Genomic DNA, 196,624 nt, shown 5'->3' with positions numbered 1-196,624 from the left:
CAGAACTCGAAAAGCAACGGTCGGGTTTAAACCTGACCGTTGCTTCACCCGCGCTCCTGCGCGACAACAACGGTCGGTCTCTGGTCGCAGCTGGATGAAAGGCGGGGGTCACGTCAAGATTTATCAGCTTCGCCCATCCGGGCATAGAAGTGATCTCGTCACCTCCATTGCCAGCATGCCCGAGGGATCTATTCTGATGATCCGTTCGATCGGTCGGTAAGCCTCGGCTGTGCGGACCATCTTGCCAGAAGGGCCCGTACCAGCCCACCCCCGCGAAAATAATCATTATGCCAGCGTTCGGCCCGAACGCGGCGTTGGGCGTCGTGCTTCCGACCGCTTGCGATAAGCCATACCGCGGCCCTGAGAACAATGATCAGTAGCGCCGCGGATAGGATAAGATCGGTTGTGCTAAATGCCGCCATTTGTTGTCGTTTTCCTACCAGTCTGCGAGCATCGTGAACCGCAATGGGCGAATTGACCACCTCGATCGTCGGCATCGACTGCCCAAGCTAGGATAAATCGAAGACCAATAGGCGCATAGATTGTATGCTCTGCGCGGCGGGTTTCCCACGCTGCCTGACCGGGCCCATTTGCTGGAGTGAAAGCAACTGGCTCCTTGTTCGCCAGAAAAACATGCCACTCAAAGGAGGAATGGGCGGCGATCGATCGCGCCAATGCGGCCGACGTAGAACGCATGTCCAACGCCCGCAAAAAACGCTGGGCGAGACTGACTTTAAGGTGCAAGCTCAGCGACCTCGCACCTGATATCGTGATGAGGAACGTCCGGAATTACGGGGTTAAATTTCGTCCGTTTCCATTTCCGACGTCAGAACGAGCTGCTCCCCGGCAGCTTCGCTGAATCCTGCCATCCACTCGGCGTATGCTATCGATCCGGCATAATACCGACAATCAGCGAGATTGCCTCCCGCGCGAGCAACGTCCTCCCCTTGGATATAGTAGAGAGACGCTCGCATCGAGATCGGTGTGTCGGCCATAGAAATGTTCCTCGGCGCACGAACGGTCAAAGATATGATTTGGTCCCCTCCACCTATTCTGGCGAGGAAGGGACCGAGTTTGGAGCGTAACTCAATCCACATCCGCCAGATGCAGAATATGGTTCACGACGGTCTCTGGGAGCGGGTTGGCCACATCAAAACCAAATTCCGCCATCTGCGCCCAAGCGACCCATCCCGAGTATCTAGCGAACGCCGGGACGTCGACCGCAAGAAACCGACCGAGCGTCGGTGGATATCCAGACCGGACTCGGAAGCCATGCGTCGAGACATCGACCATGGTCGCAGAGATCGGCTCACCTCCAGGGGCGATTAGGAATACAGGAAGGTGGATCGGGCGTCGCACGGCGACGCGCTCATCAAGGGGAAGCCGGTCGGGCTGAAACGCGGTGTGGGCATGCAAACTCATCGATCAATTGATGGCCGCAAAGGCTGAAAAGCTGGTTAACCACGCTTCAAGTCTCTGCTTTTGTACGATTCCCCTTAAGGTGCTATTTGATGAGCAAGGGCCGCAGGTCAGGTCCACATGTTCGCGAGGGTTGAACTGCGGTCCTCGATCCTTGCCAGCCGATGATGCGAGTACCGGGCAAGCTGGTGACACGAAATGCAGCGAGGGGGATCGGAGGGGGCGCATCAAAGGCGGTGCGGCCTGTTCCAAGGTCCAAGTGTGGTAAGGTCATCGCCGGTCCCCCCATAACAGATCGCTAGAGGTCGCGGACGAGCCGTGTGGCGACGGCCATCCAGGCGGGGTTTTCGATCGTTTGGGGCTGTGTGCCCGTGCCCAGCGGCAATAGCGTCATCTGGCCTTCGTATCTGATCAGTCGCCCGAACGCGAACCGCCCAGCCGGTTGCGGGACGAGCACGTCGCGGTTGAGCGCAGTCGCGAAGTTTTCCGGCGCCAGCATCGCGCACCAGATCACGTCGCCCGCGCGGTAGTCGCCGATCCCCCCCGCCACGGTCACCGCGATCTGGCCCGGCGCGACCTGCGGTGGAGGAACGGTCGTCGTTCGGCGCGGCGCGTGGACGCCGCGGCCATCGAGGATCGCGGTAACGGGCAGGTCGGCGCGGTCGGGCAGCGTCACCAGATCCCCCGCCTCGACGCCCAGCGCCGCGGCGATCCGGTTCAGCCACCCGACCGACACGGTGCGCGTGCCCGTCTCCAGCCGGCCGATCGTCTGTGCGGTGGTCGGCGGAACACAGCGCCGCGCGACATCCTCCAGCGTCAGGCCCTTGGCGCGGCGAACTTCGCGAATGGCCGTGATCATCGAAAAGCTCCAAACCAGATGGGTTATTCCTCTGTCCTACAACCGTGTCGATATGGCAACCGGCGTGACTGACTTGGAGCAACAACGGGAGACGGCAGATGCGCGAACTGGTGGAGCGATCGATCGACTCGGAGGGCGTTCCCCAGCTGGCGGGGGCACGGAGTGGGCGGGCGGTAACGGTCAATCTGGCCGAGTCGCCGCTCGGGTGGTTGCGGTCGCGCGGGCTGGTCGACGCGCGGCAGTTCGCGGCGGGGGAGCAGTTGCGCGCCGATTACGAACGCGCCTCGATCGCGCCGAGCGTGACAATGCGCTGGGCAGAGCGGGTCGATGGAGGCGGGCATGACGGGCTCGATCCGACATCCGCGCAGATCGCGGCGAAGCGCCGGTTCGACACCGCGATCGCCGCGGCGGGGCCGGGGCTCGCGGATATCCTGTGGCGCGTGGTCTGCGCGGGGGAGGGGCTGCCCGCCGCGGAGAAGGCGCTGCATTGGCCGGCGCGCGCGGGGCGGCTGGTCCTAACGCTGGCGCTCGATCGCCTGGCTGCGCATTACGGGATTGGGTAGCGCAGCGCTGCAACCGGTCGCTCAACCTCACGATCCTCCCCCGCCAGGGGGAGGTGGCGCCGGAGGCGACGGAGGGGGAGGACACGAAACAGCGGTTACTCTTTCCTCCCCCTCCGTCTGGCAAGGGCCAGCCACCTCCCCCTGGCGGGGGAGGATTGAAGGTCGACGATCCGGTCCGCCTCTTTCCGGTCCGCACTCGCTTTGCCCGCCCCGCAGCACTAAGTGGCGGGCATGCGCTTCGACCTCATCAAATGCCACGGCTCCGGCAACGACTTCCCCTTGATCGACGCGCGTGCGTCCACGCTCGACGACGCAGCCTGGGCGGCCGTCTCGCGCGCGCTGGCGGATCGCGACGGGCCGGTTGGCGGCGACGGTCTGTTGCTGCTCACCGCCGGCGACGAGAGCCACGCCTTCGGTATGCGAATGTTCAACTCCGACGGCAGCGAGTCCGAGACGTGCCTCAACGGCCTGCGATGCGTAGCGCGCGCCGGGTTCGCGGCAACCGGCACACAGACCGCTACGGCGCTACTCAAGACCAGCGATGCGGTCGTCGTACACGATGCCGACGTCGCGCCGGGGGTGTTCACGGTGCGCGAGATCGCAGGGCCGGCGTCGCTAGACGTCACTGCGTGGCCGATGGAGGCCGACGCGAATCGCATCGTCGACATGCCGATCCCCCGCTTGCCGACCGCCCGCGCCTTCACCGCCGTCGCCATGCCGAACCCCCATCTCGTGACGTTCGTGGATGCGATCGACGAAGCCGAACTCGTCCGCGTCGGTGAAGCATGCGAGGCCGCTCCCAACTGGCTCCCGAACCGCGCCAACGTCAGCTTCGTCGAGGTGCGTGGCGCCGACCTGTTCGTCCGCACCTTCGAGCGTGGCGTCGGTCTGACCGACAGTTGCGGCAGCGCGATGGCGGCGTCGACCTATGCCGCGTGCCTTACCCGGCGGATCGCCTACGACACGCCGACCACGGTCTTCAACAAGGGCGGCCTCGTTCGCGCCGAGGCGAGCGCAGCCGCGATGGTCACGCTATCGGGTAATGCGACGTTCGAATGGACCGGCTCGATCGATGTCGATCTCGCGACAGCGACGGCAAGCGACCTGGTCGTCACGACCCGGCACGACGAAGAGATCGCGGCTTGGGGCAGGCTTGTCGCAACGATCTGAAACGCGGCTGCATCATTCCTCCGATCCGGCCGTATCTTCCCGCAGAAGCGTCGGCCGACCGGCGCCGTGAAGGAGAGCATGCCGTGAATCCAATTTTTCGTACCGCGATCGTCGCCGCCGCCATCGCCCTCAGCGGCAGCGCGATCGTCGCCGCGCAGACCAATCCCATGGTCGGCGGCGCCGCGATGTATCCGACCAAGACGATCGTCGAGAACGCGGTCAATTCGAAGGATCACACGACGCTGGTCGCCGCGGTGAAGGCTGCCGGCCTGGTCGAGACGCTGTCGGGCCCGGGTCCGTTCACGGTGTTCGCGCCGACCAACGCCGCGTTCAAGAAGCTGCCCGCCGGCACCGTCGACACGCTGCTCAAGCCCGAGAACAAGACGCAGCTGTCCGCCGTGCTGACCTATCACGTCGTCCCCGGCACGATCACCGCCGCCGACATCGCCGCCAAGGCGAAGGCGAACGGCGGCACCGCGACCTACACGACCGTGCAGGGCGAGCCGCTGATGTTCATGAAGTCCGGCAGCGGCTGGGGCATCATGGACGGCAAGGGCCACAAGGGCCGTGTCACGATCGCCAACGTCATGCAGTCGAACGGCGTGATTCACGTCATCGACACGGTGATGCTGCCGTAATCGGCACCATTACGAAATACCTGCCTCGATCCCCCACGCGGTAGTGTCGTCGGGCCCGTTGCCGAGAGGTGACGGGCCCGATTGCGTTTGCGGGGCGCCGTCGTCTCGGTTCCGTCGTCTCACCCTCCCCCGTCATCCTGACGAAAGTCAGGACCCAGGGTGACAAGCGCTGCCCTTCGTGGCTCTGGGTCCTGACTTTCGTCAGGATGACGGAAAGGGGGACTCAGCCGATTAGCAGACCTGCAAGGGCCGCCGACATGAGGTTCGCGAGACTCCCTGCCGCCAGCGCGCGCAGGCCGAGCCTGGCGATCATCGGCCGCTGGTTCGGCGCAAGGCTCCCGGTCACCGCCATCTGGATCGCGATCGACGAGAAGTTCGCAAAGCCGCACAGCGAGAAGGTGATCACCGCGATCGTCCGCGGGCTCAGCCCCTGCTGCGTCCCGAGCGAGATATACGCGACGAATTCGTTCAGCACGATCTTCTGCCCGAACAGCCCGCCGGCGATCCCCGCCTCGCTCCACGGCACGTTCAGCAGGAACATGATCGGCGCGAAGACGTAGCCGAGCAGCCCCTGGAAGCTCAGCCCCGGGAGCCCGATCATGTTGCCGAGCCCGCCCAGCAGGCCGTTCGCCAGCGCCACCAGCGCGACGAACGCCAGTACCATCGCCCCGACCGCAACCGCCAGCCGCACGCCTGTCTGCGCGCCCTGGGCTGCGGCCATGATCAGGTTGGCGGGCTTTTCCTCGTCATGCGTCGCCTGCGGCATCGGCTCACCGGCGGACGATTCACCCGGCAAATCGCCGAGCGCGAGTTCGCCCTCGGGCGGCATGACGCGGTCGGGCATGATGATCTTCGCCATCAGGATCCCGCCCGGCGCGGCCATGAAGCTCGCCGCCAGCAGATAATCGATCCGGATCCCCATCGACGCGTACGCCGCGAGGATCGTCCCCGCGACGCCAGCCATGCCGCTGGTCATTACCGTGAACAGCTGCGCCGGGGTCAGTCCCGCCAGATACGGGCGGATGACGAGCGGCGATTCGCTCTGGCCGACGAAGATGTTCGCCGCCGCGCACAGCGATTCGACCTTCGAGACGCCGATGACCTTCTCGATCCCGCCGCCGACCCAGCGCACCACCAGCTGCATGATGCCGAGATAATAGAGGATCGAGACTAGGCTGGCGAAGAAAATGATCACCGGCAGCGCGGCGATCGCGAAGCTCTGTCCGCCGATCTCGGGCGTCGCCATCTTGCCGAACAGGAATTCGGTGCCCTTCTGCGAATAACCCAGCAGGTTGGCGACCCCGCCCGACATCTCGCCGAGCACCACCTTGCCGAAGCTCGAATACAGCACGAGCACCGCGATCCCGGCCTGCAACGCGAACGCCGCGCCGACGATGCGCAGGCGGATCGCGCGGCGGTCGCTCGACAGCAGCACGGCGATGCCCAGAATGACGGCGATGCCTGCAAGGCCGATGACTAGTCTTTCCATGGACGCCCTGCATTTTTGACTGACACGCGTGGCCCCCCGGCCGCGCAAGCGACCGACATGACACGCGAGCGCCGCACTCGCCAGTCATTTGAGGTCTAGTCATTTGACGGCGTGGCGGTTTTCGCTAGCGTCCCGCGCGATGGACAAACCACTTCCCGCGTTCCCGCGTTCGCTCTTCGTTTTCTCGGTCCTGTACGGCGGCATGGTGTGCATCGCCGGCGTGTTGGGGGTGAAGCAGGTCGCGCTCGGCCCGCTCGCGGTCGAGGCGGGGATCTTCGGCTTCCTGTTGCTGGTGGTGCTGAGCAGCGCGATTTCCGAGCTGCACGGCCAGAAGACCGCGACGTTCCTGGTGCGCCTAGGGTTCATCCCGCTGCTGGTGTCAGCGGCGCTGATCCATCTCGTGCTGGCACTGCCGCACGATCCGGGGATGTACCCGCCCGCGGTCGACGCATTCCCGATCGTGGTCGGGCAAAGCTCGCGGATGATGATCGCCGGGCTGATCTCCTACGGCATCTCGCAGACGCTCAACGTGCTGATCTTCTCGAAGCTGTCGGGACAGGTCGGCAGCGGCGAGGGCAAGCTCGTCTGGCTCCGCGGCATGATCGCGAGCATCATCTCGCAGATCATCGACACGATTTTGTTCATCACCATCTCGTTCCTCGGCGAACGGCCGATCCTCGCGTTGATGGAAGGGCAGATGCTGACCAAGGTCGTACTGTCGATCGTGCTGGTGCCGTTCCTGATCACCTTCTTCGTGCGATTGGGGCGGCGGCTGGACCGGGCATAACACTTTCTCCGTCATCCTGACGAAAGTCAGGACCCAGAACCGCAAGGGACCCCGTTCGTGATCCTGGGTCCTGACTTTCGTCAGGATGACGGAATTGGTGATACGCGGTGATGCTTTCGCTACCTCCCTTGACTGTCTAAGGGGTCGCCATGACCGATCACACGCCCGATCCCGCCCTGCTCGCCAAGGCGGAAACGCTCACCGAGGCGCTGCCGTATCTGCAGCGCTATGCCGGCAAGACGTTCGTCGTGAAATACGGCGGCCACGCGATGGGCGACCCCGAGCTGCAGCGCGATTTCGCCGAGGACATGGTGCTGCTGAAGGCGGTCGGCATCAACCCGGTGGTGGTACACGGCGGCGGCCCGCAGATCGGCGCGATGTTGAAGCGGCTCGGCGTCGAATCGCGCTTCGTCGACGGCCTGCGCGTCACCGATGCGGAAACCGCGCAGATCGCAGAGATGGTCCTCGCGGGCTCGATCAACAAGGAGATCGTCGGCTGGATCGGCCAGGCCGGCGGCCGCGCGGTCGGTATCTCGGGCAAGGACGCAGGCCTCGTGCTCGCGCAGAAAGTCGGCCACGGCCGCGAGCCCGACAAGCTCCAGGGTATCGAGCGGCACGTCGATCTCGGCTTCGTCGGCGAACCGATCGCGGTCGATCGGACGATCCTCGACACGCTGATCAAGGCCGACATCATCCCGGTGATCGCCCCGATCGGCATCGGCGCCGACGGGCACACCTATAACATCAATGCCGACACGATGGCGGGCGCGATCGCCGCCGCGATGGGCGCCGCGCGGTTCTTCCTTTTGACCGACATCGTCGGCGTGCTCGACAAGCAGGGCGAACTGCTCACCGATCTCGACCCTGCGCGGATCGCCGAACTGCGCGCCGACGGCACGGTGACCGGCGGCATGATCCCCAAGCTCGACACCTGCGTCGCGGCGGTCGAATCGGGCGTCGATGCCGCGGTCATCATCGACGGCCGCGTACCCCACGCGATGCTGCTGGAGATCTTCACCAAGCAGGGCGCGGGGACCTTGGTGAGCGCCAACGGGCGCCCGCGGTAACGCGCGACGGGTATCACCCTCACTACCGCCACGCCGTCATCCCAGCGAAAGCTGGGATCTCCCGGTTCTAGCCGCCCGCCTGCCAACGGGGATACCCCAGCTTCCGCTGGGGTGACGATAGGTGGGGTGACGATAGTCGGTCAGACGCGCGCGCGCGCGGCGGCGAAAACGACCGACATCACAGGGCTTCTCGTTCTTCACGCATCCCACACCCGTCATCCCAGCGAAAGCTGGGATCTCCCGGTTCGACCCGCGCACCCGCCAACCGGGATACCCCAGCTTTCGCTGGGGTGACGGGGTGGGGCTAGGGGGGCTATCGTCTAAGCAGGGCTTCTCGTTCTCCCCCCGCCACCTTATATCGGCAATACACCAGCGGAGACCCTTGCCTTGATCGCCCTTCTTCAGATCGTCCAGTTGCTGCTCAACCTCGTCTGGTGGGTCATCGTCATCCAGGCGATCCTGTCGTGGCTGATCGCGTTCAACGTCATCAACACGCACAGCGATTTCGTCCGCACGGTCTGGAACGCGCTGCAGAAGATCACCGAGCCGCTGTATCGCCCGATCCGCCGCATCCTACCCGATTTCGGGGCGCTCGATCTGTCGCCGCTGGTTGTGCTGCTGATCCTCTACATCCTGACTAACATCGTCATCCCGAACATCGCGCAGAACTACCTCGTCGCGGCCTATTGATCGGGCTATTGATCGGGCCGGCAGCCTGGCGCGCGGTCGATGACGGCCTCGCGATCGCCGTCCGGGTAACCCCGCGCGGCGGTCGCGACGCACTCGCCGCCGGAACGCCCGAGCATTTCGCCGCGCGACTGGCAGCAGCCCCCGTCGATGGCGCCGCGAACGCCGGGCTGGTCGCCCTAGTCGCCAAGACTTTCGGCGTACCCAAGCGCGCTGTGACGATCGTCGCCGGCGAAACCGCCCGGCTCAAGCGTCTGCACATCGCCGGCGACTCCACTACGCTGGCGGAAATCGCGTCCGCGCTCTATGGGCCGCGGGCATGAGCGCGACCATCATCGACGGCAAGGCCTTCGCCGCCGGCCTCCGGGCCCGTATCGCAGAGGGCGTCACCGCCTTCAGGGCACAGGCAGGCCGCGCGCCCGGCCTCGCCGTCGTGCTGGTCGGCGAGGACCCCGCCTCCAACGTCTATGTCCGCTCGAAGGGCAAGGCGACGCGCGAGGCCGGGATGGAAAGCATCGAGCACCGTCTCCCCGCCGACGTGCCCGCCGAAGACCTGCTCGCGCTGGTCGCGACGCTCAACGCCGACCCGACGATCGACGGTATCCTCGTCCAGCTGCCGCTGCCGAAGCATATCGACGAGCAGGCGGTGATCGCCGCGATCGACCCCGACAAGGACGTCGACGGCTTCCACCCGATCAACGCCGGCCGCCTCGCAACCGGCCTGCCGGGCTTCGTCCCCTGCACGCCACTCGGCTGCGTGATGCTGTTGAAGAGCGTGCTGCCAAGCTTGAGCGGGCTCGAGGCGGTCGTCGTCGGCCGCTCCAACATCGTCGGCAAGCCAATGGCGCAGCTGCTGCTCCGCGAAAGCTGCACGGTTACCGTCGTGCATAGCCGCACCAAGGACGTGCCCGCGCATATCCGCCGCGCGGACATCGTGGTCGCCGCGGTTGGCATCCCGCAGATGATCGAGGGCGACTGGCTCAAGCCCGGTGCGACCGTCATCGACGTCGGCATCAACCGCACCGACGCCGGCCTCGTCGGCGACGTCGATTTCGCCAGCGCGGTCGAGGTCGCGGGCGCGATCACGCCGGTGCCGGGCGGCGTCGGGCCGATGACGATCGCGTGCCTGTTGCGGAACACGCTGGTGTCTGCCGGCCGCCGCGAAGGCGTTATGATCGACGAGGCCGCGCTATGATCGAACTCTATATCTCGTCGCTGATCACCTTTTTCGTGGTCATCGATCCGCCCGGCTGCGCGCCGATCTATGCCGGACTGTCGGCGAGTGCCTCCGCCGAACAGAAGCGTGCGATGGCGATCCGCGCAGTCGGCGTATCCGCGCTGATCCTGTTCGTCTTCGCGCTGTTCGGCGAGGCGTTGCTCAAGGGCCTCGGCATCAGCCTTGCCAGCTTCCGGATCGCGGGCGGCATCATGCTGTTCCTGATCGCGCTCGAAATGGTGTTCGAAAAGCGTACCGAGCGCCGCGAGGACCGCGCCGCCAAGGTCGCGAACGATCCCGAGGTCGAGGACGTCTCGATCTTCCCGATGGCGATGCCAATGATCGCAGGGCCCGGCTCGATCGCGTCGGTGATGCTGTTGATGAGCCGCAACAGCGGCATCGAGCGCTCGCTGGTCGTGCTCGGCGCGATGGTGACGATCCTGCTGCTGACCTTGGTCGCGCTGCTTGCTGCCGGCCCGATCATGCGGATCCTCGGCGCAAAGATCGAGGCGGTGATCACGCGGTTGCTAGGCGTACTGCTGGCGGCGCTGGCCGTGCAGTTCGTACTCGACGGCCTGTCGGTGGTGCTGCGCTGATTCGTCATCCTGGGCTCGACCCAGGATCCAGAGCCAAGAGCGATATCGCCAATGGCTCTGGATCCTGACTTTCGTCAGGATGACGGGCTAAGGTCAGTCCACCTTGAACAACCGCAACGGCGACTGCGCCGGCAGCGGCAGAGGCGTCAGCCACCCCGGCACCTCGTTCTTCGCCATCTGCGCATAGAACCCCTTCGGGCTGCGCGCCTTGTAGTTCGTCGATTCCGCCGCGTTCGGGCACAGCAGCAGCATCGTCGCGCCGTGCCGCTTGATGATCGCGTGTGCCTGGTCCGGCGTCCCCCCGAACGCGTGCTGCACATCTAGGATAGCATCGCCGTTGCGGTGATACGGCCCCGCGATCGCGTCGTGATGCGTGATCGTGATCAGCCGCGGCCCCATGTCGACGAAGGTGAACACCGTCTGCGCCGGATACTTGTTCAGCGCGAGCAGCACGGTCGTCCGCAGGCAGTTGCCGGTCGCCGAATTGACGCGCTTCTCATACGGCTTCGGCCGGTCGATCGGCAGGTATTTGATCACCATCCCGGCGAACAGCCCTGACACGATTAGGAACGCCGCCACCGTCCCCAGCACGCGCACCGCAATCGATCGATTCCCGAGCAACCGCGGCAGGATCAGCCACCCGAGCGCCGTCGCCCCCGGAATCGCCAGCAACTGCGCCGCCGGCCCCGCGCGGACCTGCCACAACAGCATCGCGCACGCGAACGCAGTGAACAGCGCCACCGCCGCCCAGCCAACCGCACGGTCGTCGCGACGCCCCCGCCATGCCGCGAGGATCGCCCCGATCAATCCGATGATCGGCAGTGTCGCCAATGCGAACCCGACGCGGAAACTATGCTTGTAGATCGGCTTGGCCTCGCGGACATTGTCCAGCCAGTTGCGCTGCAACTCGGGCGAGATCCCCTCGGGCCGCCCCAGGCACTGCGGGAACACCAGCGCAAAGCCCGCAACGATCGCCGCACCCGCAACAACCGCCAGCGCCAGCCGCGCCCCCCGCGACGCCGGCCCGAACCGCGCGAGCAGAAACAGCAACATCCCCGCCGCAATCATCACGCTCAACCACACCGGCGTCAGCGCATCGCACCGCATCGCCTGGTTGGCATTCGACGCGAACAGCGCGAACCCGAGCGTGCTGCCACCACCGAGCGTCAGCGCGTAAATCGACAGCCGCTCCGCCTCGGCGCGGTCCCACACCCAGCGCAACGCGATGATCGCCCCCGCCATCGCCGCATAGGGCAGCAGTTCGAGGCCGATCGACAGCGACACCGCGCTGGCGATCCCGACCATCGCGCCACCGCGACGTCCGTTCGTGTCGCACAGGCCCGCGACCGTCAGGCTCAGCATCGCGAGCTGCCAGCCGTGGTGATCGATCCGCTCGGGCATGAACATCAGCATCGTGCCGGTCGCGCCGACCATGATCACCACGGCAAGCGGCCACGCGTAAGGGCTGATCAGCCGCCGCACGGTCGCGCCGATGCCGAGCATCGCAATCGACAACGGGAGCAATGGCGCGATCCCGCACGCCAGCCGCTCGGCCCAGCTGTTGGTGGTGAAGAGGCGGAAGAACAGGATCAGCCCCGCGATCGGCAGGTCGACGATCCGGCTCCAATGGATATCGAATCCGACCGGCGGGTTCAGCCGATAGTTGCGCAGATCATACCAGCCCTGGCCGTCGAGCAGCGCGCGGACCTGCATCAGCCGCATGTTGTCGTCGGTATCGCCAAGCGACAACCAGCGGATCTGCCCCCAGCGATCGAACATCGACCACGCCGCCACCGCCACCCAGGCGAGCAGCGTCAGCGCGATCCAATGCCGATCGAGTTCGTCCAGCAGCGTCCGCCGCTGAAGTGGTGCCTGATCCAAAACGCTTTCCTCCAGCCCGCACGCACTCTAGATGCGCGGGCGTATCTCAAGCGTCGCTCTATCGCGGTGCCCGTAAAGAACAAGGCACCGGCGCGATCGCCGGAGGGTAAAGAACAAGGCGGGCATGCAGGCGATTTGGCGACAAATGGAGCAGATGCGGTCGAGCGGGGTGCTCGGCCAGCTCGTGCGCTTCGGCATCGCCGGCGGGATTTCCAGCGTCGTGTACTCGCTCGTCTACCTGCCGCTGACCGCGTACGTCTTCCCGCCACGCCAAGCGGTGGCCGCGGTGCCGTTCGCGTTTGCCGTCGCGGTGGTGGTAGGCTTCTTCCTGCACAGCCGCTGGAGCTTCAAGGGGCACGCCAAGGAACCGGGGGCAGGGCGGCATTTCAAGTTCGTGATCGTCCAGGCCGCGGGGCTGAGTCTCAACGCGGTCATCACCTGGATCGGCACCGCGCTGCTTCATCTGCACCCGTGGATCCCGCTGATTCCCGCCGTTCTTCTTGCCGCTATCCTGAGCTTCGTGCTCAACCGTCTTTGGGTTTTCAACTGAAATGGCCGACACTTAATGGACCGCATCGTCTACGACCGGATGGCCGCCCATGATTCCACGCACTGGTGGTACCGCGCGCGCCGCGACATTCTCGCGGATTACCTGACCCGCTACGGCGCATTGCCGAAGGATGCGAAGATCCTCGAGATCGGCTGCGGCACCGGGCATAACCTGCCGATGCTGGCGGAATTCGGCGAGATCGATGCGATCGAGATCGACCCGGCTGCACGCGAGATCGCCAGCGAACGGCTCGGCAAGCCGGTCGGCGCCGCGCCCTTGCCCGAACTGCCGGGCGTGCCGCGGAAGCATTACGACCTGATCGCGGTGCTCGATGTGGTCGAGCATATCGAGGACGACGTCGCCGCGCTCAAGGCGATGGCGGATTGCCTCGCACCCGGGGGCAAGATCCTGATCGCTGTGCCGGCGCATGCGTGGCTGTGGAGCGCGCATGACGTCGTGAACCATCACCACCGCCGCTACTCGAAGGCGACGCTCAAGACGGCGATCGAGACCGCTGGCCTGAAACCGGAAAAGCTCGGCTATTTCAATTCGCTGCTGTTCCCATTGGCAGCGGCGGCGCGGATCGCGGGACGGATGACGGGCCGCGACGACAGCGACGATTCACCCCCACCGAAGCTGGTCAATGCGCTGTTCGAGAAGATTTTTCGTCTGGAGCGGCATCTGGTGGGGCGCATGCCGATGACGCCTGGTGTTTCGATCGTGACTCTGGCGGTGCCGCGGTAAGGCTGATCCTCCCCCGCCAGGGGGAGGTGGCTGGCAATTTGCCAGACGGAGGGGGCGGCAGGCGCCGACCCGTGCTCCGTGTCCTCCCCCTCCGTCGCTTCGCGCCACCTCCCCCTGGCGGGGGAGGATCGGCGGGGAATTCAGTACGAGGGGGCGGGGGATACGCCTCTTGGATTCCTGAATTTTCGAGGAAGCACCACCCCGGCGAAGGCCGGGGCCCAATTGGGGGACGTGGCCAACTGAGCACAGCACTTCGTTACTGCGACCTCTCCAATTGGGCCCCGGCTTCCGCCGGGGTGGTGTGAGGATCGGGATAGGCCGTGTTCGTCAGTCGAGACGACCCGGGAGGGAGCCGTCAGGCAGTCGCACCACTTCCACCGGCTCCGCACGGAATCCGAGTGTCGCCTTCCCCTGGATCGGGCCCGCCACGTCCGCGACGATATACAATGGCCGCCGTTTCGACTCGACGTACAGCCGCCCGAGATACTCGCCGATCATCCCCAGCACGAACATCTGCACCGCGCCCAGGAATACCGTGACGAGCATCGTCGAGGTCCAGCCCTGCACCGCGCTGCCCGAAAGCCAGCCGATCGCGATATACACGAACAGCAGCAGCGACACGCCGGTCAGCGCGAGCCCCGCATGGCTGGCGAAGCGCAGCGGTGCGGTCGAGAAGCCGGTGACGGCGTCGAACGCCAGCCGGATCATCTTCGCCAGCGGGTAGTTCGTCTCGCCCGCCAGCCGCTCGGCGCGGTCGTAGGGGAAGGGGACCTGCTTGAAACCGATCCAGGCGACCATGCCGCGGATGAAGCGGGCCTGCTCGGGGAGCGAGAGGAATGCATCCAGCGCGCGCCGGCTCATCAGGCGGAAATCGCCGGTGTCGAGCGGGATCGGCGTCTCGGTCATCCGTGTCAGCAGGCGGTAGAACGCGGCGGCGGTGGCCTTCTTGAAAACCGTCTCGCCTGCGCGCTGGCGGCGCACTGCGTAGACCACGTCGGCCTGGCTCGCCGCCATCGCCGCGCGCATGTCGGACAGCAACTCGGGCGGGTCCTGAAGGTCTGCATCGATGATCAGGATCTGCTCGCCCGCGCAGAGATCGAGGCCAGCGGTAAGTGCGAGTTGGTGGCCGTGGTTGCGCGACAGGTTGATCGCGACCAGCCGGGGATCGGCGGCGGCGAGGCGTTGCATCACGCCCCAGCTATCGTCGCGCGATCCGTCGTTGATCAGGACGATCTCGTAATCGTCGCCGACCGCGACCTTGGCCGCGCCGGAAATGCGCGCGTGCAGGATGTCGAGGCACGCCGCCTCGTTATAGCAGGGGACGACGATCGATAACGCGGGACGGTTCATCCGCGCCGTTTAGCGTCAATGGGAGTTGTAGGCAGCAATAATCAACAAACTCTACACCCGCTCCACGGTGTGCACCGCATCCGCCGCGCGCAAGCCGGCCATCAGCCGCATCAGCTGCTGCACGTCGTGCACCTCGACGTCGATCTCGTTGGTGTGGAAGCTCTTGTCGCGCGTATCGAGCCGCAAGTTGATGATGTTCGCCTTGTGCCCGCCGATGATCGTCGAGACGATGCCGAGCGACCCCGGCTCGTTCTTCACCATCACCGATATCCGCGCGACCGCACCCTCGGTCTCGTCGCCCCACGCGACATCCACCCAGTCGGTCTCGTTCTCGGAGCGTTCGGCGAGCTCGGCGAGCACGCGGCAGTCGATCGCATGGACCTCGATCCCCGCATCGGGCCGGCGCAAGCCGACAATCCGGTCGCCCGGTACCGGGTGGCAGCACGTGGCGAGGTCGTAGGCGACACCGGGAGTCAGCCCCTTGATCGAGATCGCGCTCGATTGCGGCGCCAGCGCATGCGTCACGTCCGCACCGGCCGAGCCCGGCATCAACGCCTCCATCACCGCTGCATCGGACAAGGTCCGCCGCGCGATCGCGACCATCAGCGACGATTCGTCGGGCAGCTTGAGCCGCTTCAGCGCATGGCTCAGCGCATCGGTGCCGATCTGCGCGGGCAGGCGGGTGACGATGTCCTCGTACAGCGTCTGGCCGAGTGCGGTCTGCTCGACACGTTCCTTCTGGCGCAGATGCCGGCGGATCGCGGCGAGCGCCTTGCCCGTCGTCGCGACGTTCAGCCATTGCGGCTGCGGCGACTGGCCCTTCGAGCGCAGGATCTGCACCTGGTCGCCATTTTCGATCACCGTCGACAGCGGCACGACGCGGCCATTGACCTTCGCGCCGACCGCCTGATCGCCGAGATCGGTGTGCACCGCGTACGCGAAGTCGATCGAGGTCGCGCCCTTGGGTAGCTGGATCAGCTCACCCTTCGGCGTGAACGCGAAGATGCGATCGGTGTACATCGCCATCCGCGTGTGTTCGAGCAACTCTTCCGGGCTCTCGGCGGTATCGAGGATTTCGACGAGGTCGCGAATCCAGCTCACCTGCCGGTCGCTGCCGTTGATCTGCTGCTTGTACGCCCAGTGCGCGGCGAGCCCGAACTCGGCCTGCGCATGCATGTCGGCGGTGCGGATCTGGATCTCGATCCGCGCGCTGTCGGCGTGGATCACCGAGGTGTGGAGCGACCGGTAGCCGTTGCGCTTGGGCGTCGAGATGTAATCCTTGAACCGGCCCGGCACCATCGGCCAGCGCTGGTGGATGATCCCGAGCACCCGGTAGCAATCCTCCTCCGTGGGCACGATCGCGCGGAACGCCATGACGTCGGAGAGCTGTTCGAAGCTGATGTGGCGTTCGGACATTTTCCGAAAGATCGAATAGGGGTGTTTTTCGCGCCCCGAGATCTCCGCCTCGACCCCGGCGCGTGACAGGACCAGCTTCAGGCCGGAGGCGATCTTGGCGATGCGGTCGCCGTCGCCCTTTTTCAGCTGTTCGAGGCGGCGGTTGATCGATTCGGACGCTTCGGGCTCGAGCTGTTCGAACGCGAGCGACTGCATCTCGCGCATGAACTCGTACATGCCGATCCGCTCCGCGAGCGGCGCGTAGATGTCCATCGTCTCCTTGGCGATGCGACGGCGCTTCTCGGGCTTCGAGATATGATGCAGCGTCCGCATGTTGTGCAGGCGGTCGGCAAGCTTGACCAGCAGCACCCGGATGTCGTCGGACATCGCCAGCAGGAATTTTCGCAGATTCTCCGCGGCGCGCTCGTTCTCGGTCTGCGCCTCGATCTTGCTGAGCTTCGTGACGCCGTCCACCAGCCGCGCGACCGAGGCGCCGAACAGCCGCTCGATCTCCTCGGGTGTGGCGACCGTGTCCTCGATCGTGTCGTGCAGGATCGCGGTCGCGATCGTCTCCGCATCGAGGTGCAGGTCGGTGAGGATGCCGGCCACCTCGATCGGGTGGCTGAAATACGGATCGCCGCTCGCACGCTTCTGCGACCCGTGCGCCTGCATCGAGAAGACATAGGCGCGGTTCAGCAGCGCCTCGTCGGCGTCGGGATCGTAGTCGAGGACGCGATCGACCAGTTCATATTGGCGCAGCACCCGCCATAGATGGGGCCGGGCGGGGACTTTTGGCAACAAAAAGCGTCGCATCACTGTGATCTAGTGGGCGATCCAGTGGGGGCCTCTGGGGGGGCGTCGGCAATTCGTTGGGCCAGTCGCGTATCCAGGGGCGTATAACGCAGGATAACCGGGGCGTTTCGCTTCGGCGGCTTATGCGGTACGTTCGCCCACGGACGAGGATGACGTGATGGGCAAATTGCGCGAACCATTGCTGGAATGCAGCCTGCCCGCCGCGCTGGAGGCGATGGGCGAGCGCTGGTCGTTCCTGATCTTGCGCGCCGCGTTCAACGGCCTGCATCATTTCGAGGAGTTCCAGTCGGAGCTGGGGATCGCGCGCAATATCCTGGCGAACCGGCTGGCGCGGCTGGTCGAGCATGGGATCCTGGAGCGGCAGCCTATTCCGGAGGACCGGCGCAAGATCGCCTACGGCCTGACCGACAAGGGCTTTGCGCTGCTGCCGACGATGATCGCGCTGCGGCAATGGGGCGAGCGCTGGGAGACGTGCGTGCCGGCGTTCCCGATTCTGGTCGACGCGCGCGATCGGCGGCCGTTGCAGCCGGTCTCGGTGCGGGCGCATGACGGGCGCGTGCTGGCGAAGGGGGATTTGATCTGGGCGCTGCCTGGGGAGATTGCGGGCGTGGAAGCTGAGGCGGCGGCCGAGGCGGCGGAGTAAAGCCTCATTCCGTCATCCTGACGAAAGTCAGGACCCAGAGCCATTAAGGCTGGCGTCGGTTACCCTGGGTCCTGACTTTCGTCAGGATGACGGAGGTGGTGTCAGCATGACAACGGCAATGCTTCCAACACCTCACGGATCGCGTCCGGAAGCGCCACCGCGCGGCCTGTTTCCAGATCGACATGCACGCTGACCATGGTGATCACCGTATGCAGATCCCCGGTCTCCGCATGCGCGAGTTCGAAGCGTTTGGTCAGGCTCGTCGTACCAAGCTTCTCGATCCGCACGAACGCTTCCACCGTATCGCCGAGGCGGAACGGCTTGAGGTAATCGATCTCCGTCCGCCGCACGTTGAACTCGGTGGTCGGCCAGACATCCGGCAGCGCCTCCGCGATCCCGGTCCATTCCCAGAACTCGGTGACCGCGACGTCGGCATATTCGAGATAGCGCGAGTTGAAGACGATGCGCTGGCCGTCGATCTCGGCATAGCGCACGCGGAGTCGCGTAGAGAAGGCGAAGCCCGGCCGCATGTCAGAAGATCAGCTTCACGCCGACCAGCGCCAGCACGGTCGCCAGCACCGGGACCAGCACCCGGTCCGAGACGCGCGTGGCGATCAGGCTGCCGACGATGATGCCGGGGATCGAGCCGATCAGCAGCGACACTAGCAGGTCGACGTCGACCGAGCCGAGGATCCAGTGGCCGATCCCGCCGAGCAACGTCAGCGGCACCGCGTGCGCGATGTCGGAGCCGACCAGCCGGTTGATCGGCAGCGTCGGGTACAGGATCAGCAGCGCGGTCATGCCCAGCGCGCCCGCGCCGACCGAGGTAAGGGAAACGAGAACGCCGAGGACCGCGCCGAGCAGGATAGTCAGCATCGCCTGACGCTCGCCGCCGACGGTGCCCACGCGAGGGGTCAGCCACGCGACGATCTTGCCGCGAAAGAAGGTCGCGACCGCCGACAGGATCAGCGTCACGCCGAGCACCACGGTGATCGCATGCCCGGTATCGGACGATTTCTCGCCGAGATGGTTGAGCACGAGCAGAGTCGCGATCGCCGCGGGGACGCTCCCGGTCGCGAGCCGGCGCACCACGCGCCAGTCGACCGTGCCGCGCCAGCCATGCACCGTCGTCCCGACCGTCTTGGTCGCCGACGCGTAGAGCAGGTCGGTGCCGACAGCGGTGGCGGGGTGGAAGCCGAAGACGAGCACCAGCAGCGGCGTCATCAGCGAACCGCCACCGACACCCGTCAGCCCGACGATGAGGCCGACGAGCACGCCGGCCACCGAATATAACGGATTGATATCCACGCTGGCGGGTTAGCCGGCGCCACGTGCGGGCGTGTTGATGCCCATCGACTGGAGATATTTCTTCACGTTGCGCGCCGCCTGGCGGAGCCGCTGTTCGTTCTCGACCATTGCGATCCTCACATAGCCCTCGCCGTTTTCGCCGTAGCCGACCCCTGGGGCAACGGCGACGTGCGCGTGAGTCAGCAATTGTTTGGTGAACTCAAGGCTGCCTAAATGCGCGAGTGCGGGGGGTAGCGGGGCCCAGGCGAACATCGACGCGCGGGGGCTCGGGATGTCCCAGCCGGCTCGGCCGAAGCTCTCGACCAGCACGTCGCGGCGCTTGTGATAAAGCTGACGGTTGCGCTCGACGATGTCCTGCGGGCCGTTGAGCGCGGCGCAGGCGGCGGCCTGGATCGGCGTGAACGCGCCGTAATCGAGGTACGACTTTACCCGCGTCATCGCCGCGATCAGCGTCTTGTTGCCAACCCCAAAGCCCATCCGCCAGCCGGCCATCGAATAGGTCTTGCTGAGCGAGGTGAACTCGATCGCAACGTCCTTCGCGCCCGGGACCTGGAGGATCGAGGGGGTCGGCTTGCCGTCGAAATACAGCTCCGAATAGGCGAGATCGGAGATCACCCAGAGCTTGTGCTTCTTGGCGAACGCGACGACGCGCTCGTAGAAGGCGAGGTCGGCGACCTCGGCAGTCGGGTTCGACGGATAGCCCATCACCAGCACCGATGGTGCGGGGACTGTGAACGCCATCGCGCGCTCGAGGCTCTCGAAATACGCCTCGTCGGGCGTGGTCGGCACCGCGCGGATCGTCGCGCCGGCGATGATGAAACCGAAAGTGTGGATCGGATAGGACGGGTTGGGCGCGAGCACGACGTCGCCGGGCGCGGTGATCGCGGTGGCGAGACTCGCGAGGCCCTCCTTCGAGCCCATCGTGACGACGACTTCGGTCTCGGGATCGACGTCGACGCCGAACCGGCGACCGTAATAGTTCGCCTGAGCCTTGCGCAGGCCTGGGATGCCCTTCGACTGCGAATAGCCGTGCGCGCTGGGTTTACGCGCGACTTCGACGAGCTTCTCGATGACGTGCTCGGGCGGCGGCAGGTCGGGATTGCCCATGCCGAGATCGATGATGTCCTCCCCGCCCGCGCGCGCCGCCGCCCGCATCGCGTTCACTTCGGCGATGACGTAAGGTGGCAAGCGTTTGATGCGGTAGAAGTCTTCGGACATGATCAGCCTCAAGCTGGAGGAGCGGGTGCTGTACCGCAGGTGAGGGGAGGCGTCACCCACTCCGTACCGCCGCGTTCGTCACCTCCGATTTAGTCGTGATTCCATTTCCCAAACCCGTCACCCCAGCGAAAGCTGGGGTCTCCCTGTTGTCGAAGGGTGTGGCCCGAACCGGGATACCCCAGCTTTCGCTGGGGTGACGGCTTTTGTTGCGGGCGACGGACTTTACTCGGGTGGCGGGCTTTGTTGCGCGTGACGGTAGAGGCGAGTGACGGCAGGGGCGGGTGACAGTCGGCTTCCGCTGACAGCACACCTGCGTTAAGCTCCGGAAAAAGCAGAGGACGTCATGGCCGAAACTCCTCCTACCCCGAGCTTGCCCGATCTCCAGCATTGGACTTGGGTGATGGGCCGTGCGCAGCAGATGATGATGGAGCAGGGGCTCGCCGCGATGCAGCCGCCGGCCGAGACGATTCCGGTCATTCCCGGCTTCACCGACCCCGCCACGCTGGAACGCGCGCGCGATTTCTGGACCGAGAGCCTGACATTGTGGCAGCGGTTTCTCGATCCCGCCAAGGCGCCCGAGCCCGCCCCCGTCACCGACAAGCGCTTCAAGGCGCCGCAGTGGCGCGAACCCGTGTTCGACCTGATCCGCCAGAGCTATCAACTCATTGGCGACCACATGCTGCGCGGCGTCGAGGCGGTCGACGGGCTCGACCCGAAGCAGAAGGAGCAGTTGCGGTTCGCGACCAAGGGGTTCGTCGACGCGATGAGCCCGACCAATTTCGCGCTGACCAACCCGCAGGTGATCGAGAAGACGATCGAGACGCGCGGCGAGAATCTGCTCAAAGGCCTGCAGAACATGATGGCGGATCTTGCCCGCGGGCAGGTGACGCATACCCCCGACGGTGCGTTCGAACTCGGCCGCAACCTCGCGATGACACCGGGCAAGGTGATCAAGCGCACGCCGCTCTACGAACTGATCCAATACAGCCCGACCACCGACAAGGTGCTGGCGACGCCGCTCGTGATTTTCCCACCGTGGATCAACCGGTTCTACATCCTCGATCTGACACCGGAGAAGAGCTTCATCCGCTGGGCGGTCGAGCAGGGCATCACGGTGTTCATGGTGTCTTGGAAATCCGCCGATGCGAGCATGAAGGACGTGGTCTGGGACGATTATGTCGGCGCGCAGGTCGAGGCGATCGACACCGTCCGCGACGCGCTCGACGTGCCGGCGGTGCACACGATCGGCTATTGCGTGGCGGGCACGACGCTCGCCGCGACGCTCGCGCTGCTGGCGGCGCGCGGGCAGGCGGAAAAGGTGGCGAGCGCGACGTTCTTCACCGCGCAGGTCGATTTCGCGCAGGCGGGCGAGTTGCAGCATTTCATCGACGACGAGCAGCTCAAGATGGTCGCGTCGCTGTCGCCCGAGGGGTTCCTCGACGGGCGTTATATGGCGACGACGTTCAACCTGTTGCGCGGGCGCGACCTGATCTGGAACTACGTCACGCAGAACTACCTGCTGGGGCAGGATTACGTGCCATTCGACCTGCTCCACTGGAACGGCGACACGACCAACCTGCCGGCGAAATGGCACTTAAGCTATCTGACCGACCTGTACCGCGACAATCTGCTGGTAAAGCCGGGCGCTATCAGCGTCGACGGCACGCCGCTCGATCTCACCAAGGTCAAAACGCCGAGCTATGTCCAGGCCGGGCGAGAGGATCATATCGCGCCGGCGGAGAGCGTCTGGAAGCTGACTCAGCTATTCGCCGGACCGTTGAAGTTCGTGCTCGCGGGATCGGGGCACATCGCCGGAGTCGTGAATCCCCCGGCGGCGGGCAAGTATCAGTTTTGGACCAATCCCTCGGCGCATACGACGCTCGAGGACTTCGTCGCAGGGGCGACCGAGACCAAGGGAAGCTGGTGGCCCGACTGGGTCGAATGGGTCCGCGCGATCGACCCGAAAACCGTTGCTGCCAAGGGGGTTAGGCATCCCGGCAAAGGAGCCCTTGCGCCGCTCGGCGATGCCCCCGGCGAGTATGTAAAAACCCGATAGCGCTACTTTCCGTTAACGTCATGGTGCGCTGCACAATTTAATTGTGCGGCGCCACGAATCGTGTACAAAGACCGCGACATAACTCCGAAGAGAGGTGCGTGGATGGTGGATATCGTGAAACGGACGGCCAAGGCCGGTTCGAAGCTTGCCGCCGCCGCGAAACCGGTGGCTGCCGTGAAGGCCGCGACCGCCAAAGCCTCCGCCCGGACTGTCGCCAAGCCGGCGAAACCGGCACCCGAGCCGATCGCCAAGACGTCGGCACCTCAACCTCTCGCGGCTGCTTTTGTATCGCCGCACCCGGACATTCCCGCCCCGATTCCGGCCACCGCGCCAACGGGGATCCCTGCCAGCGAAACAAAGGACGCCACGATGGACACGATCCAGAGCATCACCGAGAAGACCAAGGCCCTGTTCAGCAACGGGTTCACGGGCGCCAACACCGCCGAGTATACCGAGCAGGCCAAGGGCGCGATGGAGAGGTCGGCGAAGATGGCGGAAGATTTCGTCGCATTCGGCAAGGGCAACATCGAGGCGCTGGTCGAATCGTCGAAGATCGCCGCGAAGAACGTCGAGGCGCTTGGCCAAGAAGCGGCCGAGTACGCCAAGACCTCGTTCGAGAGCGCGACCGAAGCCGCCAAGACGCTCGCCGCCGCCAAGTCGCCGACCGAGTTCATGAAGCTCCAGGGCGATTATGCGCGCACCGCGTTCGACACGATGATCGCCGAAGGCTCGCGCTCGACCGAGCGGATGCTCAAGATGTTCGGCGAGTTCGCGCAACCGATCTCGAACCGCGTCGCGGTCGCGACCGACAAGATGAAGATCTCGGCGTAAGTCGATAGCGCCACGCCTTCGGGCGGTGCGACGAGAAGGGGGCGGCCGTCATGCGACGGTCGCCCCTTTTTCGTTTGCGGATTTCGCGCGGATTTCGCGTGGGGTGTGCGGGCGCCCCCTTGCCCTTGCCCCCCGGCATGCCATATTTTGGCAGCATGGTGTTGACCCCAGAAATGAAGCTGGCCGTAATGATGGCTGAGCGCCGCGACGATGGTGGCGAGGATGGCAATGACGGCACCGGTGCCGGCATCGCGACCAAAACGCGCGCAAAGACCAAACAGCCGACGCCGTACCGCGTGCTGATGCTCAACGACGACTACACGCCGATGGAGTTCGTCGTGTTGTGTCTCCAGCGCTTCTTCCGCATGGACATGGAGGCCGCGACGCGCGTGATGCTGCATGTCCACCAGAAGGGCGTCGGGGTCTGCGGGACGTTCAGCTACGAGGTGGCCGAGACCAAGGTGTCCCAGGTCATGGATTTCGCCCGCCAGAACCAGCATCCGCTGCAGTGCACGCTCGAGAAGGCGTGAACGGCTGATACCCCCGATCCTCCCCCGCCAGGGGGAGGTGGCACCAAAGGTGTCGGAGGGGGCGGTAAACGATGACCTCCGCTCCGTGTCCTCCCCCTCCGTCTGGCAAGAGCCATCCACCTCCCCCTGGCGAGGGAGGATCGAGAGTCTAGCGCGCTGGCGGCAACCAGCGCAGGTCGAGGCCATCGAACCGGTCGATGTAATTCGCCGCCTGCGCCAATTGCACCTCGTTGAGCAGGGTCACCCGGCCCGCCTCGCGCCGGATCAGGCCATCCTCCTCGAGTTGTCGCAGCATCCGGTTGACGTGCACCGCGGTCAGCCCGGTGGCGTCGCCGATCTCCTCCTGGGTCAGACCGAGCGTAAAGCTGTTGCCGAGCGCGTGGTCGCGCAGCCGCATCCGGTTGCGCATCTCGATCAGCAGCGCCGCGATCCGTGCCTTGGCCGAGGTACGGCCGAGCGCGGCGAGCCGGTCGGTCAGCGCCACCTTCTCCATCTGGTTCATCACCATGATGATCGCCGACAGCCGCGGATGATCGGTGACCAGTGCGGTCATGGCCGCGCGATCGAACGGGCACACTGTGCAATCGGTCAGCGCGACCACCGTCTCGGGCGAGTCACGATAGACGAGCGCGGACACCGCCAGCATGTCGCCGGCATAGAGGAAGCGGAGGATCTGGCGGCTGCCGTCGTCGAGCAGCACATAGCTCATCGCCATGCCGCGCTGGAGGATGAAGAGTTCGGACTGGGGATCGTTCTCCCGCAGCAGGATCGCACCACGACGCAGTTCGCGCGGGCGCTCCTCAAACCGCGCTAGCGCAGCCCTTTCGTTCATCGACAGGTCGATGAGATCGCCGACGCGGTCGGCGAAGCAGCTGTCCGGCACTCTGAAATGGTCCCCCATGTTGGTGGAGACACAGAGCAAAGCTATGATTCCCGCGCATTAAAGTCGATCAAGCGCGGGCATTAGCGCGACCCGGACTTTGGCTCCTCTCGTCGCCTCCCGGCATGTCGCGGCGTGCGGGCCCCTTGCGCGGACCGCCAGCCGCGATAGACACCCGGGATGGACCGTATTCTCATTCGTGGCGGCAATCGCCTGTCCGGGCGCCTGCCCATTTCCGGTGCGAAGAACGCCGCGCTCACGCTGATGCCGTGCGCGTTGCTGACCGAAGAACCGCTGACGCTGCGCAACCTGCCGCGGCTGGCGGACGTCGACGGCTTCGGCCATCTGCTCAACCAGCTCGGCGCGTCGACCGCGATCCAGGGGACGCGGCCGGAGGATTTCGGCCGGGTGATGACGATCCGCGCGGGCAATCTGACCTCGACCGAGGCGCCGTACGACATCGTGCGGAAGATGCGCGCGTCGATCCTGGTGCTCGGGCCGCTGCTCGGGCGTGGCGGCGAGGCGACGGTGTCGCTGCCGGGGGGGTGCGCGATCGGCAACCGGCCGATCGATCTGCATCTGCGCGCGCTCGAGGCGATCGGTGCCGAGCTCGAGATGGCGGCGGGCTATGTAAAGGCGATCGCGCCGGGTGGACGCCTGCCGGGTGGGCGTTTCCGCTTCCCGATCGTGTCGGTCGGCGCGACCGAGAACGTCGTGATGGCCGCGGTGCTCGCCAAGGGTACGTCGGTGATCGAGAACGCCGCGCGCGAGCCCGAGATCGTCGACCTGTGCAACTGCTTGGTCGCGATGGGTGCGTCGATCGACGGGATCGGCACCGAGACGCTGACGATCGAGGGCCGCGACCGGCTGCACGGCGCGACCTATGCGGTGATGCCCGACCGGATCGAGGCGGGCAGTTACGCGTGCGCCGCGGCGATTACGGGTGGCGACCTGGAGTTGGTCGGCGTGGCAATCCCGGACATGGGCGCGACGATCGATGCGCTGGTCGAGGCCGGCGTTTCGGTGACGCCCACCAAGGGCGGCGTCCGCATCGCCTCTGACGGCAAGCTGAAACCCCTGACCCTCTCGACCGCGCCCTACCCCGGATTCGCGACCGACATGCAGGCCCAATTTATGGCAATGCTTTGCATGGCCGACGGCGCCAGCGTCCTCACCGAAACGATCTTCGAGAACCGCTACATGCACGTGCCGGAACTGGCGCGGATGGGGGCGGATATCCAGGTACGTGGGCGGACCGCGGTGGTGCGCGGCGTCGACAAGCTGGTCGGGGCGCCGGTGATGGCGACCGACCTGCGCGCGTCGATGAGCTTGATCCTGGCGGGGCTTGCGGCGGATGGCGAGACGTCGGTGGGCCGGGTGTATCATCTCGACCGCGGGTATGAACGGTTGGAGGAGAAGCTGTCGGCGGTTGGCGCGGATATCGAGCGCGCCAGCGACGGGTGAGGCTGGACCTTTCCACCACCCCGGCGGAGGCCGGGGCCCAATTGGAAAGGTCGTCCTGATACGCGCGTAGCATCGTTGCTAAGGCAGTTCCCCCGCGAACGCGGGGGCCCAGGATCAAGCAAGACCGACCTTGATAATCCGGTAGACCTCTACTCAGCGCCGCCGGCAAAGCGGCCGTCGGACTGGTTCGGCCTGGCCGACCCGCCGGCCGTGCTGGGCGCTGCCCGCCTCGCTTTGCTCGCGGTCAACGGCGCGGACGTTGCCGCGCCTGCGCCCGTTAGTACATGTGCTGCCCGCCATTGATGCTCAGTGTAGACCCGGTAACGAACCCGCCCTCTTCCGAGCAAAGGAACGCCACACCGCGGGCGATCTCGGTAGCCTGACCCAGCCGCCCGACCGGGATCTTCGCGACGATCTTCTCCAGCACGTCGGCCGGCACCGCGGCCACCATATCCGTATCGATATACCCCGGCGCGATCGCGTTGACCGTCACGCCCGCGCGCGCGCCTTCTTGCGCCAGCGCCTTGGTGAAGCCGTGGATGCCCGACTTGGCCGCAGCATAGTTCACCTGGCCATATTGCCCGGCCTGCCCGTTGATCGAGCCGATGTTGACGATCCGCCCCCATTTGCGCGTGCGCATACCGGGGAAGACGGCCTTGGCCATGTTGAAACAACCGCCAAGATTGGTGTCCATCACCTCTTTCCAATCCTGGTACGTCATCTTCAGGATGGTGCCGTCACGGGTGATGCCGGCGTTGTTCACGACGATATCGACGTCGCCCAGATCGGCGGCGACTTGCGCGCAGCCGGCCTGGCACGCGTCGTAATCGGCGACGTCCCATTTATACGCCCTGATGCCGGTGCGCTCGGTAAACTCGCGCGCGCGCTCGTCGTTGCCGGCATAGGTTGCCGCTACGGTCAGGCCCATGTCCTGCAATGCGAGGCTGATCGCTTCGCCGATTCCGCGCGTACCACCGGTTACAATTGCGACGCGTGCCATCAGTCTCTCTCCTCGTAGATTTTGCGGAAGGTTAACTTGGGCGTATCCATCCTTCAAGCTCGCGTGCCAAAATGCTGCGCAGCATTTCCACGCCAACCGGGCTGTCGTTGAGGCACGGCAGATACGCGAAATGCGTGCCGCCCGCTTCCTCGAAGCTCTCGCGACCGCGGATCGACAGTTCCTCGAGCGTCTCGAGACAATCGGCGGAGAAGCCCGGCGCAAAGATCGCGATCTTGGTCTTGCCGGCCTTCGCCAGTTCGACGAGCGTCTCGTCGGTCGCCGGCCCCAGCCATTTCTGCGGCCCGAACCGCGACTGGAACGCGATCGTCAACGCGCGACCCATGCGTTCGCCGAGCAACCGCGCGGTCTTCTGGCAGTGGCAGTGATAGGGATCCCCCTGCTGCAACGTCCGCTTCGGCATGCCGTGGAAGCTGGCGACGATCGCATCGGGCGTGAAATCGAGTGCGGCCAACCCCGCTTCGAGCGAGTCCTTCAGCGCGTCGATATACAGCGTGTCGTCATAATAGGGCGGCAACGTCCGGATCGCCGGCTGCCAGCGCAGACCGGCGAGATGCTTGAACGCCTTGTCGTTCGCGGTCGCGGTCGTTGCTGCGCAATATTGCGGATAGAGTGGCGCGAGCAGGATGCGTTCGCACCCCGCCGCCTTCATCGCCGTCAGCCGGTCGGCAATCGACGGATTGCCGTAGCGCATCGCCCAGTCGACGAGCACTTGGGGGCCGAACGCATCCTTCAACGCCGCCGCTTGCAAACGGGTGATCGCGGCGAGCGGCGAGCCGTCCTCGCGCCAGACCTGCGCATAGGCGTGCGCGGATTTTTTCGGGCGTGTGTTGAGGATGATGCCGCGCAGGATCGGCTGCCACGCGATCTGGGGGATCTCGACGACGCGACCATCGGACAGGAATTCACCAAGATAGCGCTTCACCGATTTCGTATCGGGGCCGTCGGGCGTGCCGAGGTTCATCAGGAGAACGCCGATGCGCGGCTTGGGAATCGGGGGGTGATCGGGGGGCAGGGTCATGTCGATGGTCTTAAAGGCAAATTACGGATGCGGAAGCCCGTTGACGCATTGAGGGCGTTGGCGATCGCCGGTGCGACCGCAGGGACGCCGAGTTCGCTGACCCCGCCGGGCGCGTCTTCGCTTCGGATCAGTTCAACGGTGATGTCGGGCGTGTCGACCAGCCGGGGCAGCGCAATCGTGTCGAACCCGCGCGCGTCTGCGAGCCCACGGGTGAATCCGGTCGACGCGCCGAGTGCCGATGCCATGCCGAAGATCAGTCCGCCCTCGATCTGCTGGCGAATGATGTCGGGATTGATATGCGCGCCGCAGTCGACCGCCGCGACGAGTCGGTCGACCACGGGGCGCCGGTCCGCGCCCATGTGTGCTTCTGCCATCACCGCGATGTAGCTGCCCCGGAACGCGTGGGCTGCGAGGCCTTGGCCGCTGCCGGCGACACCGCCGTTCCAGCCGCCAAGTGCTGCCGCGGTCGACAGGCAGCGGGCAAGTCGTGGTTCGCCGCCCAGCATGGCGATGCGGAACGACATCGGTTCGGATTGGGCCCCGCGCGCGAGTTCGTCGAGGAAGCATTCGGTGAAGAACGCGGTGTAGCCGTGTGCGCCGCCGCGGAGGTGGCCGGTCGGGATGCCGATCTCGGCAGGGTGGTGGTCGATCGCAAAGGCGGGGATGCGGTAGGCGGACGTTGCGCCGGCCACGGCGTAGCGGTCGCCCTTGGTGCCGATCAGTGCGGCTTCGGTGGCGAGCCCCGGCATCATGCGGCGTGCCATTTCGGCGCCGGTGGCGGGGGTGGCGATGCTCGCGCTCCAGCCCATGATCGCGCCGTTGGGGGCGAGGCGTGCGGCCATCTTCGCGACTGCGGGTGCGCGGTAGTGGTCGCGGAGCGAGTCCTCGCCGCGCGACCAGACGAGGCTGACCGGGCGGCGGAGTTTGACCGCGAGTACCGCCGCCTGTTCGGCGACATCGTGTTCGAGCGCGGCGCCGAACGATCCGCCGATCAGCATCGGGTGGACGACGACGGCGTCTTCGCTGAGGCCCGCCGCGCGCGCCGCGGCCGATAGTGCGAGCCCCGACGCTTGCGTCGCGAGCCAGAGTTCGAGGCGGCCGTTCGAGAAGGATGCGGTGGCGCTGCGGGTCTCGATCGCTGCGTGAAGGCCGAAACCAGTGCGGTAGGTCGCGGTGACAAGTTTGGCGCCTTGGAAGGTCGCGGCAACGTCGCCTGTTTCCGCCATTCGTGTGCCGGGGCGAGCGAGTGCGGCGTCGAGTGCCGCGTCGACCGACCTGGTATCGGGGAGGGGGGCGTCGTTCTCGAACCGCGGCGCGAGCGCGTCGAGCGCCTTTTGCGCCGCCCACCCTGTCGTCGCGACGGCCGCTACCCAGCGCGGGTTCTCGACCACCGACAGCACGCCGCGGATGCGGTCGGCGGCGGCGCGGTCGACCTTTGTCAGGCGACCGCCGACCGGGCCCTGGCGGATCGCGGCGTGGACCATGTCGGCTAGGCGGACGTCGCCCGCGAAATTAGCCGAGCCGTCGACTTTCGACGGGGTGTCTAGGCGGGGGACCGATTTGCCGACCAGCTTGCCTGCGCCCTGGATGCCGAGCGGGAGGGGGGTGGGGAGAGTGAACTTCGTGGCCTCCTCGGCCAGTTCGGCGAAGCGGATGCGTTTGGCGCCGTTGGTGCAGAAGCCGGCGTCGACGTTGACCTGGGTCCAGTCGGCGTCCCAGCGCTTGGCCGCCGCCATGCAGAGCAGCGCGCGGGCGCCGGCGCCGGCCTCGCGACAGGCTTGCTCGAACATCCGGATCGAACTCGATCCGCCGGTGAGCATCGGTGGCTGTACGATGCCGTCCGGGAGACGGTCGAACAGGCCTTCGAACAGGTCGTGCGTGCCGATTGCGTTGACGTAGAGCGGGTTGAGCGGGGCGGGCTCGACGCCGATTGTGCGCCAGTCCGCGCCGAGCTCGTCCGCGACGATCTGGGGGAGGGTCGTGTAGACGCCCTGGCCGTGTTCGACCTGCGGGACGGAGACGGTGACATGGCCGTCGGTGCAGATCTTGAGCCACGCGCCGAACGGGGTTTCGCCGGGGTTGGCGACGAGATTGGGGGCGTAGGTGCGCGGCCATAGGCCCCAGGCTACGACGAGCCCGATCCCCGCGCCGCCGCCGACTAAAATCTCACGCCTGCTAATCATGAGGTGGCTCTAATCCTTCTCCCCCACGGGGAGAAGGTGGCGCGGAGGCACGTCTATCTTCCCTCGTCCTCCTGACGAAAGTCAGGACCCAGAGCCAAGCAGCTGTGGCTCCCGTTATCCTGGGTCCTGACTTTCGTCAGGACGACAGAAATGGGAGACCGCTTATCCCACAAATTCAGGCCATCGCTCGGTACGTTGCTTTGAGCGAGACCTTGTCGATCTTCTCCGTCCCCAGTCTCGGCAACGGCTGTTCCGAAATCCAGATTCGCTGCGGTATCTTGAACGCGGCGATGTGCTGGTGGAGGAACGCGGTCAGGTCGTCCGAGGTCAGCGTCTCGCCGTCCTGCGGGACGACAACCGCGCCGGGCACCTCGCCGAACCGCTCGTCCGCGAGGCCGAAGACCGCGGCTTCCGCGATCGCCGGATGCTCGTACAACGCCGCCTCGACCTCCTGGCACGAGATGTTCTCGCCGCCGCGGATGATGATGTCCTTCTTGCGGTCGACGATGAACAGATAGCCGTCCTCGTCGACATAACCGATGTCGCCGGTCCGGAAATAGCCGTCGGTGGTGAACGCCGCGGCGGTCGCGTCGGGGCGGTTCCAGTATTCCTTGAAGTTGCAGATCGAGCGGATGCAGACCTCGCCGCGCTGGCCCTGGTCGACCGGGTGGCCGGCATCGTCGAGGATCGCGAGGTCGACCAGCGGCGCGCCGGGGCGGCCGGCGGAATTGGGCTTGGCGAGGTAGTTGCTGCGCCAGTTGCCGGTGCCGACGGCGTTGGTTTCGGTCAGGCCATAGCCGATCAGCGGTGCGCCCCCCTTGCCAGCCGGACCGCCCATTTCCTCGTCGATGCGGCGGACGTGATCGACCGGGCGCGGGGCGCCACCCGCGGCGAAATCGGTGACGGTCGACAGGTCGTAATTGGCACGATCGGGGTGATTGAGGATCTCGAAGCTCATCAAGGGCACGCCGACGAAATACGTGACGCCCTCCGCCTCGATCAGCCGCATCGCCTCGCCCGCATCCCATTTCGGCATCAGCACCAGCTTGCGGCCCATCGCGAAGCTCTGGAGAAACACGGGGACTTCGCCGGTGATGTGGAACAGCGGGATCGTCAGCAGCGTGACCGGCTGGCCGATCGGCGGATTGCCTTGCGCGGTGGCGATGCCGACCATCATCATCGCCTGGCCGAGATAGTTGAAGATGCCCTGCACGATCGCGCGGTGCTCGGACAGCGCGCCCTTCGATTGGCCGGTCGAACCGCTGGTGAACAGGATCGTCGCATGATCCTCGGGCCCAAGCAGCGGCAGGTCGGGGGTGTGATCGTCCTTTGCGAACACGACTCCGAGCGCTTCGGCAAGCGGTCGCGAATCGTCGATCTCGACCACCGGTGCGCGCAGGCCTGTGATCTGGGTGAGTCGTTTCACCCGGGGTGGATCGGCGAATACGAGGGAACAATCGACCTCGCCGATCGCCGTCTCCAGCTCTTCCGCCTGCCACCAGCCGTTGAGCAACGTCGCGACGCCGCCAGCCATGACGATGCCCATGTAGAGCACGATCCACGACGGCGAATTGCGCATCGCAATGCCGACCCGGTCGCCCTTGGCGATGCCGTACCCGCCGACGATGGCGCGCGCGGTGCGCTCGGCGGCAGCGTAGACTTCGCCAAACGTCAGCCGCTCGGCGCCGGATACCAGGAAGACGGCGTCGCGGTGCTCGTTGGCATAGTGTGCGAAATAATAGCTGAGCGCGGGCGGCGCGGCGGCGATCGTCGGCAGTTTTACCCCGAACCGCTCGACCGAACCGAGCGCCAGTATGCCGTCCGGCGCGGTCAGCGCGGCCATCGTCGAATCCATAGCCAGGTCCAGCTCGGTCCGCATATCGCTCTCCTACTTGGTCTTATCGTTATCGGCCTTTATGCAGGGGCGAACGCGTGGGGAAAAGCCTTTGATCCTGTCGACCATCACCGCCGCTGCGGGCGTAGCGCCTGCCGTCGGCAGTCACATCCGTTTCGAGGATCTGGGGCTCCACCCCGACGTCTTCTCGATCGGCTTCTTCACGCTGCGCTGGTACAGCCTTGCCTATATCGGCGGGATCCTGCTCGGCTGGTGGTATCTGCTGAAGCTGCTCGCGCAGCCCGGTGCGCCGATGGCGCGGCGGCATGCCGACGACCTGGTGTTCTATGCGACGCTGGGCATCATCCTCGGCGGGCGGCTCGGTTATGTGATCTTCTACGCACCCGAGATGTTCCTGCATCCGCTGCGCATCTTCCGGCTCTGGGATGGCGGCATGTCGTTCCACGGCGGGGTGATCGGCACGTCGATCGGGCTGATCCTGTTTGCGCGGAAACACCAGCTTAACTGGTTGCGTGTGCACGATTATATCGCGTGCTGTGTGCCCTTCGGGCTGTTCTTCGGGCGGCTGGCGAACTTCGTGAATGGCGAGCTCTGGGGCAAGCCGACCGACGTTGCCTGGGGGATCATCTTCGAGCGCACCGTGCCGTTCGGGATGGTCGAGCCGGCGCGGCATCCGAGCCAGCTGTATGAAGCCGGGCTGGAGGGCATCCTCCTGTTCGCGCTGCTCTGGGTCGCGTTCTGGAAGACCAAGGCGCGCTATGATCCGGGCAAGCTCGTTGGACTGTTCGTGCTGGGATACGGCCTCGCCCGGTTCACGGCGGAGTTCTTCCGCGAGCCTGATTCGCAGTTGCGGGCCTTTGCCGAGTCGACCGGGCTGCACATGGGGCAGTGGCTGTGCGTGCCGATGATTCTCGGCGGCGCGTATCTGGTGGCTACGTCGGCGAAGCGGCGGGTGCGGGTCGAGTCGATCGCGGGGACGCAGAGCGTCGCCTGACGCGGCTCGCCTCTAATAGAAGCACCACCCCGGCGGAGGCCGGGGCCCAAGTGGAACGTCCATGGTGACATGCGTTGCGCGCTGTTACATCGACCTTCCCCATTGGGCCCCGGCCTCCGCCGGGGTGGTAGAGATTTTACGATGGTCGACATGCCCGACACTCCCTTGACTGATACCGCCCTCCCGGAACGCCTCGCCCGAGCGATCGCGCTCGCAGGTCCCATCCCCGTCGCGCAGTACATGGCGGCCGCTAACGCACACTACTATGCGACCCGTGATCCGATGGGGGTGGGGGGTGACTTCATCACTGCGCCCGAGATCAGCCAGATGTTCGGTGAGCTTGTCGGCCTTTGGTGCGCCGATCTGTGGGACCGGGTGGGGCGGCCGGATGTGGCTTGGGTCGAACTCGGTCCAGGTCGCGGGACGCTGGCTGCCGATGCTGCGCGGGCGATGGCGAAAGCCGGGCTTACGCCCCCCGTACATTTCGTCGAAACCAGCCCAGCGCTGCGCGCGGCTCAGGCCGAGCGCGTGCCCGCCGCCATCTGGCACGACGCGATCGACACGCTGCCGACCGATCGGCCGCTGATCGTCGTCGCCAACGAGTTCTTCGATGCGCTGCCGATTCGCCAGCTCGTCAAGCGCGAGCAGTGGCATGAACGCCTCGTCGCTGCGCAGGACCTGCTGTTCCTACCGATCGCCGGCAAGCCGCTGCCCGATGCGGTGATTCCCGAACCGTTTCGCGAGGCACCCGCCGGCTCGGTCCTGGAAACCTCGCCTGCGGCCGTCACGATCGTCCGCGGCCTTGCCAAACGGATCGCGGCGCAGGGCGGCGCGCTGATCGCGGTCGACTATGGCTATGAGGGGCCGGCGCTCGGCGACACGTTGCAGGCGGTGCGCGGGCATGCGTTCGCCAACCCGTTCGAGGCGCCCGGCGAGCACGACCTGACCGCGCATGTCGACTTCACCACGCTCGCCGCCGCGGCACAGGCCGAGGGCGCGGTCGCGTGGGGGCCGGTGACGCAGCGCGATTTGCTCGGTGCATTAGGCATCGATTCGCGGACGTCGGCGCTCGCCAACGCATCGCCCGCGCGGGTGGAAGCACTGGCTGCCGATCGGAGGAGGTTGATGGACGACATGGGTATTCTCTTCAAAGCGCTAGCGATTACCGCGCCAGATTGGCCAACCCCGGCGGCGTTTGCATGATTACCTATCGCGATGCCTTGCCAGCCGACGGCGCAGAACTCGGCGCGATGGCGAAGCGGTCGTTCACCGACACCTTCGGCACGCTGTACCGGCCCGAAGACCTTGCCGCGTTTCTCGACCAGACGTTCGGGCAGAAGGGGTTGCCGGCGCAGCTGTCCGACCCCGCCTACACGGTGCGCGTGGCGGTGGACGAGGCGGGCGAGATCGTCGGGTTCGCCAAGATCGGACCGGTCGTGTTTCCCGGCGAATGGCCTGCGACCGCGATCGAACTTCACCAGCTTTACGTCAGTGGGGACCAGCATGGTGCGGGTGTTGGCCCGGCGTTGATGGACTGGGCGATCGATGTCGCGCGGGCTGGGGGGCGGACGGAAATGATCCTCAGTGTGTATGTGGATAACCATCGGGCGCACCGGTTCTACCAGCGGTACGGCTTTGTCGAGATCGGGCGGTATGTGTTCATGGTTGGGGAGCAGCCTGACGATGATCGGATCATGCGGCTCGTCTTGTGATCGACGGTTCTAGTAGCCGCTACCCCGGCGCAGGCCGGGGCCCAATTGGAGAGGTCGTGGTAACGATGCGCAGTCCTTTGTCAGCGAGGTCCCCCAATTGGGCCCCGGCCTTCGCCGGGGTGGCTGCATGGGTGGGGTGGTGGATATGACTCTCGACGTCATTCGCGCGAAGTCGCTCGGCGACATTCCCCACGGGTTTCTCGGCCGTCGCGGGGGTGTCTCGATCGGCGCCTACGCGAGCCTCAACGTCGGTATCGGCTCCGACGACGATACCGCCCACATTGCCGAGAACCGCCGCCGTGCGACCGAAGCGGTCCTGCCGGGGGCGAAACTCGTTGGGCTCTATCAAGTCCACTCTGCCGACGCGGTGACCGTGATCGAGCCGTTCGACGCTGCGATCCGACCGCATGCCGATGCGCTGGTGACCAACCGTCCCGGTCTCGCGCTCGGCATCCTCACCGCGGATTGCGCGCCGGTGCTGTTCGCCGACCGCGAGGCCGGCGTCGTCGCGGCGGCGCATGCCGGCTGGAAGGGCGCGCTTGGCGGCGTCACCGATGAAACGATCCTCGCGATGGAGGCGATCGGTGCGCAGCGCGACCGGATCGTCGCCGCAGTCGGGCCGTGCATCGCGCGCGCCAGCTACGAGGTCGACGACGGCTTCATCCGTCGATTCTGCGAGGCGGATCCGGCGAATGAGCGCTTCTTTGCGGATGGCCGTGCGGATCATTACCAGTTCGACTTGGAGGCCTATGTCGTCAGCCGGCTTGCGGTGGCGGGGATCGGGCGGATCGAAGCGCTCGGGTTGGACACCTATACCGACGAGGACCGGTTCTTCAGCTATCGGCGTGCGACCCATCGCGACGAGCCCTCCTACGGTCGTCAGATCAGCGTCATTGGCCTGTAACGGGTCCCAAATCCCGCACGGCTCGTTTAGGCTCGGCACATCGGCCCGCGCCAGACGGGCCACGCAGGAGCATATGATGTCCGATACCCCGAATAACGCCGGTGCCATCCCCGCCGAAACCGAAGCCGACCTGACCGGCGTAGCGGCACGCGTCGCGCCGAAGCCCGAGGTCGAGAAGATCGGCGGGCGCAAGCTGAAGCCGTCGACGCTGATGATGGGCCACGGTTACGACCCCGCTCTGTCGGAAGGTTCGCTGAAGCCGCCGATCTTCCTCACCTCGACCTTCGTCTTCCCCAACGCAGCGGCGGGCAAGCGTCACTTCGAAGGCGTCACCGGCAAGCGTCCGGGCGGTGCGGAGGGCCTCGTCTATTCGCGCTTCAACGGGCCGAACCAGGAGATCCTCGAGGATCGCCTCGGCGTCTGGGAAGAGGCGGAGGACGCGCTCGCCTTCTCGTCGGGCATGTCGGCGATCGCGACGCTGTTCCTCGCGATGGTCAAGCCGGGCGACACGATCGTCCATTCGGGGCCGCTTTATGCCGCGACCGAGACGCTGATTGGCCGCGTGCTCGGTAAGTTCGGCGTGAAGTGGCTCGACTTCCCGGCTGGCGCGACGCGCGAGGAGATCGACGCGGTGATGACCGAGGCGGCGACCGGCAACGTCGCGCTGATCTACCTCGAAAGCCCTGCGAACCCCACGAATGCGCTGGTCGACGTCGAGGCGGTCGCCGCCAGCCGTGACGCGATCTTCAAGGGTGAGAAACCCCCGATCGCAATCGACAACACGTTCCTCGGGCCGCTGTGGTTCCAGCCGCTTAAGCATGGCGCGGATATCGTCGTGTATTCGCTGACGAAATATGTCGGCGGGCATTCCGATCTCGTCGCCGGCGGCGTGCTCGGCACGAAGGAACATATCAACACGATCCGGACGATGCGGAACACGATCGGGACGATCACCGATCCGAATACCGCGTGGATGCTGTTGCGGTCGCTCGAAACGCTAGAGCTGCGTATGAGCCGGGCGGGCGAGAATGCCGCGAAGGTCTGCGGCTTCCTGCGGCATCATCCGAAGGTCGAGCGGGTCGCGTATCTCGGCTTCCTAGAGGACGAGCCCGGCATGGAGCGGCAGGCGGACATCTATCGCCGGCATTGCACCGGTGGTGGCTCGACCTTCTCGCTGTACCTCAAGGGCGGCGAGCGCGAGAGTTTCGCGTTCCTCGACGCCTTGAAGATCGCCAAGCTCGCGGTGTCGCTCGGCGGTACCGAGACGCTGGCGAGCCATCCGGCGGGGATGACGCATCTGTCGGTGCCCGACGCGCGGAAGCAGGCGCTGGGGATTACGGACAACCTCGTCCGGATTTCGATCGGGGTGGAGGATCCGGACGATCTGATCGCCGATTTCGAGCAGGCGCTGGAGACGATCTGAGTTGTGTCTCCCGCGAACGCGGGAGTTCAGGGTTAGGATCGCTGCACCTCTAACCCTGGGCTCCTGCTTTCGCAGGAGAACGGCTAGCTCTCGCAACGGCAAGTCGGTAGCGTCCAAGAATGCCGATTTTCACCCCTATCCCGCAGCACGAGTTCGTCGCCGCGATCCACATCCTCGCCGCCAAGCTGGTCGAGGATACCGAGTGGAAACCCGATTACATCATCGGGATTGGTCGTGGCGGTCTCGTGCCCGCAGTGTTCCTCAGCCATGCGATCGGTTTGCCGACGCTGTCGGTCGATTATTCCAGCCAGGTGAAGGACTTTGCCGACGAGCCGCTGGTGAAGCTGGCCGCGCGCACGCGCAATGGCGAGCGGCTGCTGTTTCTCGACGATATCAATGATTCTGGGCGGACGATCACGCATTTGCGGGGAGCGCTGGCTGCGGCGGGGGCGGTCGAGGGCGCGGTGCGGTTTGCGATGTTGATCGACAACGTCAGTTCGGCGGAGCGGATCGAATATAGCGCGCGGGTTATCGATCGGGCGGTGACCAAGGACTGGTTCGTGTTCCCTTGGGAGGCGGTCGCGCCGGCTGCGGCGATTGCCGAGGACGCGGCGGAGGTGCCTGAGCGGATCGCGTGATCCACGCCCGCCCGTCATCCTGACTTTCGTCAGGATGACGGAATGTGGGGCGTCGAGCCTGCACCATTAGCGCCGGTATCGCTCGACTGCGGACGAACAAAGGGCCGGCTTCCGAACGGGAAGCCGGCCCTCGCCCTCGATACGCTACGCGAGGGAACTGGGGAACTGGTGTGGTGGCCTAAGCGGGGCGCGACGTCGGCGAAGCCGTCGTCGGTCGGGTCAGGCGCTGCCTGCCCGCCGTCCGTGCCGGCGGGTGCTCGGCCGCTTTGCGGCGAGCACCGACCCGTTGCCGGGCTTAGCGCCGGCAGTACCGCGGGTTATCCGACTTATCGATTGCGTTGCCGGCGAGACCACCGCCCGCGGCGCCTAGCACTGCGCCGAGCGTCCGGTCACCGCGACCTGCGATCGTGTGGCCGAGCAGGCCGCCGGCGAGTGCGCCGACGATCGTGCCACCGCTGTTGTCGCAACCGCGACGATTGCGGGCGTTGTAGCGGCGATCGTTGCCGCGATACTGGCGATAGCCACGATCGTAGCCACCGTCGCGATAGCCGCCCTGATAGCCATCGTAGCCACGCTCGTAGCGCGAGCCATAACGCTGCGCATCGGCGGCGGCGGGAACGAGGGCGGTCGCACCCAATGCGAGGGCACTGGCGGCGAGGGTAAAAGTCTTGAACATCGTGCGTCTCCCGTTGGGGATTTCGGCGGCGGCGTCTGCCGTGCTTCCATCCTCGATGAAACGCTTATGGGTGATTCGCATTGAGCCGAGCCTGAATGCCTCCGTTATCCGCGGTTCATGCTTCCGCGGATCGCCGGACGCCCTATGAGGACGCGATGCGGCGCTTGATCACTGTCCTGTTCGTCGCCGTGAGCGTCTGTGCAATCGTGCCGACCTGGTCGGGCGAAGCGCGGCTCGACCTGCTCGGCGATCGCGCGCAGTTGACCGCGACTCGCGTGATGCTCGATCGGACTAATCCGCGGCACGTGCGAGTCGGGGGGCTGACCTATCTCGGCGGCGTGGCGCTCGCCAGCCGAGACCGGGCGTTCGGCGGGTTCTCGTCGCTAGACGTCGCCGCCGCGATCACCGGGAATCGCTTCACGCTGCTCAGCGACGGCGGCAATGTCGTGCAGTTCGACATGGGGCTGGACTGGCGCCCGCACCGCATCGCCTTCACCAACCTGCCCGCCGGGCCCGGCATCGGCTGGGAGAAGCGCGACCGCGACAGCGAATCGATGGCGATCGATCCGGCGACGGGCAGGATCTGGGTCGGGTTCGAAGATGGCAACACGATCTGGCGTTATGCACCGGGGTTCGCGCGGTACGAGGCGCGGGTGGCGCCGGACGCGATGCGCAAATGGCCGGCGAACGGGGGATCGGAATCGATGGCGCGGCTGCCGGATGGCCGATTCGTCGTGATCAGCGAGGAGGCGCATGTGCGTCGATCGGACTGGAGCGGGTCGGAGAAGGCGCGACTGCGGACGCGGCAGGCGTTGATCTTCACGGGCGATCCGACCGGGGCCGCGCCGCCGTCGCGTTTCGCCTACGAACCGTATGGTCGGTATGATCCTTCGGACATCACCGCGTTGCCGAATGGCGACCTGCTGGTACTCGATCGCGGGTTTCGCCTGCCGTTTATCTTCTCGGCGCGGATATCTCGGGTGGCGGCGCGCGATGTGGTGGCGGGGCGAATCGCACGCGGCGAATTGATCGCCACCATCGACGCGCCGCTGATCCACGATAATTTCGAGGGGATCGACACGACGGTCGAGAACGGCGCGACGATCGTGTGGATCGTGTCCGACGACAACCAGATGGTTCTTCAGCGGACGCTGTTGCTGAAGTTGCGGTTGGAGCGGTAGCGGCGGGGCGGGTTTGTAGCCACTCGCCCGTCGTGCCTTTACCCCTGATCCCAGCTTTCGCTGGGATGACGGGCAACGTGGACCAGGGACCTGGTCGCCGTCTGTGGAAGTACGGCCATGCAGACCCATCACCCACAAACGCCGACGGCCCGCTCTGCGAAGTGCAGGGCGGGCCGCGGTGATCGCAGTACGACGTCGCTGTTAGGCGGCGACGGCCGAAGCTGCGATCTTCTTGACGACTTCGCGCTTCAGGCGACGAACGCGGAGCGACAGCTTGTCGTCCGAGACCTTCACCAGCCAGTTGTCGAGGCCACCGTTGTGCTCGACGGTGCGCAGGCCATGCGTCGATACGCGCAGCTTGACGCCCTTCTCGAGCGAATCGGAAAGCAGCGTGACGTTTTGCAGGTTCGGCAGGAACGTGCGCTTGGTCTTGTTGTTGGCGTGGGAGACGTTGTTCCCGACCATCCGGCCCTTGCCGGTCAGTTCGCAGATGCGCGACATGTGATTACCTATTCAAGTGTCGGGAGGAACCCCGGAAAGGCGCGCGGATAGCTGGCACGCCGGCTTTCGTCAACCGATTGTGCGTAATACGGTTGTGCAACCCGCGGCATTCGAGGACGTTGTTACGCTATCGAACTGTTCGCTGCGAGCCGTTCAAAAAGGGGATGTCCTATGCGTACGCTCTTGTCACTGGTGGCTATCGTGATTCTCGTGGTGGTCGGCCTGATGTATTTCGGGATCATCAACATCGACCAGACCCGCCAGGGCGTCGTCCAGGCGCCGAAGTTCCAGGCGGACGTCGCCAAGGTCACGCTCGGCACCGAGAACAAGACGGTGGCGGTGCCGACGATCAACGTCGAGAAGCCCGCCAACAGCCAGGCACCGAACTGAGCTTTACGGCACGCGGGCGGCGGGGCAGGGCCTGAGGCCATGTTCCCCGTCCCCGAACCTATGCGCCGCGCGCTCGACGCGGCCCGCGATGCGGCGCTGGCCGGGGAAGTCCCGGTTGGCGCCGTTGTCGTGAAGGACGGCGTCATTATCGCGACGGCGGCCAATGCGCCTCGGGCGTTGTGCGACCCCACTGCGCATGCCGAAATCCAGGCGATTCGCGCAGCCGCTTCGGTGTTGGGGAGCGACCGGCTTGAGGGGTGCGATCTTTGGGTGACACTTGAGCCATGTGCGATGTGCGCCGGAGCCATCGCGCATGCCCGGATTGCGCGGCTCTATTATGGGGCCGCGGATGCAAAGGGCGGCGCGGTCGAGCATGGACCGCGTTTTTTTGGTCAGGCGACCTGCCATCATCGGCCTGAGGTTTATGCGGGGATTGCGGAGACCGAGGCGGCGATGATGCTGCGGGAGTTCTTCGCGAGTCGCCGGTAGGGGCGAAGCGATCCATGATCCTCCCCCGTCAGGGGGAGGTGGCGCCGAAGGCGACGGAGGGGGAGGACACGGAACAGAGGTTTTCCCTCTCCTCCCCCTCCGTCTGGCAAGGGCCAGACACCTCCCCCTGGCAGGGGAGGATTAGACTCAGTTCAGCCCTCCAAACTCTTCGACGCCTGTTCGAACAGGTCCTTCGACAGCCCCGGCGTCCGCACGATCCGCTCCAGTTCCCCGCGCATCAGCGCCGCCCGCGCTGCATCGAACCGGCGCCAGCGGCCGAGCGGCGGCAGGAGTTTCGCGGCGGTTTGTGGGTTGAGGCGGTCGAGCGCGATCAGCTGGTCGGCCAGGAACCGATAGCCGCCCCCGTCCGCGGTGTTGAACGCACGCTGGTTCGCCCCGAACGCGCCGATCAGCGAGCGCGCGCGGTTGGGGTTAGTCAGGGTGAAGTCGGCATGCCCGGCCAGCGCGGCGACGACCGCGCCGGTATCGTCACGCGACGACTGTGCCTGCGCCTGGAACCATTTGTCGAGCACCAGCGGATTGTCGCAATATTGGCTGTAGAAGATGTCGAGCGCGGTGGTGCGGATGTCGGATGTGCTGCTGACGAGCGTCGTCAGCGCGCCCATCCGGTCGGTCATGTTGTCTGCCGAATCGAACTGCGCAAACGCCAGGTCAGCCGCATCCGCTGCGCCGCTCGCTGCTATATAGCCGAGTGCTACCGTCCGCAGGCGACGGAGGCCCTTGCCCTCGGGCGTGTAGGCATAGGGCTGTCCTTCACCACGTGCGTACGCCTGCCGCCATTGTGCTTCGAGCCGCGTGCCGAGGGCGTGGCGGAGCGTCTCCCGCGCGCGGAAGATCGCCTCGGGGTCGACGACGGCCATCTGGTCGCCGATAAAGCTCTCCGACGGCAGCAACACCGCCTCCGCGACGAACGCCAGATCGAGCGCGGCGTCGGCGAGCGTGTTCGCCACCGCGGCGATCACGCCTTCGTGATCCGTGCGGCCTTCCACCGAGGCGACCAGCGTATCGAGCATCAATTGCTGCATCGCCTCGTAGCGCGCGAACGGATCGTCGTCGTGCGCGCTGAGGAAAGCGAGATCGGCGGCGGTGCGGTCGGTCTCGACCACCACGGGGGCGGAGAAGCCGCGGTTGATCGACAGCACCGCGCGCTCGGCGAGGCCTTCGAACGTGATCGTGTCGAGCGTGTCGTCGAACAGGACGAGGCGTTCGTCAGTCAACGCCGCGCCGGACTCCGCGCCGAACAGCTTGATCCGCAACGGCAGGACCATCGGCGACTTCACCGGCTGGCCCGGCGTCGCGGGAACCTGCTGGGCGAGACGGAGCGTCGCGCGGTCGCCGTCCTGCGAGAGGCTGGCGGATACGCGCGGCGTGCCTGCCTGCGAATACCAGAGGCGGAACTGGGTGAGGTCGACCTTGCCGCCTTCCTCCATCGAGGTGACGAAATCCTCGCAGGTCGCGGCCGTCCCGTCGTAGCGGTCGAAATACAGGTCGGTGCCGGCGCGGAAGCCCTGCGGGCCGAGGATCGCGGCCATCATCCGGATCAGTTCGGCGCCCTTGTTATAGATCGTCGCGGTGTAGAAGTTGGATATCTCCTGGTAAGATTCAGGCCGCACGGGGTGCGCGAGCGGGCCGGAATCCTCGGGGAATTGCGACGCGCGCAGGCCCCGGACGTCCTCGATGCGCTTGACCGCGCGCGAGCCCTGGTCGGCAGAGAAGCCTTGGTCGCGGTAAACCGTGAAACCTTCCTTCAACGACAGCTGGAACCAGTCGCGGCAGGTGATGCGGTTGCCCGACCAGTTGTGGAAATACTCGTGCGCGACGACCGCGGCGATCGCGTCGTAGTCGTAATCGGTCGCGGTATCCGGGTCGGCGAGGATGTAGCGCGAATTGAAGATATTGAGGCCCTTGTTCTCCATCGCGCCGAAGTTGAAGTCGTCGACCGCGACGATGTTGAACACGTCGAGGTCGTATTCGCGGCCATAGGTCGTCTCGTCCCACGCCATCGCGAGTTCGAGCGCCTTCAACGCGTGGTCGGTCTTGGGCAGGTCGGCCTCGCGGACCCAGATGCCGAGCGAGACCTCGCGCCCCGACATCGTCGTGAAGCTGCTGCGGTTTACGGCTAGATCGCCGGCGACCAGCGCGAAGAGGTAGGATGGCTTCGGAAATGGGTCGTGCCAAGTCGCCCAATGGCGGCCGTTTTCGAGGTCGCCTTGCTCGACCGGATCGCCGTTCGCGAGCAGCACGGGGAAGTGCTTCTTGTCCGCGGTCATCTTGACCGAATAAACGCTGAGCACGTCGGGGCGGTCGGGGAAGTAGGTGATCCGGCGAAAGCCCTCGGCCTCGCACTGGGTGCAGAGATTGTCGCCCGAGGCGTAGAGCCCCATCAGCTGCGTGTTGCGATCGGGGGCGATCTCGACCCGCGTCTCGACGACATGCGCGGGGCCGGTCAGCGGGATGACGAGCTGTTCGCCGTCAATCCGCCAGTCGTTGATCGCGACGCCGTCGACCGTGACCGACAGTGGCTTTTGCCCAGCGCCGTCGAGCCGCAGCGGTGCGCCGTGATCGCCGTTGCGCGTGACCGACAGTGTTGCCGTTACGCGGGTGGTGGAGGGATCGAGGTCGAAATCCAGCTTCGTCTCGGGGACCAGCCATTCCGGCGGGGTATACTCCTCGCGGCGAATGACGAGCGGGTGGGCGAGACTGTTCTGGATATCGAGCATATGCTGGCGAATATAGGGCCGCGCCCGCCTATCGCCAGCCAAAGCTTGCGCGGGTGACGGTGGATGCTACGCCGCTGCAACACGTTCCCTTTGCAAGGATTTCCGGATGTATCGTCCTCTCGGCGCGCTCGCGTTGCTCGCGCTATCTACGTCCGCTCTGGCGCAGACGGCGCCCAAGACCGCACCGGTGACGGCGCCGAACGTTGCCGAACTGAACGGGAAGCTTGCCGCGCCGCTGCCGGCGGATCAGGCGGCGATGAAGGCGCATGTGCTGTTCCTCGCGTCGGATGCGATGAAGGGGCGCGAGGCCGGCAGCCCCGAGTTCGATATCGCCGCGCAGTATGTCGCTGCGCAATTCTATGCCGCGGGGCTGCGTCCGGGCGGCGATGCGGGGGGGTATCTCCAGGCGGTGCCGCTGGTGTCGTACAAGGCGGCAAGCAAGGGCGATTTCGTCTGGACCGGTCGCGGGGCCGCGCAGCCGCTCGTGTTCGGTGAGGATTACGTGCCCGCCGCGAACGGCGCGAAGGCGGAGACGAGCGTTTCGGCGCCGGTGGTCTTCGTCGGGTACGGGATCGACGCGCCGCAATACGGTCAGGACGACTACAAGGGCGTCGACGTGCGCGGCAAGATCGTCGCGTATTTCGGCGGCTCGCCGGCGCGGTTCGGCGGTGAGGAGCGTGCGTTCTTCGGGTCGGGCGGTACCAAGGCGGCGACCGCACAGGCGAAGGGCGCGGTCGGCGTGATCACGCTGGAGAGCCCGCGCTCGGCCAAGGTGCGGACGTTCGCCAAAATGGCGGACTCCTACGCTACGCCGCGGATGACTTGGGCGAACCCGGACGGCACGGGCAAGGTCGACGCCGCGCGCGCGCCGTCGCTCGGCACGGTCAGCATGGTCGGTGCGGCCAAGCTGTTTGCCGGTGCGAAGACGCCGTGGAGCCGGATCGTCAAGCAGGCGGACAGCGACAACGCCAAGTTCAAATCGATGCCGCTGGTCGGCTCGCTGACGGTCGCGACGAAGACGAGCTTCGTGCCCGCCGCGAGCAGCAACGTGGTCGGTGTGATCCCGGGCCGCGATCCGGTGGTCGGCAAGGAGGTCGTCGTGCTGTCGGCGCATCTCGACCACATCGGCATCACCAAGCCTGTGAAGGGCGACGCCTTGAACAACGGCGCGCTCGACAATGCGATCGGCATCGCCAGCCTGATCGAGGAGGCCAAGCGCTTCACGGCCAGCGGGCAGGCGCCCAAGCGGACGATCATGTTCCTTGCCGTCACCGGCGAGGAGAAGGGGCTGGTCGGGTCCGATTATTTCACCAACCATCCGACCGTGCCGCTGACCTCGATCGTCGCGGACGTGAATCTCGACATGCCGATCCTGACCTACAAGTTCGAGGACATGGTAGTGTTCGGCGCCGAGCGCTCCACCATCGGCCCGATCGTCCAGAAGGCGGTGGCGGCGATCGGCGTCGGCCTGTCGCCCGATCCGATGCCGGAGGAGGGGATCTTCGTTCGCTCGGATCACTTCCGCTTCGTCCAGAAGGGTATCCCTTCGGTGTTCCTGTGGCCGGGTCAGAAGGGGCCGGGCAAGGCCGCGGTCGCGTATTTCATGGCGAACAATTATCACAAGCCGTCGGACGATTTGACGCAGCCGATCCTGTGGGATCAGGGCGTGCGGTTCGTCGATGCGAACTACCGAATCGCGCGCGAGATCGCCGATGGCGCGCAGCGGCCGGTGTGGAATGCGGGCGATTATTTCGGGACGCTCTACAAGGGCCCGATGGCGCCCACCGGGACGGGGAACTGATCGTATGAGCCGGCTGCTGATCTTCGGTCTGGGGTACACGGCGTCGCGGATCGCGGAGCGGCTGGCAGCGGACGGCTGGCATGTCGTTGGTACGACGCGCGATGGGCGCAATGGTACGCTCCGGTTCGACGATGTGGACGCGGTGACGGCGGAGATCGCGGCGGCGACGCATATCCTGTCGTCGGTGCCGCCCGAGCATGATGCGGACCCGGTGCTCGGGCGCTACGGGTCGCTGTTGCTGCGGACGCGGGCGTGGCTCGGATACCTGTCGTCGACCGGCGTGTACGGCGATGCGCAGGGGGCGTGGGTCGACGAGACGTCGCCGATAGGTGGCGGGCGTCGGAGCGCGCGGGCGGCGGCCGATGCGGACTGGCTGGCCATTGGCGCGCGGACGTTCCGGTTGCCGGGGATCTATGGCCCCGGTCGTTCGCCGCTCGACCGGGTGCGGCAGGGCAAGGCTCATCGGATCGAGCAACCCGGGCAGGTGTTCAGCCGTGCGCATGTCGACGACATCGTCTCGGGCGTGATCGCCGGTTTCGATGCGCCGGCGGGGGCGTACAACATCGCGGACGATGTGCCCGCGTCGCAGAACGACGTCGTGGTGTTCGCGGCAATGCTGCTCGGGATGCCCGCGCCGCCGTTCGTGACGCTCGAGGAGCTCTCGGCGATGGGGCGCGGGTTTTATAACGAGAACCGGCGGGTCGCGAACGACAAGGCGAAGCGGGTGCTGGGCTGGACGCCCGCCTGGCCCGACTACCGTGCCGGCCTGCGGGCGCTGAGTGCGATGACGAGGCCGATCCCGGACAATATCGCGCCGGCGACCGCCAGGGTCGACCAGTGATAGCGCTCGAAGATCGTCGATAGCAGCATCGCGATCACCGGCACGATCACGCCCGAATAGGCCGCCTTGGCGGGGCCGATCGCGCGGATGACGTTGAAATACAGCGGGAAGGCGAGCGCCGACGCGAACACGCCGAGATAGAGGATGCCGGCGACATAGCCGAAGCGCGGCTCGAACACCGGCGGCCCGGTGGTGATCCAGGCGAAGGCTGCATCGAGGCTAGCACCGATCAGCATCGCGATCGCCAGCGTCGGCGCCATCGGATAGCGCTTGGCGAACGCGCTGCCCTGAATGACGTTGGCGACCGATGCCGCCATCACGCCGCACAAGGTCAGCACGATGCCGATCGTCGCCGAGCGCGGCCCGTGCGGATCGACGCGCGCTTCGTTGACGAACAGCAACGCGACGCCCGCCATCGCGACCGCGCATCCGACCATGAGTTGGCGCCCGAGGCGTTGCTTGAGGAAGATGCGGCCGAAGATCGCGTTAGGGACGAGCAGGAGGGCGAACACCACCGCGACGAGCCCGGAGGTGACGTAATGCTCGGCGCGGTAGACGAAGTTGAAGTTGAACGTGAACAGCGCGATACCGATGACGGCCGCGAACGCGTAGCCGCGGGCGTCGAACTTGAAGCTCTCGCGCTTGATGGTGGCGTAGATCGCCATCGCGATGCCGGCGACGAGAAAGCGATAGCTGATCGACCAGCTCGGTGGGACCACCGCGATCTGGTCGCGGATGACGAGCCAGGTCGAACCCCAGATCAGCGTGACGATGCCGAACGGGATCAGCACTGCGGCCCGCGTAGACTGTGGCGGGTCGGTTGGGCCGGGGGTCATAACTCCCGGATCGCGTCGGCGAGCAGGGCGACCGCGTCCGCCGGGCTGTCCCAGGCGGTGACGAGCCGGATTTCGCCTGCGGCCCAGTCGTAGAAGTCGAAGCCCGTCGCCCGCAGCGCTGCGGCTTCTTCCGGCGTGGCGCGGAGGAACACTTCGTTCGCCTCGACCGGGTGGACGAGGCGATTGTCGGCCGCGGCGGCGAGTTTCGCCGCGGCGTCGTTCGCGGCCTTGGCGTTGGCGAGCCAGAGGTCGTCGTCGAGCATCGCCAGGATTTGTGCGGCGAGGTAGCGCCCCTTCGACAACAACAGGCCGGCGCGCTTGCGACGGTATTGCGTGACGGCGGCGAGGTCGGGCTTGAAGAAGACCAGCGCCTCCGCGCTCATCGCGCCGTTCTTGACGAAGCCGAAGCTGAGCGCGTCGACGCCGGCGCGCCACGTCATCTCGGCGGGGGAGCATCCGACCCGCGCCATCGCGTTGGCGAACCGCGCGCCGTCCATGTGGAAGCCGAGCCCGCGCTCCTTGGCCAGCGCGCCGATCTCCGCGACTTCGTTCGGCTGGTAGACGCGGCCATATTCGGTGGCGTTGGTGATCGAGATCGCGTGCGGCTGGACGCGGTGGACGTCGTCGGGGATCGCGTCGATGACGGTGCGGATCGTTTCGGGGGTGAGCTTCGCGCCGTCGCCCTCGGCCAGGAACAGCTTGGCGCCGTGGGTGTAGAATTCGGGCGCGCCGCCCTCGTCGTTCTGGATGTGCGCGTCGCGGTGGCAGACGATTCCGCCATGCGGGGGGCAGAGCGCGGCGAGCGCGAGGCAGTTGGCGGCGGTGCCGGTGGGAACCCAGAGGACCGCGACCTCGGTCTCGAACAGCGCCGACAGGCGGCCGTCGAGCTGCTGGCTCCACGCATCGCCCGCATAGGCGGTGTCGAGCGTGTCGGCGGCGGCGATCGCGGCCATGACGTGGGGGTGGATCGTGGCGGCGTTGTCGGAGAAAAAGCGCATGGGGAAGACATGCTGCGATGCGGTGGTGGCGTCAACGGGGGCGTTAGCTCGGAGCTTTCTACTTCGTCATCCTGGGCTCGACCCAGGACCCAGAGCCACGGATGTTGCCGTTTCGGGCTCTGGGTCCTGACTTTCGTCAGGATGACGGAGTGCGTGAGCTATTGTCCCTCGTAGGGCCCCGGTTCTTCCTCCGGCGGCCGGCGATCGTCGCGTGGTGGCGGAGCCTCCTCCCGGTCGCGGCGGGAGGGGCCGACCGAGATCGTCCCGTCCTCGCCCATCTTCAGGTTGAAGCCGAGCCCCTCGATCTCGCCACCGAGCGGCAGCACCGCATTGTCCTCATCCCCTGACGGCAACGCATCGGGATCGACCTCCTCGACCGGCGGTGGCGGCGCGGCAACCGGCGCGATCCCCAGCGCGGACTGCATGAAGTCGCGCCAGATCCGTGCCGGGATGCCGCCGCCCGACAGGCCGGGATTGGAGGAATTGTCGTCGTTGCCGACCCACACGCCGACCACCAGGTCGCGCGCGAAACCGACGAACAGCGCGTCCTTGTTGTCGGAGGTCGTGCCGGTCTTGCCGAACGCGTCGACGGTCAGGTTCGCCTGCCGCCCGGTGCCGTTGCGGATCGAGGCGGCGAGCAGGTCGAGCATTTCGTCGTGGATCTTGCTCGGCATCTCGGTCGCGCCGCCGGTCAACGACTGGTACCAGCCCTTCTCGCGCACGTCTGCGAGGCCGCGCGGCTGCACCGGATATTGCTCGCGCGCGATCGCGGCGTAGGCGGCGGTCAGCTCCAGTAGCGACACTGTCGACGTGCCGAGCCCGATCGTCGCCTCGTTCGGGATCGGGGTCGAGATGCCGAGATCGCGTGCCGCCTTGATCACCGCCTTCACGCCTACCTGTTGCGTGAGGCGCGCGGCGGCAACGTTGGACGAGCGCGCGAACGCCTGGCGCAGCGTGATCGTCCCTTGATAGCGACCGTCGCTGTTCTTGGGCGACCAGTCGCCGATCGTCACCGGGCTGTCCTCGATGGTCGAATCGGGGGTCATCCCCTGGCGCATCGCGGCGAGGTACACGAACAGCTTGAAGGTCGAGCCGGGCTGGCGGCGCGCCTGGGTCGCGCGGTTGAACGGGCTCTTGCGGTAATTCTTGCCGCCGACCATCGCGACGACACGGCCGTCGGGCCGCATCGCCACCAGCGCGACCTGCGCCTGACGCAGGCCCGCGCGCGCGACGGTACGCTCCGCGGCGCGTTGCAGCCGGGGATCGAGCGTCGTCTGGACGGTCGTTTCGGTCTTGATCTCGCCCGCCTGGTCGCGCGCCTCTGGCAGGATCCAGTCGGCGAAATAGGTCCCGTTGGGGAGTTGCCCCGGCCGGCTTGCGAGCACGCGCTGCGGCTGGACCGCGTCGCCCTCGGCCTTAGTGAGGAAGCCGGCGTCGACCATCGCGCCGACCACCACGGCCTCGCGCTTGCGTGCGCCTTCGAGGTTGGAGGTGGGGGCGAGCCGCGACGGCGCCTTGACCAGGCCGGCGAGCATCGCGGCCTGCCCGACGTTCAGCTTGTCGGGGGTGCGGCCGAAATAATGCTTGGCCGCCGCGCTGATCCCATAGGTGTTGTCGCCGAAATAGACATTCGAGAGGTAGCGCGAGAGGATCTCGTCCTTCGACAGCCAGGCCTCCAGCCAGAACGCGATCATAGCCTCGCGGATCTTTCGCGTCGCGGTGCGGTCCGAATCGAGGAACGCGTTCTTCGCGAGCTGTTGCGTGATCGTCGAGCCGCCCTGGCGGACGCCGCCCGAGCCCATGTTCGCCCAGGCCGCACGGGCGATGCCGCGCGGATCGACGCCCCAGTGCGAATAGAAGCGCCGGTCCTCGATCGCGAGAAACGCTTGCGTGACGTGCGGCGGCAGCGTGGCCGCGTCGACCGGCTTGCCGATGATCGCGCCGCGTCGCGCGATCGGCGTGCCGTCGTCCGCGGTCAGCGTGATCGAGGGTGGGGTCGGCGGCTGCAGCGATTTCGACAACGGCGCGGTGATCGCCAGCCAGATGATCGCGATCACCAGCAGAACGATGCCGATGCCGAAGCCGCGCAGAATCCAGCGACCGATCGGGCGCTTGCGTCGCGGTGCGCGGGGCGTCGCGTAGGGCGCCTGCGCGTCGCGGTCGTCGTATGGCTCGGGCTCTCCGCCATCGCGCTCGCGATCGTATTTCTGGCGGAGGCGTTCGCGTTCGGTGATCAGCCGCTCGCGCTCATAGGCATAGGGCTCGCGATCGCCGCTTGAGCCGGAACGGGAAGTATCGAAGGGATCGGGGCGCATCGGTCGTTCCAGCGGGTCGGCCAAGCGGCGGACATCAGGTGTATTATCGTTATATGACAGCTCGGGCAAGCCTATGTCCGGCGTATGCACATGCTTAACGTGTACCGGGGCTTAGCGACAGCGTCCGTGGTGGTCGTGGAGCGAGAACCGACCGAAGCGCTGTTGTCTTCGCGCGACGAAACGGAGAAGAGCGTGTCGATGACGTTCCAACAGGATGAAACCGTGGCTGCTCCCGATACTCTTCCCCTGGTTGTTGGCATTGGCGGCACGATCGGCGGCGTCTCGTCGACCGAGCGTGCGCTGCGGATCGCGCTCGATGCGGTCGAGAAACAGGGCTATCGCACGCAGATGTTCGGCGGCGCCAACATGGCGCGGCTGCCGCTGTACGATCCGAAGGCGACGACGCGGACCGCGGACGAACGCGCGTTCGTCGAGGCTGTGCGCGGGGCATCGGCGGTGATCATCGCCAGCCCGGGCTATCACGGCAGCATTTCGGGCGTGGTGAAGAACGCGCTCGATCTGCTGGAGGAAACCGCGCGCGACGAGCGGCCGTATCTGGCGGACATGCCGGTCGGGCTGATCGCCACCGCCTATGGCTGGCAGGCGACCGGCAGCACGATCGCGGCGTTGCGGTCGATCGTCCACGCGCTGCGCGGTTGGCCGACGCCGTTCGCGGCCGCGATCAACACGCAGGTGACGAAGTTCGACGACGAGGGCGGCGCGAACGACCCCGCGGTGCTGGAGCAGCTGCGTCTAGTCGGGCGTCAGGTGGCACGGTTTGCGCCGCTGTCCGAGCCGGCGAACTGAACGGAGCCGAGGAGTTCCGATTCGGTTCGTCCTGATTACCGGCTGAGCCTGTCGAAGCTGCGAATCGAAGGACAGGTTGTGTGCTTCGATACGCGCCCTCGATACGCCTCTGCGAAGCTACTCGGTCGCTACTCAGCACGAACGGAAGATAGGTGGGGCGTAGCCGGCGGAAGGACCGACCGGCCCCGAAATCCCCCCCCGCCAGGGGGAGGTGTCGTCGAAGGTGACGGATGGGGAGGACACGGAGCAGGGGTTGTCGCTTACCTCCCCCTCCGACTGGCAAGGGCCAGCCACCTCCCCCTGGCGGGGGAGGATCATCGAATGAGCTTCAACCCGTTAGCGCACCGCCGCGCGCAAGGTGGCGCGGACGCCGGTGTGGGCCGGGTCGTATTCGACGATCGTCTGGAGGCTTTGCGCCATCGCCTTGATCAGCTTGGTGCCGAGGCCGGTGCCGCGCGGCGTCGCGTCTTCGGGGATGCCGCAGCCATCGTCTTCGACCGCCAGCAGGAAGATGCCGTCGTCGATCCGGCGCAGCGCGACGCGGACTTCGCCGCCGCCGCTCGGATAGGCGTATTTGCACGCGTTGGTGACGAGTTCGGTGACGATCACGCCGAGCGATACCGCGCGGTCGGTCGGCAGGCGGATCGGTTCGGCAGCAAGGCTGAGCGCGCGGGGGAGGGCGTCGGTCGACCAGGTCTCGGCCAACTCGTCGACGAGCGCGCCGAGATATTCCTGCATGTCGACGCTCTCGACGTCGTTGCTGGTGTAGAGTCGGCGGTGGACCTGAGCGATTGCCTGGATGCGGCGCTGCGTATCCTCCAGCGCCTCGCGGGCGGAAGGATCGGTCAGCGCGGTCGCCTGGAGGCGGACCATCGCCGAGACGAGTTGCAGCGAGTTGGCGACGCGGTGGTTCACTTCGCCGAGCAACGCCTCAAGCCGCGCGTTGCTTGCGCGGAGATCGGCTTCGGCAGACGCCTTTTGCTGTTCCAGCACCGAGCGCGCGCGGACCTGTTCGAACGACGCGGCGAGCAGGTCGGAGAAATCCTCGCCGACCGTCTTCACGACATAATCGGCGGCACCGGCCTTCAGCGCGGCGACGGCGATGCGGCCTTCCTCGGAGCCGGTCACGTACACGATCGGCGGATGATCGGGCAGGCGACGCAGCGCTTCGAGCGTCTCCAGGCCGTCCATCCCTGGCATGTAGTGATCGACCGCGATCAGGTCGAAACGCTCGGCCGCGGCCTTGACGACGCCCTCAGCACCGGTCTCGGCGACGGTCATGCGGTAGCCGCGGCGTTCGAGCGCACGCGCCGCCAGCCGCCGGATACCGGCGTCGTCGTCGATGTAGAGGACGCTTGGCCCGCTCACTCTGCTTCGGGAACCTGGATCACCGACAGGAACAGCCCGAGCTGGCGGATCGCCTGCGCGAAGCTCTCATAGTTCACCGGCTTGGTGATGTAGACGTTGCAGCCGAGATCGTAGCAGCGCTCGATCTCGACCTTGTCGTCGGTGGTGGTCAGCACGACGACCGGCGTGCGCTTGAGCGGGCTGCCCTCCGCCTTGATGCGCGCCAGGATGTCCGTCCCGCTCATGTCGGGCAGGTTGAGATCGAGCAGGATCATCGCCGGGCCGCTCTTCGCCGGGCCGTCGACCGCGTTGAACAGGAAATCCAGCGCGGTGGTGCCGTCGGTAAAGTGCTTGATATCGTTGAGGATACCGGCGCGACGGATGTTCTTCTCGATCAGCCGGGCATGGCCCTCGTCGTCCTCGATCATGACGATCCCGACGGTCTGGTGCTGGTTCATGCCTTGATATCCTGAATCGACAATTCGGTGGGAAGATTGAGGCGGAAGGTGGCGCCGTCGCCGAGCGTCGACTGCACGTCGATCGTCCCGCCGAGACGATAGGCGAGTGCGCGGACATGCGCGAGTCCGATGCCTTCGCCGGGCTGGTCCTGCGCGCCCGAGCGGCGGAACAGGTCGAACACGCGCTGGTGATCGCGCGGATCGATGCCGCGGCCATTGTCGATCACCGACAGGATCACGCGGTTGCGCTCCTTGTGCCCGGTCACGACGATCTCGCCGGGACGGCCGGGTTTCAGATATTTGGTCGCGTTCTCGATCAGGTTCGACAGGATCTGTTCGAGCGCGAGGCGATCGGTGACGACCGCCGGGATCGGTCGCTCGACCCGCACGACCGCGCCGCGATCGTCGATCACGTGCTGGATCGACCCGATGATCGTGTCGACCAGTTGCGCAGGGTCGACAGGCTCGGGCGCGATCGTCCGGCGGCCTTCGCGCGACAGCTTGAGGATGGCGTTGATCAGCCGGTCCATCTTCTGCGTCGAGGTGCGGATGAAACCGATCGCCTCGGGCAGGTCCTCGCGCGCCGCCAGCCGGGCGTCCTCGGTGAGGATGTGCGGCGCCTCGGCCTCGGCACGGTCGACCAGCTCGGCGAGCGGCCCGGCGGCAGTGGAGAGTTCGGCGGTGAAGCCCATCACGTTGACCAGCGGCGAGCGCAGGTCATGGCTGACGATATAGGCGAAGCGCTGGATTTCCTCGTTCGCGCGGCTGAGATCGGCGGTGCGCTCGGTGACCTGCTCCTCGAGCGTCTCGTTGAGATCGCGCAGGCTGTCGCGCGAGGTGGCGAGATCGGCGGTGTAGCGGCGGATCACCAGGATCGCGAGGATCGCGACGACCAGCAGCAGGATCGCGGCGAGCCCTGCGACCGAGAGGAACAGCGCGCTGGTCTGTTGCTGACGCCCGCTGCGGATCGCGAGCAGGCGGACCTCGTCGGCGGCCATCGCCTGCAGCCGGTAGCGGATGCCGCGCATCAGCGGCACGCTGGCATCGACCGCGAACCGGCGCTGGGCCTCGGCGATCCGGCCGCCTGCAACCAGCGCCATCGACTGCGCCCTGAGCGCGCGCAACCGGATGAAGCGCGGCTCGATCAGGTCGAGCCGTGCGATCTGGTTCGGATTGTCGGCGGTGAGACGGCGAAGCGTGGCGATCGACGGTGCGAGATTGCCCGCGCTCCGGGCGTAAGCGTCGGAAAACAGCGGCATCCCGGTCAGGATATAGCCGCGCCGCGCCGTCTCCGACTGCTCCATCTGGATATGCAGCGTGGCGACCGCCTGGCGGACATCCTGGGTGTGGAGGATCTCGGCGGTGTAGGTGCGGTTGCGGACGGTGATCCAGCCGATCGCAATCGCTGCAGCCGCCAGCGCGACGAAGCCGAGCGTCATGAAGGCGACCAGCCACCGCGCGACCCGACCTTCGGACGAGGGCAAATTCAAACGTACGCGGACCATGGACTCGCGCTGTAAGGGAGTGCCGATCGTTACACCAGCGATACTGGATTGCCGCAGAGCAATCGGGGGGCAGCGTCTCCTTGATCCTCCCCCGCCAGGGGGAGGTGGCTGGCTCTTGCCAGACGGAGGGGGAGGATAGGGAACAGCGGTTTCCCTTACCTCCCCCTCCGACGCCTTCGGCGCCACCTCCCCCTGGCGGGGGAGGATTGAACCGGTTGCTACAGCAGCAAATCCTGCGCGCTGGCCTTGCCGACGCGGCCGCCGCCGCTGCGCCGGTCCATCTCGTGGTTGGCGGTGAAGCGGATGTCGGGATCGCGGTCGGTCATGAACGCCATCAGCGTCTCGTGGTCGAGCTCGGACCATTCCTTGCCGCGATCGGGGCCGTAGCGGACGCGCGGGATGAGGCCCGGATCGCGCGACCATTCGACGAGTTGCGCGAAGCTCGCCTCGTTGAGCATGTCGCGCAGGTGGAACGCGGTGACGTACGCATCGGGAAATGCGCGGTGCGCCGGCAGGCCGCGCTCGTGCTCCATGCCGTGGGGCTTGCGCCAATAGCGCAGCACCTGGTTCGAGAAGCTCGGGCTATCGGGCCAGAGCCGGAGCGCGCATTTCCAGGTGCAGATCCACTCGGCATCGCGGGTCAGCGCAGACGTGCAGAATTTCTGCTCGAAATCGGCGCGATGTGCGGCGAGCGCGAGGCGGCGCGGCCACGGATCGAGCACTTGCCGCGCGCAATCGTGCCAATACGGCGCGTCGGCGACGTGCTCGTCGAGGATGTGGTGGATCGCCTGGGTGATCGGCGGGATCAGCCGGCCGGGATTGACCAACAGGCTGCCGCCCTCGCCGTAGATTTCCCAGCGGCCGTCCTCGCCGAGCGCGACGTCCTGCCAGCCGATCTCGCAGACGCCGTGCGCGGGCGGGGCCGAACCGGTGGTTTCCAGATCGACGACCCGGATCATCTGCGGTTGTGGTTTGGGCTTGGGATAGGTGGGCGCCATGCCCGCCATGTGGGGACAAAAGCGCGCTTAATCCAGCGCGTATGCGTCCTCCACGTCGAGTTCGCGAACGCCGCGGCGCTGGCGCGCGCGGTCGACCAGCTTGCGCAGGCCTTCGCGACGATCGCGCGCCATCGGGATATCGCGCAGGGTGAACTCGCCGCCCGCCGTCGTGCGGTCGCTGGACGTGAGGATGATCGTGCCGATGTCGGTCATCTGGTTGAGCAGCGAATAGCCGAGCCGGACGTCCTTGATCCGGTAGAGCTCGATCTCGTCGATCGTCTTGAACAGGATGCCGCGCTTGATGATCAGGCGCTGGTCGGTGATTTCGTAGGAGGCGCTGCGGTTCTTGAGCCAGCGGACGCCGATGATGACGAAGCCGACGCCGGCGAGGCAGGCAAGCAGCGTGCCCCAACCGGCAAAGCTGCCGAGCAGCCAGCGGCGCGTGCTGGAGCGGAATTCGTCGACTGGGCGCTCCACGGGGGACTCCTTGGGGTGGTGGTTAGGACGGTAGGCGAGGGTGATGGCGTGTCAATCGCCCTTCCGTTCTCCCGCGAAGGCGGGAGTCCAGGGCTCCAGGCGCCGGCATTCGTGATTCCTGGACCCCCGCCTTCGCGGGGGAACAGCTAGGTATGGGTGCCGCTGCTCGCCGTTCGGCGCACGCTGGGTGTTCGATTTTGCGACCACCGCTCAGCCCGCCCCACCCCGGCGGAGGCCGGGCCCATTTGGGGGACGTAGTTAACGAAGCGCGGCACTTCGTTATTTACACCTTTCCAACTGGGCCCCGGCCTCCGCCGGGGTGGTGGTTGTGTTACCGTGCCGATCTCACGACACGGCTCACCGCGAGTTGCGCGTCTACCTCGGCAAGCAACGCATCGAGCGCCGCTTCGCTCTTCGCCTCGGCGCGCACCGTCAGCATCGCCTGCGTGTTCGACGCGCGGAGGAGCCACCACCCGGCAGCGGTCGTCACCCTCGCCCCATCGGTAAGGTCCATCTCCGCACCGTCCGACTTCAGCCGCGCGATCACCTCGTCCACTACCGCGAACTTCCGCGCATCCTCGACCGGAAACCGCAGATCCGGTGTCGCTACCAGCGCCGGCATCGCGTCCCGCAATTCCGTCAACGAGCGCCCCGACAGATGCACCGCGCGGATCAGTCGCACCGCCGCGTATTGCGCGTCGTCGAACCCGAAATATTCGCCCGCGAAGAACAGATGCCCGCTCAGTTCGCCGCCTAGCGGCGCGCCGGTGCTGGTCATCGCCTGCTTCATCAGGCTGTGACCGGTCGGCGCCATCACCGGCTCGCCGCCCAATTCCGTGATTCGGTCGAACAGGGCCTGTGACGACTTCACGTCGGCGACGATCGGCGCGCCGGGGTGCTCGCGCAGCGCAGGTTCGACCAATATGGAGAGAATCTGATCCCCCAAGATCACCCGGCCCGAGCCGTCGATCGCCCCGATCCGGTCGCCATCGCCATCGAAGGCCAGTCCGAAATCGAGGTTTTTCTCCGCGACCAAGCGTTTCAGAGCGGCGAGGTTCGCCTCTTCGGTAGGATCGGGATGATGGTTGGGAAAATTGCCGTCGACATCGGCGAAGATCACATGATGCTCACCCGGCAGCAGTTGCACGAGCTTCTCGATCACCGGGCCGGCGGCGGCGTTCCCCGTGTCCCAGCCGATCCGGTACGCGCCGCCCGCATAACCCGCCATCAGCCGATCGACATAAGTGTCGAGCACATCGGCGGTCGTGACCTCGCCCGCGCCTTCGCTCCAGGCGCCCGAGGCGGCGAGCGCGGCGAGCTCCTGGATGTCGTCGCCGAAAAATGGCGCATGCGCGTGCACCATCTTGAAGCCGTTATACTCGGGGGGATTGTGGCTGCCGGTTACCTGGATGCCGCCATCCACTTCTAGCGTGGCCTCGGCGTAATAGAGCATCGGCGAGGTGCTGAGGCCGATCCGGACGACGTCGACGCCGCCTGCGGTGAGGCCCGACACGAGCGCGGCTTCGAGCTCGGGGGAAGAGTTGCGGCCATCGTAGCCGACGACCACGCGGTGGCCGCCAGCCGCGCGGATGCGGGTGGCGAATCCGCGACCGATCGCGACCGCGTCGGCGGGGCCGAGCGCTTTGCCGACGATCCCGCGGATGTCGTATTCGCGGAGCGAGGTCGGGTCGAACTGGTGGGTCATGGGCCTCTCGCTAGTCGTAGTGGTGCGGGAATAGCGCCCTACCACCGTCACCCCGGACTTGTTCCGGGGGCCACGGTGCCGCGCTCTCATAACTATCAAGAGTGCGGAACGGTGGATGCCGGAACAAGCCCGGCATGACGGGGGGTTACCGGGTCCGCTTCAGCAGGAGGTCGCGCGCGGCGTTTACGCGGCGGGTCAGGTCGGTAGAGCCGCCGCGGTCGGGGTGAACCGAGGCGATCAGGCGGCGGTGTGCGCTGCGGATCGCGTCTGCGTCCGCGCTGCGGTCTATGCCAAGGATCGACCTAGCCTCTGCTTCATCGGTTACGACGCGCTGCTTTGGCTTGGGCCGCAGGTAATGCCAGGCCGCCCAGATAAACAGCGCGGCGACGATCCACTTCACGCAGCGACGTCCGGTGCGCGCTCGGCGACCACCTCGGGCAGCTGCAACGCCGCCATCATCTCGCGCAGTTCCTGGCGCGCGGCGACATGCGCCAGGCCCATGCTGCCGAACGCCTTCGAGTCGATCATCGTCAGGCCGGCGGGGAACATCTCACGGTAGATCACGCGCTCGCCGAGCCCCGGGATGATCCGGAAGCCCACGCGCTTGGCGAGCTGCGCGAGCGCATCCGACACGCGGCGCATGTTGCGCGCCTCGATATGCTGGAGGCGGTTGCGCAGCACGACCCAGTCGATCGTCGTGCCGTCGGCGCGCGCGCGCTGCTTTCGCGCATCCCAGATCAGTTCGGAATAGAAGCTCGGCCGCGTCACCTGGTAGGTCTCGGGATCGACCTGGCCGATCAGGTCGAAATCGACGAAACTGTCGTTCATCGGCGTGACCAAGGTGTTCGCCAGCGCCGCCGCAGTGCGCGCGAACGGATCGTCGCGACCCGGCGTGTCGACGACGAGGAAGTCCGAGCCCTCGCACAGCGAATGCCAGAGGTCCTCGAACTGGTCCTCGCTTTGCTCCGACAGCGTGGCGTGGCGCGGCATCGGCAGCACCGAGCCGTTGCGCTTCATCGTCTCGGCGCGGTTGTCGAGATAGCGGCCGACGGTGCGCTGGCGGTGATCCAGATCGAGACACGCGACGCGCGCGCCCTTGGCGGCAAGCGCGATCGCGACGTGCACCGCGGTCGTCGACTTGCCCGTACCGCCCTTCTCGTTGGCGAACACGATCACATGCGGCGAAGCTTGGGGAGAATCCGGGCCCATGGCCAACGCGCGTTTCCTTATTGATCGAGACTGTCACCCTTCATAGAAGCCGCGACCGCACTTATCGAGTAGGAGTTTCACGTGGACACCGTCCGGGACCTTAATGCGTTGCGCGAAAGCGTCGCCGCCTTTCGTGCGGCGGGGCAGCGCGTCGCGCTCGTCCCGACGATGGGCGCGCTCCACGCCGGCCATGTCGCGCTGATCGAGGCGGCGAAGCGGCCGGGGACCAAGGTGGTCGCGTCGATCTTCGTCAACCCGACCCAGTTCGGGCCGAACGAGGATCTGTCGCGCTATCCGCGGCGCGAGATGGCCGATATCCGGATGCTCAACGAGGCCGGGTGCGACCTGCTCTGGCTGCCGACGGTCGAGACGATGTATCCCGATGGTTTCGCGACGACGGTGCATGTCTCGGGCGTCAGCGACGGCTTCGACGGCGCCTCACGGCCCGGCCATTTCGATGGCGTCGCGACGGTCGTGTCGAAGCTGTTCAACCAGGTCGAGCCCGACGCGGCCTATTTCGGCGAGAAGGATTATCAGCAACTGGCGGTGATCCGGCGGTTCGTAGCGGATCTCGATTTCGCGATCGATATCGTCGGGGTGCCGACGCAGCGCGATGACGATGGTCTCGCGATGTCGTCACGCAACATTTATCTCGACGACGAACAGCGCAAGCAGGCGGTGGCCCTGCCGCGAGCTTTGGGCGTCGCCGCGCGGGCGATCGCGAAGGGTGAGGACGTCGATTCGGTGCTGGACGATGCGCGGACGACGTTGGTCGGGGCGGGGTTCACGATCGATTACGTTGCTCTGGCGGATGCCGAGACGCTGGCGGAGAACCCGGAGGCGGATCGCCCGCGGCGGTTGCTGGCGGCGGCCCGGATGGGCGGAACTCGGCTGATCGACAACATCGCGATAGAGTTGTAAAAAACGAGCGTTAACCCATTAACCATTTCGTAGTCGGAATCGCCGCAGTCTGTCCTCACGAACATTGGGGGCAAGACCATGGGTAGCAATCTCAAGAGCGCGAATTTTACGATCGAACGCCGTCTGGCGGATGCCGCGCGCGGCGACGACCGGGCGTGTTACGATCTGGGGATGGTGTATTCGACGGGGACGTCGGGCGTCGTCCTCGACCTGATCGAGGCGCACAAGTGGTTCAACCTGGCGGCGGTGTCGGGGAACATCGCCGCGCAGGAATGCCGTGCGGAGATCGCCGAGGACATGACCGCGCGGGAAATCTCGGTGGCGCAGCGCGCCGCGCGGGATTGGATGCAGCTGACACAACGGCGGGCTGCATAATCCTCCCCGGAACGGGGAGGGGGACCGTTCGCCGCTTGGCGAAGGGTGGAGGGGGATTGCCGCGAGCGTAGCGTTCGTGGATCTCACCTTACGCAGCGGTACGCTTGGGGAAGCCCCCCTCCACCATCCTTCGGATGGTCCCCCTCCCCTTGCAGGGGAGGATTAGGCTTCGGCTTTCTTCTTTGGAGCGGCTTTCTTGGCGGGGGTCTTTTTGGCTGGGGCCTTCTTCGCTGGAGCCTTGGCCTCTGCCGCGTCCTTCGCCACTGCCGTCTTGGCTGAGGCCTTCTTTGTCGCCGGTTTCTTGGCAGGCGCTTTCTTCTTCTTCGTCGCCGGGGCCGCGGCTGCGCGTGCGTCGATCAACGACGCGGCTTCCTCCAGCGTCAGCTGGTCCTTCTCGATCGACTTGGGCAGCGTCGCGTTGGTCGTGCCGTCGGTGACGTACGCACCGTAACGCCCCTCCATCAGCTTGATCTCCGCCTCGGTGCGCGGATGGTTGCCGAGTATCTTTAGCGGGGCCTGTGCTCCGCGCTGCTGGCGACCACCACCGGCCGCGGCTTCGGCGAGTTTCACCACGGCCGCGTTCATCCCCGTCTCGAACACGTCCGCGGTCGAGGTGAGCCGCGCGTATTTGCCTGCGTGCTTGAGATACGGACCATAGCGGCCGATCGCCGCGGTGATTAGCTCGCCGGTTTCGGGATGCGTGCCAATGGTCCGCGGCAGCGACAGCAGTTTCAGCGCCCATTCGAGATCGAGTTCGCCGATATCCTTCGGGATCGACGCCATCTTTCGCGCCTCGCCCTCGCCGATCTGGATGTACGGGCCGAACCGTCCCGACTTGCGCTCGACCGGCAGGTTCGTCTCCGGATCGACGCCCAGCGTCGACGGGCCGGCATCCGCTTCGGCGTCGCCGCCGGGTTGCGCGAACCGGCGCGTGTATTTGCACTCGGGGTAATTCGAGCAGGCGATGAACGCGCCGAACTTGCCGCCCCGAAGTGCAAGCTGACCCTCGCCGCAGTTGGGACATAGCCGCGGATCGCCGCCGTCCGCCTTTGCCGGGAACAGGTACGGCGCGAGGAACACGTCCAGTTCGGCGGTGATCGCGGAGGGCTGCTGCTCCATCACCTCGTTGGTGCGCGGCTTGAAATCGCGCCAGAACGCGTCGAGCACCGACTGCCACTGCGCGCGGCCGCCGGAGACGTCGTCGAGTTCCTCCTCCAGCTCGGCGGTGTAGTCGTAGCCGACGTACTTCTCGAAAAAGCGCTCCAGGAACGCCGTCACCAGCCGGCCGGATTCCTCGGCGAAGAAGCGGTTCTTCTCGATCCGGACGTAGGCGCGGTCCTTCAGCGTCTTGATGATCGACGCGTAGGTGGAGGGGCGGCCGATGCCGAGTTCCTCCATGCGCTTGACCAGCGAGGCTTCGGAGAAGCGTGGCGGCGGCTGGGTGAAGTGCTGCTCGGCGTCGACCTTCTTCTTCGCCGGCGTATCGCCTTCGCGCATCCGCGGCAGGCGGCGGGCGTCCTCATCGGCCGAATCATCCGACCCTTCCTCGTACAGCGCGAGATAGCCGGGGAAGAGCACGACCTGGCCGGTGGCGCGGAGGATGTTGCGGCCGGTGCCGTCGGCCATCTCGACCGTCGTGCGCTCCATCCGCGCCGACGCCATCTGGCTGGCCAGCGCGCGCTTGAAGATCAGGTCGTAGAGCCGCGCATGATCGCCGCCACCGGCCTTGTCCTTGCCGAAATCGGTCGGGCGGATCGCTTCGTGCGCTTCCTGTGCGTTCTTCGCCTTCGACTGATATTGGCGTGGCTTGTCGGGGACATAGCTTGCGTCGAAGCGGTTCGCGACGGCAAGGCGCGCGGCGCTGATCGCGCTCGAATCCATCTGCACGCCGTCGGTACGCATGTAGGTGATCGCGCCGTCCTCGTAGAGGCCCTGCGCGATCCGCATCGTGTGATCCGCCGAGAAACCGAGTTTGCGCGAGGCTTCCTGTTGCAAGGTCGAGGTGGTGAACGGCGGCGGCGGGTTGCGACCGGCGGGCTTGGTCTCGACCGACTGCACCGAGAAATTGCCGTCGAGCACCGCCTGTTTGGCGCGCAGGGCATCGCCCTCGTTACCGATCGAGAGGCGGTCGAGCTTGTTGCCCTCGAACTGCGTGAGGCGCGCGGTGAACGCGGTGCCGTCATGCTCCATATCGGCCGTCACCGACCAATATTCCTGCGGCTTGAAGACGTCGATCTCGCGCTCGCGCTGGACGATCAGGCGGAGCGAGACGGACTGGACGCGACCGGCGGACTTGGCACCGGGCAGCTTGCGCCACAGCACCGGCGAGAGCGTAAAGCCGACCAGATAATCGAGCGCACGGCGGGCGCGGTAGGCATCGATCAGATCGTCGTCGAGCTCGCGCGGGTTCTTCATCGCCTCGGTGACGGTCGCCTTGGTGATCGCGTTGAAGGTGACTCGCTCGACCTCCTTGGGCAGTGCCTTCCGCGCGCGCAGCACCTCGCGGACGTGCCACGAGATCGCCTCGCCCTCGCGATCCGGATCGGTCGCGAGGATCAGGCGGTCGGCGAGCTTGGCGAGATCGGTGATCGCCTTCAGCTGCTTCGACTTGTCCGCGTAATTCTCCCACGTCATCGCGAACGCATCGTCGGGATCGACCGAACCGTCCTTGGGCGGCAGGTCGCGGACATGGCCGTAGCTGGCCAGGACGCGGTAATCGCTGCCCAGATACTTCTCGATGGTTTTGGCCTTGGCAGGCGATTCGACGATGACAAGCTGCATGGGGAAACCGGGGTCCTTACGTGTACGCGTACGAGGGTGGCGGCGTCGGGGTGGCCGCGTCAACCCGGGGACGATCCGGAATGACGTGCATCAAGTGCCGTCGCAGTGACCGGTTTTCCAGAGGGGGCGGTTAATCTCCGAGGGGAATTGGTTGTCGGGGGCGGGATTCAAAGTGTCGAAACCGAACGATCCTCCCCTCGCAAGGGGGTAGGTGTCGCCGTAGGTGACGGAGGGGGAGGATACAGAACATCGGTTTCGCTTTCCTCCCCCTCCGTCTGGCAAGCGCCAGCCACCTCCCCCTGGCGGGGGAGGATCGTAAGGGTGGGGTCAGAAGCGGTAGCCGATCGTCGCCTGGACGGTGCGGCGGTTGCCGTACCAGCACCAGTTATAGTTGGCGAAACACGACGTCAGATACTTCTTGTCGAAGATGTTGGCGCCGTTGACCGCGAGGCTGAGTCCGCGCAGCGACGGCGCGAACTTCTCCAGGTCGTACCGCACCAGCGCATCGTACACGGTGTAGGAGGGGCTGTTGCGGCCCTCGGTTTCGCCCGGCGTGACGCCGGCATAGACCTGGTCGACATGGCGCATCGCCCCGCCGATCGTCAGCCCCGCGAGCGCACCCTCGGGCGGGGTCCAGTCGAGCGCAAGCGTCGTCCCGCCGCGTCCGACGGTTTCCAGCCCGCGCCCGATGCGCGACGGATCGTTCGCGTCCTGCGTGACCTTGACCCGCTGGCGGCTATAGGCGACGCGGGCATTGAAGCCGTAGGGCAGCGGCGCGGTGCCCTCGAACTCGACACCCTGCGAGCGGACCTTGCCGGTCTGCGTCGACACCGAGAAGGTCGGCGTCGAGGTCAGCACGTTGGTCTGATCGATCCGGAACCAGGCGCCCGACAACAGGATGGGCGTGCCCGGAACGCTGAACTTGGCGCCGGCTTCGAGCTGCTTGCCGAGTGACGGATCGGCGATGCCGAAACTCCCGTCGGGACGCAGCACGGTGCCGCCCTGCTGTTCGAACGAGGTCGAATAGCTGACATACGGCGCCAGCCCGAACGGCAGCGTGTAGAGCGCGGCGGCACGGTAGGTGAACTTCTCGTCGTGCTTGACGCCGAGATCGATCTGCTCTGCCCGGGCCCAGTCCTGGCGCCCGCTGAGGACGACACGGAGATCACCGAGCGCCATCTGGTCCTGGGCATACAGCCCTTGCTGGCGCTGGCGGATCGCGGTGTAACCCGCAAACGGATCGGGCACTGCCGCGGGGGTCCGCGGGACCGTCACGGTGCCGTAGACTGGCGCGTAGCCGTTCAGTGAGGGGGCCGATCCGAACGCGAAGTCTTCGATCGAATGCGCGACCTGGCGATCGACGCCGAACAGCAGCGTGTGCTTGATCGAACCGGTCTGGACGGTGCCGGTCAGCTGGTTGTCGAACGTCCAGTTGTTGAGCTGCTCGCGCGTCGCGTAGGATGCGCGGAGATAGGTCTGCTGGGTCGGATCGGTCGCGTCGAGGCCGCCGGCGGTGTAGATCAGGCCGAGGTTCGCCTTCACATACTGGTACCGGCCCGACGAGCGGAACGCCCAGCCGCCGCCGAAATCATGGCGGAAGATGTACGTGAGCGCGGCCTGTTCGCGGCTGAAGCGGTTGCCCTCCTCGCCGCCGTCGAAGCTGGTCGGGAGCTTGCCATTGGGGTTCGTCAGCAACGTGCCGCTGGCCGGAAACACGCCGTAGGTGCCGTTGTGCGGATCGTGCGAATAGGTGCCGAGCAGCGTGAAGCTGGTCGTGCTGCCCGCGCCCGCGGTTACCGCGGCGGAGACCGTCTGGCGCGCGCGCTTGCCGAACTTCTGCTGGGTGTCGGCACCGTTGGCGCTGCCGTTGATCCGCCACAAGACGCCTTCGCCCGCACGGCCGCCGAGATCGGCATCGACGCGGTAGAGATCGTAATTGCCGTAGGTGCCGCTGATCGCGCCGTACAGCGGCTGATCGAGCGGCAGCTTGCTCGATTCGGCGACAAGGCCGCCCGGGCTCGACTGGCCGTAGAGCACGGAGGCGGGGCCCTTGATGACCTCGATCCGGTCGAGCCGCGACACGTCGACCTGCGGCACCGCATAGCCGGATGGGCTGCCGAACTGCTTCAGCCCGTCGAGATAGACCGGCGCGTCGAACCCGCGCAGCTTGAACTGATCGTAGACTTCCGCGCTGGCCCCGCGCGTCTCGGGGGTAACGCCGGCGACGAAGCGCAGTGCCTGGTTGAGGTTCTGCAGGCTGCGACCGGCGATGTCGTCGCTGGTGATGACGCTGATCGACTGCGGCGTTTCGGCGAGCGGGGTGTCCGTCTTGGTGCCCGACGACGCCTGGCTGCGTGCATGCTGCCCGGTGACGACGACGATTCCGGTATCGGCGGTCGTCATCCCTGCGTCTGTCGCGGTTTGTGCCAGGCCGGGCGCTGCTGTCGTTGCCGAGGCCAGCAGGACGGCTATGCCGAAACGTCGTGTCATGGGATCCCTTTCGTAATCCGGCTCGGCTACCGTTCATGATAACTATTATCAATAGCGAATATGGCACGGGGTGATCGGCGCCGTAACCTGTGATATCGGCGCATCACTTTGCGCGGTTATGCCGGGCGACTTGCACAGCCGACGGTTCGGCATCACCACGGGCCGGGATCGTCGGGCAGATGGAACAGACAGGTCATGAACGAACGGAATTTGGCGGTAGAGATCGCGACGGCGGGCGATGCCGCATGGTTCGCGAAAGAACTGTCCCGCCGATTGCGGATCCGCACCATGGTGCCGAGCGAGTTTCCCGATGTCGCTGGCCCGGCGCCGGTCGGGATGGCGTGGCGGACAATCGTGCTGGAAGCACAACCCGGAGCGCGAAGCCGGCAGGCGATCGCGTTGCCGATCGGCACGTCGCTGGAGGCGCTGGACGACGACGCACTCTACGCGCTGTTCGTCCAAGCCGCGCCAGCAGGAGCGCGCGCGGTGATCGCCCGGCTTCGAAAGCTGAAGATGCCCGACTCCACCGCCGCTCTGGCTGCCCAGGCACGATCCGCGGACGGCTAAGGTTTCGGGGATGCCTGGTTCCGACGGTCGATCACCCTGCAATGGACATGATTTGGACACATATCGGACCAAGCGAGCCTGACGCGTGACGGACCGTGCTTCCGCTTCGAAGATCTGATGCTAGCTTATCGTCAGCGATGCGCGCCGAACGGCGCTGCGTCCTTGGCGCCCCACCCGGATACGAGAGTGTCGCACGGACGGGTGGGGCGCCATCGTTCACCAAAAGTTAACCAAGTGGCGGCATAGCGGCGGCAGAGGAGTCGCCTAGTAACGCGTACCTTCTGCGCTCCGCCGGTTTCAGTCACACGGACAGGCGGAGCGCAAATCCTCGCTCGATCGGCGCTACGCAAGTCCCTGGCGCGACAGCCGCGCATCGATCAGGTCGAGCTCGCGGCCCAATTGCTCCGCCAGCGTCACGCCGATTTCCCGCCGTCTCGCCAGATCGAAGATCGCGTTGCGCTCGGCGCGAACCGCGGCGAGGCGCATATCGCGTTCGATCGGCGCATCGGCCTGACCGGTACGATCTTCCGGCAGCGTCGCCAAGCTGTCGATCCGTTCGCGATATTGATCCATCAGCCGCGCGGCGATGTCGGTGAACCGGTCCGGATCATCACGGCCCTCCGCCATCTGGTGCTGGACCCGGTCGAGTTCGGCGATCGCGGCCTTGGCCGAAACCAGCCGTGCGCGGTCCCGTGCCGCCGCCACGCCTTCGTCGGGCGGCAGGTTCAGATTGCGCAACAGCAGCGGTAGGGCGATCGCGGCGATCACCAGCGACGACAGGATGACCCCCGACGCAAGGAAGATCACCAGATCGCGCGCGGGAAACGGCGTGCCGTCGTTCAGCGTGAGCGGCAGCGTCAGCGCGCCGGCCAGCGTGATCGCACCGCGCGCACCCGCCGCCGACATCGCCGCAATGATCCGCCGCGGCGGGCTGACCGCCTCGTCGTTGCGGCGGCGCGCGCGCAACAGCGTGAACTGCATCGACACCCACACCCAGCCGAACCGGAGCAGCGCGAGCCCCGCGACCACCGCCAGCACGTACACCGCCAGCCACCACGGGCTGACATGCCCGGTCGTCGTGACCGTATCGCGCGCGCGGACGAACACCTCGGGCAATTGCTCGCCGAGCAGCACGAAGATCACGCCGTTCAGCGTGAACTGCAGCATGTCCCATACCGCGCGCCGACGAATCCGCGTTCCTGCCGCGACGCTGGTGGTTGCGCCTGAGAAGGTCATCGCGATCCCGGCGGCGGCGGCGGCCAGAACGCCCGAGGCATGAACGTGCTCGGCGGCGAGATAGGCGGCGAACGGGATCAGCAGGCTGACCAGGATGTTCGATCCGGTCTCGTCGCCGAACCGGCGCGCGAACGCCGCCTTGCTCGCGACGATCGCCCAAGTCACGCCGACGCCGATCGCGACGCCCGCGAGCGCCATCCACGCGAAGGTCAATGTGGCCTCGCCGAGCGAAAAGCTACCGGTCAGCACCGCAGCGATCGCGAACCGCACGCAGACCAGCCCGGAGGCGTCGTTCAGCAGTGCTTCGCCCTCGAGGATATGCATCATCCGCTTCGGGATCGGCGCCTTCTGCGCGACCGCGGAGACCGCGATCGGATCGGTCGGCGACACCACCGCTGCCAGCGCGAACGCAACCCCGAGCGGCATTGTCGGGATCAGCCAGTGGATGAACAGCCCCATGCCCAGAACCGTGAGGAAGACGAGCCCGAGTGCCAGTCCGAGCACCGCGCCGCGATCGCGAAACAGCTCGTCCTTGGGGATTCTCCAGCCGTCCAGGAACAGCAAGGGCGGCACAAGCAGCAGGAAGAACAGCTCGGGATCGAGCTCGACGCGGACATGCGCGACCATCCCGATCAAGGCGCCGAGCGCGATCTGGACGAGCGGCCGCGGCAGTGCGGAGGGCAACATCCGCGACGCCATCCCGCTGATGACGACCGCGAGCAACAGGAACAGGCACAGGGTTACGATCTGCAAAACGGCGGGCCCTCGGATGACGTGGAGGTATCCCTATACATGAATCGATGGCGTTTTGGGGATCGCATGGTCGGCGTTCCCGTCTGCTCCCGGCCATTGGCGGACACCGTCTCAAGCTGCCACAGTAGATCCTGATGCGCTTGCGTTCCCTATGGTGTGCTTTGGCCTTATCCGCTTGCGCGGACGACCGGAGCATCGATGAAGCGGCTTTCCGAACAGTCGCAGGCTCCTGCGGCACATCAAATCCGCTGTTTTTGCTAGTTGCATAACGTAGTGACAGTCGCACTGATCACTATCTTGTACCGTTTCGTCAGTTCGACCGCTGTTGGCGCGAAAGAAGACCGCTAAATCAGGGTATGGTCCGGCATTACATAGTAGATTTTCCTGTGCGGATCGGCGGCATCGGTGGTTATGGTCGCGAACCTAATATTAAGGACGATCGCGAGCGGTCGCTGCTAAATCGAAAGTTCGATGGCTTGAAAAAGGAGATTTCGCGGTTCGGTGTCATCGTAACCTCAAAATACGCATTAATTGTCGACTAAATATAGCTGTAATTTCTAACGTCTGCTTTCCTTCCCGACTCGGACAGTCCGTGAAAGACCGGCTGACCCTATTGCTTGCCCGCCTCCGCATGGCGGACGATGTCTTCGCAGAGGCGGTGCGTTGCGAGGATGTCTTCGGCGGCGGTGGGACGGGCTTCGCGGACGCCGGCGAGGAAGTCGGCGCACATCGTGTCGAAGCCGCGTTGGCGGGTGACCGCGGTCCAGTCGCCGCGACGTGCGCGGGTGTCGGCGCCGTTCTGGTTGCGGGTCTCGGACAGGTTGAGGACCGAGCGGCGGCGATCGCCACCGATGACGTCGAGCCGCTCCTCGTCGAGCCCGGATTCGCGCTGCATCGTGCCGATCGCGTGATGGCCATCGCCGGCGAGCGTCAGCGTGACGCCGCTCAGCAGGCCGTCGCGCAGGATCGTCTCGATCTGCGTCCGTGCGATCGGTCCGGGGGCGAGGAACCGCAGCGTGTCGACGACGTGGATGAAGTCGTCGAACACGACTCGGCGCGGGGTGTCGGGCTGCGCGTGGCGGTGCTTCTGCATCAGCATGAACGCGCGGGGTTCGCTGCGCAGCGCGGCATAATCGGGGGCGAAGCGGCGGTTGAACCCGATGGCGAGCAGGCGGCCCTGGCGGTGCGCGAGATCGACCAGCCGTGCGGCCGCGTCGAACGTATCCGCGAGCGGCTTGTCGACCAGCACCGCGGCACCGTGGGCAAGCAGCGTCTCGACCATCGCGGGGTGCGCGGCGGTCGCCGAATGGACGAACGCTGCGTCGAAGCGGGTCGTGGCCAGCGCCGCGTCGAGGCTGTCGTGGCGATGCGCGATCCGGTAGGTCGCGCCGAGTGCGGCGAGCACATCGCGGTTGCGCGTGGCGAGGTGGAGCTCGATCCCCGGCATCGTGGCCAACACCGGGAGATAGGCTTTGCGCGCGATGTCGCCGAGCCCCGCCATCACGACGCGCATCGTCCGCTCGCTCAGGCGGCGACGTCGACGGCGTGCGTCTGGATGATCACTGGGCGCGCAGCGGCGAGATCGCGCGCGGCGAGGCCGAACGCCTTGAAATGATCGGACGCCATGTGGTGCTGGACCGCGGTGTCGTCGGCGTAGAGTTCGTTGAAAACGTAGCGGCGTTCGCCATCCGCCTCGCGCCACAGGTCGTAGTGCAGCACGCCCGGCTCGGCGCGCGACGCGGCGACGCAAACGCGGGCGGCTTCGACGAACGCATCCTCGCTGCCGGGCTTTACGGTGACGAAGGCGATGATCTTCACGGACATGGCGGCATCCTCTTTGAGTTTGCCCGCGTTCTGGCGGGATCGGGAGAGCGCGGCAAGCGCCGTGATTCCGGCAGGCCGACGTCACGCCTGGCGACCTGCCGATCCTCCGCGTGGCGGGGGACGATCGATGCCCGTTAGAACTGCCCGCCGACGTTGAAGGTGATCAGCTTGCTGTCGTCGCCGGGCGCCTTGAGGAGCGCCTTGGCCAGATCGATCCGCAACGGGCCGAACGGCGAGGTCCAGTTGACGCCGACGCCGACCGACAGGCGCGGGCTGGCGGTGTTGCCCGAATAGGTCTCCTTATAGGTGCCGAGCGAATAGGTGTAGGGCGTGCCGGTGTTCGTCGTGGTGCTGGCGCCAGCCGAATCGAGATACAGAAGATCGCCCGCCGTGTTGGTATATTGGCGGGTGCCCGCAACGCACGCGACCGAGGTGGCATTGGCGGTCGCGCAGGTGTCGGTGAGCGTCGGGGTCTTGCCGCCGAACACCGCGCCGACGTCCATATAGATCGACGGACGAAGCCCCAACTCGCGCGCGCCAGCGCCAAGCGGCAGTTCGAGCTCGAGGCGGGCCTGGTAATAGGCGGTGCCGCCGAGCGCGGTCTGCGTGTTCGAGCTGTTGGTGCTCGACAGCGTCGCAGGCACCGTCGATGTATCGTAATAGGTCCGCGTCACGCGCGGGCCGACGCCGCGGATGTCGAAGCCGCGCATTTGCGGGTCGCCGAGATAGAAGCGGTCGGTCAGCCGGACGTCCTGCCCCAGTCCCTTGATATACCCGCCCTCGGCATGCGCCGACAGGATGAAGCTCGACCCGAGGTTCATGTACTTGGTGTAGTTGGCGGTGCTGCGGATGTATTTGGTGTCGCCACCGAGCCCGGCGAAGTCCTGGCTGACGCTGAACTTGCTGCCTTTGGTCGGGCGGACGCGGCTGTTGGTGTTGTCGAACACCAGCGAATAGCCGATCGACGAGGTCCAGCGATTGCCGACCGCGTCGCACAGATATGTCCCGGCGATCCCGGGATCGCAGACGCCGTTGGTGTAATAGGTGTCCTCGTCGAGCGTGACCTGGTCGTAGGACAGCCCATAGCGCGCGGTGGCAGACCAATATTCGGTGAGCGGCACCGCGGCGCGGATCTGGAAGCCGGTCGAGACCTGTTCGTAGGTGGTGTCGTTGCTGTCGCCGGTGGTGCTGTACGAGCTGTAGTCGCGGCGGAAGATGTCGCCGCCGAGCGCCACGTTGGTGTCGAACATATACGGCTCGGTAAAGCCCAGGCTGACCGATTTCGAGTAGCTCGACAGGCTGGCATTGGCGCGCAGTTCCTGGCCCATGCCGCGAAAGTTGCGCTGCGTGATGCTGGCCGAGGCGATGAAGCTTTCGAGGCTCGAATAGCCGGCCGACAGTTGCAGCTCGCCGCTCGATTTCTCCTCGAGGTTGGTTTCCAGGATGACGCGGTCGGGCGCGGAGCCCGGCAGCTGCTTGATCGTCATCTTGTCCTGGAAATAGCCGAGCGAATTGATCCGGTCCTCCGAGCGCTTGACCTGGAAGCTGTTGAACGCGTCGCCCTCCGCGAGGCGGATCTCGCGACGGACGACCTTGTCCTTGGTCTGCGTGTTGCCATTGATCTCGACGCGCTCGACATAGGTGCGCTTGGCTTCGGCGATGTTGAAGTTGATCCCCATCGTCAGCGTGTCGGCGTCCTTCTGGAACTCCGGGTTCACTTCGGAAAAGGCGTAGCCGAACAGGCCTGCGGTCTGGCTCAAATTGTCGACCGAATCCTCGACGAGCTTGGCATTGTACCAGTCGCCTTTCTTGAGCGGCAGCGTAGCCGCCAGCTTCTTGCTGTCGAAGTCGCGGATCTGGCTGTCGACGCTGACATCGCCGAATTTGTAGCGTTTCCCCTCCTCGACCACGTAAGTGATGATGAAGTCCTTCTTGTCCGGGGTCAGTTCGGCCACCGCGGAGGTCACGCGGAAATCGGCATAGCCCTGCGTCAGGTAGAATTGCCGGAGCTTCTGCTGGTCGTAGCTGAGGCGATCCTGGTCGTAGCTGGTCGCCGACGACAGCAACCGGCTGAACCGCGCCTGCTTGGTCGCCATCTGGGCGCGGATCTGCGCCTCGGAGAACACCGCGTTGCCGAGGATGTTGATCTGGCGGACCTTCGACTTCGGGCCTTCGCTGACCACGAACACGACGTCGACGCGGTTCTGGTCGAGATTGACCATCTTCGGGTCGATCACCGCCGCGAACCGGCCCTGACGGCGATAGAGTTCGAGGATCCGCGCGATATCCTGGCGGACCGCGGTACGGGTGAAGATCTGGCGTGGCGCCAGCTTGATCTCCTTGGTGATCTTGTCGCTCTTCAGCGCCTTGTTGCCCTCGATCAGGATGCGGTTGACGATCGGGTTCTCGCGCACGCGCAGCACGATGTTGCCGTCGGCGACGCCGGCGATCGAGTAATCGGCGAACAGGTCGCTGGCCTGCAGGTCCTTCAGTGCCTGGTCGAGCGTCTCGGTGGTATAGGGCTTGCCGACGCGCAGCTTGGTATAGCTCAGGACGGTCTCGGGCTCGATCCGCTGCGAGCCCTCGACGCGGAGGGTCCGGATGATCGGCTCCCCCGTAGCGGTGGCGGGTGCAGGCACCGGCTTGACCGTCGACGGCGTAGTCGGCGGAGCCGTCTGCACGCGCGCGGGCGTTCCCAGCGTCCCTGCCATGACCAAAGCCAGGGAACCGGCGCCAAAATCGAACATCATGCCTGCGTCTCCGGGAGTGAACCACGGCGCTATGGGGGGCATGTTTCCCGGGAATGTTCCGATGTGTCGTCAGATCGCAACCCTGCAACATACGCGATCGGGCGCGTCCCGTCGGCCGATCGGTCGGTGCACGCGTGGCGGCATATGTCGCAGTCGTGTCACGGCGCGGACGCGGGACATTCCCGGGACATTCGTGATCGCTAGCGACCGCGCTGCAGGCCAATGCTGCGCCTGTCTGAAGAAAGGCCGATCATGCGCGTTGCCATCAAGGGTGTCCCGGCACCCGAACCCATCCGTCCCGCCGCCTCGCCACCGATCGTCGACAATCCCTTTGCGCCCGAGATCTTCGCGACCGGGTTCGCCGGGTTGGCGAACCTGAGCGGCGTGATCGTGCTGACGCTGGAGAGTGCGCGCTGCGACCATGCGCGCCAGCCGCCGAGCGTCGACCGCGTCGTCGTCGGCCGGATCGCGCTGACCAGCAGCGCCGCCCAGGATCTGGTCGCGGGGCTCAACCAGTTTCTCGAACAGCAGGGGCTGAGCCCGTCCAAGGCGATCGCCGCCGGGGCGACGTTCCAGTGAGCGCGGCTGGGTATCCCTCGATCCGCCGGACCGTCCGGTTCGACGACATCGTGCACTCCGGCAGGGCGGCTGCGAAGCGCGTCGTCTGGGGCGCCCCGACCACGCCGGGCGTCCGGGTCCGGCGTATCGTGTTCGCCAATAGTATTGCGGGACCTGCACTGCGTTACGAGCCTGTAACAACCGTCACGGTATGACAGTTTTATGAAAGGCGATGAATAGAACCGTGTTCGCAAGACGACACCTTGCGGCGTAATGAGGAGAACACCGGAACACCGCTTGTCGAGCGGGAAATCGCACCGCAAACCTGAGTGGCGGACCTTATCCGTACCCCACAACATCTGCCGCGGCGGTCAAGGATCGCGGTTCAGGGAGTATATTCATGCGTCTCGATTTCCGCGCACGCCTTTTGGCGTCCTCTCTACTGTTGGGTATCGCCGGTCCGGCCTGGGCCCAGACGGCCGACACGACGCCTGCTAACACGACGCCGGCCGAGCCCGCCGCACCCGCGTCCGCCGTTGCGCCCGACGCCACGGGTCAGGCCGAGCCAGCCGACGGCGACACGATCGTCGTGACCGGTTCGCGGCTTGGTGGCGAAAGCCTCAGGCAGGCGTCGCCGATCTCGGTCGTCAGCGCCAAGGAGATCGCGCTGTCGGGCCAGATCAACGTCGAGAGCGTCCTGAAGGACCTGCCGCAGTTGATCCCCAGCACGACTGGCGCCTCGAACAACCCAGGCGGCGGCGTCGCGACCGCGGATCTGCGCGGGCTCGGTTCGACGCGCACGCTCGTGCTCGTCAACAACCGCCGGTACGTCGCGTATGATTCGAACCAGGTCGTCGATCTGAACACCATCCCCGCCGCGCTGATCGAGCGCGTCGACATCGTCACCGGCGGCCGCTCGGCGGTCTATGGTTCGGATGCGATCTCGGGCGTCGTCAACTTCGTGATGAAGAAGGACTTCAGCGGCGTTGCGGCGGGGGCGAACTACCGCATCAACGAGGCAGGCGACGGCGGCACCTTCAACGGCAACCTGCTGATTGGCGGCAATTTCGAGGATGGCCGCGGCAATGCGACGATCTATTTCGATTATACCAAGCGCAACGGCATCCTTCAGTCCGCCCGCGATTATTCGCGGCAGGCGCTGGTCGACGATGGTGCGGGCGGCCTGATCGCCGGCGGCTCGGGCTCGATCGAGGGCACGCGGTTCGCGCTCGGCGGCGTCAACCGCAAGTTCGAGACCGACGGCAGCTACACGCCGTACAATGCATCGACCGACGCGTATAACTATGCGCCGTCCAACTATCTGCAGGTCCCGCAGGAGCGCTTCCTGATGAGCGCACAGACGCATTACGAGGTCAGCCCCGCGCTGAACGTGTATGCCGAGGGCCAGCTCATCAACAACCGCGTGAAGAACCAGCTCGCGCCGACGCCGTTTACCGGATCGGTCGCGCTCGACGTCGATTCGTCGTTCCTGTCGTCCAGCTCGCAGGCGCTGCTGCGCAGCCGCGATACCGACGGCGACGGCTATGTCACCTCGACGATCTACCGCCGCCTGACCGAAGTCGGCTCGCGCGTGTCGAGCGTCGACAACACCGCCTATCGCGCGGTGCTCGGCGCCAATGGCGATATCGGCGGCGGCTGGAACTACGACGCCTATTACAGCTATGCGCGCACCCGATCGACCGAGACCCAGTCGGGCAACGTCTCGCGCAGCCGCGTGCTGCAGGCGCTGCGCACGACCTATGATGCCAGCGGCAATCTGGTCTGCTCGGATACCAGCAACGGGTGCGTACCGCTCAACATCTTCGGCACGGGCAACATCAGTGCGGCCGCCGCCGATTTCATCACCATCCCGGCGCAGAACACCAGCACGATCAGCGAGCAGGTCGCCAGCGCGTCGATCTCTAACCGCAACCTGTTCGATCTGGGCGCAGGCCCCGTCGGTATCGTGTTCGGCACCGAATATCGCCGTGAGCACGGCAGCTACAATCCCGACTTCGCGCTGTCGTCGGGTGACGTCGTCGGCTTCAACGCTGGCGAAGGCCTGAGCGGGGGCTATGACGTCAAGGAAGCCTATACCGAAGTCGCGGTGCCGCTGCTGGCGAACATCCCGCTGATCAAGAAGCTCGAGGTGAACGGCGCGTACCGCTATTCCTATTATTCGACCGCGGCGAAGTCGGTGAACACCTATTCGGGTGGCGTAGTGTGGTCGCTGATCGACGACCTCTCGCTGCGCGGCCAATATTCGCGCGCCGTCCGGGCACCGACCGTGTCCGATCTTTACAGCGGGTCGTCGCAGGATTTCCCGGCGGCAACCGATCCGTGCACGACCGCGGTCGCGGTGACGAACACCAACCTCAACGCCAGCTGCCTTTCGACGGGCGTCCCGGCCTCGCTGATCGGTACCGCCTATGACGGCGGCAGCACGCAGATCCAGACGGTCAACGGCGGCAACCCCGCACTGCGCGAGGAAACCTCCGATACCTATACGGGCGGCATCGTCCTGCAGCCGCGCTTCCTGCCGCGCTTCTCGCTGACGGTGGATTACTACAAGATCAAGATCGCCAACTACATCTCGACGGTCGGCACCACGAACCTGATCCGCGCCTGCTACGGCGATGCGGACAACGGGTATACGCCGTACAACGCCAGCTATTGCTCGTCGCTGCCGCGCGATTCCAACAGCTATGCGATCACCGATGCGGTCAACACGCTGGCCAATACCGGCGGCGTGACCACCCGCGGCGTCGATTTCGAGGCGCGCTACGGCCTACCGCTCGGCTTCGGTGCGTTCGGTGCGGAGAGCAGCAAGATCGATTTCCGAGTCAGCGGAACCCGGTTGATCGCGTTCAACTACAACCCGCTTGCCGCGATTCCCGATCTGACGATCAACTGCGCGGGCAAGTTCGGCCAGACCTGCGGCAACCCCTATGCGAAGTGGCGGCTGTCGTCGCGGACGACCTATTCGACCGGTCCGGTGACCGTGTCGGTGCTCTATCGCTACCTGTCGCCGGTGAAGGACGACGACAGCGGTACGGTCTACGCGGTCGAGCGGATCAAGGCGTATCACTATTTCGACCTGACCGCGGCGTTCGACATCAAGCCGGGCTTCACCTGGTCGGTCGGCGTGAACAACATGTTCAACAAGAAGCCGCCGATCATGGGCGACAACCAGGAGCAGGCGAACACCTATCCGTCGACCTACGACCCGTATGGCCGGGCGTTCTTCGTCAGCACGAACGTCAAGTTCTAGGCAAACCTGTCCCCCTCCCCACGCAAGGGGAGGGGGACAGCGCCGGTCGGCATGAAAAAGGGCGGGGTGGTCACCACCCCGCCCTTTTTCATGCGCCGCCTTATCGAAGGCCGCCCCGTCATCCCGCAGGACGACGGGGCGGTGTGGGTCAGAACTCGAAGTGGACCGAACCGATCACGGTGCGCGGCGCGCCGAAGGTGTAGCGCGTGGTGCTCGCCGACGAGGTGCCCGTGCTCAGATTGCCGAAATAGCGTTCGTTGAACAGGTTCGAGACGTTCAGCTGGAAGAACGTCTTGTCGAGCCCGGCAAACGCCAGGTCGAACCGCGCGTCGAGATCGACCGTGGTATAGCCCGCCGCGATCAGGTCGTTGACGTCGGTGACGTAACGCTGGCCGACATGCTTGACCTGTGCGCCGATCGAAACCGGATCGAACGATGCCTGGACGCGCCCGCCATATTGCCATTTGGGCGTCTCGACGACGAACTTGCCCGCGGTCGCCGCGGTGATCGCGCCGGTGGTCGGGTCGACCGCATCGTCCTGTAGCTTCGCATCGATGTACGAGGCGAACCCATAGAGCGAGATGTTGCGGATCGGGGTGATGCCGAGGCTCGCATCGACGCCCTTGCTCTTGACCGTGCCGACGTTGCGATCGGTGGTCAGCGTGCCACCGCCCTCGAGCGTGGTCAGCGTCGAGATGATGCGGTTGTCGTAATGGATGTACCAGCCCGCCAGCTGCGCCTGGATCAGCCGCGACGAATAGCGCAGCCCGAGATCGAACGAGTCGGTCTTTTCGGGCTTCACCTCGGCCACGGGCGAGATCTTGACGTCGTCGAACGCGTACAGATTGTCGGTGCGCGGTGCCGAGAAGCCCTTGGCGTAGCTGGCGAAGATGCTCGCATTCGGGGTGAAGGCATAGGTCATGCCGACGTTCGGCAGCACCGCGTTGTACGACTTGATGCGGTTCTTGTAGGGCGCGCCGTACGTGGCCGTGGTCGCGTTGGCGGCAACCTGCTCGGCGGTTTGCGACGTGCAATAGCCGTCGCTCGAATTGCCGGGGATCGTGTAACAATAATTGGTGAGGTTGCGGCGGAAGAACGGTGCGCGCAGGCCCAGCGTCAGCTTCAGCGCATCACCGAAATACGAGCCGCGATACTCGCCCGAAACCTGGTGGAGGATCGCGTAGGACAGGCGGTTGCGCTTGTTGACGACGTTGCCGGCGGCATCGAGAATCGCCGAACTGCCTTCGCCGTCGAGCGCGCTGAACACATCGTACGGATTGCCGTTTGCATCGAGCAGGCTGGCCTCGCCGGTCTGGCGATGGCGGGCGCGGTCCCACGTATAGGCGAAGCGGACCGCGTTGTCGGCGTCGATGTCATAGCGCAGCCCGGCGATCGCGGTGAAGCGCTGCGTGCGGGTGTTCGACGGGAAATACGCACGGACATAGTCGAGCGTGTCGCCATCGCCGTTGATGTCGACGCCCGCCGCGGTCCCTGCGCCCAATCGCTGAAGCTGATAGGTGTAGACGCTGGTCGCCGCCGCCGTGCCCGCGGCATTGGTCGCGTTCGCATTGCTCTCGGCGAATACCGCCGACCCGCCGCCATTGGCGCGCGTAAAGCTGTACGCACCGTCGAACGTGAAGACGAGCTTGTCGGTCAGCGTATAGCGCGAGTTGACCCGGAAATTGCCGGTATTCGATGGGTTGATCGCCGTCGACGCCGCATTCCCGCACGACGACCGGTCGTTCTGGCTGGTGCCGTTGACGCCGCTCGCCGAGGGCAGCGAACAGCTGGCGTCGTAGAGATACGCGTTGGTCTTGTCGTCGAACACCGTGTCGTACTGCGCGTTGTTCAGGTCGAGCGTGTACGGCGTCGCGGCGCTGACCCCGGTCGTCGGCACGACCGTCGTGCCGAGCGTGGTGCGGATGTTGGCCAGCGTCGGGTTGCTGTACGAGCTGTTGCGGTTCTGGTTGTAGTTCGCGCCGAACGCGATGAAGTCGCCCTTGCTGCCGATCGGCTGGTACAGCTTGGCATTATATTGCTGCCGGTTGATCTCGCCCGAGCCGCGGAACTGGTCGTAGCGTTGCTCGCTGGCGGACACCCAGGCCTTGGTCCCGAACGAGGTTAACACGCCGGTATCGATCTTGGCGAAGACGCGGTTCATGTCGTTGGTGCCGTGCGAATAGGCGACGGTCGCGCCCAGCCTGTCCTTCGGCATCACCGACCGGTAATTGACCGTGCCGCCCGACGCGCTGGCGGTCGGTGAATCGACGTCGGTCGCGCCGAAATTGACGTTGACCTGCTCGATCAGCTCGGGATCGAGCTGCTGGTTCGAATAGATCGCGTAATTGCCTGAGTCGTTGAGCGGAATACCGTCGAACGTCAGCGAGATGCGGTTGCCGTCGAACCCGCGGATCCGCAGCTGACCGCCCGAGCCGCCATAGGGATCGCTGTTGGTGAAGTTGACGCCGGGCACCAGGTTGATCGTGTCGAGGATCGTCTGGCCGGGCGTGCGACGCTCGATCAGTTCCTGAGTCAGGACCGCCTTCGCCTTTGGTGTATCGGGCGTCTGGATGCCGTTGACGTCGGGCTTAGCCCGCGATCCGCTGACGACGATGTCCGATTCCGCATCCACCGTGCCGGTCGACTGCGCCTGCGCCATCGCTGGCAGGACCAGCGTCGCGAGTGCCGCGCCGCAGAATAAAGTCTTACGCATCTAAACCCCTTTAAAGATCGATCGAGCTGCGACGCGATGATTGCGGTCGCAGTGCGATCGATCCGATATGGAGCGAAGATGACAGTATAGGGTCTATTGGCGGGCGCCGATGTTTTCGCGGCGCGCTGTTGTAGCGATATCCCGGTATATGTCCGAACGTGTCACATATCTTGCAGTGGTGCTTTGATATCGTCCGGCTTTGCTACGGATGCATCATGCAACGACCGTCGCGTGCGGGGTCGTCAGCAGATGCAGCAGCCCGGGAGCGGGGCGGGCGATCGCGTGAACGCCGAGGGCCTCGAGCGCCGGAACCGAGGCGCGGTCGGCGTCCTTGAGGCGAATGCGCAGGCGCGTGCCGTGCTGCGTCGCCGCCTCGACATTGTCTGCGCCTCCGAGCGCTGCGAGCGTCGCCGGGGTCAAGCGGATGTCGGCGAGCTTGGCGGCGGGGGCGATCGCTGCCGGTGCCGTACCACCTGCTGCGATGGCATCGCGGATCTCGACCGCGACCGAATCGGCGATCGGGCCGAGCACGATCTGGAGTGCATTGGCCGATGGACGGATCAGGCCACGGGCGCCGAGGGCCTTAAGACGGGCTTCATCGACCGCACCCTGGTCCGTGACGATCAGGCGCAGGCGGGTCGTGCACGCACCGACGCTGGTGAGGTTGGCTGCGCCGCCTAGGGCTTCGGCGAAGGCGGCCCCGCGCTCGCTCTTGGCGACCGCCGCGGCGGCTACCGGCGCATCGCGCTCGCGGCCGGGGGTGGGCAAGTCGAGGCGCTTGATGACGGTGCGGAACAGGACGTAGTAGATCGCGGCATAGGCGAGGCCGACCGGGATCAGCAGCAGCGGCTTGGTCGCCTTGCCGTAGTTCAGCACGTAATCGAACAGCCCGGCCGAGAAGCCGAAGCCCAATTTCACGCCGAGCGCATCCATCAGCGCCATCGACACGCCGGTCAGCACCGCGTGGATCGCGTAGAGCACGGGCGCGAGGAACATGAAGCTGAACTCGATCGGCTCGGTCACGCCGGTCAGCGCCGAGGTGAGCGCAAGGCTGAGCAGCATGCCGCCGACCGCTTTGCGACGCTCGGGCAGCGCGGCGTGGTACATTGCCAAACAGGCGGCGGGCAGGCCGAACATCATTACCGGGAAGAACCCGGCCATGAACGCGCCCGCGGTCGGATCGCCTGCGAAGAAGCGGCGGAGATCGCCCGTGGTGCCCTGGTAATCGCCGGCGACGAACCAGACGATGTTGTTGAGCAGATGATGCAGCCCGGTGACGAGCAGCAGCCGGTTGAGCAGGCCGAACGCGAACAGGCCGAACCCGCCGGCGCCGCTGATCCCGTAGCTGAGGCCGTCGATGCCGGTGCTGAGCGCACCGAAGCCGAGTCCGACGATCACGCCGAGTGCGAGGCCTGCGACGCCGCTGACGATCGGGACGAACCTGCGCCCGCCGAAGAAGGCGAGATATTCGGGGAGCGCGATCGCTGAGAAGCGGTTGTAGAAACTACCGCCGATCAGGCCGGAGAGGATGCCGATCGGGACGTCGAGCCGGGCGATCGCCTTCGCCTTCCACGCCGCGGTGGCGAGTGCGATGGTGTCGCCGGTCAGGCCTTTCAGCGCGTCGGCGGGGACGGTCATCAGCGCCTGCGCGCCCTGCGTCGTGACGAGGTAGCAGACTACGCCGGCGAGACACGCGGCACCGTTGCCGTCGCGCGCGAAGCCGGTGGCGACGCCGATCGCGAACAGCAGGCCGAGGTGGGAGAAGATCGCGTCACCGGCGGCGCTGAGCACCGCGATGTCGAGCAGGTCGGGCTGGCCCAATCGCAGCAACAGGCCGGCGACGGGGAGCACCGCGATCGGCAGCATGAGCGCGCGGCCGAGCGGCTGGAGGGCTTCGAGCACGGACTTCATGGGCGGAACTCCCGGGCGAGCGTTCGCACGTCCGCGGCTGAGATACAGTTCATGGCGGCCGCGGCATGGGCGCGGCAGGCGTCGATCGTGAGCGTCGCGACCAGCGCCTTGATCTCGGGCACGAGCGCGGGCGCGGACGACAACTCGGTGACGCCGAGCCCGATCAGGATCGGTACCGCGAGCGGATCGGACGCGAGGCCACCGCACACGCCGGTCCATTTGCCGTGGACGGCGCCGCCTTCGCAAGTGCGTGCGATCAGCCGCAGCACCGCGGGGTGGAGCCCGTCGAGGTCGCTCGCGACCGCCGGATTGCCGCGGTCCATCGCGAGCGCGTATTGCGTCAGGTCGTTGGTGCCGATCGAGAGGAAGTCGGCTTCGCTGGCGAGCAGGTCGGCGGTGATCGCGGCGGCGGGTGTCTCGATCATGATGCCGAGGGCGACGTGCTCGGTGTGTCCGGTCGCGGCGGCTGCGGCGTCGAGTGCTTTGCGGACCGCGCGGAGTTCGGCGAGGCTCGCGATCATCGGCACCATGATGCGGCACTGGCCGGCGGGGCGGACCGCGAGGATCGCGCGCAACTGGGCGTCGAGCATCTCGGGATGGGCGAGGCCGACGCGGATGCCGCGCAGGCCGAGCGCCGGGTTCTCTTCCGCGGCGATCGGTAGGTAGGGGGCGGGCTTGTCGCCGCCGATGTCGAGCAGGCGGACGATGAGTGGGCGACCGTCGAGCGTGTCGGCGATGCGCTGGTAATCGGCGGTCTGTTCCTCGACGCTGGGGGCGCTGTCGCGTTCGAGGAACAGGAATTCGGTGCGAAGCAGGCCGCAGCCTTCGGCGCCGTTGCGGACCGCGGAGTCGGCATCGTCGGCCGAGCCGAGATTGGCAAAGGCTTCGATGCGAACGCCGTCCTGCGTGCGGCATTCGCGCGCGGCGTTGGCGAGCGCGGCGCGGCGGCGTTCGGTCTGGGCGTCGAACGCGGTTTGGGCGGTCGCCAGCGTCTCGGCATCGGGGGCGACGTGGAGCAGGCCTGCGCCGGCGTCGAGGATCAGCGGGGTGCCCGCGGTGATCTCGGCAAGCGCCGGGCCGGCTGCGACGAGGGCTGGGAGCCCCATCGTCGCGGCGAGGATCGCGACGTGCGAGGTCGGGCCGCCGCGCTCGACGCAGAAGCCGACGATCGACGCGGTGTCGAGGCCGAGCAGGTGCGAGGGTAGCAGGTCGTCTGCTAGCAGGATCGTGCCGGGCGGGAAGCTGAGGCGCTCGTCGAGGTCTTCGCCGGCGAGGGCGCGCAGCACCTGGCGTTCGAGATCGAGCATGTCGTCGGCGCGCTCGGCCAGACGCGCGTCACCGGTCGCTTTGAGCGCGTCGGCCTGCGCACGGATCGCGGTGCGCCAGGCGTAGGCGGCGCTGTCGCCTTGCGCGATCGCGGCGTGTGCAGCGGCGGTCAGAGTCGGGTCATCGAGGAGCGCGGTATGCGCCGTGAGGATCGCGCGTTCGGCGCCAGTCGCGGTCCCCGATTTGGTGGCGAGGCGCGTGGTGACGGTGGCGAGCGCCGCATCGAGCGCGGCGCGTTCGGTGGTCGCGTCCGCCCCTTCGCGGGTCACGGTGATCTCGGCGAGGCGGAAGAGCCCTGCCTGGCCGATTGCGATTCCGGGGGATGCGGTGACGCCGGGCAGGCGGCCATCGGCGGGGAGGGTTGTGGCCGGCTTGCGCGCTTCTTGTTCCCCCGCGGAGGCGGGGGCCCAGGACCCAGCGGCGCTACCGTTCGTGGCTTCTGGGCCCCCGCCTTCGCGGGGGAACTTCGAAGTGGCGGGCGCGGGCGCCCTCTCGCCCATGCCGCCGAGGATAAGGTCGCCGATCGCGGCGAGCGCGTCGGCGGCATCTGGGCCAGTGGCTGCAAGCGTGATCTCGTCACCGAGTTTTACTCCCAGCGCCATCAGCGCGACGGGACTGCGGACATTGCCGTCGCGCTCGTCCTTGGAGATCTTGACCTCGGACACGAACTTCCGCGCGGTCTCGCCGATCCGGGCTGCGGGGCGGGCGTGGATGCCGTGGACCAAAGGCACGACGATCGTGCGGCGGACGGTGTCGCCTTCGACCACGGCTACATCGGCTGAATCGCGCGGCTCCAGCGTCATCATCGCCTCGCCGACGCCGACCAGTCGGTCAGTCTCACGACGGACGATCGTGAAGCGCTCGGGGTTGGTGACGATCACTGGCGTGATCACCGCCCGCGCCTCGCAGACCAGCAGGTCGAGATCGAAGCGGATCAGCGGATCGCCGCGCTGGACGGTTGCGCCTTCGACGACGCACGGCGTGAACCCGCGCCCACCGAGCGCCACCGTGTCGAGCCCGATGTGCATCAGGATCTCGGCACCCTCGGGCGTGCGCAGCGTGATTGCGTGGCCGCTGGCGTGCACGCTGAGCACGACCGCGTCGCACGGCGCGTGCAGGCAGTCGCCGGTCGGGTCGACGGCGATCCCGTCGCCCATCATCCGTTCGGCGAAGACCGGGTCGGGGACCGCCTCGAGAGGCGATGCCCAGCCCTGGAGGGGCGACGTCAGGATGATAGGCTTCATGGCTTTACGTCCTGCCTGCGACCAGTTGGCCGCCGATCCATGTACCCGCGGGCATCAGGTCGGCGGTGAGCGCGACCCAGTCGGCGCGCAAGCCGGGGGCGAGCGCACCACGCTCATGGCCGAGGCCGAGGAAGGCGGCGGGGTTGGTCGCCGCCATCGCCGCAGCGGTCGGCAGATCGGCGTGCGTCCGCGCGACGAAATTGCGGACTGCGCCGGCCATGTCGAGATCGGAGCCGGCGAGCGTCCCGTCCTCGCCGAAGCACTTGCCGTCCTCGACATGGATCAGTCGACCTTGCAGGCGGAAATCCTTGTCGACCGCGCCGACCGACGGCATCGCGTCACTGACCAGCATTAGCCGGTCGTTGGGCCGTGCGTTGAGCGCGAGGCGGAGCGCCGCGTCGTGGACATGGAGACCGTCGGCGATCAGCCCGCAATAGACATGGCGATCGTCGAGTGCGGCGCCGACCACGCCCGGCGCGCGGTGGAGCAGCGGCGACATCGCGTTGAACAGATGCGTGATCCCGCTGAGGCCCGCGCCGACCGCGTCGACGATCGTCTCATAGTCCGCATCGGTGTGGCCCGCGCTGACGATCACGCCGCTCTCGACCAGCCGCGCGATCGACGCCGCATCGGTCAGCTCGGGTGCCAGCGTCACCATCACGCGACCCTTGCGCGGACGAATCAGCAGCTCGATCATCGCATCGTCGAGCAGCCGGAACTTGGCGGGGTCGTGGATGCCTTTGCGCGACGGGTTGATCCACGGGCCCTCGATATGCGCGCCGACCACACCGGGAACACCGGCGAGGATCGCCGCGTCCATCGCGTCGAGCGTCGCCGCGATCACCTCGGGCGTGTCGCTGATCAGCGTCGGCATGAACGCGGTCGTGCCATAGGGGACATGCGCGGCGCCGATCGCGGCGATGCCCTCGACGGTCGGCTGGTCGTTCAGCAGCACGCCGCCGCCGCCGTTGACCTGCGTGTCGATGAACCCGGGGACGAGCCAGCCGCCGCCAAGGTCGATCGCCGCGGACGCGATCCGCTCGAGCGGGGTGATCAACGCGATCCGGTCGCCGACGACGCGGATCGTCGCACCGTTCAGCAGGCCGTCGCGCGTGACGACGGTGCCGTTGACGACATGAAACTGGGACTCGTTCATACCGTCTTCGTCACCTTGCTGAGATGCAGCGGCGCGTCGGGGTTGAGCCCGCGACGCAGCGAGAGGGCATTGGCCATCCGGTAGAAGCTCTGGATCATGAGGATCGGCTCGATCGCCGGATGTGCGGTGTAGGCGGCGGGGGCGGTTTCGCCGTTCGCCTTCGCATCGGCGAGGCACACGCGGGCGCCACGTGCGGCAAACTCGGCTGCGGCTTCGCGCACGCCATCGCCGGCGGCGTCGGAGGTAGCGAACGCAATCACCGGGAAGCCGTCATTGACGATAGCCATCGGCCCGTGGCGGACTTCGGCGGCGCTGAACGCCTCGGCATGGAGCGCGCAGGTTTCCTTGAGCTTCAATGCCGCTTCCTGCGCGATGCCGTAGCCATAGCCGCGACCGATCACGAAAAGGTTGTTGGCGTCGGCCAGCGCATCGACCACCGACGTCCAGTTCGCGCCGAACGCTAGCGCCAGCATGTCGGGCAGCGTGTCGATCGCCTTGGTCAGCGCGTCGTTCTGCGACCAGGCCGCGGTCAGGGCTGCGAACGCCGCGAGCGCGCAGATATAGGATTTGGTCGCCGCGACCGAGCGCTCGGGCCCGGCCTTCAGCGCGATCATCGTGTCGGCCATCTCGGCGAGCGGCGACGACTCGTCGTTGACGAACGCGACGACATGCGCGCCGGCCGTCTGATAGGCGGACACGGTGGCGAGCAGATCGGGGCTGCGACCGCTCTGGGATACCGCGATCACCAGTGCGGTGCCGGGCGCCATCGGTGCGGCATAGACCGACGACACCGACGGCGCGGCCGACGCGACCGGCACGCCGAGCAGCGTCTCGATCAGGTATTTGCCGTAAGTTGCTGCATGATCCGACGACCCGCGCGCGCACGTCACGACCACGGCTGGCGGCGCGGCGCGGAGACGCTCGCCAAGCGCCGTCAACGCCTCGCGGTTGGCGGCGAGCAACCGCGCAACGGCGTCGGCAGCTTCGGCGGCTTCGCTGAACATCAGCGTCGGCGTCGACGCAGTGGTAATCTCGGTCACGGTATGCCCCCCGGCCGGCGCCCGTGCGCCGGCGTCAGATGTCGTTGAGTTCGGCGACGAGGTCGTAGGCGTCGCCACGGTAATAGGATTGGGTGAATTCGGCGGCCCGGCCATCGCGCAGGAAACCGCGGCGTTCGATGAACAGGCCGGCATGGCCTGCATCGACGCCGAGCATCTTGGCATGCTCCGGGCTGAAATGGACTGCGCGCAGGCGTTGCAGCGCGCGGACCGGACGGTTGCCCGCCGCTTCGAGCGCTTCGTACAACGAGTCCTGGACGGCATCGATCGTCGGCAGGCAGTAGCCGGCGATCGTCGAATATTCGAGCGCCATCGGCGTGTCGTCGGCGTAGCGGATGCGCTGGAACCGGTACACCGCAGAGCCCGGTGACAGCCCGAGCGACAGCGATTCCTCCGGCGTCACCATGCCGATCGTGCGGCTGACCCACGCGCTGCTCGGCGTCCGGCCGCGCGACTGCATATCCTCCGAGAAGGACGACAGCTTCGAGAAGCTCTTCTCGACGCGCGTGGCGACGAACGTGCCGGCACCGCGACGGCGGGTCAGAAGGCCCTCTTCGACCAGCCCGCCGATCGCTTTGCGGACGGTGATGCGGGACACGTCGTATTCTATCGCAAGATCGCGTTCGGCCGGGAGCGCGTCGTCCTTGGCCAGCACGTTGCGGTTGATCGCATCGCGGATCAGTTGCTGGAGCTGGACGTACAACGGCGCGGGATTGCCATCCCGGAACCTGCCAATGCTTGTCGAAAAGGACATGGACGCGACTTTCAATGGTGTCGGCACGAGCATTGCAAAGCGCGAACCGACAGCAGGGGAATGGGATACGTTATATATTGGTATTGTTCAAGCGGGTTACGGATCGAAGGAATCGAGTACCATCTTCAGGTCGCGGACACGGTGTGCATCGGTGACTCTTCGATGGGGCGCGGTGAACCCGAATTGGCGTTCGCGGGTATCGTCATCCGTTTCGGTCGGCGAGAGCGTGGCGCCGCACGACGCATGAACCTCGCGCAGGCCGGCATCGAGGAAGCGGGTCGCATTGCTCGCATCGATGCCGCTGCCGGGCAGAATGACGATCCGTCCGGCGGCGGCGTGATGGAGCGCCTCCAGCATCCGCACGCCGTCGGCCGCCTTGGGCGCGCCGCCGGAGGTCAGGATCCGATCGAAGCCGAGCGCGATCGCGGTCTCGAGTGCTGCGGGAAGGTCCGGGCAGAGGTCGAACGCGCGGTGCAGCGTCAGCGAGAGCGGTGACCCGCGCGCCGCGCCGCAGGTTCGCGCATGGTCGACGAGGTGCGCCAGAAGAGGGATGTCGAGACTATGATCCGCCGCGCTGGCCCCGATCACGACCCCCGCCAGCCCCGCGTCAGCCGCCGTGGCGATGTCCGCGGCGATCAATGCGGCTTCGCGGGCGCTGTACCGGAAGCCCCCTTCACGCGGGCGGACGAGCATATGGACAGGGATGGGCAGGTCGCGTGCTGCGACAATCAGCGAGGGGGTCGGGGTTAATCCGCCGAGCGCCAGCGCCGCGCAGAGCTCGAGGCGGTCGGCGCCCCCCGAAACCGCCGAATCGACGCCGGTGATGTCGTCGACGCAGATTTCGAGGGTCATTCGCCGGCTTTCGATTGGTCGTAATTTTATTACGTCTGGCCGATCGAGTCGGCGTGTTCAACGACAAAGTGGCAATCACAAAGCAAGAAAAGGTATTGCGACCATGACCGATCCTGGACGGTCGCCAATCCACCCCGAACGGGTTCGTCACATATAAATCCCGATTAAACAGCGACTTAACCGATCGTCGCAAAAGTTCCGCCGCATGGTAACCAAACTGTAATTACCGATGGATTTCGTAATCAAATTGGTTATACGATATCCGTACCAGACCGCACATATAGCGACCAAAATAGTACCAGCGGTAAGGGTGGATGTGACGCGGAGTTTCCGGGTCGGGATGACGCCGCGGCGTCGATTGGGAAGGGGCTTTGACGATGGTTTTCCGTAAGCAGGTTTTGTTGGCGTCGAGCGCGATCACGTTCGGTCTTGCAGGTTCCCTCTTCGCCCCATCGGCGATGGCGCAGGTCGCGACCACGCCCCCGACGACCACGCCCCCAACGACAACGCCTGCCGGTTCGGATACGCAGAATGGTGTACCCGCCACCGTCGATGCCGACCAGGACATCGTCGTCACCGGTATCCGCGGGAGTTTGCGGAGCGCGATTGCGGTTAAGCGTAACGCCAACGCGGTCGTCGACGTGATCTCCGCCGAGGACATCGGCAAGTTCCCCGATCGCAACGTCGCTGAATCATTGTCGCACATCCCCGGCGTCAGCATCGACCGTCGCTTCGGCGAGGGCGAGAAGGTCGCAATTCTCGGTACCGATCCTGCGCTGAACCGCATGCTGCTGGATGGCCATGCGCTGGCCTCGGCGGATTGGGGTGGCAACGACAACGATCCGTCGAGCCGCACGTTCAACTATTCGCTGCTCGCGCCCGAGCTGGTCGACCGCCTCGAGGTCTACAAGTCGCCCGAGCCGCGGATCGAGGAAGGCAGCCTGGGCGGTACGGTCATCGTCCGCACGCGTCGCCCGCTCGACCTGAAGGCCAACGCGATCTTCGCTTCGGGCGGCTATTCGTACAATGACCGTTCGGACAAGGGTAATGTCCGCGGCTCGGGTCTGTACAGCTGGAAGAACAAGGACGAGACGTTCGGCATCCTCGTCGCCGCGACTTACGACAAGCAGAGCCTGACGCGCTCGGGTGTCGAGTTCTTTGGCTATGACAACGTCGCGGCGAATGCGGACGGCACGCGCAACAGCCCGTTCGTCAACCGTGCGCAGGACGGCACGCTGAGCCTGAAGAGCCCGGGCGCGACCATCACCGGCGGCACGATCGCCGATCTCTACAACGCGGCGTCGCCGTTCGGGATCAACTATGCGTATTTCCAGCAGACGCGCGAGCGCAAGAGCGTGTCGGGAACGGTCCAGTATCGTCCGTCGTCCGATCTGACGTTCACGCTCAACGGCCTGCACATCGACGGCAACTACAACAATTCCAGCCAGTCGATGTACACCATCCCCGGCGCCTGGACCGGCGACGTGTTGCAGTCGGCGACGATCAGCAATGGCGTCGTCACCGGCGCATCGTTCGGTGCCGCGAACAGCCAATCCGCACAGCTCGACACGCTGGTACGCAAGACCAAGCTGAAGACCGACAACCTCAACTTCTTCGCCGATTATGAGGGCGATGGTGGTGCCAAGGTGTCGTTCGCGGGTGGCTGGAGCAAGGCGACCGGCGGGCGTAACCCGGAATATCTGTTCAACGTCCAGACCAAGCTGCCGTACAGCTATGCCTTCACCGACACGACCGCGACGGTGAACTTCGTCGGCGACCAGACCGATCCGGCGAACTATTTCACCAACCCGAACAACAACCCCGCGCAGATCGAGGGCCGCCCGGTCGTCATCAACGGCACGCAGCTGAACGCTGCGCAGATCGGTGGGCTCGACTACAGCGTCACGACCGACCGCGACATCTTCGGCGGCTATGACGCGACGATCCCGGTCTCGTTCGGGCCGTTCACCGAGATCCTGCTCGGCAGCCGGGTGACCGATCACGTCAACAAGATCGATGCACGCGGCGTCAACACCTACCTGACCAGCTCGCAGACGATCGCGCAGCTCGGCGTTCCCGTATCGCTCACGCCGAGCGGCACGTTCGATGGCAGCGGGGGCCTCGGCAACGCCACCAGCTATCTCAATCTGCCCGAGCAGTCGGTGATCGACATCCTCGCCGGTGCGATCAACAGCCCGCTGGTGACCAAGGTCGGCGCGTCGACCAAGGTCAAGGAGACGGTCATCGCCTCCTACGCACAGGCGAATTTCGACCAGGGCGGGTTCCGCGGCAACATCGGTGGGCGTCTGGTCTACACCCGCGATGTGTCGAACTTCGCGACGACGCCAAGCGGGGTCGTCAACCCGCAGCCGGTGCCGACGCGGACCTCGACCGACTATATGAAGTTCCTGCCGAGCCTCAACATCGCCTATTCGGTCAACCCGCAGGTGATCATCCGCGGCGCCGTGGCGCGCGTGATCTCACGGCCGCGCTATCAGGATCTGGCGGCGGCGACGACGCTCAACGACACGACGCTGGATGGCGGCGGCGGCAACCCGAACCTGAAGCCGTATGAGTCGACCAACTACGAACTGACCGCGGAATGGTATCCGCGCGCCGGTACGCTGCTCGCGGTCGAGCTGTTCCGTCGCGATATCGAGAACTACATCATCAGCTCGCGCCAGAACGTCGATTACTTCAACGCGCTGCAGAACCGGATCACGACCTACAACGTCAGCCAGCCGATCAACGGCGCCAAGGCGAAGGTCAACGGCGCGCTCGTCTCGGGCCAGGCGGAGATCTGGGGCGGCTTCGGTCTCCAGGCGAACTATTCGTACCAGGACAGCAGCACTTCGTCGATCGACGTGACCGGCGCCGAGCTCAACCTGCCGTATCTGTCGAAGCACACGGTCAACATCATCCCGTATTTCGAGAGTGGGCCGTTCCAGGCGCGGCTGAGCTACAACTACCGCACCGCGTATTTCCGGACGATCGGTCGTCTGGGATCGCGCGAGATGGTGGCACCGTACAACCAGCTCGATTTCTCGGCCGGGTTCAACATCACGCCGGCGATCACGCTGTCGGTCAACGCGCAGAACCTGCTCGACGCGACCTATCTCCAGTATAATACGACGCGCGATCGTCCGACCGCGTTCTACAAGAACGGTCGCACCTTTGCGGCATCGGTATCGTTCCGGATGTGACGTCTGGGCGCGCCGAAAACGGCGCGCCACCCTCCTCGACGGAAGTACGACGGCACGCATGATATCGGGATGTATCAGGGCAGGGTTGCGGCGGATCGGACATTACGGTGTCGGGTTCGCCTCGGCCGTCCTGCTGCTGGTGCCGCTATCGGTGCCGCTGCCCGCCGCGGCGGAACAGATCGGCCTCGATGTGGGGTGGAGTTTCTGGCTGGCGAAGGATGCGCCGGCCGATCCGGCGTGGTTGAAGACCGATCCGGCGGGCGCGGAAAGCGTCGTCGTCCCGCATAGCTGGCCGCTGTCGCGCGGTGCGGGTGCCGAGGGCGTCGGCTGGTATGCGCGGACGCTGGTGGTGCCCGAGGCGATCGTCGGCAAGCATCTCGAACTGCATTTCGACGCGGTGTTCTACGCCGCGCGGGTGTGGGTGAACGGGACGCTCGTCGGAACCCACGAGGGCGGGCATACCGCGTTCGATATCGACGTTTCGAAGGTGTTGAAGCCGGGCGCGAACCGGATCGTCGTGTCCGCCGACGATCGGCCGGGGTTTGCGACGATTCCCGGCTATGCGATGCGTCTCCAGGGTTCGGGGAACGTCTGGTACGACTGGTGGCATAGCGGCGGGATCACGCGCGACGTGTCGCTGCGGATCGCCGAGGGCGGGCTGATCCGCCGCCAGCGGATTCGCCAGGTTTTGCGCGCCGATAGCGCGACCGTCACCAGCGGCGTCGCGATCGAGAATATCGACGCGAAGACGCATACCTACGGACTGACGACGATCGCGATCGATCCGGATGGCCGCGAGGTTGCGCGCGCGTCCGAGAGCGTGACGGTGGCCGCGTCTTCGGCGGCGACGCCCGACGCAGCATTGGCGATCACGAAGCCGCAGCGGTGGCAGATCGGTGCAGGGAAGCTGTACCGGATCGTCGCCGAGTTGCGCGACGAGAAGGGTGTGGTGCTCGACCGGCGCGAGGATACCATAGGCCTGCGCACGCTCGCGCTCCGCGACCGGCGGCTGTACGTCAACGACGTCGCGGTGCGCCTCACCGGCGTGACGCGGCATGAGGATTCGCCGTGGGAGGGTGCCGCCGAAACGCGCGGGACGATCCTGCACGACATGCGCGATCTCGCCGCGCTGCACGTGACGCTGACGCGGCCGGTGCATTACCCGCAGCCGCAGAGCGTGTTCGATGCGGCGGACCGCGCGGGCATGCTGCTGATTCCCGAGATCCCGATCTGGCAGATGACCGCGGCGCAGTTGGGCGATCCGCGGCTGCTGGTCCGCGCCAAGGCGATGATGGCCGAGATGATCGCCGAGAGCGGCAATCATCCGAGCGTGCTCGCCTGGAGCGTGATGAACGAGAGCGAGGCCGCGACGCCGCAGGGGCTCGCGTTCGTGAAGGCCATGAAGGCGCATATCAATGCGATCGATCCCGGCCGGTTCGTGACCTTCGCGGATTCCGAGATCGCGATCCGGCCGGTCCGCGTGCCCGCACTGGTCGAGGCCGATTTCGTCATGGCCAACGCCTATTTCGGCACCTGGAGTGGCGCGGCGTCGGGCGTCGGTCCGTGGCTCGACGCGTTCGGAAAGGCCTATCCGGACCGGATGCTGGTGATATCGGAATTCGGCTGGCCCGGGCCGTTCTCGAAGGACAGCGCGAGCGCGGACGTGGCGCGCACCGAAAACCTCAAGGATCAACTCGCGGCATTCGCGACGCGGCCTTGGGTAGGTGGCGCGATCTTCTGGAGCTATTCGGATTACCGGTCGAACAAGAACCTCTTTGCGGGGCTTGCGGACGGCTATGTCGATCACGGGCTGGTCGATCCCGATCGCCAGCGTCGCCCAAGCTATTTCGCGTGGGAGGCCGCCAACCGCGCGGTGTCGGCGACCGTCGACCTGACGATGGCGGGGGAGACGCCGACCGGCTTCATCGCGACCGTCATGGGTGCCGCGAAGGATGCGTTGCCGTCCTATCCGCTGATCGGTGCGCGCCTCCACTGGCGCGCGATGGGCGGCGATCGCGTGCTGCTCGGCGAGGGCGAGGAGGCGCTGCCGGTGATCGCGCCGGGTGGCACAGCGAAGGTCTCCGCATCGTGGGCGCGTCGTCTTTCGCCCGTCACGGTGACGGTCGATATCCTGACCGCGGAGGGCGCGCGCGCCGGCGGCGTCGTCCGCGACTATGAACCGTTCAAGGCGGGGTCGGCCGCCTATCCGCCCGATCCTGCGCAATTGCCGAAGGCTCCTTCATGATCCGTTTCCGCCCGCTCGCATTCGCGCTGTTGATGACGTCCTCCGCGGCGCTGGCCGAGGGCCCGAAGCTGATTGCCCCACTGATTCCTGCGCCAGCATCGATCGAGACGCAGGCGGGAGCGCTGACGATCGCCGACGGTGCGGGGATCGTCGCTGGCGATGCGGGAGCGAAGACGGCGGCGCAGTTGCTGGTGCAGCAGGTTAAGGTCGTGCGCGGACTGACGCTGACGGGCGAGGCGGGCGCTGGGCCGATCCGGTTCGTGCGGGATACAGGCGTCGCGGGTGACGAAGCCTATGTGCTGACCGTCGACACGAACGGCGTGACGATCGCGGCGAGCGGTGATGCGGGCCTCGTCCACGGCGCGATGACGCTGGCGCAGTTGCTCAGCCCCGATGCGGCGATCGGTAAGCCGGTCACGCTGGCGGCGATGACGATCCGCGACGCGCCGCGCTTCAAATGGCGCGGGTTGATGATCGATCCGGCGCGGCATTTCGTGCCGATGGCGACGTTGTACGCGATGGTCGATCAGCTGTCGGCGCAGAAGATGAACGTACTCCATCTCCATCTGACCGACGATCAGGGCTGGCGGATGGAGATCAAGCGCTATCCCGATCTGACGCGGATCGGCGCCTGGCGCACGCCGCCGTCGAGCGGTGGTGCGCCGGGGCCGAAGGTCGGTGGATTCTATACGCAGACCGAACTGAAGGCGCTGGTCGCCTATGCGAAGGATCGCGCGATCACGGTGGTCCCGGAGATCGACCTGCCGGGGCATGCGCAAGCGGCGGTGGCGTCCTATCCGGCGGAGGTCGGCGTGCTCGGCGATCGTCCCGCGGTCAGCCACGACTGGGGCGTGAACCCGTGGCTGTTCAGCCCGGAGGACCGCAGCATGACCTTCATCAAGCATGTCCTCGACGAGCTGATGGACGTGTTTCCGTCGCAGTTCATCCATCTCGGTGGCGACGAGGCGGTGAAGGACCAATGGGAGCGGTCGCCCGCGGTGCAGGCCAAGATGAAGGCGCTCGGGCTGAAGACCGAGATGCAGATGCAGAGCTGGATGATCGACCAGCTCGGCGAGTATCTGGCAAAGCACGGCCGCCGCATGATCGGGTGGGACGAGATCCTGGAGGGCGGTTTGCCGCCGTCCGCGTCGGTGATGTCGTGGCGTGGCGAGAAGGGCGCGGTCGAGGCCGCCAATCAGGGCCATGACGTGGTGCTCAGTCCCGCGCCCACGCTGTATCTCGACAGCTTGCAGAGCACGCGTAGCGACGAGCCGGCGGGCCGGATCTCGGGCGGCGATGCGATCGTGACGCTCGCCGATCTCTACAAATACGACCCCGAGCCGAAGGGGCTCGCACCCGACAAGGCGCAGCATGTGATGGGCGCGCAGATCAATGCGTTCAGCGAGTATTTCGTGACGTCCGAACAATTGCAGCACGCGACGTTCCCGCGATTGTCGGCGCTGGCCGAGCGGACATGGTCGCCGAAAACCACGCAGGATTATGCAGGCTTCGTCGCGCGGCTGGAGCCTCAGATGGGGCGGTATGCGCGGGCCGGAATCGCGGCGGCGGACAGCGCGTTCGCGGTCGATTTCGCGGTGCAGGGCACGCGCGGCGATGCGCTGCGGGCGCGCAAGGTGCCGGTCACGCTGGCGACGCAGGCGGGCTATGGCACGATCCGATACACGCTCGACGGCAAGGCGCCGACCGCGCGGTCGAAGGCCTATGCGTCGCCGCTGTCGCTCAAGCCTGGCGTCGTCGTTCGCGCGGCTGCGTTCACCAGCGACGGGCGCCCGACTGCGGTGCCGCGGCTGTTCGAGACGAGCCGTGCGGCGCTGTTGCGCCGGTCGAATTCGGAGATGGTCGCGTGTCCGGGCGGGTCGCTCAACCTGCGCGTACCGCTGACCGCGGAGGCGACCGCGCTGGCGCCGGTGTACAACATCAACATCTTCGATTCGTGCACGATGTATCCGGCCGCGCCGCTCGATGTGGCGCGTGGCTTCAGCGTCGACGTCGCGCGGCTCGCACGGCATTACGGGCTGGCGCACGATGCGAGCAAGCTGGTGCCGCATTATGCGGTGACGACGTACGGCGAACTCGTCGTGCGCGCGGGCGGCTGCAAGGGGACGATCGCCGCGACCTTCCCGCTGCCCGACCCGGCGACGAGCGCCAACCGCATGACGTTCCGCGGCAAACTCCCCGAGGGGAAGGGTGACGCCGACCTTTGCCTGCAATTTACCCAGTCGCTCGAGTCACCGATCTACGCGGTGGAATCGATGCAGCTGACGGAGACGAACTGATGCGTTGGACTGTACTTCTCCTGCTCGCGAGCGCCGCCACCCCCGTTTGGGCCGCACCACGCACCAGCGTCGCGCTCGACAGCGGCTGGTCGATGCGGATCGATCCGGCCGACACGGCTGCGGCCAAGGCTCATCCCAAGGCGGCACGCTGGCTCCGCGCGACCGTGCCGGGCAGTGCGCAGACCGACCTGATGGCGGCGAAGATCGTGCCCGATCCGTACAAGGGCCTGAACGAGGCGAAGATCCAGTGGGTCGGGCTGACCGACTGGCAGTATCGCACGACCTTGCGGATGACCGCCGAACAGCTTGCGCGCCATCATGTCGATCTCGTGTTCGACGGGCTCGATACCTTTGCCGAGGTGCGGCTGAACGGGACCAAGCTGCTGGCGGCGGACAACGCGCATCGGCGCTGGCGCGTGCCGGTCAAGGCGGTGTTGAAGCCGGGTGCGAATGACCTGCTCGTGACGTTCCGATCGCCGATCCGGACGTTGCAGCCGATGGTGCTGAAGACCGCGCATCCGCTGCCCGGCGAATATGACTCGATCTACGGCGACGAGCCGATGGGCAAGCAGACCTCGCCCTATATCCGCAAGCCGAAATACCAATATGGCTGGGACTGGGGCCCGCGGATCGTCACGCAGGGGATCTGGCGTCCGGCGCGGATCGAGGCGTGGGACGACGCGCGGATCGAGGCGTTTCGCGTGACGCAGGAAGCGCTGACGAAGACCGAGGCGCGGCTGTCGGCCGAACTCGACGTGGTCGCGGACGAGGAGCGCCCCGTCACCGTGCAGGTCGCGGTGACCGGGCCCGACGGTCAGGTGACTCAGGCGGCACGGACCGTCACGGTCGCGGCGGGCGCGAGTCATGTCGCGGTGCCGGTGAGCATAGCCAATCCTCAGCGCTGGTTCCCGGCGGGCTATGGCGCGCAACCGCTCTATACCGTCAAGGCCACGCTGACCGACGGTACCGCGACGATCGACACCGTCCAGCGCCGCACCGGCCTGCGCACCGTCGAACTGCGCCGCGAGAAGGACGCGCAGGGGCGTGGCTTCGCGTTCGTCGTCAACGGCATCCCGGTGTTCGCCAAGGGCGCGAACCTGATCCCGTTCGACATGTTTCCCGCGCGCGTGCCAGAGAGCCAGATCCGCACCGTCATGGCCGGCGCGCGCGACGCGAACATGAACATGATCCGCGTGTGGGGCGGCGGCTATTATCTCGACGACGCGTTCTACGACATCGCCGACCAGATGGGCTTGATGGTGTGGCAGGACTTCATGTTCGGTGGGTCCGTCACACCGCCCGACCGCGACTTCCGCGAGACCGTCCGGATCGAGGCGGAGGAACAGGTCGACCGGCTCCAGGCGCATCCCTCGATCGTGCTGTGGGCGGGCAACAACGAAGTGCTCAGCGGCTGGGCGAACTGGTCCGACCGGATCGCGTACAAGAAGGCGGTCGGTGCGGACGAGCAGGAGCGGATCGGCGTCGGCATGGCGGTGATCTTCGACCGCGTGCTGCGCGATGCCGCCGAGCGCCGCGATCCCGACGCGGTCTATTGGCCGGGCTCGCCGAGCAGCAACTACGAGGACAAGCCCGACATCGATGGCGATGGCGACCGGCATTATTGGGACGTCTGGGGCGGCAAGAAACCGGTCGAGGCGTATCTCGACAGCTGCCCGCGGTTCATGTCCGAATACGGCCTCCAGTCGATGCCCGAGATGAAGACGATCCGGACGTTTGCGACCGACGCCGATTTCTCGCCGACCTCGCCGGTGATGAAGGCGCACCAGAAGTTCCTCAAGGGCGAGGGCAACGACCGGCTGCTGTTCTACATCCGCGAGAAATACCGCGAGCCGCGCGACTTCGCCGAGTTCGTGTATCTCAGCCAGGTGATGCAGGCCGAGGGGATCGAACTCGCTGCGCTGCATCACCGCGCTTGCCGGCCGGTGACGATGGGATCGCTGTTCTGGCAGATCAACGACGTCTGGCCGGGCGCGTCATGGGCCAGCATCGATTATTACGGTCGCTGGAAGGCGCTGCAATTCCGCGCGCGGCATTTCTACGCGCCGCTGGCGATCGCCGCCGAGCGCAAGGACGGGTCGACCAAAATCAGCCTGATCTCCGACGCGACGACGCCGACCGAGGCGGTGTGGCGGATGCGGACGCTCGACGTCGACGGGAAGGTGCTTGCAACGAGCGAGACGCCGGCGACGGTCGCGCCATTGTCCGCAACGGCTGTCGCGACGTTGCCCGATGCGACGCTGTTCGCGGGCGGCGATCCAGCGCGGACGATCGCGGTGGCGGAATTGCTGGTAAGTGGCCGCGTCGTCTCGCGCACGCTGCTGTCGGCGGCCCCCAAGACAATGACGCTGCCCGATCCGGGCCTGACCGCGACATGGGAAGGCGATCGCCTGACACTGACCGCGACCAAGCTGGCGCGCGCGGTGTGGCTCGACTTCGGCAAGGTCGAGGCGACGCCCTCCGACAATGCGTTCGATCTGCTGCCGGGGGAGACCGTTACGGTGACTGTAGCGTCCAAAACGTCGACGGCGGCGCTGAAACGTGCGCTGACGATCCGGACACTGGCCGGGCAAGTCGTTCCCAAGTGATCCGCGTCGGTCGAATCCTGCTGGTCGTGATCGGCCTCGCGATGGTGGCCCCGGCGCTCGCGGAACCCGCGGCGCGGCCCGCGGCGGGGCCGATCACGCGCGTGCTGGATACCGGATGGGAGGTTCGCCTCGCACCGGGCGATGCCAACGCGGCCGCGCACAAGGCGGCGACGCGCTGGTTGCCCGCACGCGTGCCGGGATCGGTGCAGACCGACCTGCTTGCCGCGCATTTGCTCGCCGATCCGTGGGTCGGCGAGGGTGAACGTGCCGCGCAATGGGTCGGGCTGTCCGACTGGCAATATCGGACCGTCTTCACGCTGGATCCGGCGACGCTGGCGCGCGCGAATGTCGATCTCGCCTTCGACGGGCTCGACACGTTCGCGACCGTCCGCGTCAACGGGACGGCGGTGCTTCGCGCCGACAACATGTTCCGCAACTGGCGGGTCGCGGCGAAGGCGCTGCTGAAGCCGGGCCGCAACGTCATCGAGATCGAGTTCGAGTCGCCGATCCGCAAGCTCCTGCCACGCGCGCTGGCCGAGAAGGTGCCGCTGCCGGGCGCCTATGACACGGCGTTCGGCGACGAGCCCAAGGGCTGCCAGACCGCGAATTACGTGCGCAAGGCGGCCTATCATTATGGTTGGGACTTCGCGCCGCGGATCGTCACGATCGGCATCGGCAAGCCGGTCCGGATCGAGGCGTATGACGGTCTCCGCCTGAGCGACTTCCATGTCGCGCAGGTGCATCTCGACGACAGCGTCGCGGTGCTCGATGCGGCCGTGGAGATCGACGCCGCGACACCGCGCACCGTCGACGTGCGCGTGGATATCGCCGGCCCCGACGGCACGATGCAACGGCTCGACCGTCGCGTGACTCTGTTCGCGGGGCTGAACCCGGTGGTGCTGCCGGTCCGGATCGAACGCCCGAAGCGCTGGTGGCCGGTCGGGTACGGCAAGCCCGATCTGTACGCGGTCACCGCGACGGTCACCGAAGCGGGGCGCGTGCTCGGCACCGCGACGCACGATATCGGCTTGCGCACCGTCGAACTGCGCCGCGAGCCGGATCGCTGGGGGCGCGGCATGGCGTTCGTGATCAACGGCGTGCCGATCTTCGCCAAGGGCGCGAACCTCGAGCCTGCCGACAGCATCGCGTCGCGCGTCCCCGCGGCGCGCACCGATGCGGTGCTGGAGGCGGCGGTCGCGGCGAACATGAACATGCTGCGGATCTGGGGCGGGGGCTATTATCCCGACGATGCGGTGTTCGCCAAGGCCGACCGGCTGGGTCTGATGCTGTGGCAGGATTTCATGTTCGGCAACGCGCTGCCCGCCAACGACGCTGCGCTGCGCGAGAGCACGCGGCTGGAGGCGATCGACCAGGTCCGGCGGCTGCGCGATCACCCCTCGCTGGTGATCTGGAACGGCAATAACGAGGTCCAGACCGGGTGGGACAATTGGAGCGACCGCAAGTCCTTCGCGCGTGCGCTCGGGGCCGATGGGCAGGAGGCGTTCGGCGCGCACCTCCGCCGATTGTTCGACAAGGATCTGCGCGCGGTCGTCAACACGCTGTCGCCGAGCACGCCTTATTGGGGCGGTTCGCCGACCACCGATTACGACGGCATTTCCGAAGTGAAGACCGATGGCGACGTGCATTACTGGGATGTCTGGGCGCGCGCGCCGCTCGAGGAGTACCTGACCACCGAAAACCGTTTCATGTCCGAATTCGGGCTGCAATCGATGCCCGGCCTGCGCGCCACGCGCGAAATGCTGGGAGCGCGTCGCCCGGAGGACATGCCGGTCCAGATCGTCGGTAGCGCGTATGACAGCGGCAAGGGCAACGGCCGCATCCTCGGCTATATCCGCGCCGATTACGGCGAGCCGACATCGTTCGTCGACTATATCTATCTGTCGCAACTGCTCCAGGCGGAAGGCCTGGAGATGGCGGTGATCCACCAGCGCGCATCGCGTCCGCAGAACATGGGCACGCTGTACTGGACGCTCAACGACAGCTGGCCCGGACTGGTCAATTCGATCTGGGCGGGGCAGGCCTGGGGCAGCATCGACTTCCACAATCGCTGGAAGGCGAGCCATTACCGCGCCCGGCGTTTCTATGCGCCGGTTACGATCGGCGCCCAGCACATCAAGGGCAATACCGTCGTCACGCTGATCTCCGACAAGCGCGAGGCGTTCCCCGCGCGCTGGCGTCTGCGCGTGATCGACCGCGACGGTACGCAGCTGTCGGAACGCGGTGGGTCAGTCGACGCGGCGCCACTCGCTGCGATGCCGCTGGGCAAGTTCGCCGATGCCGACCTGCTCGGCAAGGCGGATCCGTCGCGGACCTTCGCGGTGGCGGACGTGACCGTGGATGGCACGGTCGTCGCGCGGCAGTTGGTCTATTTCGCCAAGGCGAAAGACGTCGCGCTGGCCGATCCCGCGCTGAAGGCGACCATCGTCGCGAGCCCCGGCGGCTATACGCTGACCGTCTCGGCCAGGTCGCTTGCCCGCGGCGTCTGGATCGACTTCGGCGATTGCGACGCGACGCTGTCCGACAATGCCTTCGACCTCGCCGCCGGCGACACCGTGACGATCTCGGTCCGCTCCGAGGCTTCGCTCGCGACGCTCCAACATGCCCTCTCGGTCCGCAGCCTGTTCGGCGCGACCGTCCCGACCAAGGCCACATCATGATCCGCAATGCGCTCTTCGCTTCCCCGCTCGCTGCCCTGCTCGCCACGTCCGCGCTCGCGCAGACGGTCGACCCAGCCGTGCGGAGCATGACGCTCGACGAGAAGGCGGCGCAGTTGCAGAGCGTCGCGCCGGCGATCCCGCGGCTGAATTTGCCCGCGTATGATTATTGGAACGAGGGGCTGCACGGGCTTGCGCGCAATGGCGTCGCGACGGTGTTTCCGCAGGCGATCGGCTTGGCCGCGACGTGGGACGAGGCGCTGCTGCGGCGCGTCGGCGATGTCGTGTCGACCGAGGCGCGGGCGAAGTCCAATGCGCTGCCGGCGGGGGATCGGACGCGCTACCAGGGGCTGACGATCTGGTCGCCCAACATCAACATTTTCCGCGATCCGCGTTGGGGTCGTGGGCAGGAGACGTATGGCGAGGACCCGTATCTGACGGGTAGGCTCGGGGTGGCTTTCATTGGCGGGTTGCAGGGGCCGGATTTGGCCCACCCGAAGGTCATCGCGACGCCGAAGCATTTGGCTGCGCATAGCGGTCCCGAGGCGGGGCGCGACGGGTTCGATGTCGATATCTCGCCGCACGACCGCGAGGCGACGTTCCTGCCTGCGTTCCGGATGGCGCTGACCGAGGGCAAGGCGCTGTCGACGATGTGCGCGTACAACGCGATCCACGGCGTGCCGGTGTGTGCGTCGGCGCCGTTGCTCGACCAGACGGTGCGCAAGGAGTGGGGCTTCAAGGGGCTGATCGTGTCCGATTGCGACGCGGTCGGGAATATCGCGAATTACCATTATTATCGGCCCGATAATGCGAGCGGGTCGGCGGCGGCGATTTCCGCTGGGATGGATTTCAATTGCGGCAAGACCTACGCGGCGCTCGGCGACGCGGTGCGGCGCGGGCTGGTGCCCGAGGCGACGCTCGATGCGAGCCTGACGCGGACGTTCGCGGTGCGGCGGATGCTCGGCGGTGCGTTCGGCGCGACGAGCCCGTGGGACCGGATCAAGCCGACCGAGTTTGATACGCCTGCGCACCGCGCGCTGGCGCTGGAGGCGGCGCGGAAGGCGATGGTGCTGGTCCAGAACAACGGCGTGCTGCCGCTGAAATCCTCCGCCAAAATCGCGGTGATCGGGCCGAACGCCGACAGCGTCGATGTGCTGGAGGCGAATTATCATGGTACCGCCGCGGCACCGATCACGCCGTTGAAGGCGCTGCGGACGTCGTTTGCGGGTGTCCGCTATGCGCAGGGGTCGAGCATCGCCGAGGGCGTGCCGGTGCCGGTGCCCGATACCGCGCTGTCGCTGCGCGGCGAGTATTTCCGCGGGAGCGATTTCGCGGGGACGCCGGTGGTGCGCGCCGACCGGACGATCGACGTCGACTGGGATCGCACCGCGCCTGCGCCGGGGATCGATCCGGCGTCGTTCTCGGTGCGCTGGACCGGGACGATCACCGCGCCGGCCGCGGGCGAGTATGTGTTCCGGCTCGACGTGCCGCGCTGTTTCGACTGCAAGGGGCATGATCCCTCGCGGTTGTGGATCGACGACAAGCTGGTCGCCGATGACGATGGCAGCGGGAATAACGTCGAGGCGGCGGTGACGCTAACCGCGGGCGCGCATTCGATCCGCGTCGAATTGGCGCACAGCGGGGAGGACCAGGGGCTGCGGCTTACTTGGACTGCGCCTGCGGAGGCGCAGGTCGCCGAGGCGGTTGCGGTCGCCAAGGATGCGGATGCGATCGTCGCGTTCGTCGGGCTGTCGCCCGCGGTCGAGGGCGAGGCGTTGCAGATCGAGGTCGCCGGGTTCTCGGGCGGCGATCGGACCGATATCGGGCTCCCCGCCGCGCAGGTGCGGTTGCTCGAAGCGGCCAAGGCGACCGGCAAGCCGCTGGTCGTCGTGCTGATGACCGGCAGCGCGGTCGCGATGACCTGGGCGAAGGCGCATGCCGACGCGATCCTGGTCGGCTGGTATCCGGGGCAGGCTGGCGGGCAGGCGATCGCCGATACGCTGGTTGGCAGGAGCAATCCGGGCGGGCGACTGCCGGTGACGTTCTACGCGAAGACGCGCGATCTGCCCGCGTTCATCGACTACAACATGCGCGAGCGGACGTATCGCTACTTTACGGGGACGCCGCTCTGGGGCTTCGGGCATGGGCTGAGCTACACGCAGTTCGCCTATGCTGTGCCCAAACTCGCGCGCAGCACGATCGCCGCTGGCGAGAGCCTCACCGTCGAGGTGCCGGTGCGCAATACCGGCAAGGTTGGGGGGGACGAAGTGGTGCAGGCGTATCTCGTGCCGCCCGAACCGGCGGTGAAGCCGCGCTTCAACGATCCCGTGCTGCAACGCCAGCTCGTCGGGTTCAGGCGCGAGACAGTGAAGCCGGGGCAAACCCGCAGCGTGGTGTTCACGATCGATCCTCGCGGCATGAGCAGCGTCGATGCGGCGGGCAATCGTCGCGTCGTGCCGGGCGAATACCGGCTGCATATCGGCGGCGGCCAGCCGGGCGACGGGCCGGGTGTCGATACCGTCTTCACCGTGACGGAAAGCAAGGATCTGCCGAAATGATCGACCGCCGGATGCTTATCGCGGGCGCCGCGGCGCTCGGGCTTGCCGGACCGCTGCGGGCGGCCACGCCGTCGTTCGTCAGCAAGCGTCCGAAGCTTGCCGATCGGCGCTACACCAGCGCTGCGGTCGAGGCGGAGATCGCGCGCGTTTCGGCAAAGATCGCCGATCCCGAACTCGCCTGGATGTTTGGGAATTGCTACCCGAACACGCTCGACACGACGGCGTTCATGGGCGCGGTCGACGGCAAGCCCGATGCGTTCGTGATCACCGGCGACATCGACTGCATGTGGCTGCGCGACAGCTCGGCGCAGGTCCATCCGTATCTGCCGCTGGCGAAGCGCGACCCGGCGCTGCGGACGCTGTTCCGCGGGCTGATCGCGCGGCAGGCGCGGTGCATCCTGATCGATCCGTACGCCAACGCGTTCATGCACGATCCGTCGGCGAAGACCAATCTGAGCTGGTCGCTGACCGACGACACGGTGATGAAGCCGGGCGTCGGCGAGCGGAAGTGGGAGGTGGATTCACTCTGCTATCCGATGTGGATCGCGCATGCGTATTGGCATGCGACCAGCGACACCGTGCCGTTCGACGCGCTATGGGCGGACGGCGCGCGCGCATCGATCCGGACGTTCCGCGAGCAGCAGCGTAAAGGTGGGCCGGGGCCGTATCGCTTTCGTCGGTCGTCGCCGATCGTCGGCGAGAGCATGCCGCTCGACGGATACGGGCCGCCGTCGCGACCCGTCGGGCTGATCCATTGCGGGTTCCGGCCTTCGGACGATGCGTGCGTGCTCCCGTTCCTGATCCCGTCGAACATCTTCGCGGTCCGTGCGCTGCGCCAGTTGGCGGAACTCGCGACGCGCGCCCGGCCGGATGCTGCGCTGGCGGCGGATGCGACCGCGCTGGCCGACGAGGTCGAGGCGGCGCTGCGGTTGCATGGGCTGACTAAAGGCGCGGACGGCCAGCCGGTCTGGGCGTATGAGGTCGATGGCTATGGCAACGCGATCTTCATGGACGACGCCAATGTGCCGAGCCTGTCGGGGCTTGCGTATCTCGGTGCGGTGAAATCCGACGATCCGCTCTGGCGGCGCACCGCGGCGCGCGCGTGGAGCAAGGACAACGCGTATTTCTTCACCGGCAAGGCGGCGGAGGGGATCGGGAGTCCGCATACTGGCTTGCGCGAGATCTGGCCGATGTCGATCGTGATGCATGCGTTGAACGCGCTCGAGATGGGCGACGACGCGACCGTCGCGCGGTCGCTGGCAGCGCTGAAGGCGACGCATGGCGGCACTGGGTTCATGCATGAATCCTTCAACCAAGACGACGGCGCGAAATTCACGCGGTCGTGGTTCGCCTGGGCCAACGGACTGTTCGGCGAACTGATCGTCGACATCGCTGCCAAAAATCCCGCACTGCTCGGAGTCCGCGCATGACCATTTCCCGCCGTATGCTCCTCGCCGGGAGCGGTGCGCTTGCGCTGACCGCGCGTGCGACCTTCGCCGCCACGCCGCGTGGACAGCAGACTGCCCCCGATCTGTTCGTCGGGACTGGCGGTCATGGCCACACCTATCCGGGCGCGACCTTGCCGTTCGGGATGGTGCAGCTCAGCCCCGATACCGATGTCGAGCGCTGGGATGCGTGCTCGGGCTATCACCGCACCGACACGTCGATCATGGGGTTCAGCCATACGCATCTGTCGGGCACCGGGATCGGCGACATGCTCGACGTGCTAGTGGTGCCGACGCGGGGGCCGGTGCAGTTGACGCCCGGTACGCTCGCCAATCCCGATGCGGGGTATCGCCAGCGCTTCTCGGCCGAGCATGCCGAGCCGGGATATTACCGCGTGACGCTGGAATCGGGCGTCCGCGCGGAGCTGACCGTAACCGAGCGGACCGGCATCCAGCGGCATGTCTTCCCGGCTGGCGCGGGGTACATCCTGATCGATCTGTCGCATTTGATCCTCGACAAATGGGATCACGGCGTATTGATCGACGATGCCTCGCTGAACGTCGACGACGCGGGCGTGCTGACCGGCAGCCGGCGCGTGTTCCGTTGGGCGAAGGGGCGGCGGATCCACTTTGCGATGCAGTTGTCGCGCAAACCCGACCGGATCGTCTTCTACGGCGATGGCGACGTCGCACAGGCAGCGGGTGCGAAAGGCGTCGCGGGCAAGCGCGTCAAGGCGGTGCTGCACTATGACGACGCCGGCGCCTCGCCGATCGTGATCCGCACCGGAATCTCCGCGGTCGACGTCGCCGGCGCGCGTGCGAACCTTGCGGCCGAGGCGCGGCATTGGGATTTCGACCGGTATCGCGCCGACGCCGCCAAGCGCTGGGCGCCCGCGCTCGCTGCCGTCAGCGTCGAGGGTGGTACGGCGGCGCAGCGCACGATCATGGCGAGCGCGCTGTACCACGCACAGCTCGCGCCGACGCTCTTCTCGGATGTCGACGGGCGTTATGTCGGGCTCGACCGGCAGGTGCACACGGTGACCGGCAAGGACCGTGCGTATAGTTCCTATTCGATGTGGGACACGTATCGCGCTCTGCATCCGTTGCTCACGCTGATCGAGCGCGAGCGGACCGCGGAGCTGGTCGGCGACCTGATCCGGCAGACGCAGCAGAGCCCGTACGGCCCGCCGGTCTGGCCGTTGCAGGGGGTCGAGACGGGGTGCATGATCGGCTGGCATTCGGTGTCGGTGATGGCCGAGGCGCGCGCGAAGGGCGTGCCCGCGAACTATGCCGCGGCGTGGCCGAACGTGCGGCGCCGGTCGTTCGATTTCGCGATGCCTACGATGGACAACAGCCTCGGGATCAAGCCGTACGACACGATGGGCTACATCCCCGCGGACACGGTGTTCGAGTCGGTCTCGCGCACGCTCGAATATGCGTATGACGATTACGCCTCGGCGCATCTGGCGGATGCTGCGGGTGCGACCGCCGATGCCGCGCAGTTGCGCAAGCGGAGCGGGAACTGGCGCAACGTGTTCGACGCGTCGATCGGGTTCGCGCGGCCGAAGCTCGAGAACGGGACATGGACCACGCCCTATGATCCGATCGCGCTGGGCCATGCGTCGAAGTGGCGCGATTATACCGAGAGCAACGGCTGGCAGGCGACGTTTCTCAACCAGCACGACGTCTACGGCCTGATCGCGGCGATGGGCGGCGATGCGAAGTTCGAGGCGAAGCTCGACGGGCTGTTCAACGCGCCGTCGACCCTCCCGAAGGATGCGCCGCCCGACATCAGCGGGCTGGTCGGCCAATATGCGCATGGCAACGAGCCGAGCCATCACGTCGCGTATATGTACGCGTATTGTGGTGCTGCGTGGAAGACGCAGGCCATGGTCCGGCGGTTGCTGACCGAGATGTATAAGGACGATCCAGACGGCATCATCGGCAACGACGATTGCGGGCAGATGAGCGCGTGGTTCGTGCTGAGCGCACTCGGGCTGTACCCGGTCGATCCGGTGAGCGCGAATTATGTGCTGGGCTCGCCGCTGTTCGACCGGGCGGAGATGCGCGTCGGCGCAGGCCGGACTCTCGTTGTCGAGGCGCGCGGCAATGCGGCGGGTCGGCCGTACGTCCAGTCGGTCACGTGGAACGGCCGGCCCTGGACGAAAAGCTGGATTGCGCATGCCGATATCGTGCGCGGCGGTCGGCTCGTGTTCGAGATGGGCGACACACCCAACCGTGATTTTGGCCGCGCGCCTGCCGATCGGCCGCCAGCAACCACCGGAGTTTCGCGATGACCTTGGATATGAACCGCCGCGCGTTGATCGCCGGTACGCTCGCTACCGCTGCTGCCGGTCGCGCGAACGCCGCGGCCCCGGTCGGTGCACCAGCTCCGTGGGGCGCAACGCCGAGCGTCCGCCAACTCGCCTGGCACAAGCGCGAGCGCTACGGCTTCGTCCACTTCACGTTGAACACCTGGACCGACAAGGAATGGGGGTATGGCGACGAGGACCCCAAGCTGTTCGATCCGACCGCGTTCGATCCGGACCAGATCGTCGCGGCGGCGAAAAGCGCGGGGCTGACCGGCCTCGTCCTGACCGCCAAGCATCATGACGGCTTCTGCCTGTGGCCGACCAGGCTTACCGAGCATTGCATCCGCAACAGCCCGTACAAGGGCGGCAAGGGCGACATCGTCCGCGAGCTGGGCGACGCATGCCGCCGCGGCGGGATTGCCTACGGGCTGTATCTGTCGCCCTGGGACCGCAACCGAGCCGATTACGGCACGTCTGCGTATATCGACTATTTCCGTGCGCAGCTGACCGATCTCTGCACCAATTACGGCGAGCTGTTCGAAGTGTGGTTCGACGGCGCGAACGGCGGCGATGGCTATTATGGCGGCGCGCGAGAGGCGCGGAAGATCGATGCGCCGAAATATTACAACTGGCCGTCGATCATCGCGCTGGTCCACAAATTGCAGCCGATGGCGTGCACCTTCGATCCGCTCGGCGCGGATATCCGCTGGGTCGGGAACGAGGACGGGCGCGCGGGCGATCCGTGCTGGCCGACGATGCCGAACCATCCGTATGTGCAGAGCGAGGGCAATTCGGGCGTGCGCGGTGCGCCGCTCTGGTGGCCGGCCGAGACGAACACGTCGATCCGGCCGGGCTGGTTCTATCATGCCGACGAGGACCTCCAGGTGAAGTCGCCGCAGCGGCTGATGCAGTTCCACGACGAGTCGGTCGGGCGCGGCACCAACATGATGCTCAACCTGCCGCCCGATCGTCGCGGGCTGATCGCGGAGCCCGATCTCGCGTCGCTGAAGTCGTTCGGCGATGCGTTGCGTGCGAGCTTCAAGACCGATCTTGCGAAGGGTGCGGTCGCGAGCGGACCGTCGCGCGGCGCCCGGTTCGCGCCGGCCAACGTGCTCGACGGCAATCCCGACACCTATTGGAGCACACCGGATGCGATGAAGACGCCGTCGCTGGTGCTCGACCTGCCGCCGGGGCGCCGCTTCGACCTGATCCGGATCCGCGAGGCGCTGGCGCTCGGCGTGCGCGTCACGAAGTTCGCGATCGATGTGGCCGACGCGAAGGGCGCGTGGCGCGAGGTTGCGGTGCACGAGTGCATCGGTGCGCAGCGGATCATCCGCCTGCCCCTGCCGGTGACGGCGCGGCGCGTGCGGCTGCGGATCGTTGAGGCACCGGCGTGCCCGGCGATCACCGAGGTTTCGCTGTTCCTGAGCGTCGCGCCGGTCGCGGTTGCGGCGTCGCAGGCGACGGGCAACAAGATCATCTCGAAGACCGGGTGGACGATCGCGGGCGCGATCCAGCACAGTCTGCCGATGAAGGCGGGCAAGCCGGATTTCGCGGGCGAGACATCGCTGGCGGGCGTGGTCAAGCCCGGATTGCCCGGTGCGGAGGCGGTGCTCGACGACGATCTCGCGACCGTCTGGACGACGCCTGCGCCGACGCCGACGAGCGTGGTGATGCTGATGATCGACATGGGCAAGGCGGATCAGGTGGCCGGGTTCAGCCTGACGCCGACCCGTCAGGCGCTGCCCGACGCCGGGCCGCCGGGCCGCTACCGCGTCGAGACGAGCGAGGACGGCAAGACCTGGACGCCAGCGGGCGAGGGCGAGTTCGGCAACATCGCCTATGCGCGGGCAACGCAGCGCATTACCTTCGCGAAGGCGCGATCGGCGCGGTACCTGATGCTCGGCTTCACGACGGTCGCCACCGCTCAGCCGAAGATGGCGATCGCCGGCATCGGTGCGTTCCGGCCGTAAGCTCCTGATCGATCCTCCCCCGCAAGGGGGAGGTGTCGCCGAAGGTGACGGAGGGGGAGGACACGGAACGGCTGTTTTCCTTTCCTCCCCCTCCGTCTGGCAAGGGCCAGCCACCTCCCCCTGGCGGGGGAGGATTAGAGCAGGGGCTGGGCTAGCCGGCTCTGATCGGGCATGGCTTCCCGCGGCAGCACGGGTGAGCGAACAGATGGACGAGCGTACGACGATGCCGCGGATCGCGGGGCCCGAGGATCATGTCGTCGTGGTCGGCGGCGGCTTTTCCGGCGCGCTGTTCGCGGTCAATTTGATGCGCCACGAGGGGCCCCGGGTGACGCTGATCGAGCGCCGCGACCGGCAGCTCGCGCGCGGCGTCGCGTATAGTGCAGCGCATCCGGACCACCTGCTCAACGTCCGCGCGGGCAACATGAGCGCGCTGCCCGACGATCCCGATCATTTCGTCCGCTGGCTCGAAGCGCACGGCAAGGGCGACCGCAAGACCTTCGTCCCGCGCACAACCTATGGCGCGTACCTGCGCGAACTGCTCGATGCGGCGATCGCGGGATCGGACGGACGGCTGGTGCATGTCGAGGGCGAGGTCTGCGCGATCGAGCCGGTGACCGGCGACGGCGTCACGCTGACGATGGCGGACGGGCGAAAGATCGCCGCCGATACCGCGGTGCTCGCGCTGGGGAATCTGCCACCGCACACGCCACCGGGCTTGAAGCCGGATACTTTACCGGCGGGCGTGTATTGCGCGGACCCGTGGGCGGCCGACCTCGCCGAGGGGTTGGGCGCGGACGATACCGTCGTGCTGGTCGGAACCGGGCTGACCGCGATCGACGCGGCGCTGTTGCTCGATGCGCAGGGATTCGCAGGCCACATCCTCGCCACCTCGCGCCGCGGATTGTCGCCCCGCCGCCATGTCGACGGCGCCCCCGCGCACCGCGGCGTGTCGGACAAGCCGCAGGGCGGGCTGACCGACCTCGTCCGTCATGTCCGCGCAAGGGCCGCGGTCGAAGGCTGGCGGTGCGCTGTCGACGAGCTTCGCCCGGTCACGCAGATGCTGTGGTCGGCAGCGTCGCAAGACCTGCGCGGCCGTTTCCTCCGTCACCTGCGCCCCTATTGGGACGTCCATCGCCACCGCCTCGCGCCGGCCGTCGCCGACCGCGTCGAGGCGCTTGTCGCGACCGGCCGACTGACCTTCGCAGCGGGCAAGATCGTCGCCGCCGAGGCCGACGGACCGCAGGCAAAGCTGACCTGGCGACCACGCGGCGAAACCGCCACCGTCGTTACACGCGCCGCGCGGATCGTGAACTGCACCGGGCCGCAGGGCGATCTGTTGCGCTCCGAGGAGCCGCTCGTGAAGCATCTGCTCGCCGCCGGGCTGATCCAACCCGATCCGCTGCGGCTCGGCGTCGACGTCGATGCGCAGTCTCGCGCGATTCGCGCCGATGGCACGCCCGACGACCGCATCCACTGCATCGGCCCGATGACCCGCGGCGGGCTGTGGGAGGTGGTCGCGGTGCCCGATATCCGCGTCCAGAGCTGGGACCTCGCCCGCCGCCTGTCCAACGCGCAATGGGTCGGCGGCGAGGGTTTGTGATCGCGGCGACGAAAGAGAGCCGCGCCGCTTAATAATTCCGACAATACTACGCAAAACATACGCGCCGGCCCGGCAATCGATCTCGAATTGCTACGCGGCCGGCGCCTAATTGCCAGTCCTCGCGAACCGCCATCCTTTCGGCGGCGCGCGCATGGGGACCATATGCACATTCTTCGTTTCGCCGCCGCCGCCGGTATCCTGACCGGTCTCGCAACGCCCGCGCTCGCGCAGGATACCGCGCCGCCCGCTCCCGTCACCGTCTCCGGTTCGGTGACGCTGGCCACCGACTATCGCCTGCGCGGCGTGTCGCAGTCGGACAAGGACGGCGCGATCCAGGGCGGGCTGACGATCGCGCACGAGAGCGGCGTGTATGTCGGCGCCTGGGGTTCGAACCTGTCGGGTTGGGGCACGTTCGGCGGCTCGAACATGGAGCTCGACCTGATCGGCGGCTACAAGCACAAGCTCAGCCCCAACGCGACGCTCGACGTCGGGCTGACCTGGTACATGTATCCGGGCGGCGCCTCGAAGACGGATTACGCCGAGCCCTATGTGAAGCTGAGCGGCACGACCGGCCCGGCGACGCTGACCGCCAGCGCCTTTTATGCGCCGAAGCAGCAGGCACTCGGCAAATGGTATCGCACCGGCGCCGATGCGGCCGCGGGCGTCTATACCAATCCCGGCGCCAAGACCGACAATCTCTACCTCACCGGCGACGGCGCGTTCGCTATCGCCGGCACGCCGCTGACCGCCAAGGCGCATATCGGGCATAGCTGGGGCAATGACGGCCTCGGCCCGAACGCGACCAGCGTGACGCCGACCGGCGAGTACTGGGACTGGTCGCTCGGTGCTGACGCCACGTACAAAAACCTGACCTTCAACGTCAGCTATGTCGACACCGACATCACGCGTCGCAGTGCGGCGTATCTCCAGCCGAACTTCTCCCGCGGACAGGACGGTACCGGATCGATCGCCGACGGCACCGTGGTTGCCTCGCTTACCGCCGCCTTCTGAAGAGGAACGACCGATGCAGGACCTTCTCTGGATAGCGATCATGGTCGGGCTGGTGGCGGCGACGCTGGCCTATGTCCGCCTGTGCGACAACGCGTGAGGACGCAGCCATGACCCTCGACCTCTGGCTCGCCGCGATCGTCGCGCTCGGGCTGCTTTTCTATCTCGTGGCGGTGCTGATCCGTCCCGAACGCTTTTAGGAGCGCGCTTCCATGACATTCCAGGGATGGATCCTGATCCTCGGCTTCGTCGGCATCTTGCTGGCGCTGACCAAACCCGTCGGCCTGTGGCTGTTCGCGCTGTACGAAGGCCGCCGCACGCCGATCCACGCCGTCCTCGGCCCGGTCGAAACGGGCTTCTACAAACTTGCCGGCATCGATCCGAAGGCCGAGCAGGGCTGGCGTCGGTACGCGCTGCACATGCTCCTGTTCAACGCGACGTTGATGGCGCTGACCTATGCGGTGCTGCGCCTGCAGGGCGTGCTGCCGGGTAACCCGCAAGGCCTCGCTGGCCTCGCGCCGCACCTCGCGTTCAACACCGCGATCAGCTTCACGACCAACACCAATTGGCAGAGCTATGGTGGCGAATCCACCATGTCGAACTTTGCCCAAATGTTCGGCCTGACGATCCACAATTTCCTGTCGGCGGCGACCGGCATCGCGCTGGCGTTCGCGCTGTTCCGCGGGTTTGCACGGCGATCGGCCACGACGATCGGCAATTTCTGGGCGGATGCGACGCGCGTCACATTGTACCTGCTGCTGCCGATCTCGATCGTCTATGCGCTGTTCCTGATTGCCAGCGGCGTGCCGCAGACGCTCGCCGCCACCGTCGACGTGACCACGCTGGAGGGGCTCAAGCAGACGCTCGCGCTCGGTCCGGTGGCGAGCCAGGAGGCGATCAAGATGCTCGGCACCAATGGTGGCGGCTTCTTCAACGCGAACTCGGCGCATCCGTTCGAGAACCCGACCGCGCTGACCAACCTGATCCAGATGCTCTCGATCTTCGTGATCGGTTTCGGGCTCACCTGGACGTTCGGCAAGGCGGTCGGCAACACACGGCAAGGCTGGGCGATCCTCTCGGCGATGGTCATCCTGTTCCTCGCCGGCGTGACCGTGACCTATTGGCAGGAGGCCGCGGGCAATCCGATCATGCACCAGATCGGCGTTGCAGGGAGCAACATGGAGGGCAAGGAGGTCCGCTTCGGGATCGCCGCATCCGCGCTGTTCTCGGTCGTCACGACGGCGGCATCGTGCGGTGCGGTCAACGCGATGCACGACAGCTTCACCGCGCTCGGCGGCATGATCCCGCTGCTCAACATCCAGCTCGGCGAGGTCGTCATCGGCGGCGTCGGCGCAGGCATCTACGGCTTCCTGCTGTTCGCCATCCTGGCGGTGTTCGTCGCCGGCCTGATGGTCGGCCGCACGCCCGAATATGTCGGCAAGAAGATCGAAAGCCGCGAAGTGAAGCTGGCGGTGCTGGCGATCGCGATCCTGCCGCTCGTCATCCTCGGCTTCACCGCGCTCAGCGCTGTGCTGCCCGCCGGGCTTGCCGGGCCGCTCAACAAGGGGCCGCACGGGTTCACCGAGATCCTCTACGCCTTCACCAGCGGGGTCGGGAACAACGGCTCGGCGTTCGCGGGCCTGACCGCAGCGACGCCTTACTATGACGGCCTGCTGGGGGTCGCGATGTGGCTCGGGCGCTTCTTCATTATCGTGCCGATGCTGGCCATCGCAGGCTCGCTCGCCGCCAAGAAATACACGCCGGAAAGCGCAGGCTCGTTCCCGACGACGGGTGCGCTGTGGGTCGGCCTGCTGATCGGGATCATCCTGATCGTCGGCGGCCTGACCTTCCTGCCGAGCCTCGCGCTCGGTCCCATCGCCGATCATCTCGCGATGATCAGCGGCAAAACCTTCTGACGGGACAAGCCAAAATGGCACGCACCCCTACCAAGTCGCTGTTCACGGCCGACTTGATCATCCCGGCGATCGGCGACGCTTTCCGGAAACTCGATCCCCGGCAGCTGATCCGCAACCCGGTGATGTTCGTCACTGCGGTGGTCGCCACGCTGTTGACGATCCTCGTCAATTTCGGCGGCGACGGGCTGTCGGTCGGCTTCAAGATCCAGCTGGTCATCTGGCTGTGGCTCACGGTGCTGTTCGGCACCTTCGCCGAAGCGCTCGCCGAAGGCCGCGGCAAAGCGCAGGCCGCGTCACTCCGCGCGACCAAGGCCGAACTCACCGCACGCCGCATGAAAGGTGATCAGGTCGAGTCCGTCCCCGCCAGTGCTTTGCGTTCGGGCGACATCGTCCTGGTGACGATGGGCGACCTGATCCCGGCGGACGGCGAAGTCGTCTGGGGCGTCGCCTCGGTCAACGAAGCCGCGATCACGGGCGAGAGCGCACCGGTGATCCGCGAGGCGGGCGGCGATCGCTCCGCCGTCACCGCGGGCACGCGCGTCATCTCCGACGAGATCCGCGTCAAGGTCACCGCCAATCCCGGCGAAGGTTTTCTCGACCGCATGATCGCCCTGGTCGAGGGCGCCGAGCGGCAGAAGACCCCGAACGAGATCGCGCTGACGCTACTGCTCGTCGGGCTGACGATCATCTTCCTGATCGCGGTCGGGACGATCCCCGGGTTCGCGAGCTATGCGGGCGGCCGCGTGCCGGTCGCGATCCTCGCGGCGCTGTTGATCACGCTGATCCCGACCACGATCGCCGCATTGCTGTCGGCGATCGGGATTGCGGGGATGGACCGGCTGGTGCGGTTCAACGTGCTCGCCAAGTCCGGGCGTGCGGTCGAGGCGGCGGGCGATATCGACGTGCTGCTGCTCGACAAGACCGGCACGATCACGATCGGCGATCGTCAGGCGAGCGAATTCCGCTCGGTTGGCGGTACGCGCGACGAGGAGCTGGCCGAAGCGGCACTGCTGGCGAGCCTCGCCGACGAGACGCCCGAGGGCCGCTCGATCATCGTGCTGGCGCGCGAAAAGTTCGGCGTGACGACGAGGGCGTTGCCGGACGATGCGGAGGTCATTCCATTCACGGCTCAGACTCGCATCTCGGGCGTGAAGGTGAATGGTTCGCTGATCCAGAAGGGGGCGGTCGATTCGATCCTGAAGGCCAATCCGGGGGCAGGGGCGACCGCCGCCGCCACCGAACTGCGCCGCATCACCGACGAGATCGCGCGCGCCGGCGGCACCCCGCTCGCCGTGGCCCGCGATGGCCGGTTGCTCGGCGCGATCTTCCTCAAGGACGTCGTCAAGGCGGGCATCCGCGAGCGTTTCGGCGAACTGCGGGCGATGGGCATCCGCACGGTGATGATCACCGGCGACAACCCGCTCACCGCCGCTGCGATCGCCGCCGAAGCGGGCGTCGACGACTTCCTCGCGCAGGCGACGCCTGAGGACAAGCTCGACCTGATCCGCAAGGAACAGCAGGGCGGGCGGCTGGTCGCGATGTGCGGCGACGGCACCAACGACGCGCCGGCACTCGCGCAGGCCGATGTCGGCGTGGCGATGAACACCGGCACGCAGGCGGCGCGCGAGGCGGGCAACATGGTCGACCTCGACAGCGATCCGACCAAACTGATCGAGATCGTCGGCCTCGGCAAGCAGTTGCTGATGACCCGCGGTGCGCTGACGACCTTCTCGGTGGCGAACGACGTGGCGAAGTATTTCGCGATCATCCCGGCGATGTTCGTCGCGCTCTATCCGGGGCTCGGCGTGCTCAACGTGATGCGGCTTGGCTCGCCCGAAAGCGCGATCCTGTCGGCGATCATCTTCAACGCGATCATCATCCCGATGCTGGTACCGCTCGCGCTCAAGGGCGTGGCGTACAAGCCGATGGCGGCGGGGCCGCTGCTCGCGCGCAATCTGGCGGTGTATGGCCTGGGCGGCCTGATCGCTCCGTTCGTCGGGATCAAGCTCATCGACCTTCTGATCGGCGCGCTGGGGCTGGCATGATGACGTCAGCCACTCAGCCATCCCAACCCACTCCGTCACCCCGGACCTGTTCCGGGGTCCACCGTTCCGCACGCTCATCGGCCCTTGGTTATGCGGAACGGTGGATGCCGGAACGAGCCCGGCATGACGGAATTGGGTGGGACGCCGCCACCCAACCTAACCCCGTCACCCCGGCGAAAGCTGGGGTCTCCCTCCCCGAAGTGCGCCGTTCGCGGCACGATACCCCAGCGTTCGCTGGGGTGACGGCAGAAGGAAGCATCCAATGACCTCCGATTTCACCTCCGCCCTCCGCCCCGCGTTCGTCATGACGTTCCTGTTCGCGTTGCTGCTCGGGATCGTCTATCCCCTCGCCATGACCGGGATCGGACAGGCAACCTTCCCCAGCCAAGCGAACGGCAGCCTCGTCATGGCCAACGGCAAGGCGATCGGCTCGACCGTCGTCGGGCAGGCCTTCACCAGCGACCGCTATTTCCAGACGCGTCCCTCGGCCGCCGGCAAGGGCTATGACGGCCTCGCCTCGTCGGGATCGAACCTCGGGCCGACCAGCCAGGCGCTCGTCGATCGCACCAAGGCCGACGTCGCCAAGCGCCGCGCGGAAGGCGTGACCGGACCGCTGCCGGCCGATCTCGCCACCGCCTCGGGGTCGGGTCTCGACCCCGATCTGTCGCCAGCCTCGGCCTACGCCCAGGTCGCTCGCGTCGCGCGTACCCGCGGTTTGCCGGCTGATAAGGTCCGAGCACTCGTCACGGCCAACGTCGACGGCCCGCTGCTCGGCATCCTCGGTGAGCCGCGCGTCAATGTCCTCGCACTCAACCGAGCGCTGGACGCGACGGGCGCACGTTGAACGAGGACGGACGACCATCTCCCGAGGCCCTTCTGCGACAGGCGTCGCAGGAGGGTCGCGGCCGTCTGAAGATCTTCCTCGGCGCCGCCCCCGGTGTCGGGAAAACCTACGAGATGCTCTCCGAAGGCGCCGAACGCCGCCGCGCGGGCGTCGATATCGTCATCGGCGTGGTCGAGACGCACGGCCGCGTCGAAACCGAAGCGCTCACGCGAGGCCACGAGATCATCCCGCGGAAAGCGATCCCGTACGAAGGCCGCACGCTCGACGAGATGGACCTCGACGCGATCCTGGAACGCGCGCCGACGCTCGTCCTCGTTGACGAACTCGCCCACACCAACGCGCCGGGCAGCCGCCACCCCAAACGTTACCAGGACGTCGAGGAACTGCTCGCCGCCGGCATCGACGTCTATTCGACGATCAACATCCAGCACATCGAGAGCCTCAACGACGTCGTCGCTTCGTTCACCCGCGTCCGCGTCCGCGAGACCGTCCCCGACAGCATCGTCGAGGCGGCCGAGATCGAAGTCGTCGACATCCCGCCCGACGAACTGATCGAGCGGCTGAAGGCGGGCAAGGTCTACTTGCCCCAAGAGGCAACGCGAGCCCTCTCGCATTTCTTCTCCAAGTCGAACCTGTCGGCGTTACGCGAACTCGCGCTCCGCCGCGCTGCGCAGGCCGTCGATGCGCAGATGCTCGAACACGTCCGTGCGCTTGGCGTCGGCGGCACCTGGGCGGGCGGCGAGCGGATCGTCGTCGCGATCAGCGAACTGCCCGGCGCGCTCGGCCTCGTCCGCGCCACCAAGCGGGTCGCCGACGCGATGCACGCGCCGTGGACCGCGGTGTATATCGAGACGCCGCGCGCGCAGACTTTCGGCGAGCCCGAGCACCGGCAGCTCGCCGCCGTCTTCAACCTCGCGACCCAGCTTGGCGGCGATGTTGCGACCGTCCCCGCGACGTCGGTGGTCGACGGCCTCAAGACCTTCACCGCCGAGGCGCGCGCGACGCAACTCGTGGTCGGCAAGTCGGCCCGCTCGCGCTGGTTCGAACTGCGCCACGGCTCGGTCGTCGACCGGATCGTTCGCGAGACGCCGGGGATCGCGGTCCACGTCCTGCCGATGGAGGTGGGCACTGCGGCGCCGACCGGCAGAAAACGCACCGGCGATTGGGGCAGCAAGGCGGGCTATGCCTGGACGACCGCGATGGTCGCGGGCGTCACCGGCGTGGCGAGCGCGTTGTTCCACATCCTCAACCTCGGCAACGTCGCGCTGCTGTACCTGCTGCCGGTGATGGCCGCGGCGAGCCTGTTCGGCCTGCGTACCGGGCTGTTCGCCGGGATCGCCTCGTCGATCGCATACAACTTCTTCTTCCTGCCGCCGACCGGCACGCTGACGATCAACAATCCCGAGAACGTGATCTCGATCCTAGTCCTGCTCGGCATCGCGTTCGTGACGAGCCAGCTCACGTCTCGGGTTCGTGCGCAGGCCGATATCGCCGCCGCCAGCGCGCGCACCAACGCCGCGCTCGCCGGCTTCCTGCGCCAATTGACCTCGCTGAACGAGCCGGTCGCACTGGCCCGCGCGATCTGCGAGGAAATCGGGCGGTTGTTCGGCGTGCGTGCCGTCATCCTCGTCGCGGAGGATACGGGCCTCGCGGTGCAGGCCGCGAACGGCGTGGATTACCGGCTCGAGACAATGGAGATGGCGGCCGCGCAATGGGCGTATGATACCGGTGCCCCGGCCGGACGCGGGTCGGGCACGTTGGCGGCGTCGGAGTGGTTCTTCCAGCCGTTGCGCTCGGGCGAGCGGACGCTGGCGGTGCTCGGGCTGGCGCGTGAGGCGGGCGGCGATCCGGTGCGGTCGGACCAGTTGCCGTTGCTGATGAGCCTGGTCGATCAGGCGTCGCTGGTGCTCGAACGCGCGCGGCTGGAGGTCGAGATGCGCGATGTCGATGCGGTGCGCGAGCGCGATCGGTTGCGCGCCGCGCTGCTGTCGTCGGTCAGCCACGACCTGCGTACGCCGCTGACCTCGGTGATGGCGGCGGCGGCGGAGCTGCACCGCGGCGTCACCCCCGAACTGATCGCGACGATCGAGAGCGAGGCGGCGCGGCTCAACCGGTTCGTCGGCAATCTGCTCGACATGGCGCGGGTCGAGGCGGGCGCGCTCCGGTTGCGGCTGGAGCCGACCGATCTGACCGACGCGGTGGCGGGCGCGGTGCACGACACGAAGCGCGTGCTGGAAGGTCATGCGATCGAACTCGACGTCGCGCCGAACCTGCCTCTGGTCCGCGTCGATCCGCAGTTGCTCCACCATTGCCTGCTCAACCTGCTCGACAATGCCGGGCGCTATGCCGATCCCGGCACGCCGATCATCGTGCGTGCCGAGCACCGGTTCGGCATGCTCCGGCTGTCGGTGATCGACCAGGGGCCGGGTTTGCCGCCGGGCCGCGAGAAGGAGGTGTTCGAGACGTTCCGCCGCCTCGAAGGCTCCGACCGCGCGATCGGCGGGACGGGACTCGGGCTTGCGATCGTGAAGGCGTTCGCCGAAGCGATGGGGATGAGCGTCGAAGCCAGCAACCGCGAAGACCTGACGGGCGCGCAGTTCAGCCTGTGCTTCCCGGTGGCGCTGCTGGTCCGTGACACCGATGGAGCGAATCTATGAGCGTGCAGACGGTGCTGATCGTCGACGACGAACTGCATATTCGCCGGCTGTTGAAGAATACGCTGGAGCGGGCAGGATACGGCGTCGAGGAGGCGGTCGACGCGCGCGAGGCTTTGCGGGTTGCGGCGAGCCGGCCGTTGACCGCGGTGCTGCTCGACTTGGGGTTGCCGGATCGTGATGGGCTGGAACTGGTACCGCTACTGAAGAAACTGGGCGATCCGATCATCCTCGTCGTTTCCGCGCGCGAGGCGACCGACCAGAAGGTGGCGGCGCTCGATCTCGGCGCCGAGGATTATGTGACCAAGCCGTTCGATACGGAGGAGTTGCTCGCGCGGTTGCGGGTGGCGTTGCGGGGGCGCGGCGAGGCGACATCGCGGCCGACGGTATTGCGCGCGCATGGGGTGGAGATCGATTTTGAGCACCGGTTGGTCCGCCGCGGGGATGAGGAAGCGCATCTGACGCGCAAGGAGTTCGACGTGCTGTCGGCGCTGGCCGCGCATCCGGGGCGGGTCGTGACGCATCAGCGGATATTGGAGGCTGCGTGGCCGACCGATCATGACCGCCGGATCGAATATCTCCGCATCGTGGTGCGGAATTTGCGGCAGAAGCTGGAAGGGACGGGGGGCGTTGGAACGGTCATCGCGAACGAACTCGGGATTGGGTACCGGCTGCTGGTCGCCGCTTAACATTTCCATAGGCAGAAAGCTTGTTTCCCCGCGAAGGCGGGGATCCAGACTGGGCTCCCGCCTTCGCGGGAGAACAAGGAAGCGGGCGGTCCGCCTGTAATGAAGCCCAACCCCCTGCAGTAGCGAAAGCTGGAGTCTCCCTGCCATAGGTCGCCCCTGCCGCGCGAGGTCCCGGCTTTCGCCGGGATGACGGGGGTGCGCACTACGCGAACACTATGGCTCCCCCGCAAAATCGATCTCGAACGCTTATGCGGCGAGCGATAGCTGAAGCGTCGCATGACCGACCTCCGCCGCCTTCGCACCGACCTCCGCCGCCTTCGCACCGACCTCAGCCTCCGCGCGAGCGGCATCCTGTCGCTCGCGATCGCCGTTACTGCGATCCACACGCTCGCGCGTCTCCACTCCCCAACCGGCGCACTCGCGATCCTGCTCGCCGCCATCGGCTTCCTCTGCGCAAGTGGCGGCGCGGTGCTGGTCATCGTCGGCCACCACATCCACGACCGTGTCCAGGTCAGCGCCCGCTGGCGACGCGTCGCGCGGTAAGGCGCGCCCTCGGCGGGACCTGTCGACGCGCGCGCGCGATGTCCTTATGCTACCGCGTTGCAGCATGATGACGAGGGAGCGCTCTGCATGATCGGTCGACGCGAAGTAATGACCGCGCTGGGTTTGTTGGGTGTCCTCCCGCAGGCCGCCGCGGCGATGCGTGCAGCGCCTGGCAAGGCCGAGCCCTTTTCGTGGGAGGCGCTGCAGCAGCGCGCCGCCACGCTGGCCACCAAGCCGTACCAGGCCCCCGCAAAGGTCGCCGCTGCAGCCGCGATCGATTACGACAAGGTCGGCAGCATCCGCTTCCGCGCCGACAAGACGCTGGCGGGCAGCATCCGCCTGTTCCCGCTCGGTCGCTATGCGCCGATGCCGGTCGCGATCAACGTCGTCGAGAACGGGCAGCCACGCCGCATCGCGTTCTCGCGCGACCTGTTCGAGGCCGAAGAGGGCCACGCCGCCGCGCTCGGCATCGCCGGGTTTCGCGCGATGGCGCTGGGCGGGACCAGCGACTGGATGGCGTTCCAGGGCGCGTCCTACTTCCGCACCGCCGGATCGCAGGACCAGTACGGCCTGTCGGCACGCGGGCTCGCGATCAACACCGGGCTGCCCGGCCGCGAGGAGTTTCCCGACTTCACCGAATTCTGGATCGAGCGGACCGGCACCGACGCCTACACGATCTACGCGCTGATGGACGGCGCCAGCGTCACCGGCGCGTACCGCTTCCAGTCGCGGCATGTCGCTGGCGCGGGCGTCGAACAGCAGGTCTCGTCGGTCCTGAACATCCGCCGCGACATCGAACGGCTCGGCGTCGCGCCTGCGACCAGCATGTTCTGGTACGGTGAAGGCAATCGTGCCGCTGCGGTCGACTGGCGCCCCGAGATCCACGATTCGGACGGCCTCGCGCTGCTCACCGGCGCGGGCGAACGCATCTGGCGGCCGCTCAACAACCCGCCGCACGATACGCTGGACAGCTTCGCGGATCAGGCCCCAAAGGGGTTCGGGCTGATCCAACGCGACCGGAATTTCGATCACTATCAGGATGACGGCGCGTTCTACGACCGCCGACCCAACCTGTGGATCCAGCCGCAGGGTGACTGGGGCAAGGGCGCGGTGATGCTCTACGCGTTCCCGACCAACAGCGAGACGGTCGACAACGTCGTCTCGTTCTGGACCCCGGCCGCGCCCGCCAAGGCCGGGCAGCGGTTGCAGTTCGATTACACGCTGTCGTGGAAATCGACCGATCCGACCGCCATCGCCGCGACCGCGCATGTCGTCGATTGCTGGCAGGGCGTCGCCGGCCGACCGGGCGCCGAGCCGGTCAAGGGCGCGCGAAAGCTCGTGGTCGACTTCATCGGCGACGGTCTTGCCGGGCTCGACCGGCAGAGCGGCGTGACCGCCAAGATCGACGTCGTCCGCGGCAAGGTGCTCGCCAACGCGGCGTATCCGGTGGTCGGCCAGAAGAACCGCTGGCGCGTGACCGCCGACGTCGCGCCGGATGCGCAGGGCCCGGCCGACGTCAGGTTGTTCCTCACGCGCGGCGGTCGCGCACTCAGCGAAACCGTGCTGACGCCGATCTTCTGATGCCCGACCTTCCCGCCATGATGCCGGGCGAGTCGCCGATCGAGATGCTCCCGCAGCGTTTCGACGGGCCGCCGCCGCCCTGGTCCGCGCCCGAGCCGGGGCCGGGCATGGTCGTCTCGAACGACGATATGCTCGCCCGCCGGATCATCCTTATCCTGATGACCGGGCTGCTCGCCACCGCGGCATCGTCCGCGGTGCAGGAATCGCTGCTCGCCGACGGGCTGAGCTTGTGGGACGCGGTGTTGCTGGCGCTGTTCTTCCCGTTGTTCGCGTGGATCGCGTTCGGCTTCATGAACGCGGCGATTGGCTTCGTCCTGCTGATGACCGGCGGCCATCCGGGGTTCGTGCCGACACCGCGCCAGTCCGAACCGCTCGAAGGCCGCACCGCGATCCTGATGCCGGTGCATAACGAGGATATCGATGCGGTGTTCGAGCGGATCGCGTGGACGGCGCGCGCGATCGCGGCTGGCGGCGTCGCCGATCGGTTCGATATCTTCATTCTGAGCGACTCGGGCGAAGCGGCGGAGGCGGCCGAGGTGGCCGCGTGGCAGAGGCTCGCCCCGACGCTCGACTGCGCACTCTATTACCGGCGCCGGACCGTGAACGTCGGCCGCAAGCCGGGCAACGTGGCCGAGTGGATCCGGCGGTTCGGCGGCGGCTATCGCTACATGCTGATGCTCGACGCGGACAGCCTGATGGGCGGCAACACGATCATCGGCATGGCGCAGGTGCTCGAACGGCGGCCGGCGGTGGCGCTGCTCCAGACCGTGCCTGCGGTGATCAACGGTGTAACGTTCTTCCAGCGCTGGATGCAGTTCGCCAGTCGGTTGTACGGCCCGATCTCGACCGCAGGTCTAGTCTGGTGGTCGGGCTCGGAGGCGACCTTCTGGGGCCACAACGCGATGATCCGGATCGAGGCGTTCGCGGCGAGCTGTGGTCTGCCCGACCTTCCCGGCCGCGCGCCGTTCGGCGGCGTCATCATGAGCCACGACATGGTCGAGGCGGCGCTGCTCCGGCGGCGCGGCTGGCGCGTGCACATGCTGATGACCGAGGAGACGTTCGAGGAATATCCGCCGACCTTGATCGACGCGGCGGTACGCGATCGGCGTTGGGCGCAGGGGAATATCCAGCATCTGAGCTTGCTGACCTCGTCGGGGTTCCACTGGGTCAGCCGGCTGCAATTGCTGATGGGTGCGTCGGCGTTCATCACCTCGCCGGTGTGGCTGCTGATGATCGCGACGAGCGTGGTGCAGGCGCTGATCGGCGAGCGCAACATCGTCGAGGCGCAGACCTCGCTACAGGTGCTGGTGGTTACGCTGCTACTGCTGTTCGGGCCGAAGCTGCTGAGCGTGGTCTGGGCGATCTCGAATGCGGAGCGTCGCGCGGGGTTTGGCGGGCGGCGGGGGATCGTGCGGTCGGTGTTGGTCGACGTGCCGTTCTCGATGCTGTCCGCGCCGGTGATCGCGCTGACGCAGACGATGGATCTCGCCGGGATATTGATGGGGCGCAAGTCCGGCTGGGCGCCGCAGAACCGCGATGCGCACGAGTTGTCGCTGGCGGACGTGATGCCGCGCTATCGCTGGCATGTCGGGGTGGGGGTTGCGCTGTTGCTGGTCACGCCGTTCGCGCCGATCACCGCGGCGTGGCTCGCGCCGGTGACCTTGGGGCTGTTGCTGAGCCCGTTCCTGACGATGCTGACGGCGAGCGAGAAGGCGGGGAAGTGGGCGGAGTCGCATGGGATGTTCGTCGAGCCGGGGGAGCATGTGTCAGTGCTCTCGCGGCCTTCGCTGCCGGCGCATAGCGGCTAGCCCCCCGAGCACTCCGTCATCCTGACGAAAGTCAGGACCCAGGATCACAAGCGGTGCCGTTCGTGGCCCTGGGTCCTGACTTTCGTCAGGATGACGATAGGGGCCAGGACGGCCGACTTGGCCCGGTGTCCGCTCAGCTCCGCCCCCGCATCCACCGCGAACCGGCGGTTCCAGATCGTCGCCGACGCGGACACCGCGGTCACCACCAGGAACGCCAGCGTGAAGTTCGCCAGCGCCGGCCGGGTCGCGCCCGTGGCCAGCATCCCGACATGCAGCGACGCCGCCCCTACGCAGATCCCTAGCGACAGCATCAGCTGCTGGAACGTCGCGTAGAAGCTGGTCGCGCTGCTCATCCGCGACGACGGGATCTCGTCATAGGCGATCGTGTTGTACGCCGAGAACTGGAACGACATGAAGAAGCCCGAGATCATCAGCACGGCGAAGATGACGGGGATCGGCCAGTCGGGGCGGAAGAGGCCGGCGACCGCATAGCCCGAGCTCGCGCACAGGCCGCCGACGATCAGACTGTTGCGGAAGCCGAAGCGGCGCAACACGCGCGGTGCGAGGCTCTTCATCATCAGCGAGCCGATCGCGCCGGCGATCGTGATCGCGCCGCTCGCCGCCGCGGTCATGCCGAAGCCCAATTGGAGCATCATCGGCAGCAGGAACGGCTGCGCGCCCTGCGTGATGCGGGTCAGCGATCCGCCGATCACCGACAGGCGGAAGGTGGGGATTCGCATCAGCGACAGGTCGAGGATCGGGTCGCTGCGATGCTTGGCATGGCGGATGTAGGCGACGCCGGCGACCAGCCCGACCGCGATCAGCACGACCGCGCGCGGCAATTCGCCGGTGCGGCTGGTCATCTCGAACCCGAACAGCAGGCAGCCGAGCGACACGCCCGACAGGATGAAGCCGGGGACGTCGAAACGCGCCGGTTTGTCCTCGCGCACCTCGCCGATGTAGCGCGTCACCAGCACCACGCCGAGCAGCCCGATCGGGACGTTGAGGTAGAAGATCCAGCGCCAGTCGAGATAGGTGACGATCGCGCCGCCGACCGGGGGGCCGAGGATCGGGCCGATCAGTGCGGGCATGATCAGCCACGACATCGCCTGGACCATGTCCTCCTTGGCGACGCTGCGGAGCAGGACGAGGCGGCCGATCGGGATCATCATCGCGCCGCCGAGCCCCTGCAGGAAGCGCGCGACCATCATGAACGGCAGGCTGGTCGCCTGGCCGCACAGCATCGATCCGCCGACGAAGATCAGGATCGCCGCGCGGAAGATCGTGCGCGAGCCGAACCGGTCCGCGAGGCGTCCGCTGGCGGGAATGAAGATCGCCAGCGCCAGCAGATACGAGGTCAGCGCCGCGCTCATGCTGGTCGCGGGCACGCCGAAATCGCGCGCCATCGTCGGCAATGCGGTCGCGAGCACGGTCGAATCCATCTGCTCCATGAACAGCGCGCAGGCGATGATCAGCGCGGTGACGCGGTAGTTGCTCGGCGTGTGCGGCAGCGCATCCGGGTCCTTGGCGACGCGCGCGATGGTGTCGGCGGCGGGCATGATGCCGTCGCGGATCTCGCTGTTGATCGAGGCGAGACCGCGTCTGCGGAGCCTCACGTCTGCCACCCCCCGCCAAGCGCCTTGAACACGTCGACCTGGCGGTCGACCAGCAACGCATCGGACGCGGCGAGGTTGGCCTGCGCGGTTGTCAGCGCGGCCTGTGCGGTCAGCAGCGAGAGGAAATCGGTGCGGCCGAACCGGTAGAGCGTGCCGGCCTGGTCCGCGGCGCGCGCGGCGCTGGACTGCGCACGGCGAAGCGCGGCGTTGCGGTCGCCTTCGCGGGCATAGGCGGACAGTGCGGTCTCGGTCTGGCGGAGCGCTTCCAACGTGGTCGAATCGAACTGCGCGAGCGCCTGGTTCGCGGCTGCGCCGGCCTGCGCGATCTGCGCGCGGACGACCGGGCGGTTGGGGAAGCTCCAGCTGATCAACGGCCCGAGCCCGAGGTGGAATGCGTTGCCCGAGCCGAGCGACGAGACCGGTCCGGTGAACCCGGCCGATCCGCCGAGGCTGATTTGTGGGTAGAGGTTGGCGGTCGCGACGCCGATCCGCGCGGTCGCGGCGGCGAGCGAGCGCTCGGCACCGCGAATATCGGGGCGGCGGCGGATCAGCGCGCTACCGTCGCCGATCGGGAGCGGGCGGGTGAGCGCGGGCGGCTTGGCGCAGGTCGCGACGTCCTTGGGATAGTCGGCGGGCGCGCGGCCCATCAGCGTGGCGAGCCTGTAGAGCGCGGCAGTGCGCGTCGCGACCTGCGACGGGATCAGCGCCTCGCTCTGGTCGACCGCGGTTCTTGCGCGCGTCACGTCGAACGCGGTGCCGCGGCCGCCGCGTTGCAGGCGCTGCGTGACGCTGAGCGTCTGGCGTTGCAGCGTGAGGATCCGGGTGTTGGCGGCGAGCACCATGTTGGCGGTGCACGCGGCGGCATAGCTGCGCGCGGTTTCGGCGGCGACGGTGACGCGGACATTGTCGCGCGCGGCGGCGACGGCCTCGGCATCGCCCTGGGCTGCCTCGATCCCGCGGCGGATGCGGCCGGACAGGTCGAGCGGATAGGCGAGCGTGATGCCGAGGTTGTAGTCGAGCGTACCGGGGAGGTTGCCGCCGGTCGTATACGGGCGGTCGAGCGAGGTGCCGCCGCCGAGCACGGTCGACAGCGTACGGCCCGCGGCGACTTCGGCGACGACCGCATCGGCGCGGCGCAGGTTGGCGTCGGCGGCGCGGAGGTCGGTGTTGGCGGCGAGCGCTTCGGTGACGAAGCCGTCGAGGCGGGGGTCGCCATAGAGCTGCCACCAATGGTCGGGGAGCGGCGTGTCGACAAACGCCTTTTCGTGGCCGCTGTCGAACTGGCCTTGGGCGGAGGGGTTGTTGACGGCGGCGCGGTCGGGGGGGGCGTAGTTCGGGCCGGCGGTGGTGCAGGCGGCGAGCGCGAGCACGGCGATGACCGTTGCGATACCGCGGCGACCGACGTGAGCAGTGCCCACTCTTCCGTCATCCTGACGAAAGTCAGGACCCAGAGCCACGCAGGACGTCGCTTGTAACCCTGGGTCCTGACTTTCGTCAGGATGACGGCGGGGGGTGGGGCGGATGGAGGCGCGCATCATGCCGTCGTCCCCGCCGCGACCCTTGGCTCGACCGTCACCGTCGCGGTGCGGCCAACGATCAGTTGCACCCCCTTCGGCACTTGGGTCAGCTTCACGCGGACCGGAATGCGCTGCGCCAGCCGCACCCAGTTGAAGGTCGGGTTCACGTTGGGCAGCAGGTTCGTCGTATTCGTCCGCTCGCTGTCGTTGATCCCGGCGGCGATGCTGTCGACGCGACCGTGCAGCGCCTGCGGTTCGCCCATCAGGTGGACGATCACCGGGTCTCCGAGATGGATGCTGCCGAGTTTGGTTTCCTCGAAATAGCCCTCGACGCGCAGCGAGTCGGTGTCGACCAACGCCATCGCCTGTGCGCCGGTCGCGATGTAGTCGCCGGGGTGGAGATCGAGGTTGGTGACGATCCCGTGCACCGTCGCCCGCACCGTCGTGCGGGCGAGGTTGAGCGCGGCGGTCGAGCGTGCGCTCTGTGCTTGCGCCAGCGCTGCCGATGCTGTCGCGACACGCGCGACGTTCTGCTCGTGCGTCTCCTTCGCCACCAGATCGCCGAGCGCGAGATCGCGCTGCGCTTCGCGGCGTGCCTGCAACAGCGTCGCACGGGCGCTCGCGATCGAGGCGTCCGACTGCGCCAGCGTCAGTTCGAAGCGCGGGCGATCGACCACGAACAGCACGTCGCCGGGCTTCACCGCCTGGTTGTCGCGCACCGCGACCCGGGTGACGAGGCCGGCGACGTCGGGCGTCACGCGGACGATGTCGGCGCGGATATGCCCGTCGCGCGTCCACGGATCGGTCTCGTACCGCTTCCACAGCCACAGCGCGACCAGCACCGCCAGCGCGACGATCACGATCGTGACGGCGGAGCGGCCAAGGGGGGCGAGCAGCGATTTGAGTCGGGTATTCATGCGGAAGGTCCGGTCAGCAGGGCGAGCAGCCCGAGGATGAGGATGAAAAGCGCTAGGTCGACGAGCGGTCGATACGTCACCGCGCGATAGGCGCCGGCGAAGGCGAGCAGTCGTGTGGCGATGCCGGTGAGGATGACGGCGGCCACCGCGAGCAGCAGGAGGCTCGGCAGGTAGACGCCGCCGATCGAGATTTCGCCGGTCATGCCGCCACTCCGTACGCTGGTGCCAGATAAGGCGGCGCCGACGGGAACAGGTTGCGACGCAGCGAGGTCAGCGCGAGCATGCTGGTGCGGTGACGGTCTGGCGTGCTGGTCGCGAACCCGGTCATCGCGGTGTCGATCCCGGCGAGCAGGTCGGGCTCGGGCGGCGCCGGTTCGTTGGGGCGCAGCGCGCGGTAATGCGCGCCGATCCCCTTGAGAACCGGCGTGATCAGCACGGCTTCGTTCGGCGTACCGTCGAGCCGCAACTGGCGCAATTCGCCGACCGCGACGCCGACACGCAGGTCGGTCAGCGCGTCGAGCAACGGCTTGCCGGGGTCCTCGCCCTGCAGCGCGAGCCGCGGCGCGAGCAGCCCGATGCGGTCGAGCATCCGGGCGATCCAGCCGGCGGCGTCGGGGCGGCCGGGCGAATCGCTGCGGGTCGCCAGTTCGCGCCAGCCCGCCCGGATCAGCCGCCGGGCGCTGGTATCCGCACCGATCGTCTGGAACAGGCCGACCGTGACGACCGCGAACAGCGTGCCGACCAGCTGCGAGATGCCGCCGTTGAGGAACGCGTCGAACCCGCCGCCGAAGCGGTCGTTCAGCCCGACCGTATTCAACCCGCCGAGCAGCGCGCCGAGCGTCACGAGCAAGGTCGAGGGCCGCGCGAGGAACATCCCGCCGATCAGCATCGGGGGGGCGAGGACCGCGGCCAGCGTCACGAAATCGGTCACCCGCGGCAGGATCGCGAAGGCGTAGACCGCGGACACGATCAACCCGAGGATGGTCCCGTAGAAGAACGCCTTGATCGCCGGCGCGGGATTGTCGCTGTTGCCGAACAGCGCGCAGCACACGCCGGCGATCAGCACCGCGCCCGCGCCGTCCGACCAGCCGGTGCCGATCCAGAAGGCGCAGCCCAGCAGGATGGTCATGATCGTGCCGGCGGCGGCGCGCAGTGCGATGCCGCGGTCGCGGTGCAGCGGGCGCTTGGCGGTGCGCGCGAGCAGGCGGGCGACCGCGGGCGTGACGGGCGTGCGCGACGGCGAGCGCATCTGATCGCGCAGGTCGCGGGCGTTGCGGTGCGCGTCGACCAGTTCGCCGAGGCGGGCGAGCAGGCTCAACCGCAACGCATCGCGCCAGATCAGCGTGTCGTCGACCGGCGGCTCGAGCGCACGCGCGCGAGCGATCAACGCGTCGGCGGTCGCGCCGCGCTCGGTGACGGGTGGCGGATCGCGCAGCCACGCGCGGACGTCCTCGATCAGCGCGAGCGCCTCGGGACGGGGGGCGTCGGCGCCGCGCTTCAGCTCGACGATCCGGTCGTCGACCGCGCTTGCGAGCGGCAGCAGCATCGACAGCTCGGCCTGCAACGCGCGCAACGTCCGGACGCGCGGCAGCAGGCGCGCGGTGTCGAACGGCAAATGGATGGAAAGCTGATGCAGCTCGTTGATATCGAGCGCCAGCCGGCGGCGGTCGCGATCGAGCTGGGCATCGGACTCGCCGGCCAGCGAATCGCGCGACCAGCGCTCGGCGTCCGCAAGGATCGCGTCGATCCGGCCGAGCAGCGCGGCGGTCACGGTCTGCGGGAAGACGAGGCCGTGGATCAGGCTGCCGCAGAGGATCCCGATCGTGATCTCCTGCACGCGCAGCGCCGCGGTGGTGAACACCGCGCCGGGGGTCGCGACCGAGGGGAAGCCGATGATGCTGGCGGTATAGCCGGCGAGCAGGAAGACGTAGGCGCGCGGCGTCCGGTCGAGCAGCGAGATATAGAGGCACAGGCCTAGCCACAGCGCGAGGCCGAGCGACAGGAGTTCGGGCGCGTTGACGAGATTGGGGACGAGCACGACCGCGGCGATCGCGCCGAGCACCGTGCCCGCGACGCGGAACACCGCCTTCGACAGCACCGCGCCGGCCAGCGGTTGGGCGACGATATACGACGTCGTCACCGCCCAATAGGGGCGCGTCAGGCCGATCCTGAGTGCGATGTAGTAGGCGAGGAACGCGGCGATCAGGCATTTGACCGAGAAGAGCGCTTCCTTCGCGCCGAACCGGGCGAGGATCATCGGGGCAGGCTCATCGCGCGCGATCCGCCATGAACCGCGCGCCGAGTTGCTCCGCCACGCGCAGGGCGGTGGCGAGGTCGTCGTCGGTGACGCCTTCGAGCATTTCGTGGCGCAGGGTGGTGAACTTCGCCTCGATCGTGGTGACGAGCGTGCGGCCGCGGTCGGTCAGGCGGATCCGGCTGACGCGCGCATCGGCGGGATCGCGCCGGCGCTCGACGAGGCCGGCGGCGGTCATCTGGTCGATCGAGCGGACGAGCGAGGCTTGCGTCACGTCGAGCTGGGTGGCGAGATCGGTCTGGCGCACGTCGTCGCCTAGCCGGCCGACCTGGACCAGCGCCCATCCCAACGACGCGGACACGCACATGTCGCTGAGCGCCCGATCCGCTGCCTGGCGCCACAGGCGGGCGAGCGGCAGGAGAGTGCGGGCGTAGGAGGATTCGAGAGCGGCACGGGAAGAAGTCATTAGCGTGCTAAGTAATGGCGTTTACTTATGCTGCAATGCGGAATCCGTAGATGACAAAAAAGTTAGGAAGGCGCGCGCCACCTCCGTCATCCTGACGAAAGTCAGGACCCAGAGCAAAGCAGGGCCGCGTTCCATTACACTGGGTCCTGACTTTCGTCAGGATGACGGGGGGTGGGCGCGCGCACGAAAGATCGGACGGACGCGGGTCAGTCGAGCAGCGTGACGATCTCCGCGGCAATCTCGGCGGGCGCCCGCGACGCGCCGTCCTTCACGGTCGAAACGGTCGCCCACCGTCCGAGCAACCCAGCCTTCGCCATCGCGGTGTAGTTGGTCCTGACCCGGTCCTGCAGCCCGGTATCCGCTTCGTAGGCGTCGAACGCATCGTCGGTGTACGACCGCTTGCGCTTCTTCAGGATCAGCCCGCGCGCGATCTCGGCCGGCGTGTCCAGATAGACCGACAGGTCGGGCTTGGGCAGCGCGAACGACCCCGTCTCCAGATCGGCGATCCACGCCATCATCGCATCCGCCTCGTCCGCCGGGACCTGCGCCGCCTGATACGCCATGTTCGAGGCGATGTAGCGATCGAACACCACGATGTCGTTTGCTGCCATCGTCGCCAGCAGGTGATCGAGCGACTCCATCCGGTCGAGCGCGTACAACACCGCGGCGGCTTTCGGCGACGTACCGCGCGGGAGCGTCCCCGCCAGCATCGCGCCGAGCGCCCAGCCGCCGACCGTCTCGGTATAGCGCGGGAACGACACGACGTCGGCGGTGCGACCGGCGACGCGCAATTGCTCGACGACCAATGCCGAGGCGGTGGCCTTGCCCGCGCCGTCGGCGCCTTCGATTGCCAGGAGGAAGCTCATGGCGTCTGCCCTAGCAAGGCGGGAAGCCCTAGCAAGCCTTACCGGCTCACCAAAGCCTGCAAATCGATCAGCCCGCGCAACAGCGACGTGCCGCCCGGCGAGGCGATGTAGCGCGGCGTCCAGTTCGGGCGGAACTTCTCCTTGTAGGCGCGCAGGCCGGCGAACCCGTAGAAGCGCTCGCCGTGGCGGAACAGGAACGCGGCGACCTTCGACCAGGTCGGCGACAGCCGCCGCGCCTCGATCCCGGACAGCGGTGCCATCCCGAGCGAGAAAGTGCGATAGCCATGCTCGTGGCCCCACAGCATCAGCCGCGTGAACAGGAAATCCATGCCCCCCTGCGGCATCGACTCGGCGTGGCGCATCAGGTCGACCGACAGCTCCTGCTTGTTCGGCGTGCCCCAGACATTGGCGAAGGCGACGATGCGCCCGTCGATCCGCACCACCGCGCAGTCGAACTTCGCCATATACCCCGGCTCGAACCGGCCGACGCTGAACCGCTTCTCGGCGTGGTTCTTGTCGGCCAGCCACCAGTCGGAGATCGCGTGCAATTCGGGCATGATCGCGAGCATCTCGGCGGCGGGCACGACCGCGAACTCTGCGCCGGCACGCTCGGCGACGCGGCTGGCCTTGCGCACGCTGCGCATGTCGGGCGTGTCGAGCGTGAAGCCTTCCAGCTCTACGGTCGCCTCCTCGCCATATTTGACGAGCTTCAGCCCCATCTCGATTGCGATCGGCACGATCCTGAGGCCGATCTGGTACAGCAGCAGCCGACCTTGCGCAGCGTCGGCACGCGCGCGGATCGCCCAGAGGAGTTCGGACCACGCCTCGCTCGGGCCGACCGGGTCGCCGATCACGATCCAGCTCGCGCCCTTCACCTGGTACATCAGGAACGCGTCGCCGCTGTCCGACACCAGGAACCGCTTGTCGCCGGTAAAGGCGAGCATCGCGTCGGTGCGGTCGGCATGCGCGAGCGCCGCGTCGGCGACGTCGCGCGGCAGTTCGTCGTGGACCATCGGCACGGGTGCGGCCGCGAACAGCCGCCAGATCGCCGCGCCGATCAGCAACAGCCCGACCGCCAGGCTGGTGCGCAGGAAGCGCGAGGCGTTCGCGTCGGTTTCGAACCGCCACCACAGGTCGCTCGAATAGCCGACATGGCGATAGGCGAAGAAGCCGATCAGCACCGACAGGCCTATCGCGGCGCCGACGCCGACCAGCCATTCGGGCGACAGCGGCTCCGCGGTCAGCCGCGTCCGGCGATAGAAGGCCGCCCGTGTCCATTGCAGCGCGGCGGCGGTCAGCACGAGCACGGTCGCCTCCTCGTAATCGAGGCCCTTGGCGATCGACAGCAGCGTCCCCGTGACCAGCAACAACCGCGCCGCCCAGAACGCACCGTCGAGCCGCCGGTACAGCCCGAGCGCGACGAACAACAGCATCACGCCGACGAGGCTCGCCGCGACATGCGCCATCTCGCTGATCGGCAGCGGCAGGACGCTCGCCAGCATGTCCATCCGGCCCGGCGCGGCGGGCAGCGCGCCCGAGACGAGCAGCATCGCGCCGCATAGGAAGACCAGCACGCCCAGCAGCAACGGCGCCAGCGGCAGCGCGATCGCCAGCGGATCGGTGCCGCGACGCTCCTGTCCGGCGGTGCGGTCGCGACGACGCCATTGCCGGCCCTCGTGGAACGCCAGCAATACCGCCGCCAGGATCAGCGGCGCGACGTAATAGATGATGCGATAGGCGAGCAGGGCTGCGAGGATGGTCGCGTTGTTCTGTGGCATCGTCGCGATGATCACCGCCTCGAACACGCCGAGCCCGCCCGGCACATGGCTGATCAACGCGACCACGATCGCCACCGCATAGCCGAGGAACAGCACCGGATAGAGATCGGGCGAGGCACCCGGCAACAGGACGAACAGCGCTGCGCTCGCCGCGGCGAGGTCGACCGTCGAGACCAGCACGAGCGCCAGCGCCTGCCGTGCATCGGGCAAGGGCAGTCGCCAGCCGAACAGCCCGATCGCCCCGCCGCGGCGATAGCGCAGGACGATCGCCAGCATCGCCAGCGGGATCGCGACGCCGATCGACCGCTCCAGCAGCGGCGGCATGGTCCAGCGGACGATCGGCAGCATGCCGGGATGCAGTGCCATCGACAGGCAGGCGACGGTGATCACCCCTGCCCAGAACGTCACGCCGGCGATCAGGACGACGCGCGCGACCGCGGCTTCGTCGAGGCCCGCGCGACTGTAGACACGGTAGCGCGCCGAGCCGCCTGTCAGCATCGCGAGGCCGAGATTGTGGCTGATCGTGTAGCTGGTGAACGAGGCGACCGCGGCGGTGCGCCACGGCAGCGGGTGGCCGATCACCCGGAGCGCGATCGTGTCGTAGAAGGTGAGCGCGATGTAGCTGACGACCGTCAGCGCGATCGACGCGGACAATTCGGGCCAGCCGAGCGCCGCGAACGCCCCGCGGACCTCCGACAGGCGGATCTCCGCGGTGAGCTTGTGGATCGCCGCGAAGCCGAGCACCGCCACCACCAGCACGGCGAGCGCGATCAGCGTGCCGCGGCGATGTGCGATCCACTCGCGGATCCGGGCCCAGTCGCGGATCCGGGTCACGCGCGTCAACCGCGTCGCCACGTCTGCGTCTTGCACAGGAAGCCGCCGATCAGGCACCCCTTCACGTCGATCGTGTCCGCGTCGATCAGCGTCAGCGTCGATCCGAAAGTGCGGCCCATGTCGGGTACGAAGATCTGCCCGGACCATCGGTTGCGACCGCTTGGGCGGTATTCGCGCAGCAACGCCGTGCCGATCAGCTTGGGCGTGCCGCCATCGCGCGCGTCGCCTTGCGCTTCTTCGTCGGCGCGGACGACCCAGCCGCACAGTTTGCTGCCGCCGGTCTTGTCGGGGCAGGCACCGGTCTTCACCGCCACGCTGTTCTTCGGGTTATGCCAGACGCCTTCCACCGCGGAAGCGGGAGCGGGGGAAGCGGGAGCGGGGCTGCCCGCGGCCATCGCGAGCGCCATCAGTGCAGCAACCATCGGTCGATCCTCAATCCGCGAATACGAACCGCGATAGCACGTCGTAGAGCGCATCGGCGTCGCGGTGAAGCGGGTGTCCGCCGGGCAGGGCGACCCGCCGTGCATTGGCCTGGGTCAGCAACGGACACAGGCTCTCGGCCTCCTCGACGCCTTGCACGCACAGCAGCGGCGCCCAGGTGAGACGGCGGGCGGTCGGCAGCGCATCGGTGGTCGGCGTCAAGTAATCGAACACTTCGTTCGGGGACGCGCGGAACTGGACGGTGTTCTCGGGCACGATCAGCGCGACCTTGGCGATCTTCGCGCGCAGGTCGGGGGTGAGGTCGACCAGCCCGACATGGAGCATGTCCGCGCCGAACGACTGGCCGATCAGCACGACCCGGTCGGTCTGCCCGAACCGCAGCGCCCGCTGTTCGGCGCGGGCGATCAGCATCGTGATGTCCGCCGGCGTCCGTGTCCGGCGCAGATAGGTGAGCGTGTTGACCGCAACCACCGGCACGCCGTCCGCCGCGAGCCGCCGCGCGATCTGCGGTGCCATGCCGATCTTGTAGCCGAGATCGCCGGTCAGCAGGACCGCGGCGAACGGGCGACGGGGCTTTGCCGGCGTCGTGATGGCGGGGACGTCGGTGAACAGCGGGCCACCGAAATAGCCGAGCCAGCCCATGAAGCCTGCCGCGGCAACAGCGGCCATAGCCAGCACGAGCAGGGATCGGTGGAACCACGTCATCCGCAACCGATTGCGCCAAGTCGGATGATCGGCAGGTGGAGCAGGGATGACGTTTTCGTCACCCTGCTGCTCTGCGCTGTATTCCGCCCCGTGCTGAAATGCCGGACTGAGAGGCCCCACCCCGGCCTTCGCCGGGGTGGTAACTTTGGTTGAGGGCGTCAAATTCGTCAAAGCGGTAAGCTTGAGGGGTAGATATTCTCTACGCCTGGCTGATTGCCCCGCCCGTCAATCCGGATCGTGCGCGAGCCGCTCGTGGTGGCGGATCACTTCGTCGATGATGAAGCGCAGGAATTTCTCCGAAAACTCGGGGTCGAGCTGTGCCTCCGCCGCCAGATGCCGCAATCGCGCGATCTGGCGTTCCTCGCGGCCGGGATCGGCCGGCGGCAGGCCGTGCGTAGCCTTGTGCCGGCCGACCGCCTGGGTCACCTTGAAGCGCTCGGCGAGCATGTGGATCAGCGCCGCATCGATATTGTCGATGCTCTGGCGGTATCCGTTGAGCAGATCGTCAGCCATCCACGCACCCTTTCGTTGGTTCGGCGCGCCTTTTGCGGGCATGGGTCGCGAACGGCAAGGGGCACCAAGGGTTGCTTTGCAGGGGCATAGGCGTCAGAGGCTCGGAGAGATGAGCGCCACCGTCCACCGCCTCGAAACCCTACGTCCCAATCCCGAGTCACAGCCCTCGCTGGACCCGATGGTCAAGCTCGTCACCGGCGATATGGACCAGGTCAATGCGGTGATCCGCGGCCGGATGGAGTCGGAAATCCCGCTGATCCCCGAACTGGCCGGTCACCTGATTGCTGGCGGCGGCAAGCGGATGCGGCCGATGCTGACGCTCGCGAGTGCGCGGCTGATCGACTATTCGGGGACGCAGCATCACCTGCTCGCCGCCGCGGTCGAGTTCATTCACACCGCGACTTTGCTCCACGACGACGTCGTCGACGGCTCGGACCTGCGCCGGGGCAAGCGCACCGCCAACATCATCTGGGGCAACCCGGCAAGCGTGCTGGTCGGCGATTTCCTGTTCAGTCGCAGCTTCGAACTGATGGTCGAGGCCGGTAGCCTCAAGGCGCTCAAAATCCTGTCCTCGACCAGCGCGGTGATCGCCGAGGGCGAGGTGAACCAGCTCACCGCCGCGCGCCGCGTCGATCTCGGCGAGGAGCGCTACCTCGACATCATCGGCGCGAAGACCGCCGCGCTGTTCGCCGCGGCCTGCCGGATTTCGGCGGTCGTCGCCGAGCGTCCCGAAGCGGAGGAAGCCGCGCTCGACGCGTATGGCCGCAACCTCGGCATCGCGTTCCAGCTGGTCGACGATGCGATCGATTACGTCTCGGACGCGGACACGATGGGCAAGGACGCGGGCGACGACTTCCGCGAGGGGAAAATGACGCTCCCCGTGATCCTGGCGTATGCGCGCGGCTCGGCCGAGGATCGCGCATTCTGGAAGGACGCGGTCGAAGGACGCCGCGACAGCGACGCCGACCTGCAACACGCGGTTCGCCTAATCCGCTCGACCCGCGCGATCGACGACACGTTCGCGAGGGCCCGCCATTATGGCCAGCGCGCGATCGACTCGATCGGCGGCTTCGCGAACGGGGACGCCAAGGACGCGATGGTCGAGGCCGTCGAATTCGCGGTAGCGCGCGCCTACTGAACACTTCCGTTCGGCCCGAGCGAAGTCGAAGGGTCCGTCCAACGCGCAGGTGCTTCGACTTCGCTCAGCACGAACGGGCTTGGAACGGGATCGTGAAGCGCGCTCATCCAGACATAAAAACGGCGGCCGATCGCTCGGCCGCCGTCGTCATTCTTAAACCCGGTTAAAGGCTCAGCGGCACTTCACGTTGCCGCGATCGACCGACCGGCCGAGCAACGCGCCACCACCGGCACCCGCCAGCGTACCGAGCGTACCGCCACCGATCAGGTTCGCCAGCACACCGCCACCCAGGGCGCCGATCACCAGACCGGTCGTGCCGTCATTGCGCTTGCAATACGCACGACCATCCTTGCCACGATAGATACGGTCGTTGCGGCCAAGGCGACGCTCGCGATAATTGCCGTTCTGATAGCTGCGCGACGGATCCCAGTTGCGATCGTCACCACGCCAGTTGCGATCGTTTCCGCGGCGGTCGTTGCGATCGTTGCGGTCACGACGATCGTCGTTACGCTGCGCGGTTGCTGCCGTCGGCATCATCGCCGGGGCCGCAACAGCGACGGACATCAGCGCGGCGATAAGATGCTTCTTCATGAATTCACTCCTGATCTGTGCAAGGATAACCTGCATCATGCCGATAAAGTTCATTCCGGTGCATGGCATCCGGACCGGCGCATGGGCTTGCAACGATCTGCCCTGGTCGATAGCCCTCGCCGCATGAAGGTCGAAGGCAGCTATAGCGATCACGGGTTCGCGCATATTCAAGGACTTGTACCGGTAGAGGTAACCGATGCATTCCTCCGCCGGTTGAAACAGGATCTCGGATTGGCGAGTGTCGACCTGAGCACGGTCACGCAGCATCCCAATCTGCTCAAGCGCCCCGCGTTCGAGGTCTATGGCCAACAATATCCGCCGATGCTGCAGTTTCTCTGGGGGCTGACGCCGATCGTCAGCCAGCTCGTCGGACGCGAACTGTTACCGACCTATGATTACTTCCGGGTCTACCGCGAGGGTGACGTCTGTATGGTGCATTCGGATCGGCTGGCGTGCGAACACAGCCTCTCGCTGACGCTCGACTACAGCGACGGTGCGCCGTGGGATCTCGAGGTCGGCACGCAGCGAACCGAGCCGAGCGCACGCGTTACCGATGATTTCGGCGCGGAGCCGCATGCCGCGATCACGATGGAGGTCGGCGATGCGGTCCTCTACCAGGGCGTGCATCACCGCCACGGTCGCATGACGCCGAACCCGAACGGCTGGTCGGCGCATCTCTTCCTGCACTGGGTCGACCGCGAGGGACCTTATCGCGATCAGGCACTGGAAGGGGAAACCAGCCGCGCAAAGGCCGATTTCCACTTCGTCTGAAGCGTCGCGTCGTCCGAAGCGCGCGTCAGACCTTGTCCGGGCTTGCCATCGAACAGTCGTGGCCGGCACCCGTCTCGACCTGCAAGGTTGCGTGGCCGATCCCGAACTTCTCGTGCAGCATCGTCCTGGCATCACTCAGGAAGTGATCGCCGGGATGGCCGCCGGGCATCACCAGATGCGCGGTGAGGACGGGTTCGGTGGTGCTCATCGGCCAGATGTGGAGGTCATGGATTTCGCGGACGCCGGGCAGGCTGCACAGCGCCTCGTCGACATCGTCGAACGCGATCCCGCGCGGCACCGCCGACAGCGCCATCTCGACGGTTTCGCGCAACAGGCCCCAGGTCTGCCAGAAGATGAGGACGGCGATGACGATGCTGACCGCCGGGTCGATCCAAGTGAGGCCGGTGCGCCAGATCACGAGGCCGGCGATCACCACGCCCGCCGATACCAGCGCGTCGGCCGCCATGTGCAGATACGCGCCGCGGATGTTGACGTCGCCTTTGCGCCCGCGTGCGAACATCCAGGCGGTGATCGCGTTGACGGCGATGCCGACGCCCGCGACCATCGAGACGGTGAGGCCGGCGGTGGGGGCAGGGTCCGAGAACCGCTGCGACGCCTCCAGCACGATCGCGCCGAGCGCGACGAGCAGCAGCAGCGCATTGGTCAGCGCGGCGAGGATCGTCGAGCCCTTCAGCCCGTAGGTGAAGCGCTTGGTCGGTGCCGTGCGCGCAAGCATCGTTCCGCCCCAGGCGACGACGAGCCCCAACACGTCGGACAGATTGTGGCCGGCGTCGGCGAGCAGCGCGACCGAGTCGATCCGCAGGCCGACGACCGCCTCGACCGCGACGAACACGATGTTGAGTCCGATCCCGATCGCGAACGCACGGTCGAACGAGGCGGGCGCGTGGCTGTGGCCGCCATGGGAGTGGCCTCCGCCGTGGCCCGCGTGCGAGTGGCCGTGATCATGTGAATGCCCGTGATGATGTCCGCCCAAGGCCCGCGCTCCGCTAAATCCGGCCGCCGCCTAGCATCGCCGTATCGTGAGATACTAGGACGCGCGCATTCTTAGTCGGTTGCGCCTTGCTTCCCTCAATCCGTCACCCCGGCGGAGGCCGGGGCCCACCGGCCCGCACACTCTAGTCTCCCGGATGTGCGGAACAGTGGATGCCGGAACGAGCCCGGCATGACGGGGGAAGGGATCACCCCTCGTTGGCTAAGGCCTTCAACCGATAGAGCGCCTCAAGCGCATCCCGCGGACTCATCGCATCGATATCGAGTTTCGCCAGATCCTCGCGCAGCACATCGCACGCCACCTCCTCGACCTGCGCTGCCGCCGCGAACAAGGGCAGGTCGTCCAACCCCGCCGCGATCCCCCCGGTCTTCGCGCGCCCGGCTTCGAGCTTCGCCAGCACCGCCTTCGCGCGCGCCACCGTCACCGGCGACATCCCCGCCAGTCGCGCGACAGCGAGGCCATAGCTCCGATCCGCTGGCCCGTCCGCGAGCTCGTGGAGCAGTACCAGCTCGCCCTTCCACTCGCGTGCGCGGACGTGATGCAGCGACAGCGCCTCGCAGCGTTCGGCAAGCCGCGTCAGCTCGTGGTAATGCGTCGCGAACAGGCAGCGGCAGCGATTGTCCTCATGGATCGCCTCGACCACCGCCCACGCGATCGCGAGCCCGTCATACGTCGACGTACCACGGCCGACCTCGTCGAGGATCACGAACGAGCGCGGCGTCGCCTGCGCGAGGATCGCCGCGGTCTCGACCATCTCGACCATGAAGGTGGAGCGGCCACGCGCGAGGTTGTCCGACGCGCCGACCCGGCTGAACAGCCGATCGACCAGCCCCAGGGTGGCCTTGGTCGCGGGCACATACGATCCCGCCTGCGCCAGCACGGCGATCAGTGCGTTCTGGCGGAGGAAGGTCGATTTACCGCCCATGTTCGGGCCGGTGACAAGCCACAGCCGTGAACTTTCTGAAAGGTTGCAGTCGTTGGCGACGAACCGGTCGCCCGACTTGGCCACCGCCGCCTCGACCACCGGATGCCGGCCGCCCTCGATATCGAAGCACGCATGATCGACCAGCGAAGGCCGCGTCCAGGCGCCTTCCGCCGCGCGCTCCGCCAGCCCAGCCGCGACGTCGAGCCGCGCGAGCGCATCCGCCGTCGCCGCAATCGCCTCGCGCCCTGCCAAGGCCTGCGCGGTCAGTTCCTCGAGATGCGCCGCCTCTGCCGCCAACGCATGCGCGCCCGACTGCGACACCTTCGCCGCGACCTCGTGAAGGGCGGGCGTGTTGAACCGGACGACGCCGGCTAGAGTCTGGCGATGCGTGAAGCCGCTCTCCGGCTTCATCAACGGATCCGCCGCGCGCGCAGGCACTTCGACATGATAGCCGAGCACGCCGTTGTGGCGGATCTTCAGCGCGGTAACGCCGGTCGCGGTGCGGAACTCCGCCTCGAGCGCGGCGATCGCCCGCCTGCCGCCCGCGCCTGCGTCGCGCAGGTCGTCGAGCGCCGCGTCATAGCCCGCTGCGATATAGCCGCCATCGGACGGCTCGATCGGCGGCGACGGCACCAGCGCGCGCTTGAGCAGGTCGATCAGCGCGCCGTGTCCGCGCAATCTTGGCGCGACGTCCCGGAGCAGCACCGGCGGGTCAACGATGCCGTCGAGCCGCTCGCCGAGGCTCCATGCACCGTCCAGCCCGTCGCGCAACTGCCCCAGATCGCGCGGACCACCACGCCCCGCCGCGAGCCGCCCGAGCGCGCGGCCGATGTCCGGCAGAGCGCGCAGGGTCGACCGCAACTTCTCCCGCGCCGCCTGGTCGTCATGGAACAGCCGTACCAGATCGAGCCGCGCGTCGATCGCTGCCTTGTCCATCAACGGTGCGCCGAGATCCGCCCCCAGCAACCGCGCACCGGCCCCGGTGACAGTCCGGTCGACCGCATCGAGCAGGCTCCCCTTCCGCACGCCACCGGTCGTGCAGGTCAGCTCCAGGCTCTCCCGCGTCGCCGCGTCGATCGCCATCGTCTCCGCCGCCCGCCCGATCCGCGGCGGTCGAAGAAAGGGCATCGCGCCCTTCGCATTATGCTCCAGATACGCGACCAGCCCGCCCGCCGCGGCCAGCCCCGCGCGCCCGAACTGCCCAAATCCATCGAGCGTCGCTACGCCGTACACTCGCTTCAGCCGAGCCTCGCCAGCCCCGCTGTCGAAGTCCGTCTTCGGCCGCAGCGTCGTCGCCGACTCCTCGAAAGCGCTAGCCTCCGACGCGACAACCTCGGCCGCGCCAAGCCGCGCCAGTTCCGCCTCGACCGCATCGCCCGCAACCTCAACGATCTCGAACCGTCCTGTCGACACGTCCGCCGCGGCGATCGCCACCGACCCGCCAGCCTCGCCGATCGCCACGCACCAATTGTCGCTCCGCGCGTCGAGCAGCGCCTCCTCGGTCAGCGTGCCCGCGGTCACTACGCGGACGATGGCGCGTGCGACGAGCGCCTTCGATCCGCCGCGGGCCTTGGCTTCTGCCGGGCTCTCGACCTGCTCGGCGATCGCCACCCGGTGGCCAGCCTTGATCAGCCGTTGCAGGTACACCGTCGCCGCATGCACGGGCACGCCGCACATCGGGATCGGCTTGCCCTCATGCTCGCCGCGCGCGGTCAGCGCGATGTCGAGCACCCCCGCGGCGGTCCGCGCATCGTCCATGAACAGTTCGAAGAAATCGCCCATCCGGTAGAACAACAGGCAATCCTGCGCCTCCGCCTTCAGGCCGAGATACTGCGTCATCATGGGGGTAGGGGCGGGGTGCGACATCACGGTGCGGGTAGCGAAAAGCCCGGCCTCATAAAACCCCTCTCCCCCCGGGGAGAGGGAGGGGCCCGCGCGAAGCGTGGGAGGGTGAGGGGGAGTGAGGCTCGGGCGCGCACCCCAACCGCCCCTCATCCGGCGCATGCGCGCCTCTTCTCCCCGTGGGGGAGAAGGAGTTCCAATCGCCGGCTCCCCTGCGTAAAGACACAGGCCAAAGAGAGAGGTCCCCGCCCATGTCCGACGAAACGCTGCAATTCTCCGAACGCGAAGCCTTGCTCTTCCATTCGGAAGGCCGTCCGGGGAAGATCGAGATCATCGCCTCCAAGCCGATGGCGACGCAGCGCGATCTCGCGCTCGCCTATTCGCCCGGCGTCGCGGTCCCGGTGCAGGCGATCTACGACGATCCCGCCACCGTCTACGACTATACCGCCAAGGGAAACCTCGTCGCGGTCATCTCGAACGGCACCGCGATCCTCGGCATGGGCAATCTCGGGCCGCTCGCCAGCAAGCCGGTGATGGAGGGCAAGGCGGTCCTCTTCAAGCGCTTCGCCGACGTCGACGCGATCGATATCGAGCTCAAGACCGAGGACGTGAACCGCTTCATCGACGCGGTCGAGCTGATGGAGCCCGCGTTCGGCGGGATCAACCTCGAGGACATCAAGGCGCCCGAATGCTTCATCATCGAGCAGGCCCTGCGCGAGCGGATGAACATCCCGGTCTTCCATGACGACCAGCACGGCACCGCGATCATCACCGCCGCCGGCCTGATCAATGCGTGTTTGCTGACCGGGCGGAAGCTTTCCGAGGTGAAGATCGTCGTCAACGGCGCCGGCGCCGCGGCGATCGCCTGCACCGAGCTCGTGAAAGCGATGGGCGTGCGCGGCGACAACGTTATCCTCTGCGACCGCAAGGGCGTGATCTACCAGGGCCGCGATGGCATCGACCAGTGGAAGTCCGCGCACGCCGCGATCACCGAGACGCGCACGCTGACCGAGGCGCTGGTCGGCGCCGACGTGTTCCTGGGGCTGTCCGCGGCGGGCTCGCTGACGCCGGAGATGGTCAAGGACATGGCCCCCGCGCCGATTATCTTCGCGATGGCCAACCCCGAGCCCGAAATCCGCCCCGAACTGGCGATGGCCGCGCGGCCCGATGCGATCGTCGCCACCGGCCGCTCGGATTATCCGAACCAGGTCAACAACGTACTCGGCTTCCCGTTCATCTTCCGCGGTGCGCTCGACGTCCGCGCGACCGGCATCAACGACGCGATGAAGATCGCCGCCGCCAACGCCATCGCGGAGTTGGCGCGCGAACGCGTGCCGGAGGAAGTCGCGGCCGCATACGGCGTCAGCCACAGTTTCGGCCCGACGTACATCATCCCGGCCCCCTTCGATCCGCGGCTGATGGAAGTCGTCCCCGTCGCGGTCGCCAAGGCGGCGATGGCGTCTGGCGTCGCGACCAAGCCGATCCTCGATATCGAGGCGTATCGCCATTCGCTGCGTGCCCGCCTCAACCCGACCACCTCGGTCCTGTCGATGGCCTATGAAGGCGCGCGGGCGCACCCGAAGCGCGTGATCTTCGCGGAGGGCGAGGAAGAGGTCGTCCTCCGCGCCGCGATCGCGTTCAAGGAAGGCGGGTATGGCACGCCGGTGCTGGTCGGTCGCGACGACGTGCCCGACCGGTTGCGCGCCTTGGGCGTCACCGACCCGGAGAGCTTCGAACTTCACAACAGCCGCGTCTCGCCGCTGGTGCCGCGGATGGTCGACTTCCTGTATTCGCGGCTCCAGCGCCGCGGCTATCTGCGCCGCGATTGCGAGCGGATGGTCAACCAGGACCGCAACATCTTCGGCGCGCTGCTGCTCCAGCTCGGCGAAGGCGACGCGATGATCACCGGCATCACGCGGACGTACGGCGAGACGATGCGGCAGATTTATCGCGTGATCGATCCGGCTGCGGGCAAGACGCCGTTCGGCATCCACCTGCTGGTCGGCCAGAGCCACACCGTGTTCATCGCGGACACGACGGTCAACGAACGCCCGACTGCCGAGCAACTGGCGGACTTCGCGGAACAGACCGCGGCGGTTGCGCGGCGGATGGGTCACGAACCCCGCGTGGCGTTCCTGAGCTATTCGAACTTCGGTAACCCGAAGGGCGAATGGCTCGACAACATCCGCGATGCGGTGACGGTGCTGGATGGGCGGCAGGTCGGCTTTGAATACGAAGGTGAGATGGCGCCGGACGTCGCGCTGAACCCGAAGCAGCTCGCGAACTACCCCTTCGCGCGGCTGTCCGGCCCCGCGAACGTCCTGATCATGCCGGGCCTCCAGTCGGCGCATATCTCGGCCAAGCTGCTCCGCGAACTGGGCGGGGACTCAGTCATCGGCCCCATGCTCATCGGCATGGAAAAGCCGGTCCAGGTCGCCCCGATGACCAGCACGGCGAGCGAACTGGTTACCCTGGCCGTCCTCGCAGCAGGAGGTATCGCCCGCTAATTTTCCTCGCCCCTACGGGGAGAGGGAAGGGGCCCGCGGCGCTTGCCGTGGGAAGGGAGAGGGGAGTGAGGCTCGGGCGGCTCGTTCCAACGCCCCTCTCCCTTCCGCCGCCAAGCGGCTGCTCCCTCCCTCTCCCCGGAGGGGCGAGGGAATAAATTCACGCGTCGATGCTCGTCCCCAACGACGCATGCACCAGGCCACCATCCACCGTAATCGTCTCCCCGATCACATAATCCCCAGCCCGGCTCGCCAGATAAATCGCAGCGCCAGCCATATCCTCGTCGACCCCGACGCGCTTCGCCGGGATGCCCTGCGCCACCGTATCCCCATGATCCCGCGCGGCCTTGTTCATGTCGCTAGCAAACGCCCCCGGCGCGATCGAGGTCACGTTGATCGAATCCGTAACCAGCCGCGCCGCCATCCGCTTCGTCAGGTAGATCAGCGCCGATTTCGACGCATGATAGCTGTACGTCTCCCACGGATTCAGCCGCTGCCCATCGATCGACGTGATGTTGATCACCTTCGCCGGCCGCTCCCGCGATCCCGAAGCCTTCAGCGCCGCATGCAGCGCCTGCGTCAGGAAGAACGGCGACTTCACGTTGAGGTCCATGACCTTGTCCCAGCCGATCTCCGAAAACTCCTCGAACGGCACGCCCCACGCCGCGCCCGCATTGTTCACCAGGATATCCAGCTTGCCCTCATGCTCGGCGAACTGCGCGGCCAGCGCCTTGCACCCCGCCACCGTCGAGACGTCCTGCGGCAACGCGATGCAGTTAGGCCCGAGTTCCGCGGCCGCCGCCTCGCACACATCGGCTTTCCGCGAAGAGATATACACCTTCGCCCCCTGCGCGATGAAGCCGGCGGCGATCATCTTGCCGATCCCGCGGCTGCCGCCGGTGATCAGCGCGACGCGGCCGTCGAGCCGGAACAGGTTGGTCGTATCCATCACGCATCCTCCAAATGTTTGGCCGCTTGGTATCGCCGCCCGTGCTCTGCCGCAAACCCGTTTTTCGAACGCGCCATCATTGACGAGTGCAGAAGCCATACTATGCTCGCAAAAAAGAGCAGGAGAGTGCGTGTGAGGTTTTCAGGCAAGCGTGCCGTCGTGACCGGCGGCGCGTCCGGCATCGGCCGGGCGACCGCGCTCCGACTCGCCGACGAAGGCGCCACCGTCCTGATCGGCGACATCGACGAAGCCGGTGGCCATGCGCTCGCCGACGCATCCGGCGGGCGCATCATCTTCCAGCGTGCCGACGTCCTCCAGGCCGGCGATATCGAGGCGCTGATGCAGACCGCCGACGATGCAGGCGGGCTCGACATCCTGTTCAACAACGCCGGCGCCGGCGGCTCACGCGATCCGATCGGCGAGATCAGCCCGGAGGATTGGGACCGCACCCAGGCGCTCCTCCTCCGCTCGGTCGCACTCGGCATCCGCTACGCAGCACCGCTCATGGTCAAGCGCGGCGGTGGCGCGATCGTCAACACCTCGTCGGTATCCGCGCTCGGCACCGGCTACGCGCCGACCGCTTACTCCACCGCCAAGGCCGGCGTGCTCCACCTCACCAAGCAAGCCGCCGCCGATCTCGCGCAGCACAGGATCCGCGTGAACGCGGTCGTACCCGGCTTCATCGTCACCAACATTTTCACGCGGGCGCTCGAACTCGACGAGGACAAGACGACCAAAGCCGACGCGATGATCGCGCACATCGCCGCCGACGCGCAGCCGATCCGCCGCCCTGGCACCGGCGACGACATCGCCGCCGCAGTCGCGTTCCTCGCCAGCGAGGACGCCAGCTTCATCACCGGCACGCACATCCTCGTCGACGGCGGCATGACGATCGGCACGCGGCCGAGCTGGGACCCTGCGCAACCCTCGCTGTTCGCAATTCTCGACAAACTGAAATGACCGCCGCGTCATGAGCGCTCAGGGCCGCCGCCTCTCGAACGGCACGATGGCGAGCTACGGCTTCGGCGCGGTCGCCTACGGGGTGAAGGACGCAGGCTTCGGCACGTTCCTGCTGCTGTTCTACAACCAGGTCGTCGGGCTGCCCTCCGCCACCGTCGGCCTCGTCATCATGATGGCGCTGCTGATCGATGCGTTCGTCGACCCCGCGGTCGGCTTCTTCTCCGATCGCACGCGAACCAAATGGGGCAGGCGGCATCCCTGGATGTACGCCTCCGCACTGCCGATCATGGTCGGTTGGCTGCTGCTGTGGAACCCGCCCTCGATCATGTCGGAGCCGCAGACGCTGGTCTGGCTGTTCGCGATGGCGGTGCTCGTGCGCACTGCGGTGAGTTGCTACGAGGTCCCCTCGGTCGCGCTGACTCCCGAGCTGACCTCCGGCTATGACGAGCGCACGCGGATCATGGCGTATCGCTATTTGTTCGGCTGGGTCGGGGGGCTGCTGATGCTGCTGTCCGCGTACAAATATTTCCTCGCGCCCACCGCCGCGTTCCCCAACGGCCTGCTCAACCGCGCCGGTTACAGCGGCTTCGCGCTCGCGGGCGCGCTGCTCATCGGCGTAGCGATCCTCGTGTCGGCGCTCGGCACGCACCACGAGATCAAGCATCTCCCCAACGCCCCGATCGCCCGGCAGACTCTGCGTGATTCCTTCGCCGAACTGCGCGAAACGGTGAAGAGCCGCGCCTTCGCGATCCTGATGGCGGCGGGCGTCTGCGCCTACACGATCCAGGGCATCAGCTACGCGATGTCGAATTACCTCTATATCTACGTATGGGGCTTCAAGGGCCCGACCTTCGTATATCTGACCATCGCGTTGTTTTCGGGTGTCTTTCTCGCGTTCCTGGCGGCGCCCCGGCTCGGAAAATCCGCCAGCAAGCCCAAGGCGGCGATGACCGCGGTGTTATGCGGCGCGGCGCTCAACACCTCGCCCTATTGGTTGCGCATGCTCGGCGTGTTTCCGGAGGTCGGCGAGTCCACGCTGCTGCCGATGCTGTTCGGGTTCTTCATCCTAGGCACCGCGTCGAACGTGACCGGGTTCATCCTCGGCGCGTCGATGATGGCGGATGTGGTCGAGGATTCGGAGGCGAAGACGGGCCGGCGGTCCGAAGGCGTGTTCTTCGCCGGCTCGTTCTTCGTCCAGAAATGCACCAGCGGGATCGGGATTTTCTTCGCGGGCATGATCCTCGCGGTGGCGGGGTTCCCGGCCAAGGCGACGCCGGGGACGGTTCCGGTGGGGACGATCGACCGCCTCACGCTGATCTACGCCGGCCTCTACATCGCACTAGCCTGCGTCTCGGCGTTCTTCTTCTCGCGGTTTCCGTTTGGCCGAGTTGAACATGAAGCACGGCTGGCGAGGCTGGCAACGAGCTCCGTTCGCGAGAGCTAAGCATAATCCTCCCCCGCAAGGGGGAGGTGGCTGGCGCTTGCCAGACGGAGGGGGAGGCACGCGAAACGCGCGTTCCGTGTCCTCCCCCTCCGTCACCTTCGGCGACACCTCCCCCTTGCGGGGGAGGATGCAAAATCGTGATCGTCCCACCCTTTCAGCAACGCGACCCGCACGGTAGGACCGACGCTTGGCCGTCCCGATATCGAGGAACGGCGACATCGGAGTTCCCATGCGTATCCCCGCACTAGCCACCGCCCTGACGATCGTCCTGGCATCGCCCGCCGTGGCCCAGACGATAGCCCCCATCCTCACCACCCCCGACGCCCGCGACCCGCACAGCTACGCCCGCCCTACCGAGGCCCGCGTCACGCACGTCGCGCTGGATCTCGCCGCCGATTTCGACACCCACGTCATCCGCGGCATCGCCACCCTCGACATCCTCGCGGCCCCCGGTGCCAAGCAGGTTGTCCTCGACGACAACGGCCTGAAAATCGTCAACATCACCGACATGGCCGGCAAGCCGCTCCCCTATGAAGTCGGCGCGGTCGACAAGATCCACGGCGCACCGCTCATCGTCACGCTGAACGGCGCCAAGAAAATCCGCATCGCCTACGCCTCGTCCCCCGACGCGAAGGCGCTGCAATGGCTCACCCCCGCGCAGACCGCCGGCAAGAAACAGCCCTTCCTGTTCAGCCAGGGCGAGGCGATCCTCAACCGCAGCTGGATCCCGACCCAGGACTCCCCCGGTATCCGTCAGACCTGGGAAGCAAAGATCGCCGTCCCCCGACAGCTGACCGCTGTAATGAGCGGGGACCGTGTCGCCGATGCTGCGGGTAAAACCTGCACCGCCGATCGCTGCACCTTCGCATACAAGATGGACAAGCCCGTCGCGCCGTACCTGATCGCGCTCGCGGTCGGCGACATCGCGTTCAAGTCGACCGGACCGCGCACCGGCATCTGGGCCGAACCCGCGACCCTTCCCAAGGCCGCCTACGAGTTCGGCGAACTCGAGAAGTTCGTCGCCGCCGCCGAGGGGCTGTACGGCCCGTATCGCTGGGGCCGCTACGACGTGCTGGTCCTGCCGCCGTCGTTCCCGTTCGGCGGCATGGAGAACCCGACGCTCACCTTCGCCACGCCGACCGCGATCGCCGGCGACCGCAGCCTCGTCTCGCTGATCGCGCACGAACTCGCGCACAGCTGGTCCGGCAACCTCGTGACGAACGCGACATGGGACGATTTCTGGCTCAACGAAGGCTTTACCAGCTATTTCGAAAACCGGATCATGGAGGCGCTGTACGGCAAGCGCCGCGCCGACATGGAGGCCGACCTCGCCTGGACCGACATGATCGCCGCGGTGAAGGAGGCCGGCGGCCCCGCCGCGAAGGACACACAACTCCACCTCGAGCTAGACGCATCGCGCGATCCCGACGACGGCATGACGCAGATCGCCTATGACAAGGGTGCGGCCTTCCTCCGCACGATCGAGAAACAGGTCGGCCGCGCGCGGTGGGACGCATACCTCCGCAGCTATTTCGACCGCCACGCCTTCCAGCCGCAGACCAGCGCCGGCTTCCTCGCCGACCTCAAGTCAAAGCTGCTGACCCCCGCCGAGGCGAAGACGATCGGCGTCGACCCCTGGGTCTACCAACCCGGCATCCCGGCGAACGCGGTTCACATAACGTCCGCCGCGTTCCCTGCGGTCGATGCGGCGGCCAAGGCGTACGTAGCGGGTGGACCGGTGTCCGCGGTTCCCGGCAAAGCGACCACGCAGGAGGTCACGCGCTTCATCACCCAGCTCCCGCGCAAACTGCCGACCGAGCGGTTGAAGACGCTCGACGACACGTTCGGGTGGAGCACTACCGGCAATTCGGAAATCCGCTTCGCTTGGCTGCAACTCGCGCTCGCCAATCACTATGCGCCCGCCGACGCCTCGGCCGAGCAGTTCCTGACCTCGCAGGGAAGGCGCAAGTTCGTCGCGCCGCTGTTCCAGCAGATGATGGACTCGGGCGACTGGGGTCACAAGCTGGCGATGGACATCTACGGCAAGGCGCGGCCGGGCTATCATGCGGTCACGCAGGTCACCGTGGACCGCATAACCGGCTGGAAACTCATGAACTGAGCCTGACGAGGCCCTGTTTCGGGCGTTGGTCGGCGCGGTAACACGCTTCGTCGGATATGGTTCCCGACCGGGTTTCAATTAATTCGAACCTCCCGTAGCCAGACTGTGACGAACGGGTTTTGGCCGGGGGGTCTCGATGAATTTCAAGGCGTTAGCAGCGCGTTTTGCGCTGGTGGTATCGTGCGGCCTGATGACGGCCACACCGGCAGCAGCCCAGTTCTGGCAGTGTGTCACGTTCGCCCGCTCGGTGTCCGGCATCGAAATCCGTGGCAACGCGAACACTTGGTGGGATCAGGCAGCAGGGCGCTACGACCGCGGCCACACCCCAAAGGCCGGTTCGGTCCTCGCTTTCTCGCCGACCTCGCGGATGCGCGTCGGCCATGTCGCGATGGTGTCTAAGGTCGTCAGCGACCGCGAAGTCCTCCTCACCCACGCCAACTGGTCGCGCCCCGGCGCCGTCGAGACCAACGTCCGCGCGATCGACGTTTCCGACGCCGGCGACTGGAGCAAGGTCAAGGTGTGGTACGGTCCGCAGGGCGATCTCGGCACCTCGGTCTACCCGACCAAGGGCTTCATCTATTCGGACCACGCTCCTGCCGGCGACACGCTCGATGCGCCTGCCCAGCCTTCGTTCCAGATGGCCAGCGCCACCAACACCCTGACCGCAACGCAGCGCGCCAACGCTGCGCAGCTCACCACCATCCAGCACGGCCCGACCGATCCGCGCGGCATCTTCACGCTGGTGAACGAGGCGAACTGAGGTTTGGCATTTGCGGTGGGGTGCGGGGCGCGCTTCGGCATTTCCCGCCGGCTTCGACATAGCAGTCCAAAGTTTCGCTACTGATCGCCCCCTGACAGTTAGACGCCTCACCTTACCCCAAAGGGCACCTCCCCGGCGAAGGCCGGGGCCCAATTGGAAAGGCCGCGGTAACGAAGCGCGGCCCTCGATCAGCGATGTTTCCCAATTGGACCCCGGCCTTCGCCGGGGGGGTGGGCAAAATAAGCCGTTTCCTGATTACTTCATGCTCTCCCGCGAAGGCGGGAGCCCAGTCTGGATCCCCGCCTTCGCGGGGAAACAACCTTGACGCGCTCCACGCGATACGTGGCAGCCGCCTGACGGGAGAACGGCCTCACGCAGCCTTGAACGTCAGCGCATCGCCGTTCATGCAGTACCGCTTGCCCGTAGGCTTCGGCCCATCGTCGAACACGTGGCCCAAATGCCCGCCACACCGCCGGCAATGCACCTCGGTCCGCGCCATCCCCAGCGTCCAATCCACCCGAGTCCGCACCGCATTGGGCAGCGGCTGCCAGAAGCTCGGCCAGCCGGTCCCGCTCTCGAACTTGGTCTTCGACGAGAAGTTCGGCAGGCCACACCCGCCGCACGAGAATATCCCCGCGCGATGCTCGCCATTCAACGGGCTGGAATAGGGCCGCTCGGTGCCCTCCTTGCGGAGCGTGTTGTACGCATCCGGCGACAGCTTCTTGCGCCACTGCACATCGGTCAGCGTAACCTCGAACCGCTCCGCCGCCTGCGCAGGCTGCGACGAGCACCCCCACAAGGCAAAGCCAGCGGCACCCGCCCCGGCAAGCGTAAGGAAAGCGCGGCGGTCCTGGGTCATGTTCATCTCCATGGTTCGGATATAGGTACGGCCGAACCGACGGATAAGGTGATGCCAATCCTCAGTATTTGCTGATCTCGACCGGCAGCGTCCGATAGCCGTGGACAAAACACGCATTCACGCGAGTGGGCTCCTCCAGCACGTTGATCCGCATCCGCCGCGCCGCCATCTCCTCCAGTAGAATGGAGATCTGCATCTCGGCGAGCCGTGCGCCGACGCAGCGGTGGATGCCGTGGCCGAACGCCAGGTGCCGCCGCGCGTTCGGCCGATCCACGACGATCGAGTCCGCATCGTCGCCGAACACGCTCTCGTCGCGGTTCGCCGACAGATACCAAAGGATCAGCTTATCGCCGGCCTTGATCTGCTGCCCCATCAGTTCGGTGTCCGCCGTCGCAGTGCGGCGCATGTGCGCAAGCGGGGTCTGCCAGCGCAGGATCTCGCTCACCGCGTTCGGGATCAGCGCCGGGTCCGCTTCCAGTTTTGCGCGCGAGTCCGGAAACTTGTCCAGCCCATACGCCAGCGCCGACATCGAATTGCGCGTCGTATCGTTGCCGCCGACGATCAGCAGGATGAGATTACCGATAAATTCGTTGTGATCCATGTGGCTCATCGCGTCCGAATGAATCATCATCGAGATGAGGTCGGGCGTCGGCGGCTTATCGATCTTCGCGTCCCATAACCCTTTGAAATACGAACCGCATTCGAACATGTGGGCGAGCCGCTGCGCGCGCAGTTCCTCGTTCTTCACGATTTCGATGTCGCCTGCCCAATCCGACCACAGCGTCAGCTTACGGCGATCGGCCCACGGAAAATCGAACAGGATCGCGAGCATTTGCGTGGTCAGTTCGATCGCGACGGTATCCACCCAGTCGAAGCGCGTGTTCCACGGCAGGCTGTCGAGCATGTCCGCCGTCCGCCGGCGGATATCGCCCGACATCCGCGTCATCTCGCTTGGGGTGAAGGCAGGCGCGACGGTGCGGCGCTGGCCGGTGTGCACGGGGCGGTCACGCGCGATGAACATCGGCATGCGGACATCGCGCTCGGCGACGAAATCGGCGATCGTTATGCCGCCGGCTTCGGACGAATAGAGGTCGGGGAGCGATTCGACCTCGACGATGCCCTTGTAGCTCGAGACGGACCAGTACGGCCCATAGTCGGAATGCTCGACATAATGGACCGGCGACTCGGCCCGCAGCGTCTTGAAAGGCGCCTGCCACACATCGTCGCGGTACAGTTCGGCACGGCTCACATCGAGCGGATCGACCGCGTGTTGCGCCACGTCTCTCACCAGAGTCGCCATCGTCTCTCTCCCGTATTTTGCCACAGGAAAGGCTTTGCTGACACCTATGTCAATAGGGTTGGGCCGTAACCGAGAGATCCTCCTCCGCAAGGGGGAGGTGGCGCCGAAGGCGACGGAGGGGGAGGACACGCAACAGAGGTTACCCTTTCCTCCCCCTCCGTCTGGCAAGCGCCAGCCACCTCCCCCTGGCGGGGGAGGATTTGCAAAACCTAAGCCGCCGCCTTTGTCTTGCGCCGCCAGAACGGCCGCGCGCTGCCCGATTGCAGCACCCCCCGCCGGAACAGCCGCGCCCCGACCGTGATGAAGATCGTCACCCACAAGGCCTGCCACGCCAGCGCCGCGACATGCGGCCACAGTTCGGCGGAGTTCGCCGCCCGTCCGGCCATCGCGAACGGCGACGACAGCGGGAACAGCTCGGCAACCGTCGCGATCCAGCTTCCCGGCCGCGAGACCGCCGCCGACGACAGCCCGAACATCGCGACCTGCAGGATCGTGATCGGCAACGATAGCATCTGGATCTCGCGCATCGTCGAGGCCTGCGCCCCGACGCCGAGGAACACGGACCCGAGCAGCAGATACGCCATGCTGAAATACGCGGCGAACAGCAGCGCAAACATCGGACCGCCGACTGCCGGCGCCAGGTCGCCCAGCGCCGCCGCCGCGCCCGCCGGCATCAATGTCGTGATCTGCGTGACGACGGTGCCCCAGAACGCGACGAACAGCACCGCGACGCCGAACATCCCGATCAGCTTGCCGAAGAACACCGATTCCAGCGGCACCGCGGCGGCGAGCACTTCGATCACCTTGTTGTTGCGCTCTTCGGCCATCGTGCCGACGACCTGCCCCGACAGGAACAAGGTCAGGAAGAAGATCCCGAACACCGCGAAGAACGCCGACTGATGCTGGCCCCCGACCGAGGTGGTCGAGCGCGTGACCTGCGTCTTGGTCGCGGCGATCGTCGGCAGCGTGCCACCCAGCTTCTCCGCCGCCAGCGTCGTCTGCGCCAGCAACCCGAGATAATCCGCCGAGCGCTTCCCGCGCGGGCCGTACAGAATCTGCGGCGCATCGAGCGGACCATAGATCACAGCCGACGCATCGATATCCTTCGTCTCGAACGCCGCGCGCGCCTGCGCCGCCGGATCGGCCAACGGCGCGACGGTGGTCAGCGCCGGCGGTGCCTCGTCCTCGCGGAACATCCCGCGCAATCGCGTATCGGCTTCGGCGATCGGTCGCGATGTCGCGGCGTGCACGATCGCGATGATCCGCGTCTTGTCCTGCGCACCGCCGCTGACGCTCGCCGCGCCCAGCCCACCGATCGCGCCGAACGATCCCATGATGACCGGCGCGAACAGGAACAGCAGGAAGATCGGCGTGAAGACGGTAGCGATGAAGTCGCGCCGCGCGATCGTGAAGGTCTGGCGGAGCGTCCGGCGGAAGCGCGTCATGCCGCCTGCTCCTTCGCGACGTCGCCATGCTGACCGACGATACGGACGAACGCCTCGTGCAGCCCCGGCCGCTCGATCGACAGCCCCGAAATTCCGTACCCTGCGTCGATCAACCTCACGAGCAAACTCTCGATCCCTTCACCCGGCAATTCGAACCGCCAGCTATCGCCGTCCGGCATCGCATCCGCCGGCAACACGCCGCGGATCGCCGGATCGGGCCGATGCGGCGTATAGTGGACGCGCTGCGGCAGGATTCCCCGCGCGTCGCCCACCGTCCCCTCGAACCGCCGCTTGCCGCCGGCGATGATCGCCAGCCGGTCGCACAGCCGTTCGGCATGGCTCATGATATGCGTCGAGAACAGGATCGTCGCGCCGCGATCCCGCTCGGCGAGGATCAGCGCCTCGAGCCGCTCCTGGTTGACCGGATCGAGTCCCGAAAACGGCTCGTCGAGCACGAGCAGGTCGGGCTGGTGCACAACCGATCCGAGCAACTGCACCAACTGCGCCATGCCCTTCGACAATTTCCGGATCTTCTCGTCGACCGCATGGCCGAGGCCAGCGGACTCCATCAGCACCACCGCACGCTCGCGGCCGGTCTTCCAGTCGAGCCCGCGCAACGCCCCCAGGAACGCGATCGCCTCGCGCGCCTTCATCGCCGGATACAGCCCGCGTTCCTCGGGGAGGTAGCCGACCTGATCGCTCGCATCGCGCGGATTGTCGAAGCCAAGCAGCGTCCGCGATCCCTCGTCGGGCTCGATGATCCCGAGCAGCATGCGCAGCGTCGTCGTCTTGCCCGCGCCGTTGGGCCCGAGCACGCCGTACACCGAGCCGCGCGGCACCATGATGTCCACCCCGTCGACCACGCGCCGGTCGCCGAACCGCTTTACGATCCCGCTCGCGGTGACCGCCCATTCATCGTTCACGCGCAATCTTCCTCCCGAGGGTGACGTCGTGGTAGCGGTCGGACGTGGCGCAAGACAAGCTGGAACACCGACTTAAGGCCAAAGCGGCCGAATTGGGTTTTGCCGCCTGCGGGATCGCGGACGCCGACTCCGCGCCACTGGCGGGCGAACGCCTCCACCAGTGGCTCGCGGACGGCCGCCACGGCGACATGATCTGGATGGAGGAACGCAAGCACCACCGCGAAAGCCCCGCCGGCCTCTGGCCCGAAGTCCGCAGCGTCATAGCGCTTGGTATGAGCTACGCGCCGAAGGACGATCCGCTGCGGTTGGCGGACGAAGGCGGGGTAGGACGCATCTCGGTCTACGCGCAGGGTCCGGATTATCACGACGTCGTGAAGCGGCAGTTGAAGGCGCTCGGCCGCTGGCTGGCGGCGGAAGCGGGGCGCGATTTGCCGCCGTTCGACCTGAAAGTGTTCGTCGACACCGCGCCGGTGATGGAGAAGCCGCTCGCCGAAGCCGCGGGTCTCGGCTGGCAAGGCAAGCACACCAACCTCGTCAGCCGCGAGCATGGCAGCTGGCTGTTCCTCGGCGCGATCTACACGACGCTGGACCTGGAACCGGACCGCGGCGGCGTCGACACCTGCGGCAGTTGCGACGCCTGCCAGACCGCATGCCCGACCGCCGCCTTCCTCGCGCCCTATCAACTCGATGCCCGCCGCTGCATTTCCTACCTGACCATCGAGCATGCCGGCCCGATCCCGCACGAGTTCCGCGCCGCGATCGGCAACCGCATCTACGGCTGCGACGACTGCCTCGCCGTCTGCCCCTGGAACAAGTTCGCCGCCTCGGCCAACGCGAACCTAGCCTTCCACCCCCGCGCCGAACTGGTCGCACCGGAACTGGCCGACATCCTCGCGCTCGACGACGCCACCTTCCGCACGGTCTTCGCCGGCTCCCCCATCAAGCGCATCGGCCGCGACCGGATGATCCGCAACGCGCTGATCGCAGCCGGCAACAGTGGTGATCCAGCGCTGATCGAACCGGTCGTCAAGCTGCTCGACGACGCGGCGACATTGGTCCGCGGCGCTGCAATATGGGCTTTAGCGCGACTGAACCGCACGCGCTTCCTCGGCGCCCGGCTCCAATATGCGAGCAGGGAAAAGGATCAGGACGTCATCGACGAGTGGAACACCCGTGTCGCCGGTGATCCGCTAGCGTAGTCTTTCTGCGCGGGAATATCTGTTCAAACGGCAGGCAGGAGGCGAGCAGCCGCCGCTGGCGAGATCCCTCGCAGCACCCTGTTTCGCGCGTGAAACCGAGGATTCACGATTCCGCAGACCGCCACCGGGTGGTAGAATATGCACCCTCCCGAAGGCGCTGCGATCTACAACGGTTCAACGCTCGCGTGCCCTTTTCCTGCACCCGAATACCATCGTCGCACGATCAAAACGGGAATTGGTTCCGATATCGGAACTGAAGCATCGCCGCAGCGAACTCCTCCGTTCAGCCATCGAGGAAAACTGTCGCCGCCGATCGTCAATCGCGATCGAGCGGCGATCCGATGCAACGACACCGAAGAGGAAACAGCGATGAACGTGGACGTGATCTCGAAGGCCACCGGCACCGTCAGCCAGGTTTCCACGGATACCATCAATCTCGGTGGACCAAGCACCGTCCGGCTGGATATCGCTCGCGCCGACGTCGCCGGGTTCGAACGGCAGGGCCCGGATCTCGTCGTCAGGCTGGCCAATGGCGAGCAGGTCCGGGTCGTCGACTTCTATCTCGACAACGCTGCCATTCCTCACGACCTCGTGCTGCGTGAACCCGATGGCACGCAGTGGTTGGCGCGCACGACGAACACACCAGCCAGGTATTCGCTGATCGAGGACCTTGACGATCTGACGACCGCCTCGGGCGGCGGATCGTCGCTTGCGCTGCCGGCGATCCTCGCGGGTGTCGCCGGGGCTGCCGGTCTGGCTGCGGTTGCAGCCGGCGGTGGCGGCGACGATGATCGGTCCGATCAGCCTAATCCCGGACCGGGCACCGGAGTCACGCCCGACACGACGCCTCCGACGACGCCGACCGCGACCGTTCGCGGCGACGGCGCGGTGTTGAGCGGCACCGGCGAGGCTGGCGCGACCATTCAGGTGCGCGATGCCAGCGGCGCCGTCATCGGCACCGGCGTCGTCGGCGCCGATGGTACATATTCGGTCACGCTGACCGCGCCGCAGATCAAGGGCGATCCCATCGTGGTCACGCAGACCGATCCGGCCGGGAACGTTTCCGGCGGAACGACCGTCGCTACCCCCGATCTGACGGCACCCGCGGCGCCCAGCGCGACGGTCGATGCGACCGGCACGATCATCACGGGTCGCGGCGAACCGGGCGCGACGGTCACGGTCACCAATGCCGCAGGAGTAGTGATCGGGACCGCGATCGTCGCGGCCGACGGAACCTACACCGTGACCCTCGCCGTACCGAGCGTCGATGGCGCACCCGTTTCCGTCGTACAGACCGACGCTGCGGGCAATGTCTCCGCGCCCGTGTCCGCTGCCACGCCCGATCTGACCGCGCCCACCGCACCGACTGCGACGATTGCTGACGACGGTGCGCAGATCACCGGTCGTGGCGAGCCGGGCGCCACCGTTACCGTTCGCGATGCGACCGGCGTGGTGATTGCCACCGTCATCGTCGCGCCCGACGGCAGCTATACCGCGACCCTCGTGCCGGCACAGGTCGACGGCACGACAGTGTCCGTCGTCCAGACCGATCCGGCCGGCAATGTCTCGCCGTCCGTCGATCTCGGTACGCCCGATCTCACCGCGCCGGCGCCGCCGACGATCACGATCGATGCCTCCGGAACGCAGGTCAGCGGTACCGGCGAGCCGGGTGCGCAAGTCGTCATCACCGATCCGGCCGGCGCGACGCTCGCGACGGTGACGGTCGCCGCCGATGGCAGCTACAGCGCCATTCTTTCGGCACCCCAGGTTGATGGCGAGGTGATCGAAGCCCGCCAGACCGATGCTGCCGGCAATGCCTCCGGCACGGCCAGCACGATCGCACCCGACTTCACCGCACCGGCCCAGCCGACCGCGACGATCAGCGCCGACGGGACCTCGGTTGCCGGGACCGGCGAGCCTGGTGCGCGGATCGTCTTCGCGGACGCGACCGGCGCGGTGATCGCCACCGCGACGGTGGCGGCGGATGGCAGCTATAGCGCGGCGCTGACCCCGGCGCAGGCGAATGGCGAGCAACTGACCGCGACGCAGTTCGATGCGGCAGGCAATGCAGCGCCGCCGCTGTCGCTGGTCGCGCCCGATGTCACGGCACCGCCGGCACCCGTTGCGACGCTCGACGCCAGCGGCACCATCGTCAGCGGCTCGGGCGAGCCCGGCGCCAGCGTCACGGTCCGCGGCGTCGACGGCACCGTGCTCGGTACCGGGACGGTCGATGCGCAGGGCAATTATGCGATCCCGCTCGGCGCGGTGCAGGGGAACGGCGAGACGCTGTCCGTCACGCAGGCGGATTCCGCCGGAAACACATCGCCGGCGTCCACGCTGGTCGCTCCCGACCTCACCGCGCCGCGTGCACCGACCGGCATCGTCGGCGGAGACGGCACCAGCATCAGCGGCTCGGGCGAGGCCGGCGCGACCGTCACGATCCGCAGCCCGGTCGGCGCCGTCATCGCGACCGCCGTGGTTGGCGCGGACGGGACCTATAGTGCGGCGCTCACGCCTGCGCAGGTCGATGGCGAGGTTCTGACGGTGCGTCAGGCCGATGCCGCGGGCAACGTATCGCCCATCGCGACGGCCATTGCGCCCGATCTGGTTCCGGACGACGCGCCCGACGCGCCGACCGCTACGGTCGTCGCCGACGGCACGGCGATAACCGGCGTCGCGGTCGCGGGTGCTGCGATCATCGTGTACGATGCCGACGGAACGATCGTCGGTACCGGCGTCGCAGCGGCGGACGGCAGCTATACCGTTGCGCTCGCGCCGCCGCGCATCGACGGCGAGACGATCGGTGTCACGCAATCCGACGCGGACGGCGATGTGTCGCCCCCCGCCTTTGCGGTCGCCCCCGATCTGACCGCGCCGGAAGCACCGGTCGCGACGCTCGATCCGACCGGTGCCGTGGTGACCGGCAGCGCCGAGGCGGGGGCTGCGATCACTGTGCGCGCCGCCGATGGGACCGTGCTGGGCACCGCAACCGCGAATCCGCGCGGTGATTTCGCCATCACGCTCGATCCGGTACAGGATGCCGGCGGTACCGTCTTGGTGACGCAGGCCGACGCGGCCGGCAATGTTTCGCCACCCGCCAGTCTTGCCGCCCCGGACTTCGTCGCGCCCGATGCGCCCTCCGCCAGCGTCGCGCCCGATGGTAGCGCGGTCGCCGGTGCCGGCGAGGCGGGCGCCGTCGTCACGGTGCGCGATGCCGGTGGTGCCGTGATCGGCAGTGCGGTTGTCGCGGCCGACGGGACCTATTCGGTGCCGCTCGCGCCGCCGCAGGCCAATGGCGAGACGGTGTCCGTCACGCTGACCGACGCGGCGGGCAACGTATCGATGGCTGTCGACGCGCTCGCACCGGATATCACTGCGCCCGGCACGCCGACCGCGACGCTGTCCGACGACGGCGGCTTGATCGCAGGGACCGGTGAACCCGGCGCGATCGTCACGGTCACTGCCCCGGGTGGCGCGGTCATCGGGTCCGCCGCGGTCGGTGCCGGCGGCAGTTACGTCGTCACGCTCGACACGCCGCAGACCAACGGCGAGACGCTGTCGGTGGCGCAGGCCGATGCCGCCGGCAATACCTCCGCGCCGGCCAGCGTAGTCGCAGCCGACGTGACCGCACCCGCCGCGCCGGCGGTGGTCGTCAACGACGATGGCACGGCCGTGACGGGCACCGGCGAGCCGGGCGCGACCGTCACGATCACCGATCCCGCAGGGGCCGTGATCGGCATGGCCCTGATCGAGGCCGGCGGCACGTATACGGCGCTGCTGAGCCCGGCGCAGGTCAACGGAGAAACCCTCAGCGCGACCCAGGCTGATGCCGCCGGCAACGTCTCCGGCATCGCCACGGCGGTCGCGCCCGATTTCACCGTGCCCGCGCAGGTGGACGCGACGATCAACGGTGACGGCACGGCTGTATCTGGCACGGGGGAGGCCGGCGCCCGCATCGTCATCGTCGATGCCGCCGGAGCGACGATCGGCACCACGATCGTCGCGGCGGATGGCAGCTTCGAGGTCATCCTCACGCCCGCACAGGCAAATGGCGAGGCGCTCAGCGTCGTGCAGAGCGATCCGGCCGGCAATGTATCGCCACCGCTTGCCCTGACGGCGCCCGATATCACTGCGCCGCCGGCGCCGAATGCCGTGCTCGACCCATCCGGCACGATCGTGACCGGTACCGGCGAAGCCGGCGCGACCGTCTCGGTTCGCGATGCCGGCGGCGCCGAACTCGGTACCACGGTCGTCGACGAGCGGGGCGTCTACACGGTGGTCCTCGCCACGCCGCAGATCGATAGCCAGTCGCTCGACGTCGTGCAGACCGATCCGGCCGGCAACACCTCGGTTCCCACGCAGTTGATCGCGTCCGACCTCACCGCACCTGCCGCCCCTGCGGCGACGGTCGGTGAGGATGGCCTCAGCGTCACCGGTACCGGCGAGGTCGGGGCCGCGATCGTCATCCGCGATCCGCTGGGTGCGGTTATCGGGAACGCCACGGTTGCGCCTGATGGGACCTACACGGCGACGCTGTCGTCGGCGCAGGTCGATGGTGAAGTGCTTGCCGTCCGGCAGATCGATGCCGCGGGCAACATCTCGCTGCCCGCCACGGCGACGGCGCCCGATCTGGTCGCGGATACCGATCCCGACGCGCCAAGTGCGGCCGTCGGCGTCGATGGTGCGACCGTGACGGGCACCGCGATCGGCGGCGCCGCGATCACGGTCTACGATGCCGATGGCGAAGTGATCGCCACGGGCATCGCCAACCCCGATGGCAGCTACAGCGTCGCGCTTGCGCCGCCGCGGATCGACGGCGAGATCGTCCGCGTGACGCAGACCGAAGCAGACGGCGACATATCGCCGCCGGCAACCGCGGTCGCACCCGACCTGACCGCACCGATCGCACCGACGGCGGCGCTCGATGTAACGGGTACCGTCGTCACCGGAACGGGCGAGGCGGGCGCGACGATCACCGTGCGCGCTGCCGACGGCACGCCGCTGGGCACGGCGATCGTGGACGCGGGCGGCTTCTATGCCGCAACGCTGGGTTCGCCGCAGACCAATGGCGAGGTGCTGAGCGTCACGCAGGCGGACGTGGCGGGCAATGTCTCGCCACCCGCCAACGTGGCGGCATCCGACATCACCGCGCCCGCAGCGCCGGTCGTGACGGTCTCCGATGACGGGACGCAAGTTACGGGCACCGGCGAGCCCGGAGCGACAGTCTCGATCATCGGTCCTGACGGCGCAACCATCGCCACCGCCATCGTGGCGGCCGATGCGAGCTATAGCGCGACGCTCGCACCGGCGCAGGCCAATGGCGAGCTGCTCGAAGCGATCCAGGTGGACGCCGCCGGCAATGCCTCGCTGCCGACTCTGGTAACTGCACCGGATATCACCGCACCAGCCGCACCGACGCTTGCGATCACGCTCGACGGTGCGGCCGCGACCGGTACCGGCGAGCCCGGCGCAACCGTGACCGTGCGCAACCCGGACGGCAGCACGATCGGTACGGCCGTCGTCGCGGACGACGGCACCTACACGCTGGCGCTAGATCCGGCACGGATCGACGGCGAGCTGCTGAGTGCCGTCCAGAACGATCCTGCGGGCAACGCATCGCCACCCGTCACGGCGGCGGCACCCGACTTCGATGCACCCGTCGGCCTTACTGCGGACGTGTCGGATGATGGAACGACCGTCACGGGTGCCGGTCAGATCGGCGCGACGGTGACGATTCGTGATCCTGACGGGCTCGCGATCGGCACCGCCGTCGTCGGCCCAGACGGCAATTACATCGCTGCGCTGGCTCCGGCGCAGACCAATGGCGAGGTCCTGAGCGCAACGCAGGTCGACTCAAGCGGCAATGCCGGACTGCCCGTGTCGGCCACCGCGCCGGACCTGACCGCACCCGCGCTTCCGACGGCAGACGTCAACGACACCGGCACTGCGGTCACCGGCACGGGCGAAGCGGGAGCAACCGTGACGGTCACTGCGCCCGGCGGCGCCGTGGTGGCGACGGCAATCGTCGGCGCGGACGGTGCCTACACTGCGACGCTGACCCCTGCGCAGGTCAATGGCGAGACGCTGAGCGTAGTTCAGGCGGATCCGACCGGTAACCCGTCGCCCGCCGCTACGGCACTGGCACCGGACCTCACGGCACCGGTTGCCCCGACCATCGCGATCAACGACGATGGCACCGTCGTCAGCGGTACGGGTGAGCCCGGTGCGACGCTGACGATCACCGGGCCGGACGGCACGCCCATCGGCACGGTTCCGGTCGCCGGAGACGGTACGTACACGATCACGCTCGGCGATCCGCAGATCAATGGCGAAACGCTGACCGCAACGCAGACTGACCCGACCGGCAACGTGTCGGGCCCGGCGTCCACCATTGCCCCGGACTTCACCACGCCGCTGGCACCGACCGCGCTCGTCTCCGACGATGGCAGGGTCGTAACCGGCACGGGCGAAGCCGGTGCACGGATCGTCGTGACCAATCCGGCCGGCGCCGTAATCGGAGTCGCCACGATCGCGGCTGACGGCACCTACTCCGCGACGCTCGGCACGCCGCAACTGAACGGCGAGGTCCTGTCCGCGACGCAGACCGACGGCGGCGGCAACATCTCGCCGCCGGTCACGGCCACGGCACCCGACCTGACGGCACCGGCGATCCCGACACTGGTGATCGCCGACGATGGCGCGAGTGCGAGCGGCACCGGCGAGCCCGGCGCTACCGTCACGCTCGTCGGACCCGGTGGCGTTACGATCGGGTCGATCGCGGTTGAACCGGACGGCACCTATACGACGGATCTGGATCCACCGAGTCTGAACGGTGAAGCGTTCACCGCGACGCAGGCCGATGCCGAGGGCAATGTCTCGCCACCGGTCTCGGCCGTGGCTCCGGACATCACGGCACCGGCGGCCCCGGCGGCGACGATCGATGCCAACGGCACGATCGTGACCGGGACGGGAGAGGCTGGCGCGACGGTCAGCGTCAGCGGTCCGAACGGCCTTGTCGGCACGGCGGTCGTCGGCGCGGACAACACCTTCACCGTGCCGCTGTCGCCGGCCCAGGCCAATGGCCAGGCGCTTACCGTGATCCAGATCGATCCGGCCGGCAATGACTCGTTGCCCACCGGCATCCTGGCACCCGACATCACCGCGCCGACGGCACCGACGGCGATCGTCGCCGCGGACGGTACCAGCGTCAGCGGCACCGGCGAACCCGGCGCATTCCTGACGATCACCGCCCCCGGCGGCGATACGATCGGCTCGGTTACGGTAGGCGTGAACGGTACCTATACCGCAACGCTGACTCCGGCTCAGGCAAACGGACAGTTGCTCAGCGTGCAGCAGACGGATGTCGCCAACAACGCATCCGAGCCAGCGTCGGTACTGGCTCCCGACATCACGGCGCCGACTGCACCGATTGCGGTCGTCTCGGCGAATGGCGGGTTCGTTACCGGCACCGGCGAGCCGGGTGCGACCGTCCAGGTCACCGGTCCCGACGGACTGCTGGGCACGGCGATCGTTGCTCCAGGCGGCAGCTACGCGGTAGCGCTGTCGGCACCGCAGACCGACAGCCAGTCGCTGACGGTCACGCAGACCGACCGTGCGAACAACACGTCGCTGCCGACAACCGTGGTCGCACCCGACGATACGGCACCGTTCTCGCCGACGGCCACCGTCTCGGCGGAGGGCGACGCGGTCGTCGGTGCCGGTGTCGCCGGCGCCACGATCACCGTGCGCGGCCCTGCGGGAGATGTCATCGGGACCGCGGTGGTGGGCGTGGACGGCACCTATACGGCGCTGCTCGACATCGCGCAGCGCAACGGCGAAGTGCTGAGCGTGGTACAGTCCGATGGGGTGGGCAACGAGTCGCCGGCTGTTCCCGCGATCGCACCCGACCTCACCGCACCCTTCGCGCCGAGCATCGACATCGGCGTCGGTGGTGACGTCGTCACGGGCTTGGGCGAGCCGGGCGCTACGGTAACGATCACTCGCGACGGCGTGGCGATCGGGACTGCGGTCGTCGGGAGCACTGGGTCGTACCAGGTCACGCTCGCCGAGCCGCAGCGCAACGGCGAGACACTGGAGGCGACGCAGCGCGACGGTGCCGGCAACGTGTCCGATCCGGCCAGCGCGATCGCGCCCGATCTGACCGCCCCCGACGCCCCGACGGCACTGCTGATTACAGGAGACGGGACGACGGTGACGGGTATCGGCGAGCCCGGTGCACGCGTGGATGTTCGCGGCACTGGCGGTGCCTCGCTCGGGAATGGACTGGTCGATGCGGACGGGAACTTCACCGTCACGCTGGTCCCGGCCCAGGTCAGCGGGGTGACGCTTGCGGTGACTCAGACGGATGCGGCAGGCAATCCTTCGTTGCCGGGCACTGTCATCGCGCCGTTCGACATCGACGCGTTCGACAACAGCAACACGGCATCGATCGATCTGGTCCCGGCGACCTCGGCGGTGGACTTTGGCAGTGCGGCGTATGTGGCACTCGTCTCGCTCGGCGTCGTCGATCTGCAGGCTGAGGTGCTGTCGGTGCCCGACGTCCGGTTTACGGTGGAGGACGGGCATAGCCTCGATGCGGTCTTCACCTACAACGCCTTGCTCGATATCGGCGCCGCCAGTGGCTATTCCGTCGTCGTGCAGCGCTTCGACGGGACCAATTGGGTCGCGGTCGACGGACCGGGCAATGCCTCGCTGCTCGATATCCGGCTGCTCGACGATAATCTGGTTGCAACCGAAACACTGGGCCCGGGCGAATACCGGGCGTTCCTGACGTTTGCGGGCGCGGCGGGCGTCGGGCTGCTCGGTAGCCTCGCTGTCGCCGGTGTGGATGCAGATTTTACTGCCGTCGCCGGTGTGGTTCCTGCCGCCGTGTCGGGCAACGTCATCGCCGATCCGGGGGCAGGCGGCGCAGTCGATATCGTCGGACCGGGCACGCAGGTGGACAGCGTGACGGTCAACGGCGTGCCTACTGCGGTAACGGCCAATGGCACCGTCGTCGATGGCGCCTGGGGTACGCTGGTGATCAATCTGGACGGTAGTTATACCTACACGCCGGATGCCAATGCACTAGCGATCGGGGAGACCGATACGTTCACCTACACGCTTCGCGATCCGACCGATGGCGAGCTTGAGAGCGCCACCCTGTCGATCGCGATCGGCAGCCCCGACATCACCGGTGCGCCGGTGGCCGTCGCGGACGTGGCGGTCGCGGCCGTGACGTACGACAACGTCGTGACAACGACGGCGCCGACGACCGCGTTCTCGTTCAACTCGTCAGGCCCGTTGGGCCTCCTTTCGACGGGGGCCGGCGGTAGCGCCTTCACGGTGGCCGCGAACACCGTGGCGGATATCTCGATTTCCGCTGTCCGCGCACCCGGCCTGACAGTCCTGCCGAGCTACACGCTCACCGTGCGCAACGCAGCGGGCACGGTGGTCGATCAAGTGACCCAGCTCGCCGCTGTCGGACTGCCGATTGGTACCGGCACCGTGTTCACGGTCGAGGATCTCCCGGCCGGGCGATACACGTACACCATATCGAGCAGCGCGGCGGCAGGATCGTTCGCGACCACCGTATCGGTCGGGGCAACGACGACGTTCCTCGACCAGTTCACGCTCGGCAGCGCGGCGACGGCGGAAGGCAACCTGCTCGACAACGACACCGCGAATACGTCGTTCGCAGCGATCCGGGTGGATTCGGGTACCGGCTTCACTGAGATCGGCGATACCGAGGTCGTGTTGACCGGACAGCACGGGACGCTGACGATCGACGAAACGGGGGATTATCTCTATCGACCCAGCGCAACGCTCGGTTATTCGGCGGTCGATCTCTTCGACACGTTCACCTACCAGTTGATCCAGCCCGACGGTACCGTGGCAACGTCCACGCTGACCGTGACGATCGATGTGCCCGCGGATGGCACAGCGGCGGCGATCTTTGCCAGCCAAGCCGCCGGCAGCGAAATCGACGTCATCGCCTTGGATGCGTTCCTGGCGCCTGGGCTCGACGCAGACGCATCGGTCGCGGTCGCGGATGACGGCAGCGCGATCGGCCGTGCGATCTACGAGGTGTTCGAGGGGCAGGGCGAGTTGGAAAGCGTCCTGGCGAACTATCTCCCGCCCGAAGAAACCACCGCGTTGGACGGCGTGGGCGATGCGGGGCATCCAAGTTTCGCCGTCGATGTCGCGATGCCCGCGGTGGTCGATCCGCTCGACTATATCGTCGCGCCGGAAGATCCAGACCGGTTCGGTACCAATGCCAATTCTGTTTTTTAAGAAATCAGAACGGATTTAATATAATGATCTCAATAACATAAAGGCACTGGCCTTATACATTTTATTAAAGGTACCGGGTCTTCTGTGTGTTCAACGCAGAGGACCCGGTACCCATGCAATACAGCCCACGATACGTACGATCGATACTTGCCCTGAGCGGCATGATGTCGATGGGCCTGGGCGGTATCGGCAAGGCGGCAGACAAGGGGATCGGGCCGGCGTCGGACATGACGCCGGTAACGACGGCTGACCGGACGTCGCCCCTGACCCTGACCGAAGCCGCCAAGGAAGCGGTGGCATGGCATCCGTCGGTCATCGAGGCGGCGGGCATACTCAGCGCCCGCGGCGAAGAGATCGCTGCCGCCCGCGCGGGGTATCTTCCAACCGTCAGCACCGGGCTCGGAAGCGGCTATGACAGCCGTGTCTCGGGAACATGGCGCCCGCGGCCGCAGGTCGGCGCATCCCAGATGCTCTATGATTTCGGCAAGGTGTCGAGCGACGTCGCGGCCGCACGCGCAGGGACTCGCGGCGGACGGGCCGAGCTGTTGCTCGCAGTCGACACGCTGATACGCGAAAGCGCCTATGCCGTGATCGAGCTACAGCGTGCGACGGCGCTGCACACCGTCGCGCTGGATCAGGCGTCGCGGATCGAACAGATCAGCGCGTTGGTCGGACAGCGTTCGAAGATGGGCGCGGCAACGCAGTCGGACGCGCTTCAGGCAGAGGCACGGGTCGAGGCGGCGAGCGCCACGCTGACCCAGATCGAGGCATCGAAACGACGGTGGACGAGCAACCTTGCCTATCTGCTCAATCGCGACGCGCCACCGGCCGCGGTCGCGCCCGACGTACCGGACTGGCTGATGCGCAGTTGCTCCAGGCCGATGCCCGAATGGAACACGGTGCCGTCGGTGATGGTCGCCGACGCTTTGGTGGACCGAGCCGACGCGGCGGTCCGGCGGAGCCGCGCCGATCGCTATCCCACCGTGTCGCTCGGCGGCGACGCGTCCAGCGACGTCGCCTCGCCGTTCGGCCAGCGCAGCATCTATAATTTCGGCCTGCGCGTCTCCAGCAATGTCTTTGCCGGCGGTGTCACGAAAGCGCGCCTTCGCGGCGCGGGGTTCGAACGCGATGCGGCCGAGGCGAGCGCACGGCGCGCGCGGCTCGATACCAGCCAGGGCATGGCCGAGGCGCAGCAACAGATCGAAAGCCTCACCCGCGTCATCGACACGCTGGTCTCGCGGCAAGGCAACATGCGCGAGACCAATCGTCTATACCGGATCCAGTATCTGGAGATGGGCACGCGGACGCTCGTCGATCTGCTGAACGCCGAACAGGAACTCCAGCAGGTTCGCTTCGAGGCGATCAATACGACGCAGGATCTGCGCCGGCTTCAGGTCGATTGCCTGTTCCTGTCGGGGCGGATGCGCGATGCATTCGGCCTCTCGGGCACGACGTTGCGCGGGGTGACGCTGTGACGGCCGCGCTTGCCGCGGCGCCGGGCATGGCGATCGACAGCTGGCTGGAATTGTTTGGCCGGGTGGCGCGCCACTACCGTCTGCCGGTGTCCGAACAGCGCGCCCGGCTGGCGGTGCAATGGGATCTGGGCGGCGACGACGAGACCCGGATACGGACGCTCGGCCGCGCGACCGGCCTGACGGTCCGGTTCGACACCCCGCGCGCGATGCGCCTGACGAGCTGGCGGCTGCCCGCGATCGTGCGCTTTGCCGACGGCGAGATCGCGCTGATCGAAGGAATCGATGCCGACGACCAGGTCCGTCTGACGCTGCCCGGCGATCGTGGTGGCCAGACCCGTCTGACGCTTGCCGAACTGACGGAGTCTGCGACCGGGTTCGTCATCCCGCGTCCGTCCCGTTCCGCGCCCGACATGCGCGTCGATACCTATATCCGCCCGTTCCAGGATCACTGGCTGCGGCAGATCCTGATGCGCGACGCGTCGTCCTACGGCCATGTCATGGTCGCGTCGGTGGTGACGAATTGCCTGGGACTCGCGGGCGTCCTGTTCTCGATGCAGGTCTATGACCGGGTGGTCCCGGCGGGATCGATCCCGACGCTGACCATCCTGTTCCTGGGCGTGCTGATCGCGATCGGCTTCGACTTCGCGCTGCGGCGGCTGCGCACCAACATCGTCGACGTGCTCGGCAAGCGCGCCGACCTGCGCATATCGGACCGCGTGTTCGGCCATGCCCTGCGCGTCCGCAACCGCGCACGGCCGGCGTCGACCGGCACGTTCATCTCGCAGCTGCGCGATCTGGATCAGGTGCGCGACCTGCTGACGTCGACCACGGTCGCGACGGTGGCGGACATGCCCTTCTTCCTGCTGTTCCTCGCGGTGCTCTGGTACATCGGCGGCGCGCTCGCACTGGTGCCGCTCGGCGCGCTGGTCCTGCTGTTGCTGCCGGGACTGCTCTCGCAACGCCGCCTGCGCGTGCTCGCGACCGAATCGATGCGCGAATCTTCTCTGCGCAACGCGATGCTCGTCGAGGCGGTGCAGGGGATCGAGGACATCAAGGCGCTCCAGGCGGAGGAACGCTTTCACCATCAGTGGAACCACTACAACGCGGTCGCAGGCGAAGCGCAGCTACGGTTGCGCGGCGTGACCAACGGTCTCTCGGTATGGACGCAGAGCGTGCAGAACGGGGTCTATGCGGCGATCATCTTCGTCGGTGCGCCGCTGGTGATCGCCGGCGACATCACGACGGGCGTGCTCGTCGCCACCTCGATCCTCGGCTCGCGGATGATGGCACCGATGGCGCAGGTTACGCAGCTGCTCGGCCGGTTGCAGCACGCCCGCGTCGCGATGGGCAGCCTCAACCAGATCATGGCGCTGCCCGTCGACAGCGCGGACGGCGACCACCGTATCCCGTTGCCGGCGGTGACCGGCGACTTCACGATCCGGTCCGGCGTGTTCACCTATGCCGATCCCAACGCCCCGCCGGCGCTGTCGGTCGCCAGTCTCGACATCGCCGCGGGTGAGCGCATCGCGCTGCTCGGGCGCAACGGCGCGGGCAAGTCGACGCTGTTGCAGGGCCTGTCGGGCATGTTGCAACCGGTGTCGGGCGAAGTCCTGCTCGACGGGCTCGCGCTGCACCAGATCGACCCGGCCGACGTGCGCCGCGACATCGGCCTGCTGACGCAGAACAGCCGGTTGTTCCACGGCACGCTGCGCGAGAACCTGACGCTCGGTGCGCCATCGGCGTCCGATGCGGAGATCGTCGAGATCCTGGCGATGGTCGGCGCCGAGGGCATGGTCCGCCGGTTACGCGACGGGCTCGGTCATGTCGTGCAGGAGGGCGGGCTAGGCCTGTCCGGCGGGCAGGTGCAGGCGTTGCTGCTCGCCCGGCTGCTGCTGCGGCAACCGATGGTCGCACTGCTCGACGAGCCGACCGCGGCGATGGACGAGGGCGCCGAGCGCCACTTCATCCATCGGCTCGGGCAATGGAGCCGGACGCGGACGATCGTCGTTGCCACGCACCGGATGCGGATGCTCGACATCGTCGACCGGATCATCGTCATCGACAACGGCAAGATCATTCTCGACGGGCCCAAGGATCAGGTGCTCGCGACGATGCGCGGAACGCGGAGTGCTGCAGCATGACTACCATCACGGCCGAAGACGACCATCTGTTCGGCGGCGAGGGCGAAGCGCGGCTGACCTCGGCCACGCGTCTCGTATGGGTACTCGCGGCGTTGTTCGCAGCAGCGCTGCTCTGGGCATGGCTCGCCGATCTCGACGAGGTGGCGACCGGCGAGGCGCGCGTCGTTCCGACCAGTCGCGAACAGGTGCTGCAATCGCTAGAGGGCGGTATTCTGGCCAAATTGCTCGTGCGGCAGGACGATATCGTCAAGCCGGGACAGTTGCTCGCCCAGCTCGATCCCACCCAGGCTGGTTCGACGGTCGATGAAAGCGCTGCGAAATACCGTGCGGCGCTGGCCAGTGCGGCGCGGTTGCGGTCGGAGGCCAACGGCACGCCGTTGCAGTTCCCGAGCGAACTCGCGCCGTATCCGGACCTCAAGGCCGCCGAGACGCGGCTGTACGAGACCCGCCGACGCAGCCTGCAATCGTCGCTTGGCCTGATCGACGAGTCGCTCCAACTGATCGGCCGCGAAGTGGCGATCGGCCAGTCGCTGATCGCGGTCGGTGCGGCCAGCAACGTCGAAGTCCTGCGCCTGCAACGCCAGCGCGCCGACCTGGAGCTGAAGAAGGCCGATCTCCGCTCGCAATACATGGTCGAGGCGCGGCAGGATCTCGCCAAGGTCACCGAACAGGTCGACTCGCTGGCGCCGGTGGTGCGCGGGCGGTCCGACACGCTCCAGCGGTTGACCTTGCGCTCGCCGGTGCGCGGGGTGGTGAAGAATATCGAGATCTCGACGATCGGCGGCGTCGTTCCCCCGAACGGCAAGATCATGGAGATCGTCCCGCTCGACGAACGCCTTTTGATCGAGGCGCGGATCCAGCCGCGCGACATCGCCTTCATCCGCCCCGGCCAGCAGGCGAGCGTCAAGGTCACCGCCTACGATTATTCGGTTTACGGCGGGCTCGAAGGGACGGTGACGAGCATCTCGCCGGACACGATCCGCGACGAGGTCAAACCCGAGATCCTCTATTACCGGGTGTTCGTGCAGTCCAAGTCGGATTCGCTGACCAACAAGGCCGGGCGCACATTCCCGATCACCCCGGGCATGGTCGCGACCGTCGACATCCATACCGGCAGCAAGACCGTCCTCCAGTACCTGCTCAAGCCGCTCAATCGCGCGCAGGAAGCGCTGAGGGAGCGGTGAACAGGATCATGCAAGCCTTGGCAGCGCCGGCACGGTTTCAGTTCGAGTATGGGAGCGTTGAGTCATGAATTCGCCGCGTTCGGATGGTGCCGTCGATCTGGCAACGCGGCGCGACAGGGCCGCCGGCATCGTCCCGATCTCGCCAGCGCTTCTCGCGCGCGCGCGCAAAGCTCGCCGGCTGCGCGCGACGATGAGCGCGTTCCTCCCGCACGATCTGCTGGTCGATCCCGCGTGGGACATGATGATCGACCTGTTCATCGCCGTCGGCACCGGCGAGCGGTTGCACGTCAAGGACCTGATCCTGATGTCGGGGGAAAGCGCCGCCAGCGCGATGCGACGGATCGATCGTCTCCAGCAGGCGGCGTTACTGATCCGCCACCCCGACCCGGTCGATCATCGTCGCGTTCATATCGGGATAACGGCCAAGGGGCAGGCTGCCATGGCCGCCATGCTGGATCATCTGTTCGACGCGAGCGCCGAAAATGGCAGTTTGCGCCCGAGCGAACCGCAATCCTTCCAACCGGGATTGAGCAAGCTGTCGTCGAAATAAACGCGTTGGAGCGGGACCCTCAGCCGCCCAAGCCGCTGCTAACGGCCCCCTTCGCGTCGCGTCAGTGCCGCCACGCAACTGGCCCGGTCGATCGTGCTGCCGTCGGGCTCGCGCGCGTCGAGATAGGTGACGCGGGGGGCGTCCGACCCCTTGGGATACAGATACGCATCGAGCACGCAGATCCCGCTCTGGAACTGGAGTTTGCGGGCATTGCCCTCACGGACGTCGGCGTCGGGCTGGCCGAACAACCTGGTCAGTGCAGCGGCATCCTGGCCCAGCACGCGTTCCAGGCCCACGCTCGTATAGGGGATTGCGGGGCGGCCGACCGCGGGCTTGGCGACCGGGGCCGCACAACCGGCGAGGCCAGCGCTCAGAGCCAGCGCGATCCCTATCGTCGTCAATCGCGTCATGCTCGGCCCTTGCGAAGATACTGGCTGTGGAAATAATGCGTCGCCATCGCGGCGCCCAGCACGGGCGCGGCGATGTTGAGGATCGGAACCACGAACAGCCCGGTGTTCGCAAGCCCCAGCATGAACCGCCCGCCCTTAGTCGTCGCACGCCAGCCCCGCATCGCCGCCGCGTCCATATGCCGCGCCGCCACCATGTCGCCGAGATCGCGCCCGAGCAGCCAGCCATTGACGACGAAGAAGGCGGCCGCGGTGCCGACGCCGGTGACGAGCAGTGCGATGTAAACCGGCAGCATCAGCAGGTTGACGAGCACGACGCGTGCGGCGGAGCGTAGCCCCGTCGCGAGGCTGCGCGCGAACGGCACCGGTCGCGCGGTCTTCAGCGCCTCGGGATAATGCCGAGCCTCGACCGCCGCGACGACCTCGTCCGCGAAGATCCCGACGACCGCGATCGCGACGGCGCGAAACAGCAGCCACAATGCGAGGATCGTGACGAACAGCGCGAACGCCGCGGCGAGCCCGTCCGCGTCCCAGCCGAGCCACGTCGCCAACGCCGCCTGCGTGCCCCACCACACACCGGCGCCCGCTACGGCGAACACAAGCAACGTCACCGCCATCGACTTCACGAACACGCGGAGTACGGGTGGATCGGTGAGCTGCCGGAGCGAGAGGAGGAGGGCGCGGATCATGTGGACGGGATGACGCGGGGGCGGCGCAAGGTCAACGAAGCTCCGGAATTTTGGAAGGTGCGCGCGATTTCTGAAGCGCGATTTTCTGAAAGCGTGATCTTTGAGAGAACGCATGACCCGTTCCCCCGCGGATGCGGGGGCCCATCTGAACCAAGCACACTGCCCAAGACCCTGGACCCCCGCGTTCGCGAGGGAACAGAACGGGCGGTGTGGCTGCAACGGGCGCCTGGATCGACCACCACCTGCTGTACAGAAGTGAACGCCGTGACCGCTGGAATTGAGTAGATCGCGGAACATAGCAACCAAGACCACCACCCCGGCGGAGGCCGGGGCCCAATTGGGGGACGCCGCTAACGTGATGCGGCGTTCCGTTACGACCACCTTTCCAATTGGGCCCCGGCCTCCGCCGGGGTGGTAGCTCGCCACCAGACGACATCTGTTCCGACGGTCCCGAAGGCGTTGGTCACGCCCCCCCCCGCCAACACGCACCCGCCACATCAGTTGCACCAATCCCCCCCGGCATTTACGGCAAGCGTTTTCCCGCACCCCCGGAGTCTCGCCTTGCCCAACCCAACCTACGACGTCGTCGCGATCGGCAATGCCATCGTCGACATCCTTGCTACCGCCGACGACGCGTTCATCGCGGAGATCGGCGTCGCCAAGGGCTCGATGCAGCTCATGTTCTCCTCGGAAGAAGCCGACGCGCTCTACGCCAAGATGGGCCCGGGCATGGAAATCTCCGGGGGCTCCGCTGCCAATACCGTCGCCGGCATCGCCGCGCTCGGTGGCAAATGCGGGTTCATCGGCCAGGTCGCCGACGATCAGCTCGGGCAGGTCTTCGCCCATGACGTCCGCAGCATCGGCATCGAGTTCGCCACCCCGGTCCGCGCGGGCGACCCGACCACCGGTCGCTGCCTGATCTTCGTGACCCCCGATGGCCAGCGCACGATGAACACCTTCCTCGGCGCCGGCCAGTTCCTCCCCGCCGCCGCGATCGACACCGCGATGATCGCCGACAGCGCGATCCTGTATCTCGAGGGCTATCTCTGGGATCCCGAAGAGCCGCGCGCCGCGATGCGCGCCGCGATCGATTGCGCACGCGATGCGGGGCGGAAGGTCGCGTTCACGCTCAGCGACGTGTTCTGCATCTCGCGCCACGGCGGCGATTTCCGCCAGCTGCTGAGCGACGGCCTGATCGACATCCTGTTCGCCAACGAGAGCGAACTCGCCGCGCTCGCCGAGACGGACGACTTCGACGCAGCAGTCGCCAAGATCTCGGCACAGGTCCCGACTTTGGTCGTCACCCGCGGCGAGCACGGCGCCTGCGCGCTCCAGAACGGCAATCGCGCCGAGGTGAAGGCCGAGCCGATCGCCAAGGTCGTCGACACCACCGGCGCGGGCGATCTGTTCGCGGCGGGCTTCCTCCACGGCCAGGCGCAGGGCTACGACCTGCACGCGTCGCTGAAACTCGGCGCGGTCTGCGCGGCCGAGATCATCAGCCATGTCGGCGCCCGCCCGATGGTCGACATGAAGGCGCTCGCCGCCAAGCACATCGGCTGACGTAAGCTTGTTTCCCCGCGAAGGCGGGGACCCAGACTGGGCTCCCGCCTTCGCGGGAGAACACGCATGGACACGAGGCACAAAAAAAGGGCCGCGGGAGTTTCCTCCCGCGGCCCTTTTCGCGTCCGGCCTCAGTGCGAGCCCGGCGGTATTATGTCGATGTCTTCGCCACCATCCGTCATCCCACGACCGAGATAGCTCATGCGGCGACCATAAAGGAAATAGAGCACCAAGCCGGCCGCGCCCCATAGCGGCAGAACCAGCATCGCCGCGGATGGCAGGTTGAAGAACAGAAAGACGCAGCCAGCGATCGTTGCTGGGGCTACCAGCCAGATCGCAGGCGTTCGGAACGCGCGCTTCCGGTCGGGTTCGGTGCGCCGTAGGATCAGCACCGCGATCGCCACCATCATGAAGGCGTAAAGCGTACCGGCATTGGCGATGTCGGCCAGTTGCCCGACGGGTAGGAATGCCGCAGCGAGGGCCACCGCCGTACCGGTAATCGCGGTAACGATATGTGGCGTCTTGAAGCGCGGATGAACTCGGCTGAGCACTTCCGGCAGCAGTCCGTCACGGCTCATGACGAAGAAAATTCGCGTCTGGCCGAACATCAAGACGAGGATGACCGAAGGTAGTGCCACGAAGGCGGCGATACCCAACATGTTCCCGACCGTACTAAATCCGATCACGCGCAGGACATGCGCCAACGCCTCTTTCGAGCAGACCAGCGCCTCGCCATATTGCGGCAACGCGCACTGACGGGCGAGTTCCTCGGATCCGGCGGGGAAGGGGATGCCGTTCGGTCCCATGATCGGCTGGCCACCGATCGTGCCGATCGCACCCGCCGCGACGAGTATGTAGAAGACCGTGCAGAATAGTAACGAGGCGATCAGTCCGATCGGTACATTGCGCTGCGGGTTCTTCGTTTCCTCCGCTGCGGTCGAGACTGCGTCGAAGCCGACATAGGCGAAGAAAATCGTCGCTGCAGCGCCCACCGCGCCTACCCCTGTGCCGAACCCCCCGAACACACCCGCAGGCAGGAAGGGATTAAAGCGGGCAGTATCGACGACGGGCAGCGTAAGGATGATGAACGCGGTCAGCGCGGTCACCTTGATCGCGACCAGCACGGTGTTCAGCCGTGCGCTCTCGGTCGTGCCGACGATCAGCAAGGCCGTGATGCCCATCGCGATGACGATCGCGGGCAGATTGACGAATCCGCCTGGCGAGCCGCCCAGCGCGAGCGGACCGGCACCGAGCCATGTCGGCAGATGGATGCCGAGAAATTCTCGTAGCACCGTCCCCTGGAAATAGTCCGACCACGTCACCGCCACGGCGGAAGCAGCGACGGCATATTCGAGGACGAGGGCCCAGCCGACCGTCCACGCCAGCAATTCGCCCATGACCGCATAGGTATAGGTGTAGGCAGAACCGGCGACAGGGATCATCGACGCGATTTCTGCATAGCATAGCGCTGCTACGATGCAGATCGCGCCAGCGATGGCAAAGGCCAGCATTAAGCCCGGCCCGGCCTTTTGAGCGCCTGCGGCCGTCAGGGCGAAGATACCTGTTCCGATCACGCAGCCGATGCCAAACAGGGTAAGCTGGAACGCACCCAGCGATCGGTGGAGCGATTTCTTCTCCGCCGTCGCCAGAATGGCGTCCAGCGATTTTACGCGACCAAAAATCAATTCGGTACCCCCCGGGGATGACGAGGGCCGGGTCAACATGGCCCCCTTGCTCAAGCCGGCGAGCCTAATGGCAATTTTATTACGTGCAATCCTTTAGTGGCGGAAAGCTGCGCTATTGCGCGAGCATCGGCCCGAGCGGGCGGCCGCCGAAGACATGAACGTGCAGGTGCGGCACCTCCTGGTGCCCGTCCCGGCCGATGTTGGCGAGCAGGCGATAGCCCGGCTCGACGAGACCCGCTGCCCGCGCGACGGTACCGACTGCGCGGATGAACCCGGCGATCTCGGCATCGGGCGCCCGCGCGGAGAAATCGTCCCAGGATACGTATGCGCCTTTAGGGATCACGAGCAGGTGCGTCGGCGCCTGCGGGTTGATGTCGTGGAACGCGATCGCGAACTCGTCCTCGTAGACGTGCTTCGACGGAATCTCGCCGCGGAGGATCTTGGCGAAGATGTTCTGGTCGTCATAGGGCTTGGTGGCGTCGATCGGCATAAATCCCCCTTCCGCTTGCGGGAGGGGTTAGGGGAGGGGCTTGCCTTCCCGATCCCGGCGGAGCGTGTCCGTCATGCCCTCCCCCGACCCCTCCCGCAAGCGGAAGGGGGGTCAAGTCAGCCCGCTCGACCCGCCTTCTCGACCAGCCCGCCGACACCCTCGCGCCGTTCCAACTCGGCACGCACATCGTCCAGACTCAGCCCCGCATCCGCCAGCAACACGGCGAGGTGGAACATCAGATCCGCCGCTTCCGGCACGATGCTCGTCTCGTCGCCCGAGCACGCGGCGATCACCGTCTCGACGGCTTCCTCGCCCAGTTTCTGCGCGATCTTCGGGCGGCCTTTCGCGAACAGGCTCGCGGTGTAGCTGGTGTCGGCGGGCGCATCGCGGCGCGCGCGGATGGTCGCCTCAAGGCGGTCGAATACGGGGTCTGCCATGCGCGGCGTGCTGACGCAGCCGGGCAGGCGGGTCAATCCTTCTTGGGTGGACCCGCTGCTTCACGTTCGGCCAGGTTGCGTCGACGGGCCTCGATGAACCGCTTGCGCAACGCCCGGCGCACCAGCCAAACGCCGATCGCCGCGAACACGAACAGCGCGACGTCCGACATCGCCAGCCCGGTCGGCGGATGCGCGACGCCGCTATGCCCCGATTCGACCGCGAGTATGGCGAGCACCGAAACGCCCGTCAGGCGCCCGGGGGAAGCGCAGCGCCAACCGGCGTCCGCACCGGAATCCCAGCCGCCGCCAGCGCAGCATGCGCGTCGCCGATCGACGCCTGCCCGAAATGAAAGATCGACGCGGCCAGCACCGCGCTCGCATGCCCGTCGCGGATGCCCGCCACCAGATCGTCGAGCCCACCGACCCCGCCGCTCGCGACCACCGGCACGCCGACACGGACGGAAATCGCCCGGATCAGGTCGAGGTCGTAACCGCTGCGGGTCCCGTCGCGGTCCATCGACGTGACCAGCAACTCGCCCGCCCCCAAGTCGGCGAGCTTCAAGGCATGCGCGATCGCATCGATCCCGGTCGCGCGCCGGCCGCCATGCGTGAACACTTCCCAGCCTTCACCCGATCGCCGCGCATCGACGCTCGCGACACAGCACTGGCTGCCGAACCGCTCGGCGATATCCGCGACCAGTTCGGGCCGCTCGACCGCCGCCGAATTGACCGCCACCTTGTCCGCCCCGGCGAGCAAGAGCGCGCGCGCATCGTCCGCCGTCCGTACGCCGCCGCCAACCGTCAACGGCATGAAACACACTGCCGCCGTCCGCCGCACGACGTCGAGGATGGTCCCGCGGCCTTCATGGCTCGCCCCGATATCGAGGAAGCACAACTCGTCCGCCCCGGCCGCATCGTACGCCCGCGCCTGCTCGACCGGATCGCCCGCATCACGCAACTCGACGAAGTTCACGCCCTTCACGACGCGGCCATCGGCGACATCGAGACACGGGATCACGCGCGCACGAACCGTCATGCGACGCGCCGAAGAATTGGTTCACGCGGAGACGCGGAGACGCGGAGACGCGGCAAAGCCGCTAAGAATTTTTCGCGCAGAGGCGCAGAGGACGCAGAGAAGAAGGGGCGCGGCGGGGCGGGCGGATTTCTGTCGCCAGTGAGGAAACAGTGAATGCTGCCGCGCATTGCCTCCGCGCTCTCTGCGTCTCTGCGCGAACAGCTCTCGCTTCCTCCGCGTCTCCGCGTCTCCGCGTGAATCATCCTGCTGCCTTCGCCACACTCAACGCCGCCGCAAGATCGAGCCGGCCGTCGTACAACGCCCGCCCGGTAATCACGCCCTCGACGCCATCCCGCACATGCAAAGCCAGCACGTGAATCTCGGCGATCCCCTTCACGCCACCGCTGGCGATCACCGGAATATCCACCGCCCGCGCCAGGTCGACGGTAGCGTCGACGTTGCACCCCTTCAGCATCCCGTCGCGCCCGACATCGGTGAACAGCAAAGACGCAACCCCCGCATCCTCGAACCGCCGCGCGAGATCGACCGCGGTCGTCGTCGAAACATCCGCCCAACCCTTGGTCGCAACCATCCCGTCCTTCGCATCGACCGCGACGACGATCCCGCCGGGGAAATCCTTCGCCACGCCGCGCACGAACTCGGGGTCCTCCAGCGCCGCCGTACCGATCACCACGCGGGACACGCCCAGATCGAACCAGCCCTCGACGCTGGCCCGCGTCCGGATCCCGCCGCCAAGCTGCACATGCCCCGGAAATTGCGCCACGATCGACCGCACCGCGTCGCCATTGACCGAAGCCCCCGCAAACGCGCCGTCGAGATCGACCACATGCAGATGCTCCGCGCCAGCCTCGGCGAACAGCATCGCCTGCGCCGCCGGATTGTCGCCGTACACGGTCGCGCGGTCCATATCGCCCTCGGCGAGACGCACGACCTGACCCGCCTTGAGGTCGATTGCGGGGAAAATAATCAGGCTCACGGCCGCCACTCCAGAAATCGTTCGAGCAACGCCAGGCCGTAGCGCTGGCTCTTCTCAGGATGAAACTGCACGCCGATCATCGTGTCGCGACCGATCGCCGCGGTGACCGCACCAGCATGGTCGGTCGTCGCGAGCACGTCGGCGCCTTCGAACGCGAAACTGTGCAGGAAATACGCCTCGCCCGGTTCGATCAGCCGATGCGGGATGGATGGAACGACGTCGTTCCAGCCCATATGCGGCACCTTCGCCTCCATCGTCCCTGGCTCGAGCCGCCGCACGCGTCCGGAGACCCAGCCGAGTCCGGCATGCGTTCCCATTTCCTCGCCCGCATCGGCCATCAACTGCATGCCGACGCAGATCCCGAGAAACGGCGTACCCTCGTCGCGAACGCGGCGGTTCAGCGCCTCGACCATCCCCGGCACCGCGCGCAAAGCCGCCGCGCAGGCTCCATATGCGCCGACGCCGGGCAACACGATCCGCTCGGCCTTCGCGACCACATCTGCGTCTGAAGTCACGACCAGATCGACACACCCCGCCGTCCGCAGCGCGTTCTCGACCGAGTGCAAATTCCCCGCGCCGTAATCGATTAGCGCGAGCGTCATGCGGTGTCTCCGCGACCAGGAACAAGAAGTCCGTCACCCCAGCGGAAGCTGGGGTCTCGTCGTAACGGGGATACCCCAGCTTCCGCTGGGGTGACGGACTTGGGGGCAGGGGCAATGTTCAAGGCAGCGAGGGCGCTCACAGCATCCCCTTGGTCGACGGGATCACATCGGCCTTGCGCGGATCGATCTCGATCGCGGTGCGAAGCGCCCGCGCGACGCCCTTGAACGCCGCCTCGGCGATGTGGTGATTGTTCGTCCCGTACAGCGTCTCGACGTGCAGCGTGATCCCCGCCGCCTGCGCGAAGCTATGGAAGAAATGCTCGAACATCTCGGTGTCCATGCCGCCCAAGCGCTTCTGCGAAAACAGATCCTTCCACACCAGCCAGGCCCGTCCGGAAATATCCAGAGCCACCCGCGTGAGCGTTTCGTCCATCGGCGACAGCGCATCGCCGTACCGCGTGATACCGCGTTTATCGCCGAGCGCCTGCGCGAACGCCTGCCCGATCGCGATACCGGTGTCCTCCACCGTGTGATGCTCGTCGATATGCAGATCGCCCTTGGTCCGCACGCGGAGGTCGATCAGCGAGTGGCGCGACAATTGTTCGAGCATGTGATCGAAGAAACCGACCCCGGTCTCGACGTCGTACACGCCGGTCCCATCGAGGTTCACGGTGACGTCGATCGCCGTCTCGGCGGTGGAGCGGGTAATCGTGGCGGTGCGCATGCCACCTCCCATAACGTGCGCCACGACGCATGCAATCTTGACCGCCAATCGAATGACGCTACCCAAGGGGAATGACCGATGGACTGCCCGATAGCCTGATTCCGTACGACGAGATCGTACAAGAAGCCCTGCGTGCCGTGGTTGGCCGCGTGCTCGGCTCCGTCGCGGAGGCCGGCGGGCTTCCCGGCGAGCATCATTTCTACATCACCTTCAAGACGCAGGCGCCCGGAGTCGACATCCCCAAGCGGTTGATCGAGCGCTTCCCGGACGAGATGACGATCGTCATGCAGAACCGCTATTGGGACCTGATCGTCGACGACGAGCGCTTCTCGATCGGGCTCAGCTTCAACCAAGTCCCGTCGAAGCTGGTGATCCCGTACTCGGCGATCACCGCGTTCCAGGATCCGGCGGTCAGCTTCGAACTTCGCTTCCAGGCGCAAGAGGGAGCGGAAGACGCGCTCGGCGATCACGACGAAGCGGAAAACGACGGCCCCACCGCGGTCCCGATCGAAGACGGCTCGAACGTCGTAGCCGTGGATTTCAAGCGGAAGAAATAAGGAGCGAGGCGATCAGCGCGCTGATCGCCGGTCGCAAAGCGACGCGAACTGCCGGCCGACGCGCGCAGCGCGGTCGACGACACGGGATTAATTCCCAGGGCGTACGTCTTTTTCTTCTACGTCACCCCGGACCAGTTCCTGGGTCCACCCGTCCGAACGCTCCATGATCGGTGAGAGCGCGGCACGGTGGATGCCGGAACAAGCCCGGCATGACGGAGTAGACAGGCTATGATCCAAACCCGCACAGAAACCACCCGCACAGAAACCGACACGATCGGCCCGATCGAAGTCCCCGCCGCCACCTATTGGGGCGCACAGACCGAACGCTCGATCGAGAACTTCCCCTTCGGCACCCGCGAACGCATGCCGATCGAGATCGTCCACGCGCTCGCCCTCGTCAAACAAGCCGCCGCCCGCGTAAACCGCGCCCACGGCCTCGACGCCAAAATCGCCGACGCGATCGACTCCGCCGCACAGGAAGTCATCGACGGCAAGCTCGACGACCAGTTCCCGCTCGTCATCTGGCAGACCGGCAGCGGCACGCAGTCGAACATGAACGTCAACGAGGTCATCGCCGGCCGCGCCAACGAAGTCCTCACCGGCACCCGCGGCGGCAAGTCGCCCGTCCATCCTAACGACCACGTCAACATGAGCCAGTCCTCCAACGACAGCTTCCCCACCGCGCTCCACATCGCCGCCTCGCTCGCCGCCACGCGCCGACTTTTTCCCGCGCTCGACCGGCTGAAGGATTCGCTGCAAGCCAAGGCCGACGCGTGGGACGGCATCGTCAAGATCGGCCGCACCCACCTCCAGGATGCGACGCCGCTGACGCTCGGCCAGGAATTCTCGGCGTACGCGAACCAGGTCTATCGCTGCGGTCGCCGTATCGAGCCGGGCATCAGTCACGGCACCAACCGGCTGGCACAAGGCGGCACCGCGGTCGGCACCGGCCTGAACGCGCCCAAGGGGTTCGCCGAGGACTTCTGCCGCACGCTGTCCGAGATCACCGGCCATCCGTTCATGCCCGCCGAGAACAGCTTCGAAGCGCTCGCGTCGAACGACCCGCTCGTCCACCTGTCGGGCACGCTCAACACGCTTGCCGTCGCGTTGACCAAGATCGCCAACGACATCCGCCTGCTCGGCTCGGGCCCGCGCTGCGGCTTCGGCGAGATCGACTTACCCGCGAACGAGCCCGGCAGCTCGATCATGCCGGGCAAGGTCAATCCCACGCAGTGCGAGATGCTGACGATGGTCGCCGGACAGGTGATGGGCAATCACGTCGCGGTCACCGTCGGCGGGATGCAGGGCCATCTCGAGCTGAACGTGTTCAAGCCGCTGATCGGCGCCAACGTGCTCCGCTCGATCGATCTTCTCGCCACCGCGATGGAGGGTTTCGCGGAGCGCTGCGTCGACGGCATCGCACCCAATCGCGACCGGATCACCGAACTGCTCGACCGTTCGCTGATGTTGGTCACCGCGCTCGCCCCCGAGATCGGCTACGACGCCGCCGCGAAGATCGCCAAATACGCCCACGCCGAAGGCCTGACGCTCAAGGAAGCCGGCCTTGCCCTCGGCCTAGTCGACGCGGAAACCTTCGACCGAGTCGTCAAACCCGAATCGATGCTCGGCCGCTAACGCCCCCGCACTTACTCCGTCATCCTGACGAAAGTCAGGACCCAGAGCCACGATCGTCCCGCTGAGTAATCCTGGGTCCTGACTTTCGTCAGGATGACGGGTCGGGGTTTGCGGAGGTCGGGAACCCAAACGCCTTTCGCGCGCTAACCCGCCACACGGACAGGAGAAATTACGTGGGCGCAACGACCATAGGCGCGCTGATCGGCGCAGGCATCGACTCGCTCAGCGGCGACGACGGCAACGCGGACGGCGCGATCATCGGTGCGATCACCGCCAACGTACTCAAGATCGTCGTGCCCATGGCCGTGACCTACGCGATCGGCTGGGCAGTGCTGCGCGGTGCAGCGGAACTCAAGGACTAGGTTTTCGGAGAGGTGAAATCATGATCGGACGTATTATCAGCGCATTGGTCGGCCGCGAGATGGGTCGTCGCAACGGCTCGGGCGGCGCCTCTGGCGCAGTGAAGGGCGTGGTGGCGATGGGCCTGATGCGCCGCATGGGCCCGCTCGGCATGATCCTCGGCGGCGGCTACGCGGCCAAGAAGGCGTATGACCGCAACAAGGCGCGCAAGACGGGCTACTGATCCGCCTTTAGAATGACACGCGCGGACTGCGCATGGGTTGACGCCCATGCGCAGTCCGCGGCAAGGGCGCGCATGCCCCACACACTTCCGTCCGACCCGCATGGTTTCCGTCGCCGCGGAGTCCTGTTCGTCCTGTCCTCGCCATCCGGTGCCGGCAAGTCGACCATTGCGCGCAGATTGCTCGCGGACGAGCACGAGCTGGAGATGTCGGTCTCGGTAACGACCCGGTCGATGCGACCCGGCGAAGTCGACGGCAAGGATTACCATTTCACCGACCTAGAGGGCTTTCGCGACATGGTCGCGAAGGACGAGTTCCTCGAATGGGCGCACGTCTTCAACCACCGCTACGGTACCCCGCGCGCGCAGGTCGAGGAGATGCTCGCCGCCGGCAAGGACGTGTTGTTCGACATCGACTGGCAGGGCGCGCAACAGCTGTTCCAGATCGCCGGCGGCGACGTCGTCCGCGTCTTCATCTTCCCGCCGTCGATGGAAGAGCTCCACCGCCGCCTCACCAGCCGCGGCACCGACTCGACCGAAGTCATCGAAGCCCGCATGTCGCGCGCGGCCAACGAGGTGAGTCACTGGGACGGTTACGACTACGTGCTGGTCAACGACGACGTCGACAGCTGCATCCGTGGCGTGAAGACGATCCTGGCCGCGGAGAGGCTGAAGCGCTCGCGCCAGACCGGCCTCATCGGCTTCATCCGTCGCCTGACCCGTTAGTCCTTCCAACCGTCATCCCAGCAAAAGCTGGGATCTTTCCGATCCGGGTCGCAGCACTCGTCAATCGGGATACCCCAGCTTTCGCTGGGGTGACGGATTTGGAGGGGGTGGGTAAGCTCCTAAAGCTAAAGCAGCCCCAGAAACTCCACCCCGACCCCGAACTCCTTGCGCTTCAATTCGCGCAACTGAGTCGCCTGCCAGTCCTCGCCCCACATCTCGACCGACCAGTCCTCGTCGATCCCCGCCGCCGCCCAGGCCGCGTGCGCGTCGATCTCACCCTCGATCAGCGCCAGCCCGATCACCAGCGACCCGGTCAGCGTCACCACCGGCGACAGCCCCGCCAGCCGAAAGTCGTCATACGCGGCGACCGCCTCGTGCAGCCGCGCAACGGTCGCCGCCGGTTGGGCGACGTGCATAACGCCCGCTGTCACCGCGAACTTCACGTCATACCGCCCGCGCGCCCACGCCAGCAGCGGATCCCACGCCGCCGCCTGCCGCTCGACCAGCAGTGGCGGGCCATCGGCGCGGTAACACAGCAGGTCGCTTTCGCCATACGCCGCCAGCCGCGCGGCGAACTGAGTCGGATCGTTCGCGATCGGATCGGTCGCCGCATTCGCCAAGCCCGTCAGCGGCATCGTCCGCGGATCGATCGTCTCCCCAACCGCGCGCCATTCCTCCGCCACCGCCTCGGCGAGCGCATCGGTCGGCAACGCGAGCGGCCGCCGCCCGGGCGTCCGCACCGGCTTGCCATCGAGGGTCACCACCCGGTCGGCGTCGATCGCAACGTCTTTCCAGAACCGCTTCATGCGCCCATTCCATTCATTCGAGCGTCCGCCAGCGATGTGCCAGGCTGCGCGGGACGAGTCCGATCATCACCAGCGCCGACAATACGATCGCTACGCCCAGGATTTTCGGTGCAAAGTCATGCGCGCGCGCCACCAAAATCAGCCCGAGCAATGCCCCGGCCACGCCTGCCAGCCGGATCCCGACGAGCACCATCCAGCGCCGTTGCGCCAATTTGTCTGCCTCGGTCATGGCCGCGCCACCATGTGCAGCAGGTCCGGCACCGCGGTCGCAACGACATCCGCACCTGCGTCGGAAAGCTCGTGCACGTCGTGATACCCCCAAGCAACTCCGACCGCGCGCACACCTGCCGCGCGCGCCATCGCCATGTCGAAGCTCGTGTCCCCGATCATCGCGGTCGTCTCCGCGCTCGCGCCCGCCTCGGCGATCGCCGCGAGCAGCATCGCCGGATCGGGCTTCGACGGATGCCGGTCCGCGGTCTGCAGCGTCACGAACCGCTCGGTGATCCCGTGCGCCGCGAGGATATGCGCGAGGCCCCGATCGGACTTGCCCGTCGCCACGCCGAGCAGCCAGCCGTCGTCGGCCAGCGTCCCGAGGACCTCGGCGATCCCGTCGAACAGCGGTTCGTCGGCCAACTCGCCACTCGCCCGCATCGCATGGAACGCGTTCTTGTAGTCGGTGGCGAGCGACCGGTGCAGCGCCTCGTCCGCTTGCGGCAACAAGACCTGCATCGCCTCAACGAGGCTCAAGCCCACGATCCGCCGAATGTCCGCGCGCGGCGGCGGGATCAGTTTGGCGCCCTCGAACGCGCGCTCGCACGCGACGCAGATATTCGCCTGGCTGTCGACGAGCGTCCCGTCGCAATCGAACACGGCGAGGCGGGTCATGGAGTTTTCCGGAAACACATGGGTGGCGTCGTAGATCATGGGGTGCGGAAGGGGAACGTCAAACCGGGGGCTAGGGGCTGGGAGCCATGAGGCATGAGCCGTGGCCGTGAGCTAGATGCAAAGCGTTAGCGCAACCGCACCACCCATGTTCCCCCGCGGACGCGGGGGCCCAGCTAAGTACCGACAGCGCCCCTCACTCCTGGACCCCCGCCTTCGCGGGGGAACAGCCTGTGCTGATAAGCTGCGTCCAACCAATCCACCCCGGCGAAGGCCGGGGCTCAATTGGGGGACGTCGCTAACGGAGGAAAGCGCTCCATTATGCCGACCTTCCCAATTGGGCCCCGGCCTCCGCCGGGGTGGTGCATGCGTTTAAACCCTTACCTTATCCATCGTCGCTCTCCCTCTCCCCTCGGGGGAGAGGGAAGGGGCCCGCGGCCGCTTGGCCGTGGGAAGGGCGAGGGCACGCGTCAGCCGGCAGGCCTCAGATCACCGGGTCCCAGGACCACTCCGCGGCCCAGGCTTCCCGGCACCACCCGGACGACCCCGCCCGGCCGGCTTGGCGCCTTCAACCCGAGGTCCACTCCGCGGTGCGCCGAACTTCGACCCGGCCCCCGTCCTGGGGCCCCCCGTCTTCGGCGCACCCGTCCTGGGCGCACCCGTCCTGGGCGCACCCGGCTTGGCGCCCGGCTTCTTCTCCTCGACAACCCCACGCCCGCGCCGCTCACCCTTACGCTCTTTCCGAACAGACTTCGCGTGCGCCTTCGCCCGCGATTTCATCTGCTCGCGCGTCGGCGCGGTCTTCTCGTCGAGCACCAGGTCATCGCCCAGCTTCTCCTCGAAGCCCAATTGCTTGAGGCTCTCGGCGAAATGCGTCGGCAGCTCGGCGGTCACGTCGATCGACCCGCCATCCGGATGATCCACCTTGATCCGCCGCGCATGCAGATGCATTTTCCGCGAAATGCCGCCGGTCAGGAATGCCGCCGCGCCGCCGTACTTGCCGTCGCCGACGATCGGATGCCCGATCGCCGCCATGTGCACGCGTAACTGGTGCGTGCGGCCGGTGAACGGCTGCAACTCGACCCACGCCGCGCGGTTGCCGGCATGCTCGATCACCCGGTAGCGGGTCCGCGCCGGCGCGCCCTCGGCCTCGTCGACGTGCATCTTCTCGCCGCCAGTGCCCGGCTGCTTCGCGATCGGCAGCTCGATCATGCCGTCCTCGATCGACGGCACGTCGACCACCAGCGCCCAATAGACTTTCCGCGCAGTCCGCCCCGAAAACGCCTTCGCAAAGAACGCCGCCGCGCGCGACGTGCGCGCCACCAGCAGCGCGCCCGACGTATCCTTGTCGAGCCGGTGGACCAGCTTCGGACGCCCTTCATTGTCGTACTGGAGCGCGTCGAGCAGCCCGTCGACATGCTGCGTCGTCTTGGTCCCGCCCTGCGTCGCGAGGCCCGGCGGCTTGTTTAGCACGAACGCCTGGAAATCCTTGTGGATGACCATGCCCTGCGCAAGCTCGGTCTCTTCGTCGGACAGGATCACGCGTTCGCGGACGCGCTTGGGCTTGTCCGGGTCGGCAGTGGCCTTGTCGGCCTCGGCGGGCGGCACGCGCAGCATCTGGCCCGCCGCGATCCGGTCGCCCGGGGTCGCGCGCGCGCCGTCGACGCGGAGCTGCCCGGTGCGCGCCCACATCGCCACCGTCGTGTAGCTCGTATCGGGCAGATGCCGCTTGAACCACCGGTCGAGCCGGATACCGTCATCGTCGAACCCGACGTTGAACTCGCGGAAACCCGTATCGCTATCGCTTTTGCCCGCAGTCATGCGACGGCCCTTACTGCGGAGAGACCCGCGAACAACGCGGCGATCGAACCGATCACCGACACCAAAACATACCCGAACGCGACGCCGAATGCGCCGCGTTCGATCATCGTGACGACCTCCAGCGAGAACGCCGAAAAGGTCGTAAATCCCCCAAGCACGCCAACCGCGAGCAGCAGGCGCCAGTGCTCCGACGCGTCGTTCCGCGCCAGCACGCCGACCAGCACGCCCATCAGCAACCCGCCGACGATGTTCACCGCCAGCGTCCCGAAGGGATAGTCCGGCCCGAGCAGCGCGGTCGTCGCGCTACCCGCCAGATAGCGCGCGCCGGAACCGACCGCACCACCGACCATGACGTAGAGAAGGGGAAGCATCCCCGCGCCCTAGCGTGAATCGGGGAAAACGGAAAGGTGCGGTTGGGGAGGGGGCGATGCACCCTCGCCTCGGTCTGAGATCACCGTGCGAACCCTATCCCGAATTGTATCCCCGCGAAGGCGGGGACCCAGCCTGGGCTCCCGCCTTCGCGGGAAAACAACGAAAGGGAGGGAGAGTCACTCCAACACGTCACCACCCCGGCGAAGGCCGGGGCCCAATTGGAGAGGTCGCAGTAACGAAGGACTGCGCTCAGTTAGCGACGTTCCCCAATTGGGCCCCGGCCTCCGTCGGGGTGGTGCGCCTGGGTAAACGCAATTTCGCGAAACTGCTCACCGCCCGGCGTTGGAAACCATATCCACATCGCTCCCGCCACCGGCCCGCGCCGTCACATACACCACATAGGCGTCGTTCCTCCGAACCCCGCCCAGCACATGCTGCCTGCCGTCCGTGCTGTGCCCGGCCGAATACCCCGCCGCCCGCGCCTTCGTGAAATACCAGTCGAGCATCTTCTGCATCGGCGCAGCACTCGCGAAACTCACCACGCGTAAGCGACAGCCGTCCCGATCCGCCCCCGCAGCCTCGGTCAACCGCGCCGCCGGATACAGCGGCAGGTCCGCCGGCAACCGGTTCGCCCACCCCGCCGAATAACCGATCTTCTGCGCACACGCCCCTGCGTCGGGCGTCTTCTGCCGCTCCGCCAGCGCGCCCAGCGTCAGCGTGCCGTTCGCCGTCTTGCACTCGGGGCAATCGTTCGACGGCGCCGGCGCGCGCTGCAACGTCTTCGGGTCGATCGGATCGGCCTTCAGCGGCCCCTCGGGCGGCACCGCGCCGCCCTCGAGGCGCGTCGGTGGCCGCACCGCATCGGTGTTGGACGATTGGGTCAACCGAGGGTCGACCATGATCTGCCCGCCCAGCGCCGACGTCAGCGCCGGATCGCGCACGGTGCCGTTGGTCAGCTCGGCATCGAGGCTGTTGAGATCCTGCTGGTCGCTCGAGGACCGGTTGCAGGCGGCCAGCGCGAGCGGGAGGAGAAGGGCGGAGCGCAGGGGAAAGGTCATCACCCGCATCCTATGCGCGAACGACGGTGAAGAAAGCGTTTTCCGCCCACCTCCGATCCTCCCCCGCCAGGGGGGGGTGGCTGGCACTTGCCAGACGGAGGGGGAGGTAAGGGAAACCGCTGTTGCGTGTCCGCCCCCTCCGTCACCTTCGGCGACACCTCCCCCTGGCGGGGGAGGATCGTAAGAACACGCTATCCCTCCCCACGAACCCAACGTCTTGCCCGAACCGCCGCGACTCGCCATGTTCTCTGCATGTTGAACATCGTCTCGATCCTCATCGGCCTCGTCACCCTGGTGCTCGGCCTCGTCGCCTTTATTCCGCTGCTCGGCTGGATGAACTGGCTCGTCATCCCGATCGGCATCGTCGGCGCCGCGGTCGGCGCGCTCTCGTCGAGCAGCGGCGGCCGCAACCTCAACATCGTCCTCATTATCATCTTCGCGCTCCGCCTGAGCCTCGGCGGCGGCATCATCTGACGCAAAACGGCCCGGCGTTTCCACCGGGCCGTTTCAATGCCTAAACACCCCCCCGGCGGGGGAGGGTTATGAGTTAGCCCTCAACGGCAGCGCACGTTGCCCCGGTCGATCGACGACCCCAGCACCGCGCCACCGCCCGCACCGATCAGCGTGCCGAGCAACTGCGAACCACCGCTCGAGATGATGTTGCCGAGCGCGCCGCCGGCTAGACCGCCTACGATCAGCCCCGTCGTCCCGTCGTTGCGACGGCAATAATAGCGCCCGTTACCGCCGCGATAGATGCGGTCGTTCCGGCCGAGGCGACGCTCCTGGTAATAACGCCCGTCGCGGTAATAGCGGTCGGCGAGATAGCCACGCTGGCCCCGCTCGAAGCGGTTATAGTCGTAGCCGCGATACTGTTGCCAGTTGCGCCCGTCATTGCGGCGGTCCTGACGGATGTCGCGAACATCGCCCCGGCGATCCTGCCGTGCGTCACGCACGTCTTCTCGATATTCGCGCCGTGCATCACGCACGTCACCCCGTGAGTCCGCATTACGGAGGTCGCGGCGATAGTCGCGCTGCGCGTCGCGGACTTCGTTGTTGTACTCGCGATTGGCGCCCCGCACGGTCGACTGCGCGCCGACCGGAATTGCGCCGAACGCGGTGGCGGCAAGGGCTGCTGACAATATGGCAATACGCATGATCTCTCTCCCAAATGCTGTGCGTACTGAACGGCCGGCCGATGCGGGGGTTGCGTGAACCGCAAACTACGTCGCATTCAGCCGGCCGACAGGTATCTGAGATCAGGCGCTTTTATGCGGCCAGATTATGCTCCAGCGTGATCTCGGCGTCGAGCACCTTCGACACCGGGCAGTTCGCCTTGGCATCCGCGGCGATCGCCTCGAACTCTTCCTTCGAGATGCCGTCGACCTTGGCATTCAGCGTCAGCGCCGACTTGGTGATCTTGAACCCGTCGCCGTCCTTGTCGAGCGTCACCTTGGCGGACGTCTCGAGCGTCCCCGCCTCATAGCCCTTGCCCGCGAGCGCGAAGCTCAGCGCCATCGTGAAGCACGACGCATGCGCCGCCGCGATCAGTTCCTCGGGATTGGTGCCGGGCTCGTTATCGAACCGCGTGTTGAAGCCGTAAGGGCTGTCGGACAACACGCCCGACTGCGTCGAGACATGGCCCTTGCCGCTCTTGCCGAGGCCTTCATATTTTGCCGAACCGCTGCGTGTGGTCATGATGGGTCCTTTCGGGACATGAAAAAAGGCGCCGTGGTTCCCCACGACGCCCGTCTTCAACGCACCACCCGCAAAATGGCGGCGCGGTTTTTTTAGTAGCGTTCTTTTAGCGGCAACGACGATTGTTGTTGCTGGTGCCCTTGTCGATCGCGCGGCCGGCGAGGCCACCGAGGACTGCGCCACCGAGCGTGCCGACCGTGCGGTCGCCGCGGGTGTCGACCGTGCGGCCGAGCAGGGCGCCGCCGACGCCGCCGATGATCGTGCCGGTCGTGCCGTTCGACTTCTTGCAGTAGACGCGGCCGTCGCGACCACGCCATTCGCGACGATCGCGCGCGTCTGCGGCCGAAACCGGGATCAGGACGGTCGGCAGGACCATCGCGCTGCAGCCGAGTGCCAGGATGAACTTACGCATGTTTAACTCCCTAGTGAATTGATCTGCTGGTGTAACGATGTGACTATACGGCGAGTTGCATGAACCGAAAACAACGTCGCGTTCATCGATGCGTTTGGTTCCGCGGCGATCGGGCGGTGAACGTGGAAATGCCCCGGATCGGCCACAGGATGATCACAGGACGGGCTCCATGGAAAAAGCCGGGTTACCGATCCGCGATGTTTCGCTAAGTCGCTGGGGATGCTTCCGCACACGCTGATCCCGCCCGTCCTGCCCGCGACCGGGCCGTGGTTCGATATCGCGGGGCTCGCGGTGTTCGCTGCCTCGGGCGCGCTGGCCGCCGCGAAACGCGACCAGACCTTCGTGACGGTCGTCTTCTTCGCGCTGATCACCGGCGTCGGCGGCGGCACGGTGCGCGATCTTCTGATCGGCGCGCCGGTGTTCTGGATCCGCGACGCGCGTGCCGCCAGCGTATGCCTGGTGATGGCGCTGCTGATCTGGACGACGCCGGGCCGCTGGTGGCGCGAGGAGGCGCTCGGCTGGTTCGACGCGGTCGGGCTGGCGGCCTATGCGGTGTACGGCGCGGCCAAGGCGCTCGGCTACGGCGTGCCCCCGGTCCCCGCCGCGCTGATGGGGGTGATGACCGCCTGCGTCGGCGGCATCATCCGCGATGTGCTGGCCGGCGAACCCTCGATCCTGATGCGTCCGGAGCTTTACGTCACCGCGGCGGCACTGGCGGCGGCAAGCTATGTCGGGCTGGTGCTGCTAGGCGTTCCCAACGCGTGGTCCGCGGTGATCGCCGCCAGCGCGGGCTTCACCCTGCGCGCCGCCGCGATACGCTACCATTTGGCACTGCCGTCCTACGGCGGCCGTCGCTAACCCCGCATTCTCTAAAAGCATGTGTCCCCGCGAAGGCGGGGACTCTGGGGTCCCACCTTCGCGGGAGAACGAGAGGGGCGCCCCACGCCACATCCATCCCCAACTCAAAACCACTCCGGCGAAGGCCGGGGCCCAATTGGGCAACATTGCCAACGGAGCGCTACGCCGAGTTACTCCGGACGCACCAATTGGGCCCCGGCCGCCGCCGGGGTGGTTGCCCTACCGGCATCGCACCGCCAATCACGACAGCACGCTACCCGCGCACAACCCCCACATCCGCAAACCGCTTCGGCTCGACCGGCGGCACCGCAGGCTCGTTCAGCTCGCACTGCCAATGCCCGACATCGATCCACTGCCCGTTCTTGTACCCGACCTCGCGATACACCCCCGCGCGGCGAAACCCGACCGCCTCGTGCAGCTTGATCGACGAATCGTTCGGCAACGCGATCGCCCCGATCGCCTGCGTGAACCCCTGGGCCCGCAGCGTGTCGATCAGCGCCTCGTACAACAGCCGCCCCGCGCCCTGGCGCTGCGCCGCATCCGCGACATACACCGTGGTCTCGCACGCGAACCGGTACGCCTCGCGCTTGTGGAAAGGCGCGGCATAGGCATAGGCCAGCACGCCGCCTTCGGGCCCGACCGTCGCGACCAGCCACGGGTACAGCCCGTCCGACGCCGCCATCCGCGCCCGCATCTGCCGCGCATCCGGAGCCTCGGTTTCGAACGACACCGTGCCGACCAGCACGTGCGGCGCATAGATCGCGGCGATCGACGCGGCATCCTCGGGCCGCGCGGCCCGGATCACGATCCCGCCGCCATTGCCCGAAGTGGCCACCATCAGAAGCCGATCCGCGCCAGCAACAGGTCGAGCAGCTTCGCATCGCCGATGCCCGCCGTCGTCGGCCCCATCCCGCCACACTCCAGGCAGCGCGCTTGGATCGAGCCTGAGGTCGCCAACCGCTTCATGTCGCCGACTGCGCGCGCGAGCATCTGGCGGCGGTCCGCGGCGACGTGTGCGAACGCATCGCCGCCCCCTGCGTCGTCGTCCGAACCGTCGTTGCCGAAATCCTGCGCGATCGTCGCGAGGAAACCCGGCTTCTTCTCCAGATACTCGGCATGCACCTTGGCGGGATCGAGCTTGGCACGCTTGGCCGCCTCGTCGATCGCGTCCTTGAGCGTCCCGAACCGGTCGACCAGCCCGATCTGCCGCGCGGTGCCGCCATCCCAAACGCGCCCCTGGCCGATCTCGTCGACCCGCGCCGGAGTCATCTTCCGCGACGCGGCGACGCGGCTGATGAACTCGCGATAGCCATTCTCGATGCCCGCCTGCGCGATCGCGTCGAACATCGGCGTGGTGCCGCCGACGATATCGGGCTGGCCCGACAGCGGCGTGGTCTTCACGCCGTCGCTGGTCACGCCGATCTTGGCGAGTGCGTTCTCGAAGGTCGGGATCACGCCGAAGATCCCGATCGAGCCGGTGATCGTACCCGGTTCGGCGAAGATCACGTCAGCCGGCGTAGACACCCAGTAACCACCGCTCGCCGCCAAACCGCCCATCGACACCACGATCGGCAGCTTCTGTCGCTTGGCCTCCAGGATCGCGAGCCGGATCTGCTCCGACGCCAGCACCGAGCCGCCCGGTGAATCGACGCGCACGACCAGCGCCTTCAGATCCTTCTTGGCAAGCCCGTCGAGCACCGCCTTCTCGATCGTCTTGCCGGCCGCCTTGCCGGGGCCGCTCTCGCCGTCGACGATCTCGCCGGCGATCGTCAGCACGCCGATCGCGTCGCCTGCGGTCGGCAGCGGGTTCGCTTTCACCCAGGCATCGTATTTGATCGTGTTGAAATTGCCCGCGGGCTTCTTGTCGTCGGACCCGGCGATCTCCGCGACGCGTCGCCCGAACGCGGTCCGGTCGCCGAGCTTGTCGACGATGCCGGCACGCAGATTGGCCTGCGCGATGTTGCCGTTCGCGGCGATGATCACCTTGTCGGGCGCGCTCATGAACTGCGCGATCTGCGCCTTGGGCCGTGCCTTGGCGACGGCCTCGCGCCACTGCGAGAACAGCGTGCCGTACAGCGCGGTGCTCGCCGCCTTGGCGTCCTCGCTCTGGTCGGCGCGCGTGTAGGGCTCGACGAACGACTTGTAGCGGCCGACGCGGTAGACGTGCGCGTTGACGCCGAGCTTGTCGATCAGGCCCTTGTAATAAAGCTGGTTGCCGCCCGGACCCATGAAGATCGTGCCGCCCAGCGGATTGACCCAGACCTCGCTGGCGTTGGCCGCGAGGCGGTAGCCGCCATCGGTGTACGCGGTCGCATAGGCGAGCACCGGCTTGCCGCTCGCGCGCACCCGCGCCAACGCATCGCCGACTTCTCCCAGCGCCGCGGGATACGCGCCACCGAAGCTGTCGAGATCGAGCACGACGGCCTTCACCCGCGCATCGGTTCTCGCCGTGTCGATCGAGCGGACCACGTCGCGCAGGCGGAACTGGCGAGTCGTGTTCTGCCCCGACAGCGCGGCGAACGCGGCCTGCTCCTCGGGCTGCTCGACGATCGAGCCGTTGAGGTCGAGCACCAGCGCGCCGTCCTTGATCGCCGTGGTGCTCTGCCGCGCATTGAGCGCGGCGAAAATCAGGCCGAAGAACAACAGCATCGCGATCAGGACGAGCGCATCCTTGATCGCCACGAGGAACTTCCACACGCCCCGCACCAGCCGCCATTTGCGGCGAGGCCGCGTCGGGTCGGTGTAGGACGGGCGGGGGGCGTAGGACGGCGCTGCGGTATCGGTCATGGGACGAGAGCTAGAGCATGCGCGGACCGACGTAAATGGCCTGTGTTACGAGGCCAACACAGGGGTGGTTCTAGTTCCTAAGCCCACCCCGAGCGGCACGCAGTTCCCCTCCCGCCTGCGGGAGGGGTTAGGGGAGGGGCGTCCCAAAAACGCCCCGCCTCGGAAAAGTCCCTCCCCCGACCCCTCCCGCAAGCGGAAGGGGAGCAGAAGCAAAGGTTCGCTCACTCCGTGTTCTCCTGCGAACGCAGGAGCCCAGGATCACAAGCGCCGCCCTAGGTAACCCTGGCATCCTGCGTGCGCAGGAGAACGACATTGCATTAGCAGTGCGGTCCGCCACCCCCCTCAGCCACGACGCCCGAAACCCAAGCCCGCCCGAAAAATTTTCACCCGCGCAACCTTTGACATGCCGCACCACGAGGCACATATGCCGTCCGTTGGCACTCGGGTCCCCTGAGTGCCAGAAATCTGTCACAATCCCAAAAGGACATGGACCCCATGAACTTTCGTCCGTTGCATGATCGCGTGCTGGTGAAGCGCCTCGAAGCCGAAGAGAAGACGGCTGGCGGCATCATCATCCCCGACACCGCCAAGGAAAAGCCGCAGGAAGGCGAAGTCGTCGCCATCGGCACCGGCACCCGCGCCGAGAACGGCACGATCACCCCGCTCGACGTCAAGACCGGCGACAAGATCCTGTTCGGCAAGTGGTCGGGCACCGAGGTCAAGGTCGACGGTGAGGATCTGCTGATCATGAAGGAATCCGACATCCTTGGGATCGTCGGCTAACCACCTTCTCGTCACCCCAGCGGAAGCTGGGGTCTCCCAATTACTGCAAGACCCCAACGTTCGCTGGGGTGACGCAAAAATTCTGAAAGGGCAGCTGACATGGCTTCCAAGGACGTAAAATTCGGTCGTGACGCGCGTGAGCGCATCCTCCGCGGCGTCGACATCCTCGCCGACGCAGTCAAGGTGACCTTGGGCCCCAAGGGCCGCAACGTCGTCATCGACAAGAGCTTCGGCGCACCGCGCATCACCAAGGACGGCGTCACCGTCGCCAAGGAGATCGAGCTCAAGGACAAGTTCGAGAACATGGGTGCGCAGATGCTGCGCGAAGTGGCCTCGAAGACCAACGACATCGCCGGTGACGGCACGACCACCGCGACGGTTCTGGCACAGGCCATCGTTCGCGAGGGCATGAAGTCGGTTGCAGCGGGCATGAACCCGATGGACCTGAAGCGCGGCATCGATCTCGCCGTCGTCAAGGTCGTCGAGGACGTCAAGGCGCGCTCGAAGCCGGTTTCGGGTTCGAAGGAAGTGGCGCAGGTCGGCATCATCTCGGCAAACGGCGACCGTGAAGTCGGCGAGAAGATCGCCGAAGCCATGGAGAAGGTCGGCAAGGAAGGCGTGATCACCGTCGAGGAAGCGAAGGGTCTCGAATTCGAGCTCGACGTCGTCGAGGGCATGCAGTTCGACCGCGGCTATCTGTCGCCGTACTTCATCACCAACCCCGAGAAGATGACCGTCGAGCTTCAGGATCCCTACATCCTGATCCACGAGAAGAAGCTGTCGAACCTGCAGGCGATGCTCCCGATCCTGGAAGCCGTCGTTCAGTCGGGTCGTCCGCTCCTGATCATCGCCGAGGACATCGAGGGTGAGGCTCTGGCCACGCTCGTCGTCAACAAGCTGCGCGGCGGCCTGAAGGTCGCAGCGGTCAAGGCACCGGGCTTCGGCGATCGTCGCAAGGCGATGCTCGAGGACATCGCGATCCTGACCAAGGGCGAGATGATCTCGGAAGACCTCGGCATCAAGCTCGAGACCGTCA

General features: G+C 66.8%; 159 protein-coding genes (1 of these 159 only partly in view). 76 read left to right on the top strand and 83 right to left on the bottom strand.

Annotated elements, in window-relative coordinates; genetic code table 11:
• Nucleotides 1-797: 797 nt before the first annotated feature.
• The 3 genes from U1737_RS11570 to U1737_RS11565 all read right to left on the bottom strand — a co-directional run bounded on the left by U1737_RS11570 (nucleotide 798) and on the right by U1737_RS11565 (nucleotide 2,278).
• Complete coding sequence (locus U1737_RS11570) at nucleotides 798-995, bottom strand: hypothetical protein (RefSeq protein ID WP_248522437.1); 198 nt, start codon at nucleotides 993-995, stop codon at nucleotides 798-800.
• Between the two features lie 91 nt (nucleotides 996-1,086).
• Complete coding sequence (locus tag U1737_RS20745) at nucleotides 1,087-1,422, bottom strand: PilZ domain-containing protein (RefSeq protein ID WP_353460750.1); 336 nt, start codon at nucleotides 1,420-1,422, stop codon at nucleotides 1,087-1,089.
• A gap of 295 nt (nucleotides 1,423-1,717) precedes the next feature.
• On the bottom strand, nucleotides 1,718-2,278 hold the full coding sequence (locus U1737_RS11565) for a helix-turn-helix domain-containing protein (protein ID WP_248522439.1): 561 nt from the start codon (nucleotides 2,276-2,278) through the stop codon (nucleotides 1,718-1,720).
• Nucleotides 2,279-2,376: 98 nt separating this feature from the next.
• On the opposite strand from U1737_RS11565, the gene U1737_RS11560 reads away from it, so the two are divergent.
• The 3 genes from U1737_RS11560 to U1737_RS11550 all read left to right on the top strand — a co-directional run bounded on the left by U1737_RS11560 (nucleotide 2,377) and on the right by U1737_RS11550 (nucleotide 4,649).
• Nucleotides 2,377-2,841, top strand: a complete 465-nt coding sequence (locus tag U1737_RS11560) for a DUF6456 domain-containing protein (protein ID WP_248522441.1) — start codon at nucleotides 2,377-2,379, stop codon at nucleotides 2,839-2,841.
• 231 nt (nucleotides 2,842-3,072) lie between these two features.
• Entirely contained in the window at nucleotides 3,073-4,011 is a 939-nt protein-coding gene (dapF, locus tag U1737_RS11555; RefSeq protein WP_248522443.1) for a diaminopimelate epimerase, read from the top strand.
• Between the two features lie 83 nt (nucleotides 4,012-4,094).
• Nucleotides 4,095-4,649, top strand: a complete 555-nt coding sequence (locus U1737_RS11550; RefSeq protein ID WP_332796880.1) for a fasciclin domain-containing protein — start codon at nucleotides 4,095-4,097, stop codon at nucleotides 4,647-4,649.
• A 223-nt stretch (nucleotides 4,650-4,872) separates the two neighbouring features.
• On the opposite strand, the gene U1737_RS11545 is transcribed toward U1737_RS11550, so the two are convergent.
• The gene (locus U1737_RS11545) at nucleotides 4,873-6,138 is read right to left on the bottom strand and encodes a NupC/NupG family nucleoside CNT transporter (protein WP_332796879.1); all 1,266 of its coding nucleotides are present in this window, start codon (nucleotides 6,136-6,138) and stop codon (nucleotides 4,873-4,875) included.
• A gap of 139 nt (nucleotides 6,139-6,277) precedes the next feature.
• On the opposite strand from U1737_RS11545, the gene U1737_RS11540 reads away from it, so the two are divergent.
• The 6 genes from U1737_RS11540 to U1737_RS11515 all read left to right on the top strand — a co-directional run bounded on the left by U1737_RS11540 (nucleotide 6,278) and on the right by U1737_RS11515 (nucleotide 10,491).
• Nucleotides 6,278-6,925, top strand: coding sequence for a queuosine precursor transporter (locus U1737_RS11540; protein ID WP_248522448.1), 648 nt, complete (start codon nucleotides 6,278-6,280; stop codon nucleotides 6,923-6,925).
• 149 nt (nucleotides 6,926-7,074) lie between these two features.
• On the top strand, nucleotides 7,075-7,992 hold the full coding sequence (gene argB, locus U1737_RS11535; RefSeq protein WP_248522450.1) for an acetylglutamate kinase: 918 nt from the start codon (nucleotides 7,075-7,077) through the stop codon (nucleotides 7,990-7,992).
• Between the two features lie 387 nt (nucleotides 7,993-8,379).
• Nucleotides 8,380-8,682 carry a YggT family protein gene (locus U1737_RS11530; protein ID WP_093398362.1) on the top strand — a complete coding sequence of 101 codons (303 nt, stop codon included), beginning with the start codon at nucleotides 8,380-8,382 and terminating at the stop codon, nucleotides 8,680-8,682.
• Between the two features lie 8 nt (nucleotides 8,683-8,690).
• A complete protein-coding gene (locus tag U1737_RS11525) occupies nucleotides 8,691-9,002 on the top strand; it encodes a DUF167 domain-containing protein (RefSeq protein WP_332796878.1) in 312 nt (103 codons plus the stop codon).
• Nucleotides 8,999-9,874: a bifunctional methylenetetrahydrofolate dehydrogenase/methenyltetrahydrofolate cyclohydrolase FolD gene (gene folD, locus U1737_RS11520; RefSeq protein ID WP_332796877.1), complete on the top strand. Its 876-nt coding sequence runs from the start codon at nucleotides 8,999-9,001 to the stop codon at nucleotides 9,872-9,874. Before U1737_RS11525 ends, folD begins: the two co-directional genes overlap by 4 nt.
• The gene (locus U1737_RS11515) at nucleotides 9,871-10,491 is read left to right on the top strand and encodes a MarC family protein (protein WP_248522456.1); all 621 of its coding nucleotides are present in this window, start codon (nucleotides 9,871-9,873) and stop codon (nucleotides 10,489-10,491) included. The genes folD and U1737_RS11515 overlap by 4 nt, the downstream gene beginning before the upstream one ends.
• Nucleotides 10,492-10,584: 93 nt before the next feature.
• On the opposite strand, the gene U1737_RS11510 is transcribed toward U1737_RS11515, so the two are convergent.
• Entirely contained in the window at nucleotides 10,585-12,372 is a 1,788-nt protein-coding gene (locus U1737_RS11510) for an AcrB/AcrD/AcrF family protein (protein ID WP_332796876.1), read from the bottom strand.
• A gap of 124 nt (nucleotides 12,373-12,496) precedes the next feature.
• Between U1737_RS11510 and U1737_RS11505 the strand changes: the two genes are divergently transcribed.
• A complete protein-coding gene (locus tag U1737_RS11505; protein WP_332796875.1) occupies nucleotides 12,497-12,922 on the top strand; it encodes a GtrA family protein in 426 nt (141 codons plus the stop codon).
• A 15-nt stretch (nucleotides 12,923-12,937) separates the two neighbouring features.
• On the top strand, nucleotides 12,938-13,666 hold the full coding sequence (locus tag U1737_RS11500; RefSeq protein ID WP_248522461.1) for a class I SAM-dependent methyltransferase: 729 nt from the start codon (nucleotides 12,938-12,940) through the stop codon (nucleotides 13,664-13,666).
• 140 nt (nucleotides 13,667-13,806) lie between these two features.
• Here U1737_RS11500 and U1737_RS20740 read toward each other — a convergent pair whose 3' ends face one another.
• From U1737_RS20740 to U1737_RS11490, 3 genes are read right to left on the bottom strand one after another with little or no spacing between them, the layout of a single operon-like run.
• Nucleotides 13,807-14,109 (bottom strand): hypothetical protein, encoded by a 303-nt coding sequence (locus U1737_RS20740; protein ID WP_432715071.1) that lies wholly within the window; start codon nucleotides 14,107-14,109, stop codon nucleotides 13,807-13,809.
• A complete protein-coding gene (locus U1737_RS11495; RefSeq protein WP_332796874.1) occupies nucleotides 13,994-15,016 on the bottom strand; it encodes a glycosyltransferase family 2 protein in 1,023 nt (340 codons plus the stop codon). Before U1737_RS11495 ends, U1737_RS20740 begins: the two co-directional genes overlap by 116 nt.
• Nucleotides 15,017-15,067: 51 nt before the next feature.
• The gene (locus U1737_RS11490; protein WP_332796891.1) at nucleotides 15,068-17,173 is read right to left on the bottom strand and encodes a RelA/SpoT family protein; all 2,106 of its coding nucleotides are present in this window, start codon (nucleotides 17,171-17,173) and stop codon (nucleotides 15,068-15,070) included.
• A 208-nt stretch (nucleotides 17,174-17,381) separates the two neighbouring features.
• Between U1737_RS11490 and U1737_RS11485 the strand changes: the two genes are divergently transcribed.
• The gene (locus U1737_RS11485) at nucleotides 17,382-17,867 is read left to right on the top strand and encodes a winged helix-turn-helix transcriptional regulator (protein ID WP_248522467.1); all 486 of its coding nucleotides are present in this window, start codon (nucleotides 17,382-17,384) and stop codon (nucleotides 17,865-17,867) included.
• A 101-nt stretch (nucleotides 17,868-17,968) separates the two neighbouring features.
• Here U1737_RS11485 and U1737_RS11480 read toward each other — a convergent pair whose 3' ends face one another.
• The 3 genes from U1737_RS11480 to U1737_RS11470 are packed head-to-tail and all read right to left on the bottom strand — an operon-like array spanning nucleotide 17,969 to nucleotide 20,393.
• Entirely contained in the window at nucleotides 17,969-18,397 is a 429-nt protein-coding gene (locus U1737_RS11480; protein ID WP_332796873.1) for an acyl-CoA thioesterase, read from the bottom strand.
• A gap of 1 nt (nucleotide 18,398) precedes the next feature.
• Nucleotides 18,399-19,175, bottom strand: coding sequence for a sulfite exporter TauE/SafE family protein (locus U1737_RS11475; protein WP_332796872.1), 777 nt, complete (start codon nucleotides 19,173-19,175; stop codon nucleotides 18,399-18,401).
• Nucleotides 19,176-19,184: 9 nt separating this feature from the next.
• A complete protein-coding gene (locus tag U1737_RS11470; protein WP_332796871.1) occupies nucleotides 19,185-20,393 on the bottom strand; it encodes an LL-diaminopimelate aminotransferase in 1,209 nt (402 codons plus the stop codon).
• Nucleotides 20,394-20,736: 343 nt separating this feature from the next.
• Here U1737_RS11470 and U1737_RS11465 point away from each other — a divergent pair, with 343 nt between their 5' ends.
• From U1737_RS11465 to clpS, 3 genes are all read left to right on the top strand, one after another.
• Nucleotides 20,737-22,449 (top strand): PHA/PHB synthase family protein, encoded by a 1,713-nt coding sequence (locus U1737_RS11465; RefSeq protein ID WP_332796870.1) that lies wholly within the window; start codon nucleotides 20,737-20,739, stop codon nucleotides 22,447-22,449.
• 102 nt (nucleotides 22,450-22,551) lie between these two features.
• Nucleotides 22,552-23,280 carry a phasin family protein gene (locus U1737_RS11460; protein WP_332796869.1) on the top strand — a complete coding sequence of 243 codons (729 nt, stop codon included), beginning with the start codon at nucleotides 22,552-22,554 and terminating at the stop codon, nucleotides 23,278-23,280.
• A gap of 191 nt (nucleotides 23,281-23,471) precedes the next feature.
• Nucleotides 23,472-23,810, top strand: a complete 339-nt coding sequence (clpS, locus tag U1737_RS11455; RefSeq protein ID WP_131587736.1) for an ATP-dependent Clp protease adapter ClpS — start codon at nucleotides 23,472-23,474, stop codon at nucleotides 23,808-23,810.
• A 148-nt stretch (nucleotides 23,811-23,958) separates the two neighbouring features.
• On the opposite strand, the gene U1737_RS11450 is transcribed toward clpS, so the two are convergent.
• A complete protein-coding gene (locus tag U1737_RS11450) occupies nucleotides 23,959-24,642 on the bottom strand; it encodes a Crp/Fnr family transcriptional regulator (protein ID WP_332796890.1) in 684 nt (227 codons plus the stop codon).
• A 228-nt stretch (nucleotides 24,643-24,870) separates the two neighbouring features.
• On the opposite strand from U1737_RS11450, the gene murA reads away from it, so the two are divergent.
• On the top strand, nucleotides 24,871-26,154 hold the full coding sequence (murA, locus tag U1737_RS11445) for a UDP-N-acetylglucosamine 1-carboxyvinyltransferase (protein ID WP_248522475.1): 1,284 nt from the start codon (nucleotides 24,871-24,873) through the stop codon (nucleotides 26,152-26,154).
• Between the two features lie 277 nt (nucleotides 26,155-26,431).
• Here the strand turns inward: murA and phbB are convergent, their stop codons facing one another.
• The 4 genes from phbB to U1737_RS11425 all read right to left on the bottom strand — a co-directional run bounded on the left by phbB (nucleotide 26,432) and on the right by U1737_RS11425 (nucleotide 32,255).
• Entirely contained in the window at nucleotides 26,432-27,154 is a 723-nt protein-coding gene (gene phbB, locus U1737_RS11440) for an acetoacetyl-CoA reductase (RefSeq protein ID WP_248522477.1), read from the bottom strand.
• 31 nt (nucleotides 27,155-27,185) lie between these two features.
• Nucleotides 27,186-28,193: a ferrochelatase gene (gene hemH / locus U1737_RS11435; RefSeq protein ID WP_332796868.1), complete on the bottom strand. Its 1,008-nt coding sequence runs from the start codon at nucleotides 28,191-28,193 to the stop codon at nucleotides 27,186-27,188.
• On the bottom strand, nucleotides 28,190-30,376 hold the full coding sequence (locus tag U1737_RS11430) for a xanthine dehydrogenase family protein molybdopterin-binding subunit (protein WP_332796867.1): 2,187 nt from the start codon (nucleotides 30,374-30,376) through the stop codon (nucleotides 28,190-28,192). The genes hemH and U1737_RS11430 overlap by 4 nt, the downstream gene beginning before the upstream one ends.
• A gap of 175 nt (nucleotides 30,377-30,551) precedes the next feature.
• The gene (locus U1737_RS11425) at nucleotides 30,552-32,255 is read right to left on the bottom strand and encodes a class I adenylate-forming enzyme family protein (protein WP_332796866.1); all 1,704 of its coding nucleotides are present in this window, start codon (nucleotides 32,253-32,255) and stop codon (nucleotides 30,552-30,554) included.
• A 37-nt stretch (nucleotides 32,256-32,292) separates the two neighbouring features.
• Between U1737_RS11425 and lgt the strand changes: the two genes are divergently transcribed.
• The 6 genes from lgt to U1737_RS11395 all read left to right on the top strand — a co-directional run bounded on the left by lgt (nucleotide 32,293) and on the right by U1737_RS11395 (nucleotide 37,902).
• The gene (gene lgt, locus U1737_RS11420) at nucleotides 32,293-33,225 is read left to right on the top strand and encodes a prolipoprotein diacylglyceryl transferase (RefSeq protein WP_443027120.1); all 933 of its coding nucleotides are present in this window, start codon (nucleotides 32,293-32,295) and stop codon (nucleotides 33,223-33,225) included.
• 141 nt (nucleotides 33,226-33,366) lie between these two features.
• The gene (locus tag U1737_RS11415) at nucleotides 33,367-34,428 is read left to right on the top strand and encodes a class I SAM-dependent methyltransferase (RefSeq protein WP_248522486.1); all 1,062 of its coding nucleotides are present in this window, start codon (nucleotides 33,367-33,369) and stop codon (nucleotides 34,426-34,428) included.
• Nucleotides 34,425-34,937 (top strand): GNAT family N-acetyltransferase, encoded by a 513-nt coding sequence (locus U1737_RS11410; protein ID WP_248522488.1) that lies wholly within the window; start codon nucleotides 34,425-34,427, stop codon nucleotides 34,935-34,937. Before U1737_RS11415 ends, U1737_RS11410 begins: the two co-directional genes overlap by 4 nt.
• A 145-nt stretch (nucleotides 34,938-35,082) precedes the next feature.
• Nucleotides 35,083-35,841 (top strand): peptidoglycan editing factor PgeF, encoded by a 759-nt coding sequence (pgeF, locus tag U1737_RS11405; RefSeq protein WP_332796889.1) that lies wholly within the window; start codon nucleotides 35,083-35,085, stop codon nucleotides 35,839-35,841.
• A gap of 76 nt (nucleotides 35,842-35,917) precedes the next feature.
• Nucleotides 35,918-37,264, top strand: a complete 1,347-nt coding sequence (locus U1737_RS11400) for a cystathionine gamma-synthase family protein (protein WP_248522490.1) — start codon at nucleotides 35,918-35,920, stop codon at nucleotides 37,262-37,264.
• 119 nt (nucleotides 37,265-37,383) lie between these two features.
• On the top strand, nucleotides 37,384-37,902 hold the full coding sequence (locus tag U1737_RS11395; protein WP_248522492.1) for a phosphoribosyltransferase: 519 nt from the start codon (nucleotides 37,384-37,386) through the stop codon (nucleotides 37,900-37,902).
• A 295-nt stretch (nucleotides 37,903-38,197) separates the two neighbouring features.
• Here the strand turns inward: U1737_RS11395 and U1737_RS11390 are convergent, their stop codons facing one another.
• The gene (locus U1737_RS11390) at nucleotides 38,198-38,578 is read right to left on the bottom strand and encodes a glycine zipper 2TM domain-containing protein (RefSeq protein WP_248522494.1); all 381 of its coding nucleotides are present in this window, start codon (nucleotides 38,576-38,578) and stop codon (nucleotides 38,198-38,200) included.
• A 155-nt stretch (nucleotides 38,579-38,733) separates the two neighbouring features.
• Here U1737_RS11390 and U1737_RS11385 point away from each other — a divergent pair, with 155 nt between their 5' ends.
• A complete protein-coding gene (locus U1737_RS11385) occupies nucleotides 38,734-39,759 on the top strand; it encodes an esterase-like activity of phytase family protein (RefSeq protein ID WP_248522496.1) in 1,026 nt (341 codons plus the stop codon).
• A gap of 201 nt (nucleotides 39,760-39,960) precedes the next feature.
• Here the strand turns inward: U1737_RS11385 and rpmB are convergent, their stop codons facing one another.
• Nucleotides 39,961-40,260 (bottom strand): 50S ribosomal protein L28, encoded by a 300-nt coding sequence (rpmB, locus tag U1737_RS11380; RefSeq protein WP_056053386.1) that lies wholly within the window; start codon nucleotides 40,258-40,260, stop codon nucleotides 39,961-39,963.
• A gap of 171 nt (nucleotides 40,261-40,431) precedes the next feature.
• On the opposite strand from rpmB, the gene U1737_RS11375 reads away from it, so the two are divergent.
• Together U1737_RS11375 and U1737_RS11370 are read left to right on the top strand one after the other, a co-directional pair.
• Nucleotides 40,432-40,650 (top strand): hypothetical protein, encoded by a 219-nt coding sequence (locus U1737_RS11375; protein WP_248522498.1) that lies wholly within the window; start codon nucleotides 40,432-40,434, stop codon nucleotides 40,648-40,650.
• A 60-nt stretch (nucleotides 40,651-40,710) separates the two neighbouring features.
• Nucleotides 40,711-41,139, top strand: a complete 429-nt coding sequence (locus tag U1737_RS11370; RefSeq protein WP_248522500.1) for a nucleoside deaminase — start codon at nucleotides 40,711-40,713, stop codon at nucleotides 41,137-41,139.
• Nucleotides 41,140-41,291: 152 nt separating this feature from the next.
• Here the strand turns inward: U1737_RS11370 and pepN are convergent, their stop codons facing one another.
• On the bottom strand, nucleotides 41,292-43,880 hold the full coding sequence (gene pepN, locus U1737_RS11365) for an aminopeptidase N (protein ID WP_332796864.1): 2,589 nt from the start codon (nucleotides 43,878-43,880) through the stop codon (nucleotides 41,292-41,294).
• A gap of 106 nt (nucleotides 43,881-43,986) precedes the next feature.
• Between pepN and U1737_RS11360 the strand changes: the two genes are divergently transcribed.
• Entirely contained in the window at nucleotides 43,987-45,681 is a 1,695-nt protein-coding gene (locus U1737_RS11360) for a M28 family metallopeptidase (RefSeq protein ID WP_332796863.1), read from the top strand.
• Between the two features lie 4 nt (nucleotides 45,682-45,685).
• Nucleotides 45,686-46,522, top strand: a complete 837-nt coding sequence (locus tag U1737_RS11355; RefSeq protein WP_248522506.1) for a Rossmann-fold NAD(P)-binding domain-containing protein — start codon at nucleotides 45,686-45,688, stop codon at nucleotides 46,520-46,522.
• Here the strand turns inward: U1737_RS11355 and U1737_RS11350 are convergent.
• The 3 genes from U1737_RS11350 to U1737_RS11340 all read right to left on the bottom strand — a co-directional run bounded on the left by U1737_RS11350 (nucleotide 46,435) and on the right by U1737_RS11340 (nucleotide 50,671).
• Nucleotides 46,435-47,358, bottom strand: a complete 924-nt coding sequence (locus tag U1737_RS11350) for a DMT family transporter (protein WP_248522508.1) — start codon at nucleotides 47,356-47,358, stop codon at nucleotides 46,435-46,437. The two genes, U1737_RS11355 and U1737_RS11350, sit on opposite strands and share 88 nt — an antisense overlap.
• The gene (locus U1737_RS11345; RefSeq protein WP_332796862.1) at nucleotides 47,355-48,356 is read right to left on the bottom strand and encodes a threonine aldolase family protein; all 1,002 of its coding nucleotides are present in this window, start codon (nucleotides 48,354-48,356) and stop codon (nucleotides 47,355-47,357) included. Before U1737_RS11345 ends, U1737_RS11350 begins: the two co-directional genes overlap by 4 nt.
• Nucleotides 48,357-48,514: 158 nt before the next feature.
• Nucleotides 48,515-50,671 (bottom strand): transglycosylase domain-containing protein, encoded by a 2,157-nt coding sequence (locus U1737_RS11340; RefSeq protein WP_332796861.1) that lies wholly within the window; start codon nucleotides 50,669-50,671, stop codon nucleotides 48,515-48,517.
• 198 nt (nucleotides 50,672-50,869) lie between these two features.
• Here U1737_RS11340 and U1737_RS11335 point away from each other — a divergent pair, with 198 nt between their 5' ends.
• Nucleotides 50,870-51,478, top strand: a complete 609-nt coding sequence (locus U1737_RS11335) for an NADPH-dependent FMN reductase (RefSeq protein ID WP_332796860.1) — start codon at nucleotides 50,870-50,872, stop codon at nucleotides 51,476-51,478.
• A 336-nt stretch (nucleotides 51,479-51,814) separates the two neighbouring features.
• On the opposite strand, the gene U1737_RS11330 is transcribed toward U1737_RS11335, so the two are convergent.
• The 8 genes from U1737_RS11330 to U1737_RS11295 all read right to left on the bottom strand — a co-directional run bounded on the left by U1737_RS11330 (nucleotide 51,815) and on the right by U1737_RS11295 (nucleotide 59,177).
• Nucleotides 51,815-52,846 (bottom strand): sensor histidine kinase, encoded by a 1,032-nt coding sequence (locus U1737_RS11330; protein WP_332796859.1) that lies wholly within the window; start codon nucleotides 52,844-52,846, stop codon nucleotides 51,815-51,817.
• Entirely contained in the window at nucleotides 52,843-53,283 is a 441-nt protein-coding gene (locus U1737_RS11325) for a response regulator (protein ID WP_248522517.1), read from the bottom strand. Before U1737_RS11325 ends, U1737_RS11330 begins: the two co-directional genes overlap by 4 nt.
• Nucleotides 53,280-54,788 (bottom strand): sensor histidine kinase, encoded by a 1,509-nt coding sequence (locus U1737_RS11320; RefSeq protein ID WP_248522519.1) that lies wholly within the window; start codon nucleotides 54,786-54,788, stop codon nucleotides 53,280-53,282. Before U1737_RS11320 ends, U1737_RS11325 begins: the two co-directional genes overlap by 4 nt.
• 218 nt (nucleotides 54,789-55,006) lie before the next feature.
• A complete protein-coding gene (locus tag U1737_RS11315; protein WP_332796858.1) occupies nucleotides 55,007-55,786 on the bottom strand; it encodes a 3'-5' exonuclease in 780 nt (259 codons plus the stop codon).
• Between the two features lie 27 nt (nucleotides 55,787-55,813).
• Complete coding sequence (locus U1737_RS11310) at nucleotides 55,814-56,263, bottom strand: PH domain-containing protein (protein WP_332796857.1); 450 nt, start codon at nucleotides 56,261-56,263, stop codon at nucleotides 55,814-55,816.
• Between the two features lie 331 nt (nucleotides 56,264-56,594).
• Nucleotides 56,595-57,968, bottom strand: coding sequence for a phosphoglucomutase/phosphomannomutase PgmG (gene pgmG, locus U1737_RS11305; RefSeq protein WP_248522525.1), 1,374 nt, complete (start codon nucleotides 57,966-57,968; stop codon nucleotides 56,595-56,597).
• 145 nt (nucleotides 57,969-58,113) lie between these two features.
• Nucleotides 58,114-58,368, bottom strand: coding sequence for a DnaJ domain-containing protein (locus U1737_RS11300; RefSeq protein WP_248522527.1), 255 nt, complete (start codon nucleotides 58,366-58,368; stop codon nucleotides 58,114-58,116).
• Nucleotides 58,365-59,177: a division plane positioning ATPase MipZ gene (locus tag U1737_RS11295; protein WP_248522968.1), complete on the bottom strand. Its 813-nt coding sequence runs from the start codon at nucleotides 59,175-59,177 to the stop codon at nucleotides 58,365-58,367. Before U1737_RS11295 ends, U1737_RS11300 begins: the two co-directional genes overlap by 4 nt.
• 81 nt (nucleotides 59,178-59,258) lie before the next feature.
• Here U1737_RS11295 and panC point away from each other — a divergent pair, with 81 nt between their 5' ends.
• Together panC and U1737_RS11285 are read left to right on the top strand one after the other, a co-directional pair.
• Nucleotides 59,259-60,098, top strand: a complete 840-nt coding sequence (gene panC / locus U1737_RS11290; RefSeq protein WP_332796856.1) for a pantoate--beta-alanine ligase — start codon at nucleotides 59,259-59,261, stop codon at nucleotides 60,096-60,098.
• A 78-nt stretch (nucleotides 60,099-60,176) separates the two neighbouring features.
• A complete protein-coding gene (locus U1737_RS11285) occupies nucleotides 60,177-60,473 on the top strand; it encodes an SEL1-like repeat protein (protein WP_332796855.1) in 297 nt (98 codons plus the stop codon).
• 162 nt (nucleotides 60,474-60,635) lie between these two features.
• Here the strand turns inward: U1737_RS11285 and topA are convergent, their stop codons facing one another.
• Nucleotides 60,636-63,254 (bottom strand): type I DNA topoisomerase, encoded by a 2,619-nt coding sequence (gene topA / locus U1737_RS11280; protein ID WP_332796854.1) that lies wholly within the window; start codon nucleotides 63,252-63,254, stop codon nucleotides 60,636-60,638.
• Between the two features lie 327 nt (nucleotides 63,255-63,581).
• Entirely contained in the window at nucleotides 63,582-65,744 is a 2,163-nt protein-coding gene (locus U1737_RS11275) for a TonB-dependent siderophore receptor (protein ID WP_332796853.1), read from the bottom strand.
• 195 nt (nucleotides 65,745-65,939) lie between these two features.
• Between U1737_RS11275 and U1737_RS11270 the strand changes: the two genes are divergently transcribed.
• Entirely contained in the window at nucleotides 65,940-66,311 is a 372-nt protein-coding gene (locus U1737_RS11270; protein WP_332796852.1) for a hypothetical protein, read from the top strand.
• Nucleotides 66,312-66,653: 342 nt separating this feature from the next.
• Here U1737_RS11270 and U1737_RS11265 read toward each other — a convergent pair whose 3' ends face one another.
• The 4 genes from U1737_RS11265 to bamA all read right to left on the bottom strand — a co-directional run bounded on the left by U1737_RS11265 (nucleotide 66,654) and on the right by bamA (nucleotide 72,874).
• Nucleotides 66,654-68,300: a Na+/H+ antiporter gene (locus U1737_RS11265; RefSeq protein WP_332796851.1), complete on the bottom strand. Its 1,647-nt coding sequence runs from the start codon at nucleotides 68,298-68,300 to the stop codon at nucleotides 66,654-66,656.
• Nucleotides 68,301-68,910: 610 nt separating this feature from the next.
• Nucleotides 68,911-69,813 carry a Gfo/Idh/MocA family protein gene (locus U1737_RS11260; protein ID WP_332796850.1) on the bottom strand — a complete coding sequence of 301 codons (903 nt, stop codon included), beginning with the start codon at nucleotides 69,811-69,813 and terminating at the stop codon, nucleotides 68,911-68,913.
• Nucleotides 69,814-69,824: 11 nt separating this feature from the next.
• The gene (locus U1737_RS11255) at nucleotides 69,825-70,124 is read right to left on the bottom strand and encodes a putative quinol monooxygenase (protein WP_132737112.1); all 300 of its coding nucleotides are present in this window, start codon (nucleotides 70,122-70,124) and stop codon (nucleotides 69,825-69,827) included.
• Nucleotides 70,125-70,258: 134 nt separating this feature from the next.
• A complete protein-coding gene (gene bamA, locus U1737_RS11250; protein ID WP_443027119.1) occupies nucleotides 70,259-72,874 on the bottom strand; it encodes an outer membrane protein assembly factor BamA in 2,616 nt (871 codons plus the stop codon).
• 252 nt (nucleotides 72,875-73,126) lie between these two features.
• On the opposite strand from bamA, the gene U1737_RS11245 reads away from it, so the two are divergent.
• The gene (locus U1737_RS11245; RefSeq protein WP_132895950.1) at nucleotides 73,127-73,453 is read left to right on the top strand and encodes a hypothetical protein; all 327 of its coding nucleotides are present in this window, start codon (nucleotides 73,127-73,129) and stop codon (nucleotides 73,451-73,453) included.
• Between the two features lie 379 nt (nucleotides 73,454-73,832).
• Complete coding sequence (locus tag U1737_RS11240; protein ID WP_332796849.1) at nucleotides 73,833-76,703, top strand: TonB-dependent receptor; 2,871 nt, start codon at nucleotides 73,833-73,835, stop codon at nucleotides 76,701-76,703.
• Nucleotides 76,704-76,851: 148 nt separating this feature from the next.
• Here U1737_RS11240 and U1737_RS11235 read toward each other — a convergent pair whose 3' ends face one another.
• From U1737_RS11235 to U1737_RS11205, 7 genes are all read right to left on the bottom strand, one after another.
• On the bottom strand, nucleotides 76,852-79,416 hold the full coding sequence (locus U1737_RS11235) for a TonB-dependent receptor (protein WP_332796848.1): 2,565 nt from the start codon (nucleotides 79,414-79,416) through the stop codon (nucleotides 76,852-76,854).
• Between the two features lie 213 nt (nucleotides 79,417-79,629).
• A complete protein-coding gene (nagE, locus tag U1737_RS11230) occupies nucleotides 79,630-81,327 on the bottom strand; it encodes an N-acetylglucosamine-specific PTS transporter subunit IIBC (RefSeq protein ID WP_332796847.1) in 1,698 nt (565 codons plus the stop codon).
• Complete coding sequence (gene ptsP / locus U1737_RS11225) at nucleotides 81,324-83,897, bottom strand: phosphoenolpyruvate--protein phosphotransferase (RefSeq protein ID WP_332796846.1); 2,574 nt, start codon at nucleotides 83,895-83,897, stop codon at nucleotides 81,324-81,326. The genes nagE and ptsP overlap by 4 nt, the downstream gene beginning before the upstream one ends.
• 4 nt (nucleotides 83,898-83,901) lie before the next feature.
• Entirely contained in the window at nucleotides 83,902-85,053 is a 1,152-nt protein-coding gene (gene nagA / locus U1737_RS11220; protein WP_332796845.1) for an N-acetylglucosamine-6-phosphate deacetylase, read from the bottom strand.
• Nucleotides 85,050-86,057 carry an SIS domain-containing protein gene (locus U1737_RS11215; RefSeq protein WP_332796887.1) on the bottom strand — a complete coding sequence of 336 codons (1,008 nt, stop codon included), beginning with the start codon at nucleotides 86,055-86,057 and terminating at the stop codon, nucleotides 85,050-85,052. Before U1737_RS11215 ends, nagA begins: the two co-directional genes overlap by 4 nt.
• 70 nt (nucleotides 86,058-86,127) lie before the next feature.
• The gene (locus U1737_RS11210; RefSeq protein ID WP_128455172.1) at nucleotides 86,128-86,865 is read right to left on the bottom strand and encodes a GntR family transcriptional regulator; all 738 of its coding nucleotides are present in this window, start codon (nucleotides 86,863-86,865) and stop codon (nucleotides 86,128-86,130) included.
• Nucleotides 86,866-86,961: 96 nt separating this feature from the next.
• On the bottom strand, nucleotides 86,962-87,717 hold the full coding sequence (locus tag U1737_RS11205; protein WP_332796844.1) for a copper homeostasis protein CutC: 756 nt from the start codon (nucleotides 87,715-87,717) through the stop codon (nucleotides 86,962-86,964).
• 377 nt (nucleotides 87,718-88,094) lie between these two features.
• Here U1737_RS11205 and U1737_RS11200 point away from each other — a divergent pair, with 377 nt between their 5' ends.
• The 20 genes from U1737_RS11200 (at nucleotide 88,095) to mdoH (ending at nucleotide 123,719) form a co-directional block, all read left to right on the top strand.
• Nucleotides 88,095-90,920 carry a TonB-dependent receptor gene (locus U1737_RS11200; RefSeq protein ID WP_248522565.1) on the top strand — a complete coding sequence of 942 codons (2,826 nt, stop codon included), beginning with the start codon at nucleotides 88,095-88,097 and terminating at the stop codon, nucleotides 90,918-90,920.
• 58 nt (nucleotides 90,921-90,978) lie between these two features.
• On the top strand, nucleotides 90,979-93,165 hold the full coding sequence (locus U1737_RS11195) for a glycoside hydrolase family 2 protein (RefSeq protein ID WP_332796843.1): 2,187 nt from the start codon (nucleotides 90,979-90,981) through the stop codon (nucleotides 93,163-93,165).
• Nucleotides 93,162-95,462: a beta-N-acetylhexosaminidase gene (locus U1737_RS11190; RefSeq protein ID WP_332796842.1), complete on the top strand. Its 2,301-nt coding sequence runs from the start codon at nucleotides 93,162-93,164 to the stop codon at nucleotides 95,460-95,462. Before U1737_RS11195 ends, U1737_RS11190 begins: the two co-directional genes overlap by 4 nt.
• Nucleotides 95,462-98,068 carry a beta-mannosidase gene (locus U1737_RS11185; protein ID WP_332796841.1) on the top strand — a complete coding sequence of 869 codons (2,607 nt, stop codon included), beginning with the start codon at nucleotides 95,462-95,464 and terminating at the stop codon, nucleotides 98,066-98,068. The genes U1737_RS11190 and U1737_RS11185 overlap by 1 nt, the downstream gene beginning before the upstream one ends.
• Entirely contained in the window at nucleotides 98,065-100,746 is a 2,682-nt protein-coding gene (locus tag U1737_RS11180) for a beta-mannosidase (RefSeq protein WP_332796840.1), read from the top strand. The genes U1737_RS11185 and U1737_RS11180 overlap by 4 nt, the downstream gene beginning before the upstream one ends.
• Entirely contained in the window at nucleotides 100,743-103,301 is a 2,559-nt protein-coding gene (locus U1737_RS11175) for a glycoside hydrolase family 3 protein (protein WP_332796839.1), read from the top strand. Before U1737_RS11180 ends, U1737_RS11175 begins: the two co-directional genes overlap by 4 nt.
• Nucleotides 103,298-104,731 (top strand): glycoside hydrolase family 125 protein, encoded by a 1,434-nt coding sequence (locus U1737_RS11170; protein ID WP_332796838.1) that lies wholly within the window; start codon nucleotides 103,298-103,300, stop codon nucleotides 104,729-104,731. Before U1737_RS11175 ends, U1737_RS11170 begins: the two co-directional genes overlap by 4 nt.
• Nucleotides 104,728-107,043 (top strand): GH92 family glycosyl hydrolase, encoded by a 2,316-nt coding sequence (locus tag U1737_RS11165; RefSeq protein WP_332796837.1) that lies wholly within the window; start codon nucleotides 104,728-104,730, stop codon nucleotides 107,041-107,043. The genes U1737_RS11170 and U1737_RS11165 overlap by 4 nt, the downstream gene beginning before the upstream one ends.
• Nucleotides 107,040-109,031 (top strand): alpha-L-fucosidase, encoded by a 1,992-nt coding sequence (locus tag U1737_RS11160; protein ID WP_332796836.1) that lies wholly within the window; start codon nucleotides 107,040-107,042, stop codon nucleotides 109,029-109,031. Before U1737_RS11165 ends, U1737_RS11160 begins: the two co-directional genes overlap by 4 nt.
• A gap of 205 nt (nucleotides 109,032-109,236) precedes the next feature.
• Nucleotides 109,237-110,631 (top strand): FAD/NAD(P)-binding protein, encoded by a 1,395-nt coding sequence (locus U1737_RS11155; protein ID WP_332796835.1) that lies wholly within the window; start codon nucleotides 109,237-109,239, stop codon nucleotides 110,629-110,631.
• A 162-nt stretch (nucleotides 110,632-110,793) separates the two neighbouring features.
• A complete protein-coding gene (locus U1737_RS11150) occupies nucleotides 110,794-111,642 on the top strand; it encodes a TorF family putative porin (RefSeq protein WP_332796834.1) in 849 nt (282 codons plus the stop codon).
• Nucleotides 111,643-111,749: 107 nt separating this feature from the next.
• Complete coding sequence (kdpF, locus tag U1737_RS11145) at nucleotides 111,750-111,839, top strand: K(+)-transporting ATPase subunit F (protein WP_055875324.1); 90 nt, start codon at nucleotides 111,750-111,752, stop codon at nucleotides 111,837-111,839.
• Nucleotides 111,840-111,851: 12 nt separating this feature from the next.
• The gene (kdpA, locus tag U1737_RS11140; protein WP_332796833.1) at nucleotides 111,852-113,555 is read left to right on the top strand and encodes a potassium-transporting ATPase subunit KdpA; all 1,704 of its coding nucleotides are present in this window, start codon (nucleotides 111,852-111,854) and stop codon (nucleotides 113,553-113,555) included.
• A gap of 14 nt (nucleotides 113,556-113,569) precedes the next feature.
• Nucleotides 113,570-115,600, top strand: a complete 2,031-nt coding sequence (kdpB, locus tag U1737_RS11135) for a potassium-transporting ATPase subunit KdpB (protein WP_332796832.1) — start codon at nucleotides 113,570-113,572, stop codon at nucleotides 115,598-115,600.
• Nucleotides 115,601-115,862: 262 nt separating this feature from the next.
• Nucleotides 115,863-116,444 (top strand): potassium-transporting ATPase subunit KdpC, encoded by a 582-nt coding sequence (gene kdpC / locus U1737_RS11130; protein ID WP_332796831.1) that lies wholly within the window; start codon nucleotides 115,863-115,865, stop codon nucleotides 116,442-116,444.
• Complete coding sequence (locus tag U1737_RS11125) at nucleotides 116,441-119,101, top strand: DUF4118 domain-containing protein (RefSeq protein ID WP_332796830.1); 2,661 nt, start codon at nucleotides 116,441-116,443, stop codon at nucleotides 119,099-119,101. Before kdpC ends, U1737_RS11125 begins: the two co-directional genes overlap by 4 nt.
• The gene (locus U1737_RS11120) at nucleotides 119,098-119,787 is read left to right on the top strand and encodes a response regulator transcription factor (protein WP_332796829.1); all 690 of its coding nucleotides are present in this window, start codon (nucleotides 119,098-119,100) and stop codon (nucleotides 119,785-119,787) included. Before U1737_RS11125 ends, U1737_RS11120 begins: the two co-directional genes overlap by 4 nt.
• Before the next feature lie 276 nt (nucleotides 119,788-120,063).
• Complete coding sequence (locus tag U1737_RS11115; RefSeq protein ID WP_332796828.1) at nucleotides 120,064-120,330, top strand: hypothetical protein; 267 nt, start codon at nucleotides 120,064-120,066, stop codon at nucleotides 120,328-120,330.
• 87 nt (nucleotides 120,331-120,417) lie between these two features.
• Nucleotides 120,418-121,911, top strand: a complete 1,494-nt coding sequence (locus U1737_RS11110; RefSeq protein ID WP_332796827.1) for an OpgD/OpgG family glucan biosynthesis protein — start codon at nucleotides 120,418-120,420, stop codon at nucleotides 121,909-121,911.
• Complete coding sequence (gene mdoH / locus U1737_RS11105) at nucleotides 121,911-123,719, top strand: glucans biosynthesis glucosyltransferase MdoH (RefSeq protein ID WP_332796826.1); 1,809 nt, start codon at nucleotides 121,911-121,913, stop codon at nucleotides 123,717-123,719. The genes U1737_RS11110 and mdoH overlap by 1 nt, the downstream gene beginning before the upstream one ends.
• A gap of 44 nt (nucleotides 123,720-123,763) precedes the next feature.
• On the opposite strand, the gene U1737_RS11100 is transcribed toward mdoH, so the two are convergent.
• From U1737_RS11100 to U1737_RS11050, 11 genes are all read right to left on the bottom strand, one after another.
• Nucleotides 123,764-125,335: a DHA2 family efflux MFS transporter permease subunit gene (locus U1737_RS11100; RefSeq protein WP_332796825.1), complete on the bottom strand. Its 1,572-nt coding sequence runs from the start codon at nucleotides 125,333-125,335 to the stop codon at nucleotides 123,764-123,766.
• Nucleotides 125,332-126,753: an efflux transporter outer membrane subunit gene (locus U1737_RS11095; protein WP_332796824.1), complete on the bottom strand. Its 1,422-nt coding sequence runs from the start codon at nucleotides 126,751-126,753 to the stop codon at nucleotides 125,332-125,334. Before U1737_RS11095 ends, U1737_RS11100 begins: the two co-directional genes overlap by 4 nt.
• A gap of 116 nt (nucleotides 126,754-126,869) precedes the next feature.
• On the bottom strand, nucleotides 126,870-127,769 hold the full coding sequence (locus U1737_RS11090; RefSeq protein ID WP_332796823.1) for an efflux RND transporter periplasmic adaptor subunit: 900 nt from the start codon (nucleotides 127,767-127,769) through the stop codon (nucleotides 126,870-126,872).
• Nucleotides 127,766-127,972: a DUF1656 domain-containing protein gene (locus tag U1737_RS11085; protein WP_248522587.1), complete on the bottom strand. Its 207-nt coding sequence runs from the start codon at nucleotides 127,970-127,972 to the stop codon at nucleotides 127,766-127,768. Before U1737_RS11085 ends, U1737_RS11090 begins: the two co-directional genes overlap by 4 nt.
• The gene (locus U1737_RS11080) at nucleotides 127,969-130,026 is read right to left on the bottom strand and encodes an FUSC family protein (RefSeq protein WP_332796822.1); all 2,058 of its coding nucleotides are present in this window, start codon (nucleotides 130,024-130,026) and stop codon (nucleotides 127,969-127,971) included. Before U1737_RS11080 ends, U1737_RS11085 begins: the two co-directional genes overlap by 4 nt.
• 10 nt (nucleotides 130,027-130,036) lie before the next feature.
• On the bottom strand, nucleotides 130,037-130,489 hold the full coding sequence (locus U1737_RS11075) for a MarR family winged helix-turn-helix transcriptional regulator (protein WP_332796821.1): 453 nt from the start codon (nucleotides 130,487-130,489) through the stop codon (nucleotides 130,037-130,039).
• A gap of 206 nt (nucleotides 130,490-130,695) precedes the next feature.
• Complete coding sequence (locus U1737_RS11070; RefSeq protein ID WP_332796820.1) at nucleotides 130,696-131,355, bottom strand: nucleoside/nucleotide kinase family protein; 660 nt, start codon at nucleotides 131,353-131,355, stop codon at nucleotides 130,696-130,698.
• A 38-nt stretch (nucleotides 131,356-131,393) separates the two neighbouring features.
• Nucleotides 131,394-133,988 (bottom strand): bifunctional lysylphosphatidylglycerol flippase/synthetase MprF, encoded by a 2,595-nt coding sequence (gene mprF, locus U1737_RS11065; RefSeq protein ID WP_332796819.1) that lies wholly within the window; start codon nucleotides 133,986-133,988, stop codon nucleotides 131,394-131,396.
• Entirely contained in the window at nucleotides 133,973-134,389 is a 417-nt protein-coding gene (locus tag U1737_RS11060) for a DUF2147 domain-containing protein (protein WP_332796818.1), read from the bottom strand. The genes mprF and U1737_RS11060 overlap by 16 nt, the downstream gene beginning before the upstream one ends.
• A 10-nt stretch (nucleotides 134,390-134,399) precedes the next feature.
• Nucleotides 134,400-135,077 carry an AcvB/VirJ family lysyl-phosphatidylglycerol hydrolase gene (locus tag U1737_RS11055; protein WP_332796817.1) on the bottom strand — a complete coding sequence of 226 codons (678 nt, stop codon included), beginning with the start codon at nucleotides 135,075-135,077 and terminating at the stop codon, nucleotides 134,400-134,402.
• 261 nt (nucleotides 135,078-135,338) lie between these two features.
• A complete protein-coding gene (locus U1737_RS11050; RefSeq protein WP_248522594.1) occupies nucleotides 135,339-135,626 on the bottom strand; it encodes a chorismate mutase in 288 nt (95 codons plus the stop codon).
• A 109-nt stretch (nucleotides 135,627-135,735) separates the two neighbouring features.
• On the opposite strand from U1737_RS11050, the gene U1737_RS11045 reads away from it, so the two are divergent.
• A complete protein-coding gene (locus U1737_RS11045; RefSeq protein ID WP_248522595.1) occupies nucleotides 135,736-136,764 on the top strand; it encodes a polyprenyl synthetase family protein in 1,029 nt (342 codons plus the stop codon).
• A gap of 171 nt (nucleotides 136,765-136,935) precedes the next feature.
• Here the strand turns inward: U1737_RS11045 and U1737_RS11040 are convergent, their stop codons facing one another.
• A complete protein-coding gene (locus U1737_RS11040; RefSeq protein WP_248522596.1) occupies nucleotides 136,936-137,355 on the bottom strand; it encodes a glycine zipper 2TM domain-containing protein in 420 nt (139 codons plus the stop codon).
• A 123-nt stretch (nucleotides 137,356-137,478) separates the two neighbouring features.
• Here U1737_RS11040 and U1737_RS11035 point away from each other — a divergent pair, with 123 nt between their 5' ends.
• The gene (locus U1737_RS11035) at nucleotides 137,479-138,126 is read left to right on the top strand and encodes a hypothetical protein (protein ID WP_332796816.1); all 648 of its coding nucleotides are present in this window, start codon (nucleotides 137,479-137,481) and stop codon (nucleotides 138,124-138,126) included.
• Between the two features lie 25 nt (nucleotides 138,127-138,151).
• On the opposite strand, the gene U1737_RS11030 is transcribed toward U1737_RS11035, so the two are convergent.
• Together U1737_RS11030 and mutS are read right to left on the bottom strand one after the other, a co-directional pair.
• On the bottom strand, nucleotides 138,152-139,120 hold the full coding sequence (locus U1737_RS11030) for a cation diffusion facilitator family transporter (RefSeq protein WP_332796815.1): 969 nt from the start codon (nucleotides 139,118-139,120) through the stop codon (nucleotides 138,152-138,154).
• Nucleotides 139,121-139,325: 205 nt separating this feature from the next.
• Nucleotides 139,326-141,905 carry a DNA mismatch repair protein MutS gene (gene mutS / locus U1737_RS11025; protein WP_332796814.1) on the bottom strand — a complete coding sequence of 860 codons (2,580 nt, stop codon included), beginning with the start codon at nucleotides 141,903-141,905 and terminating at the stop codon, nucleotides 139,326-139,328.
• 251 nt (nucleotides 141,906-142,156) lie between these two features.
• Here mutS and U1737_RS11020 point away from each other — a divergent pair, with 251 nt between their 5' ends.
• Nucleotides 142,157-144,412, top strand: a complete 2,256-nt coding sequence (locus U1737_RS11020; RefSeq protein WP_332796813.1) for an NADP-dependent malic enzyme — start codon at nucleotides 142,157-142,159, stop codon at nucleotides 144,410-144,412.
• A 157-nt stretch (nucleotides 144,413-144,569) separates the two neighbouring features.
• Here the strand turns inward: U1737_RS11020 and U1737_RS11015 are convergent, their stop codons facing one another.
• On the bottom strand, nucleotides 144,570-145,358 hold the full coding sequence (locus U1737_RS11015; RefSeq protein ID WP_332796812.1) for an SDR family oxidoreductase: 789 nt from the start codon (nucleotides 145,356-145,358) through the stop codon (nucleotides 144,570-144,572).
• Nucleotides 145,359-145,490: 132 nt separating this feature from the next.
• Between U1737_RS11015 and U1737_RS11010 the strand changes: the two genes are divergently transcribed.
• The 4 genes from U1737_RS11010 to U1737_RS10995 all read left to right on the top strand — a co-directional run bounded on the left by U1737_RS11010 (nucleotide 145,491) and on the right by U1737_RS10995 (nucleotide 150,641).
• Nucleotides 145,491-146,318, top strand: a complete 828-nt coding sequence (locus U1737_RS11010) for an SDR family NAD(P)-dependent oxidoreductase (protein ID WP_332796811.1) — start codon at nucleotides 145,491-145,493, stop codon at nucleotides 146,316-146,318.
• 10 nt (nucleotides 146,319-146,328) lie between these two features.
• Nucleotides 146,329-147,762 (top strand): MFS transporter, encoded by a 1,434-nt coding sequence (locus tag U1737_RS11005; RefSeq protein WP_332796810.1) that lies wholly within the window; start codon nucleotides 146,329-146,331, stop codon nucleotides 147,760-147,762.
• Nucleotides 147,763-147,991: 229 nt separating this feature from the next.
• On the top strand, nucleotides 147,992-149,881 hold the full coding sequence (locus U1737_RS11000; RefSeq protein WP_332796809.1) for a M1 family metallopeptidase: 1,890 nt from the start codon (nucleotides 147,992-147,994) through the stop codon (nucleotides 149,879-149,881).
• A 136-nt stretch (nucleotides 149,882-150,017) separates the two neighbouring features.
• Entirely contained in the window at nucleotides 150,018-150,641 is a 624-nt protein-coding gene (locus U1737_RS10995) for a CHAP domain-containing protein (protein WP_332796808.1), read from the top strand.
• A gap of 370 nt (nucleotides 150,642-151,011) precedes the next feature.
• On the opposite strand, the gene msrB is transcribed toward U1737_RS10995, so the two are convergent.
• The 4 genes from msrB to U1737_RS10975 all read right to left on the bottom strand — a co-directional run bounded on the left by msrB (nucleotide 151,012) and on the right by U1737_RS10975 (nucleotide 155,168).
• Complete coding sequence (gene msrB / locus U1737_RS10990; RefSeq protein ID WP_332796807.1) at nucleotides 151,012-151,500, bottom strand: peptide-methionine (R)-S-oxide reductase MsrB; 489 nt, start codon at nucleotides 151,498-151,500, stop codon at nucleotides 151,012-151,014.
• 61 nt (nucleotides 151,501-151,561) lie between these two features.
• Nucleotides 151,562-152,800 (bottom strand): cytochrome P450, encoded by a 1,239-nt coding sequence (locus tag U1737_RS10985; RefSeq protein ID WP_332796806.1) that lies wholly within the window; start codon nucleotides 152,798-152,800, stop codon nucleotides 151,562-151,564.
• Nucleotides 152,801-153,009: 209 nt separating this feature from the next.
• On the bottom strand, nucleotides 153,010-154,245 hold the full coding sequence (locus U1737_RS10980) for an ABC transporter permease (protein ID WP_332796805.1): 1,236 nt from the start codon (nucleotides 154,243-154,245) through the stop codon (nucleotides 153,010-153,012).
• The gene (locus U1737_RS10975) at nucleotides 154,242-155,168 is read right to left on the bottom strand and encodes an ABC transporter ATP-binding protein (RefSeq protein WP_332796804.1); all 927 of its coding nucleotides are present in this window, start codon (nucleotides 155,166-155,168) and stop codon (nucleotides 154,242-154,244) included. Before U1737_RS10975 ends, U1737_RS10980 begins: the two co-directional genes overlap by 4 nt.
• 44 nt (nucleotides 155,169-155,212) lie before the next feature.
• On the opposite strand from U1737_RS10975, the gene queG reads away from it, so the two are divergent.
• From queG to U1737_RS10945, 6 genes are all read left to right on the top strand, one after another.
• Complete coding sequence (gene queG, locus U1737_RS10970) at nucleotides 155,213-156,367, top strand: tRNA epoxyqueuosine(34) reductase QueG (RefSeq protein ID WP_332796803.1); 1,155 nt, start codon at nucleotides 155,213-155,215, stop codon at nucleotides 156,365-156,367.
• Between the two features lie 369 nt (nucleotides 156,368-156,736).
• Nucleotides 156,737-166,660 (top strand): BapA/Bap/LapF family large adhesin, encoded by a 9,924-nt coding sequence (locus tag U1737_RS10965; protein ID WP_332796802.1) that lies wholly within the window; start codon nucleotides 156,737-156,739, stop codon nucleotides 166,658-166,660.
• Between the two features lie 164 nt (nucleotides 166,661-166,824).
• The gene (locus U1737_RS10960; RefSeq protein ID WP_332796801.1) at nucleotides 166,825-168,135 is read left to right on the top strand and encodes a TolC family protein; all 1,311 of its coding nucleotides are present in this window, start codon (nucleotides 166,825-166,827) and stop codon (nucleotides 168,133-168,135) included.
• Nucleotides 168,132-170,276: a type I secretion system permease/ATPase gene (locus U1737_RS10955; protein WP_332796800.1), complete on the top strand. Its 2,145-nt coding sequence runs from the start codon at nucleotides 168,132-168,134 to the stop codon at nucleotides 170,274-170,276. Before U1737_RS10960 ends, U1737_RS10955 begins: the two co-directional genes overlap by 4 nt.
• The gene (locus U1737_RS10950) at nucleotides 170,273-171,460 is read left to right on the top strand and encodes an HlyD family type I secretion periplasmic adaptor subunit (protein ID WP_248522612.1); all 1,188 of its coding nucleotides are present in this window, start codon (nucleotides 170,273-170,275) and stop codon (nucleotides 171,458-171,460) included. The genes U1737_RS10955 and U1737_RS10950 overlap by 4 nt, the downstream gene beginning before the upstream one ends.
• Before the next feature lie 64 nt (nucleotides 171,461-171,524).
• Nucleotides 171,525-172,010 carry a MarR family winged helix-turn-helix transcriptional regulator gene (locus tag U1737_RS10945; RefSeq protein WP_332796799.1) on the top strand — a complete coding sequence of 162 codons (486 nt, stop codon included), beginning with the start codon at nucleotides 171,525-171,527 and terminating at the stop codon, nucleotides 172,008-172,010.
• A gap of 38 nt (nucleotides 172,011-172,048) precedes the next feature.
• Here the strand turns inward: U1737_RS10945 and U1737_RS10940 are convergent, their stop codons facing one another.
• Nucleotides 172,049-172,420 (bottom strand): hypothetical protein, encoded by a 372-nt coding sequence (locus tag U1737_RS10940; protein ID WP_248522614.1) that lies wholly within the window; start codon nucleotides 172,418-172,420, stop codon nucleotides 172,049-172,051.
• Nucleotides 172,417-173,106 carry an EI24 domain-containing protein gene (locus tag U1737_RS10935; RefSeq protein ID WP_332796798.1) on the bottom strand — a complete coding sequence of 230 codons (690 nt, stop codon included), beginning with the start codon at nucleotides 173,104-173,106 and terminating at the stop codon, nucleotides 172,417-172,419. Before U1737_RS10935 ends, U1737_RS10940 begins: the two co-directional genes overlap by 4 nt.
• A gap of 561 nt (nucleotides 173,107-173,667) precedes the next feature.
• Here U1737_RS10935 and U1737_RS10930 point away from each other — a divergent pair.
• Entirely contained in the window at nucleotides 173,668-174,666 is a 999-nt protein-coding gene (locus tag U1737_RS10930) for an adenosine kinase (RefSeq protein ID WP_332796797.1), read from the top strand.
• 131 nt (nucleotides 174,667-174,797) lie between these two features.
• Here U1737_RS10930 and U1737_RS10925 read toward each other — a convergent pair whose 3' ends face one another.
• The 8 genes from U1737_RS10925 to hisB all read right to left on the bottom strand — a co-directional run bounded on the left by U1737_RS10925 (nucleotide 174,798) and on the right by hisB (nucleotide 180,616).
• Complete coding sequence (locus tag U1737_RS10925; RefSeq protein WP_248522617.1) at nucleotides 174,798-176,351, bottom strand: amino acid permease; 1,554 nt, start codon at nucleotides 176,349-176,351, stop codon at nucleotides 174,798-174,800.
• A 112-nt stretch (nucleotides 176,352-176,463) separates the two neighbouring features.
• On the bottom strand, nucleotides 176,464-176,841 hold the full coding sequence (locus U1737_RS10920; protein WP_332796796.1) for a histidine triad nucleotide-binding protein: 378 nt from the start codon (nucleotides 176,839-176,841) through the stop codon (nucleotides 176,464-176,466).
• 116 nt (nucleotides 176,842-176,957) lie between these two features.
• Nucleotides 176,958-177,278 carry a phosphoribosyl-ATP diphosphatase gene (locus U1737_RS10915; RefSeq protein ID WP_332796795.1) on the bottom strand — a complete coding sequence of 107 codons (321 nt, stop codon included), beginning with the start codon at nucleotides 177,276-177,278 and terminating at the stop codon, nucleotides 176,958-176,960.
• A 32-nt stretch (nucleotides 177,279-177,310) separates the two neighbouring features.
• Nucleotides 177,311-177,514 carry a hypothetical protein gene (locus tag U1737_RS10910; RefSeq protein ID WP_332796794.1) on the bottom strand — a complete coding sequence of 68 codons (204 nt, stop codon included), beginning with the start codon at nucleotides 177,512-177,514 and terminating at the stop codon, nucleotides 177,311-177,313.
• 11 nt (nucleotides 177,515-177,525) lie between these two features.
• Complete coding sequence (gene hisF / locus U1737_RS10905; protein WP_332796793.1) at nucleotides 177,526-178,314, bottom strand: imidazole glycerol phosphate synthase subunit HisF; 789 nt, start codon at nucleotides 178,312-178,314, stop codon at nucleotides 177,526-177,528.
• A 238-nt stretch (nucleotides 178,315-178,552) separates the two neighbouring features.
• Nucleotides 178,553-179,290, bottom strand: a complete 738-nt coding sequence (gene hisA, locus U1737_RS10900) for a 1-(5-phosphoribosyl)-5-[(5-phosphoribosylamino)methylideneamino]imidazole-4-carboxamide isomerase (protein ID WP_332796792.1) — start codon at nucleotides 179,288-179,290, stop codon at nucleotides 178,553-178,555.
• Nucleotides 179,287-179,892, bottom strand: a complete 606-nt coding sequence (gene hisH / locus U1737_RS10895) for an imidazole glycerol phosphate synthase subunit HisH (protein WP_332796791.1) — start codon at nucleotides 179,890-179,892, stop codon at nucleotides 179,287-179,289. The genes hisA and hisH overlap by 4 nt, the downstream gene beginning before the upstream one ends.
• Before the next feature lie 136 nt (nucleotides 179,893-180,028).
• Nucleotides 180,029-180,616 (bottom strand): imidazoleglycerol-phosphate dehydratase HisB, encoded by a 588-nt coding sequence (hisB, locus tag U1737_RS10890; RefSeq protein WP_332796790.1) that lies wholly within the window; start codon nucleotides 180,614-180,616, stop codon nucleotides 180,029-180,031.
• A 71-nt stretch (nucleotides 180,617-180,687) separates the two neighbouring features.
• Between hisB and U1737_RS10885 the strand changes: the two genes are divergently transcribed.
• From U1737_RS10885 to gmk, 5 genes are all read left to right on the top strand, one after another.
• Nucleotides 180,688-181,173: an SspB family protein gene (locus U1737_RS10885; RefSeq protein ID WP_056489744.1), complete on the top strand. Its 486-nt coding sequence runs from the start codon at nucleotides 180,688-180,690 to the stop codon at nucleotides 181,171-181,173.
• 228 nt (nucleotides 181,174-181,401) lie between these two features.
• On the top strand, nucleotides 181,402-182,808 hold the full coding sequence (gene fumC / locus U1737_RS10880) for a class II fumarate hydratase (RefSeq protein ID WP_332796789.1): 1,407 nt from the start codon (nucleotides 181,402-181,404) through the stop codon (nucleotides 182,806-182,808).
• Nucleotides 182,809-182,981: 173 nt separating this feature from the next.
• On the top strand, nucleotides 182,982-183,170 hold the full coding sequence (locus U1737_RS10875) for a hypothetical protein (protein WP_332796788.1): 189 nt from the start codon (nucleotides 182,982-182,984) through the stop codon (nucleotides 183,168-183,170).
• Nucleotides 183,171-183,190: 20 nt separating this feature from the next.
• Complete coding sequence (locus U1737_RS10870) at nucleotides 183,191-183,391, top strand: hypothetical protein (RefSeq protein ID WP_128453992.1); 201 nt, start codon at nucleotides 183,191-183,193, stop codon at nucleotides 183,389-183,391.
• A gap of 72 nt (nucleotides 183,392-183,463) precedes the next feature.
• Nucleotides 183,464-184,114 carry a guanylate kinase gene (gene gmk / locus U1737_RS10865; RefSeq protein ID WP_248522626.1) on the top strand — a complete coding sequence of 217 codons (651 nt, stop codon included), beginning with the start codon at nucleotides 183,464-183,466 and terminating at the stop codon, nucleotides 184,112-184,114.
• A gap of 125 nt (nucleotides 184,115-184,239) precedes the next feature.
• Here the strand turns inward: gmk and U1737_RS10860 are convergent, their stop codons facing one another.
• From U1737_RS10860 to U1737_RS10835, 6 genes are all read right to left on the bottom strand, one after another.
• Nucleotides 184,240-184,920, bottom strand: a complete 681-nt coding sequence (locus tag U1737_RS10860; RefSeq protein WP_332796787.1) for an ATP12 family chaperone protein — start codon at nucleotides 184,918-184,920, stop codon at nucleotides 184,240-184,242.
• 13 nt (nucleotides 184,921-184,933) lie between these two features.
• Entirely contained in the window at nucleotides 184,934-185,149 is a 216-nt protein-coding gene (locus U1737_RS10855) for a hypothetical protein (protein WP_248522628.1), read from the bottom strand.
• Nucleotides 185,146-185,805: an HAD-IA family hydrolase gene (locus U1737_RS10850; protein WP_332796786.1), complete on the bottom strand. Its 660-nt coding sequence runs from the start codon at nucleotides 185,803-185,805 to the stop codon at nucleotides 185,146-185,148. Before U1737_RS10850 ends, U1737_RS10855 begins: the two co-directional genes overlap by 4 nt.
• 486 nt (nucleotides 185,806-186,291) lie before the next feature.
• Nucleotides 186,292-187,623 carry an RluA family pseudouridine synthase gene (locus U1737_RS10845; protein ID WP_332796785.1) on the bottom strand — a complete coding sequence of 444 codons (1,332 nt, stop codon included), beginning with the start codon at nucleotides 187,621-187,623 and terminating at the stop codon, nucleotides 186,292-186,294.
• Nucleotides 187,620-187,994 (bottom strand): fluoride efflux transporter CrcB, encoded by a 375-nt coding sequence (gene crcB / locus U1737_RS10840; RefSeq protein WP_332796784.1) that lies wholly within the window; start codon nucleotides 187,992-187,994, stop codon nucleotides 187,620-187,622. The genes U1737_RS10845 and crcB overlap by 4 nt, the downstream gene beginning before the upstream one ends.
• Before the next feature lie 330 nt (nucleotides 187,995-188,324).
• Nucleotides 188,325-189,053 carry a hypothetical protein gene (locus tag U1737_RS10835; protein WP_332796783.1) on the bottom strand — a complete coding sequence of 243 codons (729 nt, stop codon included), beginning with the start codon at nucleotides 189,051-189,053 and terminating at the stop codon, nucleotides 188,325-188,327.
• Nucleotides 189,054-189,305: 252 nt separating this feature from the next.
• On the opposite strand from U1737_RS10835, the gene U1737_RS10830 reads away from it, so the two are divergent.
• Nucleotides 189,306-189,527 (top strand): hypothetical protein, encoded by a 222-nt coding sequence (locus U1737_RS10830; protein ID WP_056052052.1) that lies wholly within the window; start codon nucleotides 189,306-189,308, stop codon nucleotides 189,525-189,527.
• Between the two features lie 80 nt (nucleotides 189,528-189,607).
• Here U1737_RS10830 and U1737_RS10825 read toward each other — a convergent pair whose 3' ends face one another.
• The 3 genes from U1737_RS10825 to U1737_RS10815 form a co-directional block, all read right to left on the bottom strand.
• Complete coding sequence (locus tag U1737_RS10825; protein ID WP_248522633.1) at nucleotides 189,608-190,207, bottom strand: glycine zipper 2TM domain-containing protein; 600 nt, start codon at nucleotides 190,205-190,207, stop codon at nucleotides 189,608-189,610.
• A gap of 112 nt (nucleotides 190,208-190,319) precedes the next feature.
• Nucleotides 190,320-190,748, bottom strand: coding sequence for an OsmC family protein (locus U1737_RS10820; protein WP_332796782.1), 429 nt, complete (start codon nucleotides 190,746-190,748; stop codon nucleotides 190,320-190,322).
• 106 nt (nucleotides 190,749-190,854) lie between these two features.
• A complete protein-coding gene (locus U1737_RS10815; protein WP_131583811.1) occupies nucleotides 190,855-191,160 on the bottom strand; it encodes a glycine zipper 2TM domain-containing protein in 306 nt (101 codons plus the stop codon).
• 219 nt (nucleotides 191,161-191,379) lie between these two features.
• Between U1737_RS10815 and U1737_RS10810 the strand changes: the two genes are divergently transcribed.
• Complete coding sequence (locus U1737_RS10810; RefSeq protein ID WP_187503526.1) at nucleotides 191,380-192,018, top strand: trimeric intracellular cation channel family protein; 639 nt, start codon at nucleotides 191,380-191,382, stop codon at nucleotides 192,016-192,018.
• Between the two features lie 253 nt (nucleotides 192,019-192,271).
• Here U1737_RS10810 and U1737_RS10805 read toward each other — a convergent pair whose 3' ends face one another.
• Both U1737_RS10805 and sppA read right to left on the bottom strand, forming a co-directional pair.
• Entirely contained in the window at nucleotides 192,272-192,856 is a 585-nt protein-coding gene (locus U1737_RS10805; RefSeq protein WP_332796781.1) for a GNAT family N-acetyltransferase, read from the bottom strand.
• The gene (gene sppA / locus U1737_RS10800; RefSeq protein ID WP_332796780.1) at nucleotides 192,856-194,805 is read right to left on the bottom strand and encodes a signal peptide peptidase SppA; all 1,950 of its coding nucleotides are present in this window, start codon (nucleotides 194,803-194,805) and stop codon (nucleotides 192,856-192,858) included. Before sppA ends, U1737_RS10805 begins: the two co-directional genes overlap by 1 nt.
• Nucleotides 194,806-195,300: 495 nt before the next feature.
• Here sppA and groES point away from each other — a divergent pair, with 495 nt between their 5' ends.
• Together groES and groL are read left to right on the top strand one after the other, a co-directional pair.
• Nucleotides 195,301-195,588: a co-chaperone GroES gene (gene groES, locus U1737_RS10795; protein ID WP_056052039.1), complete on the top strand. Its 288-nt coding sequence runs from the start codon at nucleotides 195,301-195,303 to the stop codon at nucleotides 195,586-195,588.
• 99 nt (nucleotides 195,589-195,687) lie between these two features.
• Nucleotides 195,688-196,624, top strand: partial view of a chaperonin GroEL gene (gene groL, locus U1737_RS10790; RefSeq protein WP_332796779.1) — the 5' portion only. 707 nt of this gene lie beyond the right edge of the window; 937 of the gene's 1,644 nt are visible here — the first part of the coding sequence; the start codon lies at nucleotides 195,688-195,690; its stop codon lies beyond the right edge, outside the window.

The sequence above is a fragment of the Sphingomonas fucosidasi genome (genome assembly GCF_036663855.1).
Taxonomy (GTDB): domain Bacteria; phylum Pseudomonadota; class Alphaproteobacteria; order Sphingomonadales; family Sphingomonadaceae; genus Sphingomonas; species Sphingomonas faeni_B.
This window is presented reverse-complemented; position numbering and strand designations above follow the sequence as displayed.

Coding starts and splice junctions, on each gene's coding strand:
- U1737_RS11570 (WP_248522437.1), bottom strand. CDS start 995: ATGGCCGACACACCGATCTCGATGCGAGCGTCTCTCTACTATATCCAA.
- U1737_RS20745 (WP_353460750.1), bottom strand. CDS start 1,422: ATGAGTTTGCATGCCCACACCGCGTTTCAGCCCGACCGGCTTCCCCTT.
- U1737_RS11565 (WP_248522439.1), bottom strand. CDS start 2,278: ATGATCACGGCCATTCGCGAAGTTCGCCGCGCCAAGGGCCTGACGCTG.
- U1737_RS11560 (WP_248522441.1), top strand. CDS start 2,377: ATGCGCGAACTGGTGGAGCGATCGATCGACTCGGAGGGCGTTCCCCAG.
- dapF (WP_248522443.1), top strand. CDS start 3,073: ATGCGCTTCGACCTCATCAAATGCCACGGCTCCGGCAACGACTTCCCC.
- U1737_RS11545 (WP_332796879.1), bottom strand. CDS start 6,138: ATGGAAAGACTAGTCATCGGCCTTGCAGGCATCGCCGTCATTCTGGGC.
- U1737_RS11540 (WP_248522448.1), top strand. CDS start 6,278: ATGGACAAACCACTTCCCGCGTTCCCGCGTTCGCTCTTCGTTTTCTCG.
- argB (WP_248522450.1), top strand. CDS start 7,075: ATGACCGATCACACGCCCGATCCCGCCCTGCTCGCCAAGGCGGAAACG.
- folD (WP_332796877.1), top strand. CDS start 8,999: ATGAGCGCGACCATCATCGACGGCAAGGCCTTCGCCGCCGGCCTCCGG.
- U1737_RS11515 (WP_248522456.1), top strand. CDS start 9,871: ATGATCGAACTCTATATCTCGTCGCTGATCACCTTTTTCGTGGTCATC.
- U1737_RS11505 (WP_332796875.1), top strand. CDS start 12,497: ATGCAGGCGATTTGGCGACAAATGGAGCAGATGCGGTCGAGCGGGGTG.
- U1737_RS11500 (WP_248522461.1), top strand. CDS start 12,938: ATGGACCGCATCGTCTACGACCGGATGGCCGCCCATGATTCCACGCAC.
- U1737_RS11495 (WP_332796874.1), bottom strand. CDS start 15,016: ATGAACCGTCCCGCGTTATCGATCGTCGTCCCCTGCTATAACGAGGCG.
- U1737_RS11485 (WP_248522467.1), top strand. CDS start 17,382: ATGGGCAAATTGCGCGAACCATTGCTGGAATGCAGCCTGCCCGCCGCG.
- U1737_RS11480 (WP_332796873.1), bottom strand. CDS start 18,397: ATGCGGCCGGGCTTCGCCTTCTCTACGCGACTCCGCGTGCGCTATGCC.
- U1737_RS11470 (WP_332796871.1), bottom strand. CDS start 20,393: ATGTCCGAAGACTTCTACCGCATCAAACGCTTGCCACCTTACGTCATC.
- U1737_RS11465 (WP_332796870.1), top strand. CDS start 20,737: ATGGCCGAAACTCCTCCTACCCCGAGCTTGCCCGATCTCCAGCATTGG.
- U1737_RS11460 (WP_332796869.1), top strand. CDS start 22,552: ATGGTGGATATCGTGAAACGGACGGCCAAGGCCGGTTCGAAGCTTGCC.
- clpS (WP_131587736.1), top strand. CDS start 23,472: ATGGCTGAGCGCCGCGACGATGGTGGCGAGGATGGCAATGACGGCACC.
- U1737_RS11450 (WP_332796890.1), bottom strand. CDS start 24,642: ATGAACGAAAGGGCTGCGCTAGCGCGGTTTGAGGAGCGCCCGCGCGAA.
- murA (WP_248522475.1), top strand. CDS start 24,871: ATGGACCGTATTCTCATTCGTGGCGGCAATCGCCTGTCCGGGCGCCTG.
- phbB (WP_248522477.1), bottom strand. CDS start 27,154: ATGGCACGCGTCGCAATTGTAACCGGTGGTACGCGCGGAATCGGCGAA.
- hemH (WP_332796868.1), bottom strand. CDS start 28,193: ATGACCCTGCCCCCCGATCACCCCCCGATTCCCAAGCCGCGCATCGGC.
- U1737_RS11430 (WP_332796867.1), bottom strand. CDS start 30,376: ATGATTAGCAGGCGTGAGATTTTAGTCGGCGGCGGCGCGGGGATCGGG.
- U1737_RS11425 (WP_332796866.1), bottom strand. CDS start 32,255: ATGCGGACCGAGCTGGACCTGGCTATGGATTCGACGATGGCCGCGCTG.
- lgt (WP_443027120.1), top strand. CDS start 32,293: ATGCAGGGGCGAACGCGTGGGGAAAAGCCTTTGATCCTGTCGACCATC.
- U1737_RS11415 (WP_248522486.1), top strand. CDS start 33,367: ATGGTCGACATGCCCGACACTCCCTTGACTGATACCGCCCTCCCGGAA.
- U1737_RS11410 (WP_248522488.1), top strand. CDS start 34,425: ATGATTACCTATCGCGATGCCTTGCCAGCCGACGGCGCAGAACTCGGC.
- pgeF (WP_332796889.1), top strand. CDS start 35,083: ATGACTCTCGACGTCATTCGCGCGAAGTCGCTCGGCGACATTCCCCAC.
- U1737_RS11400 (WP_248522490.1), top strand. CDS start 35,918: ATGTCCGATACCCCGAATAACGCCGGTGCCATCCCCGCCGAAACCGAA.
- U1737_RS11395 (WP_248522492.1), top strand. CDS start 37,384: ATGCCGATTTTCACCCCTATCCCGCAGCACGAGTTCGTCGCCGCGATC.
- U1737_RS11390 (WP_248522494.1), bottom strand. CDS start 38,578: ATGTTCAAGACTTTTACCCTCGCCGCCAGTGCCCTCGCATTGGGTGCG.
- U1737_RS11385 (WP_248522496.1), top strand. CDS start 38,734: ATGCGGCGCTTGATCACTGTCCTGTTCGTCGCCGTGAGCGTCTGTGCA.
- rpmB (WP_056053386.1), bottom strand. CDS start 40,260: ATGTCGCGCATCTGCGAACTGACCGGCAAGGGCCGGATGGTCGGGAAC.
- U1737_RS11375 (WP_248522498.1), top strand. CDS start 40,432: ATGCGTACGCTCTTGTCACTGGTGGCTATCGTGATTCTCGTGGTGGTC.
- U1737_RS11370 (WP_248522500.1), top strand. CDS start 40,711: ATGCGCCGCGCGCTCGACGCGGCCCGCGATGCGGCGCTGGCCGGGGAA.
- pepN (WP_332796864.1), bottom strand. CDS start 43,880: ATGCTCGATATCCAGAACAGTCTCGCCCACCCGCTCGTCATTCGCCGC.
- U1737_RS11360 (WP_332796863.1), top strand. CDS start 43,987: ATGTATCGTCCTCTCGGCGCGCTCGCGTTGCTCGCGCTATCTACGTCC.
- U1737_RS11355 (WP_248522506.1), top strand. CDS start 45,686: ATGAGCCGGCTGCTGATCTTCGGTCTGGGGTACACGGCGTCGCGGATC.
- U1737_RS11350 (WP_248522508.1), bottom strand. CDS start 47,358: ATGACCCCCGGCCCAACCGACCCGCCACAGTCTACGCGGGCCGCAGTG.
- U1737_RS11345 (WP_332796862.1), bottom strand. CDS start 48,356: ATGCGCTTTTTCTCCGACAACGCCGCCACGATCCACCCCCACGTCATG.
- U1737_RS11340 (WP_332796861.1), bottom strand. CDS start 50,671: ATGCGCCCCGATCCCTTCGATACTTCCCGTTCCGGCTCAAGCGGCGAT.
- U1737_RS11335 (WP_332796860.1), top strand. CDS start 50,870: ATGACGTTCCAACAGGATGAAACCGTGGCTGCTCCCGATACTCTTCCC.
- U1737_RS11325 (WP_248522517.1), bottom strand. CDS start 53,283: ATGAACCAGCACCAGACCGTCGGGATCGTCATGATCGAGGACGACGAG.
- U1737_RS11320 (WP_248522519.1), bottom strand. CDS start 54,788: ATGGTCCGCGTACGTTTGAATTTGCCCTCGTCCGAAGGTCGGGTCGCG.
- U1737_RS11315 (WP_332796858.1), bottom strand. CDS start 55,786: ATGGCGCCCACCTATCCCAAGCCCAAACCACAACCGCAGATGATCCGG.
- pgmG (WP_248522525.1), bottom strand. CDS start 57,968: ATGACCCACCAGTTCGACCCGACCTCGCTCCGCGAATACGACATCCGC.
- U1737_RS11295 (WP_248522968.1), bottom strand. CDS start 59,177: ATGGGCCCGGATTCTCCCCAAGCTTCGCCGCATGTGATCGTGTTCGCC.
- U1737_RS11285 (WP_332796855.1), top strand. CDS start 60,177: ATGGGTAGCAATCTCAAGAGCGCGAATTTTACGATCGAACGCCGTCTG.
- topA (WP_332796854.1), bottom strand. CDS start 63,254: ATGCAGCTTGTCATCGTCGAATCGCCTGCCAAGGCCAAAACCATCGAG.
- U1737_RS11275 (WP_332796853.1), bottom strand. CDS start 65,744: ATGACACGACGTTTCGGCATAGCCGTCCTGCTGGCCTCGGCAACGACA.
- U1737_RS11270 (WP_332796852.1), top strand. CDS start 65,940: ATGAACGAACGGAATTTGGCGGTAGAGATCGCGACGGCGGGCGATGCC.
- U1737_RS11260 (WP_332796850.1), bottom strand. CDS start 69,813: ATGCGCGTCGTGATGGCGGGGCTCGGCGACATCGCGCGCAAAGCCTAT.
- U1737_RS11255 (WP_132737112.1), bottom strand. CDS start 70,124: ATGTCCGTGAAGATCATCGCCTTCGTCACCGTAAAGCCCGGCAGCGAG.
- bamA (WP_443027119.1), bottom strand. CDS start 72,874: ATGATGTTCGATTTTGGCGCCGGTTCCCTGGCTTTGGTCATGGCAGGG.
- U1737_RS11245 (WP_132895950.1), top strand. CDS start 73,127: ATGCGCGTTGCCATCAAGGGTGTCCCGGCACCCGAACCCATCCGTCCC.
- U1737_RS11240 (WP_332796849.1), top strand. CDS start 73,833: ATGCGTCTCGATTTCCGCGCACGCCTTTTGGCGTCCTCTCTACTGTTG.
- U1737_RS11235 (WP_332796848.1), bottom strand. CDS start 79,416: ATGCGTAAGACTTTATTCTGCGGCGCGGCACTCGCGACGCTGGTCCTG.
- nagE (WP_332796847.1), bottom strand. CDS start 81,327: ATGAAGTCCGTGCTCGAAGCCCTCCAGCCGCTCGGCCGCGCGCTCATG.
- ptsP (WP_332796846.1), bottom strand. CDS start 83,897: ATGAAGCCTATCATCCTGACGTCGCCCCTCCAGGGCTGGGCATCGCCT.
- nagA (WP_332796845.1), bottom strand. CDS start 85,053: ATGAACGAGTCCCAGTTTCATGTCGTCAACGGCACCGTCGTCACGCGC.
- U1737_RS11215 (WP_332796887.1), bottom strand. CDS start 86,057: ATGTTCAGCGAAGCCGCCGAAGCTGCCGACGCCGTTGCGCGGTTGCTC.
- U1737_RS11210 (WP_128455172.1), bottom strand. CDS start 86,865: ATGTCCTTTTCGACAAGCATTGGCAGGTTCCGGGATGGCAATCCCGCG.
- U1737_RS11205 (WP_332796844.1), bottom strand. CDS start 87,717: ATGACCCTCGAAATCTGCGTCGACGACATCACCGGCGTCGATTCGGCG.
- U1737_RS11200 (WP_248522565.1), top strand. CDS start 88,095: ATGGTTTTCCGTAAGCAGGTTTTGTTGGCGTCGAGCGCGATCACGTTC.
- U1737_RS11195 (WP_332796843.1), top strand. CDS start 90,979: ATGATATCGGGATGTATCAGGGCAGGGTTGCGGCGGATCGGACATTAC.
- U1737_RS11190 (WP_332796842.1), top strand. CDS start 93,162: ATGATCCGTTTCCGCCCGCTCGCATTCGCGCTGTTGATGACGTCCTCC.
- U1737_RS11185 (WP_332796841.1), top strand. CDS start 95,462: ATGCGTTGGACTGTACTTCTCCTGCTCGCGAGCGCCGCCACCCCCGTT.
- U1737_RS11175 (WP_332796839.1), top strand. CDS start 100,743: ATGATCCGCAATGCGCTCTTCGCTTCCCCGCTCGCTGCCCTGCTCGCC.
- U1737_RS11170 (WP_332796838.1), top strand. CDS start 103,298: ATGATCGACCGCCGGATGCTTATCGCGGGCGCCGCGGCGCTCGGGCTT.
- U1737_RS11165 (WP_332796837.1), top strand. CDS start 104,728: ATGACCATTTCCCGCCGTATGCTCCTCGCCGGGAGCGGTGCGCTTGCG.
- U1737_RS11160 (WP_332796836.1), top strand. CDS start 107,040: ATGACCTTGGATATGAACCGCCGCGCGTTGATCGCCGGTACGCTCGCT.
- U1737_RS11155 (WP_332796835.1), top strand. CDS start 109,237: ATGGACGAGCGTACGACGATGCCGCGGATCGCGGGGCCCGAGGATCAT.
- U1737_RS11150 (WP_332796834.1), top strand. CDS start 110,794: ATGCACATTCTTCGTTTCGCCGCCGCCGCCGGTATCCTGACCGGTCTC.
- kdpF (WP_055875324.1), top strand. CDS start 111,750: ATGACCCTCGACCTCTGGCTCGCCGCGATCGTCGCGCTCGGGCTGCTT.
- kdpA (WP_332796833.1), top strand. CDS start 111,852: ATGACATTCCAGGGATGGATCCTGATCCTCGGCTTCGTCGGCATCTTG.
- kdpB (WP_332796832.1), top strand. CDS start 113,570: ATGGCACGCACCCCTACCAAGTCGCTGTTCACGGCCGACTTGATCATC.
- kdpC (WP_332796831.1), top strand. CDS start 115,863: ATGACCTCCGATTTCACCTCCGCCCTCCGCCCCGCGTTCGTCATGACG.
- U1737_RS11120 (WP_332796829.1), top strand. CDS start 119,098: ATGAGCGTGCAGACGGTGCTGATCGTCGACGACGAACTGCATATTCGC.
- U1737_RS11115 (WP_332796828.1), top strand. CDS start 120,064: ATGACCGACCTCCGCCGCCTTCGCACCGACCTCCGCCGCCTTCGCACC.
- U1737_RS11110 (WP_332796827.1), top strand. CDS start 120,418: ATGATCGGTCGACGCGAAGTAATGACCGCGCTGGGTTTGTTGGGTGTC.
- mdoH (WP_332796826.1), top strand. CDS start 121,911: ATGCCCGACCTTCCCGCCATGATGCCGGGCGAGTCGCCGATCGAGATG.
- U1737_RS11090 (WP_332796823.1), bottom strand. CDS start 127,769: ATGAATACCCGACTCAAATCGCTGCTCGCCCCCCTTGGCCGCTCCGCC.
- U1737_RS11085 (WP_248522587.1), bottom strand. CDS start 127,972: ATGACCGGCGAAATCTCGATCGGCGGCGTCTACCTGCCGAGCCTCCTG.
- U1737_RS11080 (WP_332796822.1), bottom strand. CDS start 130,026: ATGATCCTCGCCCGGTTCGGCGCGAAGGAAGCGCTCTTCTCGGTCAAA.
- U1737_RS11075 (WP_332796821.1), bottom strand. CDS start 130,489: ATGACTTCTTCCCGTGCCGCTCTCGAATCCTCCTACGCCCGCACTCTC.
- U1737_RS11070 (WP_332796820.1), bottom strand. CDS start 131,355: ATGAGCTTCCTCCTGGCAATCGAAGGCGCCGACGGCGCGGGCAAGGCC.
- U1737_RS11060 (WP_332796818.1), bottom strand. CDS start 134,389: ATGGTTGCTGCACTGATGGCGCTCGCGATGGCCGCGGGCAGCCCCGCT.
- U1737_RS11055 (WP_332796817.1), bottom strand. CDS start 135,077: ATGGCCGCTGTTGCCGCGGCAGGCTTCATGGGCTGGCTCGGCTATTTC.
- U1737_RS11050 (WP_248522594.1), bottom strand. CDS start 135,626: ATGGCTGACGATCTGCTCAACGGATACCGCCAGAGCATCGACAATATC.
- U1737_RS11045 (WP_248522595.1), top strand. CDS start 135,736: ATGAGCGCCACCGTCCACCGCCTCGAAACCCTACGTCCCAATCCCGAG.
- U1737_RS11040 (WP_248522596.1), bottom strand. CDS start 137,355: ATGAAGAAGCATCTTATCGCCGCGCTGATGTCCGTCGCTGTTGCGGCC.
- U1737_RS11035 (WP_332796816.1), top strand. CDS start 137,479: ATGAAGGTCGAAGGCAGCTATAGCGATCACGGGTTCGCGCATATTCAA.
- mutS (WP_332796814.1), bottom strand. CDS start 141,905: ATGATGACGCAGTATCTCGGCCTGAAGGCGGAGGCGCAGGATTGCCTG.
- U1737_RS11020 (WP_332796813.1), top strand. CDS start 142,157: ATGTCCGACGAAACGCTGCAATTCTCCGAACGCGAAGCCTTGCTCTTC.
- U1737_RS11015 (WP_332796812.1), bottom strand. CDS start 145,358: ATGGATACGACCAACCTGTTCCGGCTCGACGGCCGCGTCGCGCTGATC.
- U1737_RS11005 (WP_332796810.1), top strand. CDS start 146,329: ATGAGCGCTCAGGGCCGCCGCCTCTCGAACGGCACGATGGCGAGCTAC.
- U1737_RS11000 (WP_332796809.1), top strand. CDS start 147,992: ATGCGTATCCCCGCACTAGCCACCGCCCTGACGATCGTCCTGGCATCG.
- U1737_RS10995 (WP_332796808.1), top strand. CDS start 150,018: ATGAATTTCAAGGCGTTAGCAGCGCGTTTTGCGCTGGTGGTATCGTGC.
- msrB (WP_332796807.1), bottom strand. CDS start 151,500: ATGACCCAGGACCGCCGCGCTTTCCTTACGCTTGCCGGGGCGGGTGCC.
- U1737_RS10985 (WP_332796806.1), bottom strand. CDS start 152,800: ATGGCGACTCTGGTGAGAGACGTGGCGCAACACGCGGTCGATCCGCTC.
- U1737_RS10980 (WP_332796805.1), bottom strand. CDS start 154,245: ATGACGCGCTTCCGCCGGACGCTCCGCCAGACCTTCACGATCGCGCGG.
- U1737_RS10965 (WP_332796802.1), top strand. CDS start 156,737: ATGAACGTGGACGTGATCTCGAAGGCCACCGGCACCGTCAGCCAGGTT.
- U1737_RS10960 (WP_332796801.1), top strand. CDS start 166,825: ATGTCGATGGGCCTGGGCGGTATCGGCAAGGCGGCAGACAAGGGGATC.
- U1737_RS10950 (WP_248522612.1), top strand. CDS start 170,273: ATGACTACCATCACGGCCGAAGACGACCATCTGTTCGGCGGCGAGGGC.
- U1737_RS10945 (WP_332796799.1), top strand. CDS start 171,525: ATGAATTCGCCGCGTTCGGATGGTGCCGTCGATCTGGCAACGCGGCGC.
- U1737_RS10940 (WP_248522614.1), bottom strand. CDS start 172,420: ATGACGCGATTGACGACGATAGGGATCGCGCTGGCTCTGAGCGCTGGC.
- U1737_RS10935 (WP_332796798.1), bottom strand. CDS start 173,106: ATGATCCGCGCCCTCCTCCTCTCGCTCCGGCAGCTCACCGATCCACCC.
- U1737_RS10920 (WP_332796796.1), bottom strand. CDS start 176,841: ATGCCGATCGACGCCACCAAGCCCTATGACGACCAGAACATCTTCGCC.
- U1737_RS10915 (WP_332796795.1), bottom strand. CDS start 177,278: ATGGCAGACCCCGTATTCGACCGCCTTGAGGCGACCATCCGCGCGCGC.
- hisF (WP_332796793.1), bottom strand. CDS start 178,314: ATGACGGTTCGTGCGCGCGTGATCCCGTGTCTCGATGTCGCCGATGGC.
- hisH (WP_332796791.1), bottom strand. CDS start 179,892: ATGACGCTCGCGCTAATCGATTACGGCGCGGGGAATTTGCACTCGGTC.
- hisB (WP_332796790.1), bottom strand. CDS start 180,616: ATGCGCACCGCCACGATTACCCGCTCCACCGCCGAGACGGCGATCGAC.
- U1737_RS10885 (WP_056489744.1), top strand. CDS start 180,688: ATGACCGATGGACTGCCCGATAGCCTGATTCCGTACGACGAGATCGTA.
- fumC (WP_332796789.1), top strand. CDS start 181,402: ATGATCCAAACCCGCACAGAAACCACCCGCACAGAAACCGACACGATC.
- U1737_RS10870 (WP_128453992.1), top strand. CDS start 183,191: ATGATCGGACGTATTATCAGCGCATTGGTCGGCCGCGAGATGGGTCGT.
- gmk (WP_248522626.1), top strand. CDS start 183,464: ATGCCCCACACACTTCCGTCCGACCCGCATGGTTTCCGTCGCCGCGGA.
- U1737_RS10860 (WP_332796787.1), bottom strand. CDS start 184,920: ATGAAGCGGTTCTGGAAAGACGTTGCGATCGACGCCGACCGGGTGGTG.
- U1737_RS10855 (WP_248522628.1), bottom strand. CDS start 185,149: ATGACCGAGGCAGACAAATTGGCGCAACGGCGCTGGATGGTGCTCGTC.
- U1737_RS10850 (WP_332796786.1), bottom strand. CDS start 185,805: ATGACCCGCCTCGCCGTGTTCGATTGCGACGGGACGCTCGTCGACAGC.
- U1737_RS10845 (WP_332796785.1), bottom strand. CDS start 187,623: ATGACTGCGGGCAAAAGCGATAGCGATACGGGTTTCCGCGAGTTCAAC.
- crcB (WP_332796784.1), bottom strand. CDS start 187,994: ATGCTTCCCCTTCTCTACGTCATGGTCGGTGGTGCGGTCGGTTCCGGC.
- U1737_RS10835 (WP_332796783.1), bottom strand. CDS start 189,053: ATGACCTTTCCCCTGCGCTCCGCCCTTCTCCTCCCGCTCGCGCTGGCC.
- U1737_RS10830 (WP_056052052.1), top strand. CDS start 189,306: ATGTTGAACATCGTCTCGATCCTCATCGGCCTCGTCACCCTGGTGCTC.
- U1737_RS10825 (WP_248522633.1), bottom strand. CDS start 190,207: ATGCGTATTGCCATATTGTCAGCAGCCCTTGCCGCCACCGCGTTCGGC.
- U1737_RS10820 (WP_332796782.1), bottom strand. CDS start 190,748: ATGACCACACGCAGCGGTTCGGCAAAATATGAAGGCCTCGGCAAGAGC.
- U1737_RS10815 (WP_131583811.1), bottom strand. CDS start 191,160: ATGCGTAAGTTCATCCTGGCACTCGGCTGCAGCGCGATGGTCCTGCCG.
- U1737_RS10810 (WP_187503526.1), top strand. CDS start 191,380: ATGCTTCCGCACACGCTGATCCCGCCCGTCCTGCCCGCGACCGGGCCG.
- U1737_RS10805 (WP_332796781.1), bottom strand. CDS start 192,856: ATGGTGGCCACTTCGGGCAATGGCGGCGGGATCGTGATCCGGGCCGCG.
- sppA (WP_332796780.1), bottom strand. CDS start 194,805: ATGACCGATACCGCAGCGCCGTCCTACGCCCCCCGCCCGTCCTACACC.
- groES (WP_056052039.1), top strand. CDS start 195,301: ATGAACTTTCGTCCGTTGCATGATCGCGTGCTGGTGAAGCGCCTCGAA.